Annotated in this window: 200 protein-coding genes, 4 tRNA genes and 1 other RNA gene (1 of these 205 cut by a window edge); 141 read left to right on the top strand and 64 right to left on the bottom strand. The window is 58.0% G+C overall.

Features of this window, described 5'->3' with window-relative positions; all coding sequences use genetic code 11:
- Positions 1-2,101: the 5' portion of an EAL domain-containing protein gene (locus CKW23_RS14305; protein WP_095067766.1), read on the bottom strand. Its footprint begins 1,628 nt before the window's first position; the window shows 2,101 of its 3,729 coding nt (coding positions 1-2,101); its start codon is at positions 2,099-2,101; its stop codon lies beyond the left edge, outside the window.
- A 462-nt stretch (positions 2,102-2,563) separates the two neighbouring features.
- On the opposite strand from CKW23_RS14305, the gene ettA reads away from it, so the two are divergent.
- On the top strand, positions 2,564-4,228 hold the full coding sequence (gene ettA, locus CKW23_RS14300; RefSeq protein WP_025261891.1) for an energy-dependent translational throttle protein EttA: 1,665 nt from the start codon (positions 2,564-2,566) through the stop codon (positions 4,226-4,228).
- A 48-nt stretch (positions 4,229-4,276) separates the two neighbouring features.
- Here the strand turns inward: ettA and CKW23_RS14295 are convergent, their stop codons facing one another.
- The 4 genes from CKW23_RS14295 to CKW23_RS14280 all read right to left on the bottom strand — a co-directional run bounded on the left by CKW23_RS14295 (position 4,277) and on the right by CKW23_RS14280 (position 7,776).
- Positions 4,277-4,789 carry a GreA/GreB family elongation factor gene (locus CKW23_RS14295; protein ID WP_025261890.1) on the bottom strand — a complete coding sequence of 171 codons (513 nt, stop codon included), beginning with the start codon at positions 4,787-4,789 and terminating at the stop codon, positions 4,277-4,279.
- A 72-nt stretch (positions 4,790-4,861) separates the two neighbouring features.
- Positions 4,862-5,215 (bottom strand): hypothetical protein, encoded by a 354-nt coding sequence (locus CKW23_RS14290; protein ID WP_095067765.1) that lies wholly within the window; start codon positions 5,213-5,215, stop codon positions 4,862-4,864.
- A gap of 156 nt (positions 5,216-5,371) precedes the next feature.
- Entirely contained in the window at positions 5,372-7,225 is a 1,854-nt protein-coding gene (locus CKW23_RS14285) for a DUF4105 domain-containing protein (RefSeq protein ID WP_025261888.1), read from the bottom strand.
- 62 nt (positions 7,226-7,287) lie between these two features.
- A complete protein-coding gene (locus CKW23_RS14280) occupies positions 7,288-7,776 on the bottom strand; it encodes a DUF3015 domain-containing protein (protein ID WP_025261887.1) in 489 nt (162 codons plus the stop codon).
- A 321-nt stretch (positions 7,777-8,097) separates the two neighbouring features.
- On the opposite strand from CKW23_RS14280, the gene CKW23_RS14275 reads away from it, so the two are divergent.
- The 5 genes from CKW23_RS14275 (at position 8,098) to CKW23_RS14255 (ending at position 12,849) form a co-directional block, all read left to right on the top strand.
- Positions 8,098-10,518: a Lon protease family protein gene (locus CKW23_RS14275; protein ID WP_025261886.1), complete on the top strand. Its 2,421-nt coding sequence runs from the start codon at positions 8,098-8,100 to the stop codon at positions 10,516-10,518.
- Between the two features lie 213 nt (positions 10,519-10,731).
- The gene (locus tag CKW23_RS14270) at positions 10,732-11,061 is read left to right on the top strand and encodes a hypothetical protein (protein WP_038400040.1); all 330 of its coding nucleotides are present in this window, start codon (positions 10,732-10,734) and stop codon (positions 11,059-11,061) included.
- 114 nt (positions 11,062-11,175) lie between these two features.
- Entirely contained in the window at positions 11,176-11,664 is a 489-nt protein-coding gene (locus tag CKW23_RS14265; RefSeq protein WP_025261884.1) for a TIGR00645 family protein, read from the top strand.
- Positions 11,665-11,800: 136 nt separating this feature from the next.
- The gene (locus tag CKW23_RS14260; RefSeq protein ID WP_025261883.1) at positions 11,801-12,109 is read left to right on the top strand and encodes a DUF6482 family protein; all 309 of its coding nucleotides are present in this window, start codon (positions 11,801-11,803) and stop codon (positions 12,107-12,109) included.
- Between the two features lie 122 nt (positions 12,110-12,231).
- On the top strand, positions 12,232-12,849 hold the full coding sequence (locus CKW23_RS14255) for an FKBP-type peptidyl-prolyl cis-trans isomerase (protein ID WP_025261882.1): 618 nt from the start codon (positions 12,232-12,234) through the stop codon (positions 12,847-12,849).
- Positions 12,850-12,927: 78 nt separating this feature from the next.
- Here CKW23_RS14255 and CKW23_RS14250 read toward each other — a convergent pair whose 3' ends face one another.
- Together CKW23_RS14250 and CKW23_RS14245 are read right to left on the bottom strand one after the other, a co-directional pair.
- The gene (locus CKW23_RS14250; RefSeq protein ID WP_025261881.1) at positions 12,928-13,170 is read right to left on the bottom strand and encodes a hypothetical protein; all 243 of its coding nucleotides are present in this window, start codon (positions 13,168-13,170) and stop codon (positions 12,928-12,930) included.
- 155 nt (positions 13,171-13,325) lie between these two features.
- Positions 13,326-14,294, bottom strand: a complete 969-nt coding sequence (locus CKW23_RS14245) for a polyprenyl synthetase family protein (protein WP_025261880.1) — start codon at positions 14,292-14,294, stop codon at positions 13,326-13,328.
- A gap of 240 nt (positions 14,295-14,534) precedes the next feature.
- On the opposite strand from CKW23_RS14245, the gene rplU reads away from it, so the two are divergent.
- The 5 genes from rplU (at position 14,535) to CKW23_RS14220 (ending at position 18,303) form a co-directional block, all read left to right on the top strand.
- Positions 14,535-14,846, top strand: coding sequence for a 50S ribosomal protein L21 (gene rplU / locus CKW23_RS14240; RefSeq protein WP_002551971.1), 312 nt, complete (start codon positions 14,535-14,537; stop codon positions 14,844-14,846).
- Positions 14,847-14,878: 32 nt separating this feature from the next.
- Positions 14,879-15,154: a 50S ribosomal protein L27 gene (rpmA, locus tag CKW23_RS14235; protein WP_025261879.1), complete on the top strand. Its 276-nt coding sequence runs from the start codon at positions 14,879-14,881 to the stop codon at positions 15,152-15,154.
- Positions 15,155-15,365: 211 nt separating this feature from the next.
- A complete protein-coding gene (gene cgtA, locus CKW23_RS14230) occupies positions 15,366-16,589 on the top strand; it encodes an Obg family GTPase CgtA (protein WP_025261878.1) in 1,224 nt (407 codons plus the stop codon).
- Positions 16,590-16,687: 98 nt separating this feature from the next.
- The gene (gene proB / locus CKW23_RS14225; RefSeq protein ID WP_025261877.1) at positions 16,688-17,806 is read left to right on the top strand and encodes a glutamate 5-kinase; all 1,119 of its coding nucleotides are present in this window, start codon (positions 16,688-16,690) and stop codon (positions 17,804-17,806) included.
- Positions 17,807-17,832: 26 nt separating this feature from the next.
- A complete protein-coding gene (locus CKW23_RS14220) occupies positions 17,833-18,303 on the top strand; it encodes a CreA family protein (RefSeq protein WP_025261876.1) in 471 nt (156 codons plus the stop codon).
- 114 nt (positions 18,304-18,417) lie between these two features.
- Here CKW23_RS14220 and rpsT read toward each other — a convergent pair whose 3' ends face one another.
- Entirely contained in the window at positions 18,418-18,696 is a 279-nt protein-coding gene (gene rpsT, locus CKW23_RS14215; RefSeq protein WP_003344603.1) for a 30S ribosomal protein S20, read from the bottom strand.
- A 250-nt stretch (positions 18,697-18,946) separates the two neighbouring features.
- On the opposite strand from rpsT, the gene murJ reads away from it, so the two are divergent.
- From murJ to ispH, 6 genes are all read left to right on the top strand, one after another.
- On the top strand, positions 18,947-20,485 hold the full coding sequence (murJ, locus tag CKW23_RS14210; RefSeq protein WP_095067764.1) for a murein biosynthesis integral membrane protein MurJ: 1,539 nt from the start codon (positions 18,947-18,949) through the stop codon (positions 20,483-20,485).
- 132 nt (positions 20,486-20,617) lie between these two features.
- Positions 20,618-21,568 carry a bifunctional riboflavin kinase/FAD synthetase gene (gene ribF, locus CKW23_RS14205; RefSeq protein WP_025261874.1) on the top strand — a complete coding sequence of 317 codons (951 nt, stop codon included), beginning with the start codon at positions 20,618-20,620 and terminating at the stop codon, positions 21,566-21,568.
- Entirely contained in the window at positions 21,565-24,396 is a 2,832-nt protein-coding gene (gene ileS, locus CKW23_RS14200) for an isoleucine--tRNA ligase (RefSeq protein WP_025261873.1), read from the top strand. The genes ribF and ileS overlap by 4 nt, the downstream gene beginning before the upstream one ends.
- A complete protein-coding gene (lspA, locus tag CKW23_RS14195; protein ID WP_025261872.1) occupies positions 24,389-24,907 on the top strand; it encodes a signal peptidase II in 519 nt (172 codons plus the stop codon). Before ileS ends, lspA begins: the two co-directional genes overlap by 8 nt.
- Positions 24,900-25,367, top strand: a complete 468-nt coding sequence (locus CKW23_RS14190; RefSeq protein ID WP_025261871.1) for a peptidylprolyl isomerase — start codon at positions 24,900-24,902, stop codon at positions 25,365-25,367. The genes lspA and CKW23_RS14190 overlap by 8 nt, the downstream gene beginning before the upstream one ends.
- A gap of 58 nt (positions 25,368-25,425) precedes the next feature.
- The gene (gene ispH, locus CKW23_RS14185) at positions 25,426-26,373 is read left to right on the top strand and encodes a 4-hydroxy-3-methylbut-2-enyl diphosphate reductase (protein WP_025261870.1); all 948 of its coding nucleotides are present in this window, start codon (positions 25,426-25,428) and stop codon (positions 26,371-26,373) included.
- A gap of 2 nt (positions 26,374-26,375) precedes the next feature.
- Here ispH and CKW23_RS14180 read toward each other — a convergent pair whose 3' ends face one another.
- Positions 26,376-26,876 carry a GspH/FimT family pseudopilin gene (locus CKW23_RS14180; protein ID WP_095067763.1) on the bottom strand — a complete coding sequence of 167 codons (501 nt, stop codon included), beginning with the start codon at positions 26,874-26,876 and terminating at the stop codon, positions 26,376-26,378.
- A gap of 132 nt (positions 26,877-27,008) precedes the next feature.
- Here CKW23_RS14180 and CKW23_RS14175 point away from each other — a divergent pair, with 132 nt between their 5' ends.
- Genes CKW23_RS14175 through thiO form a run of 7 tightly spaced genes read left to right on the top strand, consistent with a single transcriptional unit; the run spans position 27,009 to position 33,937 of the window.
- Positions 27,009-27,479, top strand: coding sequence for a GspH/FimT family protein (locus CKW23_RS14175; RefSeq protein WP_025261868.1), 471 nt, complete (start codon positions 27,009-27,011; stop codon positions 27,477-27,479).
- On the top strand, positions 27,479-27,997 hold the full coding sequence (gene pilV, locus CKW23_RS14170; RefSeq protein WP_095067762.1) for a type IV pilus modification protein PilV: 519 nt from the start codon (positions 27,479-27,481) through the stop codon (positions 27,995-27,997). The genes CKW23_RS14175 and pilV overlap by 1 nt, the downstream gene beginning before the upstream one ends.
- Positions 27,994-28,698, top strand: coding sequence for a prepilin-type N-terminal cleavage/methylation domain-containing protein (locus CKW23_RS14165; protein WP_025261866.1), 705 nt, complete (start codon positions 27,994-27,996; stop codon positions 28,696-28,698). The genes pilV and CKW23_RS14165 overlap by 4 nt, the downstream gene beginning before the upstream one ends.
- A 14-nt stretch (positions 28,699-28,712) precedes the next feature.
- Positions 28,713-29,216 carry a PilX N-terminal domain-containing pilus assembly protein gene (locus CKW23_RS14160; RefSeq protein ID WP_025261865.1) on the top strand — a complete coding sequence of 168 codons (504 nt, stop codon included), beginning with the start codon at positions 28,713-28,715 and terminating at the stop codon, positions 29,214-29,216.
- Positions 29,203-32,385 (top strand): pilus assembly protein, encoded by a 3,183-nt coding sequence (locus tag CKW23_RS14155; RefSeq protein WP_025261864.1) that lies wholly within the window; start codon positions 29,203-29,205, stop codon positions 32,383-32,385. Before CKW23_RS14160 ends, CKW23_RS14155 begins: the two co-directional genes overlap by 14 nt.
- Positions 32,386-32,397: 12 nt before the next feature.
- Complete coding sequence (locus tag CKW23_RS14150) at positions 32,398-32,796, top strand: type IV pilin protein (protein WP_038400035.1); 399 nt, start codon at positions 32,398-32,400, stop codon at positions 32,794-32,796.
- A 28-nt stretch (positions 32,797-32,824) separates the two neighbouring features.
- The gene (gene thiO / locus CKW23_RS14145; protein ID WP_025261862.1) at positions 32,825-33,937 is read left to right on the top strand and encodes a glycine oxidase ThiO; all 1,113 of its coding nucleotides are present in this window, start codon (positions 32,825-32,827) and stop codon (positions 33,935-33,937) included.
- Positions 33,938-33,962: 25 nt separating this feature from the next.
- On the opposite strand, the gene CKW23_RS14140 is transcribed toward thiO, so the two are convergent.
- From CKW23_RS14140 to CKW23_RS14125, 4 genes are all read right to left on the bottom strand, one after another.
- Positions 33,963-35,303 (bottom strand): sigma-54 dependent transcriptional regulator, encoded by a 1,341-nt coding sequence (locus tag CKW23_RS14140; protein WP_025261861.1) that lies wholly within the window; start codon positions 35,301-35,303, stop codon positions 33,963-33,965.
- Positions 35,304-35,305: 2 nt separating this feature from the next.
- Complete coding sequence (locus tag CKW23_RS14135) at positions 35,306-36,898, bottom strand: PAS domain-containing sensor histidine kinase (RefSeq protein WP_025261860.1); 1,593 nt, start codon at positions 36,896-36,898, stop codon at positions 35,306-35,308.
- On the bottom strand, positions 36,888-37,127 hold the full coding sequence (locus tag CKW23_RS14130; protein ID WP_038400034.1) for a PP0621 family protein: 240 nt from the start codon (positions 37,125-37,127) through the stop codon (positions 36,888-36,890). Before CKW23_RS14130 ends, CKW23_RS14135 begins: the two co-directional genes overlap by 11 nt.
- A 196-nt stretch (positions 37,128-37,323) precedes the next feature.
- Positions 37,324-38,346, bottom strand: coding sequence for an outer membrane protein assembly factor BamD (locus CKW23_RS14125; RefSeq protein ID WP_095067761.1), 1,023 nt, complete (start codon positions 38,344-38,346; stop codon positions 37,324-37,326).
- 151 nt (positions 38,347-38,497) lie between these two features.
- On the opposite strand from CKW23_RS14125, the gene rluD reads away from it, so the two are divergent.
- The 8 genes from rluD (at position 38,498) to CKW23_RS14085 (ending at position 44,714) form a co-directional block, all read left to right on the top strand.
- Positions 38,498-39,460, top strand: coding sequence for a 23S rRNA pseudouridine(1911/1915/1917) synthase RluD (gene rluD, locus CKW23_RS14120; protein WP_095067760.1), 963 nt, complete (start codon positions 38,498-38,500; stop codon positions 39,458-39,460).
- Entirely contained in the window at positions 39,457-40,185 is a 729-nt protein-coding gene (gene pgeF, locus CKW23_RS14115; RefSeq protein ID WP_095067759.1) for a peptidoglycan editing factor PgeF, read from the top strand. Before rluD ends, pgeF begins: the two co-directional genes overlap by 4 nt.
- Positions 40,186-40,331: 146 nt before the next feature.
- Positions 40,332-42,896, top strand: a complete 2,565-nt coding sequence (gene clpB / locus CKW23_RS14110; RefSeq protein WP_095067758.1) for an ATP-dependent chaperone ClpB — start codon at positions 40,332-40,334, stop codon at positions 42,894-42,896.
- 299 nt (positions 42,897-43,195) lie between these two features.
- Positions 43,196-43,271 (top strand) — tRNA-Asn (locus CKW23_RS14105).
- 29 nt (positions 43,272-43,300) lie between these two features.
- Positions 43,301-43,377, top strand: a tRNA-Pro gene (locus CKW23_RS14100).
- A gap of 6 nt (positions 43,378-43,383) precedes the next feature.
- Positions 43,384-43,459, top strand: a tRNA-Lys gene (locus CKW23_RS14095).
- Between the two features lie 96 nt (positions 43,460-43,555).
- Positions 43,556-43,632, top strand: a tRNA-Pro gene (locus CKW23_RS14090).
- A gap of 182 nt (positions 43,633-43,814) precedes the next feature.
- Positions 43,815-44,714: a DMT family transporter gene (locus CKW23_RS14085; RefSeq protein ID WP_025261854.1), complete on the top strand. Its 900-nt coding sequence runs from the start codon at positions 43,815-43,817 to the stop codon at positions 44,712-44,714.
- 465 nt (positions 44,715-45,179) lie between these two features.
- Here the strand turns inward: CKW23_RS14085 and CKW23_RS14080 are convergent, their stop codons facing one another.
- Positions 45,180-46,085: a DMT family transporter gene (locus tag CKW23_RS14080; RefSeq protein WP_159918428.1), complete on the bottom strand. Its 906-nt coding sequence runs from the start codon at positions 46,083-46,085 to the stop codon at positions 45,180-45,182.
- A gap of 176 nt (positions 46,086-46,261) precedes the next feature.
- Here CKW23_RS14080 and CKW23_RS14075 point away from each other — a divergent pair, with 176 nt between their 5' ends.
- Complete coding sequence (locus CKW23_RS14075) at positions 46,262-47,152, top strand: 2OG-Fe dioxygenase family protein (RefSeq protein ID WP_095067756.1); 891 nt, start codon at positions 46,262-46,264, stop codon at positions 47,150-47,152.
- Between the two features lie 87 nt (positions 47,153-47,239).
- Here the strand turns inward: CKW23_RS14075 and CKW23_RS14070 are convergent, their stop codons facing one another.
- From CKW23_RS14070 to CKW23_RS14050, 5 genes are all read right to left on the bottom strand, one after another.
- Positions 47,240-48,574, bottom strand: a complete 1,335-nt coding sequence (locus CKW23_RS14070) for an LLM class flavin-dependent oxidoreductase (RefSeq protein ID WP_095067755.1) — start codon at positions 48,572-48,574, stop codon at positions 47,240-47,242.
- A gap of 22 nt (positions 48,575-48,596) precedes the next feature.
- Positions 48,597-49,370: an ABC transporter permease subunit gene (locus CKW23_RS14065; RefSeq protein WP_095067754.1), complete on the bottom strand. Its 774-nt coding sequence runs from the start codon at positions 49,368-49,370 to the stop codon at positions 48,597-48,599.
- The gene (locus CKW23_RS14060) at positions 49,367-49,987 is read right to left on the bottom strand and encodes an amino acid ABC transporter permease (RefSeq protein WP_159918427.1); all 621 of its coding nucleotides are present in this window, start codon (positions 49,985-49,987) and stop codon (positions 49,367-49,369) included. The genes CKW23_RS14065 and CKW23_RS14060 overlap by 4 nt, the downstream gene beginning before the upstream one ends.
- Positions 49,984-50,805, bottom strand: coding sequence for an ABC transporter substrate-binding protein (locus tag CKW23_RS14055; protein WP_095067752.1), 822 nt, complete (start codon positions 50,803-50,805; stop codon positions 49,984-49,986). The genes CKW23_RS14060 and CKW23_RS14055 overlap by 4 nt, the downstream gene beginning before the upstream one ends.
- Before the next feature lie 106 nt (positions 50,806-50,911).
- Positions 50,912-51,640 (bottom strand): amino acid ABC transporter ATP-binding protein, encoded by a 729-nt coding sequence (locus CKW23_RS14050; RefSeq protein ID WP_025261847.1) that lies wholly within the window; start codon positions 51,638-51,640, stop codon positions 50,912-50,914.
- Positions 51,641-51,935: 295 nt separating this feature from the next.
- On the opposite strand from CKW23_RS14050, the gene CKW23_RS14045 reads away from it, so the two are divergent.
- Positions 51,936-53,642, top strand: coding sequence for a sigma 54-interacting transcriptional regulator (locus CKW23_RS14045; RefSeq protein ID WP_095067751.1), 1,707 nt, complete (start codon positions 51,936-51,938; stop codon positions 53,640-53,642).
- A 34-nt stretch (positions 53,643-53,676) separates the two neighbouring features.
- Here the strand turns inward: CKW23_RS14045 and CKW23_RS14040 are convergent, their stop codons facing one another.
- The 4 genes from CKW23_RS14040 to CKW23_RS14025 all read right to left on the bottom strand — a co-directional run bounded on the left by CKW23_RS14040 (position 53,677) and on the right by CKW23_RS14025 (position 56,387).
- Entirely contained in the window at positions 53,677-54,975 is a 1,299-nt protein-coding gene (locus tag CKW23_RS14040) for an NAD(P)/FAD-dependent oxidoreductase (protein ID WP_095067750.1), read from the bottom strand.
- Positions 54,976-55,041: 66 nt separating this feature from the next.
- Positions 55,042-55,215: a DUF3094 family protein gene (locus CKW23_RS14035; RefSeq protein WP_038400033.1), complete on the bottom strand. Its 174-nt coding sequence runs from the start codon at positions 55,213-55,215 to the stop codon at positions 55,042-55,044.
- A gap of 36 nt (positions 55,216-55,251) precedes the next feature.
- Positions 55,252-55,761, bottom strand: a complete 510-nt coding sequence (locus CKW23_RS14030) for an MOSC domain-containing protein (protein ID WP_025261844.1) — start codon at positions 55,759-55,761, stop codon at positions 55,252-55,254.
- On the bottom strand, positions 55,758-56,387 hold the full coding sequence (locus tag CKW23_RS14025; protein ID WP_025261843.1) for a DUF1780 domain-containing protein: 630 nt from the start codon (positions 56,385-56,387) through the stop codon (positions 55,758-55,760). Before CKW23_RS14025 ends, CKW23_RS14030 begins: the two co-directional genes overlap by 4 nt.
- A 199-nt stretch (positions 56,388-56,586) precedes the next feature.
- Here CKW23_RS14025 and CKW23_RS14020 point away from each other — a divergent pair, with 199 nt between their 5' ends.
- The 3 genes from CKW23_RS14020 (at position 56,587) to CKW23_RS14010 (ending at position 61,719) form a co-directional block, all read left to right on the top strand.
- Positions 56,587-57,993 (top strand): TolC family outer membrane protein, encoded by a 1,407-nt coding sequence (locus CKW23_RS14020; RefSeq protein ID WP_025261842.1) that lies wholly within the window; start codon positions 56,587-56,589, stop codon positions 57,991-57,993.
- Between the two features lie 149 nt (positions 57,994-58,142).
- Positions 58,143-60,305 (top strand): type I secretion system permease/ATPase, encoded by a 2,163-nt coding sequence (locus tag CKW23_RS14015; protein WP_025261841.1) that lies wholly within the window; start codon positions 58,143-58,145, stop codon positions 60,303-60,305.
- Positions 60,298-61,719 carry an HlyD family type I secretion periplasmic adaptor subunit gene (locus CKW23_RS14010; RefSeq protein ID WP_025261840.1) on the top strand — a complete coding sequence of 474 codons (1,422 nt, stop codon included), beginning with the start codon at positions 60,298-60,300 and terminating at the stop codon, positions 61,717-61,719. Before CKW23_RS14015 ends, CKW23_RS14010 begins: the two co-directional genes overlap by 8 nt.
- A 714-nt stretch (positions 61,720-62,433) precedes the next feature.
- On the opposite strand, the gene CKW23_RS26470 is transcribed toward CKW23_RS14010, so the two are convergent.
- Entirely contained in the window at positions 62,434-62,784 is a 351-nt protein-coding gene (locus tag CKW23_RS26470) for a hypothetical protein (protein WP_025261839.1), read from the bottom strand.
- A gap of 1,014 nt (positions 62,785-63,798) precedes the next feature.
- Between CKW23_RS26470 and CKW23_RS14005 the strand changes: the two genes are divergently transcribed.
- A complete protein-coding gene (locus CKW23_RS14005) occupies positions 63,799-79,458 on the top strand; it encodes a calcium-binding protein (RefSeq protein ID WP_371856569.1) in 15,660 nt (5,219 codons plus the stop codon).
- 582 nt (positions 79,459-80,040) lie between these two features.
- On the opposite strand, the gene CKW23_RS26780 is transcribed toward CKW23_RS14005, so the two are convergent.
- The gene (locus tag CKW23_RS26780; RefSeq protein WP_143498942.1) at positions 80,041-80,295 is read right to left on the bottom strand and encodes a hypothetical protein; all 255 of its coding nucleotides are present in this window, start codon (positions 80,293-80,295) and stop codon (positions 80,041-80,043) included.
- A 258-nt stretch (positions 80,296-80,553) separates the two neighbouring features.
- Here CKW23_RS26780 and CKW23_RS26240 point away from each other — a divergent pair, with 258 nt between their 5' ends.
- From CKW23_RS26240 to CKW23_RS13990, 3 genes are all read left to right on the top strand, one after another.
- Positions 80,554-80,799, top strand: coding sequence for a hypothetical protein (locus tag CKW23_RS26240; RefSeq protein WP_143498940.1), 246 nt, complete (start codon positions 80,554-80,556; stop codon positions 80,797-80,799).
- A 624-nt stretch (positions 80,800-81,423) separates the two neighbouring features.
- Positions 81,424-83,307 (top strand): methyl-accepting chemotaxis protein, encoded by a 1,884-nt coding sequence (locus tag CKW23_RS13995; RefSeq protein WP_095067747.1) that lies wholly within the window; start codon positions 81,424-81,426, stop codon positions 83,305-83,307.
- Positions 83,308-83,403: 96 nt separating this feature from the next.
- The gene (locus tag CKW23_RS13990; protein ID WP_177434643.1) at positions 83,404-83,871 is read left to right on the top strand and encodes a hypothetical protein; all 468 of its coding nucleotides are present in this window, start codon (positions 83,404-83,406) and stop codon (positions 83,869-83,871) included.
- Here CKW23_RS13990 and yacG read toward each other — a convergent pair.
- Genes yacG through pilB form a run of 5 tightly spaced genes read right to left on the bottom strand, consistent with a single transcriptional unit; the run spans position 83,865 to position 88,482 of the window.
- Positions 83,865-84,074 carry a DNA gyrase inhibitor YacG gene (gene yacG / locus CKW23_RS13985; RefSeq protein ID WP_095067745.1) on the bottom strand — a complete coding sequence of 70 codons (210 nt, stop codon included), beginning with the start codon at positions 84,072-84,074 and terminating at the stop codon, positions 83,865-83,867. The genes CKW23_RS13990 and yacG overlap by 7 nt on opposite strands.
- A complete protein-coding gene (gene coaE, locus CKW23_RS13980; protein ID WP_095067744.1) occupies positions 84,071-84,694 on the bottom strand; it encodes a dephospho-CoA kinase in 624 nt (207 codons plus the stop codon). Before coaE ends, yacG begins: the two co-directional genes overlap by 4 nt.
- Entirely contained in the window at positions 84,691-85,563 is an 873-nt protein-coding gene (locus tag CKW23_RS13975) for an A24 family peptidase (RefSeq protein ID WP_095067743.1), read from the bottom strand. Before CKW23_RS13975 ends, coaE begins: the two co-directional genes overlap by 4 nt.
- 1 nt (position 85,564) lies before the next feature.
- Positions 85,565-86,782 carry a type II secretion system F family protein gene (locus CKW23_RS13970; protein WP_095067742.1) on the bottom strand — a complete coding sequence of 406 codons (1,218 nt, stop codon included), beginning with the start codon at positions 86,780-86,782 and terminating at the stop codon, positions 85,565-85,567.
- A gap of 2 nt (positions 86,783-86,784) precedes the next feature.
- The gene (pilB, locus tag CKW23_RS13965) at positions 86,785-88,482 is read right to left on the bottom strand and encodes a type IV-A pilus assembly ATPase PilB (protein ID WP_095067741.1); all 1,698 of its coding nucleotides are present in this window, start codon (positions 88,480-88,482) and stop codon (positions 86,785-86,787) included.
- Positions 88,483-88,708: 226 nt separating this feature from the next.
- Here pilB and CKW23_RS13960 point away from each other — a divergent pair, with 226 nt between their 5' ends.
- Together CKW23_RS13960 and CKW23_RS13955 are read left to right on the top strand one after the other, a co-directional pair.
- On the top strand, positions 88,709-89,107 hold the full coding sequence (locus CKW23_RS13960) for a prepilin-type N-terminal cleavage/methylation domain-containing protein (RefSeq protein ID WP_095067740.1): 399 nt from the start codon (positions 88,709-88,711) through the stop codon (positions 89,105-89,107).
- Between the two features lie 59 nt (positions 89,108-89,166).
- Positions 89,167-90,582 (top strand): O-antigen ligase family protein, encoded by a 1,416-nt coding sequence (locus CKW23_RS13955; RefSeq protein WP_371856568.1) that lies wholly within the window; start codon positions 89,167-89,169, stop codon positions 90,580-90,582.
- Positions 90,583-90,588: 6 nt separating this feature from the next.
- Here CKW23_RS13955 and CKW23_RS13950 read toward each other — a convergent pair whose 3' ends face one another.
- Complete coding sequence (locus CKW23_RS13950; RefSeq protein WP_095067738.1) at positions 90,589-91,137, bottom strand: DUF1523 family protein; 549 nt, start codon at positions 91,135-91,137, stop codon at positions 90,589-90,591.
- 122 nt (positions 91,138-91,259) lie between these two features.
- On the opposite strand from CKW23_RS13950, the gene CKW23_RS13945 reads away from it, so the two are divergent.
- The 13 genes from CKW23_RS13945 (at position 91,260) to CKW23_RS13885 (ending at position 102,798) form a co-directional block, all read left to right on the top strand.
- Positions 91,260-92,258, top strand: a complete 999-nt coding sequence (locus tag CKW23_RS13945) for an ATP-grasp domain-containing protein (RefSeq protein ID WP_095067737.1) — start codon at positions 91,260-91,262, stop codon at positions 92,256-92,258.
- A gap of 52 nt (positions 92,259-92,310) precedes the next feature.
- Positions 92,311-93,447 carry a trypsin-like peptidase domain-containing protein gene (locus CKW23_RS13940; RefSeq protein WP_095067736.1) on the top strand — a complete coding sequence of 379 codons (1,137 nt, stop codon included), beginning with the start codon at positions 92,311-92,313 and terminating at the stop codon, positions 93,445-93,447.
- Between the two features lie 67 nt (positions 93,448-93,514).
- On the top strand, positions 93,515-94,648 hold the full coding sequence (locus tag CKW23_RS13935; protein ID WP_025261825.1) for a phosphoribosyltransferase domain-containing protein: 1,134 nt from the start codon (positions 93,515-93,517) through the stop codon (positions 94,646-94,648).
- Entirely contained in the window at positions 94,641-95,399 is a 759-nt protein-coding gene (locus tag CKW23_RS13930) for a trehalose phosphatase (protein ID WP_095067735.1), read from the top strand. Before CKW23_RS13935 ends, CKW23_RS13930 begins: the two co-directional genes overlap by 8 nt.
- The gene (locus tag CKW23_RS13925) at positions 95,392-96,486 is read left to right on the top strand and encodes a cysteine protease StiP domain-containing protein (RefSeq protein WP_095067734.1); all 1,095 of its coding nucleotides are present in this window, start codon (positions 95,392-95,394) and stop codon (positions 96,484-96,486) included. The genes CKW23_RS13930 and CKW23_RS13925 overlap by 8 nt, the downstream gene beginning before the upstream one ends.
- On the top strand, positions 96,486-97,436 hold the full coding sequence (locus tag CKW23_RS13920; RefSeq protein ID WP_025261822.1) for an HpcH/HpaI aldolase/citrate lyase family protein: 951 nt from the start codon (positions 96,486-96,488) through the stop codon (positions 97,434-97,436). The genes CKW23_RS13925 and CKW23_RS13920 overlap by 1 nt, the downstream gene beginning before the upstream one ends.
- Complete coding sequence (locus tag CKW23_RS13915) at positions 97,437-98,141, top strand: HAD-IB family hydrolase (RefSeq protein ID WP_095067733.1); 705 nt, start codon at positions 97,437-97,439, stop codon at positions 98,139-98,141. It begins immediately after the preceding gene.
- A gap of 47 nt (positions 98,142-98,188) precedes the next feature.
- Positions 98,189-98,782, top strand: a complete 594-nt coding sequence (locus CKW23_RS13910; protein ID WP_025261820.1) for a TerD family protein — start codon at positions 98,189-98,191, stop codon at positions 98,780-98,782.
- Positions 98,779-100,011 carry a TerD family protein gene (locus CKW23_RS13905; RefSeq protein WP_095067732.1) on the top strand — a complete coding sequence of 411 codons (1,233 nt, stop codon included), beginning with the start codon at positions 98,779-98,781 and terminating at the stop codon, positions 100,009-100,011. The genes CKW23_RS13910 and CKW23_RS13905 overlap by 4 nt, the downstream gene beginning before the upstream one ends.
- Before the next feature lie 52 nt (positions 100,012-100,063).
- The gene (locus tag CKW23_RS13900; RefSeq protein ID WP_025261818.1) at positions 100,064-100,513 is read left to right on the top strand and encodes a tellurite resistance TerB family protein; all 450 of its coding nucleotides are present in this window, start codon (positions 100,064-100,066) and stop codon (positions 100,511-100,513) included.
- A gap of 29 nt (positions 100,514-100,542) precedes the next feature.
- Entirely contained in the window at positions 100,543-101,577 is a 1,035-nt protein-coding gene (locus tag CKW23_RS13895; protein ID WP_095067731.1) for a TerC/Alx family metal homeostasis membrane protein, read from the top strand.
- 27 nt (positions 101,578-101,604) lie between these two features.
- The gene (locus CKW23_RS13890) at positions 101,605-102,180 is read left to right on the top strand and encodes a TerD family protein (protein ID WP_025261816.1); all 576 of its coding nucleotides are present in this window, start codon (positions 101,605-101,607) and stop codon (positions 102,178-102,180) included.
- 39 nt (positions 102,181-102,219) lie between these two features.
- Complete coding sequence (locus tag CKW23_RS13885) at positions 102,220-102,798, top strand: TerD family protein (RefSeq protein ID WP_025261815.1); 579 nt, start codon at positions 102,220-102,222, stop codon at positions 102,796-102,798.
- 121 nt (positions 102,799-102,919) lie between these two features.
- Here the strand turns inward: CKW23_RS13885 and CKW23_RS13880 are convergent, their stop codons facing one another.
- The 3 genes from CKW23_RS13880 to nadC are packed head-to-tail and all read right to left on the bottom strand — an operon-like array spanning position 102,920 to position 106,163.
- Complete coding sequence (locus tag CKW23_RS13880; protein ID WP_025261814.1) at positions 102,920-104,152, bottom strand: VWA domain-containing protein; 1,233 nt, start codon at positions 104,150-104,152, stop codon at positions 102,920-102,922.
- A gap of 45 nt (positions 104,153-104,197) precedes the next feature.
- A complete protein-coding gene (locus CKW23_RS13875) occupies positions 104,198-105,280 on the bottom strand; it encodes a TIGR00266 family protein (RefSeq protein ID WP_159918425.1) in 1,083 nt (360 codons plus the stop codon).
- Between the two features lie 34 nt (positions 105,281-105,314).
- Positions 105,315-106,163, bottom strand: coding sequence for a carboxylating nicotinate-nucleotide diphosphorylase (gene nadC, locus CKW23_RS13870; protein WP_095067730.1), 849 nt, complete (start codon positions 106,161-106,163; stop codon positions 105,315-105,317).
- A 346-nt stretch (positions 106,164-106,509) separates the two neighbouring features.
- Here nadC and CKW23_RS13865 point away from each other — a divergent pair, with 346 nt between their 5' ends.
- The 3 genes from CKW23_RS13865 (at position 106,510) to ampE (ending at position 110,308) form a co-directional block, all read left to right on the top strand.
- The gene (locus tag CKW23_RS13865; RefSeq protein WP_025261811.1) at positions 106,510-108,765 is read left to right on the top strand and encodes a DUF1631 domain-containing protein; all 2,256 of its coding nucleotides are present in this window, start codon (positions 106,510-106,512) and stop codon (positions 108,763-108,765) included.
- Positions 108,766-108,907: 142 nt separating this feature from the next.
- Positions 108,908-109,456, top strand: a complete 549-nt coding sequence (gene ampD, locus CKW23_RS13860; protein ID WP_025261810.1) for a 1,6-anhydro-N-acetylmuramyl-L-alanine amidase AmpD — start codon at positions 108,908-108,910, stop codon at positions 109,454-109,456.
- A 15-nt stretch (positions 109,457-109,471) separates the two neighbouring features.
- Positions 109,472-110,308: a regulatory signaling modulator protein AmpE gene (ampE, locus tag CKW23_RS13855; RefSeq protein ID WP_095067729.1), complete on the top strand. Its 837-nt coding sequence runs from the start codon at positions 109,472-109,474 to the stop codon at positions 110,306-110,308.
- Between the two features lie 15 nt (positions 110,309-110,323).
- Here the strand turns inward: ampE and CKW23_RS13850 are convergent, their stop codons facing one another.
- Positions 110,324-111,109, bottom strand: a complete 786-nt coding sequence (locus tag CKW23_RS13850; protein WP_038400029.1) for a TatD family hydrolase — start codon at positions 111,107-111,109, stop codon at positions 110,324-110,326.
- Between the two features lie 6 nt (positions 111,110-111,115).
- Complete coding sequence (gene cra / locus CKW23_RS13845; protein WP_025261807.1) at positions 111,116-112,111, bottom strand: catabolite repressor/activator; 996 nt, start codon at positions 112,109-112,111, stop codon at positions 111,116-111,118.
- Between the two features lie 338 nt (positions 112,112-112,449).
- Here cra and ptsP point away from each other — a divergent pair, with 338 nt between their 5' ends.
- From ptsP to CKW23_RS13820, 5 genes are all read left to right on the top strand, one after another.
- Complete coding sequence (ptsP, locus tag CKW23_RS13840; protein WP_025261806.1) at positions 112,450-115,317, top strand: phosphoenolpyruvate--protein phosphotransferase; 2,868 nt, start codon at positions 112,450-112,452, stop codon at positions 115,315-115,317.
- Positions 115,317-116,258, top strand: a complete 942-nt coding sequence (pfkB, locus tag CKW23_RS13835) for a 1-phosphofructokinase (protein ID WP_025261805.1) — start codon at positions 115,317-115,319, stop codon at positions 116,256-116,258. Before ptsP ends, pfkB begins: the two co-directional genes overlap by 1 nt.
- A 12-nt stretch (positions 116,259-116,270) precedes the next feature.
- Positions 116,271-118,013, top strand: a complete 1,743-nt coding sequence (locus CKW23_RS13830; RefSeq protein ID WP_025261804.1) for a PTS fructose-like transporter subunit IIB — start codon at positions 116,271-116,273, stop codon at positions 118,011-118,013.
- Positions 118,014-118,091: 78 nt separating this feature from the next.
- Complete coding sequence (locus CKW23_RS13825; protein WP_025261803.1) at positions 118,092-119,648, top strand: alkaline phosphatase; 1,557 nt, start codon at positions 118,092-118,094, stop codon at positions 119,646-119,648.
- Between the two features lie 186 nt (positions 119,649-119,834).
- Complete coding sequence (locus tag CKW23_RS13820; protein ID WP_025261802.1) at positions 119,835-120,776, top strand: AEC family transporter; 942 nt, start codon at positions 119,835-119,837, stop codon at positions 120,774-120,776.
- A gap of 7 nt (positions 120,777-120,783) precedes the next feature.
- Here the strand turns inward: CKW23_RS13820 and CKW23_RS13815 are convergent, their stop codons facing one another.
- The 5 genes from CKW23_RS13815 to gatC all read right to left on the bottom strand — a co-directional run bounded on the left by CKW23_RS13815 (position 120,784) and on the right by gatC (position 125,548).
- Positions 120,784-121,815, bottom strand: coding sequence for a calcium/sodium antiporter (locus CKW23_RS13815; protein ID WP_025261801.1), 1,032 nt, complete (start codon positions 121,813-121,815; stop codon positions 120,784-120,786).
- Between the two features lie 53 nt (positions 121,816-121,868).
- Entirely contained in the window at positions 121,869-122,237 is a 369-nt protein-coding gene (locus CKW23_RS13810; protein WP_025261800.1) for a septal ring lytic transglycosylase RlpA family protein, read from the bottom strand.
- A gap of 98 nt (positions 122,238-122,335) precedes the next feature.
- On the bottom strand, positions 122,336-123,781 hold the full coding sequence (gene gatB / locus CKW23_RS13805; protein WP_025261799.1) for an Asp-tRNA(Asn)/Glu-tRNA(Gln) amidotransferase subunit GatB: 1,446 nt from the start codon (positions 123,779-123,781) through the stop codon (positions 122,336-122,338).
- Between the two features lie 13 nt (positions 123,782-123,794).
- A complete protein-coding gene (gatA, locus tag CKW23_RS13800; RefSeq protein ID WP_025261798.1) occupies positions 123,795-125,246 on the bottom strand; it encodes an Asp-tRNA(Asn)/Glu-tRNA(Gln) amidotransferase subunit GatA in 1,452 nt (483 codons plus the stop codon).
- Positions 125,247-125,260: 14 nt separating this feature from the next.
- Positions 125,261-125,548, bottom strand: a complete 288-nt coding sequence (gatC, locus tag CKW23_RS13795) for an Asp-tRNA(Asn)/Glu-tRNA(Gln) amidotransferase subunit GatC (protein ID WP_025261797.1) — start codon at positions 125,546-125,548, stop codon at positions 125,261-125,263.
- Positions 125,549-125,755: 207 nt separating this feature from the next.
- Between gatC and mreB the strand changes: the two genes are divergently transcribed.
- From mreB to tldD, 8 genes are all read left to right on the top strand, one after another.
- Positions 125,756-126,793 (top strand): rod shape-determining protein MreB, encoded by a 1,038-nt coding sequence (gene mreB, locus CKW23_RS13790; RefSeq protein ID WP_002555108.1) that lies wholly within the window; start codon positions 125,756-125,758, stop codon positions 126,791-126,793.
- Positions 126,794-127,020: 227 nt separating this feature from the next.
- Positions 127,021-128,103, top strand: a complete 1,083-nt coding sequence (gene mreC, locus CKW23_RS13785; RefSeq protein ID WP_371856570.1) for a rod shape-determining protein MreC — start codon at positions 127,021-127,023, stop codon at positions 128,101-128,103.
- Positions 128,096-128,587, top strand: a complete 492-nt coding sequence (mreD, locus tag CKW23_RS13780) for a rod shape-determining protein MreD (RefSeq protein WP_025261795.1) — start codon at positions 128,096-128,098, stop codon at positions 128,585-128,587. Before mreC ends, mreD begins: the two co-directional genes overlap by 8 nt.
- A gap of 63 nt (positions 128,588-128,650) precedes the next feature.
- Positions 128,651-129,250 carry a nucleoside triphosphate pyrophosphatase gene (locus CKW23_RS13775; RefSeq protein ID WP_025261794.1) on the top strand — a complete coding sequence of 200 codons (600 nt, stop codon included), beginning with the start codon at positions 128,651-128,653 and terminating at the stop codon, positions 129,248-129,250.
- Positions 129,247-130,704 carry a ribonuclease G gene (rng, locus tag CKW23_RS13770; protein ID WP_025261793.1) on the top strand — a complete coding sequence of 486 codons (1,458 nt, stop codon included), beginning with the start codon at positions 129,247-129,249 and terminating at the stop codon, positions 130,702-130,704. The genes CKW23_RS13775 and rng overlap by 4 nt, the downstream gene beginning before the upstream one ends.
- A 171-nt stretch (positions 130,705-130,875) precedes the next feature.
- Complete coding sequence (locus tag CKW23_RS13765) at positions 130,876-134,691, top strand: YhdP family protein (protein ID WP_095067728.1); 3,816 nt, start codon at positions 130,876-130,878, stop codon at positions 134,689-134,691.
- 45 nt (positions 134,692-134,736) lie between these two features.
- Positions 134,737-135,582 carry a carbon-nitrogen hydrolase family protein gene (locus tag CKW23_RS13760; protein WP_095067727.1) on the top strand — a complete coding sequence of 282 codons (846 nt, stop codon included), beginning with the start codon at positions 134,737-134,739 and terminating at the stop codon, positions 135,580-135,582.
- 2 nt (positions 135,583-135,584) lie between these two features.
- Complete coding sequence (tldD, locus tag CKW23_RS13755) at positions 135,585-137,024, top strand: metalloprotease TldD (RefSeq protein ID WP_025261790.1); 1,440 nt, start codon at positions 135,585-135,587, stop codon at positions 137,022-137,024.
- Between the two features lie 44 nt (positions 137,025-137,068).
- Here tldD and yjgA read toward each other — a convergent pair whose 3' ends face one another.
- A complete protein-coding gene (yjgA, locus tag CKW23_RS13750; protein WP_025261789.1) occupies positions 137,069-137,590 on the bottom strand; it encodes a ribosome biogenesis factor YjgA in 522 nt (173 codons plus the stop codon).
- A 107-nt stretch (positions 137,591-137,697) separates the two neighbouring features.
- On the opposite strand from yjgA, the gene pmbA reads away from it, so the two are divergent.
- The 6 genes from pmbA (at position 137,698) to CKW23_RS13720 (ending at position 142,996) form a co-directional block, all read left to right on the top strand.
- Positions 137,698-139,044: a metalloprotease PmbA gene (pmbA, locus tag CKW23_RS13745; protein ID WP_025261788.1), complete on the top strand. Its 1,347-nt coding sequence runs from the start codon at positions 137,698-137,700 to the stop codon at positions 139,042-139,044.
- A 173-nt stretch (positions 139,045-139,217) separates the two neighbouring features.
- The gene (locus tag CKW23_RS13740; protein WP_025261787.1) at positions 139,218-139,613 is read left to right on the top strand and encodes a hypothetical protein; all 396 of its coding nucleotides are present in this window, start codon (positions 139,218-139,220) and stop codon (positions 139,611-139,613) included.
- Positions 139,606-140,982, top strand: coding sequence for a lyase family protein (locus CKW23_RS13735; protein WP_025261786.1), 1,377 nt, complete (start codon positions 139,606-139,608; stop codon positions 140,980-140,982). Before CKW23_RS13740 ends, CKW23_RS13735 begins: the two co-directional genes overlap by 8 nt.
- A gap of 24 nt (positions 140,983-141,006) precedes the next feature.
- Positions 141,007-141,468 carry a tetratricopeptide repeat protein gene (locus tag CKW23_RS13730; protein WP_025261785.1) on the top strand — a complete coding sequence of 154 codons (462 nt, stop codon included), beginning with the start codon at positions 141,007-141,009 and terminating at the stop codon, positions 141,466-141,468.
- A 1-nt stretch (position 141,469) separates the two neighbouring features.
- On the top strand, positions 141,470-142,081 hold the full coding sequence (locus CKW23_RS13725) for a superoxide dismutase (RefSeq protein WP_025261784.1): 612 nt from the start codon (positions 141,470-141,472) through the stop codon (positions 142,079-142,081).
- A 27-nt stretch (positions 142,082-142,108) separates the two neighbouring features.
- Complete coding sequence (locus tag CKW23_RS13720) at positions 142,109-142,996, top strand: ZIP family metal transporter (RefSeq protein WP_025261783.1); 888 nt, start codon at positions 142,109-142,111, stop codon at positions 142,994-142,996.
- A 169-nt stretch (positions 142,997-143,165) separates the two neighbouring features.
- On the opposite strand, the gene CKW23_RS13715 is transcribed toward CKW23_RS13720, so the two are convergent.
- The 9 genes from CKW23_RS13715 to CKW23_RS13675 form a co-directional block, all read right to left on the bottom strand.
- Positions 143,166-143,438 (bottom strand): HPr family phosphocarrier protein, encoded by a 273-nt coding sequence (locus CKW23_RS13715; protein ID WP_025261782.1) that lies wholly within the window; start codon positions 143,436-143,438, stop codon positions 143,166-143,168.
- A gap of 15 nt (positions 143,439-143,453) precedes the next feature.
- A complete protein-coding gene (rapZ, locus tag CKW23_RS13710) occupies positions 143,454-144,311 on the bottom strand; it encodes an RNase adapter RapZ (RefSeq protein WP_025261781.1) in 858 nt (285 codons plus the stop codon).
- Positions 144,312-144,313: 2 nt separating this feature from the next.
- Positions 144,314-144,778, bottom strand: coding sequence for a PTS IIA-like nitrogen regulatory protein PtsN (ptsN, locus tag CKW23_RS13705; protein WP_025261780.1), 465 nt, complete (start codon positions 144,776-144,778; stop codon positions 144,314-144,316).
- Between the two features lie 11 nt (positions 144,779-144,789).
- The gene (gene hpf, locus CKW23_RS13700) at positions 144,790-145,098 is read right to left on the bottom strand and encodes a ribosome hibernation-promoting factor, HPF/YfiA family (RefSeq protein WP_025261779.1); all 309 of its coding nucleotides are present in this window, start codon (positions 145,096-145,098) and stop codon (positions 144,790-144,792) included.
- 76 nt (positions 145,099-145,174) lie between these two features.
- Positions 145,175-146,668 (bottom strand): RNA polymerase factor sigma-54, encoded by a 1,494-nt coding sequence (locus CKW23_RS13695; RefSeq protein ID WP_025261778.1) that lies wholly within the window; start codon positions 146,666-146,668, stop codon positions 145,175-145,177.
- Positions 146,669-146,852: 184 nt separating this feature from the next.
- Complete coding sequence (lptB, locus tag CKW23_RS13690; protein ID WP_025261777.1) at positions 146,853-147,578, bottom strand: LPS export ABC transporter ATP-binding protein; 726 nt, start codon at positions 147,576-147,578, stop codon at positions 146,853-146,855.
- Entirely contained in the window at positions 147,579-148,124 is a 546-nt protein-coding gene (lptA, locus tag CKW23_RS13685) for a lipopolysaccharide transport periplasmic protein LptA (RefSeq protein ID WP_025261776.1), read from the bottom strand. It abuts the gene before it with no gap.
- Entirely contained in the window at positions 148,111-148,683 is a 573-nt protein-coding gene (lptC, locus tag CKW23_RS13680; RefSeq protein ID WP_025261775.1) for an LPS export ABC transporter periplasmic protein LptC, read from the bottom strand. The genes lptA and lptC overlap by 14 nt, the downstream gene beginning before the upstream one ends.
- Before the next feature lie 129 nt (positions 148,684-148,812).
- Positions 148,813-149,787, bottom strand: coding sequence for a KpsF/GutQ family sugar-phosphate isomerase (locus CKW23_RS13675; RefSeq protein ID WP_025261774.1), 975 nt, complete (start codon positions 149,785-149,787; stop codon positions 148,813-148,815).
- A 317-nt stretch (positions 149,788-150,104) separates the two neighbouring features.
- Here CKW23_RS13675 and CKW23_RS13670 point away from each other — a divergent pair, with 317 nt between their 5' ends.
- The 10 genes from CKW23_RS13670 to hisC all read left to right on the top strand — a co-directional run bounded on the left by CKW23_RS13670 (position 150,105) and on the right by hisC (position 158,093).
- Complete coding sequence (locus tag CKW23_RS13670) at positions 150,105-150,914, top strand: ATP-binding cassette domain-containing protein (RefSeq protein ID WP_025261773.1); 810 nt, start codon at positions 150,105-150,107, stop codon at positions 150,912-150,914.
- Positions 150,914-151,711: a lipid asymmetry maintenance ABC transporter permease subunit MlaE gene (gene mlaE, locus CKW23_RS13665; RefSeq protein ID WP_025261772.1), complete on the top strand. Its 798-nt coding sequence runs from the start codon at positions 150,914-150,916 to the stop codon at positions 151,709-151,711. Before CKW23_RS13670 ends, mlaE begins: the two co-directional genes overlap by 1 nt.
- Complete coding sequence (gene mlaD / locus CKW23_RS13660) at positions 151,711-152,178, top strand: outer membrane lipid asymmetry maintenance protein MlaD (RefSeq protein WP_025261771.1); 468 nt, start codon at positions 151,711-151,713, stop codon at positions 152,176-152,178. The genes mlaE and mlaD overlap by 1 nt, the downstream gene beginning before the upstream one ends.
- Before the next feature lie 10 nt (positions 152,179-152,188).
- On the top strand, positions 152,189-152,842 hold the full coding sequence (locus CKW23_RS13655) for a phospholipid-binding protein MlaC (protein ID WP_025261770.1): 654 nt from the start codon (positions 152,189-152,191) through the stop codon (positions 152,840-152,842).
- Positions 152,839-153,144, top strand: coding sequence for a lipid asymmetry maintenance protein MlaB (locus CKW23_RS13650; RefSeq protein ID WP_025261769.1), 306 nt, complete (start codon positions 152,839-152,841; stop codon positions 153,142-153,144). Before CKW23_RS13655 ends, CKW23_RS13650 begins: the two co-directional genes overlap by 4 nt.
- Positions 153,145-153,258: 114 nt before the next feature.
- Positions 153,259-153,498 (top strand): BolA family protein, encoded by a 240-nt coding sequence (locus tag CKW23_RS13645; RefSeq protein ID WP_025261768.1) that lies wholly within the window; start codon positions 153,259-153,261, stop codon positions 153,496-153,498.
- Positions 153,499-153,520: 22 nt separating this feature from the next.
- Positions 153,521-154,786 (top strand): UDP-N-acetylglucosamine 1-carboxyvinyltransferase, encoded by a 1,266-nt coding sequence (gene murA, locus CKW23_RS13640; RefSeq protein WP_025261767.1) that lies wholly within the window; start codon positions 153,521-153,523, stop codon positions 154,784-154,786.
- A gap of 149 nt (positions 154,787-154,935) precedes the next feature.
- The gene (hisG, locus tag CKW23_RS13635; protein ID WP_025261766.1) at positions 154,936-155,571 is read left to right on the top strand and encodes an ATP phosphoribosyltransferase; all 636 of its coding nucleotides are present in this window, start codon (positions 154,936-154,938) and stop codon (positions 155,569-155,571) included.
- A gap of 123 nt (positions 155,572-155,694) precedes the next feature.
- Entirely contained in the window at positions 155,695-157,041 is a 1,347-nt protein-coding gene (gene hisD, locus CKW23_RS13630) for a histidinol dehydrogenase (RefSeq protein WP_025261765.1), read from the top strand.
- A complete protein-coding gene (gene hisC / locus CKW23_RS13625) occupies positions 157,041-158,093 on the top strand; it encodes a histidinol-phosphate transaminase (protein WP_025261764.1) in 1,053 nt (350 codons plus the stop codon). The genes hisD and hisC overlap by 1 nt, the downstream gene beginning before the upstream one ends.
- Positions 158,094-158,154: 61 nt before the next feature.
- On the opposite strand, the gene algW is transcribed toward hisC, so the two are convergent.
- Positions 158,155-159,318 (bottom strand): Do family serine endopeptidase AlgW, encoded by a 1,164-nt coding sequence (algW, locus tag CKW23_RS13620; RefSeq protein ID WP_025261763.1) that lies wholly within the window; start codon positions 159,316-159,318, stop codon positions 158,155-158,157.
- A gap of 110 nt (positions 159,319-159,428) precedes the next feature.
- Here algW and CKW23_RS13615 point away from each other — a divergent pair, with 110 nt between their 5' ends.
- From CKW23_RS13615 to cysN, 3 genes are all read left to right on the top strand, one after another.
- Positions 159,429-160,187 carry a Nif3-like dinuclear metal center hexameric protein gene (locus CKW23_RS13615; protein ID WP_025261762.1) on the top strand — a complete coding sequence of 253 codons (759 nt, stop codon included), beginning with the start codon at positions 159,429-159,431 and terminating at the stop codon, positions 160,185-160,187.
- 159 nt (positions 160,188-160,346) lie between these two features.
- Entirely contained in the window at positions 160,347-161,264 is a 918-nt protein-coding gene (cysD, locus tag CKW23_RS13610; RefSeq protein WP_025261761.1) for a sulfate adenylyltransferase subunit CysD, read from the top strand.
- Positions 161,265-161,435: 171 nt separating this feature from the next.
- Positions 161,436-163,334 (top strand): sulfate adenylyltransferase subunit CysN, encoded by a 1,899-nt coding sequence (cysN, locus tag CKW23_RS13605; protein WP_025261760.1) that lies wholly within the window; start codon positions 161,436-161,438, stop codon positions 163,332-163,334.
- An 87-nt stretch (positions 163,335-163,421) separates the two neighbouring features.
- Here cysN and CKW23_RS13600 read toward each other — a convergent pair whose 3' ends face one another.
- Positions 163,422-163,859 (bottom strand): YhcB family protein, encoded by a 438-nt coding sequence (locus tag CKW23_RS13600; protein ID WP_025261759.1) that lies wholly within the window; start codon positions 163,857-163,859, stop codon positions 163,422-163,424.
- A gap of 144 nt (positions 163,860-164,003) precedes the next feature.
- Between CKW23_RS13600 and CKW23_RS13595 the strand changes: the two genes are divergently transcribed.
- The 3 genes from CKW23_RS13595 (at position 164,004) to zapE (ending at position 167,165) form a co-directional block, all read left to right on the top strand.
- A complete protein-coding gene (locus CKW23_RS13595; protein WP_025261758.1) occupies positions 164,004-164,633 on the top strand; it encodes an alpha/beta hydrolase in 630 nt (209 codons plus the stop codon).
- Between the two features lie 27 nt (positions 164,634-164,660).
- Entirely contained in the window at positions 164,661-166,007 is a 1,347-nt protein-coding gene (locus tag CKW23_RS13590) for a tryptophan--tRNA ligase (protein WP_025261757.1), read from the top strand.
- A 63-nt stretch (positions 166,008-166,070) separates the two neighbouring features.
- Positions 166,071-167,165 (top strand): cell division protein ZapE, encoded by a 1,095-nt coding sequence (gene zapE / locus CKW23_RS13585; protein ID WP_025261756.1) that lies wholly within the window; start codon positions 166,071-166,073, stop codon positions 167,163-167,165.
- 117 nt (positions 167,166-167,282) lie between these two features.
- Here the strand turns inward: zapE and CKW23_RS13580 are convergent, their stop codons facing one another.
- Complete coding sequence (locus tag CKW23_RS13580) at positions 167,283-168,179, bottom strand: GlxA family transcriptional regulator (RefSeq protein WP_162883735.1); 897 nt, start codon at positions 168,177-168,179, stop codon at positions 167,283-167,285.
- A gap of 462 nt (positions 168,180-168,641) precedes the next feature.
- On the opposite strand from CKW23_RS13580, the gene rplM reads away from it, so the two are divergent.
- The 7 genes from rplM (at position 168,642) to CKW23_RS13545 (ending at position 173,597) form a co-directional block, all read left to right on the top strand.
- Complete coding sequence (gene rplM, locus CKW23_RS13575; protein WP_025261754.1) at positions 168,642-169,070, top strand: 50S ribosomal protein L13; 429 nt, start codon at positions 168,642-168,644, stop codon at positions 169,068-169,070.
- A 14-nt stretch (positions 169,071-169,084) separates the two neighbouring features.
- Positions 169,085-169,477: a 30S ribosomal protein S9 gene (gene rpsI / locus CKW23_RS13570; protein WP_025261753.1), complete on the top strand. Its 393-nt coding sequence runs from the start codon at positions 169,085-169,087 to the stop codon at positions 169,475-169,477.
- A 252-nt stretch (positions 169,478-169,729) separates the two neighbouring features.
- The gene (gene petA / locus CKW23_RS13565; RefSeq protein WP_025261752.1) at positions 169,730-170,323 is read left to right on the top strand and encodes a ubiquinol-cytochrome c reductase iron-sulfur subunit; all 594 of its coding nucleotides are present in this window, start codon (positions 169,730-169,732) and stop codon (positions 170,321-170,323) included.
- Positions 170,323-171,534 (top strand): cytochrome bc complex cytochrome b subunit, encoded by a 1,212-nt coding sequence (locus tag CKW23_RS13560; protein WP_025261751.1) that lies wholly within the window; start codon positions 170,323-170,325, stop codon positions 171,532-171,534. The genes petA and CKW23_RS13560 overlap by 1 nt, the downstream gene beginning before the upstream one ends.
- Entirely contained in the window at positions 171,534-172,316 is a 783-nt protein-coding gene (locus tag CKW23_RS13555) for a cytochrome c1 (RefSeq protein WP_025261750.1), read from the top strand. Before CKW23_RS13560 ends, CKW23_RS13555 begins: the two co-directional genes overlap by 1 nt.
- 229 nt (positions 172,317-172,545) lie before the next feature.
- Positions 172,546-173,163, top strand: coding sequence for a glutathione S-transferase N-terminal domain-containing protein (locus CKW23_RS13550; protein WP_025261749.1), 618 nt, complete (start codon positions 172,546-172,548; stop codon positions 173,161-173,163).
- A gap of 17 nt (positions 173,164-173,180) precedes the next feature.
- Positions 173,181-173,597, top strand: coding sequence for a ClpXP protease specificity-enhancing factor (locus CKW23_RS13545; protein ID WP_025261748.1), 417 nt, complete (start codon positions 173,181-173,183; stop codon positions 173,595-173,597).
- Positions 173,598-173,643: 46 nt separating this feature from the next.
- Here the strand turns inward: CKW23_RS13545 and CKW23_RS13540 are convergent, their stop codons facing one another.
- The 4 genes from CKW23_RS13540 to CKW23_RS13525 all read right to left on the bottom strand — a co-directional run bounded on the left by CKW23_RS13540 (position 173,644) and on the right by CKW23_RS13525 (position 177,158).
- Entirely contained in the window at positions 173,644-174,222 is a 579-nt protein-coding gene (locus CKW23_RS13540; protein WP_025261747.1) for a BON domain-containing protein, read from the bottom strand.
- Positions 174,219-174,812 carry a phosphoheptose isomerase gene (locus CKW23_RS13535; RefSeq protein WP_025261746.1) on the bottom strand — a complete coding sequence of 198 codons (594 nt, stop codon included), beginning with the start codon at positions 174,810-174,812 and terminating at the stop codon, positions 174,219-174,221. Before CKW23_RS13535 ends, CKW23_RS13540 begins: the two co-directional genes overlap by 4 nt.
- A gap of 160 nt (positions 174,813-174,972) precedes the next feature.
- The gene (locus tag CKW23_RS13530) at positions 174,973-175,344 is read right to left on the bottom strand and encodes a YraN family protein (protein ID WP_038400025.1); all 372 of its coding nucleotides are present in this window, start codon (positions 175,342-175,344) and stop codon (positions 174,973-174,975) included.
- Positions 175,344-177,158, bottom strand: coding sequence for a penicillin-binding protein activator (locus CKW23_RS13525; RefSeq protein WP_095067726.1), 1,815 nt, complete (start codon positions 177,156-177,158; stop codon positions 175,344-175,346). Before CKW23_RS13525 ends, CKW23_RS13530 begins: the two co-directional genes overlap by 1 nt.
- Before the next feature lie 277 nt (positions 177,159-177,435).
- On the opposite strand from CKW23_RS13525, the gene rsmI reads away from it, so the two are divergent.
- From rsmI to lpxC, 18 genes are all read left to right on the top strand, one after another.
- On the top strand, positions 177,436-178,308 hold the full coding sequence (gene rsmI, locus CKW23_RS13520) for a 16S rRNA (cytidine(1402)-2'-O)-methyltransferase (protein WP_025261743.1): 873 nt from the start codon (positions 177,436-177,438) through the stop codon (positions 178,306-178,308).
- 83 nt (positions 178,309-178,391) lie between these two features.
- An RNA gene (gene rnpB / locus CKW23_RS13515) (RNase P RNA component class A) lies at positions 178,392-178,750 on the top strand.
- 310 nt (positions 178,751-179,060) lie between these two features.
- On the top strand, positions 179,061-179,516 hold the full coding sequence (gene mraZ / locus CKW23_RS13510; protein WP_095067725.1) for a division/cell wall cluster transcriptional repressor MraZ: 456 nt from the start codon (positions 179,061-179,063) through the stop codon (positions 179,514-179,516).
- A 2-nt stretch (positions 179,517-179,518) separates the two neighbouring features.
- Entirely contained in the window at positions 179,519-180,460 is a 942-nt protein-coding gene (gene rsmH, locus CKW23_RS13505) for a 16S rRNA (cytosine(1402)-N(4))-methyltransferase RsmH (RefSeq protein ID WP_074568851.1), read from the top strand.
- Positions 180,457-180,750, top strand: a complete 294-nt coding sequence (ftsL, locus tag CKW23_RS13500; RefSeq protein WP_025261740.1) for a cell division protein FtsL — start codon at positions 180,457-180,459, stop codon at positions 180,748-180,750. The genes rsmH and ftsL overlap by 4 nt, the downstream gene beginning before the upstream one ends.
- The gene (locus tag CKW23_RS13495) at positions 180,750-182,480 is read left to right on the top strand and encodes a penicillin-binding protein 2 (protein WP_177434645.1); all 1,731 of its coding nucleotides are present in this window, start codon (positions 180,750-180,752) and stop codon (positions 182,478-182,480) included. The genes ftsL and CKW23_RS13495 overlap by 1 nt, the downstream gene beginning before the upstream one ends.
- Complete coding sequence (locus tag CKW23_RS13490) at positions 182,480-183,943, top strand: UDP-N-acetylmuramoyl-L-alanyl-D-glutamate--2,6-diaminopimelate ligase (RefSeq protein WP_095067723.1); 1,464 nt, start codon at positions 182,480-182,482, stop codon at positions 183,941-183,943. Before CKW23_RS13495 ends, CKW23_RS13490 begins: the two co-directional genes overlap by 1 nt.
- Positions 183,936-185,303, top strand: coding sequence for a UDP-N-acetylmuramoyl-tripeptide--D-alanyl-D-alanine ligase (gene murF / locus CKW23_RS13485; protein WP_025261737.1), 1,368 nt, complete (start codon positions 183,936-183,938; stop codon positions 185,301-185,303). Before CKW23_RS13490 ends, murF begins: the two co-directional genes overlap by 8 nt.
- On the top strand, positions 185,303-186,388 hold the full coding sequence (gene mraY / locus CKW23_RS13480) for a phospho-N-acetylmuramoyl-pentapeptide-transferase (RefSeq protein ID WP_025261736.1): 1,086 nt from the start codon (positions 185,303-185,305) through the stop codon (positions 186,386-186,388). Before murF ends, mraY begins: the two co-directional genes overlap by 1 nt.
- Positions 186,389-186,393: 5 nt before the next feature.
- Complete coding sequence (gene murD, locus CKW23_RS13475; protein ID WP_025261735.1) at positions 186,394-187,740, top strand: UDP-N-acetylmuramoyl-L-alanine--D-glutamate ligase; 1,347 nt, start codon at positions 186,394-186,396, stop codon at positions 187,738-187,740.
- On the top strand, positions 187,737-188,951 hold the full coding sequence (ftsW, locus tag CKW23_RS13470) for a putative lipid II flippase FtsW (protein ID WP_025261734.1): 1,215 nt from the start codon (positions 187,737-187,739) through the stop codon (positions 188,949-188,951). Before murD ends, ftsW begins: the two co-directional genes overlap by 4 nt.
- Entirely contained in the window at positions 188,941-190,011 is a 1,071-nt protein-coding gene (gene murG / locus CKW23_RS13465) for an undecaprenyldiphospho-muramoylpentapeptide beta-N-acetylglucosaminyltransferase (protein WP_095067722.1), read from the top strand. The genes ftsW and murG overlap by 11 nt, the downstream gene beginning before the upstream one ends.
- The gene (murC, locus tag CKW23_RS13460; RefSeq protein WP_025261732.1) at positions 190,004-191,464 is read left to right on the top strand and encodes a UDP-N-acetylmuramate--L-alanine ligase; all 1,461 of its coding nucleotides are present in this window, start codon (positions 190,004-190,006) and stop codon (positions 191,462-191,464) included. The genes murG and murC overlap by 8 nt, the downstream gene beginning before the upstream one ends.
- A complete protein-coding gene (locus tag CKW23_RS13455) occupies positions 191,461-192,420 on the top strand; it encodes a D-alanine--D-alanine ligase (RefSeq protein ID WP_025261731.1) in 960 nt (319 codons plus the stop codon). Before murC ends, CKW23_RS13455 begins: the two co-directional genes overlap by 4 nt.
- Before the next feature lie 2 nt (positions 192,421-192,422).
- Positions 192,423-193,289 carry a cell division protein FtsQ/DivIB gene (locus CKW23_RS13450; protein WP_095067721.1) on the top strand — a complete coding sequence of 289 codons (867 nt, stop codon included), beginning with the start codon at positions 192,423-192,425 and terminating at the stop codon, positions 193,287-193,289.
- Between the two features lie 14 nt (positions 193,290-193,303).
- Complete coding sequence (ftsA, locus tag CKW23_RS13445) at positions 193,304-194,560, top strand: cell division protein FtsA (RefSeq protein WP_025261729.1); 1,257 nt, start codon at positions 193,304-193,306, stop codon at positions 194,558-194,560.
- 73 nt (positions 194,561-194,633) lie between these two features.
- Complete coding sequence (ftsZ, locus tag CKW23_RS13440) at positions 194,634-195,824, top strand: cell division protein FtsZ (protein ID WP_025261728.1); 1,191 nt, start codon at positions 194,634-194,636, stop codon at positions 195,822-195,824.
- A 111-nt stretch (positions 195,825-195,935) separates the two neighbouring features.
- On the top strand, positions 195,936-196,847 hold the full coding sequence (gene lpxC, locus CKW23_RS13435) for a UDP-3-O-acyl-N-acetylglucosamine deacetylase (protein ID WP_025261727.1): 912 nt from the start codon (positions 195,936-195,938) through the stop codon (positions 196,845-196,847).
- A 120-nt stretch (positions 196,848-196,967) separates the two neighbouring features.
- Here lpxC and CKW23_RS13430 read toward each other — a convergent pair whose 3' ends face one another.
- On the bottom strand, positions 196,968-199,067 hold the full coding sequence (locus CKW23_RS13430) for a multicopper oxidase family protein (RefSeq protein ID WP_236249452.1): 2,100 nt from the start codon (positions 199,065-199,067) through the stop codon (positions 196,968-196,970).
- A 234-nt stretch (positions 199,068-199,301) separates the two neighbouring features.
- Here CKW23_RS13430 and tssI point away from each other — a divergent pair, with 234 nt between their 5' ends.
- From tssI to gspK, 4 genes are all read left to right on the top strand, one after another.
- Positions 199,302-201,593, top strand: coding sequence for a type VI secretion system tip protein VgrG (gene tssI / locus CKW23_RS13425; RefSeq protein ID WP_025261725.1), 2,292 nt, complete (start codon positions 199,302-199,304; stop codon positions 201,591-201,593).
- On the top strand, positions 201,590-203,155 hold the full coding sequence (locus CKW23_RS26585) for a hypothetical protein (protein ID WP_177434642.1): 1,566 nt from the start codon (positions 201,590-201,592) through the stop codon (positions 203,153-203,155). The genes tssI and CKW23_RS26585 overlap by 4 nt, the downstream gene beginning before the upstream one ends.
- 2 nt (positions 203,156-203,157) lie before the next feature.
- Entirely contained in the window at positions 203,158-204,099 is a 942-nt protein-coding gene (locus tag CKW23_RS13415; RefSeq protein WP_025261723.1) for a PoNe immunity protein domain-containing protein, read from the top strand.
- A 223-nt stretch (positions 204,100-204,322) separates the two neighbouring features.
- The gene (gspK, locus tag CKW23_RS13410; protein WP_025261722.1) at positions 204,323-205,285 is read left to right on the top strand and encodes a type II secretion system minor pseudopilin GspK; all 963 of its coding nucleotides are present in this window, start codon (positions 204,323-204,325) and stop codon (positions 205,283-205,285) included.
- 71 nt (positions 205,286-205,356) lie between these two features.
- Here the strand turns inward: gspK and CKW23_RS13405 are convergent, their stop codons facing one another.
- Entirely contained in the window at positions 205,357-207,387 is a 2,031-nt protein-coding gene (locus CKW23_RS13405) for a PhoX family phosphatase (protein WP_025261721.1), read from the bottom strand.
- A 232-nt stretch (positions 207,388-207,619) separates the two neighbouring features.
- Between CKW23_RS13405 and CKW23_RS13400 the strand changes: the two genes are divergently transcribed.
- From CKW23_RS13400 to CKW23_RS13345, 12 genes are read left to right on the top strand one after another with little or no spacing between them, the layout of a single operon-like run.
- Positions 207,620-209,272, top strand: a complete 1,653-nt coding sequence (locus tag CKW23_RS13400) for a hypothetical protein (protein ID WP_025261720.1) — start codon at positions 207,620-207,622, stop codon at positions 209,270-209,272.
- Positions 209,269-209,697 (top strand): hypothetical protein, encoded by a 429-nt coding sequence (locus CKW23_RS13395; RefSeq protein ID WP_025261719.1) that lies wholly within the window; start codon positions 209,269-209,271, stop codon positions 209,695-209,697. The genes CKW23_RS13400 and CKW23_RS13395 overlap by 4 nt, the downstream gene beginning before the upstream one ends.
- 3 nt (positions 209,698-209,700) lie before the next feature.
- On the top strand, positions 209,701-211,647 hold the full coding sequence (gene gspD / locus CKW23_RS13390) for a type II secretion system secretin GspD (protein ID WP_025261718.1): 1,947 nt from the start codon (positions 209,701-209,703) through the stop codon (positions 211,645-211,647).
- Between the two features lie 5 nt (positions 211,648-211,652).
- The gene (locus CKW23_RS13385) at positions 211,653-213,101 is read left to right on the top strand and encodes a GspE/PulE family protein (protein ID WP_025261717.1); all 1,449 of its coding nucleotides are present in this window, start codon (positions 211,653-211,655) and stop codon (positions 213,099-213,101) included.
- A gap of 3 nt (positions 213,102-213,104) precedes the next feature.
- Entirely contained in the window at positions 213,105-214,307 is a 1,203-nt protein-coding gene (gspF, locus tag CKW23_RS13380; RefSeq protein WP_025261716.1) for a type II secretion system inner membrane protein GspF, read from the top strand.
- 18 nt (positions 214,308-214,325) lie between these two features.
- Positions 214,326-214,763 carry a type II secretion system major pseudopilin GspG gene (gene gspG, locus CKW23_RS13375; protein WP_025261715.1) on the top strand — a complete coding sequence of 146 codons (438 nt, stop codon included), beginning with the start codon at positions 214,326-214,328 and terminating at the stop codon, positions 214,761-214,763.
- A gap of 2 nt (positions 214,764-214,765) precedes the next feature.
- A complete protein-coding gene (locus CKW23_RS13370; protein WP_025261714.1) occupies positions 214,766-215,203 on the top strand; it encodes a prepilin-type N-terminal cleavage/methylation domain-containing protein in 438 nt (145 codons plus the stop codon).
- On the top strand, positions 215,200-215,565 hold the full coding sequence (locus CKW23_RS13365) for a type II secretion system protein (RefSeq protein WP_025261713.1): 366 nt from the start codon (positions 215,200-215,202) through the stop codon (positions 215,563-215,565). The genes CKW23_RS13370 and CKW23_RS13365 overlap by 4 nt, the downstream gene beginning before the upstream one ends.
- Positions 215,562-216,152 carry a prepilin-type N-terminal cleavage/methylation domain-containing protein gene (locus tag CKW23_RS13360; RefSeq protein WP_095067720.1) on the top strand — a complete coding sequence of 197 codons (591 nt, stop codon included), beginning with the start codon at positions 215,562-215,564 and terminating at the stop codon, positions 216,150-216,152. Before CKW23_RS13365 ends, CKW23_RS13360 begins: the two co-directional genes overlap by 4 nt.
- Positions 216,149-217,264 carry a type II secretion system protein GspL gene (locus tag CKW23_RS13355; protein WP_025261711.1) on the top strand — a complete coding sequence of 372 codons (1,116 nt, stop codon included), beginning with the start codon at positions 216,149-216,151 and terminating at the stop codon, positions 217,262-217,264. Before CKW23_RS13360 ends, CKW23_RS13355 begins: the two co-directional genes overlap by 4 nt.
- The gene (gene gspM, locus CKW23_RS13350) at positions 217,261-217,698 is read left to right on the top strand and encodes a type II secretion system protein GspM (RefSeq protein WP_025261710.1); all 438 of its coding nucleotides are present in this window, start codon (positions 217,261-217,263) and stop codon (positions 217,696-217,698) included. The genes CKW23_RS13355 and gspM overlap by 4 nt, the downstream gene beginning before the upstream one ends.
- Positions 217,695-218,369 carry a type II secretion system protein N gene (locus CKW23_RS13345; protein WP_143008682.1) on the top strand — a complete coding sequence of 225 codons (675 nt, stop codon included), beginning with the start codon at positions 217,695-217,697 and terminating at the stop codon, positions 218,367-218,369. The genes gspM and CKW23_RS13345 overlap by 4 nt, the downstream gene beginning before the upstream one ends.
- A 3-nt stretch (positions 218,370-218,372) precedes the next feature.
- Here the strand turns inward: CKW23_RS13345 and CKW23_RS13340 are convergent, their stop codons facing one another.
- Entirely contained in the window at positions 218,373-218,828 is a 456-nt protein-coding gene (locus CKW23_RS13340) for a DUF721 domain-containing protein (RefSeq protein ID WP_025261708.1), read from the bottom strand.
- Between the two features lie 306 nt (positions 218,829-219,134).
- Here CKW23_RS13340 and secA point away from each other — a divergent pair, with 306 nt between their 5' ends.
- The 4 genes from secA to CKW23_RS13315 all read left to right on the top strand — a co-directional run bounded on the left by secA (position 219,135) and on the right by CKW23_RS13315 (position 224,957).
- A complete protein-coding gene (secA, locus tag CKW23_RS13330) occupies positions 219,135-221,876 on the top strand; it encodes a preprotein translocase subunit SecA (protein WP_025261707.1) in 2,742 nt (913 codons plus the stop codon).
- Between the two features lie 111 nt (positions 221,877-221,987).
- Complete coding sequence (argJ, locus tag CKW23_RS13325) at positions 221,988-223,205, top strand: bifunctional glutamate N-acetyltransferase/amino-acid acetyltransferase ArgJ (RefSeq protein WP_025261706.1); 1,218 nt, start codon at positions 221,988-221,990, stop codon at positions 223,203-223,205.
- Positions 223,206-223,383: 178 nt separating this feature from the next.
- Positions 223,384-224,016 (top strand): glutathione S-transferase family protein, encoded by a 633-nt coding sequence (locus CKW23_RS13320; protein ID WP_025261705.1) that lies wholly within the window; start codon positions 223,384-223,386, stop codon positions 224,014-224,016.
- Complete coding sequence (locus CKW23_RS13315) at positions 224,013-224,957, top strand: Nudix family hydrolase (RefSeq protein ID WP_025261704.1); 945 nt, start codon at positions 224,013-224,015, stop codon at positions 224,955-224,957. Before CKW23_RS13320 ends, CKW23_RS13315 begins: the two co-directional genes overlap by 4 nt.
- Before the next feature lie 56 nt (positions 224,958-225,013).
- Here the strand turns inward: CKW23_RS13315 and CKW23_RS13310 are convergent, their stop codons facing one another.
- From CKW23_RS13310 to CKW23_RS13300, 3 genes are read right to left on the bottom strand one after another with little or no spacing between them, the layout of a single operon-like run.
- Positions 225,014-225,598: a cob(I)yrinic acid a,c-diamide adenosyltransferase gene (locus CKW23_RS13310; RefSeq protein ID WP_095067719.1), complete on the bottom strand. Its 585-nt coding sequence runs from the start codon at positions 225,596-225,598 to the stop codon at positions 225,014-225,016.
- A gap of 15 nt (positions 225,599-225,613) precedes the next feature.
- Entirely contained in the window at positions 225,614-227,653 is a 2,040-nt protein-coding gene (locus CKW23_RS13305) for a PAS domain-containing sensor histidine kinase (protein WP_025261702.1), read from the bottom strand.
- Between the two features lie 44 nt (positions 227,654-227,697).
- A complete protein-coding gene (locus CKW23_RS13300; protein WP_095067718.1) occupies positions 227,698-228,618 on the bottom strand; it encodes a putative 2-dehydropantoate 2-reductase in 921 nt (306 codons plus the stop codon).
- Positions 228,619-228,789: 171 nt separating this feature from the next.
- Between CKW23_RS13300 and CKW23_RS13295 the strand changes: the two genes are divergently transcribed.
- Together CKW23_RS13295 and CKW23_RS13290 are read left to right on the top strand one after the other, a co-directional pair.
- Complete coding sequence (locus CKW23_RS13295; RefSeq protein WP_025261700.1) at positions 228,790-229,269, top strand: YajQ family cyclic di-GMP-binding protein; 480 nt, start codon at positions 228,790-228,792, stop codon at positions 229,267-229,269.
- A 124-nt stretch (positions 229,270-229,393) separates the two neighbouring features.
- Positions 229,394-230,224, top strand: coding sequence for a mechanosensitive ion channel family protein (locus tag CKW23_RS13290; RefSeq protein WP_025261699.1), 831 nt, complete (start codon positions 229,394-229,396; stop codon positions 230,222-230,224).
- Positions 230,225-230,686 lie beyond the last annotated feature (462 nt).

Raw genomic sequence — 230,686 nt, 5'->3', positions numbered from 1 at the left:
CCGGGTCGGTAATCAGGATCGCGGACGTCGAGTGCTCGAAAACCGTAGCTGCCATTCGCAGGTCTTTTTCGGCGCGACGCTGGGTGCTGATATCGCGGCCCACGCCCAGTATGCCTTCGAATGTTCCGTGCTCATCCCAGACCAGAACCAGTCGCAGCTCTACCGGGATCTTGCGGCCATCGGCACGCAGGCAATCGAACAGGTACAGCTGGGTGGGAACAGCGCTGCGCAGCTTCGCCAGTTCCTGAGGGTTGTCGAGCACCCGCTTGATGCGCGCTATCAGGTTGTAGAAGCCTGATAGCTGCTGCGGGTTGGCAACGGTGGAGCCCCAGCCGTTCTGGATAACCCAGTCGGCTTCGTAGCCCAGAACGCTTTGCACCGAGGGGCTGACATAGTTGACTTCCAGCAGCCTGTCGGTAGAGAAGATCACATCACTGATGCTTTCGGCGAGCATCCGGTAGCGCTGCTCGCTGTCGCGCAAGGACTGACTGGCCTCGACCTGGCGTGTGATGTCCTTGGCGACGCCGATGATGCGGGTGACCAGATCTTCCTTGTCCCGGGTCAGGGCTTGTTCGCGGATATCGAAGCAACGCCAGGTAGTGTCCTTGTGACGAAAGCGCAGGGCACATTGCAGCAGTTCGTTGTGCCCGTGATGGCGTTGGCGCAGGCGCATGTCTTGATAGCTCTGGGCATCCTCGGGGTGCAGCAGGATTTCCCAGAAAAACTCGCCCATGGCGTGCAGTTCGCTCTTGCTGTAGCCCAGCGTCTGCCCCAGATGGTGGTTGCTGTAGATCATGCGCTGGCTGAGCACGTCCTGGACATACAGGTGATCGGGCACGGTGCGGACCACATCCGACCAGAAGCGCTCGCGCTCCTGCAATGACAGTTCGATCTGCTTGCGGCTGGTGATGTCGCCGATGCTCAGGATGACAGCGTCATGGTCGGACCGGGTTTCAGGCAAGCGCAATACCAGCCATAGATGCTGGTCCTGGCCGGACTCACGGGTGAGGCGGATTTCCAGTTCGAGTCGTTGCTGTCGGTTCAGAACCGCCTGAATCACCTGGGTGCCGATGCCGGGCCGCTTGCGCGATTCGCCTTCTATCAGTTGCTGCCAGGCTTCATCGCCGCACTTGATATTCAACAGGCTCAGGGCAACCTGATTGACCTCTGTGATGCGTATCTGCTGCAGCAGTCGCTTCAGCAGCACCGGTTGTGTCTCGATAAAGTGATCGAAGTCTTCTGTGGTTCGGATCTGGAAGGTTTCGAGCTGCTCAGGCAGGTCGGACATGTCCAGTACGCAGATGGCAACGCCTGCGCCTTCGAAAATGTCCTGATAACGGCGGCGACTTTTCAGCAGTTGGCGCTGGCGGCGACGCATGCTGAGAATGGCGGCCAGGGGCAGGAGTGAAAACAGCAGGCCGACCACGCATTTCACGATCAGGGGCGCAATCAGTTCCTGACGTGCCTTGTGGGCATCGAACAGGCCGTGCAGTTGCCAGTCGCTGTTGCTCAAGGGTTGCAGCAGCACGCTTTCTGCCTGCCCGGAATCGGTCTGCATCGATGCGTCGCGCAGGATGACCCGCTGGGTCAGGCGGCTTTCGAGCCGCCACAGATGCTGAAAGTCCTGGCTGGGTTGCTGTATCAGTGCCTTGAGGGCATCCGGCGCCATGCGTACGGCCCAGTAGGCGCCGCCGAGGCCGTCGGCCTGATGCACGAACATGTAGATCTGCAGGCCATCTTCGGAACTGGTGTAGTAATAAGGCCGACCCACTGCCTGCTGGAGCGCGCTCTTGAGAAATGCACCGTCCAGTGTGGTTTCGGCGCTGTCGCGGATCACATCACCCTGAGGACTGAGCCATGCCACGCTGCGCAAGGACGGTACGGTTTCTCGCAGCCTTTGCAGGGGATGTTTCTGAGGAGCGATTTCGCTTCTGGATGGCGTTCCTTCATCCAGCAGGTTCATGGTGATCTGCGCGCTCAGGGCCATGTTGAGGCTCAAGCGGTCTGCGAGTTGCGTACTGTAGTCGAGACTGCGCTGACGCTGGCGCTCCTGTGTCTGGTGAAACTGCTCGAGCAGTTGCCACAACAGCAGTGCAAGCATCAGTAGAACCAGCGCTGCCAGTAGCCCTTTCAAGGAACTACGCAAAGGCACAACGGTTGTGCTTTTGGCTGTTTCTGATGGCGTGGAGGGCGTTGGTGTAGGCAAATCGTTGTTCCTGACTACTGGACTGAAGCAGCGAGTGCGTTATGCAATTAAAGCCCGACGCCCAAAGGGCGGCTAGCATGCCCTGAGTTGTAGCGAAGTGCCAGCCCTGTGGGGCCGGATCGTTTGCCCTACAGGCCGCATTCGGGTAGCTTTGCCCGATGCGCGTTGTAACCCGACTCCTGCAAGAGTGAATCCACTGCTTGCAAACATCGATCCAGCTTTATATTTGCCCGGATGCAGAAGTCCGTTCTCTGTCTGTTTCATTCAAGGCTTTGAATGGCACTGCGGCAAGTAGCAGAGACAAATAAAAGCTCGCGCTTTAATCAGTCACCCTCACAGACGCTAGGTTTTCATTCCATGGCTCAATACGTCTTTACCATGCATCGGCTGAGCAAAGTTGTGCCGCCGAAGCGGGAAATCCTGAAGAACATCTCCCTTTCCTTCTTCCCGGGCGCCAAGATCGGCGTGCTGGGTCTCAACGGTTCGGGTAAATCCACGCTGTTGAAAATCATGGCTGGCGTCGATACCGAGTTCGACGGCGAAGCACGTCCGATGCCCGAGCTGAACGTGGGTTATCTGCCGCAAGAGCCACAACTTGACCCGAACAAGACCGTTCGTGAAGTGGTCGAGGAAGCGGTCAGCGTCATCAAAGACGCTCAGGCCCGCCTGGATCAGGTCTACGCCGAATACGCCGAGCCGGATGCCGACTTCGACAAACTGGCTGCCGAACAGGCCAAGCTGGAAGCGATCCTGCAGGCTGGCGATGGCCATAACCTGGAGCGCCAACTGGAAGTCGCCGCCGATGCGCTGCGTCTGCCCGCCTGGGATGCCAAGGTTTCCGTGTTGTCCGGTGGTGAAAAGCGCCGTGTTGCCTTGTGCCGCCTGCTGCTGTCCGCACCGGACATGCTGTTGCTCGACGAACCGACCAACCACCTGGATGCCGATTCCGTCGCCTGGCTTGAGCACTTCCTGCACGACTTCCCGGGCACTGTGGTCGCGATCACGCACGACCGTTACTTCCTGGATAACGTCGCCGGCTGGATTCTGGAGCTCGACCGCGGTGCGGGCATTCCATATGAAGGTAACTATTCGGGCTGGCTGGAAGCCAAGTCCGATCGTCTGGCCCAGGAATCCAAGCAGCAGTCGGCTCATGAAAAAGCCATGAAAGACGAGCTGGAGTGGGTTCGCAAAGGTGCCAAGGCGCGTCAGTCCAAGTCCAAGGCCCGTCTGCAACGCTTTGAAGAAATGCAATCGCAGGAATTCCAGAAGCGCAGCGAAACCAACGAGATCTACATTCCCGCCGGTCCGCGTCTGGGTGACAAGGTTATCGAGTTCAAGAACGTCTCCAAAGGCTATGGCGACCGCGTGCTGATCGACAACCTGTCGTTTGCCATGCCTAAAGGCGCCATTGTCGGCGTGATCGGTGGTAACGGTGCCGGTAAGTCGACTCTGTTCCGCATGCTGATGGGCAAGGAAACACCGGACTCGGGCAGTATCGAAATCGGTGAAACCGTGCAACTGGCCTGTGTCGATCAGAGCCGTGACGACCTGGACGGCAGCAAGACCGTGTTCCAGCAGATTTCCGACGGTTCGGATCAGATCCGCATCGGCAACTACGAAATCCCGTCGCGCACCTACGTGGGGCGCTTCAACTTCAAGGGCGGCGACCAGCAGAAGTTCGTCAAGGACCTTTCCGGTGGTGAGCGCGGTCGCTTGCACCTGGCATTGACTTTGAAGGAAGGCGGCAACGTGTTGCTGCTCGACGAACCGTCCAACGACCTTGACGTTGAAACCCTGCGCTCCCTGGAAGAAGCCCTGCTGGACTTCCCGGGCGCCGCCATTGTGATCTCTCACGATCGGTGGTTCCTGGACCGTGTGGCAACCCACATCCTGGCGTACGAAGACGATTCGCAAGCGGTCTTCTTTGAAGGCAACTACACCGAATACGAAGCCGATCGTAAAAAGCGTCTGGGTGATGCAGCGGCACAGCCGCATCGTGTTCGCCACAAGAAGCTGGCCTGATAAGGCCTCTCGTCGCAATGCCGCCTTGTGCGGCATTGCGATGAATGGCTACGCCCCGGCCGCTCCATCATCAGGTTCGATCAATACGATCTCGATGATCTGATCCCCGGCCGGGCGCTTCCATAGCACCTCGTCTCCCAGTTGCGTCCCCAGCAATGCACGCCCCAGTGGCGAACTCCAGTTGATCAGCCCCCTGGCGGCATCGGCCTGATCCTCACCGACCAGTTGCACCCGCTGACGGTTGTCCCTTTCATCCGCGAACGTCACCCGACTGCCGATCTGTACCTGCTCGGTTGAGATGGCCGGCGTAACCACCTGCGCACTCTGCAGGCGCTGGGTGAAATAGCGAAGATCCCGCTCAAGATCGGCCAGGCGCTGTTTGTCGGCGCTATCTCCCAAAGCCGTCTGGGCGCTGTGCTGTGTCTGCAGTTCATTGACTTGCTGTTGCAGCAGCAGGAGCCCGTGTGCGGTAACGTAATTGGGGTGTGTGCTGATCAGACGTTCAACCGGTTGACTGGCCTCTGCGGCGGCGTTGTCTTCATTGACGAAAGCGCGACTCATGGTTTGTCCTCCTCTTTGAGAGTTGGTCCATGGTTGCAGCGGATTGGTTTCGTCTGATTTCCCGAAGCGTCTTTAATTTGGACGATAGGCCTTGGCGGCGCTTCTGGTTTTCTCCCGCTCCCAGTCACGGTCGCGGTCATTCCAGACTTGTCCGGGGTCGAGCCGGTCCCGTCGGTCTGCCATGGCCTGGCATTGACGGAATCCGTCGTTCCAGCCTTCAGCGTAGAGTGGGTCTTTGAGATAGCGGGGGACGTTCTTCTTGAACTGCCCGGTAAACGCCCCGGCCGCTTCCTTGCCACTGCCGCAGCCATCCTGGAAGCCATCGGCGAATGCCGGTGGATAACCTTCGGCCAGCAAATACTCGTGGGCGGACTGACAGCCTGTCAGCACGACAACCAGCCACAACAGCACCCAGCGCAGGTTCATTTCTGTTTTCCTCTACAAGTGACTTCAGTGTAGTTGTCCACTTGTGAGTTATTTGTCAAAGATGTGTCGATAAACTCTATGGAGTGCCCTGCCGGCTGTGTAGGAGCGAATTTATTCGCGCCTACCGCCATGTGTGTTTTTTGGATGAGTGCGTGCTCAATAGTGATACCACTTCACCTCAAGCATCACTTCATTCTGTGGTGTGGCCAACTGGCTGAACTCGCGCTGGGCGCTCAGGCGCAGGCCCAGGTTGCGGGACAGTTCCCATTGCTGGTTGAGGCTGATGCTGCGCCGTACTTCACCATTGGTGAAGTAATCGCCCTTGGCCTCCAGGCTCAGGTTACCCAGTGGGTTGCGCCAGAGCAGGCCGGTATTGAAGCCGGCTGCCGGCGAGATGAACTCCGAGAAGTCATTGTTGTGCTCGACCCGCACGGTGCTCAAGGCAAAGCCCAGCACTTCTTCGCCCAGTTTCCAGGTACCGCCGGCACCGCCATTCACATGGCTGACGAGGTTTTCATCGCCATGTTTGCCCGGCACGCGCTCCAGTCCGCCTGTCACTTGCCATGACCATGGCTTGAGCAGGGTATTGCGAGGTGTCAGGGAGCGGATAGTCGCCAGATCCAGTTGTTGAACCTGCCAGTCATTGCCCTCGTACTGGCGCAGCTTGAGCTGAAGAATTTCGATCTGCGCGCCCAGCGGGAAGCCATAGGCGTTGTCGTTCAGGTCGTGATAGGCCATGCGCAGGCCGTATTCGGCGAAAGCCCGGTCGTTGCGGCTGCCCACGCCCAGTTGCCAGGTTCGCGACTCATGTCCTTCTTCCGGCAGGCCGGGGCGCTGGATATCCAGTTGCGCAGGCGGGTTCTGGTTGATGGCCTGCAAAAGCTCAAAGCTGCGTTGCGAGCGGGTGGCATCCCGTTCCAGGCCGTTTGCACGATAGCGTTCAAGCCGATAGGCCGCGTCCTGGATCAGGGCTCGACGTTCCTTGGGCAGAGCCAGGTACTGGCTGTCTTTGAGCTGTGTCTGGTCGGCGCTGACTTGCAATACCCACTGTTGTTCATCCGGGCTCAGTGGCTCGGCCCGGCTCAGTAATTCACGCTCGCGGGAAGGGCGGTATTCGATTTTCTCTACCAGGCCCGCAGCCTTGATGGCCTTGACGGTATCGGTGGGAATGGCTGTCAGCCCGAATTGAGGGGTCAGCTTCAGGCCCGGTCGGGCCACTTCCAACAACTCCAGCAAGCGGTAAGAGCAGTTTTCATCGAAGAAGAAGTAGCTGAAACGGATCTGCTTCAGTTCCCAGACATGCTCGACCATGCGCTGCGTTTCTTCGCTGGTCAGGTTCAGCCGGTATTCCCACAGGTCGCGGTTTTCCAGGCTGCGGTATTCCGAGAGTTTTTCCTGATAGGGCACCAGTGCAAACAGGCCGGGATAACCTCCCATCAGGCCTTTCCAGGCGTAGAGAATGCTGTTGTCCATGCCTTCGATATAGGCACCGAAGTTGATGGCATAGCTGAGCAGCGTTGTGCCGCTGGTCTTGGCGCTGGCCGGGTCGATGCGCAGTAATGTGTGGCCGAACATGGAGGACGGGCTGTTGAGGTAGGCCGCCGGGAAAATCAGCACTGTGCTGTCCGGTGCCACATCCTTGAACCACGCCTTGAAATCCTTGCAGTCCACGGCAGGCAGATCGGTGAGTTGCAACTGGTCGCGCAGCCAGCGGGTGCGGGACGGATAGACGCATTGGGCATGTGCCTGTTCATTGCCGACAGGTGCGTAAAGGGCTGCAAGTGTTGCGCTCAGCTCTGCCTTCGGATAATGGGCCCCGTCGGCAGCGAGAAAGAATTTCGGGTCGTCGACGTAACTGCGCCAGCCGCCCAGCTTGCCGGCTTCGTAATGACCCAGAGAAAGCCAGAAGGGCTCATTGGCCAATTGCTGCAAACGGTCTGCGCTCAGATGGGGGGCGGCAGATAACGGGACACAGATAAACAGCGCCAGATACGCAAGACGTTTGAGCATAGAAAGCAACTTGTCAGGAGATGGGGACCCGCCCATCGGAACCGAGGGGCGGGCAAACGACTTTAGGCCTGGGTTGCGTATTTGGCCAGGGTCGGATCGTTTTTCAGGACATTGATTGTGTTGCTGTGTACGTCTTCAGCGGTGGTGTCGGCCTTGCTGAAGATCTGCGAGAAATGTTCGTGGGTGACTGCGGCGAAATGCGCACGATCTTCTGGTGCAACGCCCAGTACGACCGCGTAGGTTGTCAGTGCTTCACCTTGGCCCATGGCCATGTCCTTGGAGAGCTCATCCATCATGCCATTCATGGCCAGCCAGGATTTGCCGCCGTAGGTCAGTGCGCCATTGGTAGAGCAGCCGTTGGTGCCGGAAGTCATGCCAAAGGTGGCGTTGCCGGAAGTGCCGTTAGTGGTTGATGCCAGGAAGTGCGCAGGAGTGCCACGCTGGCCTTCAAACAACATGTTGCCCCAGCCACAATCAGGGCCGCCCGGCGCTTGTGCCATTGCGTTGATAGAGACTGCGGTGAAGAGCGTTCCAAGAAGAATCCGTTTCATAGCTTTTTTCTCTTTATGTTCAACCAGTGTCGGGGTTCTTGAACCGGTTCGGCGCGAAAAATCCTGCGTCCGCTGACTTCTCGCACCCACCGATACATCAAGGCAAATGGCTATTTGTAACCACATGCGCAATTTGGAGTTTAGGTTGGTTCCAAGGGTTCCGTGGCCAATTGCAGATTTATTCGCGTTACAGGGTTAATTTTGTGCTTGCGCAGCCCTGTTCGTTGGGGGAACGGACATTCCGGGCTTTCCCGTCTTGCAAGTCTTGTCCGGCGAGCGCCAGAATGCTGACATCTGCCCCGCCTGATGTAAGGAACACTGATGCCCGATTCTGTCGCAGCCAGCCTTCGTCTAGCGCCACAAGCGCTGACACGCCCGTTTTCCGCTGAACAGTTCAGCTTTTCGACGACCAATGATCTGGAGCCCTTTCGGGGAGTACTCGGCCAGGAACGAGCCGTAGAAGCCTTGCAGTTCGGGGTCGCGATGCCGCGTCCCGGTTACAACGTGTTTGTCATGGGTGAGCCCGGCACAGGTCGGTTTTCGTTTGTAAAGCGCTACCTCAAGGCCGAGGGCAAGCGCATGCAGACGCCCTCGGACTGGGTCTACGTCAACAATTTCGATGAGCCCCGTGAACCCAAGGCCCTGGAACTTGCGCCAGGCAGTGCTCAGGCGTTCATGGCCGATATCGGTGTCTTGATCGATAACCTGCTGGCGACCTTTCCGGCGGTCTTCGAGCATCCGTCGTATCAGCAGAAGAAGAGCGCCATCGACCGCGCCTTCAACCAGCGTTATGACCGCGCCCTGGACGTGATCGAGCGTCTGGCGCTGGAGAAGGACATTGCGCTGTACCGCGACAGTACCAATATCGCCTTTACACCCATGGCCGACGGCAAGGCGCTGGACGAGGCCGAGTTCTCCCAGTTGCCGGAAGCCGAGCGGGAGCGCTTCCACGAAGATATCTCCGGTCTCGAAGAGCGCCTGAACGAAGAGCTGGCCAGCCTGCCGCAATGGAAGCGTGAATCCAGTAATCAACTGCGCCAGTTGAACGAAGAAACCATCACCCTGACCTTGCAGCCGCTGCTGGCTCCGCTGTCCGAAAAGTATGCCGAGAATGCCGCCGTCTGCGCTTACCTGCAGGCGATGCAGGTCTATCTGCTCAAGACCGTTGTCGAGCAACTGGTGGATGACAGCAAGACCGACGCCCAGGCGCGCAAGCTGCTGGAAGAGCAATACTGCCCGAGCCTGGTTGTCGGCCACACCCACAGCGGTGGTGCACCCGTGGTCTTCGAGCCGCATCCTACTTACGACAACCTGTTCGGTCGTATCGAATACAGCACCGACCAGGGTGCGCTCTACACCACGTATCGCCAGTTGCGGCCCGGTGCGCTGCATCGCGCCAATGGCGGCTTCCTGATCCTGGAAGCGGAAAAGATGCTCAGCGAGCCGTATGTCTGGGATGCACTCAAGCGCACCCTGCAATCTCGCAAGCTGAAAATGGAGTCGCCGCTGGGGGAAATGGGACGTCTGGCGACTGTCACCCTGACGCCGCAAGTGATCCCGTGGAACGTCAAGATCATCATCATTGGTGCGCGTTCGCTGTATTACACCCTGCAGGACCTCGATCCGGACTTCCAGGAGATGTTCCGGGTGCTGGTGGATTTCGACGAGGAAATCCCGCTGGTCGACGAAACCCTGGAACAGTTCGCCCAACTGCTGAAAACCCGTACTTCGGAAGAAGGCATGGCGCCTCTGACCGCCGATGCCGTGGCGCGTCTGGCGACCTACAGCGCGCGTCTGGCCGAGCATCAGGGGCGTTTGTCGGCGCGGATCGGTGATCTGTTCCAGTTGGTCAGCGAGGCGGATTTCATTCGCCAACTGGCCAACGAAGAACAGACCGACGCCGGGCACATCGAGCGAGCGCTCAAGGCCAAGGCCACCCGCACCGGGCGCGTCTCGGCACGGATTCTCGACGACATGCTGGCTGGGATCATCCTGATCGACACCGATGGCGCTGCGGTCGGCAAGTGTAACGGGCTGACGGTGCTGGAGGTCGGCGATTCGGCGTTCGGTGTACCGGCGCGCATCTCGGCGACGGTCTATCCCGGCGGCAGCGGCATTGTCGACATCGAGCGTGAGGTCAACCTTGGCCAGCCGATCCACTCCAAGGGCGTGATGATTCTCACCGGGTATCTGGGCAGTCGTTATGCCCAGGAATTCCCTCTGGCGATTTCGGCCAGTATCGCTCTGGAGCAATCCTACGGTTATGTGGATGGCGACAGCGCTTCGCTGGGTGAGGCCTGCACGCTGATTTCGGCGCTTTCCCGCACGCCGCTCAAGCAATGTTTCGCGATTACCGGCTCGATCAACCAGTTTGGTGAAGTGCAGGCAGTGGGCGGGGTCAACGAAAAGATCGAAGGTTTCTTCCGTCTCTGTGAGGCCCGTGGCCTGACGGGCGAGCAGGGCGCGATCATCCCGCAGGCCAACGTCGCAACCCTGATGCTCGATGAGCGCGTGCTGCAAGCTGTGCGCGCCGGGCAGTTCCATGTGTATGCGGTGCGTCAGGCTGACGAAGCTTTGAGCCTGCTGGTGGGCGAGCCTGCCGGTACGCCTGACGAGAATGGCGAATTCCCCGAAGGCAGCGTCAATGCCCGAGTGGTGGAGCGCCTGCGCGATATCGCAGAAATGCTCAGCGATGAGGAGCTCAAGGAAGAACTGGAGAAGGAGCCCGAGCTGAAAGCCTGAAAACACTCAAGGGGGAGTGAGCTTATTCGCGAGGCGGCATTGGAGACAATGCATGTCTTGTGGATGTAAGCAGGCCGGATGCCCGTTCATCCGGCCTGCTTTTGTTCTGCGGCTTTTCTTCTATCCTGTGTGATTACCACAGTGGCCAAATGGACTGGCGCGTCACTCCCTTGAACGGGAGAGGCGAATACTGTCGCTCACGAGGAACTCGCCATGTCGCGTAGCCTCTGTCTTACCCGTCAATGCCTGGGGCTGATGACCCGCATTGAATGTGTCATCCGGCCTCTTCCTGGTGATGGGGGCATGTGGATGTTGCTCTTCGCCGCCGGGATGTCCGGCGAACAGCCTTCAGCCATCAAGTCTCAAGGGCCGTTCAACGGTTTGATGGCCGCTGAGTCGGTATTGCTCGCCATCACTGAAAGCCTTCTTCTGCATGGTTATGAAAGTGTGGCAGATGTGCCGATCTGGAGGCTGCACATGCAGAGCGAGCTGCGCCGCATCGACAGTGACATTGCCCGCTGTCAGCGCTCGTTTCCCTTCTAGAGGTTGATGGAGACAAGTGGCGAAGCTTTTTCTGTGTCATTTTGTCACGCCTCTAGAGCTATGGGCTCTCCCTGAATATACTCGCCCGTCATTCCAAATCACTGGCGAGTCTCAATGGAACGTTTTTTCGAGAATGCGATGTACGCATCGCGTTGGCTGCTGGCACCCATTTATTTCGGGTTGTCCCTCGGGCTGCTGGCGCTTGGCCTGAAGTTTTTCCAGGAAATCTTTCATGTTCTCCCCAACATTTTTTCCCTGGCCGAATCCGACCTGATTCTGGTCCTGCTGTCGCTGATCGACATGGCGCTGGTAGGCGGCCTTCTGGTCATGGTGATGATTTCCGGCTATGAGAACTTCGTCTCTCAACTGGATATCGATGAGGACAAGGAAAAGCTCAACTGGCTGGGCACCATGGACTCCTCGTCCCTGAAAATGAAGGTTGCGGCCTCCATCGTGGCGATTTCGTCCATCCACCTGCTGCGCGTTTTCATGGATGCCAAGAACATCGAGACGCAATACCTGATGTGGTACGTGATCATCCACATGACGTTTGTGATATCGGCATTTGCCATGGGCTATCTGGACAAGCTGACCAAGAACTGAGGTCTGCTCCATTCCTGCCGCCCGCCTTCTGTGTTCAGCGATGAACAAGGGGCGGGCGGTTTCGTTTCTGGTGTGTTTTGGCGAGATAAGGTAGAAAACCTGTTCTGATTCCTCTAATCCACTGCGAGGTTCGATCATGAATGTTCAGGAATTTACCGATCATGCCCAGGCCGGAAAGGTCGATGAGCTGAATCTGATTTCCATCGAAGGCGGTATCTACCTGCTTGAGGTGTGCATGGAAGGTGGCTCGCGCATGTTGAAGAGCGCCGAAGGCAAGACCCTGCATCTGCGCTCGGTCGAGCATGCACGGGACTTGCTCAAGACCTTGCCGGTGGTGCCGTTCTACCTGGTCCATTCAGTGGTTCATGACGAACTGTGCGGCATGCCGGTCAATGACCGCTCGGTGATGCGCCTGCCGATCTCCTTTCATTCATCCTGGTCCTGACTGCGATAGGGCACCACAGCCAATTGTGCTAGGCTGCTTGCCCTTTTGGTTCGGGTCACATCAGGGTAAAGGGCGATTCTCTCGCCGTTTGCTGTCTGGGTGTCCCTCAACGGAGCAGCGTCATGTCCGAAGTCAATCTGTCCACCGACGAAACCCGCGTCAGCTACGGCATTGGCCGTCAGCTGGGCGACCAACTGCGTGACAACCCGCCACCGGGCGTCAACCTGGAAGCCATCCTGGCCGGCTTGAGCGATGCATTCGCCGGTCAGCCAAGCCGTGTTGGTCAGGAAGAAATGTCCGCCAGCTTCAAGGTCATCCGTGAAATCATGCAGGCCGAAGCGGCTGCCAAGGCTGAAAAGGCTGCTGGTGCTGGTCTGGCTTACCTGGCTGAAAACGGCAAGCGTGAAGGCGTGACCACTCTGGCTTCGGGTCTGCAATTCGAAGTGCTGACCGCTGGCGATGGCCCAAAGCCTACCCGTGAAGATCAGGTTCGCACTCACTACCACGGCACCCTGATCGACGGCACTGTCTTCGACAGCTCCTACGATCGTGGCGAGCCTGCAGAATTCCCGGTCAGCGGCGTTATCGCGGGCTGGACCGAAGCTCTGCAACTGATGAATACCGGCAGCAAATGGCGCCTGTACGTGCCGAGCGAGCTGGCTTACGGCGCTCAAGGCGTTGGCAGCATCGCGCCGCACAGCGTCCTGGTATTCGACGTAGAGCTGCTGGCTGTTCTGTAATCGGTTATTGGCTGATGCAGATGGCTGCTGAACGAATCGCGTTGATTCGTTCAGCAGCAGTACGTGAATGGATCATGTTCAGTGCAGCTCTCCTGCTGGGCGCAAGGCCCGCGCATAACAGAACAGAAACAGATTTCGCACCAGTTCTTTCAGCACCACGGGCTCGCTGGAGCTGAGGCTGTGGACATCCAGATCGCCCTGATCGCGTAACTCTTCCAGCGCTTCCTCTTCAAGCACGGCACAGACTTCGCCTGTCTCGCGGTGAAGGATTCTCAGGTAGGGCTGTGGCCGGTCCAGCCATGCATCGATCAAATAAGTCATATTCCATCTCCTGCTTTTGATTTGATGAGAATAATTCCTATTACGATAATAGCAAGCTTCTATTTGAGATTGGTTCGCATTTTCTGCCGGATGGTTGATCTGTGTCCATGAAAAAGCCCGTCACTGTGGACGGGCTCTTGTGCAGCCGATGACTGTCAGTGAGTGCGGGCTACCGCGAATTCACTCAGCTCTACCAGTGCGTCGCGGTATTCGCTTGGCGGCAGGGCGTCCAGGCAGGCAATGGAGCGGGCAGCATAGTCGCGGGCCAGTTGCGCGGTGTAATCCAGGGCGCCGGCCTTTTCGACGGCGTCACGAATGCTTTCCAGATCTTCCAGGCCGCCTTTCTGAATGGCCTTGCGGACCAGGGCAGCCTGTTCCGGCGAACCTTCGCGCATGGTGTAGATCAGCGGCAGGGTAGGCTTGCCTTCGGCCAGATCGTCACCGACGTTCTTGCCCAGTGTCTCGGCATCGCCACGGTAGTCCAGCAGATCGTCGACCAGTTGGAATGCCACGCCCAGATGGTCGCCGAAAGTACGCAGGGCTTCGCTCTGTTCGGTGTTGGCATTGCACAGGGCGGCGGCGCTGTGGGTCGAGGCTTCGAACAGCATGGCTGTCTTGCCGCGAATCACTTCCATGTAGGTTTCTTCGGTGGTGCTGGCATCGCGAATCTTGGACAACTGCAGGACTTCGCCTTCGGCGATGATCCGCGTGGCCTTGGACAGGATCTGCATGACCGGCATCGAGCCCAGCTCGACCATCATTTCGAACGAGCGGGAATAAAGGAAGTCACCGACCAGGACGCTGGGCGCGTTGCCCCACAGTGCGTTGGCCGTGGACCGGCCGCGACGCATGCCCGACATGTCGACGACGTCGTCATGTAGCAGGGTGGCGGTGTGCAGGAACTCGATAGTGGCGGCCAGCAGGCGCAGGTCGTCGCCTTCGCGTCCCAGGGCTTTGCCACACAGAAGCACCAGCAGCGGGCGCAGGCGCTTTCCGCCGGCTGACGTGATGTAATCGCCGATTTTCGAGACCAGCGGCACACGAGACGTCAGTTGCTTCTTGATGATAAGGTCAACGGCACTAAAGTCGTCCGCCACCGCGCGATAGAAGGCTTGGGGTTGCATCTGCGACAAGTGCTCCAGATAGGTTGCGCCGCATGCTAGGTTGCAGGGTAGGGCCTGTCAAGGTATGCCGTCCGGGGCCTTGCAACCCATCCTTGCCTTGCGTACAATCGCGCACCCTAACTTTCCTGGGCAGCACCTGCCTTACGCAATTGCAACCAGGCCGTTCCAGCCTGATGCAGCCATGCCAGCCGATACTCTTCTTATAAAGAGCTGGGTGAGCAGGATTTTCGGAGAAATACCATGTACGCAGTAATTGTTACCGGTGGCAAGCAGTACAAAGTCGCCCCAGGTGAATACCTGAAAATTGAAAAACTGGAAATCGCTACTGGCGAATCCGTCACTTTTGACCGCGTCCTGCTGGTTGGCAATGGCGACGACGTCAATATCGGTGCTCCGGTTGTTGCTGGCGCTACCGTCGTGGCTGAAGTGGTTTCGCAAGGTCGTCACGACAAGGTTCGCATCATCAAGTTCCGTCGTCGTAAGCACCACATGAAGCGTATGGGCCACCGCCAGTGGTACACCGAGATCAAAATCACAGGTATTCAGGCTTAATTCAGCCTAATCCTCATTTGGAGAATTGACTCATGGCACACAAAAAAGCTGGTGGTAGTACCCGTAACGGTCGCGACTCAGAAGCCAAACGCCTTGGCGTGAAGATGTATGGCGGCCAGGCTATCGTTCCAGGCAACATCATCGTGCGTCAGCGCGGCACCCAATTCCACGCTGGCTATGGCGTTGGTATGGGTAAAGATCACACCCTGTTCGCGAAAGTGGAAGGCGTGATCAAGTTTCAAGTCAAGGGCGCCTTCGGTCGTCGCTACGTGAGCATCGTTCCGAAGACTGAAGTCTCCGCAGCGTAATTGCGCAGTAGCTTGAAAAGCCCTGTCTCGCGACGGGGCTTTTTTGTTTGTAGTTGAGGTTGGTGAGTCTCTTGCAAAGCTGTTTGTGCGGGCTGTTGTGATGTGGACCTTACGGGTCGCTGGTTTCTGATCGGTATCGCAACGCTCATTTTTGCAAGAGTCTTATGTATTTATGTGGTTCTGCTCGTCCCTGTGGCGGGAGGCGTGCGTTATGAAGTTTGTAGATGAAGTTTCAATTCGAGTAAAGGCTGGTGACGGCGGCAACGGTTGCATGAGCTTCCGTCGTGAAAAATTTATCGAAAACGGTGGTCCTAACGGCGGTGACGGTGGTGATGGCGGTTCGGTCTATATGATCGCCGACGTCAACCTCAATACGCTGGTCGACTATCGCTATACCCGTCATTTCGACGCCGAGCGCGGCTCGAATGGCGGCAGCGCCGATTGCACGGGGCGCAAGGGTGAAGAGCTGGTGTTGCGCGTGCCGGTCGGCACGACCGTGATCGATGCGACAACCCAGGAAATCATCGGCGACCTGACCAAGGACGGCCAGCGCCTGCTCGTTGCCCAGGGTGGCTGGCACGGTCTGGGTAACACCCGTTTCAAATCCAGTACCAACCGCGCTCCGCGTCAGACGACGCCGGGCAAGCCGGGCGATCAGCGTGATCTCAAGCTGGAATTGAAAGTGCTGGCTGACGTCGGCCTGTTGGGCTTGCCGAATGCGGGCAAAAGCACCTTCATTCGCTCTGTGTCTGCAGCCAAGCCCAAAGTCGCGGATTACCCGTTCACGACTCTGGTGCCAAACCTGGGTGTGGTCAGTGTCGATCGCTGGAAGAGCTTCGTCATTGCCGATATTCCTGGCTTGATCGAAGGTGCCTCCGATGGAGCGGGCCTGGGGATTCGCTTCCTCAAGCACCTGGCGCGTACGCGCCTGCTGCTGCATCTCGTCGATATGGCACCACTGGATGAAACCAGTGCTGCCGATGCTGCCGAGGTCATCGTCAATGAGCTGGTCAAGTTCAGCCCTTCCCTGGCTGAGCGTGATCGCTGGCTGGTGCTGAACAAGTGCGACCAATTGCTTGAGGAAGAGCAGGAGGCTCGCAAGCAGGAAATTGTCGAGCGTCTGGAGTGGACGGGGCCGGTCTATGTGATCTCCGCGATTGCGAAGGAAGGCACTGAGCAGTTGTCTCGTGACATCATGCGCTATCTTGAAGAGCGTAGCCTGCGTCTGGTCGAGGAGCCTGGTTATGCTGAAGAGCTGGCCGAGCTGGATCAGCGTATCGAAGACGAGGCGCGTGCTCAGTTGCAGGCGCTGGATGATCAGCGTGCCTTGCGTCGTAGCGGCGTGAAGAGCGTGCATGACATTGGCGAAGATGACTGGGATGAAGAAGATGTGGACGATGAAGATGGTCCGGAAATCATTTACGTCCGAGACTGATCGCTTGCAGTAAACTTGAACGCCGCTACTGACTGATAGCGGCGTTTTTGTATCTCGAATCCGTATTAAGAAAATTCTCTGGCTAAGGTTGGAAGATGATGCGCAGCAAAGTGACGGGTGCCCAGCGCTGGGTCGTGAAGATCGGCAGTGCCCTGCTGACGGCGGATGGCAAAGGCCTGGATCGTTCGGCCATGGGGGTGTGGGTTGAGCAGATGGTGGCGCTGCATGAAGCGGGCGTCGAGCTGGTGCTGGTTTCTTCCGGGGCTGTTGCTGCCGGCATGAGTCGCCTGGGCTGGTCTGTGCGACCCAGTGCCATGCATGAGCTTCAGGCGGCTGCTGCCATCGGTCAGATGGGGTTGGTGCAGGCCTGGGAGTCGAGCTTTGCCGAGCATGACCGGCATACCGCGCAGATTCTTCTGACTCACGACGATCTGTCCGATCGCAAGCGCTATCTGAACGCTCGCAGCACCCTGCGCACGCTGGTCGAGCTGGGTGTTGTGCCGGTCATCAACGAAAACGACACGGTTGTGACTGACGAAATCCGTTTTGGTGACAACGACACGCTGGCCGCTCTGGTGGCCAACCTGGTCGAGGCTGATCTGCTGGTGATCCTGACGGATCGCGATGGCATGTTCGATGCCGATCCGCGCAACAATCCCGAGGCTCAGCTTATTTATGAGGCGCGTGCCGACGATCCGGCGCTGGATGCTGTGGCTGGCGGCACGGGAGGTGCGCTTGGGCGTGGTGGCATGCAGACCAAGCTGCGTGCGGCGCGTCTGGCGGCTCGTTCCGGGGCGCATACGGTGATTGTGGGTGGTCGTATCGATCGCGTGCTGGCGCGCCTCAAGGCGGGTGAGCAGTTGGGTACATTGCTGTCGCCTGAGCGTGAAATGCTCGCGGCCCGCAAGCAGTGGCTGGCCGGTCATCTGCAGACTCGTGGCACGCTGGTGCTGGATGGTGGTGCGGTGGCTGCTCTGGTCAAGGATCACAAGAGTCTGTTGCCTGTGGGTGTGAAGGTGGTGCAGGGCAGCTTCCGTCGTGGTGAGATGGTTGTGTGCGTTGCGCCTGATGGTCGGGAAATCGCTCGCGGCCTGAGTAACTACAGTGCTGTCGAAGCGCAGAAGATTATCGGTCAGTCATCCGATGCCATCGTGCGCGAGCTGGGTTACATGGCCGAGCCTGAGCTGATTCATCGGGATAACCTGATTCTCGTTTGATGCGGGCCATCACAAAGGAAGGTTCGATGCGAGTCATGAAAGCGGTTTTTGCGGCATTGCTGGTCGTGCCTGCCTTGGCGGCGGCTGAAGAGATTGGTCAGGTGTCGACGGTATTCAAGTTTGTCGGCCCCAATGACCGGATCGTGGTCGAGGCTTTTGATGATCCCAAGGTAGAGGGTGTGACCTGCTATCTGTCCCGCGCCAAGACGGGCGGGGTGAAGGGTGGTCTTGGCTTGGCCGAGGATCGTGCCGAGGCTTCGATTGCTTGTCGCCAGGTCGGGCCGATTCGTTTCCAGCCGCCGCTCAAGGACGGTGAGGAAGTATTCAAGGAGCGTACTTCGCTGGTTTTCAAGACCATGCAGGTGGTGCGCTTCCTGGATGAGAAGCGTAATACCCTGGTTTATCTGGTCTACAGCGACCGGATTATCGAGGGTAGCCCGCAGAATGCGGTGACCGCGATTCCAATCCTGCCGTGGCCGCATGCAGCTACGCCATGATTTGATGATTCTGTGGGGGTGAATGGGGGTTGCCCGATTCGCTCCCATGTCCTGTGCAATATTGCAGGCAATAAAAAACCGACCCTTGGGTCGGTTTTTTAACAAGCAGATCGCTTAGGCGGCAGCAGCAAGGCTCAGAGCCTTGATGTGACCGTTCAGGCGGCCTTTATGGCGAGCAGCTTTGTTCTTGTGGATGATGCCTTTATCGGCCATGCGGTCGATAACAGGAACAGCCAGAACGTAAGCGGCTTGCGCTTTTTCTGCGTCTTTTGCGTCGATGGCTTTGACTACATTCTTGATGTAGGTACGAACCATGGAACGCAGGCTGGCGTTGTGGCTGCGACGCTTCTCAGCCTGTTTTGCACGTTTTTTGGCGGAAGGTGTGTTGGCCACCGTCGAGCTCCTCGAAAGACTTTTATGAAATAGCTAACAAAATAGGCCGCGAATCATGCCGATGAGTTTGTCACTTGTCAAGGGCAGTTGAGGTGTTCCGCTGAGTGGTCGCTATCTGAACCCGGATATTTATTTCCGGCGTACGACCTGTAAACTCGCGGACTTTCGCTCCGGGCTTTTTGCGGCGCGAAGTATCGCATAAATGAAGGCCTGAGCGCCTATCCTTTAGCCAGGGCATAAAACTCTTTCAATGAATCTACTCAAGTCATTAGCTGCCGTCAGCTCTATCACCATGCTTTCCCGGGTGCTGGGCTTCATTCGCGATACCATTATTGCCCGTACGTTCGGGGCCGGGATGGCGACGGATGCCTTCTTCATTGCTTTCAAGCTGCCGAACCTGCTGCGCAGGATCTTTGCCGAAGGGGCCTTTTCCCAGGCCTTCGTGCCGATCCTTGCCGAATATAAAAGCCAGCAGGGCGAGGAGGCGACCCGCACCTTCGTGGCTTATGTCACGGGGCTGCTCACGCTGGCGCTGGCGCTGGTCACTTTGCTGGGCGTCATCTTCGCGCCCTGGGTGATCTGGGCCACTGCGCCGGGTTTTGTCGATTCGCCTGAGAAGTTCGCCCTGACCGCGGACCTGCTGCGGGTGACCTTTCCTTATATATTGCTGATTTCCCTGTCATCCATGGCCGGTGCGATCCTCAATACCTGGAACCGTTTTTCCGTGCCGGCGTTCGTGCCGACGCTGCTCAACGTCAGCATGATTTTCTTCGCCCTGTTCCTGACGCCTTATTTCGATCCTCCGGTCATGGCGCTCGGGTGGGCGGTGCTGGCGGGCGGTTTGTTGCAGTTGCTGTATCAACTGCCGCACCTGAAGAAAATCGGCATGCTGGTCCTGCCGCGTCTGAATCTGCGGGATACGGGTGTCTGGCGTGTGATGAAGCAGATGCTGCCTGCCATCCTTGGCGTATCCGTCAGTCAGATATCGCTGATTATCAACACGATATTTGCCTCGTTCCTCGTCGCAGGTTCCGTCTCGTGGATGTACTATGCCGACCGCCTGATGGAGTTGCCATCCGGGGTGCTGGGCGTGGCGTTGGGTACGATTCTGTTGCCGATCCTGTCCAAGACCTATGCCAACAAGGATCGCCAGGAGTATTCGCGGATTCTTGACTGGGGTTTGCGCCTTTGCTTTTTGCTGGTCCTGCCTTGCACGCTGGCGCTGGGCCTGCTGGCTGAGCCGCTGACGGTCTCCCTGTTCCAGTACGGCAAGTTCGATGCGCTGGATGCGGCCATGACCCAGCGTGCGCTGGTCGCTTATTCGGTGGGGTTGCTGGGGATCATCCTGATCAAGGTGCTGGCTCCCGGCTTTTATGCCCAGCAGAATATCCGCACGCCGGTTAAGATCGCGATCTTTACCCTTGTCGTTACCCAGTTGCTCAATCTGGCGTTTATCGTGCCGTTGCAGCATGCGGGTCTGGCCCTGGCCATCAGTGTGGGGGCGTGTATCAATGCCGGTCTGCTGTTCTGGCAGTTGCGCAAGCAGGGTCTGTTTCAGCCGCAGCCTGGCTGGGCGAAGTTTCTGTTCAAGCTGATTCTGGCTGTTTCGGTCATGTCGGCAGTGCTGCTGGGGCTGATGCATGTGATGCCGGCCTGGAGCGAAGGGCAGATGCTTGAGCGGTTCGTACGCCTGGGGGCGCTGGTCGCGGCGGGTGTGGTGGTTTATTTCGGTATGCTGCTGCTGTTGGGTTTTCGCCTGCGGCATTTCGCTCGCAAGGCAATCATGTAAACGTAGTTTGACGGGGTGGCTGTCGGATTTTTGCGTTGCGGTCCGACCGCTGTTGTCTGGTCTGGGCGTGTTGCCTGTCGCCCGGGGCCGTGTGTGGTTATAATCGGCCACTTTATGAGCAAGAAGTGCGTTATGCAGCTGGTTAGAGGCCTCCACAACCTGCACCCCTCGCATCGGGGCTGCGTCGCCACGATTGGCAACTTTGACGGTGTCCACCGCGGTCATCAGGCGATCCTGATGCGTCTGCGCGAGCGCGCTGTCGAGTTGGGCGTGCCCACTTGCGTGGTCATTTTCGAGCCGCAGCCACGGGAATTCTTCGCTCCTGACACCGCGCCAGCACGTCTGGCCCGGCTGCGTGACAAGCTTGAACTGCTGAGCGCCGAGGGTGTTGACCGGGTCTTGTGCCTGTCTTTCAACCAGCGTCTGAGCAAACTCAGTGCCGCCAGCTTCGTCGAGACCATTCTGGTCGACGGGCTGGGCGTGCAGCATCTTGAGGTAGGCGACGATTTCCGATTCGGTTGCGACCGCATCGGCGACTTCGACTTCCTGCAACAAGCCGGTAATACTCATGGTTTTACCGTAGAGGCGGCGCAGACCGTTGAGATCGATGGTGTCCGGGTCAGCAGTACCAAGGTGCGTAATGCCCTGGCTGTCGCGGATTTTGCCCTGGCCGAGCATTTGCTCGGTCGCCCGTTCCAGATTACCGGACGGGTTCTGCATGGCCAGAAGCTAGCACGCCAGTTGGGTACGCCCACGGCCAATGTGCAACTCAAGCGTCGTCGTGTGCCGTTGAGCGGGGTTTACCTGGTCAGCACGAACATCGATGGCAAGGCCTGGCCGGGAGTCGCCAATATCGGCGTGCGTCCGACCGTGGCAGGTGATGGCAGTGCCCACCTTGAGGTTCATCTTCTGGATTTTGCCGGTGATATCTATGGCCGGCGTTTGACGGTGGCTTTCCACCACAAGCTGCGCGATGAGCAGCGTTTCGCCTCACTGGAGGCGCTCAAGACGGCGATCAATGCGGACGTCGCCGCCGCCCGTGCCCATTGGCATGGCCAACCGCTAACCAAGAGCCTGAAATGACCGATTATAAAGCCACGCTAAACCTTCCGGACACCGCCTTCCCGATGAAGGCCGGCCTGCCCCAGCGCGAGCCGCAAACTCTGCAGCGCTGGGACAGCATTGGCCTGTACCAGAAGCTGCGCGAGATTGGCAAGGATCGTCCAAAGTTCGTCCTGCACGACGGTCCTCCCTACGCCAACGGCAATATTCACATCGGTCACGCCGTCAACAAGATCCTCAAGGACATGATCGTGCGCTCCAAGACCCTGTCGGGCTTCGATGCGCCTTATGTGCCGGGCTGGGACTGCCATGGCTTGCCGATCGAGCACAAAGTCGAAGTCACCCACGGCAAGAACCTGTCCGCCGACAAGACCCGTGAGCTGTGCCGCGCCTATGCTGCCGAGCAGGTCGAAGGCCAGAAGGCCGAGTTCATTCGCCTGGGCGTGCTGGGCGACTGGGACAATCCGTACCTCACCATGAACTTCGCTAACGAAGCCGGTGAAATCCGTGCGCTGGCCGAAATGGTCAAGGGCGGTTTCGTGTTCAAGGGCCTCAAGCCCGTGAACTGGTGCTTCGATTGCGGTTCGGCCCTGGCTGAGGCGGAAGTCGAATATCAGGACAAGAAATCCACTACCCTCGACGTGGCATTCCCTGTTGCCGATGACGCGAAACTGGCTGCGGCATTTGGCCTCGATTCGCTGAGCAAACCTGCTGCCATCGTGATCTGGACCACGACATCGTGGACCATTCCTGCCAACCAGGCGCTGAACGTTCATCCAGAGTTCGAGTATGCGCTGGTTGATGTCGGTGACAGACTGCTGGTTCTGGCCTCGGAGCTGGTTGAAAGCTGCCTGACCCGCTACAACCTGCAAGGCACCGTTATTGCTACTACGACGGGCACCGCGCTTGAGCTGATCAACTTCCGTCACCCGTTCTATGACCGCTTGTCGCCCGTCTATCTGGCCGAGTATGTCGAGCTGAGCGCTGGCACCGGTGTTGTGCATTGCTCGCCTGCTTACGGCGTCGACGACTTTGTCATCAGCAAAAGCTACGGCGTGACCAACGATGACATCATCAGCCCGGTGCAGAGCAACGGCGTGTATGTCGAGTCCCTGGAGTTCTTCGGTGGCCAGTTCATCTTCAAGGCCAACCAGAACATCATCGACAAGCTGGCTGAGGTCGGTAGCTTGTTGCACACCGAAACCATCAGCCACAGTTACATGCACTGCTGGCGTCACAAGTCGCCGCTGATCTACCGCGCCACCGCCCAGTGGTTCGTAGGCATGGACAAGCAGCCTGAGACGGGCGAGACCCTGCGCAAGCGTGCGGTCAAAGCCATCGAAGACACCCAATTCGTTCCGGCCTGGGGGCAGGCGCGTCTGCACTCCATGATCGCCAACCGTCCTGACTGGTGCATCTCCCGTCAGCGCAACTGGGGCGTGCCGATCCCGTTCTTCCTGCACAAGGAAAGCGGCGAGCTGCATCCGCGCACCGTCGAGCTGATGGAAGAAGTCGCTCAGCGCGTCGAGAAAGAGGGCATCGAAGCCTGGTTCAAGCTGGACGCTGCCGAGTTGCTGGGTGATGAAGCGCCCAAATACGACAAGATCTCCGACACACTGGACGTCTGGTTCGATTCCGGCACCACTCACTGGCACGTATTGCGCGGCTCGCACTCCATGGGCCACGAAACAGGCCCGCGTGCGGACCTGTATCTGGAAGGTTCCGACCAGCATCGTGGCTGGTTCCATTCCTCGCTGCTGACTGGCTGTGCCATCGACGATCACGCTCCGTACCGTGAGCTGTTGACCCACGGTTTCACCGTTGACGAAAACGGCCGCAAGATGTCCAAGTCGCTGGGCAATGTCATCGCGCCGCAGAAGGTCAACGATACGTTGGGTGCAGACATCATGCGTCTGTGGGTTTCGGCCACTGACTATTCCGGTGAAATGGCGGTTTCCGATCAGATCCTGCAGCGCAGCGCAGACGCCTACCGGCGGATCCGCAACACTGCACGCTTCCTGCTCTCGAACCTGTCCGGTTTCAATCCGGCCACCGACCTGCTGCCAACTGAAGAAATGCTGGCGCTGGACCGCTGGGCCGTGGACCGTACTCTGCTGCTGCAACGCGAGCTGCAAGAGAACTACAGCGAATACCGCTTCTGGAACGTCTACTCGAAGGTCCACAACTTCTGCGTGCAGGAGCTGGGTGGCTTCTATCTGGACATCATCAAGGACCGTCAGTACACCACGGCCCCTGACAGCAAGGCGCGTCGCTCTTGCCAGACCGCGTTGTTCCATATCTCCGAAGCACTGGTACGCTGGATCGCACCGATCCTGGCGTTCACTGCCGACGAGCTGTGGCAGTTCCTGCCGGGCGAGCGTAACGAATCCGTGATGCTCAACACCTGGTACGAAGGCCTGAGCGAAATGCCTGAAGGTTTCGAGCTGGACCGCGCCTACTGGGAGCGGATCATGGCGGTGAAGGCTTCGGTCAACAAGGAAATGGAAAACCTGCGCGCTGCCAAGGCCATCGGCGGCAACCTGCAGGCTGAAGTGACCCTGTACGCTGAAGATTCGCTGGTTGCCGACCTGTCGAAGCTCAGCAACGAACTGCGTTTCGTCCTGATCACATCCACCGCGACTGTCGCGCCTTTGCTGTCGGCACCGGCCGATGCGGTGGTGACCGAGGTTGCTGGCCTGAAGCTGAAAGTGGTCAAGTCCGGTCACGCGAAGTGCGCCCGTTGCTGGCACCACCGTGAAGACGTTGGCGTGAACCCTGAGCATCCTGAAATCTGCGGTCGCTGTGTGGATAACATCAGCGGCGCTGGCGAGGTGCGTCACTATGCCTAATCCAGGCGCTGCAGGCCGTTTTGGCCGTTTGAGCTGGTTATGGTTGAGCCTGCTGGTCCTGATCGTCGATCAGGCCAGCAAGTATTACTTCGAGAACCGGCTGGAGATGTACGACCAGATCGTTATCATCCCCGATTACTTCAGTTGGACCCTGGCCTATAACACCGGGGCTGCCTTCAGTTTTCTGGCCGATGGTGCCGGTTGGCAGCGCTGGTTGTTTGCCCTGATTGCGATTGTCGTGAGTGCAGTGCTGGTCGTGTGGCTCAAGCGTCTTGGCCGTGATGACACCTGGCTGGCAATTGCCCTGGCATTGGTCCTGGGGGGCGCTATCGGCAATCTCTATGACCGTGTCGTGCTTGGCCATGTCATCGACTTCATTCTGGTGCACTGGCAAAACCGTTGGTACTTCCCTGCCTTCAACGTAGCCGACAGCGCAATCAGCGTCGGCGCCGTCATGCTGGCTGTGGATATGTTCAAGAGCAAGAAAGAAGAGGAGCCTGCTCATGGCTGAACAGTCATCGACTCAAGGCGAGCTGCGCATCGGCCAGAACACGCAAGTCACCTTGCACTTCGCCCTGCATCTTGAAAACGGCGACACGGTAGACAGCACTTTCGACAAGGCACCGGCTACGTTCAAAGTGGGTGATGGTAATCTGTTGCCTGGTTTTGAAGCAGCCATCTTCGGCTTCAAGGCCGGCGACAGAAGAACCGTCCAGGTGCCGCCAGAGAATGCCTTTGGTCAGCCCAACCCGCAAAACGTGCAGATCATCCCGCGTTCGCAGTTCCAGGGCATGGAGCTGTCTGAAGGATTGCTGGTGATCTTCAACGATGCGGCCAATACTGAGCTGCCGGGTGTGGTGAAGAAATTCGACGATGAGCTGGTCACCGTCGATTTCAACCATCCCCTGGCTGGCAAGACACTAAACTTTGAAGTGCAAATCTTCGAGGTCAAGGCGATTCTGGCTTCCTGAGCCGGATATCAAGCCCGGCTTCGGCCGGGCTGCTCCGCACGTAAATACGAGGCACAGCATGCAAATCAAACTCGCCAACCCCCGCGGCTTCTGCGCTGGTGTGGACCGTGCGATCGAAATCGTCAATCGCGCTCTGGAAGTGTTTGGCCCGCCGATTTATGTGCGTCATGAAGTCGTTCACAACAAATTCGTCGTCGAAGACCTGCGCGCTCGTGGCGCGATCTTCGTTGAAGAGCTTGAACAGGTGCCGGACGATGTCATCGTCATCTTCAGCGCCCACGGTGTTTCCCAGGCGGTACGCGCCGAGGCAGCAGGCCGTGGCCTGAAGGTCTTCGATGCGACCTGTCCGCTGGTGACCAAGGTGCATATCGAAGTGGCCCGTTACAGCCGTGATGGCCGTGAGTGCATCCTGATTGGCCATGAAGGTCATCCGGAAGTCGAAGGCACCATGGGCCAGTACGACGCCAGCAATGGCGGTGCGATTTACCTGGTGGAAGACGAGGAAGACGTTGCCAACCTCCAGGTGCGCAACCCCGATGCCCTGGCTTTCGTGACCCAGACAACCTTGTCCATGGACGATACCAGTCGTGTCATCGATGCGCTGCGTTCGCGCTTCCCTGCCATTGGCGGGCCGCGCAAGGACGATATCTGCTATGCCACGCAAAACCGTCAGGATGCGGTCAAGCAACTGGCCGATGAGTGCGATGTGGTACTGGTGGTGGGCAGTCCCAACAGCTCCAACTCCAATCGTCTGCGTGAACTGGCCGAGCGCATGTCGACGCCGGCATACCTGATCGACGGTGCCGAAGATATGCAGCGCAGCTGGTTCGACGGTATCGAGCGTATCGGTATCACTGCGGGTGCTTCTGCGCCGGAAGTGCTGGTGCGCGGCGTGATCCAGCAATTGCAGGCCTGGGGTGCGACCGGTGCCGATGAACTGTCTGGCCGCGAAGAGAACATCACGTTCTCCGTTCCCAAGGAACTGCGGGTCAAGTCTCTGCCGTAAGGTCAGGCGCAGAGATCTGTCGGTATCTTGTCGTTCTCGACTCTGACTCTGCCGGTAATGGCCACTATCACGCGATAGTGGCTCACGGCCTCATCACGGACGCAGACGTGAAAGGTGCCGTTGGCAGCTTTCCTGAGGCCTCCCAGGCCGTTGAAGCTGATGTACTGCGCAATCTTGCTGTTGCCGATAATGCGCGTTTTTCCGTCGATGGCCCGTTCGACCAGCACGGTATCGTCATCATCCGGTCCGTTGCCTTTGGTGTCGGTAATGATTCGCCAACCGTTGCTCCAGTCTCCCTCAATGGCATACAGGGTCACCACCTGATTGCGGGTAATGGCTGCAACCCGTGCCGAGCGTATGCCGCCGGCCAGTTCCTGTGCCGCTACCTGCCTGCGATTGGCATCGATAAAGTCTGTAAGCGGTGTGCTGGCAACATTGGCAAGAATGGCCACGAGGGCAACCACGATCAGTAGCTCGATTAATGTGAATCCTGCATGCTTCATTGCTTTTCCTCCCTGGAAAACCGTGTTCCAAATGCCATCCGGGCATTCGTCATCGCAAAACAACCGTATATCCTGCTAGAGATTTTCAGGCATCGCTGCTGCCTTATAGTCGTAACGTCTAGGAGACACCCAATGCGTTATATGTCCAAGGGCTTCAGCCTCATTGAATTGTTAGTCACTGTGTCTGTGGTGGCGATCGTGGCTGCGCTTGCCGTTCCGAGCTTTACCAGCACGATCCAGAACAACAAGGCGGATGCCGAGCTCAATGATTTGCAGCGGGCGCTCAACTATGCACGTCTTGAGGCGATAAACCGGGGGGTGACGGTACGTATCGCACCAACCAGCGGGGCGGACTGGAAGACCGAGCTACAGGTTTTTCTGGCTTCCGATACATCGGCCACCCCGACTGCGTTGCGCAAGGTTGCGCGCCTGAGCAGCGGAGCAACCCTGACGGCGACTGACGTCACCGGGATCGAATTCAATAATCTGGGCGCCTTGTCTACGCCCACCACTGCGGTGGTGATGAACTACACGCGAGGCTCGATTGCCAGGACCATGAATATTTGTCTGACGGGCCGGATCATTCTGGGTGGAAGTTGCTGATGCTAAATGAAGTGCGACGTCGCCAGACGGGCATGACGCTGATCGAGGTGCTGGTTTCGGTCCTGATACTTGCCATCGGCCTGCTGGGTGCCGCCGCGATTCAGCTCAACGCTCTCAAGTACACCGACAGTTCCACCATGACCAGCCAGGCAAGCTTCATTGCCTACGACATGATGGATCGTATTCGTGCGAATGTGGATGGCAATGCGGTCGCCAACGGCACCACCAACGTACTGGCGACGTATGCCCTGGCCAATCTGGCCTCGGCTCCGCCGACAGGGAATCCGACCCGGGCCCGGGATCAGGACCTTTACGATTTCAAGACCAACATCGCCACTTTTGCCGGCTCCACGGCCACAGCCAGCATCGATGTCAGCGGCGCGCCGGCCGTCACCATCACCATTACCTGGGACGATACGCGGGCGGCGGGGGCCAGCACCGTTGCATCCGGTGGTACTGCGGCCGATAGCACCCTGCAGACCTTTACCCTGACCTCGCGTATCGGGGTGAACCCATGAAGAAGTCATCCAGAGGCTTTGGCCTGATCGAAATCATGGTGGCGCTGGTGTTGGGGCTGGTGGTCAGCATGGGCATCATCCAGATATTCAGCGCCTCCCGAGGCACCTTCCTGACCCAGAATGCCTCGGCCCGCATGCAGGAAGATGCGCGTTTCGTGCTGAGCAAACTGATGCAGGAAATCCGAATGACCGGGATGTATGGCTGTCTGGGGTTCAGCAACTATGTGCCGACTGCACCTGCCATTGCATGGCCTGCTGCTCTGGATAACCCCATCCTGTGGGATAACGCCAATAAAACCCTGACTCTGGTGACCTCCGATATCGGCACCACCGGCAGCTCACCGACCTGGACGATAGTCTCCGACTGCCAGACCTCTACCCAGCTTTATGCCGGGGCAAGAGCGCCTGCGGCAGGGCAAACCGCGTTCCCGATGCGTCAGTTGGTCTACACCCTTACCGGCCAGAACCTGACCATCAAATACGGCACAGGCGGGACTGCGCAGCCGTTGCTGCAAAACGTCAGTGCCTTCGATGTTTCCTTTGGTATAGCGGGTAACCCCATGACCTATACCTCGACGATCTCGGCTGCCAATGCGCCCGATATACGCAGCGTTCGTATCAGTCTGACCCTGCAAGATCCGGATGGTCGTGTCAGAAACCAGCAATACAATGTGGTTGCCTACCTGCGTAATCGCTTTTGAAAGGGCCGTATGCAATGAATACAAAGCGGTTTTGCATCATGCCGGCATTCCCGGCCCGACAATCCGGAATGGTATTGCTGGTCAGCCTGGTATTTCTGTTGCTGCTGACATTGTTGGGGATTTCCTCCATGCAGAATGCCACCTTGCAGGAGAAGATGGCGGGCAGTGTGGGCTTGCGCAATCAGTCCTTTCAGAGAGCCGAAGCTGCATTGCGACTGGGCGAGTCGTCCATCCGGGTTGTGGGTTTCACCATGGCCAAATGCACCAATAACACAACCTGCGCCCCGCCTGCCGAATCCACCACGCTTACTGCTGCCGGTACAAATGGCACATCCGGGGTGAGCTGGGTTGCAGCAGCGGGAGGTGGTTTTTATGGCATCCAGAATCTTGGCACCACGGCAACACCCATAAAACGCCCGCCTACCTGTGCAGGCACCGTTACGCTTTACCGTGTCACGTCAGTCGCCATCCTGGGCACATCGAGAACGGTGCTGGAGAGTATTTATGCCAATTGCTAAGACACTTCGGCGCGGGTTGAAGTATGCGTATGGTGCCTTGGCAGCGCTTTATCTGTCTGCGCCGGTTTATGCGTTCACACCTTCACAAGTACCGTTGCTGAGTGCTTCTGCCGTTACGCCCAATGTCATGTTGCAGGTGGATAACTCCGGCAGTATGGATACGATCATTTTTGCCTCGGGGTTCAATGCGTCGGCGTCGTGGCCTGTTATTTATGAGTCTCAATCCAATTGTTTTTTATTTATTTGTGGTTCTTATTCAAGGGGGGCACAAATCAATACGGGGGATTCCGATTATGTAACTGTGGGTAGCCTGAGTACTGATGGGTGTAACAGTGGTTATGGTTTTTACAGGAATGCTTCTTCGGTGACCTGTATCTCATTGCCTGACCCTGCAAGGTCCGGTAATACACGTTATCCCGGTGCTTATCTGTCTTATCTGGTTTCCGAAGTCAATGCTGGCCGCAGTGTGGCGAATATACCGACCGAAAGCCGTTTGACCTCTGCCATTTCTGTTGCATTGGGACTGGTCGATGCCAACCGGTCATTGCGTATCGGGTTGGCGACTTATAATCCCCCCAACAATAACGACAGAGGACCGGGTGGTAATATCAAGCAGGCGGTGAGTGACTTATCGCCTGTTCCGGCCACGACTTATCAGGCAGGCGTTACTCAGGCGACTGCCGATACAAACTACAGGAATCTGCGAGCTGCGATTTCGGCGTTGACTGCAGAGGCCAACACGCCCCTTGCTGAAACCTATTATCAGGTGACTCGTTATTTTCGCGGGCTTACTCCTTTTCCGGCATACACCAATTCCCCGACAACCTTTACAAGCCCCATTCAATATCGTTGCCAGAAGAACTACGGTGTTGTATTGACGGATGGTCTACCTACGTACGACAAGAACTTTCCCACCAATGATGTAGATGATCCCAATCGTTACTTGCCCAATTGGGATCGTGTCAACAATGATGGCCCGAATACCAATGAGGCCAATGAAGGGGATACGCTCTATCTGGACGATATTGCCAAGTTCGCCTATGACATTGACATGCGCAAAGACTCCACTTCCCCGGGCGGCGATCTGACGGGTAGAAGTTGGGACAATGCCGGTTTCCCGAGGCAGAACCTGAGCACATACACGATCGGCTTCACGCTCGATAACCAGATGCTTATCGATGCCGCAGACGATAATCATGGACGTGCCAAATACTTCCAGGCCAACGACAGTGCCGGTCTGAATACCGCATTGAACCTTGCGCTTACTGACATCTACGCCAAGGCAGGCTCCGGCGGTGGTGGCGTATCAAGTTCATCGACCCTCCAGGCCGGAACACAGTTTTACCAGACGCTCTACGACCCGACCGACTGGCACGGTACCGTCAGGGCCTTCAATCTGAATGCCACGACCGGAGCCTTGAGTGCTCCGGTCTGGACGACGGACAGCACGATTGTCAGCAGTTCTACTGCACCTGTTTTCGAGTCATGGAACACGGGGACTACAGGGACTGCATCCGCGAGAATTACACTGGACTTCCTCAATTTCAGTCCGGCACAGCAGCTTGCATTCACGACCACACTGCCTACAGGCGTGACGGGGCCAGAGGTGATTGCCTGGGCCAAGGGCACTGCGAACGCCAAGTTGCGCACGCGCACCAGGCTGCTCGGCGATATCATCAACTCTACGCTGGGCGCGGGGTTGCCCACTGAAAAGACAGCTGCCGATCTGGTTGGCGATACCAGTTACACCACCTACCTGGCCAACAAGAACAGCAACATGACCTACAGCCTTCTGGCCAATGCTAACGATGGCTTCTTCAATGTCATCAATGCTAGTAACGGGGTGCGGCGATACGCCTATATGCCTTCCACGTCGCTGGCGTCTCTGGCGACCATCTCTTCAACCAACTACGGTTCCGGGGTGCACAAGTTCACGGTTGATGGGCAGATTGCGGTTTTCGATACTCAATTATCCGCTGGCTCGGCATGGCGTACAGTCGCTTTCTCCGGTCTGGGGGCGGGGGGCAAGGCGTTCTTTGCGATCAAACTGTTTGAAGGGACCAGCAATACCCCCGAGGCAATGTGGGAGGTCAAGGCACCGGACACCTCCGACACCAATAACAGGTTCAATAACCTGGGTTATACCTACTCCAAGCCTGATGTAGCGCGTATGGCCGACGGGACCGGCATCATGGTGGTGGGCAATGGCTATGGCAGTTTTACAGGCCGGGCGTCGCTGTTCGTGCTGAATGCCAATACAGGCGCATTCATTGCGGAAATCCAGACACCGCTTGTCGTCAGTGGTGAGACTGATAACGGCCTGTCCTCGGTCAAGCTGCGGGTCAATTCGCAGAACGTCGTTCAGGCTGCTTATGCCGGGGACCTCAAGGGGCGTATGTGGAAGTTCGACATGAGTGGTGCGGCGGCTTCCAGCTGGAGGGTCGCTTTCAATGGTTCGCCGTTGTTCACTGCGCCAAGGGGAGCCAACCAGCCGATTACTGTACAGCCGCTGTTAATCGATCACCCGCTCAACGGCAAGCTTGTGTATTTCGGTACCGGTAAATTCAGTGAAACCACTGACAAGCAGACCAGCGCCTTGCAGGACTTTTACGCCATCTGGGATGGTGACGCCGGGTCAGGCAATATTGTTGAAGCCAACCTGCAGGCCCAGGCGGTCAATGGTTCGGTGACCGGCAATGGCAATACTTACTTCACTTCCACTACCAACGATGTGGACTGGGCCACCAAGAAGGGCTGGTACATGCCACTGGCAACCGCTGCGCCTTACTTGGGCGAAAGGATTATCTATCCTGCACAGACCTCTCGTGGCCGTATCATTTTCACCACGGCCTCGGTGAACTCCACCGACCCGTGTGAAAGTACCGGTACCGGGCGTCTGTTCGAGCTGGATGCCGCCACCGGCAGCATGCTCAATTATCAGGTGCTCGATACCAACGGCGACAATGACATTACCGCTGCCGACACCCTCGTTGCCGGCCTTGGGATCGGTACGGGGATTCCGGTGGTCGCTTCCATCGTGGCAGGCACCAACGGCAACAACGACAACAAATACCTGATCGACTCCAGTGGCGGAACGCCAGTCAAGCTGCTGGAAAAGGGCGGGAGTGCCAACGTCTTCCAGCGCATCATGTGGCGACAAATCCAGTAGGGAAGGTGATTCATGCGAGCAGTATCCAGAGGCTTTACCTTGATCGAACTCATGATCGTCGTGGCGATTGTCGGTATTCTGGCGGCCGTTGCTTACCCCAGTTATGTCGAATACACGAAGCGTACTCAGCGTTCGGCCATTGCCAGCCTGCTTTCGGAGCAGACCCAGGCCCTTGAGCGTTTCTTTTCAAGAAATGGCACCTACGTCGGAGCGCAAGGTTTGAGTGGCGGCAATAGTTATTACAACATTGGCCCGGTCCTCACCGCCACAGGCTTCACCTTGACCGCTACCCCAACCGGCTCGCTCATGAGTGGTGACAAATGCGGCAGTTTTGTCATCACGAACACCGGGGCAATCAGCAATACAGGCGCCACCAGCGGCGTGACAACCAAGGACTGCTGGGGGCGTTAACTCCTTTTTTCTTTGCCTAGAGACCAAAATGCACAAGCAACATGTAGTGATCGTCGGTGGTGGTGTTATCGGGTTGTTGACTGCCTTCAACCTTGCCGCCGAAGTGGCCAGTGTCGTGTTGCTTGATCGCTCCGGCGTCGGTCAGGAGTCTTCATGGGCGGGTGGCGGGATCGTGTCGCCACTCTATCCATGGCGCTACAGCCCGGCAGTTACCGCCCTGGCTCACTGGTCCCAGGACTTCTACCCGCATCTGGCCGAACGCCTGTTTGCTCGTACGGGCGTTGATCCTGAAGTTCACAAGACAGGTCTGTACTGGCTGGACCTGGACGATGAGCAGCAAGCCCTGAATTGGGCGGCCCGCGAGCAACGACCGCTGAGCAGTGTCGATGTGTCGGCTGTTCACGATGCGGTGCCGGCGTTGGGGCAGGGTTACTCAAGGGCCATTTACATGGCCGATGTGGCCAATGTGCGTAATCCTCGTCTGGTGAAATCCCTCAAGGCGGCGTTGCTGGCTTTGCCCAATGTCGAGATTCGCGAGCAGTGCGAAGTCAGCGGGTTTGTTCGCGAGGGCAATATTGTTCGGGGTGTCTGCACGCCAACGGGCGATATTCTGGGCGACCGTGTCGTGCTGGCGGCGGGAGCGTGGAGCGGTGAGTTGCTCAAGACCCTGGGCCTGGAATTACCCGTCGAGCCGGTCAAGGGCCAGATGATTCTCTACAAGTGCGCGTCCGACTTCCTGTCGAGCATGGTGCTGGCCAAGGGACGTTACGCCATCCCGCGTCGTGATGGTCATATCTTGATCGGTAGCACGCTGGAGCACGAAGGCTTCGACAAGACGCCGACCACGGCTGCGCTGGAAAGCCTCAAGGCTTCGGCCATCGAATTGATTCCCGAACTGGCCAATGCCGAGCCCGTTGCCCAGTGGGCAGGGCTGCGTCCCGGTTCGCCCGAAGGCATTCCCTTTATCGGCCCGCTGGAGGATTTCGAGGGGCTGTGGCTGAACTGTGGGCACTACCGCAACGGTCTGGTGCTGGCGCCTGCATCTTGCCAGTTGTTGACGGATCTGCTGCTGGGGCATGAGCCGATTATCGATCCGGCTCCTTATATACCGGTTTTTTCGCGAATGAATTCGCCACTATAAGAGCCAATTCATTCGCGAACCGGGTTCAATCCAGCCCCAGCTTCTTCAACCGGTAACGCATCGATCTGAATGACAGGCTCAGGCGCTGCGCTGCCGCAGTCCGGTTCCAGCGGGTTTCCTCCAGGGCTTGCAGGATCAGTTTGCGTTCGATGCTTTCCAGGTAATCTTCCAGGTTATCGATATCGGCCAGATTGTGGCCGTCGTGCTCCTGAGGCGTACCGGACTCGGCCAGGCGAAGGTCCGAGGCGTGGATTTCATCGTTTTCGCAAAGGGTGTAAGCACGCTCCAGCATGTTTTCCAGCTCGCGGACATTGCCGGGGAAGCGGTAGCTTTTCAGGGTTTCCAGCGCCTGAGGGTGCAGGCGTGCCGAGGCCTGGCCGCAGTTGGCCGCCAGACGCAGCAGGACACTGCCGACCAGTTGGTCGATATCTTCACGCCGCTCACGCAAGGGCGGCACTCGCAGTTCGATGACGTTCAGGCGGTAATACAAATCCTGCCGGAAGCGCCCGGCAGCGACCTCGGCGTTCAAGTCCTTGTGGGTGGCGCAGAGAATGCGCACATCCACCACTTGCTCTTGCTGACCACCGACGCTGCGGATGGATTTTTCCTGTATGGCCCGCAGTAGCTTTACCTGCATGGCCAGCGGCAAGTCAGCGACTTCATCCAGAAACAGCGTGCCGTTATTGGCCGCCTGAAACAGCCCCGGCTTGTCTTCATGGGCGCCGGTAAAGCTGCCTTTGCGATGGCCGAAGAACTCGCTTTCCATCAATTCCGACGGTATCGCCCCGCAGTTGACTGGCACGAAAGGCTTGTCGATGCGTGGCCCTTGCTCATGAATCAGCCGCGCGACCAGTTCCTTGCCGCTCCCCGATTCGCCACTGATATAGATCGGCGCCTGGCTGCGAGCCAGTTTGTCGATTTGCTTGCGCAAGGCACGCATCGGTGGGGAGTTGCCCAGCAGACGACTGTCGATGCTGCGTTCTGCCGGGGCGCCGGGCTTCAGACGCAAGGCGCTGCTGACCAGTTCACGAAGCCGGGTCAGGTCCACCGGTTTGGTCAGGAAGTCGAATGCCCCGGCCTTCAGTGCATGGATGGCCATATCCAGGCTGCCATGGGCGGTGATCATTGCCACGGGTGTCTGTGGGTAAACCTGCTGAATATGCTGCACCAGCTCCAGGCCATTGCCGTCAGGCAGGCGCATGTCGGTCAGGCACATGTCGAATGGCTCGCGGGCCAGCCACTCGCGGGCCTCGGTCACATTGCGGGCGCTGTGGGTATCGAGTTTCATGCGGCCGAGGGTGATCTCCAGGAGTTCACGAATGTCCGGCTCATCATCGACTATCAGGATCTTTTGCCGTTGGGTCATGCTCAGCTCAACTTGAACGGGTGAGCGAAAGTGATACGCATGCAGCTACCGCCTTCGTGGCGAAGGGAGTAATCCAGATGCGCCTGATTGCTTTCGCACAGTTCCCGGGAAAGGTAGAGGCCAAGGCCGGTACCTTTGCTTTCTGTGGTGAAAAAGGGCTCGAAGAGTTTGGCCAGATGCTGCTCGGATACGCCAGGGCCGTCATCGAGAACTTCCAGGGTCGGTAGGTCGTTTTCCGGATTGTGGAACAGTTTCAGCCAGACCTGCGCTATGTCATGGTTCTTGCCGCTGTACCGTAAGCCGTTGTGCAGCAGGTTGGTCAGCACCTGATTCAATTGCTCCGGGTCCATGCGCGTGGTGAGCATGCCCTGGCCGATCTCGGTATGCACATTTTGGTTGGCTGGTGCGGAACTGCGAAAGTCCGCGACGAAACTCTCCAGCCAGGTTCGCAGGTCAAGCAGTTCGGGTTCGGTTTCGCGGCGCCTGGACAGTTGCAGGACGTTCTCGATCACCACATTGATGCGTCGCGACTGATCATGAATGATCTGCCCGAGTCGTCGGTCCGGTGCTGACAGCTCTTCCGATTCATTGAGCAGTTGCGCCGCGTGGCTGACAGCGCCCAGCGGGTTGCGGATCTCATGGGCGATACCGGCTGTCAGACGACCCAATGCTGCAAGCTTCAGTTGCTGGGCCTGATGGGCAACCTGCGAGAGGTCTTCCAGAAAGATCAGCGTCTGGCGCTGGTCGCCACGGTTGAGTGCGGCAAAGCTCGGTTGCAGGATCGGGCCGATGGCTGAGGTCGATATGCTGCGCGGTGCCATGATGGGGTTGATCAGCCATTGCCGGAGGCGATCCACCAGTTGTGGCGAGTATTGATCGATGACCTGGCCGACCAGTTGCTCATGGCCCAGCAGGCTCAAGGCGCCCTGATTGGCCAGCAGCACCTGGCGGCGCGAGTCGAGCACCAGAATGCCGGTGCGCATGCGTTGCAGGATCAGGCCATTGAGTTCTTCGAGCTGGTCGACATCGGCGGCACGCTGTTCGGCCAGTACTTCGCTCACCTGCATGCGGGCGGTCAGTGCCTGTACCAGCATGGCGGCGGCAAAGCACAAGGCGCCCAGCGTACTGGCCTGCACATAATCATTTGAGGCCAGCGGGCTGATGAAGCTGATGAAGAAAGTCAGGTAAATGATGCCGATGGCGGAAACAGCAGCAATCAACAGACCAAGGCGGCCGCGCAACAGGACATTACTGATGGCGACCGAGGCAATCAGCAGATTGCCGATACCACTTGAAGTGCCGCCCGCTGCATAGAACAGCCCTGACAGCATCACCGTATCGGTCACTGCCAGGCTGAAGAGCTGTACTTTATGGCTGGGGCGCTCAAGCAGCACCACAACCAGAATGTTGAATACCAGATACAGCCAGCAGCCAGCCCGAAACAGATTCAGGTTGGCCAGTTGCAACAGTTCGGTGTCCAGGTCGCTGGAGATCAACAGCACCAGCACGATGCCAATGGTCAGTCGATAAAGGTGATACAGCCGCAGGATCCGTTGCGCTTGGGGGCTGCCGAGTGAAAGCGTCTCAGCGGTCACGAGTCGCTGGGCCTTCTAGCCTGTGCGCTTCGCTGCAAAACCATTGTTGTTCCTGGCTCAATGCACGATCACGAGGAAGATGAACGCCGCAATGGGCGCAACGCACCATGGGCGATGCCACCGCTTCTGGCGGCTCGGCACGTTTTTTCGGAGCAGGTGGGTTGAGCAGGCGCTTGACGAACCACACCGCTGCCGCGATCAACGCGACCCACATAATTATGCGAATCATGACTACCAGGCTTAATGATTGAAGAGTTCGCAGTGTAGCCAAGGAGCAGGCGGGCGGACAGAGTGTAATGGTCTTTCGCGAATTAATTGGCTCTGGCAAATGAAGGGCGCCGGCAAGCCGCCTCCGACAGACAAGGCAATTCGGTCGCAAGAAATAAAAAAGAGGCCCGCAGGCCTCTTCGTTGTCATCACCGGTTTCAGTCGAACATGCCGAATGTCATGTAGCTGAACCAGGAGCGGCTTTTGGTGCCTTTCGCTTCTTCAGCTTCTCTGGCCTGCTCATCCAGTTCTGCCTGGTTTTCCGGCAACAGTTCTTTCGGGATGGCGTCCTTGGCATCCTGGTACTGCTTCTGGATGTCTTGGTTGGCGCGGGTTTCGCCCGGTGGCAGCGGTGCGCTGCCATTGATCAGGCCCAGCGTCGCTTTCGACAGCCACGTACGGTTGTCGGCTTCGGCCTGACGAGGCGTGAACTGGCCGTCAGCCAGTTGCGGGTGGTTCGGGTAGTTGGTCTTCAGGACTTCGAGGCTGGTGGCTGCCAGCTCGTCGAGGTGAAGGCGCTGATAGGACTCGACCATCACTGCCAGACCGTCGCCGACCGAAGGCGTCTCCTGGAAGTTTTCCACCACGTAACGGCCACGGTTGGCGGCGGCGACATAAGCCTGACGGGTCAGGTAGTAGTCGGCTACGTGGATTTCGTAGGCCGCCAGCAGGTTGCGCAGGTAGATCATGCGCTGCTTGGCGTCAGGCGAATAACGGCTGTTCGGGTAGCGGCTGGTCAGTTGGGCGAACTCGTTGAACGAGTCCCGTGCAGCGCCCGGGTCACGCTTGGTCTGGTCCAGCGGCAGGAAGCGCGCCAGCAGGCCGACGTCCTGGTCGAAGGAGGTCAGGCCCTTCATGTAGTACGCATAATCGACGTTGGGGTGCTGCGGGTGCAAACGAATGAAGCGCTCGGCAGCGGATTTGGCTGCTTCGGGCTCACTGTTCTTGTAGTTCGAGTAGATCAGTTCGAGTTGTGCCTGATCGGCATAGCGACCGAACGGATAGCGTGACTCCAGCGCCTTGAGTTTTTCGGTGGCGCTGTTGTAGCTGTTGTTGTCCAGGTCGGCCTGCGCCTGCTGGTACAGCTCGACTTCACTGAGGTTCTCGTCGATGACTTCCTTCGACGAACAGGCCGCAGTCAGTGCGAGGATGGCGATCAGCAGCAGGTGTTTCACTTGCATGGCGGCTTGCGTCCCTATAACGGCCTGCTGTCTTGGGCGGGGCCGTCCTGTTATGATGAGCGCCCCGCAAGACCCGCGGGGCAAAAGACGCCGTATTTAACCACAAGCGCGCTGCCGAAACCAAAGGCTAGCCGCGCCTTCTAGTCTGGCCATGTCCGAAAATATAGAACTTCGCGCAGAGGTGCCGTCCGAATTGGGCGGTCAACGCCTCGATCAAGTCGCCGCACAATTATTCGCAGAGCACTCGCGCTCGCGCCTTTCCGCCTGGATCAAGGACGGCCGTCTGACTGTGGACGGCGGTGTCCTGCGCCCGCGTGACATCGTTCACGGTGGCTCCGTCCTGCAACTTATTGCCGAGCAGGAAGCTCAGGGCGAGTGGGTTGCCCAGGATATCGAGCTGGATATCGTCTACGAAGACGACCAGATCCTGGTGATCAACAAACCTGCCGGCCTCGTGGTGCATCCTGCCGCGGGTCATGCCGACGGCACCTTGCTCAATGCCTTGCTGCATCACGTTCCCGACATCATCAACGTGCCGCGTGCTGGCATCGTGCATCGTCTTGACAAGGACACCACAGGCCTGATGGTGGTCGCCAAGACGCTCCAGGCTCAGACACAACTGGTCACGCAGTTGCAAAGCCGCAGTGTCAGTCGTATCTATGAATGCATCGTCATCGGTGTCGTCACTGCTGGCGGCAAGATCGATGCGCCGATCGGGCGTCACGGCCAGCAGCGTCAGCGCATGGCCGTGATGGAAGGCGGCAAGCAGGCGGTCAGTCATTACCGCGTACTTGAGCGCTTCCGCTCCCACACTCATGTGCGGGTCAAGCTGGAAACCGGTCGTACTCACCAGATTCGCGTACACATGGCGCACATCAACTACCCGTTGGTGGGCGATCCTGCCTATGGCGGGCGCTTCCGTATCCCGCCAGCGGCCAGCCAGACCATGGTCGAGTCGTTGAAGACGTTCCCGCGTCAGGCGCTGCATGCCCGTTTCCTTGAGCTGGATCACCCGGTCACAGGCCAGCGCATGAGCTGGGAGTCGCCGCTGCCTGACGATTTCGTCTGGTTGCTGTCGTTGCTCAAGCAGGACCGCGAGGCGTTCATCGGGTGAGTGACTGGCTGATTCCAGACTGGCCTGCGCCTGCGCACGTCAGATCCTGCGTCACCACCCGTTCGGGCGGAGCCAGCCAGGCGCCGTTCGACAGCTTCAATCTGGGCGATCACGTGGGCGACAACCCGCAAGCGGTCGCCAGCAACCGTCAATACCTGTCCTCACAACTGAATGTGCAGCCTGCCTGGTTGCGTCAGGTGCACGGCGTCGCAGTTTCGCATGCCGATCCTGCTTCGGTGGCCGAAGCCGACGCAAGCTGGACCGACACGCCGGGCATTGCCTGCACCATCATGACCGCCGATTGCCTTCCCGCGCTGTTCTGCAATCGCGAGGGCACTCGTGTCGCCGCAGCTCATGCTGGCTGGCGAGGGCTTGCGGCAGGTGTGCTCGAGGCAACGGCCGACAGTTTGCGTGTTGCCCCCGAAGACATCATGGTCTGGCTCGGCCCGGCCATCGGGCAGCCTTCTTTCGAGGTCGGCCCGGAAGTCCGTGAAACCTTCATGGCGACCCATCCGCAAACGGCCGATGCCTTTATCCCAAGCGTCAACGCCGGGCGTTTCATGGCCGATATCTACGCCCTTGCGCGTTTGCGCCTTGCCGCCTATGGTGTTTTATCAGTCCATGGCGGCGGGCTGGATACGTTCACTGACTCACGTTTCTTTTCCTACCGCCGCAGTGCCATCACTGGCCGTTTCGCCTCGCTGATCTGGATCGATCAAGCCTGATTGCAGTCCGCTTCAGCGTCAGGCTGATATGCATCAATCAAGTCAAGCTTGAAACCCGCAGAATCGTCCGCATCTAACTGACTATCCAGCAGGTTTTCGTTATAGGTGTGTTCATTGCTCCGGCCTGCTCTGAAGGAAGGTGACTAATGCGTATCGATAGATTGACCAGCAAATTGCAACTGGCCTTATCAGATTCCCAATCGCTGGCCGTTGGCATGGATCATCCAGCCATTGAGCCCGCGCACTTGATGCATGCCCTGCTCGAACAGCAAGGCGGCTCCATCAAGCCTCTATTGCTGCAGGTAGGTTTTGACATCAACAGCCTGCGCAAGGAGTTGAGCAAAGAGCTCGACCATCTGCCGAAGATCCAGAACCCTACCGGCGACGTCAACATGTCCCAGGATATGGCGCGCCTGCTCAATCAGGCGGATCGTCTGGCGCAACAGAAGGGCGATCAGTTCATTTCCAGTGAGCTGGTGCTGCTCGCCGCCATGGACGAGAACAGCAAACTGGGCAAGTTGTTGCTCGGCCAGGGCGTGAGCAAGAAGGCTCTTGAGAACGCCATCAATAACCTGCGCGGTGACGGCGCGATCAATGACCCTAACGTCGAGGAGTCGCGTCAGGCTCTGGACAAGTACACCGTTGACCTGACCAAGCGCGCTGAAGAGGGCAAGCTTGACCCGGTGATCGGGCGAGACGACGAGATTCGCCGGACCATTCAGGTTCTGCAACGGCGTACCAAGAACAACCCGGTGCTGATCGGCGAACCCGGCGTGGGCAAGACCGCCATCGCTGAAGGCCTGGCGCAGCGCATCATCAACGGCGAAGTGCCGGACGGCCTCAAAGGCAAGCGTCTGCTGTCGCTGGACATGGGCTCATTGATTGCCGGTGCAAAATACCGTGGCGAGTTTGAAGAGCGCCTGAAGTCGCTGCTCAATGAACTGAGCAAGCAGGAAGGTCAGATCATCCTGTTCATCGACGAATTGCACACCATGGTCGGCGCCGGTAAAGGCGAGGGCTCGATGGATGCGGGCAATATGCTCAAGCCGGCTCTGGCTCGTGGCGAGTTGCATTGTGTCGGTGCGACCACGCTCAACGAGTATCGCCAATATATAGAGAAGGACGCTGCCCTTGAGCGTCGCTTCCAGAAAGTGCTGGTGGAAGAGCCCAGCGAAGAAGACACCATCGCCATTCTGCGTGGCTTGAAAGAGCGTTATGAGGTTCACCATAAAGTCGGGATTACCGACGGTGCGATCATCGCCGCTGCCAAGCTGAGCCATCGGTATATCACCGACCGCCAGTTGCCGGACAAGGCCATCGACCTGATCGACGAAGCCGCCAGCCGTATTCGCATGGAAATCGACTCCAAGCCTGAGGTGCTGGATCGTCTTGAGCGTCGCCTGATCCAGTTGAAGGTCGAATCCCAGGCCCTCAAGAAGGAAAAGGACGAAGCCGCGATCAAGCGTCTGGAGAAATTGCAGCTCGATATCGAGCGCATGGAGCGTGAATACGCTGACCTCGAAGAAGTCTGGGCTTCGGAGAAGGCCGAAGTGACGGGCTCGGCTCAGATCCAGCAGAAAATCGAGCAGTCGCGCCAGGAGCTGGAGGCGGCACGCCGTCGCGGTGACCTGAATCGCATGGCTGAATTGCAGTACGGCATCATTCCTGATCTGGAACGCAGCCTGCAAATGGTCGATCAGCACGGCAAGCCGGAAAACCAGTTGCTGCGCAGCCGTGTGACCGAGGAGGAAATTGCCGAAGTCGTTTCCAAGTGGACCGGCATTCCTGTCTCGAAAATGCTCGAAGGCGAGCGTGAGAAGCTGCTTAAGATGGAAAGCCTGCTGCACAAGCGCGTCATCGGCCAGAGCGAAGCCGTTGTGGCGGTGGCCAGTGCCGTGCGTCGTTCTCGTGCCGGGCTGTCCGATCCCAATCGTCCGAGCGGTTCGTTCATGTTCCTGGGCCCGACCGGTGTCGGCAAGACCGAGCTGTGCAAGGCGCTGGCGGAATTCCTGTTCGATACCGAAGAGGCCATGGTGCGGATCGACATGTCCGAGTTCATGGAGAAACACTCCGTCGCTCGCCTGATCGGTGCGCCACCGGGTTATGTCGGCTATGAAGAGGGCGGTTATCTGACCGAGGCGGTGCGTCGCAAGCCGTATTCGGTGATCCTGCTCGATGAGGTCGAAAAGGCCCACACCGATGTCTTCAACATCCTGCTGCAAGTGCTGGAAGATGGTCGCCTGACAGACAGCCATGGTCGTACGGTGGATTTCCGTAATACCGTGATCGTCATGACCTCCAACCTGGGCTCGGCGCAGATCCAGGAACTGGTGGGTGATCGTGAAGCCCAGCGCGCTGCGGTGATGGATGCGGTCAGCACGCATTTCCGTCCGGAGTTCATCAACCGGATCGATGAAGTGGTGATTTTCGAGCCGCTGGCCCGGGATCAGATCGCGGGCATCACGGAAATCCAGCTGGGACGTCTGCGCAGCCGTCTTGCCGAGCGCGAGCTTTCCCTGACCTTGAGTCCGGAAGCCCTCGACAAGCTGATCGCCATTGGTTACGACCCGGTGTATGGCGCACGGCCTCTCAAGCGTGCGATCCAGCGCTGGATCGAAAACCCGCTGGCTCAGTTGATTCTGTCGGGCAGCCTCGTGCCTGGCTCCAGCATCACCGGCAAGGTGGTGGATGACGAGATCGTGTTTGGCTGATCGCTTCTATATATAGCTGAACGGAAGGGCTCTCCTGGCGAGGGCCCTTTTTCATCGTGGCGACTGGCGGTGCAGGAATCGGGTTTGCAGGGAGTGCACAGGCGATCTGAAAAAAAATCGCAAATCATTGTCTTAAAAGCAATTTAGAGGGTTGACAGGTGTTTTTGAAAATGTAGAATAGCGCGCCTCAGAGACGTGAACGCAACGTTGCAAACGAAGCGGGCAAAGTCAAAGAGGTTGAATTAACGAGTTAACAGCGAGTTGATTCAAGGCAGTAAGTTGAATCTGAAGTCCGAAGTTCCGCGATAGCTCAGTTGGTAGAGCAAGTGACTGTTAATCACTGGGTCCCTGGTTCGAGTCCAGGTCGTGGAGCCAGATTTCACAAGGTTCAATGCAGTTTCAGTCGGGGTATAGCGCAGTCCGGTAGCGCGCCTGCTTTGGGAGCAGGATGTCAGGAGTTCGAATCCCCTTACCCCGACCATAATTTGGGTCGTTAGCTCAGTTGGTAGAGCAGTTGGCTTTTAACCAATTGGTCGTAGGTTCGAATCCCACACGACCCACCATTTTTGGCTTCAAAGTGATCTTTGAAGCCGAATCTTAAAGATCTGATGCCATTCGCATCAGATCGCAGGCAGCTTGTTGAGGTGTCTTGATTTCAACGGGGTATAGCGCAGTCCGGTAGCGCGCCTGCTTTGGGAGCAGGATGTCAGGAGTTCGAATCCCCTTACCCCGACCATACATCAGCGCAGAAGTAGAGTTTTTACTTCTGATGCGAATTGAAAAGTGCCTGGCCTTAGCGTAGTTGCTGAAGCTGGGCATTTTTCTTTTGTGCGCTATAAAAATCAGCGCACTGTGCAAGGAAGCATCGCCGCAGCTCATGCAAGAGGCGGCTACTTCATTTCCAGGTAAGGAATATCCATGAGTACCAGCTTATTCAAACGCCCCGAGTTTTATGCACTGATTGCCGCGATTCTGAACGGTACTATCGGTGCCTTCACCCGCGTGGGCTTTGCTCACGGGGCAACCTCCAATCAGATCGCATTCTGGAAATGCTTCGTAGCCTTTCTGGTCATTGCCCTCTATTGCGCTACCAGCCAGGTACGCAGGCGAGAAACCCTCGCGCTGGCCAACAAGTGGCCTCAATTCGCCGTGCTCGCCTTTCTGGGAATATTCTGCCTCTACTTTTTTGAGACATGGGCCTTTGAAGAGGCTTCCATACCGCTGGTAGCGTTTCTGCTTTACGCCGCGGGCGCAATGACCATCGTTCTGTCTGCCATTTTCCTGGGTGAGCGAATCGGGCTGTACAAAGTCATCGCTTTTACATCCATCCTTGCGGGGGTCTACCTGATTCTGAGCTACGAAGGCGAGATCAGCGGCAGCTACCTTGGCATCACCCTCGCGCTGCTGGGTGGCCTGGGTTATGCCTTGTTCATCTTCACTTCCAAATTGATGAACGTGGGGAGTGGATTGCCACAACTGGTCTGGCTCTTTGGTTTTGGCAGCCTTTATCTGCTGGTGCCTTTGCTCAGAGAGGGCTTTGTATTTCCAGGTGGCATTGCTCTGCTGGCTATCGCTGCACTGGTACTGCTGCCCACTATTGGCGGTTTTTACTTCACGACCAAGGCTGTAGATCAGGGCGAGGCGAGCAAGGTGCAGATCATTGAAACCAGTGATCCTCTTTTTGCCACCCTGTTTGCATTCTCTTTCTTTGGGGAATCGTTGGGGCTTGCAGGGACAATCGGTGCGCTGTGCATCATGGCTGGCCTGATATTGGCGATGAAAAAGAACACGCCTCCTGCTGTGCTCGCCGCACAATAAGCAGTTTCGCTCCTACACGGACGTGCAGTTATGCGTTGAAAACGGCGTAGGAGCGAATTCATTCGCGAAGAGTCCGGCCCCCAGATAAAAACTACCCGAAGTATTCTTATAAAAAGAAGTTATAAGGTTATTTGCGTGGAAAATAAACTCTGAAAAATTACACGCCAGTGTAATGTTTCTTTACAGAACCACGTGTAAGTCGAAGTATATTCCAGGCTGGAATAATCATGTTGAAAAATGATAGTTGCCAAATATTAGCCCGTGCTTATTATCTGCTCTACATTTTCACAAGAAATAAAACACGCCTGACGACACAATCAGATGGAGTTAAAACTCACCATTTTCAATAATGGAGGTCCACAAGATCTGGAGTTTCTCACGGGGCCACAAGTCCGGGTGAGGGTTGCGATAATTCCTCAGCGGTTTCGCTGAGGAATTATCGGCAAACAGAAGTGATTCACAGAGCTATTGGGTAATAGGGGGAGCAACTTTTACCCTGCAAAACCAGACGCCCAGTAATGAAAGGATAAACCCGGCAATCTGTATCGGCACGAGCTTATCTCCAAAAAAGGCCCAAGCCTCTAATGCCGCCAAAGGCGGAGCGAGTAGTAACAGGGATGTTGTCTTGGTCATGTCCCCGTTTCTGATCAGCCAGACCAGGGACAGCGTTCCCAATCCTGATAAGACCAATACGGCCCAGGCAAGAGAAAATATAAAGTTTGCATTGACGATCAGGTGTGACTCGTCAAGGAGCAGGATAAATATCAGTGCAGCAACCGATGAAAACAGGTTCTGTATGGCCATGGAGGGCAGAAGTTCAGACTTTCCAAGTGAAGTCTTTTGCAGGATGGTGCCAAACGTTATCGAGAAAACGGAAAGTATGGCAATCAGCAAGACTGAAAACGAGTAATCAATGTGGCTGCCTGTTTGAAATGACGGGGAAAGGACAAGGGTTACGCCGGAAAGTCCAATGAAGATGCCCAGCGCTTGAAGGGGCGCGATTCTTCCCTTCAGAAAGGCTATCGAAATCACGACCGTCAGCAGCGGTTGCAGGGCACCCAGCAGAGCCATCAGGGCGGCGGGCAATCCTTTTGAAATGGCCCAGTAGCTTCCGCCCAGATAAAGACCGTTAATGAGCAGGCCCGCGAATATGTGCTTGTGCCACTCATTAAGTGGAGGCCATATTTTTTTCAGCAAGGCCGCTGCGAAAGTGAACAGTAAAAAGGAAAGAAAAAAACGACTGGCAAGAAAGATGTTGGGAGACGCGGAGCCAACGATCATTCTTCCAACGATAAAGCCGGTGGACCACAGCACAACGAACAGGCAGGAAATAAGCAGGACGGCATTATTGTGAAACCTGGCTTTTAACATGTTCTTCCCTGAAGACATAAAGTGATAAAGGATTTTGAGTTTGGTTTTCGGGATTGTCAATGGTGTAGGAGGGGTGAAGCATATTAAGTAAGTGGTCCACGTATCCTCGTGGCCAAACGTCTCAGTGATATCAAACTCATCAGTGCATGGCAGCAATCATTTAAATGAGGTTTAAAATGGGTAGTTTTAATCTGGTCAGTTTTTTGTCTGAAGTAAAATCCGCGTATGTCAGGGAAAGCTTCATTTCTCTGGACGGGGATGATGTAACGAGAATCGTAAAAGGCCTGGGGGCCACGGACGAGGATCTTGAAGCGCTCAAGAGTGTCAGCGATAATCTGCCTCCTGATCCAACCCTGCCTTTTCGCGAATCAAGGAACGGGCGTTTTGAGCTGGACTTCGCCAACTCAAAGATCAACAGGATAGAGTTTCAACCTTTTGTTCTTTCTGCCCAGGAAGACTTTGTTCGCCATGACTCGGGGAAAGTCAGAGAGTTCAGGGGGATTGGTGACGACCTGCAATTGAACCGTGCGTTTCAAGCGCTGCTGCTTTTCAAGGCCTACTTGATCAAGGACACTTCTATAAGCCCGCGGCCAAGCCTTGATTATGATTCCACCAGCCTGGTGTCCACGGTTTTCAACTTGAGAACCATCACGACACCTGAATTGCTCGGAGAGCCTGCCCTGGAGGGAGTGCATGCCGATGGGGTCGACCATACGATGACAACTCTGTTGGGCAAAGAGAATATTACGGATAACAGTGCGATCACGTTTATCCATGACAACAGAGAAAAGAATGGCACCCGCTGGAATGAAGCCAACCCCGAATATCGTCTGGGGCAGGCACAGCACAAAAAGTTTCTGGATACATTGCTGATCGTCGATCACGAACGCAAACACAGTCTCTCGCCTGTTCATGCCTCCGTGAGTGATTCACGAGCCACGCGGGACATGCTGATTTTCTTTACGCGGCATCCGACCAAGAAAGGGCATATTTCAAATCCCTACGACTCTTTCAATCCGCATAAAGAAATTCCGCTGTCTATCAATTACCCAGAGTTCATTGTGTAAGTCTCGGGTCAAAAAATCTGACCCAATCCTTTTAGCCCCACCTGCCTTGAGATGGGGCTTTGCTTTGCCGGGCATTTGCCCTCGGCTTCACGCCGGCAAATCGATATCGGGCAACTCCAGGTGCGAGCGCAGCGTATTGCCCGTGTAAGCGGTGCGGTAAGCATTACGTCGTTGCAGTTCAGGTATGACCAGGTCGACGAAGTCCTGCATGCCTCCCAGCAGATGTGGCCACATGACCGCATAGCCATCCACGATCCCCGCATCGAACCAGTCCAGCAATTGGTCGGCTACCTGCTGTGGATTACCCACCACTACAAGATGACCTGCCGCGCTGGCGACGCGCTCGATGACCTGCCTGAGCGTCATCTGCTCACGTTTCGCCATGTCCCGAAGTAATTCATATCGGCTTTTAATACCGGGAACGGCCGCGGGATCGAGTTCTGGAAACGGGCCGTCCAGCGGCCAGTCAGACAGGTCGACACCAATGAGTTCAAATAACAGGGCTCTACCCACCTCGGGTTCCAGCAAACGCCCCAGTTCGGCCTGTTTCTCACGGGCCTGCTCTTCGGTCTCACCGACAATAACCAGAACACCCAGCAGCAGGCGTACCCCTTCGGCCGATCGCCCGTGGAGCTGCGCCAGCCGACGGATATCCGAGCCGATTCGTTGCGCGTCCTCGCGAGTCTGAGCTGCAAAGAACACGGCATCGGCAGTCTGGGCAGCAAAGCTTCTGCCGACATCGGAAGCGCCAGCCTGGAACAGCACGGGATGGCCTTGAGGTGAGCGAGGTACGTTAAGCGGGCCTTCAACCTTATAGAACCGGCCTTCATGGCCGACGGGATTCACCCGTGCCGGATCGGCAAACCGTGCGTTCTCCTTGTCGCCGAGAATGGCATCATCCTTCCAGCTGTCCCAAAGCTTTCGTACCACGGCGACAAACTCTTCAGCGCGTGCGTACCGCTCGTCATGGGGCGGCAGGCTTGTCCCGAAGTTGCGCGACTCCGCTTCACTGGCAGTCGTCACGATATTCCAGCCGACGCGCCCGCCGCTGAGATGATCCAGCCAGGCGAAGGTGCGGGCAACATTGAAGGGCTGCGTGTGTGCTGTCGATACCGTGCCCACCAGACCAATATGCTCCGTTACACCGGCAATCAGTGCGAGCGTGCTGATAGGTTCCGCCCGAAAGGGAATGCCCTTGGCAATGTTTTTAAAGCCGTCTTTATCCCGGTCCTGTGCGACGGCCAGAATGTCCGGGAAAAAGATCAGGTCGAAAAGACCTCGCTCGGCCAGTCGGGCGAAGTCTTTGTAGTAGGCGGCGCTGAGCACCTGGGCAGTGTCGGCTTTCGGATGACGCCAGGAGGCAATATGGTTACCCCCAAGAGCGCCGAATGCAGCCAGGTGCAGTTGGCGTTGAGTGGTCATGGTCTACTCCTTGTATGAGGTTTCAACTAACGGCAACTTTGGCGCTCTGGTTCTCGTGCTCCAGGGTTGAATTGCCGGAAATGCGTGCGGATATCCGGTTGATGACCCACTGCAGAACATCGCTCATGACATAGTAAAAACCGGCAATAAGTGCGTAGCACTGCCAAGGCGCAACCACCCGGTTATTCACCAGTACGGTTGTTCTGAAGAAGTCGGTAATTCCGAGTGGATAAAGAAGTGTGGACAGCTTGAAAACCACAATGGAGATCGCGCCCAGCGCCGGGACGCAGGAGATAAGCGCCTGGGGCAATATGATGCGAAGCAATGTTGTTCTACGTGACAAACCGGTGATTTCAGCGGCTTCGATCTGTAGCTGTTCGACTCCCGCGATTGCACTGCGCAGGGCTTCGCAATAATAGCTTCCCCCGATCACGGTCAGTGCCACGACTGCGGCCGTTGCGGGTGTCACTCTGAACGGTAATACCTCCGGTGATACCAGATAGGCTGCGCTGATAATGAAGAGCGGCGGCACGGCTTGAGTGGCTACAACAATGAAGCCCCCGATAAAACCCGCAAGGCCTCCGGCAAGCCGCAGACTTGCCAATAATCCACCGAAGAGCAAACCCAGTACTACGCCTGCCAGGGAATAGATGGCTGTCGTATAAAGACCCTCCAGAAAAAACGGCCAGGACGAAGCCAGTTCTTTCCAGATCGGATCGATCAGAGCCCATACACCAAAAAGAGCCGGGATGATCAGCAATCGGTATCTGCCAATAATGGACAGGACGGTTTTCATATCCTGCTCCGTAATCTTTTTTCCATGAAATAGCCGGCGGCCATTATCGGGAGTGTCAGCACTGCATAGGAGGCCGCTGCGGCGAGGAAACCGCGCAAGTATTCAAAGGTTTGAGACTGCAATGTTTCCGATGCGCCGGTGAGTTCTACAACACCAATGAGCGAGACTATCGAGGTGTTTTTAATGATTTCTGCGGTTTGCAGTACCAGCGAGGGAGCGACCAGACGCAAGGCTTCCGGTAGCCGGATTGAAAAAGCGGTTCTCGACCATGACAAACCTGAACTCAGAGCTGCGTCTTCATACTCGGTGGGAACGGCTCTCAGCCCTCCCGACAGGATTTCGGCGCAATACCCGACTTGATGCAGTACAAGCGCAATGACTCCGCATATCAGTGGATTGAGTTGCAGAAGATAAAAGCACACGAAAAGTTTGACGATCAAAGGGACTTTTATCGCGAGGTCTACATATCCCCGGGCCCATGCAGACCTGGCATGCAGTGCCAGAGCGACAGGCGCACTGAGGATTGCAGTAATGCCCAGGCTTATGACGGCCAAAAGCAGAGTCGTGGTAAACGCCGAGGCGAACAGAGTGCCCGCCTCATCCCAGAACGATATCAATTCTCGATACCTGGCTGCAGTCTGTATTGAGACCAGAGGGTGAATTCAGGTTTGTAGCCAAAATGCTTTTCGTACAGTTCGGCAAACTCGCCACGGGCCCAGATCTTCTGAATGGTATGGTTCAGATAATTACGCCAGAGTGAATCGTTCTGTCGCACGATGATTGCCTGTGGATCGGTAAAGAATGCTTCGCCAATCTTCAGGCTGTCGCCATAACGTTTGGCGTAGGCCTTGGCTGAAAAACTGTTGAGCAGCACGGCATCTGTCTGATTGGAGCGCAGGGCTTCAACGGCATCGCTGTAGTTGTCAAAGAACGTCACCTGGCCGGTCGGCACAAGGTCTTTGAAGAGTTGAGCCGCGTAATTGTTCTTGGACGTGGAAACACGTTTGGGTGGCGTGTAGGTCTTGATATCGCCACTGTCACCGGCCCGAACCAGCGGCACTACATAGTCCCAGTTATAAACGATGGTGAAATCCAGTACCTGCTCACGTTTTACAGTGGGTGTGGTCGACCCGAACATCGCATCGATGTCGCCGTTCTTGATGGAGGGAATCTGAACGGCTCCGGAAATGGGCTTGAACTCGACACTCACATTCAGCTCTTTGGCCACGGCCCTGGCAAGGTCCGGAGCGAAACCGACACTTTTACCGTCCGCGCCGATCTGCGCCATGGGCGGTGCGCTGGGATCTACGCCAATGACCAGTTTGCCGCGCTGCTTGACTTGATCCAGCACCGATACCGTTTCGGCTGCGATGGTGGGCAAAGAAAGAAAAGAAGAGATCGCGAGAATTCCTGCCCACAACAATTTTCTTTTCATAGGCTTGCTCCATATAAATATCTAGTAAGTTGTCTCGGAATAAAGTCATTCCAGCGGATTAATGCCGATCAGCTAAGGCATGCATGTCACGGACTGTGAAGCCCAGCTAGCGATGTAAGATGCTTTCGATAAAGCGAGCGGCCCGATCCGTTTGCGGACGTTTGAAAAAGTCCTCGGCAGGTTGTGTCTCCAGGTTTTTCCCGTGGTCGAAAAAGGCAACTTCATGCGCCACTTCCCTGGCAAAGGCGAGTTCATGAGTGGCCACGGCCATCGTTGTGCCGCCGCGAGCCAGGCCGCGCATGACGTCGAGCACTTCGTGGACAAGTTCCGGGTCCAGGGCAGAAGTGGGTTCATCCAGTAGCAACACGTCAGGCTCAAGTGCGAGTGCGCGGGCGATTGACGCGCGCTGGGCCTGGCCACCGGACAGCGTAGCGGGCCAGGCTGTACTTTTGTCGGTAAGGCGAACCTTACCCAGCGCTTCATAGGCTTTTTCTTCTGCATCCTGATGAGAAAGCTGCCTGACTTTGCGCAAGGCCAGCGTGATGTTTTCCATCACTCGCATAGTGGGGTAGAGCGCCGGGCGCTGGAAAACAAAGCCAATACGTCCCCGCACTTCAGGCTTGCGCAAGGCTTCACGATTGATGGGAATATCCCCAAGAAACACCGAGCCCCGAGTGGACGGTTCAAGCCCGCTCAGGATCCGTAGCAAAGTGCTTTTTCCACAACCACTGGGACCGCAAAGTGCCAGTACCTTTCCTTTTTCAAGAGAAAGGGATACACCGTCCAATACGGCTCTGTCTCCAAAAAATTTATATAATTCTTTGGCTTCAAGCATTGAGTGACTCCATGGTGGGAAGCGAGATATCCCTTGATACTGCTGGGTACGTTCAGCGTATGGAGACTTCACAATTGGTTCGGTAAACTATCAGTCGCTCAAGTACTTGGCAAAGAACAAAAAAATCTATTCTTAGAGAATGGAATAAGGGTGTTTTTGAATTGTTGTAAAAAAACTTTACATTTGTGCAGGTGCAGTCATATCTTCGCTGGGCGGGAGCGGTGAAATATTAGCCGCTTTTGAGCGAGTCAGCAGGTAGGTATTATTTTATGGTAGAAAGAGAGCGATAATCTACATGGCAGGCTATGAAGTGGGCATCAATGGAATGAAGGCATCACACCACGGCGAGTCTTGTGATTTTGATGATGAGCTGAACCTGATAGGGGACGTACTTAGCCTTGTTTGGGGCGAGTATAATTTCTCGCTCGCCCTTTATGATCACAACAGTAATATGGTTGTGTCTCGCGGTCTGGTTTACATTCCCGGTGTGCTGCCAGAAAACCTGAAAGAAAACTCAGGGGTGTTGTCCTCATCCGAAAGTCATACGCATTTGTTTTATTGGAAGATCCTTCCCGATCAGGTCGATATGTTTTTTGTCGTCTCAATAAAGAAAGACTGTCATGCCGAGGTTGATAAACACATTCTGTCAGCGGTCGGTCGTATCGGTGTCCACGTGGTTGGGCAGAATATCCTGCTCAACAAATTCTCAATATTCCTCCGGCAATCCATCCGGGAAAGAGATGCCGTCAGTGGGCTGATTGAAGATGGTTTGCTCGTTCTCGACCAGTCAGGTTTCCTGAAGTATATAAATGAAGCCGGAAAGAAAATGCTCAAGATAGACGATGCGAAACGCCAGTTTCGCGATTTGCTTGGGTTTGAGCCGATCATCGGAGATGTCTTTACGCAAAAGCGTGGCTACGTAAACAAGAAGGTTGTCATTCTACGAGGTGAAGACGAAATTCCCTTGGTGGATACGGCCATTCCCATTGCTGATGACGACGGTAGAATCGTTTCTGTTGTAAATATATTCAGAAGGTTTTCTACAGCGTCCACGCTTCCCGATCAAGGTCTGAGGGAAGAGTCAGGCATCGGGTTCGATAAATTATTGGGAGTGTCCACTCTCTTTCAGAATGCCATAGAGACTGCAAAGCAGTATGTCGGTTTGAACGAGGCTCTGTTGATCTCTGGAGAACCCGGCACCGGAAAGAGCACTTTTGCACAAGCGCTTCATGGTGTAGATGAAAGCACTCATAAAGAAATGCGGGTCATCGACTGTTCCCGATTGTCTGTCGCAGATTTCAAGGAAAAAATCCTGTGTTACGTCATGACGGACGATCAAGTCGGCAGGTGGGAGTTTCATCCTGATATTTTCCAGAACCGGACTTTGTTTATAGACGGTGTTGATGTTTTGCCCATCTCCATACAGGTGTATCTTTTTCAGGCCTTGAAAGAGCATCAACACACATCAGGGCTCAAGATTCTTATGGCAACAACCGATGCAATGGGCGTCGTACTCCATGAGCAGAGACTGCATCCCAAACTGCTCGGAGTATTGAGTCGTCATAACCTTGAGCTTCCACCTTTGCGAAAAAGGCCAAAAGATGTGGAGCTTTATACGAGCTTTTTCTGGCGTGAAGAACATGCGCAGGGTAAAAGATCAGCCATTCCCGTCCGCCTTTGCAAACTTCTGAAAAAGCAGGACTGGAAGGAAAATATTTCACAATTGAAACGGGTCGTTCGGCAGTTGGCCAATGCTCCCCGACGCTTCAAGTCCGAGGATGAATACACCAATGAGATCAATGATCTTATCAGGCAGTCCGCTGTTTCCCATCAAGCCATAAGCCCTGATTTCGATCAGCCTTTGATGCACGATGCCGAAAAACAAGCCATCTTTCTTGCACTGAAAGCCATGAACTTCAATGTCTCCAAAGCCGCTCTGGCGCTGGGAATAAGTCGCCCGACACTGTATTCAAAAATGAAAAAATACCAAATAAGCGCCTGACCCCAGGCGCTTATTGAAACTTGACGCTTACAGCTTAATGCAACTTCATCCGTGGCTCGGTCCCTTTACCAATCTTGCTCCCGAGCATCAACATCAAGGTACGGAAAGTGCCATATAGCGCCATCTGGTGCATACGGTACAGCGAGATATAGAACATCCGCGCCAGCCAGCCTTCAAGCATTACGCTGCCCATCAGATTCCCCATCAGGTTACCCACCGCCGAGAAACTCGACAGGGAAATCAGGGAGCCGTAATCCTTGTAGGTGTATTCCGGCAGTTCCTTGCCTTCGATCCGCAGGCGCAGTGATTTGACCAGCAACGAAGCCTGCTGGTGAGCGGCCTGGGCGCGAGGCGGAACGTTGCGGTCGGTGCCTTTCTGTGGGCAGGCGGCGCAGTCGCCAAAGGCGAAGATGTTTTCATCCCGGGTGGTCTGCAGAGTCGGCAGCACTTGCAACTGGTTGATGCGGTTGCTTTCCAGCCCGTCGAGTTCATGCAGGAAGGCCGGGGCCCGAATGCCTGCCGCCCAGACTTTCAGGACCGCCGGTATGACCTGGCCGCTGGCCGTGACCAGGCCTTCGGCCGTCACTTCGCTGACTGACGAGTTGGTCAGCACGGTCACGCCCAGTTTCTCCAGGGTTTTATGCACCGGTGCGCCAATGCGTTCAGGCAAGGCAGGCAGCACCCGTGGCCCGGCTTCGATCACGGTGATGCGCAGGTTTTCCGGTTTGATCTGGCCCAGTCCGTAAGACGCCAGTTCATGGGCGGCGTTGTGCAGTTCGGCGGCCAGTTCCACGCCGGTTGCGCCAGCGCCGACGATGGCCACGGTGATTTCCTGAGCGCTGTCGGCTTGTCCGGCGTGAGCGCGCAAGTAGTGGTTGAGCAGTTGCTGGTGGAAGCGTTCTGCCTGTTTGCGACTGTCCAGGAACAGGCAGTGCTCAGCTGCGCCCTTGGTGCCGAAATCATTGGTGGTACTGCCCACGGCCAGCACCAGCGAGTCGTAACCCAGGCTGCGTGCCGGCACCAGTTCTGCGCCGTTTTCGTCCAGTGTGGCGGCCAGGTGAATCTGGCGGCTTTCACGGTCCAGACCGGTCATGCGCCCGAGTTGAAACTGGAAGTTGTTCCACTTGGCCTGGGCCACGTAGTTCAGTTCGTCTTCATACGAGTTGAGTGAACCGGCGGCCACTTCATGCAGCAGGGGTTTCCAGATGTGCGTCAGATTGGCGTCCACCAGCGTCACGCTGGCGGTGCCTTTCTTGCCCAGGGTTTTACCCAGACGGGTTGCCAGCTCCAGACCGCCAGCGCCTCCGCCAACGATGACAATACGATGAGTCATAAGGATTACTCGGAAGGTTTAAGGAATTCGGGGGCAGGAGCTCGATCTTCGCGAGCGCAAGGCAGCTCATAGCGTCAGATAGCTCAGTAAACGGCTCAGCAAGCCCAGGCCGATGACCACGGCAATTACCAGAACAAGGAGCAGCCATGGCCGAAAAGGCCTGCGCTCAACCTGATGCTGGGGGGCGTTGAGGTAGTGTTGGACACGGCTTTGGTCGTCCGGGTTCAGACGGCTGCTCATTTTTGCCTCTTGCAGACGTTGCCTGCTGTCAGTGCGTTATATCGCTGGTGGCTCCAATGGTTCGACTCGCAGCATGTCATCCAGTCGAATGATTCCACTTTGTATCACTCGGGCGGTGATTCCGCCATGGCCGCGTACGGCCTGGAAGGTCCCGTGGCCCAGGCGTTGTTCGAGCCGCGCGCAGGGCTGGCACCAGCCGGTGGTTTCCAGGATTGCCTGACCGACCTTGAATCGTCGGCCTTTGAGGCTGAACAGGTTGATGCCGCTGATGACCAGATTGCGGCGCAGGTCCTGGGGCACGATAGGGTTATCCATAGGCCTGCCCAATAGCGAACTGACCACCGCCAGATGCTCCCACTGAATCAGCGTCACCTGCCGGGCATTGCGCGGGCCGGGGCGTGAGTGGTCGCCGGTCAGTCCAGCTTCGCGCCGCGCCTCCACGGCATCCAGCTCGATCATGTCGAGACGTGATTGCGGGCGCACGCCGATCCAGCGCACCAGGCCTTGTTGAGGCACATCGGCCAGCAGTTCTTGCAAGGGGCTCATAAACTGATTCCAACATCAAAGACGACACTGCGTCCCAAGTTGGTCCGCAGAAAATCCGGAGCGTCCGGATGAGCAAACAATACCCGCGCAAAGGTCGGGCCGACCAGCGACAACGAGCGCCAGCCCTGGCGCAGGTATTCAGTCGGTGGTGGAAAGTGACTGTTGAGATCCAGCACTTCACGCTTGAGGCTGGCAAACGCAATGATATCCAGCTCGCCCAGGTTCAGGCCGCGCTCACGGTAATTGCTGGCCTTCTTGCTTAGCGTGGGAGCCAGCCTGCGCAGCAGCTCGGACGCCGGGATGCGTTTGGGTTTGGCCTCCCGTCGCACCAACTGGCTCAGCGAGAACGCGCTACGTCGTCGCTCCAGTTCCTCGCGCCACTCATCATTTAGGCGCCGGCCTTCATCCAGCACAAAGAACACCTCGAAACAGGCGTCGCGAAACAGCACATCGGGAGGCTCCTGACCCGCAGGCAGAAAGTCTTCATGGCGATGAGGGATGTTCAAGCCTTGCAGCAGGCGTTCACAAACCCAGCGCTCGCGCTCCCACTTTCGCGCATTGGAAAGGAAGGCGTTGGCTTGTTCGGCCTGGCTCGTGAGCAGGCGTAAATAGTCTGAGTCATCCATGGCCCAAGCTTAGCGTCCAAATGTGAACGTGAAAAACAAAGACTTGGCTGTTTCGAGAGTTTTTTGTACCGATTTCAGGCGGCGCAGGCCTGTTGCAAAAAATACCGGTTTTGTTGCCTAAAGCTTTTGTTCTTTGCGCCGAACCCATGGCGAGCCAATTAAATGACGCTCAGGAATTCCTTTCTCGCATGGAACGTAGATGAATCCCTATTTCTCCCTTGGTCTGGTCATCCTGTGTTGCGCCAGCGCATACAGCGGGTCGGCTTTATCCCGTGATTTGCCTGGGCAACATGCCGATCTGTTAGGCGTTTATCAGTCGGCTGCGCTCAACGATGCGCAATTGTCGGCTGCACGTCACGCCTATCAGGCCCAGCGCGAAGCGGTGCCGCAGGCGCGGGCCGGTCTTTTGCCTAATCTGACTGCCGGTGCGACTTCCGAAGTGACTCGTCTTGAGCGTGACGAACCTGCGTTGAGCCGCGAGCGCAGCGGCACAACCTTTCGTGCCAACCTCAACCAGCCATTGTTCCGTATCGATCGCTGGTTTCAATTGAAGGCTGCCCAATCCAGCGTGAGCCAGGCCGAGCTGGAGCTTTCCGCCAGGGAGCAGACCCTGGTGCTCACGGCCGCCCAGGCCTACTTTGAAACCCTGCGCCAACTGGACGGTTTTGCTGCTGCCCAGGCTGAAGAAACCGCACTGCTGCGCCAGCGCGACCAGGCCCAGGGGCGTCTGGAAGATGGCGCTTCGAGTATCACCGACGTGTATGACGCGCAGGCTGCCTATGACAATGCCCGCGCCAACCGTCAGCAGGTACAGCGAAGGGTGGACGATGCCTATGAGGCGCTGGAGCGTCTGACCAAACACACGTACACCTCGATTGCCGGCATGGGCCATCAACTGCCGGTCGAAGCACCTGTTCCTAATGATGCCCGCGCCTGGGTGGATACCGCCGTGCGGCAGAATCTGGAGTTGCAGGCCAGCGAGCATGCGGTCAGTGCCGCCGAACAGACGCTCAACCAGCGCAAGGCCGGGCATGCGCCGACCATCGACGCCGTAGCCTCCTACCGCAAGGGCGACAACGACAGTTTTGGCTACAGCAACCCTACCGACTTCGGCAGTAACGGCTATCGCGAAAAGGTTGCGCAAAGCAGCATCGGTATCGAGCTGAGCATTCCTCTTTATTCGGGCGGGATGACCAACTCCCAGATCAAGGAGTCCACCGAGCGCCTTTATCAGAGCCAGGACGAACAGGAAGACCGTCGTCGGGAAGTGGTGTTGAACACGCGCAATGCCTTTCGCGGTATCAACGCCGGGATAGAGCAGATTACGGCTCGCCGGCAAAGCATTGTGTCTGGTCAGAAGTCCGTGGAAGCCAACCAGGTGGGGGTGGATGTCGGTTCGCGCAATATTGCTGACGTGCTCAATGCCCAACGCCAGTTGTACGCGGCCGTTCGCGACTACAACGATGCCCGTTATGACTACATTCTCGACAATCTCAGGCTTAAACAGGCGGCTGGCACCCTCGGCCCCGATGACCTCAAGGCGCTCGCGTTATACCTGAAACAGGACTATGACCCGGCCCGGGATTTTCTGCCGCCAGGGCTTTGAGCGAGGTTTTTGAGGTTGTGTAGCTCAAAAGTAACGATGTCGATACATTAGTTTCCAAAAATGTGATATTCGTCACAGTGGCTTATTGCTACTATTTAACAACTTGATCAGATTTGCCCATCCAGGTGGCATGTCGGCAGGGAAGCGCTATGAACGATTCAGGAATGGGCACTGCGGTGCCCGAAAGCGCCCCGCGCCTCGACACTGGCCTGGCCTCGCTGGTCATGCTTGCCCGCTTTCATCAGGTGGCGGCGTCCCCCGACCAACTCGCCCATGAGTTCGGCAGCCCTGACCAGAACCTGTCCCTGGAAAGCCTGCTGCTGGCCGCCCGCAAGCTCGGTCTCAAGGCCAAGGTAGCCAAAACCAGCACAGAACGTCTGGACCGTACGCCATTGCCTGCCATCGCGGCGGATAACAACGGCGGCTTCTTTATCATTGCGCGTCTGGACCAAGGCAAGGCGTTGATCCATGACCCTCTCGCCCAGCGTCCGGAAGTCATTACCTTCGAGGCCTTGCAAGAGCGTTGGACCGGCCAGTTGGTGCTGATCCGCTCTGAAGCCGGTACGCCGGGTGAGTCCTCCCGTTTCGATTTCACCTGGTTCATCCCGGCCATCGTCAAATACCGCAAGCTGCTGGGCGAAGTGATGCTGGTGTCCTTTGTGCTGCAGATATTCTCCCTGATCACGCCGCTGTTCTTTCAGGTGGTCATGGACAAGGTGTTGGTCCACCACGGCCTGACGACGCTGGACGTGATCGCCATCGGCCTGGCTGGCGTCATGCTGTTCGAGTCGGCGCTGTCGGGCTTGCGCACCTATGTATTTGCCCACACCGCCAGCCGCATCGATGTCGAACTCGGCTCGAAATTGTTCCGTCACCTGATTACCTTGCCGCTGTCGTACTTTCAGGCGCGTCGCGTGGGGGATTCGGTGGCGCGGGTTCGGGAGCTGGAAAACATCCGCAACTTCCTGACTGGCAACGCCATCACCCTGCTGCTGGATGTGCTGTTCTCCGTGGTCTTCATTGCAGTGATGTTCTACTACAGCGGCTGGCTGACTTTGATCGTTTTGCTATCGCTGCCGCTTTACGTGCTGGTGTCGGTGCTGATTACCCCGGTGCTGCGCAAACGCCTCAACGACAGCTTTGCCCGTGGTGCCGAGAACCAGGCCTTCCTGGTGGAAACCGTCAACGGCATCGACACCCTCAAGTCCATGGCCGTGGAACCCCAGGCCATCCGCAAGTGGGACAACCAGCTCGCGGGGTATGTCGCTGCCGGTTTCAAGACCCAGAACCTGTCGACCATTGCCAACGAAAGCGTCTCCTTGATCGGCAAGCTGGTCACCGTCGCGACCTTGTGGTTCGGCGCCCGATTGGTGATCGACGGCCAGCTTTCGGTGGGCCAGTTGATTGCCTTCAATATGCTGGCCGGGCGTGTGGCCCAGCCGATCATGCGCCTGGCGCAACTGTGGACCAACTTCCAGCAGACCGGTGTCTCTGTTCAGCGTCTGGGCGACATCCTCAATACCCGTAACGAACTTTCCCAGGCCACCCGCAGCGCCTTGCCGCCCATCAAGGGGCGTATCGAGTTCGATCAGGTGCATTTCCGCTATCGCCCGGACGGTTCTGAGATCCTGCGCGGCATCAACCTCACCATCATGCCGGGCCAGGTGATTGGTGTCGTGGGGCGCTCGGGGTCGGGCAAAAGCACCCTGACACGCCTGTTGCAGCGGCTTTATGTCCCCGAACGTGGTCGCGTGCTGGTGGATGGCATGGACCTCGCTCTGGCTGACGTGTCCTCGCTGCGTCGACAAATCGGTGTGGTGCTGCAAGACAACATGCTGTTCAACCGCAGCATCCGCGAAAACATTGCCCTGAGCGATGCCGGCGCGCCGCTGGAAACCGTGATGCAAATGGCCAAGCTGGCCGGTGCTCACGACTTCATTCTGGAGTTGCCGGAAGGTTACGACACCATGGTCGGTGAGCATGGTGCCTCGCTCTCGGGTGGTCAGCGCCAACGTATCGCTATTGCCCGTGCCCTGATGGGCAACCCGCGCATCCTGATCTTCGACGAAGCCACCAGTGCGCTGGACTATGAGTCCGAACGCATCGTCCAGCAGAACATGCAGGCCATCTGCAAGGGCCGCACCGTCATCATCATTGCTCACCGGTTGTCGGCGGTGCGCGATGCCAACCGTATCGTGGTCGTCGATCGCGGGCAGATCGTCGAACAAGGTACCCACGCCGAACTGCTGACGCATCAGGCTGGCCATTACTCACGTCTGCATCGCCTGCAGCAAGGAGGCGGTCATGTCTAACGCCGAATCAAACGGACTGCTGCAACGTTATCGCCGGGTATGGCGTCAGTCCTGGCGTCGCCGCCATGAAATGGATGCGCCCAAGCGTCTGGCCCATGAAGTGCAATTCCTGCCCGCAGCCCTGGAGTTGCAGGACAAACCCAGCCACCCCGCACCAAGAATCTTCATGTGGGCGATCATGGTTTTTGCTGCGCTGGCCTTGCTCTGGGCCTGCCTGGGCAGGATAGATGTAGTGGCCACCGCCAGCGGCAAGGTCATCCCCAGCGGCAAGACCAAAACCATCCAGTCCAGCGAGACGGCGGTGGTCAAGGCGATTCATGTGCGTGACGGACAGTCGGTCAAGGCTGGCCAGTTGCTGCTGGAACTGGACTCCACAGCCGCCGATGCCGATGTCGGGAGGGTACGCAGCGACCTGCTGGCAGCACGTATCGACAACGCCCGTGCCGCCGCCATGCTCGATGCCATCAACCAGCGCAAACCACCGCGGGACCTGACCGGTATCATTCGCGATGCCGATCCCGAACATGTCCTTGCTGCCGAGCGCTGGCTGCAAGGCCAGTATCAGGAGTACCGCAGCAGCCTCGACCTGGCCGAAGCCGAAATCCAGCAACGCCAGGCCGATATCCAGGCGGCACGCATCCAGGTCGCGAGCCTGCAGAAAACCCTGCCGATCGCCACCAAACTGGCCAACGACTACGAAAACCTGCTGAAAAAACAATACATCGCTCGCCACGCCTACCTGGAAAAGGAACAGGCTCGTCTCGATCTTGAGCGACAACTCAGTGTGCAACAGGCCAGCGTCCTGCAATCCACCGCCGCCCGCCAGGAAGCCGAACGCCGTCGCGAAGGCGTGGTCGCCCAAACCCGTCGCGCCATGCTCGACCTGCTGCAGCAGGCCGACCAGAAAATCGCCACCTTCAGCCAGGACCTGACCAAGGCCCGTTACCAGGAAGACCTCACCACCCTCGAAGCGCCGGTGGATGGCACTGTTCAGCAACTGAACGTCCACACCGTCGGCGGCGTCGTCACCCCCGCACAACCCCTGATGGTCCTCGTCCCCGATGGCCAGCCCGTGGAAGTGGAAGCCATGCTGGAAAACAAGGACGTCGGCTTCGTCCGCGCCGGCCAGCCCGTTACCGTCAAAGTCGAAACCTTCACCTTCACCAAGTACGGCACCATCGAAGGCGAAGTCATCAGCGTCTCCAGTGACGCCATCGAAGACGAAAAACGCGGCTTGATCTACAGCAGCAAGATCCGCCTTAACAGCGACACGCTGAATATCAATGGCGTGGATATCAAGTTGTCGCCGGGTATGGCGGTGACGGCGGAAGTTAAGACTAACAAGCGGCGGGTTATTGAGTATTTCCTGAGTCCGTTGCAGCAGCATGCGTCGGAGAGTTTGAGGGAGCGGTAGTTTAATGTTTCGCTTCTAGTGGTTGTTTTTTAACTAAGCGTTTAGTTGTGTTTGGTGTGCTTCTGCGATCTTGGGATCGTGATGCCGGTGCTGGTTAACAGATTTACTCTCTATATTGAAAGGGGTTTGGTTATGAGCGTGTCGATTGGGGCTGACGGCATTACGGTCAAAGATTCAGCGGGAAATACTCTGAATATTGGTACCGGCGGAGCTATCAAGGTTTCAGACAAAAATGGTAATGAAGTCGGATATTCTGGTGGAGAACTTTCCTATACTTGGGGGGCAGGTAATACAACGGTAAAAGGTAATGGGAACGGGGAGGTTGGTATCTCTGTTGGCCTGCCTGGCGGCGCTTCGGTAGAGCTGTCTGGGCAGGTGAACGGTGGCGGTGCCACTCTGACCAAGGCAGAGATATCCGGCCCCGAAATCGGCATAAAAAGTCCCTATGGTGCGATAGAACTGACAGGGCAACCGAAAGCGACCTATACCCCTGAGGGCGGCTGGACCCTGGAAACTGAACAAGGTGCAAAAATTGTAGGTCAGAGTCTCACTGATATTGCGGAGACTTTCTATAACTTGGTAGAGGGGTCGTGGACCGGCCAACTCATGAAAACGCGTGGCGAATGGATTGAATCGCAGTCAGACTTGTCTCACGCTGAGTGGCTAAAACAGAAACTTGGACATCCTGGAGTCGGTTTTGGTACGTATTCCCAGTTAAGTGCTGCGCTTCAGTTTGTCGACCCTTTGATTCTTGATCTTGACGGTGACGGAATCGAAACGGTATCCAGCAATATCGGAATTGTTTTCGATCATGATGGCGACGGTCATAAGACCGGTACTGGGTGGGTTGGCTCTGATGACGGTTTGCTGGTCATGGACCTCAATGGCGACAACATTATCAATAATGGTACTGAGTTGTTTGGTGTGGACCGGGTGATGTCCAATGGTGTCAAGGCCACTAACGGTTTTGAAGCTCTGGCTGATCTGGACAGTAACGCCGACGGCATCTTTGACGTAGCGGATGAGAACTTTAACGTGGTCAAGGTTTGGCGTGATGCTAACCAAGACGGTATTTCTCAGACGTCAGAGCTCAAGACGCTAGACGAGCTGGGAATTACCGGTATCGGGTTACAGAGCGTTGAAAGCGGCTATGGAAATAACGGTAATATTATTACCGCGACAGGCTCCTACACGCATACCGACGTTCAGAGCGGGGAGTCTGTGAATAGTGCGGTAGGTAGCATTAATTTTGTAAAGAATACCTTTTATCGAGAGTTTTCTGACACGATTGAGATCAGCTCTGAAGTAGCCGCGTTGCCTGAAATGACTGGCTCCGGTGCTGTGCGCGATCTGCGGCAGGCAGCGATGATTAATAGCGATCTTCAGGATGTGCTGGCCGTTTACAAGTCGACAACCAGCCGTCAGGGACAGATTGCATTAATAGATAGCCTGGTGGCTGCCTGGGCCGACACCAGTACGCTCAAGAGTTTTGACGAACGGGTAGAAGACCTCTCTACCATGGGTTATCAGGTTCGCTTCTCCTATTCTTGGGAAAAGCCCAATAATGAATTTATCGCCAGTAACAATGGCGGTGCAGGTGGTCAGCCCATCCCATCTCGTGAACCGACTGCCAGCCAGCTAGAAATTAAGGCTGTGATCGAAAAGATCAAAATTCTTGAGGCCTTTACGGGTATTGAGTATTTCAGGTTCGCCAAAGAGGAGTCAGGTGAAGAGGAAAAGAAACAGGTATTTGTTTCATCTTCCACAGGTGATCGTAGAACGGGTGGGGTTCGCTCTGTTTCTTATCCAATTGGAACTGTCTATGTCACGGAGGAGATGTTTACATTTCAGGCACAGCAGATCACTCAGATCAACAAGGCTTACGATACTCTGACGTCTTCGGTTTATTCAAGTCTGGTGCTTCAGACACGGTTAAGTGATTATGTGTCGCAGCTGCGCTTTACTCTCAGCGCCGAGGGATTAGGTGTTGATACATCTCGTATAACCCAGAAACTCATTGAGACTCATGCCGCTGACCCCGTTCAGGGCATTGTTGATGCGTCAGAGCTTTCTATTGGTATGGAGAATGGAGAGTGGGGTGAGCAACTGAGTATCTGGTTGGCTGAACTGACAGATGCCCAGAAGTTGCAGCTGAGAGAATTGTATTCAGGTGTAAATAAAGTTTTCATAGGGGATTCAAGCAATGACTCGCAACTAGGATCTGTTGTCGAGGATTATCTTCACGGTGGGGCGGGGGAAGACAATCTTGTCGGTAATGAGGGTAATGATGTTTTGGTGGGGGGTGAAGGTAATGACGCAATTTACGGTGGTGTAGGAGACGATATTCTTGTTGGCGGTGTGGGTGCCGATAGACTTTCGGGTGATGAAGGCAATGACCTGCTAAATGGTGGGGCAGGTAATGATGACCTGTCCGGTGGTGCGGGTTCAGATAAGTATTATTTTAGCCGCGGGTGGGGGCAAGATGCCGTCAGGAATTATGATCTCAGTACTGGCAAACGTGACGTAATCGAATTTTCTGCTGATATTTCGCCTGCCGATATTGAGGTTTCACGTAGCTACTTAGATCTGGTTCTCTCGCTTAGGGGGAGTGCCGACAAGATTACGGTTTATGGCTATTTTTCAAATGATGGGGTTAGCAGTTACCAGCTTGAAGCCATTCATTTCGCCAATGGTGTCATGTGGGAATTGGAGCAAATAAAAGCTTTCGTTTCGGTACCTACGTCTGGAAATGACGTGATATGGGGTTACTCCTCGAACGACGTTTTAAGTGGCGGTCTGGGTGATGACACCCTGTATGGTCAGTCAGGTAACGACACCCTTCAAGGGGGGGCCGGTACTGATAGTCTCTTGGGCGAAGCCGGTGACGATACTCTGCTCGGTGAAACCGGAAATGACTATCTGTACGGAGGTACTGGTAACGACCAGTTATCGGGTGGTGAGGGCTCGGACTACCTTTATGGCGACCTGGGCAATGACCAACTGGATGGTGGCCTGGGTAACGATTACCTGTCTGGCGGAGAAGGTTCCGACACTTACCGCTTCAGCCGCGGCTGGGGCCAGGACTCGATCAACGACTACGACTCAAGCACCGGCAAGGTCGATGCTATCGAGTTCGCAGCCGATATTCTTCCGACAGATATCGTTGTCACCCGCTCAGGCAGTGATCTGGTGCTGTCGCTGAAAAACGCCACGGACAGGATCACGGTTTCCAGCTACTTCCAGAATGATGGTGTTTCCCCCTATGTACTGGAACAGATCCGTTTTGCTGATGGCACGACCTGGAGTCTTGATCAGATCAAGGCTTTTGCCGTCATTGCTACAGACGGCAATGACAGTCTCTGGGGCTACGCCACTGATGACACCCTGAGCGGCGGTCTGGGTGATGACAATCTGTATGGTCAGTCAGGCAACGATACCCTTCAAGGGGGTGCCGGTACGGACAGTCTCTCGGGCGAAGCCGGTGACGATACCCTGCACGGCGAAGCCGGAAATGACTATCTGTACGGTGGTACTGGTAACGACCGGTTATCGGGTGGTGAGGGTTCGGACTACCTTTATGGCGACCTGGGCAATGACCAACTGGATGGTGGCCTGGGTAACGATTACCTCTATGGAGGAGAAAGCTCCGACACTTACCTTTTCAGCCGTGGCTGGGGCCAGGACTCGATCAACAACTACGACTCAAGCACCGGCAAGGTCGATGCTATCGAGTTTGCAGCCGATATTCTCCCGACAGATATCATCATCACCCGCTCAGGCAATGATCTGCTCCTATCGCTGAAAAACTCTACGGACAGGATCACGGTTTCCAGCTACTTCCAGAATGATGGTGTTACCCCCTATGTACTGGAACAGATCCGTTTTGCTGACGGCACCACCTGGAGTATTGATCAGATCAAGGCTTTTGCTGTCATTGCTACAGACGGCAATGACAATCTCTGGGGCTACGCCACTGATGACACCCTGAGCGGCGGTCTGGGTGATGACAACCTGTATGGTCAGTCAGGCAACGACACCCTTCAAGGGGGTGCCGGTACGGACAGTCTCTCTGGCGAAGCCGGTGACGATACTCTGCTCGGTGAAGCCGGAAATGACTATCTGTACGGTGGTACTGGTAACGACCGGTTATCGGGTGGTGAGGGTTCGGACTACCTTTATGGCGACCTGGGCAATGACCAACTGGATGGTGGCCTGGGCAACGATTACCTGTCTGGCGGAGAAGGTTCCGACACTTACCGCTTCAGCCGTGGCTGGGGCCAGGACTCGATCAACAACTACGACTCAAGCACCGGCAAGGTCGATGCTATCGAGTTTGCAGCAGATATTCTCCCGACAGATATCATCATCACCCGTTCAGGCAATGATCTGGTGCTGTCGCTGAAAAACGCCACTGACAGGATCACGATTTCCAGCTACTTCCAGAATGATGGTGTTACCCCCTATGTACTGGAACAGATCCGTTTTGCTGACAGCACCACCTGGAGTATTGATCAGATCAAGGCTTTTGCTGTCAGTGCTACAGACGGCAATGACAATCTCTGGGGCTACGCTACTGATGACACCCTGAGCGGCGGTCTGGGTGATGACAGCCTGTATGGTCAGGCAGGCAATGACACCCTTCAAGGTGGTGCCGGTACGGACAGTCTCTCGGGCGAAGCCGGTGACGATACTCTGCTCGGTGAAGCCGGAAATGACTATCTGTACGGTGGAACTGGTACCGACCAGTTGTCTGGTGGCGAGGGCTCGGACTACCTGACTGGCGGCGATGGCAATGACACCCTGGCAGGCGATGCAGGCAACGACACGCTGTATGGCGATTCGGGTAACGATCAACTGGATGGCGGTATCGGCAACGATTATCTGATAGGGGGGGATGGCTCCGATACCTACCGCTTCAGCCGTGGCTGGGGCCAGGACTCGATCAACAACTACGACTCAAGTACCGGCAAGACCGATGCTATCGAGTTCGCAGCCGATATTCTCCCGAGCGATATTGTTGTCACTCGTTCCGGCAATGATCTGGTTCTGTCGCTTAAAAATACTACTGACAAAATCACCGTTTCCAGTTACTTCCAGAATGATGGCGTTAGCTCCTACATCCTGGAGCAGATCCGTTTTGCTGACGGCACCACCTGGAGTCTCGATCAGATCAACGCCTCTGCGGTCATTGCTACAGACGGCAATGACAATCTCTGGGGCTACGCCACCGATGACACCCTGAACGGCGGTCTGGGTGATGACAACTTGTATGGTCAGTCAGGCAACGACACCCTTCAAGGTGGTGCCGGTACGGACAGTCTCTCTGGCGAAGCCGGTGACGATACTCTGCTCGGTGAAGCCGGAAATGACTATCTGTACGGAGGAACTGGTACCGACCGGTTGTCCGGTGGCGAGGGCTCGGACTACCTGACTGGCGGCGATGGTAATGACACTCTGGCAGGCGATGAAGGCAACGACACGCTGTATGGCGATTCGGGTAACGATCAACTGGATGGCGGTATCGGCAACGATTATCTGATAGGGGGGGATGGCTCCGATACCTACCGCTTCAGCCGTGGCTGGGGCCAGGACTCGATCAACAACTACGACTCAAGTGCGGGTAAGACTGACGCTATCGAGTTCGCAGCCGATATCCTTCCTGGCGATATCATCATCACCCGGTCAGGCAATGATCTGGTGCTGTCGCTGAAAAATGCCACTGACAAAGTTACTGTTTCCAGCTACTTCCAGAATGACGGCGATACTCCATACGCTATAGAGCAGATCCGCTTCGCTGACGGTACGCAGTGGAACGTCGAGCAAGTCAAGATCATGGCTGCTTTTACCAGTACCGACGGCAGTGATGTTCTGACCGGTTACGCCTCTGATGACCGTGTCAGTGGTGGTCTGGGAGGCGACACCCTCAACGGCCTTGCCGGTGACGATGTTCTGAATGGCGATGGTGGTAACGACACCCTGTACGGCGGCATTGGCCAGGACACCTTGAACGGTGGTGCCGGCTCGGATTACCTGAATGGCGAAGACGGTAACGACATCCTTGATGGCGGCACCGGCAACGATACCCTTGACGGTGGTCGTGGCTCCGACACTTACCGGTTTGCCAAGGGCTATGGTCAGGACGTTATCAATAACGGAACCTACGGCGAAACGGCGGCAGACAAGATCGATGCCATCCAGTTCGACGGCCTCAATCCGGCCGATCTGCGGTTCTCTCGTTCGAGCGACGACCTTGTCATTCAGATCAAGGCGACAGGCGATACCCTGACCGTACGCTCGCATTTCAGCCAGGAAGGCACCTCGACCAATGCCATCGATCAACTGAAGTTTGCCGATGGTTCCGTATGGGATGGCGCGCAGATCAAGTCTGTTGTTGTTCAGGCTTCGGAAGGTGCTGATACCTTCACAGGTTATGCCACAGCAGACAACCTCTCCGGGCTGGACGGAAATGACACGCTCAGTGGCCGTGCAGGCGATGACGTGCTTGACGGTGGCAACGGTGCGGACACCTTGAATGGTGACGAAGGTAACGACACCTTGCTGGGTGGTGCAGGTAATGACTCGCTCAGCGGCGGCTATGGCAATGACGTACTTGATGGCGGCAGCGGTAACGACTCGCTGGATGGCGGCTATGGTTCCGATACCTATGTCTTCCGCAAGGGCTCTGGCCAGGACAGCATTTCCAACGGCGTCTACAACGAAACTGCGGTGGGCAAACAGGATGTGATCCGTCTGGAAGGCCTCAACCTGGCCGATATCAGCTTGCGTCGCGAGTCCAGTGATCTGGTCATCCAGATCAAGGAAACCGGCGATACCCTGCGTGTTTCCTCACACTTCTCTCCTGCCAGCACTTACTACAACTACGCCATCGATCAACTGCAGTTCGCTGACGGTACGGTCTGGGGCGTGGAGCAAATCAAGGCATCTCTGCTGACGGGCGGCGAGTTCAACGACACGCTTACCGGCTACGACACCGACGATACCCTTCAAGGTCTGGCAGGCAATGACACGCTGTATGGTGCCCTCGGCAACGACACTCTGCTGGGAGGTGCCGGGCGCGATACGTTATATGGCGACGATGGTGATGACACGCTGTCAGGCGGTGCCGACAACGACAGTCTGAGTGGCGGAAACGGTAACGATGTACTGGATGGCGGTGCTGGTAATGACACGCTTGAAGGCGGCAAGGGATCGGACACCTATATCTTCGCCAAAGGTTCTGGCTCCGATGCAATCGATAACTCGACTTACAACGATACGACCGTCAACAAACTCGATGTAGTGCGTCTCGATGGCTTGAATGGCGAAGACGTCAGTCTGCGTCGCGAGTCCGATGATCTGATTGTGCAGATTCGCCAGACCGGTGAGACCCTGCGCATCCGTTCGCATTTCAGTGCTGAATCCAGCAACTGGAGTTATGCCATCGACCAACTGCAGTTCGCCGATGGCACCGTCTGGGATCGTGCGCAGATCACCGCAGCCCTTCTCGATGGCACTGAAAGCAACGATACCCTCACGGGTTATGACACGGCCGATACGCTGTCCGGGCTGGCAGGCAATGACACCCTCTATGGCCGCAATGGCAATGATGTGCTCGATGGCGGTGATGGCAGAGACATCCTCTACGGCGAAGCAGGCGATGACACTCTGCTGGGTGGTGCAGGCAATGACACGCTGACCGGTGGTTCCGGCAACGACATTCTGGACGGCGGCAGCGGCAATGACTCGCTGGACGGTGGCTTTGGCTCCGATACCTATGTGTTCCGCAAAGGCTCGGGCCAGGACACCATCAGCAACTATGCCTACAACGACACGACGCCGAACAAGCTCGATGTTGTGCGTCTGGAAGGCTTGAACGCCGATGATGTGAGTATCCGCCGCGAGTCCGACGATCTGCTGATCCAGATCCGTCAGACCGGCGAAACCCTGCGGGTCGGATCGCATTTCTACAGCGATCAAAGCTACGGCTATGCGATCGATCAGTTGCAGTTCGCTGATGGCACGGTCTGGGACCAGGCCAAAATCACTTCAGCGCTTTTGATTGGCACGGAGGGCAACGACAACATTACCGGTTATGCGACGGCTGATGAACTGGTCGGTCTGGAAGGCGACGACGTACTCTATGGTCGTGCTGGTGACGATCTGCTGAGCGGTGGTGATGGTCGCGATACCCTCTACGGCGAAGAGGGCAATGACACTCTTCTGGGCGGTATCGGCAACGACAGCCTGAGCGGTGGCAACGGCAACGATATTCTGGACGGCGGTGCGGGCAACGATTCGCTTGAGGGCGGAAAAGGCTCGGATACTTATATTTTCCGCAAGGGGGCCGGGCAGGACACCATCAGCAACTATGTCTACAACGACACCACGGCCAACAAGCTGGATGTCGTTCGTCTGGAGGGCTTGAATACCGGCGATGTCAGTATCCGCCGAGACTCCGACGACCTGCTGATCCAGATTCGCCAGACGGGCGAAACTCTGCGGGTCAGCTATCACTTCAACACTGATCAAAGCTATGGCTATGCGATCAACCAGTTGCAGTTTGCCGATGGCACTGTCTGGGACGAGGCGCAGATCACGGCAGCCTTGCTGGTGGGTACCGAGGGCGATGACAGTGTTACTGGCTATGCCAGCGACGATAACCTCATCGGTCAGTCGGGCAATGACACCCTGAGTGGCCGTGCTGGCGATGACGTGCTTGATGGGGGCGATGGCAAGGACACGCTCTACGGTGAAGACGGCAACGATACGCTGCTGGGTGGCGCAGGTAACGATGCGCTGAGCGGTGGAACGGGTAACGACCTGCTTGATGGTGGTGCCGGTAACGACACCCTGGACGGCGGCAAAGGCTCTGACACTTATGTTTTCGGCAAGGGCTATGGTCGCGACACGATCAACAACTATGTCTACAACGACACCACGCCGGACAAGCTGGATGTTGTGCGTCTGGAGGGGCTGACCACGGAAGATGTCAGCATCCGCCGCGAGTCTGATGACCTGGTGATCCAGATTCGTCAGACGGGCGAAACCCTGCGGGTCAGCTCGCATTTCTACAGCGATCCAAGCTATGGCTATGCGATCAACCAGTTGCAGTTCGCTGACGGTGTCGTCTGGGATCAGGCTCAGATCACAGCAGCCTTGCTGATTGGCACAGAAACCGACGACAGCATTACCGGTTACGCGAGCGATGACCGTTTGTCCGGCGCCCAGGGCAACGACATTCTCTACGGCCGTGCCGGTAACGACACCCTGGAAGGTGGTGACGGCAAGGACACGCTCTACGGTGAAGATGGCAACGATACGCTGCTGGGCGAGGCAGGCAATGACACCCTCACCGGTGGCTATGGCAATGACACCCTGGACGGCGGCAGTGGTAACGACTCGCTGGATGGTGGCTACGGCTCCGACACTTACGTGTTCCGCAAGGGCTCGGGCCAGGACACCATCAGCAACTACGCCTACAACGACACCACGGTCAACAAACTGGACGTGATCCGTCTGGAGGGCCTGAACGCTGCCGATGTGGTGATGCGCCGTGAGTCCGATGACCTGATCATTCAGATCAAGGACAGCGGTGAAACCCTGCGGGTCAGCTCGCATTTCAGCACCAGCGTTCTCTACGGCTATAACATTGATCAGGTGCAGTTTGCCGATGGTACGGTGCTGAGCAATGAGCAAATTCGTACAGCGCTGCTGACCGGTACGGACGTCGATGAAACCCTTGTTGGGTACGAGTCGGCAGACAGTCTGTTCGGCTTGTCGGGCAACGACACCCTGAATGGTCGTGCCGGTGACGATATCCTCGACGGTGGCGATGGCCGTGACACCCTCAACGGTGAAGATGGCAACGACACATTGTTGGGCGGCGCAGGTAACGACACTCTGACCGCAGGCTATGGCAATGACATCCTGGACGGCGGCAGTGGTAATGACTCACTGGATGGCGGCTATGGCTCCGACACTTATGTGTTCCGCAAGGGCTCGGGCCAGGACACCATCAGCAACTATTCCTACAACGACACCACGGCCAACAAACTGGACGTGATCCGTCTGGAAGGTCTGAACGCTGCCGATGTGGTCATGCGTCGTGAGTCCGATGACCTGATCATCCAGATCAAGGACAGCGGTGAAACCTTGCGGGTCAGCTCGCACTTCTACAGCAGTGCGATCTATGGCTACGGCATCGATCAGGTGCAGTTTGCCGATGGCACGGTACTGACGAATGAGCAGATCCGTACGGCGTTGCTGACCGGTACCGAAGTCGATGAAACCCTTGCAGGTTACGAGTCGGCAGACAGCCTGTTCGGCCTGTCGGGCAACGACACCCTGAATGGCCGTGCCGGTGATGACATTCTCGACGGTGGTGACGGCCGCGACACCCTTAACGGTGAAGACGGTAACGACACGTTACTGGGTGGTGCAGGCAATGACACGCTGACTGGCGGTTATGGCAACGACACCTTGGACGGCGGTATCGGTAACGACTCGCTGGACGGTGGCTACGGCTCCGACACTTACGTGTTCCGCAAGGGCTCGGGCCAGGACACCATCAGCAACTACGCCTACAACGACACCACGGCCAACAAACTGGACGTGATTCGTCTGGAAGGCCTGAATGCTGCCGATGTGGTGATGCGCCGTGAGTCCGATGACCTGATCATCCAGATCAAGGACGGCGGTGAAACCCTGCGGGTCAGCTCGCACTTCAGCACCAGCGTTCTCTACGGCTATAACATTGACCAGATTCAGTTTTCCGATGGCACGACGCTGAGCAACGAACAGATTCGTACGGCTCTGCTGACCGGTACCGAAGTTGATGAGACCGTTACAGGTTACGAGTCGGCAGACAATCTGTTCGGCCTGTCGGGCAACGACACCCTGAATGGTCGTGCCGGTGACGATATCCTCGACGGCGGCGATGGCAATGACACCCTCAATGGTGGAGATGGCAACGACACTCTGGATGGAGGCAGTGGCAATGACTTGTTGAGTGGTGACTACGGCTCCGACACCTACGTATTCCGCAAGGGCTCGGGCCAGGACACCATCAGCAACTACGCCTACAACGACACCACCGCCAACAAACTGGACGTGATCCGTCTGGAGGGCCTGAACGCTGCCGATGTGGTGCTGCGCCGTGAGTCCGATGACCTGATCATCCAGATCAAGGACAGCGGTGAAACCCTGCGGGTCAGCTCGCATTTCAGCACCAGCGCTCTCTACGGCTATAACATTGATCAGGTGCAGTTTGCCGATGGTACGGTGCTGAGCAATGAGCAGATTCGTACAGCGCTGCTGACCGGTACGGAAGTCGATGAGACCCTGACAGGGTACGAGTCGGCAGACAGTCTGTTTGGCCTGTCGGGCAACGACACCCTGAATGGCCGTGCCGGTGATGACATCCTCAACGGTGGCGATGGCCGTGACACCCTCAATGGTGGAGATGGCAACGACACTCTGGATGGAGGCAGTGGCAATGACTCGTTGAGTGGTGACTACGGCTCCGATACCTACGTATTCCGCAAGGGCTCGGGCCAGGACACCATCAACAACTACGCCTACAACGACACCACGGCCAACAAACTGGACGTGATTCGCCTGGAAGGCCTGAATGCCGACGATGTGGTACTGCGCCGTGAGTCCGATGATCTGATTATCCAGATCAAGGACAGCGGTGAAACCTTGCGGGTCAGCTCGCACTTCAGCACCAGCGTTCTCTACGGCTATAACATTGATCAGGTGCAATTTGCCGATGGGGTGATCTGGAACAAGGAAGACATCAGCGCCAATCTGTTCACACCTGCAGTGGTCAGTGCATTGACTGTCTCCGGCACGGAAGGAAGCGAAACCCTCACCGGTGGTGCCGGTAACGATACGCTCTACGGTTATGGTGGCGACGATGTGCTAGACGGTGGTGCCGGTAATGACCGTCTGGACGGTGGTTCTGGCAATGACACCTATCTGTTTGGCGCAGGTTCAGGCCAGGATACTGTCTCGGCTTATGATCCAGCGCAGAACAAGGTCGATACCGTCAGGCTGGTCGGGCTCAACAGCAGCGATGTCACTGTGACTCGCGAAAGTAATGACCTGGTGATCAAGGTAATCGGTACCACGGACATCCTCCGAGTCAGCAGCCACTTTGTCAGCGATGCGACTTATGGTTATCAGATCAGCCAGATCCAGTTTGCAGATGGCAGCATCTGGGATCAGCAGGCCATCAAGACCCAGGTGCTACAGGGCAGTGATGTCGACCAGTCTCTGTGGGGCTACGCCAGTGATGACCAGATCGATGGTGGTGCTGGTGACGATACCCTCAGCGGTGGTGCTGGCAACGACAGTCTGGTCGGTGGTTCCGGTGCCGATACCCTGAACGGTGAAGAGGGTAATGATCTGCTGCAAGGTGGTGCCGGTAATGACACCCTCAACGGTGGTGTCGGCAACGATGTGCTTGATGGCGGTGCGGGCAATGACCGTCTGGATGGCGGTGCCGGTGATGACACCTACCTGTTCGGCAAGGGCTCGGGCCAGGACATTGTCTCGGCTTATGATTCAACGCAGAACAAGGTCGATACCGTCAGGCTGGTCGGGCTGAACAGCAGCGATGTGATTGTTTCCCGGGAAAGCAATGACCTGGTGATCAGGGTGATCGGTACCACGGACAGCATTCGAGTCAGCAGCCACTTCGTGAGCGATGCGACCTATGGTTATCAGATCAGCCAGATCCAGTTCGCAGATGGCACTGTCTGGGATCAGCAGGCCATCAAGACCCAGGTGCTGAAGGGGCGTGATGCCGATCAGTCTATGTGGGGCTACGCCAGCGATGATCTGATCGAAGGTGGTGCCGGTGCCGATACCCTGAATGGTGAAGAGGGTAACGATCTGCTGCAAGGCGGTGCCGGTAATGACACCCTCAACGGTGGCGCCGGTAACGATGTACTTGATGGTGGTGCGGGCAATGACCGTCTGGATGGCGGTGCCGGTAATGATACCTACTTGTTCGGCAAGGGCTCAGGCCAGGATATTGTCTCGGCTTATGATTCAACGCAGAACAAGGTCGATACCGTCCAACTGGTCGGGCTGAACAGCAGCGATGTGATCGTCTCCCGTGAAAGCAGTGACCTTGTGATCAGGGTGATCGGTACCACGGACAGCATTCGAGTCAGCAATCACTTCATCAACGATGCGACCTATGGCTATCAGATCAACCAGATCCAGTTTGCCGATGGTAGCGTCTGGGATCTGCAGGCCATCAAGACCCAGGTTCTGGAAGGGCGTGATGCCGATCAGTCTCTGTGGGGTTACGCCAGCGATGATCTGATCGAGGGCGGTGCCGGTGACGACTCCCTCAGTGGTGCTGCTGGCAACGACAACCTGTCCGGTGGTTCCGGTGCCGATACCCTGAACGGCGACGAGGGCAATGACCTGCTGCAAGGCGGGGCGGGCAATGACGTCCTTAATGGCGGGTCAGGCAATGACATCCTCGATGGTGGAGCGGGTAATGACCGTCTTGACGGTGGTGTCGGTGACGATACCTACCTGTTCGGTAAGGGCTCGGGTCAGGACACCATCTACTACGCCAATGAAAGTCGTGCAGGCAAGCTTGATCAGGTCAAACTGGTTGATCTGAATGCTGCCGATGTCAGCGTGGCGCGTGACGGTTATGACCTGGTTATTCGTATCAACGGCACGACCGATACCCTGCGCGTCGTTTATCACTTCATGGGTGATGCGACCTCCGGTTATCAGATCGACCGCATCCAGTTTGCCGATGGCAGCGCCTGGGATCAGGACGCGATCAAGACTCAGGTACTGCAAGGCAATGATGCCGACCAGTCTCTGGCGGGTTACGCCACCGATGATCTGATCGAAGCGGGTGCCGGCGACGACACCATCAGCGGTGGTGCTGGCAACGACAGCCTGGCCGGTGGTTCGGGTGCCGATACCCTGAACGGTGAAGAGGGTAATGATCTGCTGCAAGGTGGGTCGGGCAATGACACCCTCAACGGCGGTGCTGGCAACGATGTACTCGATGGCGGTGCGGGTAATGATCGCCTGGATGGTGGTGCCGGTGACGATACCTACCTGTTCGGCAAGGGCTCGGGCCAGGATACCATCTACTACGCCAACGAAAGTCGTGTCGGCAAGGTCGATACCATCAAACTGGTTGACCTGAATGCAGCCGATGTCAGCGTCGCACGCGATGGTTATGACCTGGTTGTTCGTATCAACAACACGACCGACAGCTTGCGCGTTGTCTATCACTTCATGAGCGACGCCACGGCTGGTTATCAGATCGATCGTATCGAGTTTGCCGACGGCAGCTTCTGGGATCAGAGCGCAATAAAAGTACAAGTGCTGACCAGCAGCCCTGCTGATCAGACACTGGCCGGTTTTGCCAGCGATGATCTGATCGATGGCGGCGCAGGCGACGACACCCTCAGTGGCGCAGCAGGCAACGACAGCCTGTTGGGAGGCGATGGTGCCGATACCCTGAACGGCGACGAGGGTAACGACCTGCTGCAAGGCGGATCGGGCAACGACATCCTCTACGGTGGCAGCGGCAATGACATCCTCGATGGCGGTGCTGGCAATGACCGTCTGGATGGCGGTGCCGGTGACGATACCTATCTGTTCGGTAAAGGCTCGGGCCAGGACACCATCTACTACGCCAATGAAAGCCGCGCAGGCAAGGTCGATCAGGTGAAACTGGTTGATCTCAATGCCGCCGATGTCAGCGTGGCGCGTGATGGTTATGACCTGGTGATCCGTATCAACGGCACGACCGACACCTTGCGCGTTGTCTATCACTTCATGAGCGATGCCACTGCGGGTTATCAGATCGACCGGATTGCGTTTGCTGATGGCAGCTTCTGGGATCAAACCGCGATCAAGGCGCAAGTGCTGCAAGGCACTGAGGCGGATGAAACTCTGGCCGGTACGAGCAGTGATGACACCATCAATGCCGCTGCGGGTGACGATGTCATCAACGGTGGCAGCGGCAACGACACCCTTTCGGGCGGTAGCGGTGCCGACACCTTGAATGGCGAGGATGGCAATGATGTGCTGAACGGGGGCGACGGTAAGGACACTCTCAACGGCGGCAATGGCAACGACCAACTCGATGGTGGTGCTGGCAATGACATGCTGGACGGCGGAAATGGCGACGACATTTACCTGTTCGGCAAAGGCTCGGGTCAGGACAGTATCTACTACGCCTATGAGGGGCGCTCAGACAAGCTCGATACAGTGAAGCTGATCGACTTGAATGCGGTGGATGTGAGCGTGCGTCGCGAGGGTAACGACTTGCTCATTCGCGTGCTGGGCACCACCGACAGCCTGCGCGTGGTGAGCCACTTCACCAATGACGCAACCTATGGTTACCAGATCGACCAGATCCAGTTCGCTGACGGTAGCACCTGGAATCAGGCCGCGATCAAGTCCGCCGTTCTGCAAGGTACCGATGCCGATGAGACGCTGGCGGGTACCGCCACTAATGACAGCATTGATGCAGGCGCCGGTGACGACACCGTCAATGGTGGCAGCGGCAACGATACGCTGTCAGGCAGCAAGGGCGCAGATACTCTCAATGGTGAAGCCGGAGATGATCTGTTGCTGGGCGGTCTGGGTAACGACACCCTTAATGGCGGTCTTGGTAACGATATCCTTGATGGCGGTGCGGGTAACGATCGTCTCGATGGCGGAGATGGCGACGATACCTATCTGTTTGCCAAGGGATCCGGTCAGGACACCATTTACTACGCCTATGAAAACCGTGCGGGCAAGCTCGATACCGTCAAGTTGGTTGACCTGAATGCCGCAGATGTCAGCGTGCGTCGTGATGGTAGCGACCTGCTCATTCGTGTGCTGGGCAGTACCGACAGTCTGCGCGTCGTTTATCACTTCATGAATGATGCGACCTCTGGCTATCAGATTGATCGCATCCAGTTCGCCGATGGCAGTTTCTGGGATCAGGCAGCCATCAAGAATCAGGTGTTGCAGGGCAGCGAAGCCGAGGAAACCCTCACGGGCACCGAGGGTAACGATGTCATCGATGCGGGAGAGGGCGATGACGTCATCAACGGTGCTGCCGGCAACGACACACTGATTGGCAACGCAGGAGCCGATACGCTGAACGGCAACGCTGGCAATGATCTGCTGCAGGGTGGTTCGGGTAGCGACACGCTCAATGGCGGCACCGGCGATGACATCCTTGATGGCGGCCTGGGCAACGATCAGCTCGACGGTGGTGATGGCAACGATACGTATCTGTTCGGCAAGGGAGCGGGTCAGGACACCATTTATTACGCCTATGAAAACCGTGAGGGCAAGCTCGATACCATCAAGCTTACCGACCTCAATGCCTCTGATGTCAGCGTGCGCCGTGACGGTAACGACTTGATCATCCGTGTATTGGGCAGCACCGACAGCCTGCGAGTGGTTTACCACTTCCAGAGTGACGCCGCTGGCGGTTATCAAATCGATCGTATCCAGTTTGCCGATGGCAGCTTCTGGGATCAGGACCAGATCAAGTTCCAGGTGCTGCAAGGCACTGACATCGATGAAACGCTGTCGGGTACGTCCAGCAATGACGTGATCGACGCGGGTGCTGGCGACGACACGGTCAATGGTGGCAGTGGCAATGACACCTTGTACGGCGGTGCTGGCGCTGACGCGCTTAATGGCGATGCGGGCGACGACTGGCTGCAAGGTGGTGTCGGAAATGACACGCTCTATGGCGGAGACGGCAACGACGTCCTGGACGGCGGTGCAGGCAATGACCAACTGAACGGCGGTAACGGCGACGATACCTACCTGTTCGGTAAAGGCGCAGGCCAGGACACCATCTACTACGCCCACGAAGGCCGTACCGGCAAACTCGATACCGTGAAGCTTGCTGATCTCAATGCGAACGATGTCAGCATCGTTCGTGAGAGCAATGATCTGATCATTCGTGTGAACGGTACGACTGACAGTCTGCGAGTGATGAGTCACTTCTCCGAGGACGCCGCGGGCGGCTATCAGATCGACCAACTGCAATTTGCCGATGGCACGATCTGGAACCAGTCGCTCATCAAGTCGCACGTATTGCTCGGCAATGCATCCGATCAGACCCTGCGTGGCTACACCAGTGACGATGTCATCAGCGCTGGCGACGGCGATGACAGTCTCTTTGGTGATGCCGGGAATGACAACCTGTTCGGCGGTGCGGGCACCGATACGCTGTATGGCGACACAGGCAACGATAGCCTGTTCGGTGATGCCGGCAACGACACGCTCTATGGTGGGACGGGCAATGACGTGCTCAATGGCGGCACTGGCAATGACTACCTTAACGGTGGTGATGGCAGTGACACCTACGAGTTCGGCATCGGTTCGGGCAGAGACACCATCAGCAACTACGACACCGGAAGCAGTACGGATGTGTTGCAGTTCGGTGCCGATGTCAGCCTGGAGGACCTGTGGTTCCGCCGCAGTGGCAACGATCTGGAAGTCAGTGTCATCGACACCAACGACAAGGTGTTGGTAAACAATTGGTATGCAGCCAACGACTACCAGGTGGATCAGTTCAAAACGGCCGATGGCAAAACCTTGCTCGACAGCCAGGTACAAAACCTGGTCGACAGCATGGCGTCATTCGGGGTGGATGCCGGTGCAGAGAGAAACCTGACAGCTGCGCAACAAACGCAACTGGAGGCTGTGCTGGCTGCTAACTGGCAGTGAGCCTGAGAAAGAGGTGTGCCGGGAGTGGTGCACCTCTTTTTTGCCTAGAGTTTATGTGGCTGTGTAATGGAGTAAGGTTTTTTGAGTTTGCGACCTTGTTTTGGGGCTTGTTGTTTTGCTGGTTTTGAATGAGGTGAGCGTGTGTTGGATTTTTTGTTAGAGATTTTAGTGCATAAAATCCTTTGTAAAATTGGATTTGCAATTCTTTATGTAGTGACTGGCGGGCGGTATAAAGGGGATGGCGGTTGGTTTGTCTATCTCGTTGCTGGGGTGGGTACGGTGTTGTTATTCGTTCCTTTGATTCTTGTTGTTTACTTGTGAGGAAATTGTCATGGCGTTGAACCGCACTCAGGAAAGGCTGGGGCTTGCTGTTGTAAATGGAGTAGGTCAGGCAAGGTTTACTGTTTTTGGAGACCTTGGGTATGTTTAATTTTTTTTGCATTGGTCTAAGTAGTGTCAACAGCTTTTCTGGTGGTTCATCGGGCGGTCAATGGTGTGCTATTACTCCTTCTATCCTAGGGTTTTTTTTCTTATCCTGCTGATTCTTATGCTGAGAAAAGAAATTCGTAATACACCATACGTTTACTCTGTTGAAGGTGTGGCTAAATGCATGGAATTTATTTTCCCTGTCTTGGATGGCTTATGGCTTATGGCTTTGGTGCCAATGAGACGCCAAAGGAAAAATGTAAGCTCAGTGAAATAGGGGAATGAATTTTGATTAGAATTTTTTGTTATTCTGGCTTTTTTAATACTTGTTTTTTCTTTTGTTTTTTGTGCTTTTTTGTACAGGTGCAGGCCTTGGCGTGCATTTTCGATATGCTTTTTTGTCGCTGTCACCGCGATTATTATTTTTCCTGAATGGTATGCAGACAATGAGTGGCAAAAATTATGCAGGCTTTCAGGTCTTATTGTTTATCAAAGAAATCAAGTTGATGGGTTCTATGATCGTCGAAATATCATGCCAGAGCGTACCGCTCACGAATATCTGAAAGCAGGGTATAAGTTTGTAGAGGTCGATTCATCTGACCTTGTTGAGGGTAGATATAAGCGCTATGAGCTTGTAGGGGGGAGCTGAGGCATACATATAGTAGTGAGATGAAAAGTGAATATGTGGTCGAGTACAACGAGTTTCGTGACTCACAAGTCGATGGGGCTGAATATAAGATTTTTAGAAGCTCTGATGATGAAGTGGTCGGTACTTATAGGGTTTATTATTTGCGTGGTGGCTTTTTATATCGTTATCTAACCAAAGATAGTCGTGATCCTTCCCCTCTTGGGTACTGTGATTTTGAAGGGGGGAGTTCAGACTATATTCTGCAAGTAATACCTCCTCGTAATTGATTGTATTAAAGAGGAAGGCTGTGAAAATGTCTGATTTGGCAACGTACTCTGTTTTGGTTGATGCTGTTTTTTCTAATTTTTAATTATTAGTTAGCTAGCTCGCAAAGCTTGAAAGTACTGTTGGTATTATCATTGGGCATTAGTCATGCCTCCTCCATCTGATCCGCATTTTTCTCCACCACCTGAATCTGTACCGCAACCCATCCCCACCTCACAATCTCCACACCGCAGCACTCCCCGAGGCGTCTGCCACGTGCTGTATCGCACATCTGTTCCTGTAGGAGGCCTGAGATGGCTAAGCTTGCATTCTTCCTGATTGGTTTTTTGATCCTCACCATCGGCATTGGTCTGCTGGGTACTATTTCTCCTTTGTAGGAGGGGGAATTCCGGGACATTTCCGGGTGGTTACAAAAGAGATTATTACTCTGGAAATCTCTTCCAATCGTTGAATTCTGTCGTGGTTTGGCATTCTTTGTCGTTTACAAGCATGCTTTTCGGTATTCACGAAAATTCACATTCAAAACAGACATAGTACAAAAGCTCTATATCAATCAAACGCTTGATTGCATATGGCTACCATCCTGTTTACGATGAATCTTCTTTCTAAACGCACGGAGCGACTTGATGAAGATTGTCCATAAGGCTGGCCTTGCAGCAGCTTTCGTACTGTTCTGTACCACCAGTTTGTTGTCGGTGACGCAGGTCGCAAAGGTTCGTGACACTCTTCACAGTCAGGTATCGGCAAGCATTGCCGAGTCGAGCAATACACTCGCCAGACAGATCGAGAACTGGCTGAACTCCAAGCTCAAGCTCATGGATCTGTTGAGCCAGAATATCGACAGCAACTACAGCACCCAGAACCTTCAGCACCTGATTGGCAGCCCTCTGCTCAAGGATGAATTCATTCTGGTTTTTGGCGCCTTGCAGAGCGATGGCAAGCCCATCAAGAACCTGGAGTCCTGGAAGCCGAAACCTGACTGGGATGGGCGTACACGCCCTTGGTATGCAGTTGGCAAGGCAGCCAGCCAGGCTGTGCTCACCGAACCCTATGTCGACTCCACAACCGGAGAAACGCTGATTTCTGCCGTTACACCCTTGCGAGGTGCTGGCGCGTTTCTCGGTGTGATCGGCGGTGATGTCCGCTTGAAAAGCGTGTCCGATACGATCAACACCATGGACTTCAACGGTGCTGGTTACGCTTTTCTGATGAGCAGCAGTGGCAACATCATCTCTCACCCGAACAGTGCCTTGAACGGCAAGAACTACAGTGAGTTGTTCGAGGGCAAGAGCCCGGTCCTGGAGAACAGGCTGCAGCCGGTCAGTGCCTCTGGCAAGGACCTGCTGGTGTCTTTTACTCCGCTGTCCAACCTCAAGGGCATGAACTGGTACATCGGCGTCGTACTGGACAACAGCATCGTCATGGCCGAGGCCAATAGCCTGAGCTGGCGAGCGGCTATTGCCACGCTGCTGGGTGTGCTTATCAGTTTGCTGGTGCTGGGCGCGCTGATGAAGCGGCTGCTCAAGCCCCTTGATCTGCTTCACACCTCCTTGCGCGAAATCAACAGTGGTGAAGGCGATCTGACCCGACGTTTACCCGACTCCGGCAAGGATGAGATTGCCTTGCTGTCCCGTGAATTCAATCGCTTCATGGAAAGCCTGCAGACCCTGATCGTTCAGGTGATGGGCAGCTCGAAACAGGTGCATGAAAGCACCAACCGCACTTCCGGCGAGGCCAACCAGGCCGATGGCCGCCTGCAGCGACAGTTGCAGGAGCTCGATCAACTGGCCACGGCAATGCAGGAGATGGCTTCCACGGCCGAAGAGGTGGCGCGCAACGCTCAGGCCGCAGCTCAGGCGGCGCTCTCGGCCAATGACGAGGTCGACAGCGGTGTGCGTGTGGTGTCGCGTTCGACTGCGGCGATCAAGACTTTGGCTGTAGAAATGGATGAAGCCAGCCAGGCGATTACAGAACTGGCCAGGCTCAGCCAGAATATCGAGTCGATTCTGTCGGTGATCAACAGCATTGCCGAGCAGACCAACCTGCTTGCCCTGAACGCGGCCATCGAAGCGGCGCGTGCCGGTGAGTCCGGGCGTGGTTTTGCGGTGGTTGCCGATGAGGTGCGCTCCCTGGCCTCGCGCACCCAGCAATCGACTCAGGAAATTCGTCAGATGATCGACCAGTTGCAGACCGGCGTTAAGCAAGCCGAGTCGCGTATGCAACTGAACCGCGACAGTGCCAGCAAGACCGCTGAAGAGGCGGGCGCGGCCAATGAGATGCTGACGGATATCCGTCGGGCAATCATCCGCATCAATGACATGAACATGCAGATCGCCACTGCCGCAGAGCAGCAGAGCGCAACCACTGAAGAGATCAACCTCAATACCACCAATATCCGCGACATCAGCCATGAAGTTGCGGCCAGCGCCGAAGTTCAGGTACGTCAATGTGCTTTGATGGTGGAGCAAGTGGATCAGCAGGATCGCTTGCTGAGACGCTTCAATGTTTGAGTTTTAAGCGTGTAGAGGCGCTGGACGGTTGACTTATGGGGGCGTGTTTGTAAAGCATTCATGCCCACTGTCACTCATTGTTCAAGGACTCGCACATTGAAACTTCTGCCCATCCTGCTTCTGGCTTTATTGCCGCTGACCGCCCAGGCTTTGCAAGTCGGTGATCGGCTGACGCCCTGGACTTTGCTCGATCAGCACGATCAGCCTTATACCCTGAACAACCAGACCCAAACGCTGCTGGTTGCGCGCAGCATGGACGCGGCCAAGCTGGTCAATGTGGCGCTCAAGGACAAGCCCAAGGGCTTTCTGGAGTCGCGGCAGACCGTGTTTGTGGCCGATATCCAGAAGATGCCCAGTGTGATTGCCAGCCTGTTTGCGATCCCTAAGATGCGCGACTATTCCTATCGCGTCATCCTCGACCGTGATGCGCGGATCGTGCCGCAGTATGCCGGCGATGAAGACAAGGTGTTGTGGTTGCAGTTGCGCGACGGGCAATTGGTCAGCCAGCAGCAGTTCAGCAGTGCCGAGCAGTTACTGGCTGCACTCGATCGACAAGGTCAGTGATCGCGTAGCGGTCGGTCAAGATCACCGGAAAACAGTTCATCTTCGGCATCCGGGCTGACCGGAATCGCATGTTCTTCGGATGCCCAGGCGCCCAGGTCGATCAGCTTGCAGCGATCTGAGCAGAACGGGCGGGCCGGGCTGGCTGCACTCCATTCCACTGGAGCGCCGCAGGTCGGGCATTGGACGGTTGTTGGTTGGCTCACGATTGGCCTCCGGGCAAAGTAAGAAAAAAGTGATGCAGCCGCTCGACTTCGCTTTTCAGCCACGCCGGGTCGCGATCATTGGTCAGCACGTTGTCGGCATGCCGCAGCCGCTCTTCGCGTTGCGCCTGGACCTTCAGAATGGCCTGGACCTGCTCCTGGCTGGAGCCGTCGCGCTGCATGGTGCGTTCTATTTGCAGGTTTTCGGGAGCATCGATCACCAGAATCCGCTGCACCATCTTGTATTGCCCTGACTCGATCAGCAGCGGTGAAACCAGAATCGCGTAAGGCGATTGAGCCTGAGCCAGATAGCTGACGATTTCCTGATTGATCAATGGATGCAGCAAGGCTTCCAGCCAGCGTCGTTCTTCCGGGTGCTGGAAAATCCGTGCGCGCAGAGCACCACGATCCAGTTCACCGCTGGCTTGAAGCACCTCAGCGCCGAAGTGTTCGGCAATCCGGGCCAGTGCCGGACGGCCTGGTTCGACCACCCAGCGGGCGACATGGTCGGCATCCACGGTATGAATACCCAGATCGATAAAGCACTGTGCCGCTGCACTTTTACCGCTACCGATGCCGCCGGTCAGGCCAAGAATCCAGGGTTTGAAAGCAGGGTTGGTCATTTGAAACCGGCAAACTGCAAATAGGAGTCGGTTATTTGACCACCCCAGAGCAAAGCGATCCACCCCGCGATGGCCAGATAAGGACCGAAGGGAATCGGTGTTCCCGCCTCGACCTGGCGAATGCGCATCAGGATCACGCCCAGCACAGCGCCCACCAGCGACGATAAAAGGATCGTCAACGGCAGGATCTGCCAGCCGCCCCAGGCCCCGAGCATGCCGAGCAACTTGAAGTCACCGTAACCCATGCCTTCCTTGCCGGTGAGCAATTTGAACAGCCAGAACACCGACCATAACGCCAGATAGCCGGCCACGGCTCCCCAGATGGCATCGTTGAGGGATGTGAACAGGCCAAAGGCATTGACGATAAGCCCCAGCCATAACAAGGGCAGCACCAGAGAGTCCGGCAGCAACTGGTGATCGGCATCGATCAGGCTCATGGCCAACAAGCCCCAGCTCAGCCCCAGCATCGCCGCAGCCTGCCAGCCAAAACCGAAATGCCAGGCGATATAGCCTGACAAGATTCCACAGGTCAGCTCGACCAGCGGGTAGCGCTTGCTGATCGGAGTCTTGCAGTTCGAGCATTTACCGCCGAGGGCCAGATAACTGATGACCGGAATGTTTTCCCAGGCGCGAATCCGGTGGTTGCATTGCGGGCAGCTGGAATGAGGAAGGATCAGGTTGAAGGTGTCCGGCTTGGGCTCGGCGGGCAGCCCCAGTATTTCCCGTGCCTGAATCTTCCAGTCGCGATCCATCATTTTGGGCAGTCGATAAACCACCACATTGAGGAAGCTTCCAACCAGCAGGCCTAGAACAGAGGTGAAAATGACGAAGGCCAGCACGGAGCTGGCCAGGAAATCGAGGAGGGGCATATCAGACGACGTTTCCGAGTTTGAAGATAGGCAAGTACATGGCCAGCACCAAGCCTCCCACGATAACGCCGAGTACCGCCATGATCATCGGCTCCATCAGGCTGGTCAGGCTGTCGACCATATTATCCACCTCGTCCTCGTAGTAAGTCGCAACCTTGTCGAGCATGGAATCCAGAGCGCCGGACTCTTCACCAATCGCGGTCATTTGAATGGCCAGGCTCGGGAATACATTCACTGAACGCATGGAGAAGTTCAACTGCATACCCGTGGAAACGTCTTGCTTGATCTTGTTGACTGCATTCTTGAACACCACATTGCCGGTGGCGCCAGCCACCGAGTCCAGTGCCTCTACCAGCGGAACGCCGGCGGCAAAAGTCGTGGCAAGGGTTCGTGCATAACGGGCCACTGAAGACTTGTAAATCAGCGGGCCAATGATCGGGACTTTCAGCAGAAATCTATCGATGCTGTCGCGGAATTTTTGAGACTGCTTATAGGCGCGTTTGAACATGAAAAAGCTGACAATAAAAAGACCGACGATGGCCAGCCACCAATTTTGCACAATCTCTGATAGCCCGATGACCATCAAGGTAAAGGCGGGTAATTCAGCGTTAAAACCTGCAAATACCGACTGAAATTGCGGCACGACCTTGATCAGCAAAATACCCGAAACAATCACCGCTACAAACATGACTGCAATGGGATAGGTCATAGCCTTTTTGATCTTGGACTTGAGTGCCTCGGTCTTTTCCTTGTAGGTGGCCACCCGATCCAGCAGGCTTTCAAGGGCACCCGCCTGCTCGCCGGCATCCACCAGGTTGCAATACAGGTCGTCAAAGTACTCAGGCTTTTGCCGCAGGGCCGTTGCCAGGCTGTTACCTGCCGATACTTCCTGCTTCAGGAAGTCCACCAGCGCCCGCATGTTCGGATTTTCGGCACCTTCGCTGATAATGTCGAACGATTGCAGCAGCGGAACCCCTGCTTTCATCATCGTTGCCATTTGTCTTGAGAAAAAGGCGATATCCAGCGGTTTGATCTTCTTGCCGTTACCGAATATCGAGACGGACTTTTTACGTACCTTGGTGGGGTTGATACCTTGCTTGCGCAGTTGTGCCTTGATGAGCGCCGGGTTATGGCCGCTCAGCTCCCCGCTCATTTTCGAGCCTTTCTTGTCCAGGCCCTCCCAAGTGTAAACCGTGACTTTGACTGCTTTGCTAGCCATGTTTAATCCTTGGTCACGCGGTTGACTTCTTCAAGGCTGGTGATGCCTTGCATGGCTTTATGCAAGCCAGAGGTGCGCAAATCATTGAAACCGTCCTTGCGCATCTGTTTTGAAATTTCCAGTGAGTTGCCTTCTTCCATGATGATGCGTTCCAGCTCCGGGGTTTTCTTGACCACTTCGTAAATACCGACCCGGCCTCTGTAGCCGCCATTACAGTGATCGCAGCCAACAGGCCCATAGATCTTGAACTTGCCGATTTCCGATTCCGGGAAGCCTTCCTTGAGCAGGGTCTCCCGTGGAATATCGAGTTCTTTCTTGCAGTGAGGGCAGAGTTTACGAGCCAGGCGCTGGGCAATGATCAGATTGATCGCCGTGGCAATGTTAAAGGCTGCGACGCCCATATGATGCAGGCGTGTCAGTGTTTCTGCTGCGCTATTGGTGTGCAGGGTGGAAAGTACCATATGGCCGGTCTGCGAAGCCTTGATGGCGATTTCGGCGGTTTCCAGGTCACGGATCTCACCCACCATGATCACGTCCGGGTCCTGACGCAGAAAGGCCCGCAGCGCCTGGGAAAAGTCCATGCCCTGGCGCGGGTTGACGTTGACCTGATTGATACCTTCCAGGTTGATCTCCACCGGGTCTTCGGCGGTAGAAATATTGATATCCACGGTGTTGAGGATATTCAGGCCGGTATAGAGCGAAACGGTTTTACCCGAGCCGGTGGGGCCGGTGACCAGGATCATCCCTTGCGGCTGTTTGAGAGCTTCCAGATAAAGAGCTTTTTGCTCCGGCTCATACCCCAGCGCATCGATGCCCATCTGGGCGCTGGTGGGGTCGAGGATCCGCATCACGATCTTTTCGCCCCACAGCGTCGGCAGGGTGTTCATACGAAAATCGATGGCCTTGCTTTTGGATACTCGCAGTTTTACCCGGCCATCCTGAGGTTTGCGCCGCTCCGAGATATCCAGGCTGGCCATGACTTTCAGGCGTGCGGCAATCCGGCTGGCCAGATGGATAGGGGGCCTTGCGGCCTCGTGCAAAATTCCATCGGTACGAAAGCGCACGCGAAAGACCTTTTCATAAGGCTCGAAGTGCAAGTCTGAGGAGCCCATACGTATGGCGTCCATCAGCATCTTGTTGACGAAACGTACGACTGGCGCGTCGTCGGCGTCATCCTTTCCGGAAATCGATGTTTCTTTTACGTTATCGACCTGTTCGATATCCAGGCCCAGATCGACATCGGCCATTTCCCCCAGGCCCATGCCGGTGTCGAACAGTTTTTCGATGGCATCGCTGAGTTTGTCGTCTTCAACCAGAATCGCTTCGGTATTCAGGCCGGTGCTGAACTGGATATCGGTAACGGCCTGGTGGTTGGTGGGGTCCGATACGCCCACGAACAGCTTGTTGCCGCGCCGCCATAAAGGCAGGGCATGATGCTGACGCACCAGCTTTTCGCTGACCAGGCCTTTTGGCTGGCTTTCTTTATCCAGGCAGTTGAGGTCAAGGAAGGGGACGCCGAATTGATCCGACGCCAGTTCGGCCAGCACCAGACTTTTGACCAGCTTGTTCTGGACCAGATAGCTGACCAGCGAGATCTTGTCGCGTCGTGCCTGTTGATAAGCCTGCTGCGCAGTTTTTTCGGTGAGAAGCTCGGCTTCGACCAATTGCTTGGCCAGGCCGGTAAGGACGACATCAGACATAAAGCCACCAGACACAGACAGTGTGAGGTTTATAGCGCAGTCGGGCTTTGCTGCCAAATGGCTGTGCGGGATGTGACGAAAATTGTCAGTTTCTGATGATTTCGGTGGGCTCGAAGAGCGCTTATGGTTGATTTTGATCAATCAATTGTGCGGTATCTGGATTTGGCATGGCCTGTGCTTTTATTCCTGCAAGGCACCACCTCATTGACGCCTTGGAGATGTATCCATGCAAACACAAAAAGGTTTTACGCTGATCGAGCTGATGATCGTGGTTGCGATTGTCGGTATTCTGGCCGCAGTAGCCATTCCGTCCTATCAAAATTACACCTTGCGCGCGCAGGCCTCTGCTCTGCTCGCGACAATGGATTCCGCTAAAATTGCGGTAGCAGAGAATTGGAACAACGGCCTCACTGGCACTGCTCTTTGTGGGACTGGCGATACTCTTGTCACAGGCTGCACAAGTACCGGTACTTTAACGGCTACCCGTACCTCGCCCAACGTTACTGTTACTCTTGTACCTACGCCTCCAGCGATAACTGGTGCAGGAAGTGTAGGTGCCAGCATCACTTGGAGATGTACTGTCAGTCCGGCGAACGCCGCTCCTGCAACATGCCAAGGCTCGTAATAGCTTGAAAGAAAGGCGCTTCGGCGCCTTTTTTGATGTCGGAGGTCTGGAGTCTCCAAGTGTTATCTACAGCAAAAAACCATATTTTTTTCTTCTTCTGTTGCATCACGCTTTTTATCTGCGCTGGCACCTTTGAGTTTTCCGGCCACAATTTCCAGAGACTGGCACAGTTTCTTATTGGCACCCTCTCCGTATTGACCCTTTGTCTGTATTCGATCAAGGGTTTGAACGCCAGTGTGTTTCAATCTGGTATCAAGGCTGTTTTTTTATGTGTGTTGCTGGGTGGAGTCATTTCCAGCCTGACAGCCCATCAACCCCTCTGGGCATTGATCGAGTTATCGGTCTTGTTGCTGTGTTGCGCCATCGCCAGTGCATTTGCCCAACAGCGACGAATTCATGGCGCTCAGCTTGATCGGTTTTTCATTGGTTTCGTTGTCTTCATTTGTTCTATCAAAACACTTCAGTTTCTTTCGGCAACTGCTGCCGCCTTCCTTAGCTTTCCCTCTTCGCTGGATACAGATCTGCTGTTGGAAGGTTTTTCCAACAAGCGTTTCTATGGCCAGTTTCAGACGTTCACCTTACCGTTGCTTGCATTGCCACTGCTGCTTGTTTCGGCGCGGCGCTCTATCAAGGTCTCAATCTTTGTCTTGCTGAGCCTCTGGTGGATGATCGCCGTGAGCGGCGGTACGCGAGGCACATGGCTGGGGATGGGCGTTGCTGTGGTCGTTGCTTCCTGCCTCGGACGCGCCGGACGCTACTGGGCAGGCTGGCAACTGGCAGCCGCCTCAGTGGGCGTATTGCTGTTTCTTCTTCTTTTCAGTCTGTTACCCGCCTGGCTGGGCATTGAAGTCGCCAACTTTGCAGGTGAGCGGCTGAATACTTCGTTGTCTGCACGTGAGCTGCTGTGGCAGCAGGCATGGAGCATGATCAAGGAGCGTCCGCTGCTGGGTTTTGGGCCGATGCATTTTGCTGATATCTGGAACCCGTATGGCGCGCATCCGCATCAGGCGATCCTGCAGTGGGCAAGCGAGTGGGGAATACCTTCCGCATTGTGCGTCGCCGGGCTGGCTTTGTATGGAGGCGTGGTCACAGGGCTCTTGTTACTCAAGCGAGCTCACTCTCTAGAGCCTGTCGATCTGCTACGGCTTTGCCTGTTCGCAAGTCTGGTTGGTGCGCTGACACAGGCGATGGTCGATGGTGTCATTGTCATGCCGTACTCGCAGTTATGGCTGGCAATCATTGTTGGCTGGTTATTGGCCCTGCATGAATGGCAGGTCACACCGGCTTCGCGCAACCTGATTCTTGATCGGTTATGGATGGCCTGTCTCGTTCTGGCAGCAGGCCTGATTTTCTATACGATCGTTCGCGACTTTCCCTATCTTGAGACTCTTCAGCAGCAGTCCGGGCAGAGTTTTGGAGGTCCTTCTCTGCCTCGTTTCTGGCTGCGGGGGAGCATCGCGCATCCCCCCGAATGAATTCGCCTACCCCCTCACAACCCCATCCACCCGCGGTTGCTTGCGAAACCGGCGCTTGACCACAATCACCACGACCAGCACCAACAGAATCAACACACCAAAGAAGATCGCGTTGAAGATCGGGAACGGTTGTTCACGGCTGTTGGTGAGTTCGACCTGGGTGATGTTGGGGAACATCGACAGGATCTGGATGCGCCAGCCGTAGTAGCGGATCAATGCCAGTTGCTGTGAGTCACGGGAATAGCCCTGGGCCTTGGCCTGGATGTCTGCCGAGTCGAACTTGAAGTACCACGGGAAGCTCCAGCCGGTGTCTTCGTTGCGGTAGACCACGACTTTCTTGGTGTCCGGGTCTTCGGTGTTGATGAAGTAGACGTCGCGGGTCGGGCCGTCGGCCACGTTATCGGCGTTGATCACGCCGTCCGCATCCATTCTTTTTACTTCCACACCCGTGACCATCACGACATCATGACGCGGCAAGACGTAGTAGAGGCTTAATGCGCCGATCCCGAATACAACGAAAACCAAAAGCCAAATCGACCGCTTGAGCCACTTCATGTCATTGTCCCCTAGTGAAAAATGGCGTGACTTTGCCTTAATCCGAACATTTTGAAGCAAAACAGTTATTACAAAATTCGACAAAGCTGCTTAGAAAGCCGCTTTGTTTTCTGGAGAGTCACATGATTTGGTTCCTTGAAGGGCAGTCCAGCCAACGCGAAGTCATCATGGGCGCGCGTGATGCCTTGCCGGCATCGGTGCGGATTATCGCTTCCCATCGCCAGGATCGCCCGGAAATTACCGGGCAGGCCGACGTTGCCTTGCAGGAGCCGCGCAATAACGCAGAGCGCATTGACTGGGTCCTCGAAACGGCCCGCGAGCTGGGCGTCAAAGTCATTATTGCCGGGCGTGTCGGCAGTTTTTATGAAGCGCATCGTGAGCGTTTCGTGGCGGAGGGTTTTGATCTGGTCACCGGCGGCACCAGCATGCAGACCTTTATCAATGTAGACGACAAAAGCCTTTTCACTGCCGCTGCCGAACAGGCTGGTCTGGCGTGCATACCGGGGATCAGCGCAAGTAATACCGAAGAGTTGCAGGCCGCCTACGAAACCCTGTCCCGCACGGGAGAGGTGTGTATCAAGCCGACGGTGGGGATTTTCGGGCATGGATTCTGGCGCTTCAAGGCAGGCGTCGATGACTTCCGTTGCTTCGCCAACCCCGATGCCCGGGAAACCAGCTTCGAGGCGTACCTGAACGCTTATCGCCAGTCCGATGACAGGCCGCCCATGTTACTCATGCCGTATATGCCGGGCAGCGAGTGTTCGGTGGATATGGTCTGTGAACATGGCAAGGCGGTGGCCTTCGTCGGGCGCCGCAAGCAGGGCATGAACCAGACGTTCGAGCGCGACAGCGAGGCTGTCCGGCTGGCCGTGGAGGCCGCCGAGCACTTTGGCTGTGACGGCCTGATCAACGTGCAGACCCGTGACGACGCCGATGGCAAGCCGCACTTGCTGGAAATCAACCCGCGCTACTCGGGCGGTATTGGTTACACGCGGGAAACAGGTATCAATCTGCCGGGCATTTTCGCGACCCGGCGGCTTGGGCTGAAAGAACCGGAAACACATTGGCTGGATAATATCCGGGTCAAGGCGATAACCGTGGCTGTACTGGCTTCGGTTTGATCGGGATAATAGTTTTTTGCTATTACCTTGCTCTTATCAGGGAGGATTGGGCATGAAAGTGTTGGCACCGGGCGCAAATACAGCAATTGCGAATGCACATTGCACGTGGTTGCTTGAAAGCGGAAAGGCTTCGGTATTCGGCGAGTACGTAGCGGTAGCCTTGCTGCCGGTTGACGAAAAACGTCAGCCCAAGGGCGATCCTGCATTGCTGCACCGCGAACAGAACTGGATGGAGTGGAGCGACGGGCCGGAACGGGTCGGTTGTTCCCTCAAGCTGGATCGCCTGCCCGCTGGCAGTGATCGTGTTCTGGTGATGGTTTACGTCTATGCCGCCACCGGGCCAATTCGCGATATTTCCAGCTTGCGACTGGTGATCGACAAGGAAATCGAAGTCCAGGCAGATCTGCGGGACAACGGTGAGGCTTCGATCATCATCGGTGAGTTTTACCAGCGCAACGATCAATGGAAGTTTCGAGCGCTGCATGAAGGTTCTGCCTACGGACTGGCAGCGTTTGGACGCAAGATCGGCCTTGAGGTCAATGATCATCACCCTCGGCGCAGTTCCATCAACTCTCCGGGCGGTCATCATCAGTCGGCGACAGGCACTGCGTTTGTGGTCGGGCCTTCCCATGTGATGACGTGTGCCCATGTCATTGAAGACATGAGCGTGCTGTATATCAGTTCGCTGGAAGGGCGCTTCAAGGTCGAGCCAGTGGTGGTCGATCGTCGAAACGACATCGCGTTGCTGCGGGTACAAGGCGCTTCGCCGCTCAAACCGGTCACGTTCCGTGAAGGCACGGGCGCGGAGCCTGGCGATACGGTGGTAGCGCTGGGTTATCCACTGGCTTCGATTTCCGGTGGCAGCCTGCAAGTGACTCAGGGCGGGATATCCGGCCTGTTCGGCTTGCACAGCGATGCCAGCCTGTTTCAGTTCACGGCGCCCATTCAGCCGGGCTCCAGTGGCAGTCCACTGTTCGACAACGGTGGCGCGGTTATCGGGATGGTGACCTCAAGTGTGCCGGATGCACAGAACATGAATTTCGCGGTGAAGTCGGCATTGCTTCTGTCTTTTCTGGAAGCCTGCCGCGTAACGGCATCCCATGCCCGTCCTGAGAGGACGTACACCACAACTGAAATTACACGCTCTGCCCAGTCGGCGCTCTGGCTCCTTGAGGCCTCGCGCACGTAACGACCGCTTTCCTCCGGGAAACGGGCAGGCGCAAGGGGCATTGGCCCCGTTAACCAGGAATCTATCGATGGACAGCAGTTCAGCTCTTTCAACCCCTACAAGGCTTCGCGCTGATCTGCTTCGTGGTCGTCTCGATGTGATGGTCGACTCGTCCACCATCGCGCCGGACTCCCTGTTCGGCTTTGCCGAGCGACGCAATCCCAAGCGGGCGTTTCTCTTCGTTTCCCGCGTGTTGGGGCGACATATCCCGGTGCGTCCGGGCGTGATGCTCAAGAGCTTCCGGGACCTTGCCTACAAGATCCCGGCCGATCTTCCTGGCCCGGTGCTGGTCATCGGCATGGCCGAGACGGCTGTAGGGCTGGGTGCCGGTGTGCATCGCGCCTACAGCGAGTCGCGTCCGGATTCGCTGTATCTGGTCAGTACTCGCCACCCGACGGGCACCGAGCTGTTCGCCCGTTTCGAGGAAGAACACAGCCACGCCAGTGCTCACCTGATTCACTTGCCCACCGACCCTGCGCTGCGCGAGATGATGCTGGGCGCTCGTTCGCTGGTGCTGGTGGATGACGAAGCCTCAACCGGCAAGACATTTATCAACCTCTATCGGGCGCTGGTCGAGGCCGGGCTGAGCAAGGTCGAGCGTGTCGTGACCTGCGTCCTGACCGACTGGTCGGCCGGTGCGGTCAGCACCACCATGGGCGATGTGGCCGAGCAGGTTTCCTTGCTGCAGGGTTCCTATTCCTTTGCCGAGGATCTGGCCGCGCCACTGCCGGACATGCCGGAAGTCGGCACCGTCGCCATGGGTGACTGGCCTTTGGTCACCGCTAATGACTGGGGACGTCTGGGTGTTCGCTCGGTACTCGACACCCTGGCCCCCGACATTCAGGTCGCCAAGGGCGAGCGTGTTCTGGTGGTGGGCACCAGCGAATTCGTCTGGCGCCCGTTCCTGTTGGCCGAGCGTCTGGAAAAGGCCGGTGCCGACGTGCATTTCAGTTCCACCAGCCGTTCACCGATTGCCCTGGGGCATGCCATCGATCATGCCTTGTCGTTCTCCGACAACTACGGCCTGGGGATTCCCAATTTTCTTTACAACGTACGGCCCGGTCAGTTCGATCGCGTACTGATCTGCACCGAAACCCCTCAGCAGGCTGTGCCCGCCGAGCTGGTCGAAGCGCTGAATGCCGAGGTCATCTGTGATGAGTAACGAACGCCCGCTGATATTCGTGGATCTGGACGACACCCTGTTCCAGACCGCCCGCAAGACGGCTCCCGGTATCGAAAAGCATGTGGCAACCGTCGACCTCACCGGCAATGCCAATGGCTACATGACCAATGTGCAGAAATCCTTCGTGAACTGGCTGCTGGCCCATTCCGATGTGGTGCCGGTCACGGCGCGTAGCGTCGAGGCTTACAGCCGGGTGAAGTTGCCGTTCAACTCGGGCGCAATCTGCTCCCATGGCGGCGTGATGCTCGATGCTGCCGGTCGCCTGGACAGCGACTGGAATGCACAGATGAAACAGACCCTGGCCGCTTATCAGGGACGTTTGCATGAGCTGAGCGCCGCAACTTTGGCCATTGGTCAGGAAATGGGCGTTTCATTGCGTGGCTGGGTAGTGGAGGAGGCGAAACTTTTCCATTATGTGGTGACCAAGCACAACGAAAGCGATGACAGCATCCTGACTCGCGTTCTGGCCGAAGTGCAGGCACGTGGCCTGCTCGACGACATGCACGTGCATGGCAACGGCAATAACCTGGCGTTCCTGCCCAACGGGTTGGCCAAACGCTATGCCGTGCAGGAATGGCTGCGCCGTGACCGAGCCGTCAACGGCGAGCGTCCGGTGCTGGGCTTTGGTGACAGCATCACTGATCTGGGCTTCATGGACGAGTGCCATTGGTGGGCAACGCCTGCCCGCAGCCAGTTAGCGAAGATGTTCGCCGGTGCTGCGCATGAGTAATCCCGTTCACGGGCTCGATACAGTGGGCAGCGGTAGCTATCTCGCGGATGACGTGCATTTTCTGCTGCGCGGCATCGAGATGGACACCACCGATGTCGAGGAAAAAGAGCGTCTGATCCAGACGAAGCAAAAGCACTATTCAGAAATGATCAGCCTGGAGTCAGCTCCGGGCGAGGCGCATGGCGCGTTGTTCGAACGTGCGCTGATGCAGAATGGTCTGCGCATGGCGACCGACGTGCAGGCTTTGGCGCTGGCCCTCGATCAGGCGTGCCAGGGGCGCGAGATCGTTCTGGTGTCATTCGTGCGTGCCGGTTTGCCATTGGGTGTCTTGTTGCGTCGGTCCTTGATCGGACTGGGCCGCGAAGCGCATCACTATGGCATCAGCATTATTCGTGACCGTGGCATCGACTCTGTAGCGCTTGAGGCCATCATTCAGGCCCATGGTGCGCAGAACATTGTTTTCGTGGATGGCTGGACCGGCAAGGGCGCGATTTCCGGGGAGATCAAACGCAGTCTGGCGGGCGATGCGCGGTTTCCCGAAGAGCCGCGTCTGGTGGTGCTGGCCGACCCGTGCGGCAGTGCGTGGCTGGCGGCGTCCTCCGAGGACTGGGTCATCCCGTCCGGTATTCTGGGGGCCACGGTGTCAGGTCTGGTGTCGCGTTCCATATGGCCTGCTGATGGCGGATTACACGGGTGTGTCGTTTACGATCACCTGCAAGGGCACGACGTGACTCGCTCGTTCATCGAGCGAATCGAAAGTCAGCGCCGCAATCTGCAGGGCGTTGTTGCAGCCCAACCCTGGACGCCGCAGCAGCGCATCGAGCTCAAACGTTCAGCCCGGGAAGTGATCGACACTCTGGCCGGGCGGTTCGGGATCAACAATCTCAACCGGGTGAAGCCGGGGATTGCCGAGGCTACCCGTGCCGTCATGCGCCGTGTGCCCGATCATGTGCTGGTACGCAATACCACTGACAGCGATGTGCAACTGCTCATGCACCTGACTGAAAAAGCGGGCATCCCTGTCGAAGAATCTGCAAATGCCCTGGGGCCTTATAGGGCGGTAACCATCATTCGGAGTCTCAGCTAATGGCCATACCTTCGCCTTATGCTTTGGGTGCAACGCTCTATATGCCTGCCACCCGCGACGACATTCTCGATGTGGTATTCGCAGAAAAGATCCCCGAACTGCGCTCTCTGGTCGTGTGCCTGGAAGACGCCGTGGCGCTGATCGATGTCGAGACGGCGCTGGTCAACCTGCGCAATGTGCTGACACGCATTCAGGACCGTGGCGGACGGCCGGTCAATGGCCCGTTGTTGTTTGTTCGTCCTCGCGATGCGGCAATGGCGAAAATTCTCAATGACTGGCCGCTGATGGCCCACGTCGATGGGTTCGTTGTCCCCAAGCTTTCGCTGCAAAGCCTTGCAAGCTGGGAGGATGCCGTTACCAATCCAGAGCTGGCCCTGATGCCTACACTGGAGACGCCTGAGGTGTTCAACCCGACGGCCATGGTCGAACTGGGGCAGGCACTCAAGGTGAATCTGGGCGAGCGGATCATTGCCTTGCGCATTGGCGGTAACGATCTGATGGGCTGCCTGGGGCTGCGCCGCAATCCGGCCATGACGCTGTATGGCACGCCCATGGGCTATGTGATTCCGATGCTGTCCGGTGTGATGGGTTCCCAGGGGTTTGCCCTGACCGCACCGGTTTTTGAGCAATTGGCGACTCCCGACATCATGGAGCAGGAACTGGCGCTGGATATCTCCAACGGTATGGTGGGCAAGACAGCAATCCACCCCTCGCAGGTCAATATCATTCAGAATGCGTTTCGTGTGAGCCTGGAAGACCTGAATTGCGCACGGATGATTTTGAACTCTGTCGCTCCGGCGGTGTTCAAGTACAACGATGCGATGTGTGAACCGGCCACTCATTACAAATGGGCAACCCACATCATGGAGCGCGCCAAATGGCATGGAGTCCTGCCGACCCCCGCTTCGATCGTGGATGCCAGCATTCGACTCGCTGAGGCAGTTAGTTAAATGATAGAGCCTGATCTTGAAGTGGAAGTGGAGCAGCGCCTGCTGGCGGTGTTCGATTTTGACGGGACATTGACCCGCCATGACAGCTTTGTCCCATTTCTAAAATTCGCTTTTGGGCAGCGTGCTTTTTCCGTTCGCATGGCCCGGCTGGTACTGCCGAGCCTGGGCTACCTTGCCAAGCGCGTGACCCGCGATGAGCTCAAGGGCCGTCTGATCAAGGCCTTTCTGACCGGCGTTGAGGTGGACTGGCTGCAACAGAAGGCCGAAGCCTTCTGCCAGCTGTACTGGGCGCGCCTGATGCGTCCGGCGGCGCTGGAGTCCGTGGCGGCGGAAATCGAAAAGGGCGCCATTGTCACACTATGTTCAGCATCGCCAGCTATGGTCCTGCAACCTTTCGCAGATCGCCTGAAAGTCGAACTGATCGGCACCAATCTGGAAGTGATCGACGGCAAACTCACCGGTCTTATCGAAGGCAGCAACTGTCGCTGCGACTCCAAGGTGATGCGCCTGGAAGGGGTTTACGGGCCGCTTTCACAATTTCGCGTACGGGCCTGGGGGGACACGCGGGGGGACCACGAATTGCTCGCTGCAGCACAGGATGCGCACTGGCGCCTGTTCCATCCGGCGTGGCGTCGGGGTCGTTATAAAGGTCCCGTTAACGCCAAGTTACATAATCGGGATGGCAATGATGGCTCATCGCGGTAAGGCTGTAACACTTTTATCCGAATTCCGTAGTTCACATGGAGCGAAAAATGGCACTCACTTTGGCAAAAAACCAGACAATCTCGCTTGAGAAAACCGCTGGTACAGGCCTTAAGAAAGTCAGCATGGGGCTGGGATGGGACCCTGAAAAGCCGAGCGGTTTCTTCGGCAAGCTGCTGGGCGGCGGTGGCGGGGATATCGACCTGGACGCCTCCTGCATCATGCTCGATGCCGACAAGAAGCCTCTCGACCTGGTCTGGTTCCGCCAGTTGCAATCGCGTGACGGTGCCATTCATCACTCCGGCGACAACCGTACCGGTGAAGGCGCAGGCGATGACGAAAACATCAGCGTCGATCTGGAAAAACTGCCGGCAACCGTGAAATATCTGGTGTTCACGGTCAACTCGTTCACCGGCCAGAACTTCGAAAAAGTCGCCAATGCCTACTGCCGTATCGTCGATCTGGGCACCCGTAACGAACTGGGTCGCTTCGATCTGTCCGAAAAAGGTCAGCACACAGGCGTAGTCATGTCCTATCTGTCGCGCACCTCCAGCGGCTGGGATTTCACCGCTGTAGGTCAGGCCACCAATGGCCGTACCGCTGACGATCTGGTCGACCTGGCCATCGGAGCAGTACGCGCATGACTCAACTTGTCCCAGGCGCCAATGCGCCAGTAGCTGCTGGCCCATTGACGGTCGACGTCAGCTATTCCCCTATAGCGGGCGCGGACATCGATGTCTCCGCGTTTCTGCTGACCAGTGCAGGCAAGGTCCGTGGCGATCACGACATGTGTTTCTTCGGTCAGAAGAGTGTGAGTGGCGGTGCGGTGCAGTTGACGGAAGCGTCAGCGGGCCGCGCTGTCTTCAGTCTTGATCCGGGTCGTCTGGATGCCGCTATCGAGAAGGTCGCGCTCACGGCAACCATCTATGAAAACAAGGCCAGCTTCGACAGCGTGTCGCACCTTGCCCTGACCGTCACCGGCGGAATCGAAGCGGCCATTCCTACCAGTGGCATGAAGGAAACCGCGCTGATTCTGGGCGAGTTCTACCTGCGTCAGGGCGCCTGGAAATTCCGTTGTGTCGCCCAGGGCTTTGCCGGTGGCCTTGAGCCTCTGGCGAAGAACTTCGGTGTTGAAGTCGCAGCGCCAGAGGCCCAGCCTCCTGCACCTGCACCTGCACCTGCACCTGCACCTGCACCTGCACCTGCACCTGCACCTGCACCTGCACCTGCACCTGCACCAGTCGCCGCGCCCAAGCCCACTGTCAGTCTCAGCAAGATCACGCTGGACAAGACACGAGCTTCCGTCAGCCTGGAGAAAACCAGTGCCGGTTTCGGTGAAATCAGGGTCAACCTGAACTGGAACCGCCGCAGTGAGAGCAAAAGCAGCGGCTTCTTCTCGATGAAGAAGAGCAATGCGATCGACCTTGATGTAGGCTGCCTGTTCGAGTTACAGGACGGTTACAAAGGCGCGGTCCAGGCATTGGGCAATTCGTTTGGATCGCTCAACACCGAGCCTTTCATCAAATTGATGGGCGATGACCGTACCGGCTCCATCAGCGACGGCGAGTGGTTGCATATCAACGGCGCGCACTGGGGCAAGATCCGCCGCATTCTGGTTTACGCATTCATTTATGAAGGCGCACCGAACTGGAAAGAAACCGACGGTGTTGTCACCATCCACGCCCCGGGCCAGCCACCTATCGAGGTTCGCCTCAACGAGGAAGGCGGTCGTCAGGGCATGTGTGCGATCGCTCTGCTGGAAAACGACAACGGGGCCGTCAAGGTGACCCGTCGTGTGGATTTCCACAACGGTCATAGCAACATGGACAAGGCCTATGGCTGGGGCATGCGCTGGGCCGCAGGTTCCAAGTAAACAACACGATTGATTTTTCTGAGGTGGCCTGGCTGCCTCGTAGGGGATTGAAATGCTGGACTGGTTGAAAACAAACGCAACAGCAGCTCGCGACAAGCTTGCTTCCGAAGTCTCGAAGTTCAAGAACCGTGAGTTCATGGATGCAGTGGTTTCAGGTTGTGCCCTGGTATCTGCAGCCGATGGCGAAATCAGCTCCAGTGAAAAACAGAAAATGGCCGGCTTCATTCAGAACTCTCAGGAACTGAAAGTTTTTGACATGAAAGACGTCATCCAGGCTTTTCAGGATGCATGCGCCAAATTCGACTTCGATGTCGAAATCGGTCGCGCCGAAGCGCTGAAAACCATCGGCAAGATCAAGAAAAAAGAAGATGCTGCCCGCCTTCTGGTGCGCGTCTGCTGTGCCATCGGTGGCGCAGATGGCAGCTTCGACGAGAAGGAACGTGCTGTCTGCCGCTCCATCTGTAATGAACTCGGCCTGAATCCTTCCGACTTTGACCTGTAATTTTTGACCCTTTTGAGGAACGCAGTTAAATGGAAAGCACCGCTCTTGGCTTCCCTCCACTCACCATGGCCGTTTTCGTTGGCCTGGCCATCTCGGCCCTGGCCGTCGACATGTTTTCCCACCGGGGAAACAAGCCGATCACATTGACCCAGGCATCGGCCTGGTCGATCTTCTGGGTGGCAATCTCTCTGGCATTCGCCGGTTTCCTGTACGTTCAGCACGGCTCTGAAGTCGCCACGCTGTTCGTAACCGGTTATGCACTGGAAAAAGTCCTGAGCGTCGATAACCTCTTCGTGTTCATGGCCTTGTTCGCCTGGTTCAAGATCCCTGATGGCCTGCGCCATCGCGTTCTGTACTGGGGCATCATCGGCGCAATCGTATTCCGCGGCATTTTCGTCGCCATCGGTACAGGCCTTCTGGCTCTGGGCCCGTGGGTCGAAGTGGTGTTTGCGGTAATCGTTGCCTGGACTGCCATCATGATGCTCAGAGCTGGCGATAACGACGACGAAGAAATCGACTACTCCCAGCACATGGCATATCGCTTCGCCAAGAAACTGTTCCCGGTGTGGCCAAAACTGCACGGCAACAACTTCTTTGTACGCCGCGCTGTCCTGGAAGAAGAAATCAAGAAGCCTGAGAACAGCGGCATCACCCTGGCTGCCAAAGGCGCGATCTTTGCGACCCCACTGTTCCTGTGTCTGGTCGTGGCTGAAATCTCCGACGTACTGTTCGCTTTCGACTCCGTACCGGCAATCATCGCCGTGAGCCGTGAGCCGCTGATCGTATTCTCGGCCATGCTGTTCGCGATCCTGGGCCTGCGTACCCTGTACTTCGTACTCGAAGCCCTGAAGCGCTACCTGGTTCACCTGGAGAAAGCGGTTATCGCACTGCTGTTCTTCATCGCAATCAAGCTGGGCCTGAACGCAACTGACCACTTGTTCCATCATGGTTACAGCATCAGCGCCAACGCCAGCCTCATGGTTGTGATGGTGGTGCTGGTAATCGGTATTGTCGCTAGCCTGCTCTTCCCGGGAAAAGACGAGTCGGCTGAAGAAAAAGCGTAAACACTGGAAAAAGGAGATAAACGAATCATGGCTTTGACTCTGCAAAAAGGTGGCAACCTTTCGCTGTCCAAAACCGACCCGACCTTGACCAATGTATTGATCGGCCTGGGCTGGGACCCGCGCGCCACTGATGGCCAGGAATTTGACCTGGACGCCAGCGCATTCCTGCTCGGTGCCAACGGTAAAGTCCGCAGCGAAGCCGACTTCATTTTCTACAACCAGCTCAAGAGCGCCGATGGCTCCGTGGAGCATGCCGGTGACAACCGTACCGGCGCTGGCGATGGTGATGATGAAGTCGTGAAGGTCGACCTGACTCGCGTGCCTGCCGATGTTGATAAGATCGTATTCGTCGTGACCATTCACGACGCTGACAGCCGCAAGCAGAACTTCGGTCAGGTGGGCGGTTCTTTCATCCGCGTACTGAACGAGAAGTCTGGCGCTGAAGTCGTTCGCTACGATCTGGCCGAAGATGCTTCGACCGAAACCGCGATGATCTTCGCTGAGCTGTATCGCAATAACGGTGAGTGGAAATTCCGCGCCGTAGGCCAGGGTTATGCCGGTGGCCTGAAGGCTGTAGCCAACGCTCACGGTATGAATTTCTGATTCATACCCTTATTACTTCTTTAGAAAAGGATTACGCACATGGCTGTAAGTCTGAGTAAAGGCGGTAACGTTTCCCTGTCCAAAGAGGCTCCAGGCCTGACCGAAATCACCGTAGGCCTGGGCTGGGACCCACGTGTGACCGACGGCACCGAATTCGATCTGGACGCTTCCGTTTTCGTTGTGGGCGAGAATGGCAAGGTGCTGGATGACAGCGGCTTCATTTTCTACAACAACAAGAAGTCGGCTGACGGTTCGGTCGAGCACCTGGGCGACAACCGCTCCGGCGCTGGCGACGGCGACGACGAGTCTGTTCTGGTCAAGCTGCCAACCCTGAACGCTGCTGTGAAGAAGCTGGTTTTCGGCGTCACCATCCACTCGGCTGATGAGCGCAAGCAAAGCTTCGGTCAAGTGGCCAACGCCTACATCCGCGTTCTGAACAAGGCGGATGGCAAGGAAATCGCTCGTTACGACCTGTCGGAAGACGCATCGACTGAAACCGCGATGATCTTCGGCGAGCTGTATCGTCATGGCGACGAGTTCAAGTTCAAGGCCATCGGCCAAGGCTTCGCAGGCGGCTTGAAGCCTCTGGCAGAAGCACACGGCGTATCGATCGGCTAAACCCGGTCAGCGTCATGAAAAACCCTGCCAGCGATGGCAGGGTTTTTTTATTGGTGTGGGAATTCATTCGCGAAAAGGCCATCTTCGCGAATGAATTCGCTCCAACGAGCTGTCTGAAAATTTATAGAATCCCGGCACCCTTGGCTGCCTTGAGCCAGTCCGGGAACTCTTCCATCAGCAAGTCGTACAGCTTCTCTTCCGGGACCTCATCCAGTCGGTCCAGAGCAAAGAAATTGCAGTTATCCACAACCCGTCCGGTCATGTCGTCGAGCTTTTCCAGGATTCCATAGCCGCGTCCGCCCAGGCCGACGAATTGCCAGAAGATCGGCAGTTTCGCCGCTTCGGTCATCAGCCGGGTGATTTCCCTGTCCTGATGAACACCGCCATCGCTGATGAACAGGATGTAGATCGGTGTCCGGTCGCCTGATTGCTTGTAGTAATCAATGACCATGCGCATGGCCTTGGGCTCATCATTGACCCTTGCGCCCAGCTCCCAGTTCTTCCAGCCGCCGTTGTCGGTCTGGATGAAGTCCTTGAAGTTGCTCAGCGACACCGACGATAACTGGCAAGGCCGGGCGCCGAAAGCCCAGCAGTCCAGTGCGCCGTCATCATCGAAATGCACCGCCAGAGGAATGAGGCGGTTGACCACTTCCTGCACATGGCCGCGGCTGTATTGCGCGTTCATGGAGCCGGAAGCATCCAAGACCAGACCGACACGAGCCTTGGTGTCGGTCAGTCTGGCTTTCTCCAGACTGACCTGAGCCTTTTTCGCCAGGCTGACCAGCTGAGGCGCTGCTTCGGCGATTTTCTTCTCCAGCGACACTCTGGCTGGCGCTGGTGCGGGAGCTTCGGCGACTTCGCCACCGAAGTGCACCACCAGAGCATCCAGGCCAGCGTTGTAACCCTGCAGGTTGGATGCAATGCGCCATTCACCGTTCTTGCGATAGAGGTCGGCGACCATGATGGCTTTTTCGGCAGCGAAGGTTGCGCCAGAGAACTCGCCGCGAGCGACTTCGCGCCCGGCATCCTTGATGCTGAAGTGGCTGGCCTGGATGTCGCTCATTGCCCCGGCGCCATCGATGGACGCCGTGAACACCAGCCGGTCTATGGAAGCAGGCAGTCCGGCGAGGGCAATCTGAAAGTCGCCGCCGTTGACTTGCCTGACGCTGTTGCAAGGGCTGGCGGGCTGGTTGAAGAAAATCATGTAGCGGTCATCCGACAGCTTGCCCTGAGCATCAACGCCGAAGCAGACGTAATCGATCACATGGGCGGACTTGATGTCGATGGACAGGGTGAGGTCCGAGCCTTGAATCAGGCTGGAAAGCGGGATTCGCTGGCCTTGAGTGATTAGCATGTCTCTTCCTTGTGCATTCGGGGCCAGTGGCGGCCCCGGGATTGTTCAGCGCTCGCTTCGTGCCACTCCCGCCGGGCTGGCCGCCAGCATGCGCCCGGCCAGGCGCGAGAAGGGCAGGCTTTGCAGCCATACCGTGCCAGGGCCGGTCAGTCTGGCGAAGAACACACCTTCGCCGCCGAACAGCATGGATTTGATGCCGCCCACCATGCGGATGTCGTAATCGACGCCCTGAGTCATGGCTGCGAGGCAGCCGGTGTCTACATCCAGGGATTCACCCGCCGCCAGTTCGATCTTGCGAACGGTGCCGCCCATGTGAACGAACACCCAGCCGTCGCCTTCGAGCTTTTGCAGCACAAAGCCTTCGCCGCCAAACAGGCCGGTGAGGATTTTCTTCTGGAATTGAATGCCGATGGACACACCTTTGGCACCTGCCAGAAAGCTGTCCTTCTGGCAGATCAGTTTGCCGCCGAAGTCGCGCAGGCGCAGTGGCAGGATGGTGCCAGGGTAAGGTGCTGCAAATGCGACGCGACCTTTGCCGGAGCCTTGTTGCGAGAACACGGTCGTGAACAGACTTTCGCCGGTGAGCATGCGTTTGCCCGCGCCGAAGAGCGAACCCAGCAGCCCTGAAGACTGGCTGCTGCCGTCACCAAAGATGGTTTCCATCTGCACGTCGCAGGTCTTGTACATCATCGAACCGGCCTCAGCCACGGCGCTTTCGCCACGGTCCAGCTCAAGCTCGACGAACTGCGTTTCGGTGCCATACAGCTTGAAGTCCACGCCATCGGTAGCTTGCCCGGAGCCAAAACCGCTTGAGCTGTTTGGATCGGGCGTAAACGAAGGTCGTCTAATAGCTGGAGCTGGAGCTGGAGCTGGAGCTGGAGCTGGAGCTGCGTGCGCGGGCAGGGCCGATGGCCGTGGCTGGATCATGTCGGGCGACGGGTCTGGAAACGGCGTGATGCCATCCTTTTTCATGGCCCGCACTTCCTGCACCTGATAGATCGGCTGCCAGTCCGGCATGCCTTGTTTCCAGCACCATGCGCCCGGCGCTTCGCGAGCGATGAGTCGGGCCGCTGCTGCATCCATGGGGCCGAGTTGCTTGCCCGCATTCACTACAAACCATTGTTCCAAGATGACGGCTCCTCTCTTTCGAGCTGTGGACAGGTCAGAGGCTCAAACGCATGGACAAGTCCACCGCCTTCACATCCTTGGTCATCGCGCCAATGGAGATATAGTCCACGCCGGTTTCGGCAATCACCCGCAAGGTGTCGTCATTGATACCGCCGCTGGCTTCGAGCTTGGCGCGTCCAGCGGTCAGGCGCACGGCCTCACGCATGTCATCCAGGCTCAATTCGTCGAGCATGATGATGTCGGCACCGGCTTCGAGCGCCTGTTTGAGTTCGCTCAGGCTTTCCACTTCGACTTCCACAGGTTTGCCGGGGGCGATCTTGTGGGCGGCCGCGACGGCCTGGGCAATGCCGCCACAGGCAGCGATATGGTTTTCCTTGATCAGGAAGGCATCGTACAGACCAATGCGATGGTTATGGCAGCCGCCACAGGTCACGGCATATTTCTGCGCCAGACGCAGGCCGGGCAGTGTCTTGCGGGTATCGAGCAGCTTGACCTGAGTGTCGCTCACCATGTCGGCATAGTGCTGCGCACGGGTTGCAACGCCTGACAGCAATTGCAGAAAGTTGAGCGCGCTGCGCTCGCCGGTCAGCAGCGAGCGGGCCGGACCTTCCAGATGGAACAGCGCCTGATTGGGGCTGACCCGGTCGCCATCGGTCACTTGCCAGTGCACGGCAACCCGAGGGTCGAGCTGACGAAAAACCGTGTCGACCCATGCCACACCTGCGATCACGGCTTCGTCGCGAGAAATGATGGTGGCCTTGGCCAGCCGCTCTTCGGGGATCAGTTGAGCGGTGATGTCGCCACTGCCGACGTCTTCGAGCAATGCGCGCCGCACATTGGCTTCTATTTCGGCTGTCAGGTCGGCGAGTCGTAAATTCGGCATATCGGGCTCCACTAACAAAGTCGCAGGAGTATAAGGCACGGCACCTTTGTAACCCACCTGTAAGGCTGGTCACGCTCGCAAAGCGTGCTGTTGGTCGGTTTTGTAAATTCCTTTGCGATATATGTCTATTAGCGTTGTCTATCGCTGCACGTCCCCTGATCTGTAATGCGCTTGTTACAAGGCGCAATACTTCGCTGGCGTTCGATACAAGTTTTGAAAGATAATCCGACTTGTATTTGACGTCATAGCTTTGACGTAGCGCAAAGACCATGGGGATCGCTTCACAGGCGAAGGTTGCAAGCCGCGTTTGTGATGGGATTAAAGCCGTTTCCTGTCAGGGGGTTTGATGCAAAACGACGAAAACGTTGTGCCGTTGAGCAAGGGAATTCCTGCCCAGGGTACAAGTACGCCTCTGGCCCGGCTGCCCGTCGTGTTGTTGCAGGTGCGCGATAAAGCCGCACAGCAGCTCAAGGATGCTTTGCAGGCGTTGTTCGACAACGCTGACGACACCCTCTTCGAGATGGCCGACCGCGCTGTCAGCAACACTGAGCAGAACCTGTTTTTCGAGGCCATGCGCGATTTGCGCCTCAAGCGCAAAAGCATCGAGCGGGCGTTTCTCGACAAGTTCTACGAGTCTTTCCTGGCGCTGGGCCAATACCAGATTACCGAGCCTGTGCTTCCTGCAGCGGTCGCTTTCGACAAGCTGTCACTGGTGCCCAACGACGAGCTGGAAAAAACCGTGGCCGTCGATTCGATGGTCGCCAAGGTCATGAGCCGCGATGGCGTTGCCTTGAGCCAGTTGACCGCGCGCTTGAACGAGCTGCTTCCCCAATCCATTACAGTCGATGCCAACCCCATGGGGCCGGCAATGCTGTGCAATTTCTTTCTTCAGGCCAAGCGCAGCCTGGGGGTCGAGATCAAGGTCAAGCTGATCGTTCTCAAGCTGTTCGAGAAATACATCCTGACCAACATCGATCACCTGTATGGCGAAGCCAATCAGTTGCTGATCGCTACCGGCATCCTGCCTGAAATGAAAGCCTTGCCTGCCCGTCGTTCTTCCGACAGGCCTGTTCCCAGGGCTCGGGTCAGCGAACTGTCCAGTCCGGCACTGGCGCAGGCGGCGGACAAGCTCGACAAGGGCGTGCTCGAAGTGTTTTCGGCGCTGCAGGAACTCTTGCTGCAAGTGCGCGGCAACCTGACGCCGCGTCATGGCCCGAGCTCTGAGGTTCGCCCCATCTCCAGCAAGGACCTGCTGCGTCTGCTTTCGCACTTGCAGCAATACGTGCCGACTTCGGATGCCCCTGAAGATTTCGACTTGCGCAACCAGCTTGAGCAACTGCTGACACGTGTCAGCGTCAAGAGCGGCAAGTCTCGCAGCGTCGGCGCAGGTGATGAGGACGTTATCAACCTGATTGCCATGCTGTTCGAGTTCATCCTCGATGACCGCAACCTGCCGCACTCGCTGCGGGCGTTGATCGGGCGCTTGCAGATTCCGATGCTCAAGGTTGCAGTGATCGACAAGAGTTTCTTCAGTCGTGGCAGCCATCCTGCCCGTCGTCTGCTCAACGAAATTGCCACTGCTGCACTGGGCTGGGGCGGGCGCGATGATTATCAGCGCGACTCGCTGTACATGCGTGTCGACCAGATCGTGCAGCGTCTGCTCAACGATTTTGTCGATGACCCGGCGATTTTCTCCGAACTGCTGGCTGACTTCCTGGCTTTCACCAGCGACGAGCGCCGTCGTAGCGAACTGCTTGAGCAGCGTACTCGGGATGCCGAAGAGGGCCGCACCCGTGCCGAGCTGGCGCGTCAGTTGGTTCAGCATGAATTGAACCAGCGCTTGCTGGGTAAAACTCTGCCCGAAGCTGTGGTGCGTCTGCTGGAGCAGGCCTGGAGCAAGGTGCTGCTGCTGACCTGCCTCAAGCATGGCGAAGGTTCGAGCGAGTGGCTGGCCGGTTTGCAGGCCATGGACGATCTGGTCTGGAGTGTCGAACTGCACGAAGACCCGGAATCACGGCAGAAGCTGCTCGAACTGGTGCCGGGGCTGCTCAAGTCACTGCGCGAGGGTCTGACCAGCGCCGCTTTTGACCCGTTCGCCACCAGTGAATTCTTCAGTCAGCTGGAAGTTCTGCATGTCCAGGCTTTCCAGCATTTCTCACGCCTTCAGGATGTTCAGGGTGAGGAGCTTCAAAGCTCTGTAGCACTGGCTGAAGCCGAGCCTGCTGAAGGCCCGGCAATGATGGTCGTGATGGAGGAGATCGTTCTGACTGCGCCTGACGAGCCTTTGAGCAATGAAAGTGTCCTGCAATTGCCCAATGACGATGCAGGCCTGCAGATGGTCGACAAGCTGCGCGTTGGCAATTGGGTCGAGATCCAGGAAGACGAGGAGAACAAGCTGCGCTGCAAGCTCACGGCTATCGTCGAGCCTTCCGGGCGTTACGTGTTCGTCAATCGTACCGGCATGAAGGTTCTGGAGAAGTCCCGCATGGGGCTGGCCATCGAATTGCGTCGCGGCACCATCCGCATCCTTGACGATGCCTTGCTGTTCGACCGTGCGCTTGAGTCGGTGATCAGCAGCCTGCGCAAGCTCAAGGGCGCATAACACCTGATCGGGGAGAGGGCCGCCCTGCAAGCGGCCCACGAAGATCCATCGCCTGAAATACCTTCGCGAATGAATTCGCTCCTACCGCAGGTGCTGTTTGGGCATACTTGCGCCTATCGAAACCCATCTTCAAGGAGCTTTCATGCAGTTGGACCCCGCAAGCGGTTGGTGTGACGGCGTGCAGCATTGCCCGTCACCCAATTTCAATGCGCGACCCGAAGGTGAAATCTCGCTGCTGGTGATCCACAACATCAGCCTGCCGCCTGCTCAGTTCAAGACAGGCAAGGTCCAGGAGTTTTTCCAGAACCGTTTGGATATCACCGAGCATCCCTATTTCGAGGGTATTGCCGATCTGCGTGTTTCGGCGCATTTTCTGATCGAACGTGATGGCGAGGTGACTCAATTCGTCTCATGTCTTGACCGGGCCTGGCATGCTGGCGTTTCCTGTTTCCAGGAGCGCGAAGCCTGTAATGACTTCTCCATCGGTATCGAGCTGGAAGGCACGGATGACCAGCCCTTTACCGATGCGCAATATGCCGCCTTGATCGCTCTGACGCGCCAGTTGCGCCAGGCATTTGTGGCGATCACGCCCGATCGCATTTGTGGGCACAGCGATATCGCACCCGGACGCAAGACCGATCCGGGGCCGTGTTTCGACTGGGCTCGTTTTCAAGCCGCCTTGCAGGACTGAAGTGAGGATCAAGCGATGAGTTTTCTGGTGTTGCTGCTGGCAGTGTGGGTCGAAAAGTTTTCGGCGCTGCGCCAGCGTGTACAACGTGACGGGCCATGGCTGAAGGAACTGGCCAGGCTCGAGTCAAGTCCGCGAACCGCTTCTCGCCCCTGGATAATGCTGGCTCTGTTGGTCCTGCTGCCGCTTCTGATACTGCACCTGGCGCTGACCATCGTCGGTTCGGTGGCTTACGGCTGGCTGGCTCTGCCTGTCCATCTTCTGGTGCTGATCTACAGCCTTGGCCGTGGTGATCTGCTGGCCGCGCTCGGCCCGTTTCGCGATGCCTGCCGACGTGGTGATGAACAGGCTGCCGTGCATGTGGCCGAAAGAGACATGGGCGTGCAGGCAGACAACGGCGAGCAACTGCTTGAGGGCGTTCAGGGCTACATGCTCTGGCAGGCTTATCAGAGCTTCTTCGTGGTGATCTTCTGGTACTTCCTGCTGGGGCCTGTCGCGGCGCTGGCTTATCGCTTGCTGGCCCTGGCGGCCGAACACGGCAAGACTCCGGCGCTGGTGGAGCGGGCGACGCAATTGCGTCATGCCTTCGACTGGGTGCCGGTCAGGTTGCTGGCGGCCAGCTTCGCACTGGTGGGCAACTTCGTGGCGGTCAGCCGGGTGATGCTGCATGAGTTGCTCAACTGGAATATCAGCGCCGCGCAACTGATTGCCCGCATCGGCCGTGTTGCCAGCGAAGTCCCGGCACCTGTCATGGGCGCCGATGGCGTGACCAGCCTCGATATGCTCTGGGAGTTGCTGGTGCGCGCCGCAGTCGTCTGGTATGCGGGTTTTGCGCTGTGGACATTGTTGATCTGATCTGTAGGCGCGAATTCATTCGCGAACAGGCCACCCGAACAACTCACAGGCATTGCGCGTACTCACTTGTGCTAACTGCTCCGGGCTGACGTTCAACAGCCCGGCCAGCGCCCGGGATATTTCCGGCAAATGCTCTGGACTATTGCGCTGATTCGGATACATCGCCGGAGCCATGTCCGGCGAGTCGGTTTCCAGCACAATGCTTTCCAGTGGCAGCTCGGCGATGACCCGGTGCATGCGTAGCGCCTGCGGCCAGGTCGCGGCACCGCCAAGGCCGAGCTTGAACCCCAGCCTGATATATTCCCGAGCCTCTTCTCGACTGCCGGCAAACGCATGGATGATCCCGCTGCGTTTGAGCTTGTGACGCTTGAGCGTCGCGATCACATCCGCGTGGCTGCGCCGTACATGCAACAGCGCCGGTAGATTGAAGTCAGCCGCCAGTTGCAGTTGCGCCTCGAAGACCTGCTGCTGGTTCTGGCGGTCCGGGTTTTCGACGTAGTAATCCAGCCCGATCTCCCCCACAGCGCACAGTTGAGGGTGGCCTTTGAGGCGGCTCAACCAGTCGCCGAGTTCAGTCAGATGCTCGGTGCGATGCTCGTCGATGTAGACCGGATGCAGGCCGAACGCCGCATACAGCGCCGGATGCTCCAGTGTCAGGTCCCATAGCCGCTTCCAGTTCCGCTGATAAACCCCTAGCACCACCATGCGCTCCACGCCCAGGGTGCGGCACTTGTCGAGCACCTGTTGACGATCATCGTCGAAGTCCGGGAAATCCAGGTGAGTGTGGGTGTCGATCAGCATTGCCGGTCAGCCCTCGTGAATCCGCTGCTTGAAGGTCCGCACGATGGCATGCACGCCGGGTTCGTACTGATCGTTTTCGATGGCGGCCAGTGCCAGTTGCAGGGCCTTTTCGGCAATCAACTGATGTTGCTGGGCCATTGCATTGACCGGCAGCGGCAGGAAGTCCAGCAACTGGGTGTCACCGAAAGTGCCCAGGTGTAATTGCGCCGGGTTGAGTGACTGGCTTTGCAGCACATCGAAAACACCTTGCAGCAGCACGTAGGACGTTGTGATCAGCGCATCGGGCAAGTGCCCCAGGCGTTGCAGCATGTCACTCATCAGACGCTGGCCGCACTCGCGGCTGAACGCTTCGCCATGTTCGATCGTGGTCGTGCCGGTAAAGCCACCGAGCGCATGCCGGAAACCGTCGGCACGCGACTGGCTGACGCTTAGTTCAGGGCGCGCACCCAGCAAGGCGATGTGTTCGGGATTCGTCTGTAACAGGCTGCGGGTGAGTTGCAGGCTGGCGTCGTGGTCATCGCTGACCACCGAGCAGAAGAACTCGGCGTTCATTTCCCGGTCAATGGCGATGATCGGCAGGCCTTTGTTCTGCAGTTCGCGGTAACTGTCGTTACTGGCGGGCAGGCAACTGGCGACCAGCAACGCATCGCAGCGTCGGGCACGAAAGACCTGCAGCAGTTGCAGTTCGCTGGCGGGATCGTCGTCGGAGCTTGCGATCAGCAACTGATAGCCGCGGGCGCGGGCGCCTTGCTCCAGCAGCTTGGCGATACGGGCGTAACTGGGGTTTTCCAGGTCCGGCAGTATGAAGCCCAGGGTACGGCTGTGACGAGTACGCAAGCCGGCGGCTTGAGGGTTGGGGCGGAAGTCATGTTGTTCGACAACCGCCTTCACACGCTCGACGGTCGCGGGGCTGATGCGTTGCTGTTCGGCCTTGCCATTGATCACGTAACTGGCGGTGGTGACGGAAACACCTGCCAGACGCGCAATATCGCTGAGTTTCACGCGAAAAGTTCCTTTTCGTGGTTGTCTCTTATCAACGAGGAGTTTCGCTGATCGCGGAGCATCTTTACACCAGACCATAGGGGATGCCCAAGTGCTCGGTGTATTTTGAGACGTCTCCTACAGCTATCGGACCGACTGGGCTTCAACGAGAGGCCATAATCGAGTAACGTGCCGTGCAATTGTAGGTTAAACGATTCAGCAAGCTGATATTTGCTGCAAATCAGGATGAAATTGCAATCCGACAGGCAGTACTTTCATCTCCCAAGCTGTCGATCACTCAATGGTCGTCATTAAAACAAGAATCAGGTAGCGCTCTGGCGCTGCACAGGAGTCAGGACATGCTCGAACTTTCTCTGGAGCAAATATCCATGGGCCGCACGGCTGTGGATAAGTCGGGCGCGTTGCAACTGATCGCCGATCATCTGGTCGCTGACGGTCTGGTTGCCGAGGGTTACCTCAACGGGCTGATGAATCGCGAGCAGCAAGGCTCTACCTTTCTTGGCCAAGGCATCGCAATCCCCCATGGCACCCCTGAAACCCGCGACCTGGTGTTCAGTACCGGCGTGCGCCTGATGCAATTCCCTGAAGGCGTGGATTGGGGCGACGGGCAAATCGTTTACCTGGCCATCGGTATTGCTGCCAAGTCAGACGAGCACTTGCGGCTGCTGCAACTGCTGACCCGTGCATTGGGCGAAGCGGATCTGGGCCAGGCCCTGCGCGAGGCGAAAACCCCGGAAGATCTGCTGCGGCTCTTGCAGGGCGCACCTCAGGAACTGGCCCTCGACGCACAGATGATAAGCCTCGGCGTATCGGCCGACGATTTTGAAGAGCTGGTCTGGCGCGGTGCGCGTCTGTTGCGCCGTGCCGATTGCGTCAACAATGGCTTTGCCGCGATTCTCCAGCAAGTAGAAGCCTTGTCGTTGGGTGATGGCCTGTGGTGGCTGCACAGCGAGCAGACGGTCAAGCGTCCTGGTCTGGCCTTCGTGACACCGGACAAACCTCTGCGCTATCTGGGCCAACCCCTGACAGGGCTGTTCTGCCTGGCCAGCCTCGGGGAAGCTCACCAGACACTGCTTGAGCGCCTGTGCTCGCTGTTGATCGAAGGGCGTGGTCACGAACTGGGCCATGCCACCAACAGCCGCGTCATCCTGCAAGCCCTGGGCGGTGAGTTGCCCGCCGAGTGGCCGACCCTGCAGATTGGCCTGGCCAACGCCCACGGCCTGCATGCCCGTCCAGCCAAGGTGCTGGCGCAACTGGCCAAGGAGTTTGAAGGCGAGATTCGTGTGCGCGTGGTGGAAACCGGCGAAACCGCAGTGTCGGCCAAGAGCCTGAGCAAGCTGCTCAGCCTCGGTGCCCGTCGCGGGCAGACGCTGGAATTCATTGCTGAGCCGAGCATTGCGCAAGACGCTTTGCCTGCCTTGCTGGCGGCTGTTGAGCAAGGCCTTGGTGAGGACGTCGAGCCATTGCCGGTCGCGACCGAGCCGCAACCTGCTCCCCAAAAAGCTGCCCTGGCCAAGGCCGTTGCGGCACCCCTCGATGGTGCCGTGCTGCAAGCCGTCTCGGCCTCGCCGGGCATTGCCATCGGGCCTGCTCATGTTCAGGTGCTGCAAGCCTTCGATTATCCAGAGCAGGGCGAGTCTGTAGCTGCCGAGCGTGAGCGCCTGCAACAGGCCCTTGCCGAAGTGCGCCGGGATATCGAAAACCTGATCCAGCGCAGCAAGGCCAAGGCCATTCGCGAAATTTTCATCACCCACCAGGAAATGCTCGATGACCCGGAGCTGGGCAGCGAGACCGAACTGCGCCTGAACAAGGGCGAAAGCGCCGCTGCCGCCTGGGCCGGAGTGATCGATGCCGCCGCTTCCCAGCAAGAGCAGTTGAATGATGTGCTGCTGGCCGAGCGTGCTGCGGATCTGCGGGATGTCGGGCGCCGTGTGCTGGCGCAAATATGTGGCGTCGAAACCGTTGCCGCTCCCGACGAACCTTACATTCTGGTGATGGATGAAGTCGGCCCGTCTGACGTGGCGCGACTGGACCCGGCGCATGTCGCGGGCATCCTCACCGCTCGGGGTGGCGCAACGGCGCACAGCGCTATCGTGGCCCGTGCCCTGGGTATTCCGGCGCTGGTGGGCGCTGGTGATGACGTATTGCAACTCAAGCCGGGCACCGTTCTGCTGCTCGATTGCCAGCGGGGTCGTCTGACTGTCGCGCCGGATGAGTCGGTCCTGCAGCGTGCCGTACAGGACCGCGATGCCCGTGAACAGCGTCTCAAGGCTGCAGCCGCCTCGCGCATGGAGCCTGCAGTGACTCGCGATGGTCATGCCGTCGAAGTCTTCGCCAACATCGGCGACAGCACCGGCACTCCGGCAGCGGTAGAGCAGGGCGCCGAAGGCATCGGCCTGCTGCGTACCGAATTGCTGTTCATGGCTCATTCCCAGGCACCGGACGAGGCGACTCAGGAAGCCGAATACCGTCGCGTGCTCACCGATCTGGGCGGTCGACCTCTGGTGGTCCGTACTCTTGACGTCGGCGGTGACAAACCGTTGCCGTACTGGCCCATCGACAAGGAAGAAAATCCGTTCCTCGGTGTGCGCGGCATTCGCCTGACCCTGCAACGCCCGGACGTGATGGAAAGCCAGTTGCGCGCCTTGCTGCGCTCAGCCGACAGTGGCCCGCTGCGCATCATGTTTCCCATGATCGGCACCGTTGAAGAGTGGCGTCAGGCCCGTGACATGACTCAGCGCCTGCGTGAAGAAATCCCGGTCAGCGATCTGCAACTGGGGATCATGATCGAGGTTCCGTCAGCGGCGTTGCTGGCACCGGTACTGGCCAGGGAAGTGGACTTCTTCAGCGTCGGCACCAATGACCTGACCCAATACACCATGGCCATCGACCGTGGCCATCCGACCCTTTCCGCTCAGGCGGACGGTTTGCACCCAAGCGTGCTGCAACTGATCGACATGACCGTGCGCGCCGCCCATGCCAATGGCAAGTGGGTGGGCGTGTGCGGCGAACTGGCGGCGGACCCGCTGGCGGTGCCGGTACTGGTCGGGTTGGGTGTGGATGAGTTGAGTGTTTCGGCGCGCAGCATTGGCGAGGTCAAGGCGTGCGTACGTGAACTGGAACTGAGCACCGCTCAAAAACTGGCGCAACAGGCGCTGACCGCAGGCAGCGCAGCCGAAGTGCGTGCGCTGGTGGAGGCTTTGTAATGGCGAAGATTCTTACCCTGACCATGAACCCGGCGCTGGACTTGACCGTGCAGTTGGGCCAGTTGGAGCTCGGGCAGGTCAATCGCAGCGACGCCATGCTCAGCCATGCGGCCGGCAAGGGCCTGAACGTGGCTCAAGTGTTGGCCGATCTGGGGCATGAGCTGACCGTGGCCGGGTTTCTCGGCATCGATAATCAACAGCCGTTCGAGTCCCTGTTCACCCGGCGTGGTTTTGTCGACGAGTTCGTGCGCGTGCCGGGCGAAACCCGCAGCAACATCAAACTGGCCGAAGGCAGTGGTCGCATCACGGATTTGAACGGTCCTGGCCCGCAGGTCAGCGAAGCGGCCCAGCAAGCCCTGTTCACCAGGGTCGAGCAGATTGCCACCGGTTTCGATGCCGTGGTGGTCGCTGGCAGCCTGCCTCGTGGCGTAACGCCCGAGTGGCTGCAAAAGCTCTTGCTCATGCTCAAGAGTCTCGGCCTCAAAGTAGCGCTGGACAGCAGCGGCCTGGCTCTGCGTGCCGGTCTTGCGGCAGGCCCTTGGCTGATCAAACCCAATACTGAAGAACTGGCCGATGCGCTCGATGCACCGATCATCTCCATTGCTGCCCAGGCCGAAGCGGCGACTCGCCTGCGTGCCCAGGGCATCGAGCATGTGGTGATTTCCCAGGGTTCCGAAGGTGTTCACTGGTTCAGTTCCAGCACCGCGCTGCATTCGCTGCCCCCGAAAGTCACCGTCGCCAGCACCGTAGGCGCCGGGGATTCTCTGTTGGCAGGCATGGTTCACGGTTTGCTCGGCGGCCATGAACCACAGAAAACCTTGCGCACGGCGACCGCGATTGCCGCCATGGCAGTGACCCAGATCGGTTTCGGCATTACCGATGCCGCCCAACTCAAACGACTTGAAAGCGGCGTCACTGTACGCAGCCTGACAGAACAATAAGAGAGGATCGTGATGAAGTTAGCCATTGTAACGGCCTGCCCGAACGGCAAGGTCAGCAGCGTCCTCAGCGCACGCTTGCTCGATGCGGCAGCCCAGCGTCAGGGTTGGGAAACCAGCGTCGAAGTCGTGGACCCGAACAAGCCCGAACAACACCTTTCGGCGCTGGATATCGAAGCGGCCGATCTGGTGCTGGTGGTCAACACCGGCCCGCTGGACCTGAGCCGTTTTGTCGGCAAGCGCCTGTTCCAGGACACGCCCGCTCATGCCTTGCAGGATGTGGACGGTTTCCTGAAGCGTGCCGCCGATGAGGCCCACGTCTATGCTGCGCCCGCGGCCGATGAGGCTATCGCTATCGGCAGCTCCGGCAGTCAGCCGCGCATTGTCGCCATTACTGCTTGCCCGACCGGCGTTGCGCACACCTTCATGGCAGCCGAGGCGATTCAGCAGGCTGCCAAGCGTCTGAACTACGACCTGCACGTGGAAACCCAGGGTTCGGTCGGGGCGCGAAACCCGCTCAGCCCGCAAGCCATTGCCGATGCGGACGTGGTGTTGCTGGCAACGGACATCGAGGTCAATACCGATCGTTTTGCGGGCAAGAAAATATATCGCTGCGGCACCGGCATTGCCCTCAAGCAATCCGATGCAACCCTGAAAAAAGCCTTGGCTGAGGGGCAGGTCGAGTCGGCGGATGAAGTGACCCAGTCACCGTCCAGAAAAGAAGGGACCGGCGTCTACAAGCACTTGCTGACCGGCGTGTCGTTCATGCTGCCGATGGTGGTGGCGGGTGGTCTGCTGATTGCGCTGTCGTTCGTGTTCGGCATCAAGGCTTATGAGCAAGAGGGAACTCTGGCGGCAGCCTTGATGAAGATCGGCGGTGAGTCGGCATTCAAACTGATGGTGCCGCTGCTCGCAGGTTACATCGCATACTCCATCGCCGACCGTCCAGGCCTGGCGCCAGGCATGATCGGCGGCTTGCTGGCCAGTACGTTGGGCGCGGGCTTCATCGGCGGTATTGTGGCCGGTTTCCTGGCGGGCTATAGCGCGTGGTTGATCAATCGTTACGCACGCTTGCCAGCCAGCGTTGAAGCACTCAAGCCGATTCTCATCATTCCGTTGCTGTCGAGCCTGTTCACCGGCCTGGTCATGATCTATGTGGTGGGTCAGCCGGTTGCGGGCATGCTCGCCAGCCTGACCACCTTCCTGGACAGCATGGGCACCACCAACGCGATTCTGTTGGGTGTGCTGCTGGGCGCGATGATGTGCGTGGACCTGGGCGGACCGATCAACAAGGCTTCCTATGCGTTTTCCGTAGGCCTGCTTGCATCCCAGAGTTATGCGCCCATGGCGGCTGCGATGGCAGCCGGTATGGTGCCGCCGATCGGCATGGGCATCGCTACGATCCTGGCGCGCCGCAAGTTCGCGCAGAGCGAGCGTGAGGCTGGCAAGGCCGCGTTCGTGCTGGGGCTGTGTTTCATTTCCGAAGGCGCGATTCCTTTTGCCGCCAAGGACCCGCTGCGGGTGATTCCTGCCAGCGTGATCGGCGGGGCGCTGACTGGCGCACTGTCGATGTACTTCGGCTGCAAACTGATGGCGCCCCATGGCGGTCTGTTCGTGATGCTGATCCCCAACGCCATCAACCATGCCTTGCTGTATCTGCTGGCCATTGTCGTGGGCAGCGTGGCGACCGGCGTGATCTACGCAGTGCTCAAACGGCCTGAAGCGGTAGAGATGGAGCTGGCCAAAGCCACCGCCTGATACGTGGGCGCTGGCTGTCATATCCCTCCAACATTGGCCTGCTAGGTTTCCCCTTTCGTATCTTGAAAGGGGTTAACCATGAGCCAGTTCGATCTCAAGCGTCGTCGTGTGATTCAGGCTGTCGGAGCCGGTTTTCTGCTGCCGGGCCTGGCACCGGCAGTCATTGCTTCGGTGCAGGATCGCCCGAAGATGACCGACGGTGTGCAGTCCGGTGATCTGCTGGGTGATCGGGCAATGGTCTGGAGTCGCAGCGACCGGCCATCGCGCATGGTGGTCGAATGGGACACCCGCAGCATGTTCCCCAATCCGCGTCGGCTGGTGTCGGCGCTGGCCGATCAGCGCACCGACTTCACGGCCCGGGTCGAACTGAGCGGCCTGCCTGTGGATCAGGCGATTTTCTACCGCGTTCATTTCGAGGATGCCCAGTCGGGTGTCGCCAGCGAGCCCTGGTTCGGCCATTTGCGCAGCATGCCGCAACAGCGCCGTGACATCCGTTTTGTGTGGAGTGGCGACACCGTCGGCCAGGGCTTCGGCATCAACCCGGACATTGGCGGCATGCGCATCTACGAAGCCATGCGCCTGCGTTTGCCTGACTTCTTTATCCACAGCGGCGACACCATTTACGCCGACGGTCCGGTCCCGGCGCAGATCACCACTGAAGGTGGTCGTATCTGGCGCAACATCACCAGCGAAGCGAAAAGCAAGGTTGCCGAGACCCTGGACGAGTATCGCGGCAACTACCGCTACAACCTGATGGATGAAAACCTGCGCCGCTTCAATGCCGAGGTGCCGCAGATCTGGCAGTGGGACGACCACGAGGTCACCAACAACTGGTCGCCCAGCAAGCAGCTGGATGATCGCTACAAGGTCAAGGACATCCAGTTGCTGTCGGCTCGCGGGCGGCAAGCCTTTCTGGAATACGCACCCATGCGTTTGCAGCAGGCGGATAACGGCGGGCGCATCTACCGCAAAATCCCTTATGGCCCGATGCTCGATGTGTTCGTGCTGGACATGCGCAGTTATCGCGATGGCAATGACGCCAACCTGGCAGACAAGCCGGGGCCGACCACGGCCTTTCTGGGCCGTGAGCAACTGGACTGGCTCAAGGGCGAGCTCAAGGCCTCAAAGGCGCAATGGAAAGTCATCGCGGCAGACATGCCCATTGGTCTTGGTGTCCCGGACGGCGAAGTCAGTCCTGGTGTGGCGCGCTGGGAAGCCATAGCCAACGGCAACGATGGCCCGGCCCTGGGGCGCGAACTGGAAGTGGCCGAGCTGCTCGGTTTTCTTCGTGCGCAAAAGATCCGCGATTGCGTCTGGCTGACGGCTGATGTGCACTATTGCGCTGCTCATCACTATCAACCGGATCGTGCGGTATTCCAGGATTTCGACCCGTTCTGGGAGTTCGTGGCCGGGCCGCTCAACGCGGGCAGCTTCGGTCCCAACGCACTGGACAAGACCTTCGGCCCTGAACTGGTCTTCCAGAAAGCCCCGCCCGCCCAAAACACCTCGCCCTTTGCAGGCTTCCAGTTCTTCGGGGAAGTGAACATCGATGGCCAGACTGCAGAAATGACCGTAACCCTGCGGGATCTGGATGGAGTGTCAGTGTTTGAGCGTAAGTTGCAGCCAGTGACTTAGCAGCCCGTCGCCAGCAAGCTGCCTCCCACAGATTGGGATCAATGCCCAGCTTCTTGTGGGCGCTTCATACCCCTGTGGGAGGCAGCTTGCTGGCGACAGCGGTGTGACGAACTGAAATTCCTTGCAACACCTTCACTCCCTGCTGGCTTATGATGAGGGACCTAACGACAGGACCAGGTCTGCGGCATGCTGGCTATTTTTCTTGAAACCCTGAACATCACCGCGCCTGTATTTGCCATGCTGTTCCTGGGTGTGATCCTCAAGCGCATCCATGCGATCAATGATGGCTTTATCGTCGTGGCTTCGGGTCTGGTGTTCAACGTCACCATGCCGGCTCTTCTGTTTCTGGGGATCATTCACGCCAACCTGAATGAAGCGTTGCAACCCAAGCTGCTGATTTTCTTCAGCGTTGCGACCCTGCTGAGTTTCGCGGCCACCTGGGGCTGGGCGATCTGGCGTTGCCCACCTGAAGATCGGGGTGTGTACGTCCAGGGCGCGTTTCGTGGCAACAATGGCGTAGTGGGCCTGGCGCTGGCTGCCAGTATGTATGGCGCGTACGGTATTTCCCTGGGGGCGATTCTCGCGGCATTGGTGATTGTGTTCTACAACGCGCTTTCGACCATTGTGCTGGCGGTCTACAGCCCAGTGATCAAGTCCGATCCGTGGAGCATCTTCAAGAGTGTGCTGGCCAATCCGCTGATCATCAGTGTCATCGTTGCCTCGCCTTTCGCCTATTTCGGCATCGGCCTGCCCAAATGGCTGGAAACCTCCGGCAGCTATCTGGCGCAGATGACCCTGCCGCTGGCGCTGATCTGTATCGGCGGCACGCTGTCGCTGGCGTCCTTGCGCAAAAGTGGCGCGTTGGCGATCAGTGCGAGCATGGTGAAAATGGTCTGGCTGCCACTGATCTGCACCTTTGCTGCGTGGCTGGTGGGCTTTCGCGGTGCGGAGCTTGGGATTCTGTTCCTGTACTTCGGCAGCCCGACGGCGGCAGCCAGTTACATCATGGCTCGCACGGCCAACGGCAATTACGAGCTGGCCGCCGCGATCATCGTCATCACCACGCTGGCGGCGGCTGTGACAACCAATATCGGGATCTTCCTGTTGCAGTGGGGCGGCTGGATCTAGTCGTCCGTCAATGTTGACGCCGCCAGGCCTTCACGATGCCAAAGGCTACTGCGATCCCCAGCAGCGGCAAGATGAACTGGAGCATCAGGTGCTCAAGCTTTTCGGCCAACAGCATGCCAGTACTGAACGACACGATATGCAGCCCGTAAGTCAGATATAACGCCAACAGCAACAGCCCTTCGAAGCGGGTGATGCGATAACCGGCGTAAAACAGCGGCAGGCAGAGCACGGCGACGCCGAGCATGATCGGCAGGTCGAACACCAGCGCGTTGGGAGATATCGACAACGGCACGGGCGAGATCAGCGCGGTCGCGCCCAGCACGCCCAGCAGATTGAACAGGTTGCTGCCGATCACGTTGCCCACCGCGATATCCCGCTCGCCGCGCAGGGCTGCGATCAGGGACGTCATCAGAGCGGGCAGGGATGTGACGATGGCCATCAGCGTCAGGCCGATTATCCTCTCTGAAAGCCCCAGATTGATTGCGACCACCACCGCCGCATCCACCAGCAGATGACCACCGAACGCCAGCAACAGCAGGCCGCTGGTCAGCAGGGCGATGCAGGTCAGTGAGCGTGGTTTTTCAGTGCTGTGGGTGTGCCCGTGACGTGCGCCATGACTGGCCTGGCGCAGGACGATGAACAGGCAGCCCAGCATCGTGCCCAGTAGCAGCACCCCGTCGAGCTTGCTGAATTCACCATTCCAGGACAGACCGATGACCAAAAGGCTGGCCCCGATCATCAGCGGGATATCGATGCGCAAGACCTGGCGGGCGACCCGCAGCGGAATGATCAGGGCGCACAGTCCCAACGTCACCAGCACATTGAAGATATTGCTGCCTATGACACTGCCTACGCCAATGTCGGTGCTGTCGGAAAACGCGGCTTGCAGGCTGACCGCCATCTGCGGCGCGCTGCTGCCCAGTGCGACGACCGTCAGGCCGATGATCAGCGGACGAATATTGAGGATGGAGGCCATGCGTACGGCGGCGCGTACTGACAGCTCGGCGCCGATCAGCAACAGCAGAAGACCACTCACCAACTGGATGAGCGCGGGGGCGGGAAGGTTCGATAGCTGGATAATTCCGGGTGTCCTCAGTCGAGGCTCTGGACGCGCACTGGCGCGGTTCCGCTGCGCAGCATGCCCAGTTGTTCGGCGGCTTCGCGGGATACGTCGATCAGTCTGCCTCGTACATGAGGACCGCGATCGTTGATGCGCACGACAACAGTCTTGTCGTTGTCGAGGTTGGTGACCTTGACGCGGGTACCGAAAGGCAGCTCGCGATGGGCAGCGGTCAATGCATTCTGATTGAAGGGTTCGCCACTGGCGGTACGCTTGCCGTGATGTCGGGCACCGTAATACGAAGCGCGACCGGTTTCGTCGTAGCCGTGGGGATCGATGTCATGACTGGCGCAACCGGCCAGAAGGGTGAACAGGGAACAGGCAGTGGCAAGTCGGCGCATGGGTCTAATCCTGTGATGCCTGTTTATGTGGGAGCGGATTCATCCGCGAAAAGCCCGGAATAAGACTTTCGCGAATAAATGCGCTCCTACGGCTTGGGTCAGCCTTCGAGCTTGGCCTTCAGCAGTTCGTTCACTTGCTGCGGATTGGCCTTGCCTTTGGAGGCTTTCATTGCCTGACCGACGAAGAAACCGAACATCTTGCCGCGCTTGGCTTCGTCTGCGGCGCGGTACTGTTCGACCTGTTCGGCATTGGCGGCGAGCATTTCGTCGAGCATCGATTCGATGGCACCGCTGTCGGTGACCTGCTTCAGGCCACGCTTCTCGATGACTTCGTCGGCGCTGCCTTCACCATTGGCCATGGCTTCAAACACCATCTTGGCGATCTTGCCGGAAATGGTGTTGTCCAGAATGCGCTTGAGCATGCCGCCCAGTTGCTCGGCACTGACTGGCGATTCGTCGATTTCCAGGCCTTGCTTGTTCAGCAGGCTGCCCAGCTCGACCATGACCCAGTTGGCCGCCAGCTTGGCGTCGCCGCCAATGCTCACGACCTGCTCGAAGTAATCGGCTTGCTCGCGGCTGGAAGCCAGCACGCTGGCGTCGTAGGCCGACAGGCCGAACTGGCTCTGGAAGCGCTCGCGTTTCTGTGGCGGCAATTCCGGCAGGGTGGCGCGGGTTTCGTCGAGGAACGAGTCTTCGATGATGACCGGCAACAGGTCCGGATCGGGGAAGTAACGGTAGTCGTTGGCTTCCTCCTTGCTGCGCATGGCGCGGGTTTCGTTGGTGTTCGGGTCGTACAGGCGAGTCTGCTGGATGACCTTGCCACCGTCTTCGATCAGGTCGATCTGGCGCTGGATCTCGCTGTTGATCGCTTTCTCGATGAAGCGGAACGAGTTGACGTTCTTGATCTCGCAGCGGGTACCGAACTCGACCTGGCCTTTTGGGCGAATCGATACGTTGCAGTCGCAGCGCAGCGAACCTTCGGCCATGTTGCCGTCGCAGATGCCCAGATAACGAACCAGCGCGTGGATGGCCTTGACGTAAGCCACGGCTTCCTTGGCGCTGCGCATGTCCGGTTCCGAAACGATTTCCAGCAGCGGCGTACCGGCGCGGTTCAGGTCGATGCCGGTCATGCCGCTGTAGTCTTCGTGCAGGCTCTTGCCCGCATCTTCTTCCAGGTGAGCGCGGGTGATGCCGATGCGCTTGACCGTGCCGTCTTCAAGGGTGATGTCCATATAGCCCTTGCCGACGATCGGCAATTCCATCTGGCTGATCTGGTAACCCTTGGGCAGGTCCGGGTAGAAGTAGTTCTTGCGGGCGAACACGTTGTGCTGACCGATTTCGGCATTGACCGCCAGGCCGAACTTGACGGCCATGCGTACCGCTTCCTTGTTGAGCACCGGCAACACGCCCGGCATGCCCAGATCCACAAGGCTGGCCTGAGTGTTGGGCTCGGAGCCGAACGTGGTGGCGCTGCCGGAGAAAATCTTCGATTGGGTCGAAAGCTGGGTGTGAATCTCCAGCCCGATGACGACTTCCCATTGCATAGTAAGTTGCTCCTCAGAAGCCTTCAGGTGTGCGTGTGTGCCAGTCAGTGACTTGCTGATACTGATGGGCCACATTCAACAGACGGCCTTCCTGGAAATACGGCGCAAGCAGTTGCACACCCACCGGCAGGCCGTCGACGAAGCCGGCAGGCATGGACAGGCCCGGCAGACCCGCGAGGTTGGCGGTGATGGTGTAGAAGTCTTCCAGATACGCAGAAACCGGATCGTTGTTCTTGGCGCCGATTTTCCAGGCCGGGTTTGGCGTGGTCGGGCCGAGAATCACGTCGACTTCGGCGAAGGCGTTCATGAAGTCGTTCTTGATCAGGCGGCGAATCTTCTGCGCTTGCAGGTAATAGGCGTCGTAGTAGCCAGCCGACAGGGCGTAGGCACCGACCATGATGCGACGCTGTACTTCAGGGCCGAAGCCTTCGGCGCGGGAGCGCTTGTACAGGTCGGTCAGGTCTTTTGGCTCTTCGCAGCGATAGCCGAAGCGTACGCCGTCGAAGCGCGACAGGTTGGACGAGGCTTCTGCCGGAGCGATGACGTAGTACGCAGGAATCGCGTGCTGGTTGTTCGGCAGGCTGATTTCCTTGACGATCGCGCCGAGCTTTTCCAGCTCCTTGACGGTTTCGTGTACCCGCTGTGCGATGCGAGGGTCCAGACCTGCGCTGAAGTACTCTTTCGGAAGGCCGACGCGCAGGCCCTTGAGCGAGGTATTGAGGCTGGCGGAGTAATCCGGCACAGGCTCATCGATGCTGGTGGAGTCCTGCGGATCGAAGCCGGCCATGCCTTGCAGCAGCAGGGCACAGTCTTCGGCAGTGCGGGCCATGGGGCCAGCCTGATCGAGGCTGGACGCGTAGGCGATCATGCCCCAGCGGGAAACGCGACCGTAGGTCGGTTTCAGGCCGGTCAGGTTGGTCAGTGCGGCTGGCTGGCGAATCGAGCCGCCGGTGTCGGTGCCGGTGGCCGCAGGCAGCAGGCGTGCCGCAACGGCAGCCGCCGAACCGCCGGACGAACCGCCGGGAACGTGCTCCAGAGCCCAGGGGTTTTTCACCGCGCCGTAGTAGCTGGACTCGTTGGCCGAACCCATGGCGAATTCGTCCATGTTGGTCTTGCCAAGTGTCACGGTGCCCGCGGCCGCCAGTCGGGCAACTACGGTGGCGTCGTACGGTGCCTTGAAGTTGTCGAGCATGCGCGAGGCGCAACTGGTGCGGATGCCCTGGGTGCAGAACAGGTCCTTGTGCGCCAGAGGCGCGCCCAGCAGGGCGCCGTTCTCACCGCCAGCGCGACGTGCGTCGGCAGCCTGGGCCTGAGTGATCGCCAGGTCTTCGGTGAGAGTAATGAAGCTGTTGAGCTGAGGGTCGAGCTGCGCGATGCGCGCCAGCAGGACACGGGTCAGTTCTTCGGAGGAAAACTTTTTATCGGCGAGTCCGCGGGCGATCTCGGCCAGAGTCATTTGATGCATGCAGGCTCTTTCCCTTACTCGATGACTTTCGGAACCAGATAAAGCCCGTCCTGGACCGCTGGTGCGATGGCTTGGTAAGTGTCGCGACGATTGTGCTCTGTAACGGCGTCTTCGCGCAGGCGCTGGGAAGCTTCCAGCGGGTGAGCCAGAGGTTCGATGCCTGTGGTATCGACCGCTTGCATCTGATCGACCAGCCCAAGAATGCTGTTAAGTGCTTCGGTAGTACGCGGGATATCGGCGTCATCCAGGCCCAGTCGGGCCAGATGGGCGATCTTTTCCACGTCGGAGCGTTCAAGCGCCATGGGGTATCTCCAGTGGAATGCCGGCGAATCGGTCTGCCAGCAAATTGCGGAACACCACCGCATTTATGCGGTCTTAAAGCCGCTAATGTCGCGGGGTGTGTTCAGAAAACCGCCAATTTAACATATTGGCTCCTTGCCCAAAATCCCTGTCGTTGTTAGAGTTTGCCGCACTTTTTTACCCACGCGTTCCCTAGGGTCCCATATCCCATGTTCAAGAAACTGCGTGGCATGTTTTCCAGTGATCTTTCCATCGACCTGGGCACTGCCAACACCCTTATTTACGTGCGTGAGCGCGGTATCGTTCTGAATGAACCTTCTGTAGTTGCAATTCGTACTCATGGCAACCAGAAGAGTGTCGTGGCTGTCGGTACAGAAGCCAAGCGTATGCTGGGCCGTACTCCAGGCAACATCGCAGCCATTCGTCCAATGAAAGACGGCGTCATCGCCGACTTCAGCGTGTGCGAAAAGATGCTGCAGTATTTCATCAACAAAGTTCACGAAAACAGCTTTCTGCAGCCCAGCCCTCGCGTGCTGATCTGCGTGCCGTGCAAATCCACTCAGGTCGAGCGTCGCGCCATTCGCGAATCGGCTCTGGGCGCCGGTGCCCGTGAAGTATTCCTGATCGAAGAGCCAATGGCCGCTGCCATCGGTGCCGGTCTGCCGGTTGAAGAAGCCCGTGGTTCGATGGTCGTCGATATCGGTGGTGGTACCACTGAAATCGCTCTGATCTCGCTCAACGGCGTGGTCTATGCCGAATCCGTACGTGTCGGCGGCGACCGCTTCGACGAAGCGATCATCACTTATGTGCGTCGCAACTACGGCAGCCTGATCGGTGAATCCACCGCAGAGCGCATCAAGCAGGAAATCGGCACAGCCTATCCAGGTGGCGAAGTTCGTGAAGTCGACGTGCGCGGCCGTAACCTGGCCGAAGGCGTTCCACGTGCCTTCACCCTCAACTCCAATGAAGTGCTCGAAGCCCTTCAGGAGTCTCTGGCGACTATCGTTCAGGCCGTCAAGAGCGCCCTGGAGCAATCTCCGCCAGAACTGGCTTCCGATATCGCCGAGCGTGGTCTGGTGCTGACCGGTGGTGGCGCATTGCTGCGCGATCTGGACAAGCTGCTGGCCCAGGAAACCGGTCTGCCGGTCATCGTTGCCGAAGACCCGCTGACCTGTGTGGCGCGTGGTGGTGGCCGTGCGCTGGAAATGATGGATAAGCACACCATGGATCTGCTCTCCAGCGAGTAATTCGCCGGGGTGCTGTTCATAGGGTCTTTTGTATGCAGGTAGCGCTTGTGCTACCTGTATGCGTCAGGCTGACGCCGAAACAAGGTGCCTATTTTTTTCATCTGTCCAGGCCGGTTCATACCCCATGAATAACAGCCAATTGAAGCTCGATCCTTTGATCGCATGCCCGGGAGGAGCGGCCTATTAAACCGCTTTTCGCAAAAGGCCCTTCGCTGGGCGTACGTCTTCTGGTACTGGTCGTGCTGTCGGTCGCGTTGATGGTGGTGGACGCACGCTTCACGATCCTCAAGCCCGTGCGCAGCCAGATGTCGCTGGTATTGATGCAGACCTACTGGATCGTCGATCTGCCGCAGCGCATGTTTCAGGGCGTTGCCAGCCAGTTCGGCAGCCGTACCGAGCTGATCGCCGAAAATGAGAAACTCAAGACCGAAACCCTGCTCCTGCAAGGTCGCCTGCAAAAGCTGGCGGCACTGACCGAGCAGAACGTTCGCCTGCGCGAGTTGCTCAACTCTTCGGCGCTGGTCAACGAGAAGGTCGAAGTCGCCGAGTTGATCGGCATGGACCCGAACCCCTTCACCCACCGCATCATCATCAACAAGGGCGAGCGCGATGGCGTTGTCCTGGGCCAGCCGGTGCTCGATGCCCGTGGCCTGATGGGGCAGGTGGTCGAACTGATGCCCTACACCTCGCGTGTCCTGTTACTGACGGACACCACCCACAGCATTCCCGTGCAGGTCAACCGCAATGGCCTGCGCGCCATTGCCAGCGGCACCGGTAACCCGGAACGCCTGGAGTTGCGGCATGTGGCGGATACCGCTGACATCAAGGAAGGCGATCTGCTGGTCAGTTCCGGCCTCGGTCAGCGCTTCCCGGCGGGTTATCCGGTAGCAACCGTCAAGGAAGTCATTCATGACTCCGGGCAGCCGTTTGCCATTGTGCGCGCCGTTCCCACTGCTGCCTTGAACCGCAGTCGCTATCTGCTGCTGGTGTTCTCCGATGGCCGCTCTCCGGAAGAGCGCGCGGCTGATGCGGCGCAGGCCCAGGAGTCCATCGATAAAGGCCTTGAGCCGACCGTCGCGCCAACGATTCCACCGCTGTCACCGGCTTTCCCGATGGTGCCGATGCCAACGGTTCCATCGTTCCCGACCAGCACCACTCACGCCAGGCCGGCTGCCCAGGGTGCTTCGGCTCCGGCTGCAACCCCGGCTCCGGCAACCCAGCAAGCCCCGGCGCGGCCTGCTGCAAGACCTGCCACGTCACAGCCTCCTGCGTCTGCACCTTCCAACTCTCGGGAGCGAATCGATGGTTAGTCATGTTTCCGGGCGCAATGGCTGGGTGGTCTGGTTCACCTTCGCCATCGGCCTGTTGCTGAGTATTTCGCCACTGCCGCAGTTCATGGAAATTTTTCGTCCGCTGTGGCTGGCGTTGCTTTTGAGTTTCTGGGTCCTTGCTCTGCCGCAAAAGGTCGGCATGACCACTGCCTGGCTGCTGGGCTTGATGGAAGACGTGCTATACGGCAATTATCTGGGTCAGAACGCCTTGATCCTGACGTTGATCGCGTTTCTGGTCATGTCTTTGCAGCAACGTCTGCGCATGTTCCCCATGTGGCAGCAATGCCTGGTGCTGCTGGTGGTCTTTGGTCTGGCGCAGCTCGTGCAGCTGTGGATCAGCGCCTTGAACGGCAATCGACAGCCAACCCTGGCGCTCGTGCTGCCCGCACTGGTCAGCGCCTTGTTGTGGCCATGGGTGAGTTATGGTCTGCGTGGGTTGAGCAAGCGTTTGAAAATCAACTAAGCGCAGCGTGAGCGCAGGACTGCGTCGTGCTGCGCTTATCGTCACAGACACGGAGATGTCCTTATGCCCTTGCTCTATCTGGCCTCTGGCTCACCGCGCCGGCGTGAACTGCTCACTCAGATCGGTGTGCCTTTCACTGCGCTCAGTGCGCAAATCGACGAAACCCCTCTGAACGATGAAGCCCCGACGGCCTATGTCGAGCGTCTGGCGCGTGGCAAGGCCGCGGCCGGTCTGGCCTTGCTGGGCGATGAAGACGCTTGCGTGCTGGGTGCCGATACCGCTGTGGTGCTTGATGGTCGCATTCTGGGCAAACCGGTGGATCAGTCCGATGCGCTGGCAATGCTGGCTGCTCTTTCCGGGCGTGAACATCAGGTACTGACCGCCATTGCGCTGGTCGATCGCCAGCGCAGCGAGGCTCGCATCGTGACCAGTCGCGTGCGCTTTCGCCCTGTCGAACCCCATGAAGCCCGGACCTACTGGGCCAGCGGCGAGCCTCAGGACAAGGCGGGCAGTTATGCTGTCCAAGGCCTTGCAGCGATTTTCGTCGAAGAGCTGCATGGCAGCTATTCTGGAGTCGTTGGGCTACCTCTGTGCGAAACCGCAGAACTGCTGGGCAGTTTCGGCATACCCTGTTGGCAATGCCTGGAAGGTGAAAAGCCATGAGTGAAGAGATTCTGATCAATATCACCCCGATGGAGTCGCGGGTGGCAGTGGTGGAAAACGGTGTCCTGCAGGAGGTCCATGTCGAGCGGACCCAGCGTCGCGGCATCGTCGGCAATATCTACAAAGGCAAGGTGGTGCGGGTGCTGCCCGGCATGCAGGCCGCGTTCATCGATATCGGTCTGGATCGTGCAGCCTTCATTCATGCGTCGGAAATCTCCATGCGTGAAGGCCCGGCAGTGGAAACCATCAGCTCCCTGGTCCATGAAGGCCAGAGTCTGGTCGTGCAGGTCACCAAGGACCCGATTGGCAGCAAGGGCGCACGCCTGACCACGCAATTGTCGATTCCGTCGCGCTATCTGGTGTACATGCCGCGCACGGCTCACGTGGGTATTTCCCTGAAGATCGAGGATGAAGGTGAGCGCGAGCGACTCAAGAAAGTCGTCAGCGATTGCGTGGCACTGGAAGGCATCAAGGAAGCAGGCGGCTTTATCCTGCGTACCGCCGCCGAAGGTGCGGGCGCCGACGAAATCCTTATGGACATCCGTTATCTGCGCAGGCTGTGGGACCAGATCGGCGAGCAGATCAAGACCATCAGTCCGCCCAACGTGATCTACGAGGATCTTGGCCTGGCGCTGCGCACACTGCGCGATCTGGTCAGCCCGCGTATCGAGAAGATCCGTATCGACTCCCGGGAAACCTTCCAGAAAACCACGCAGTTCGTGGCCGAGCTGATGCCGGAAATCGCCGACCGTCTGGAACATTACCCCGGTGAGCGTCCGATCTTTGATCTGTACGGTGTGGAAGACGAAATCCAGAAGGCGCTGGAGCGCAAGGTGCCGCTCAAGTCGGGTGGCTATCTGGTGGTCGACCCTGCCGAGGCCATGAGCACCATTGACGTCAACACCGGCGCGTTCGTCGGCCATCGCAATCTGGAAGAAACCATTTTCAAGACCAACCTGGAGGCCGCGACGGCCATTGCGCGGCAACTGCGTCTGCGCAATCTGGGTGGCATCATCATCATCGATTTTATCGATATGGAAGATGGCGAGCACCAGCGTCAGGTCCTGCGCACCCTGGAAAAACAGCTGGAGCGTGATCACGCCAAGACCAACATCATTGGCATCACCGAGCTTGGTCTGGTGCAGATGACCCGCAAGCGCACCCGTGAAAGTCTGGAGCAAGTATTGTGTGAGCCCTGCCACTGCTGTCAGGGACGCGGCAAGCTCAAGACGCCGGAAACCATCTGTTACGAGATTTTCCGCGAAATCCTGCGCGAAGCCCGGGCCTATCAGGCGGTGGGTTATCGGGTACTGGCCAACCAGCGCGTGGTTGACCGACTGCTTGATGAAGAGTCGGGCAATGTGGCGGAGCTGGAGAGCTTTATCGGACGCACCATTCGTTTTCAGGTAGAAACCATGTATTCACAGGAACAATATGACGTGGTGCTGCTCTGAAGTTGCTCGTATCGTGAAAGCGTGATGCCCACGACGACGAGCCGTACGCCCTTATAACGAGAATGATGCGTGGTAAATGAGCAAAACCTGTACCGGGCCGCACCTGCAGTACTAAACCGGGTTCATTTCAGCAACGCTGACTGCCGGGCTTTATTGCGGAGGGCTCTCTGAATGGAGCGTCTGTCCCGTTTCTTTTCTGCCCTGACTCGCTGGGGGCTGGGTCTTTGCGCGCTGGCGCTGATTCTGGCTGCCTTGTATGTAAGCCTCGGGCGTCAGTTGATGCCCATGGTCGCCGAGTACCGGGTCGACGTGGAGACTCGTGCCAGTGCAGCCCTTGGCATGCCGTTGAGCATTGGCAGTCTGGAAGGACGCTGGAGTGGGTTTTCTCCGGTGCTGGTTGCCCATGATGTGATGGTGGGCGAGGGCTCCAGTGCCTTGCGTCTTGATCAGGTCACGGTGTTGCCCGATATTCTGGGCAGCCTGAAAGCCCGGGATGTGCGTATCGCTCATCTTGAGGTCGGCGGCCTGCAGGTCATTTTCACGCAGGACAAGGACGGGGCCTGGGCAGTCCAGGGGCTGCCTGTTCAGGACAACGCCTCCCTCGACCCCGAGAAGCTGCTCAACCAGATGCAGGTTGTGTCGCGCCTGTCGCTGCTCGACAGCCAGGTGACACTGCAGCCTTTCGACGAATCGCCGCTGACCCTTACCTATGTCAACTTCACTCTGCTCACTGGCAGCTATCATCAGCGCCTCGATGCGCGCATGACCCTTCCGGACGGCCAACCGCTGAGCCTGAACCTGCGCTCGCGAATCCAGGCCAGCCAGTGGAAGGACGGCGAAGCCGATCTGTATCTGAGCCTGCCTCAGAGCGACTGGGCCAAGTGGCTGCCCAAGGCCCTGACCCGTGAATGGAAGGTTTCCACGCTCAAGACCGGTGGCGAGTTCTGGCTGAGCTGGGGCAAGGGGACTGTTCAACGTGGTGTCGCGCGTCTCAATGCACCACAGATCAAGACGGGTTATGCCGAGCGAAAGCCCGCAGTCATCGACAATCTGGCCCTCAATGCCTGGTTCCAGCGCAGCGATACAGGTTTTGACCTGACTCTGGATTCGCTGGCCATGAGTCTGGGCAAGGATCGCTGGGAAAGCCGTTTGAAGCTGACCCAGACGGTTGCCACCGATGGTCAGGAAGAACTCTGGCATGTGCAGGCCGACAGGCTGGATCTGACACCGGTCACGCCGCTGCTCGATTCCGTCGCGCCGCTGCCGGAAGGTTTTCGCACGGCGCTCAACAATCTCAAGGCTACCGGTGGGCTGCGCAATGTGCTGCTCGATTACCGGCCTCAGGCGGTGGGCGACAAGCGTCTGAGCTTTGCTGCCAATCTGGACAAGGTGGGTTTCAATGCCTATCACGGCGCTCCGGCAGCCGGAAACGTCAGTGGCGCCATCAGCGGCGATCTGGGGCAGGGCGAACTGCGTCTGGCCACCGATGACTTCATGCTGCATCTGGACCCGATCTTCAAGAATCCCTGGCATTACCTGAAAGCCAACGCACGCCTGACCTGGAAGCTGGATGATCAGGGCTTCACCCTCATCGCACCGTACATCAAGGTGCTGGGGGAGGAGGGCAAGATTGCCGCCGACTTCCTGATCCGTCTGCATTTCAACCACGATCAGGAAGACTACATGGACCTGCGGGTCGGCATGGTCGATGGCGATGGCCGCTATACCGGCAAGTACCTGCCAGCCGTGCTGAGCCCGGAACTGGACAAGTGGTTACGCACGGCGGTAGTGGGCGGTGCGGTCAACCAGGGCTATTTCCAGTATCAGGGTTCGCTTAACCATGGTTCGCCGGATACGGCCCGCGTCATCAGCCTGTTTTTCGATGTGCATGACGCCACTCTGGACTTCCAGCCGGGCTGGCCATCGCTCAAGGGCGTCGATGGTCAGGTCTATGTGGAAAACAGCGGCGTGAGGGTCAAGGCCAGTAAAGGGCAATTGCTCAATACCCAGGTCAGTAAAGTCGTGGTGAACATTCCCCACGCTCCGGCCGGGCAGCCGAGTCATCTGCTGGTGGATGGCGAGTTTGCCGGCACTGTGGCCGACGGCATGAAGATTCTCCAGGAAGCGCCCATCGGCACTGGCAGCACCTTTGCGGGCTGGCAGGGCGAAGGGCCGCTCAAGGGCAAGCTGAAGCTGGATATCCCGCTGGCCAAGGGAGTTGAACCCAAGGTCGCGGTGGATTTCAGTACTGAAGGCGCACGTTTGAAGATCGCCGATCCGGTGCTGGAGCTGACTCAGCTCAAAGGCGATTTCCGCTTCGACAGTGCCAAGGGTGTAAGCGGCAAGGGGATTCGTGCCCAAGTGTTTGATCGCCCGGTGACGGCCGAGGTCTTTGCCGAAGGCAAGCCTGGCGCCAACGTGACTCGTGTTGCTGGCAGCGGGCAGGTAGCACTGAAAAAGCTCACCGAATGGCTGGGCATTACTCAGCCGTTGCCGGTTTCAGGCGACTTGCCTTATCAACTGCAACTGACCCTCAACGAGGGCGACAGCTCGTTGCTCATCAATTCCGGGCTCAAAGGCGTGACGGTCGATCTGCCAGCACCGTTCGGCAAGGCCGCCGAAGAAGAGCGTGACAGTGAGTTTCACATGACGCTGCAGGGCGCCGAGCGGCGCTTTGATGCAGCTTATGGCGGGTTGGCGAATCTGGCTTTTGCCACGCCGGCTGGCAAGCTGGCCGAAGGGCGCGGAGAGCTGTTTCTGGGCCAGGGTAGCGCTGTGGTTCCCGATGCCAAGGGCTTGCGCATACGCGGCAACCTGTCGGAGCTGGACGTAGCGCCCTGGCAGGCCATTGCACAGCGCTATTCGGGTAACGATCCTGGCGGCAGTGCCAAGCAGTTGCTCAGTGGTGTGGACCTGCAGGTCGGCAAGCTGACGGCAATGGGCACGACTCTGGATCAGGTCCGGGTGCAGTTGCAGCGCAATGCCGCTGCCTGGGCGTTGTCTCTGGACAGCGCGCTGGTCAAGGGCTCGGCCACGTTGCCCGACAGCAAATCCGTACCCATTGGCATCGATCTGCTTTATGTGCGCTTGCCAGCTCCCGATCCAAACGCTGCCGTGGTCGAAAATCCGCCTGACCCACTGGCCGATGTTGATCCGGGCAAGATTCCCGCGACGGATATCAGGGTTGCCCAGTTGTTCCAGGGTGATCAATTGCTGGGGAGCTGGGCCTTGAAGATCAGGCCTTCGGCGACCGGTATTCGCCTGTCCGATATGAACCTTGAACTCAAGGGCATGCTGCTCAAGGGCGAAGGCAGTTGGGAAGGCGCGCCCGGCACGAGCAGCAGTTGGTTCAAGGGGCAGATCAGCGGCAACAATCTGGCTGACGTCCTCAAGGCCTGGGGCTTTGCGCCCACGGTCACCAGCGAAAGCTTCGAGATGGACGCCGATGGACGCTGGCCGGGTTCGCCTGCCTGGGTTGGGCTCAAGCGTTTCTCCGGTAGCCTGGACGCCACATTGCGTCAGGGCCAGTTCGTTGAAGTGGAAGGCGGCGCTCAGGCTTTGCGGGTGTTCGGCTTGCTGAACTTCAACTCCATTGGCCGTCGTCTGCGCCTGGACTTCTCCGACCTGCTGGGCAAAGGCCTGAGTTACGATCGGGTCAAAGGTTTGCTGGTGGCCAGTGACGGCGTTTACGTCACGCGCAAGCCCATTACCCTGACAGGGCCGTCGAGCAATCTTGAACTCAACGGCACGCTGGACATGGTGCGTGACCGGGTCGATGCCAAGCTGCTGGTGACCTTGCCGGTGACCAACAACCTGCCGATTGCCGCGCTGATTGTCGGTGCTCCGGCCATCGGTGGTGCGCTGTTTCTGGTGGACAAGTTGCTGGGCGATCGCGTTGCGCGTTTTGCCAGCGTGCAGTACAAGGTCGAAGGGCCATGGAAAGAACCGAAAATCACGTTCGACAAGCCTTTTGAAAAACCTCAATAGCGCGTCATGGAGTACAGTGGCGGCAGGCCATTTAAGGGAAGCGTCATGTCTTTTGCCGTGATTCAGATGGTCAGCCAGAGCGACGTGCAGGGCAATCTTGCCCAGGCCCGCAGGCTGTTGGAGCAAGCAGCCGAAAGCGGTGCGCGCCTTGCGGTGTTGCCCGAGAACTTTGCCGCCATGGGGCGTCGTGACGTTGCCGATATCGGCCGCGCCGAGGCCCGTGGACAAGGCCCGATCCTGCCATGGTTGAAACTGGCTGCCCGTGACCTCAAGTTATGGATTGTCGCCGGAACATTGCCACTGCCGCCCGATGACCAGCCGGAGGGCAAGGTCACGGCCTGCTCATTGCTGGTGGACGAGCAGGGCGAGCAGGTGGCCCGCTACGACAAGCTGCACCTGTTCGATGTCGACGTCGCGGACAATCGCGGTCGCTATCGTGAGTCCGATGACTATGCTCATGGGAACAACGTGGTGGTTGCCGACACCCCTGTGGGCCGTTTGGGCCTGAGTGTCTGTTACGACCTGCGCTTCCCGGAGCTTTACACCGCCCTGCGCGAAGCCGGGGCTGAATTGATTACCGCGCCGTCGGCCTTCACGGCAGTGACCGGCGCGGCGCATTGGGAAGTCCTGATCAGGGCACGCGCCATCGAAACCCAGTGTTATCTGCTGGCGGCCGCCCAGGGTGGGACTCATCCGGGGCCTCGGGAAACCTACGGGCACGCGGCAATTGTCGATCCATGGGGTCGCGTGCTGAGTCGGCAGGAACAGGGTGAAGCTGTGCTGCTGGCTGAACGGGACAATGAAGAACAGGCGTCCATACGGGCGCGGATGCCGGTGTCCAGTCACCGGCGCTTTTTTTCGCAGGACGCCGTGCGGCCTGCTTCGGAGTGAATATGAGTGGCTTGTCCTCTGTCAGCGAACATCTTCTGGCGCCCGGTGGCTTGACTCTGGATAGCCTGCAATCGGTTCTGGGCGAGCTGGCCGGCCCGGGAATCGATGCGGCTGACCTCTACTTTCAGGGGATGATCTCGGAGTCCTGGTCTCTTGAGGACGGCATCGTCAAGGAAGGCAGCTTCAACCTTGACCAGGGTGTCGGCGTGCGTGCGCAGTCGGGTGAGAAAACCGGTTTCGCCTACAGCAACGCGATCACTCTGGAAGCCTTGAACACGGCGGCCCGTGCCGCTCGCTCGATTTCCCGTGCAGGCCAGAATGGCCGGGTCCAGGCATTCACTTCTCAGGATGTGGCCCGGTTGTATGCACCGGATAACCCGCTGGAAGTGCTGACCCGTGCCGAGAAGGTCGAACTGCTCAAGAGCGTCGATGTTGCCACCCGTGCTCTGGACCCGCGTATCCAGAAGGTGTCGGTGAGCATGTCCGGCGTCTGGGAGCAGGTTCTGGTGGCTGCCGCCGATGGCACGCTCGCCTCCGATGTGCGGCCGCTGGTGCGTTTCAATGTCAGCGTCATCGTCGAGCAGAATGGTCGTCGCGAGCGCGGCGGTCATGGCGGCGGCGGACGTACCGACTACCGTTATTTTCTCGCTGAAGACCGAGCCATGGGCTACGCCCGCGAGGCGCTGCGTCAGGCACTGGTCAACCTTGAAGCGATTCCGGCACCGGCGGGCACCTTGCCTGTGGTGCTGGGTTCCGGCTGGTCCGGTGTACTGCTGCACGAAGCGGTCGGGCATGGCCTTGAGGGCGACTTCAACCGCAAGGGCAGTTCGGCCTATAGCGGCAGGATTGGCGAAAAGGTTGCTTCCAGCCTTTGCACCATCGTCGATGACGGAACGCTGGCCGGGCGTCGTGGCTCGCTGAGCGTGGATGACGAAGGCACGCCGACCGAATGCACAACCCTGATCGAGAATGGCATTCTCAAGGGCTACATGCAGGACAAGCTCAATGCGCGCCTGATGGGCGTCGCCCGCACGGGCAACGGTCGTCGCGAATCCTATGCACACCTGCCGATGCCACGCATGACCAACACCTACATGCTGGGCGGCGAGAGTGATCCACAGGAAATCATCGCTTCGGTGAAGAAAGGTATTTATTGCGCCAACCTGGGCGGTGGTCAGGTCGACATCACCAGCGGCAAGTTCGTGTTTTCCACCAGCGAAGCCTACCTGATCGAGGACGGCAAGATCACCGCTCCGGTCAAGGGGGCGACCCTGATCGGCAACGGGCCGGAAGCCATGAGCCGAGTGTCGATGGTCGGCAACGACATGTCCCTCGACAGCGGTGTGGGCGTGTGTGGCAAGGATGGCCAGTCAGTACCGGTGGGTGTTGGTCAGCCGACCCTGAAGATCGATGCGATCACGGTCGGTGGCACTGGCGGGTGAGGGTGTGACGGGGCTGACCCTTGCGATCAGCCCCAGGGTCGTGATCAACGCAGACCGCGTTGAATCTCGTCCAGATCACGGATGTATTTGAAGATTTTGCGGCTGGTGGCCGGCGGTTTGTTGCGTGCAACTTCGTGTTGAGCCTGACGGATCAATGAGCGCAGTTGCTGGCGGTCAGCGTCCGGGTAGTCGATGACGAACTTTTCCAGGTCGTCGTCGTTGCCCGAGATCAGGCGATCACGCCAGCGCTCCAGAGCGTGGAAGCGTTCGTTGTACTGGCGAGTGGAGGCATCGAGTTGGTCCAGCAATTCCAGAATGGCTTCCTGGTCCTGATCGCGCATCAGCTTGCCGATGAACTGGATGTGGCGCTTGCGGGCAATGTGCGCGGTGTGCTTCGGCGCATCCGCCAGAGCCTTGCGCAAGGCGTCGGTCAGAGGCAGCTTGGCCAGTACATCGGGTTTGAATGTCGTCAGTCGCTCGCCAAGATCAACCAGAGCATGCAGCTCGCGTTTTACCTGGCTTTTGCTTTTCTCCCCGTCGAGGGAGTCGTCGTAAGAATCAACCATGGGGGCCGTCCGCAAATAAACGCCGCCATGATAACCAGTCGAGGGCCGCTTGTCCGGTCCGGTCGGTATTCGGCGTGTGCCGAAAGCAGAATTTGATGGAGAAAATCATGAGTGCAACCCAAAGCGTCGGCCCTCAGGCCTTGCCCGAACTGCAGGAACAGGTCGAGCAGATCATTGCCGAAGCCAGGCGCCAGGGCGCCAGTGCCTGTGAAGTTGCCGTGTCGCTGGAGCAGGGGCTGTCGACATCCGTTCGTCAGCGCGAAGTGGAAACCGTAGAGTTCAACCGCGACCAGGGGTTTGGTATCACCTTGTACCTGGGTCAGCGCAAAGGCTCGGCCAGCACCTCGGCCAGTGGCGCAGACGCCATTCGCGAAACCGTGGCAGCAGCCTTGGCCATCGCCAAACATACTTCCGAGGACGAAAGCTCCGGCCTTGCCGATGCTGCGTTGATGGCCAGGGAGAACAAGGATTTCGATCTGTTCCATGCCTGGGACATCACCCCGGAGCAAGCCATCGAGCAGGCCTTGATCTGTGAAGCCGCAGCGTTTGACGCTGACAGCCGGATCAAGAACGCCGATGGCACCACGCTCAACGCCCATCAGGGTTGCCGGGTCTATGGCAACAGCAATGGTTTCATCGGTGGTTACGCTTCGACACGTCACAGCCTCAGTTGCGTGATGATCGCCGAAGGTGAAGGCCAGATGCAGCGTGATTACTGGTACGACGTCAACCGTATCGGCACTCTGCTTGCTGATCCCCAGAGCATTGGTCGCAAGGCTGCACAACGTGCTGCCAGTCGTCTGGGCGCGCGTCCTGTTCCGACCTGCGAGGTTCCGGTGCTGTTCTCGGCCGAGATGGCGGGCGGACTGTTCGGCAGCCTGTTGTCAGCCATTGCCGGTGGCAACCTGTACCGCAAGTCTTCCTTCCTTGAAGGCACTCTGGGGGAGCGGCTGTTCCCTGAGTGGCTGACCATCGATGAGCGTCCGCACCTGATGCGCGCCATGGGCAGTTCTGCTTTTGATGGTGATGGTCTGGCGACTTATGCCAAGCCGTTCGTGGAAAACGGTACGCTGGTTTCTTATGTCCTGAGCACTTATTCGGGCCGAAAACTGGGCTTGCCCAGCACGGCGAACGCCGGTGGCGTGCATAACCTGTTCGTCACTCATGGCAGCGAAGATCAGGCTGCACTGATCCGCCGCATGGGGCGCGGCCTGTTGGTCACCGAATTGATGGGCAGTGGCCTGAACATCGTGACCGGTGATTACTCCCGTGGCGCGGCGGGTTTCTGGGTCGAGAATGGCGAGATCCAGTTCCCGGTTCAGGAAGTGACCATTGCCGGCAATATGCGCGACATGTTCAAACAGATTGTCGCGATTGGCAGCGATCTTGAATTGCGCAGCAACATTCGCACAGGCTCGGTGCTGATTGAGCGCATGACTGTCGCGGGTAGCTAAATCTCCTCTTCGCGAATGAATTCGCTCCTGCAGTGGGAGCGAATTCATTCGCGAAAAACCATCCCTCAATTCCCCTTTCATATCCTCCTCTTTCGGTTCGCAAAAACTCCACACTTGTTTTGATTCTTAATCTCATTCAATAATGAATATCATTTCCGAAATGAGATGCGGTCATGGGGTCTGTGTTACACGAGCTGCCTTACCTGGAAAACTGGCGCGGTCTGAGTCTGCGGATTCGTTGTGCCCTTGAGCCTGATGAACCGCGCCTCATCGATCATTACCTGGCTGAAGGGCGCTATCTGGCGCGTTTCACGGCTACACCCCAGACGCTTATCGCCGAAACCACATTCCGCCTGTTGATGGACACCGCACGCGACACGGTCTTGCCGTGGCATTGGCGCTGCCTGTGTCTGGATCAGGCCTGGCGGCCGTTGCGCGACGTAAAGGCGCTGGCCTCCACACCCGCACGACAGCAACGCTGGGCAGCCTGTGCGCATCAACTGGCGTCCTGCGTTTTGCAGCCTTCGATTTCTCTCACTGAACTGGTGCAAGGACATTCCGATGAGTAATACCCGTATCGAACGCGACAGCATGGGCGAGCTGCAAGTCCCGGCCGAGGCCTTGTATGGCGCACAGACTCAGCGTGCGGTGGATAACTTTCCGATCAGCCAGCAGCGCATGCCCAGGCAGTTCATTCGTGCGCTGTTGCTGGCCAAGGCGGCAGCGGCTCAAGCCAACCTTGAGCTGGAGCAGATCAGCGAAGGGCAGAGCAAAGCCATCGTCAGCGCTGTAAAGGAGCTGCTGGCCGGTGATTTCATGACTCACTTCCCGGTGGATATCTACCAGACGGGTTCCGGCACCAGCACCAACATGAACGCCAACGAGGTGATTGCCACCCTGGCGACCCGCGTGCTGGGTGAGACGGTTAACGCGAACGATCACGTCAACTGTGGCCAGAGCAGCAACGACATCATTCCGACGACTATCCACGTCAGCGCTGCCCTGGCCTTGCACGAACAACTGTTGCCGGCCCTGAATCATCTGGTTCAGGTCACCGAGCACAAGGCTGTGCAGGTGCACGCTTTCGTCAAGACCGGCCGTACCCACTTGATGGATGCCATGCCGGTTCGCTTGAGCCAGGTCCTGAACGGCTGGGCGCAGCAGATTCGCGCCAATGTCGAACACCTGCAAGGGTTGCAGCCAAGCTTGCAGGCGCTGGCTCAAGGTGGCACAGCGGTCGGCACCGGCATCAACGCGCATCCTGAGTTTGCAAAGCGTTTCAGCACGCACCTGAGCGCTTTGAGTGGCGTGCAGTTCGAGCCCGGCAAGGATCTTTTTGCCCTGATCGGTTCCCAGGACACCGCCGTGGCGGTGTCCGGGCAGCTCAAGGCAACAGCGGTTTCCCTGATGAAAATCGCCAACGACTTGCGCTGGATGAACTCCGGCCCGCTGGCCGGCCTGGGTGAGATCGAGCTGCAAGCCTTGCAGCCTGGCTCGTCGATCATGCCGGGCAAGGTCAATCCGGTGATCCCGGAAGCGACCGCAATGGTTGCTGCGCAGGTCATCGGCAACGATGCGGCAATTACCGTGGCGGGGCAGTCCGGCAACTTCGAGTTGAATGTGATGCTGCCGATCATCGCCCAGAACCTGCTCAGTAGTATCGAATTACTGGCCAACTCCAGTCGTCTGTTGGCTGATAAGGCGATAGCCAGCTTCAAGGTCAACGAAGCTAAGCTCCAGGAAGCGTTGTCGCGTAATCCGATCCTGGTGACGGCGCTCAATCCGATCATCGGCTACCAGAAGGCCGCCGAAATCGCCAAGAAGGCGTACCAGCAAGGACGTCCGATCATCGATGTAGCCCTTGAGCACACCGATTTGCAGCGTAATCAGTTGGAAGTGCTGCTCAATCCCGAAAAACTCACTGCTGGCGGCATCTGATTCAAGCCCGCCTGGAGGTATGTCATGCAGCATTGGAAACGCACCATCGAACTGGCCAATCGCTGTTTCAATCAGGGTGAGTGGGTCGAGGCCCGCGAGCTTTACCTTCAGGCGCTGGCACTGGCTCAAGTGCTGTTTGAACGCTGGCCGGATGCCGATGAAGCGGTGGCGGCCTGTGTCATTTCCCATCACAACCTGGCCGATCTGCACCTGAGCCTGGGTCAGCCTGAGGAGAGCGCCGAGTACTTGTGCGCGATCCATCAACACCTGCTGCAAACCATGCAGGAACCGCGTCTGCCCAAGGCCCTGCGCGAAGCCGCGTTGCGCCACAGCAACAAGACCTATGCCGAACTGTTGGGCTTCATCGGCGAGCACGGCGAATACCCAAGAACGCATCGGTTGCTGAACAGCAACAACGAGCATACGCGCTCATCGTTGCAGCGAGATTCCGCCGCCACTCCTGGCCTTTTCTACGGAGCACATTGAAATGCCTTACACCTTGCCTGCACTGCCTTACGCCTACGATGCCCTGGAGCCGCACATCGATGCGCAAACCATGGAAATTCATTACACCAAACACCATCAGACCTACATCAACAACCTCAACGCCGCTGTCGAGGGCACCGAGTTCGCTGAGTGGCCAATCGAGAAACTGGTGGCCAGCGTTCAGCAATTGCCTGAAAAACTGCGCCCGGCGGTGATCAATCAAGGTGGCGGCCATGCCAACCACTCCCTGTTCTGGACCGTCATGGTTCCTGGCGGCGGTGGTCTTCCTCAAGGCGAGGTTGCCAAGGCTATCGATGAGCAACTGGGCGGTTTCGACAGCTTCAAGGACGCTTTCACCAAAGCGGCCCTGACCCGTTTCGGCAGTGGCTGGGCCTGGCTGAGCGTGACGCCCGAGAAAAAACTCGTGGTGGAAAGCAGTGGTAACCAGGACAGCCCGTTGATGAACGGCAACACACCGATCCTTGGCCTGGACGTCTGGGAACACGCTTACTACCTGCTCTACCAGAACCGTCGCCCCGAATACATCAACGCGTTCTACAACGTGGTCAACTGGGATGAGGTATCCCGGCGCTACCAGGCCGCTTTGGCCTGATTCTCCAATAAAGACCTAAGGCAGTTTATGCGTTCGGAAATACTTACAGTCAGCAGCGTGCGGTTGTTTCGTCTGGCGATCGGGACAGTTCTGCTGTTGGCCGGCATGGCATTGCTGGGCGCACAAGGGCTGGCCTGGCTCGACCTTGAGCCGCGCCTGATGCGGGCGCTGGAAGGCGGCGCGATCTGTGCTCTGGGCACGGCATTAGGGGCGGTTCCGGTACTGGTGATCCGTAACATGCCGATCATGGTGTCCGATGGGCTGCTCGGCTTCGGTGCTGGTGTCATGCTGGCAGCGACGGCGTTTTCCCTGATTGTGCCGGGGCTTGAAGCTGCCGAAGGTCTTGGTTTTTCTGCCTGGGGCGCGGGTGGCCTGATCAGCGCGGGCATCGTGCTGGGGGCCTTGTGCCTGTTCATGGTGGATTACAGTGTCTCCAGAGGTTCGCCGCTGGGTGGCACGCCCGGACATCCGGCGATTGCCCCGCGAATCTGGCTGTTCGTGATTGCCATCGTGGCTCACAACATCCCGGAAGGCATGGCGATTGGCGTTTCGGCGGGTGGTGGCCTGTCGGAGGCTGATAGCCTGGCCATCGGCATTGCCTTGCAGGACGTGCCTGAAGGGCTGGTGATCGCCATGGTGCTGGCAGGTGCTGGAATGTCGCGCGGCAAGGCGTTCCTGATTGGCGCGGCTTCTGGCCTCGTCGAACCGCTCTTTGCCCTGCTCGGTGCCTGGCTGGTGGGCATTGCCGAGCAACTGCTACCATTCGGCCTGGCCTTGGCGGCTGGTGCAATGCTGCTGGTGGTGACCCATGAAATCATCCCTGAGTCCCGCCTGAACGGGCATAACAAGATTGCCAGTTTGGGATTGATTGCAGGTTTTTGTTTGATGATGGTGATGGATACGGCGCTGGTTTGAGGGGCGACTCCTCAGTCAGTGCGTACATGTTATCGAGGTGGAGGGGCCTTGGCCGCGACGGCCTGTATACAGGCAACACATTTTTAGCATCTGAAAATGACTGTCGCGGCCAAGGCCCCACCACGAATTTTGCCCCAGCCTCTTAACTGCCAGGCATTAGCCAATCGCCTTACTCGCCTTCATCGAACTTGTTATTGATCAGTTCGACCAGTCCGTCCAGGGCATCCTGCTCGCCTTCGCCTTCGGTCAGCAGGTGAATATCCGTGCCTTTGCCGGCAGCCAGCATCATTACGGCCATGATGCTTTTGCCGTCGACCATGCTCTCCGGTGAGCGGCCAACCCTGATCTGGCAAGGAAACTTGCCTGCGACACCAACGAACTTGGCGGCTGCGCGGGCGTGCAGGCCCAGTTTGTTGATAATGGTGATTTGACGAGCGGGCATCGCAGTGAAAATCCTTCAGCTGAGGTCGCGGTGGCGGACCTGAACGTTCTTGAGTGATTGTTGCAGGACCTGACCCAGGCGCTCTGTCAGGTAGACGGAGCGGTGATGCCCGCCTGTGCAGCCAATGGCAATGGTGACGTACGAGCGGTTGCTGGCAGCAAAGCGAGGCAGCCATTTGTTGAGGTAGGAAAAAATGTCCTGGAACATCTCTTCGACATCAGGCTGGGCTGCCAGGTATTCGACAACGGGAGCATCGAGGCCCGAATGATCGCGCAGTTCAGGCTTCCAGTACGGATTGGGCAGGCAGCGCACATCGAATACGACGTCGGCGTCCACAGGCATGCCGCGCTTGAAACCGAACGACTCGATCAGGAAGGCGGTACCGGCTTCAGGCCTGTTCAGCAGGCGAAGCTTGAGGGTGTCGCGTAGTTGATAGAGGTTCAGGTGCGTGGTGTTGATCTTGAGATCTGCCAGATCGATGATTGGCCCCAGCAGAGTCGTTTCGTCGTGTATGGCTTCTGCCAGCGAACGATTCGCCGTGCTCAGCGGATGACGACGACGGGTTTCGGAGAAGCGTTTGAGCAGCGTCGCTTCGTCGGCGTCCAGGTAGAGCACGTCGCACTGGATATTGAGTGCACGAAGTTCGGCGAGGATCTGCGGGAAACGCGTCAGGTGGCTCGGGAGATTGCGTGCATCGATGGACACTGCCAGCAGAGGCTCTGCCAGCTCGCTGTTCATCAGCGCACGCTCTGCCAGTTCCGGAAGGAGGCCGGCAGGAACGTTGTCTACGCAATAGAAACCGTTGTCTTCCAGCACATTCAGCGCTGTGCTCTTGCCAGAACCCGAACGACCACTCACGACGATCAGGCGCATGCTCAATGTCCGTTCTGTACGTCCAGTACCACTTGATAAAGCGTTTCACCGCTTTCGGCACTGCGTAGGCGGTCACGCACTTCAGTGCGGTCAAGCATGCTGGCTATCTGGCGCAGCAGCTCCAGGTGTTCATCGGTGGCCGCTTCCGGGACGAGCAGGACAAATAGCAGGTCGACCGGGGCACCATCGATGGCGTCGAAATCGATAGGCGATTCCAGGCGCATGACTGCGCTCACAGGTGTTTCACAGCCTGCAAGGCGGCAATGGGGGATGGCAATGCCGTTGCCAAAACCGGTAGATCCCAGTTTTTCGCGGGCAACAAGGCTTTCAAACACACTTTGCTGGTCCATGCTCGGTACTTCTCGACCGATCAGGTTGGCAATTTGTTCGAGTACACGTTTTTTACTGCCGCCCGACACGTTCACGCATGAACGGCCGGGGGTCAGGATGTTTTCAAGTCGGATCATTGGGATGAGTGTCAGCGAGCTGTCGCACCTTTAAGGATGTTCTGCTGCTTCTCCTTATGCTTGAGCAATTGTCTGTCGAGCTTATCAGTGAGAAGGTCGATGGCCGCGTACATGTCGTCATGTTCGGCGTTGGCTACGACCTCTCCACCATGGATGTGCAGTGTGGCTTCGATCTTCTGCTTGAGCTTCTCGACCGCCAGGGTGACCTGCACGTTAGTAATCTTGTCAAAATGCCCTTCGAGCTTCTTGAGCTTGAGCTCAACGTATTCGCGAAGGGGCTTGGTCACTTCCAGTTGGTGTCCACTGATATTGACTTGCATACAGCTTTCTCCTTTGCCAGTGCATAAAGAAGCAGGAGTTCATTCCTGCCGCTGGAACGCTGTGGCTCTGCCTGCATCACATCAGTCGCTTGCGTTCACTCGAAGGTGCAATTCCGAGCGACTCGCGGTACTTGGCTACTGTGCGACGGGCTACTTGAATGCCTTGTGCCTCCAGTAAACCAGCGATCTTGCTATCACTCAACGGCTTTTTCTGATTTTCCGCTGCAACCAGTTTCTTGATGATTGCGCGGATGGCCGTCGAAGAGCATTCCCCACCTTCGGAGGTGCTGACGTGGCTGGAAAAGAAGTATTTCAGCTCGTAAATACCCCTTGGGGTATGCATGAACTTCTGGGTGGTCACGCGGGAAATCGTAGACTCGTGCATGCCCACCGCTTCGGCGATGTCGTGCAGGACGAGCGGCTTCATGGCTTCGTCGCCATACTCGAGAAAACCGCGCTGATGTTCGACGATCTGGGTGGCAACCTTCATCAGGGTTTCGTTGCGGCTCTGCAGGCTCTTGATGAACCAGCGGGCCTCCTGCAACTGATTGCGCATGAAGGTGTTGTCAGCGCTGGTGTCGGCCCGGCGCACAAAACCGGCATATTGCGGGTTGACCCGCAGGCGTGGCACGGATTCCTGATTCAGCTCCACCAGCCAGCGTTCGTTGTCCTTGCGCACGATCACATCGGGCACGACATATTCGGCTTCGGTGGATTCGATCTGCGAGCCGGGGCGCGGGTTGAGGCTCTGGACCAGTTCGATGACCTGGCGCAGTTCGTCTTCCTTGAGCTTCATGCGCCGCATGAGCTGGGTGTAGTCGCGACTGCCCAGCAGGTCGATATAGTCGGTGACCAGGCGCTGGGCTTCGCTCAGCCAGCGGGTCTTGGCCGGTAGCTGGCGCAATTGCAGCAGCAGGCATTCGCTCAGGTTGCGGGCGCCGATACCGGCAGGCTCGAATTGCTGGATACGGTGCAGAACGGCTTCGATCTCGTCGAGTTCGATATCCAGTTCGGGATCGAAGGCTTCGACGATTTCTTCGAGGGTTTCGTCGAGATAGCCCTGGTTATTGATGCAGTCGATCAGGGTGACGGCAATCAGCCGGTCCTTGTCGGACATCGGCGCCACGTTCAATTGCCACAGCAGATGGCTCTGCAGGCTTTCGCCCGCGGACGTGCGGGTGGTGAAGTCCCATTCGTCGTCATCGTTGCTGGGCAGGCTGCTGGCGCTGGTCTGGTAGACATCTTCCCAGGCGGTATCGACGGGCAATTCGTTTGGAATGCGCTCGTTCCATTCGCCCTCTTCCAGATTGTCCACAGTGGGTGCGGATTCCTGATAGCTGGGCTCCTGGATCTCGGTATTGGGCTTTTGCTCAATGTTGTCGGCCAGAGGGTCGGAGTTGTCGAAGTCCTCGCCTTCCTCCTGGCGTTCCAGCATAGGATTGGATTCCAGTGCTTCCTGAATCTCTTGCTGGAGGTCCAGGGTCGATAACTGGAGCAAGCGGATAGCCTGTTGCAGCTGCGGTGTCATCGTCAGCTGCTGGCCCATTCTCAAGACTAGCGATGGTTTCATGGCAGGGGCTAAACACCTTATTCGCCGGCGCACATGCGCCATCCACTACAGGGCGCCGAAGCGCCAGCTTAAGCAAGTTATATGCCTGAATCTGAAGTGTTTGCCTAGAGCATCATGACAAAAAATGCATTGTCAACAGGATGCTTAGGCAAAGCTCGCATCAAGAGAGCTCACACAGGATCGACTACAGGCGGAACTCGTGGCCGAGGTAGACCTCTTTCACCAGTTGGTTGGCCAGAATGGTTTCCGAGTCGCCTTCGGCAATCAATTGCCCGTCGTTCACGATGTAGGCGGTTTCGCAGATATCCAGGGTTTCGCGCACGTTGTGATCGGTGATCAGCACGCCGATGCCCTTGGCTTTGAGGTGATGAATGATTTGTTTGATATCGCCCACCGAGATGGGGTCTACGCCTGCGAAAGGCTCGTCGAGCAGGATGAACTTGGGTGCGGTGGCCAGTGCCCGGGCAATTTCCACGCGGCGGCGCTCACCACCCGAAAGGCTCATGCCCAGGTTGTCGCGGATGTGGGTAATGTGGAATTCCTGAAGCAGGCTTTCCAGCTCCTTGCGACGAGCGGCTGAGTCGAGTTCCTTGCGGGTTTCGAGGATGGCCATGATGTTGTCGGCTACGGACAGCTTGCGGAAGATCGAGGCTTCCTGAGGCAGATAGCCAATACCTGCGCGGGCGCGGCCGTGCATCGGCTGGTGGCTGACATCGAGGTCATCAATCAGGACGCGGCCCTGATCGGCCTGTACCAGACCGACGATCATGTAGAAGCAGGTCGTCTTGCCGGCGCCGTTGGGGCCGAGCAAGCCTACGATCTGACCGCTGTCGATGGACAGGCTTACGTCGCGTACGACCTGACGACTCTTGTAGCTTTTAGCCAGGTGCTGGGCTTTAAGCGTCGCCATTTACTGGGCCTTCTGCTGTTCGGTTTTCTTTTTAGGCTGGATGACCATGTCGATCCGTGGGCGCGGTGCAGTCACTTTGGCGCCGCCATTGGCTCGGCCTGCGGTGACGACCTGCTTCACGGTGTCATAGACGATCTTCTCGCCTTCGGAGGTGTTGCCATCGTTGATGACCTTGGCCTTGTCGATCAGTACGATGCGATCCTGTGCCGCGTAATACTGGATGGTGACGCCATAGGCCTGCACGATCGGCTTGTCTACCGAGGGTTTCTGCTCGTAATAGGCCAGGTTGCCGACGGAGGTGAATACGTCGACTTCGCCCTGTGCGTTACGAGTGATGGTCACGGTATTACCGGTGATCTTCATCGAACCCTGAGTGATGATCACGTTGCCCTTGTAGGTGGCAACGCCTTTCTTGTCATCGAGCTGCGCATCGTCAGACTGGATGTGAATCGGCTGATCGCGGTCGGTTGGCAGGGACCAGGCGCTCGCGCTTCCCAGTGCTGCGCCCAGGCCGAGCAAAAAAGGAAGAGTTTTAACGAGACTCATACTGTCCTCTTACGTTGGACAGCAGGTCCATCCTGCCGTCGTTCAAATACGCTTTCATTCCCTTGGCTGTCGTTACACCGCCAGCGGCGTCGATTCTAACCACTTGCTCGGTCTGCGCATATTGCTTCTGTGGGAATACGGTCATACGACTGCTGGTAATGATAGTCGTACGCTGCTTTTCATCGGTACGTGCAACACGTACGGAGTCGATCAGTTCAACTTCGGTGCCGCCCGGCGAAACTTCGCCACGCTCGCTCTGTACGTGCCACGGGAACAGGGTGCCGCGGTACATGTGCAGGTCGGGTTTGGTCAGCAGGGTGATGTCCGTTGCCTTGACGTGTTCGACCTTGTCGGCAGTCATGTCGTATTGCATCTTGCCGTCGGGCAGGTACTGCACGCTATGGGCATTGATGGCGTAATAGTCGATGGCGGTGTCGTCGGTGGCGGCGACAGGCTGATCCATGAAGCTTTCCGGGCTGATGTTCCAGTAGCCGACTGCAGCAAGCAGCAGTGCCAGCACCCCGAAAGTCAGAATCGTGCGTATTTTCTTACTGAACATAGAAAAGGCTTCCATAAGGGCGCATGGCGGGCTGCTTCAATGTTGCCTGGCGCGCAGGCGACAAGTCTGGCAGATCGTTGCCCCGGCAGGTGATTTGTTCCTGATTCATAAAGAGCAGAAGAGTCGCCATTACATGACACCCGCTCGCAGCAGGTCCTGCAGGTTGAAGGCGCCGGTCGGGCGGTCATCGGCGTCGACGACGATCAGCGCGCCGATCTTGTGATCTTCCATGATTTTCAGGGCTTCGGCGGCGAGCATCTCTGCGCGGGCCGTCTTGCCATGAAGGGTCATGACTTCATCTATAGTGGTTTCGCGAATGTCGATCGGGCGATCCAGGGTGCGGCGCAGGTCGCCGTCGGTGAAGATCCCGGCCAGCTTGCCGTCGGCGTCGACGATTGCGGTCATGCCCAGGCCCTTGCGGGTCATTTCCAGCAGTGCATCGCGTAGCGGGGTGCCGCGCTGAACCTTGGGCAGGGCGTCGCCAGTGTGCATGATGTTCTCGACTTTGAGCAGCAGGCGTCGGCCCAGTGCGCCGCCGGGGTGCGAGAACGCGAAATCTTCTGCGGTAAAGCCGCGCGCCTCGAGCAAGGCAACAGCCAGGGCGTCGCCCATGACCAGGGCGGCGGTAGTCGAAGACGTGGGTGCCAGGTTCAGCGGGCAGGCTTCGTGTTCCACCTGGACGTTGAGGTTGACGTCGGCCGCCTTGGCCATGACTGAGGCCGGGTTGCCCGTCAGGCTGATCATCTTGATGCCCAGACGCTTGATCAGTGGCAGCAGGGTAACGATTTCATTGGTCGTGCCGGAGTTGGACAGGGCCAGAATGATGTCGTCGCGGGTAATCATGCCCATGTCGCCATGGCTGGCTTCGGCGGGATGCACGAAATAAGAGGTCGTGCCGGTGCTGGCCAGGGTCGCGGCGATCTTTCTGCCGATGTGTCCGGACTTGCCCATGCCGACCACTACGACGCGTCCCTTGCTGGCCAGAATCATTTCGCACGCGCGCACGAAATCGGCATCGAGATGGCCGAGCAAGCCTTGTATGGCTTCCATTTCGAGGCGGATGGTTCGTTGCGCGGATTGAGTCAGGTCGCTGGATCGGGTCATATCTTGAATTAGTCGGCTTGCTGAAAGGCGGCGATTATAGCGGTAATGTACGATTCCCTCACGTCTGATCGTCATGGAGTTGTATCTGGAGTGGCTTGTTCAGCCTTTCGGGGTTATTGCAAGGGCTGTTCTCAGGTTTATTTCAGCATGCACAGGGTGTCTGCAAGGTGCTGTGGGGTATCTAACAAACAGGTTCTCTTCTTGGGTGGCGTGCTGCTGCGGTGATATAGTGCGCGGCTTGTTCGGCTGGCCCGTGCTGTCTGTGTCTCGCGAGAGCCAGGCAGGAGAAGGGAGAAGCTGTATCGCAAGGAGTTTAGATGAGCGCCGATGACGCCTACGCGGTCGATTTGAAAGGAGTGTCCTTCAAACGCGGCACGCGCAGCATATTCACTGATGTCGATATTCGTATTCCCAAGGGGAAGGTCACCGGGATCATGGGGCCGTCCGGCTGTGGCAAGACGACCTTGCTTCGGCTCATGGGAGCGCAATTGCGGCCAAGTTCGGGCGAGGTCTGGGTCAATGGCCAGAACCTGCCCGAGCTGTCACGCAGCGACCTGTTCGATGCGCGCAAGAACATGGGGGTCCTGTTCCAGAGCGGCGCCTTGTTCACCGATCTCGATGTTTTCGAGAACGTCGCCTTTCCCTTGCGCGTTCACACCCAGTTGCCGGAAGAGATGATCCGCGACATTGTCCTGCTCAAGTTGCAGGCAGTGGGCTTGCGCGGCGCGCTCGAGCTGATGCCCGACGAGTTGTCCGGTGGCATGAAGCGTCGTGTGGCGCTTGCCCGTGCTATCGCTCTCGATCCGCAGATTCTCATGTACGACGAACCCTTTGTCGGGCAGGACCCGATAGCCATGGGGGTTCTGGTGCGTCTGATCCGCTTGCTCAACGATGCGCTGGGGATCACCAGTATCGTGGTGTCTCATGATCTTTCCGAGACAGCAAGTATCGCGGACTACCTTTACGTCGTCGGAGACGGACAGGTGTTGGGGCAGGGTACGCCGCAGGAACTGATGTCCTCGGATAATCCGCGCATTCGTCAGTTCATGACCGGCGAGCCGGATGGCCCCGTTCCGTTTCACTATCCGGCACCGGATTTTCGTGAAGATCTTTTGGGGAAGCGCTGATGCGCAATAAGTCATTGCTGGACCGTATTCGCCTGTTCGGGCGTTCGGCCATTGATACCGTTGCAGTGCTGGGGCGATCCGGCATCTTTCTGGGCCATGCCTTGCTGGGGCGTGGCGGGATCGGCGGCGGTTTTTCGCTGTTGATCAAGCAGTTGTACTCGGTGGGCGTGATGTCTCTGGTCATCATCGTCGTGTCGGGCATTTTCATCGGCATGGTACTGGCCCTTCAGGGTTTCAGTATCCTGGCCAGATACGGTTCGGAGCAGGCCGTGGGCCAGATGGTCGCATTGACCCTGCTGCGCGAGTTGGGCCCCGTGGTGACAGCGCTGCTGTTTGCCGGGCGTGCCGGTTCCGCACTGACGGCGGAAATCGGCAACATGAAGTCCACCGAGCAGTTGTCCAGCCTTGAAATGATCGGTGTCGACCCTCTCAAGTACATCATTGCACCACGCCTGTGGGCCGGGTTCATTTCCCTGCCGCTGCTGGCGATCATTTTCAGTGTGGTCGGAATCTGGGGCGGCTCGTGGGTCGCAATCGACTGGCTGGGTGTCTATGAAGGCTCCTTCTGGTCGAACATGCAGAGTAGCGTTTCCTTCACCAGTGATGTGCTCAATGGTGTTATCAAAAGTGTCGTCTTTGCCTTCGTGGTGACCTGGATCGCTGTTTTCCAGGGCTATGACTGTGAACCTACTTCCGAAGGGATCAGCCGCGCCACGACCAAAACGGTTGTATATGCCTCACTGGCAGTGTTGGGCCTCGACTTTATTCTGACCGCCTTGATGTTTGGAGATTTCTGATGCAAAACCGTGCAATCGAAACCGGTGTCGGCCTGTTCCTGCTGGCCGGGATACTGGCTTTGCTATTGCTCGCCCTGCGTGTCAGCGGCTTGAGCGCCAGTGCGACCAATGACAGTTATAAACTTTACGCATACTTCGACAATATCGCCGGTTTGACTGTCAGAGCCAAGGTGAGCATGGCGGGTGTGCCGATCGGCCGGGTAACGGCAATCGATCTGGATCGTGACACCTTTACCGGTCGTGTAACGCTGGAGATCCAGAAAAAGGTGGATAACCTGCCTTCTGACTCCACCGCTTCGATCCTGACTTCCGGCTTGCTCGGTGAAAAATACATTGGTATCAGCGTGGGCGGTGACCAGTCCCTGCTCAAGGACGGCAGCACGATCCATGACACGCAGTCATCGCTTGTGCTGGAAGACCTGATCGGGAAATTCCTGCTCAATACCGTGAGTAAAGAAGCCAAATGAGGAGCTTTAAATGATCTCTATCCTGCGCCGTGGTCTGCTGGTGTTGCTGGCCGTGCTGCCGATGATGGCAAATGCGGCGGCAACTCCGTCCGCTCATGACCTGGTAGATCGCACCACCAAGGAGTTGCTGAGCGATCTGGCCAGCAACAAAGAGCAGTACAAATCCAATCCGAGCGCGTTCTACGATGCCTTGAACCGTATCGTTGGCCCGGTAGTGGATGCTGACGGCATTTCCAGAAGCATCATGACCGTCAAGTACTCGCGCAAGGCTACACCTGAGCAGATGCAGCGTTTCCAGGAAAACTTCAAGCGCAGCCTGATGCAGTTCTATGGCAATGCGCTGCTGGAATACAACAACCAGGGCATCATCGTTTCTCCTGCCAAGGATGAGGGTGCTGATCGCACCAGCGTCGATATGCAGGTCAAAGGCAACAACGGCGCGGTTTATCCGGTTTCCTACACCCTTGAGAAAATCAACGGTGAGTGGAAAGTACGTAACGTGATCATCAATGGCATCAACATCGGCAAGCTGTTCCGTGACCAGTTCGCCGATGCCATGCAGCGTAATGGCAACGACCTGGACAAGACCATCGATGGCTGGGCGGGTGAAGTCGCCAAGGCCAAGGAAGTGACGACCGAAGCTGCGCAGAAGTCTGCGCAATGAGTGAGTCTGCCGTACGCTTTGGTTCGCCGGGGCAATTGCAGCTGACGGGCGTGCTGGATTACCGTAGCGGGCCGCAACTGCGCAAGCAGGGCGCGGCCCTCATCAAGTCCAGCGATGCACCGAACCTGATTCTGGACTGCTCCGGCGTGGTGAAGTCCAGCAGCGTAGGGCTGGCCCTGTTGCTGGCGTTCATGCGTGACGCCAGTGATGCGGGGAAGTCGGTCAGCGTGCAGTCATTGCCCGAGGATATGCGGGAAATTGCCCGTGTATCCGGCTTGAGCGAGCTTTTGGATATTCATTAATAGCGGTTATCGGGAAAGCCCTTTGTCTGGCACCCCTTCGTTGGGGTTCGCATAGCATGGGCTTTTTTGTATGATGGCCGACCCGCGCGCGTAGGGCGCCGATCGAGGTTAAGCATGCAGGCTGTAGAAGTTAAGAGCTTCCTTGAAGGAAAGCTGCCCGAAATCCAGGTGGAAGTTGAAGGCCAAGGCTGCAATTTCCAGCTGAATATCATCAGTGACGAGATGGCCAGCCTGAGCCCCGTCAAGCGTCAGCAAAACATCTATGCCCATTTGAACCCTTGGATTGCCGATGGCAGCATCCACGCGGTCACTATGAAATTTTTCAGCCGCGCTGCCTGGGCCGAGCGCACCTGAGCCAATTGGTGTCGAGATTCTAATGGATAAATTGATTATTACCGGCGGCGTTCGTCTTGATGGCGAAATTCGCATTTCCGGGGCAAAGAACTCTGCCCTGCCGATTCTCTCGGCTACGCTGCTGGCCGATGGCCCGGTAGTCGTTCAGAACCTGCCGCACCTGCACGACATCACCACCATGATCGAGCTGTTCGGTCGTATGGGCATCGAGCCTGTAATCGACGAGAAACTCAGCGTCGAGATCGACCCGCGCACCATCAAGACCCTGGTCGCGCCGTACGAACTGGTTAAAACCATGCGTGCGTCGATTCTGGTTCTGGGCCCGATGGTTGCCCGTTTCGGTGAGGCCGAAGTCGCATTGCCTGGCGGTTGCGCCATCGGTTCGCGTCCGGTCGACCTGCACATCCGTGGCCTTGAAGCCATGGGCGCAATCATCGATGTCGAAGGCGGCTACATCAAGGCCAAGGCCCCTGAAGGCGGCCTGCGTGGTGCCAACTTCTTCTTCGATACCGTGAGCGTGACCGGTACCGAGAACATCATGATGGCTGCCAGCCTGGCAAACGGCCGCAGCGTTCTGCAGAATGCCGCCCGTGAGCCTGAAGTCGTCGATCTGGCGAACTTCCTGATTGCCATGGGTGCGAAAATCCAGGGCGCCGGTACCGACACCATCACCATCGATGGCGTGAAGCGCCTGGGGTCCGCGACTTATAAAGTCATGCCGGACCGTATCGAAACCGGTACTTACCTGGTTGCCGCTGCTGCTACCGGTGGCCGCGTCAAGGTCAAGGACACCGATCCGACCATCCTCGAAGCGGTATTGCTCAAGCTCCAGGAAGCCGGTGCAGAAATCACCAGCGGCGAAGACTGGATCGAGCTGAACATGCACGGCAAGCGTCCCAAGGCGGTCAACGTGCGTACCGCGCCTTACCCGGCGTTCCCGACCGACATGCAGGCGCAGTTCATCTCGCTCAACGCAATCGCGGAAGGCACTGGCGCAGTGATCGAAACCATCTTTGAAAACCGCTTCATGCATGTCTATGAAATGCATCGCATGGGCGCACACATTCAGGTGGAAGGTAATACGGCAATCGTGACCGGTACCGAAGTGCTCAAGGGCGCGCCAGTGATGGCGACCGACCTGCGTGCATCGGCCAGTCTGGTGATTTCGGCGCTGGTTGCCCAGGGCGATACCCTGATCGATCGCATCTACCACATCGACCGTGGTTATGAGTGCATCGAAGAGAAGCTGCAAATGCTGGGTGCCAAGATCCGTCGCGTTCCGGGCTAGCAGCATGGGGTTCCACTGCCTTTCGGGCAGTGGAATCTGCAGTGTGATTTTCTGATTCGTTTCACCTTGAGCCCGTCATGTCGGGCTCAAGTGTTGTTTCGGGCCGTCTGCCCGGAGCAAAAGTTTCCTGATAAGGACTTACGTTTTCCATGTTGACCATCGCACTGTCCAAGGGCCGTATCCTCGACGATACACTGCCGCTTCTTGCCGAAGCGGGCATTGTGCCGACCGAGAATCCGGACAAGAGCCGCAAGCTGATCATCCCCACGACTCAAGACGACGTACGCCTGTTGATCGTGCGCGCTACCGATGTGCCGACCTATGTCGAGCATGGCGCTGCCGACCTGGGTGTTGCGGGCAAGGATGTGTTGATGGAGTACAGCGGCCAGGGGCTGTATGAGCCGCTGGATCTGCAGATTGCCCAGTGCAAGCTCATGACCGCTGGAGCCATTGGTGCTGCCGAGCCCAAAGGCCGCCTGCGTGTGGCGACCAAGTTCGTGAATGTTGCCAAGCGTTATTACGCCGAGCAGGGTCGTCAGGTCGATATCATCAAGCTGTATGGCTCGATGGAGCTGGCACCGCTGATTGGTCTGGCCGACAAGATCATCGACGTGGTCGACACCGGCAACACCTTGCGTGCCAACGGTCTTGAGCCTCAGGAACTGATCGCTACCATCAGTTCGCGTCTGGTGGTGAACAAGGCTTCCATGAAAATGCAGCATGCGCGCATCCAGGCGCTCATCGACACTCTGCGCAAGGCAGTAGAGTCGCGACACCGCGGCTGATCGATTGCGCGGCCTTCGAGTCGCGTCCAGCTATCCGTGTCATAGCCAAATTTCTCAGGTGCCTGCGCGGATAGCTTGGTAGCTTATGGCACCTGAGCATCCGCCACTTATTGAGATATCGCTATGACCACTCCCACTGCAATACGCCGACTCGATGCTGCCGACCCGGATTTCGCACGACATCTGGATCATCTGCTGAGCTGGGAAAGTGTGTCTGACGATTCGGTCAACCAGCGTGTGCTCGACATCATCAAGGCGGTGCGTGAGCGTGGTGACGCGGCCCTGGTCGAGTTCACCCAGCGTTTCGATGGCCTGCAAGTGGCGTCGATGGCTGACCTGATCCTGCCTCGCGAGCGCCTGGAACTGGCGCTGACACGCATTTCACCTGCACAGCGTCAGGCGCTGGAAACGGCTGCTGCCCGCGTGCGCAGCTACCACGAAAAACAGAAGCAGGACTCCTGGAGCTACACCGAAGCCGACGGCACGGTGCTTGGCCAGAAAGTCACGCCGCTGGACCGTGCCGGTCTGTACGTGCCGGGTGGCAAGGCTTCTTATCCTTCGTCGGTCCTGATGAATGCCATTCCGGCGAAAGTGGCCGGTGTGACTGAAGTGGTCATGGTCGTGCCGACGCCGCGTGGCGAGATCAACGAACTGGTGCTGGCTGCTGCCTGCATCGCGGGTGTCGATCGCGTTTTCACCATTGGTGGCGCACAGGCCGTTGCCGCGCTGGCATACGGCACTGAAAGCGTGCCTCAGGTGGATAAAGTCGTCGGCCCTGGCAACATTTATGTCGCCACTGCCAAGCGTCATGTGTTCGGTCAGGTCGGCATCGACATGATCGCCGGGCCTTCGGAAATTCTTGTAGTGTGCGATGGCCAGACCGATCCGGACTGGATTGCCATGGACCTGTTCTCCCAGGCCGAGCACGACGAAGATGCCCAGGCGATTCTGGTCAGCCCCGATGCCGAGTTTCTCGACAAGGTGGCCGCTAGTATTACGAAGCTGCTGCCGACCATGGAGCGTGCGGCTATCGTCGAAACCTCGATCAATGGCCGTGGTGCCCTGATCAAAGTGGCCGACATGCAGCAAGCCATCGATGTCGCCAACCGCATCGCGCCGGAGCACCTTGAGCTGTCGGTCGCCGACCCTGAAGCCTGGTTGCCGCAGATTCGCCACGCCGGTGCGATTTTCATGGGGCGTCACACGTCCGAGGCATTGGGTGACTACTGCGCCGGTCCGAACCATGTGCTGCCGACTTCCGGCACTGCACGTTTCTCTTCGCCGCTGGGCGTCTATGACTTCCAGAAGCGCTCATCGATCATCTACTGCTCGCCGCAAGGTGCCTCTGAACTGGGCAAGACCGCTTCGGTTCTGGCTCGTGGCGAATCGTTGACCGGCCACGCTCGCAGTGCCGAGTACCGGATCACGGATACCCACTGGAGTGCGGGCAGCACAGAGGAAGGCAAGTAATGAGTAAATTCTGGAGTCCTTTCGTCAGCAGTCTGGTGCCTTATGTGCCGGGTGAGCAGCCGAAGCTGACCAAGCTGGTCAAGCTCAATACCAATGAAAACCCTTACGGCCCTTCGCCCAAGGCGCTTGAGGCGATGCGGGCTGCATTGACCGATGATCTGCGTCTGTATCCGGACCCCAACAGTGACCTGCTCAAGCAGGCCGTGGCCGGTTATTACGGTGTGCAGGCCAGTCAGGTGTTCCTGGGCAATGGCTCAGACGAAGTGCTGGCGCACATCTTTCATGCGCTGTTCCAGCACGACAAGCCTCTGTTGTTCCCGGATATCAGCTACAGCTTCTATCCGGTCTACTGTGGTCTGTACGGCATTGACTATGACGCTGTCGCGCTGGACGAACAGTTCCAGATTCGCGTGTCTGATTATGCCAAGCCGAATGCGGGGATCATCTTCCCGAACCCGAACGCACCCACCGGCTGCCTGCTGCCGCTGGAAGCGGTCGAGCAGATCGTCAAGGCCAGTCCGGATTCGGTGGTAGTGGTCGATGAGGCGTATGTCGATTTTGGTGGCGAGACGGCGATAGCGCTGGTTGACCGTTATCCTAACCTGCTGGTGACACAGACGTTGTCCAAGTCCCGCTCACTGGCCGGTTTGCGGGTCGGGTTCGCGGTAGGGCATCCGGATCTGATCGAAGCGCTGGAGCGGGTCAAGAACAGTTTCAACTCTTACCCGCTGGATCGCCTGGCGATTGTCGGTGCGACGGCAGCCTTTGAAGACCGTGAGCACTTCGATACCACTCGCAATGCGGTAATCGCCAGCCGTGAGGCATTGGTCGAGAAGCTGGAAGGTCTTGGTTTTGAAGTGTTGCCTTCTGCGGCCAACTTCATCTTTGCCCGTCACCCGAAACATGATGCTGCAGGCCTGGCAGCCAAGCTGCGCGAGCAGGGCGTTATCGTGCGTCACTTCAAGCAGGAGCGGATTGCCCAGTTCCTGCGGATCAGCATCGGTACGGCTGAGCAGAATCAGGCGTTGCTGGACGGGTTGAGCGGGATTTAGGTCTTTCGCGAATAAATTCGCTCCTACTGTGTGGGAGCGAATTCATTCGCGAAGACTGGTTTTACTGTTCCTTCACTGCCGGCGTTGGTGCCGGTGGCGGCCGCAGGCCAACTTCGGCGCTCAGGCGCAACTCCTTGCCATTGCGCATGACATCAATCGCAATCTTGTCCTTGGGCTTGGTGCGCGCCACCTGATTCATCGAACGCCGACCATCACCTGCTGGTTCGCCATTGATGCTCAGGATCACATCCCCCAGTTGCAGGCCGGCTTTCTGTGCCGGGCCATCGCGAAAGATTCCGGCAACTACAATCCCTGGGCGATCCTTCAGGCCGAAGGAGTCAGCCAGCTCCTGTGTCAGGGGTTGAACTTCGATGCCCAGCCAGCCACGAATGACCTGACCGTGTTCGATGATCGATTTCATGACATCCATCGCCAGTTTGGTCGGGATCGCAAAGCCGATGCCCTGGGAGCCCCCTGACTTGGAGAAGATCGCTGTATTGATGCCGGTCAGGTTGCCGGAGGCATCCACCAGCGCGCCACCCGAGTTGCCGGGGTTGATGGCCGCGTCGGTCTGGATGAAGTCTTCGTAGGTGTTGAGGCCCAGCTGGTTGCGGCCGGTCGCACTGATGATGCCCATGGTGACGGTCTGGCCGACACCGAACGGGTTGCCGATGGCTAGCGCCACATCGCCGATCCGGATGCCGTCGGAGCGTGCAATGGTGATGGATGGCAGGTTTTTCAGGTCGATCTTCAGCACCGCCAGATCGGTTTCAGGGTCGTTGCCGATGACCCGGGCGATGGTTTCGCGGCCGTCCTTGAGGGCGACCACGATCTGGTCGGCACCAGTGGTGACGTGGTTGTTGGTCAGCAGGTAGCCTTCGGGGCTCATGATCACGCCTGAACCGAGGCTCGATTCCATGCGCTTCTGCTTGGGAGCGTTATCGCCGAAGAACCTTCTGAACTGAGGGTCCTCGAACATGGTGGGGTTGTTGCCCTTGTTCACCATCTTGGTGGTGTAGAGATTGACCACTGCTGGCGCAGCGGCACTCACTGCATCGGCATACGACGACGGCCCCTGCATCACCACGGTGGTCTTGGGAGCCTGTTGCAGGTTTACATCACGGCTGGGCAGCCCGACCCATTGCGGGTAACGCTGGATAATCAACATGGCGATGAGCACGCCAGCCAGCAATGGCCAGCCGAAAAAGCGCAGTGCCTTTAACATTGAGCAAGTCCTGATAGTGACAGGCGCAAAGAATTTTCCACGAGTGCGCCATAATGGCGGGCATTATACGAGCACAAAGCAGCTCTGAACTGCATATTTAGGAGTCTTTTATGGCTGTTGCCCTGAGTACCCTGGTCGAAGAGGCCGACCGCTATCTCAACAGTGCCCGCATTCAGGATTATTGCCCCAACGGTCTGCAGGTCGAAGGCCGGCCGCAAATCATGCGCATCGTCAGCGGCGTGACGGCCAGCCAGGCTTTGCTGGACGCCGCTGTCGAAGCCCAGGCCGACCTGATCCTGGTTCACCATGGCTATTTCTGGAAGGGCGAAAACCCTTGTGTCGTGGGCATGAAGCAGCGCCGCCTGAAGACCTTGCTCAAGCACGACATCAGCCTGCTGGCCTATCACTTGCCGCTGGATGTGCATCCGGATGTAGGCAATAACGTGCAACTGGCTCGCCAACTGGATATCACGGTCGAAGGGCCGCTGGACCCGGAGAATCCCAAGGTGGTCGGTCTGGTCGGCTCTCTTTCCGAGCCGATGACGCCTCGTGATTTTGCCCGTCGCGTGCAGGACGCTCTGGGGCGTGAACCCCTGTTGATCGAAGGCAGCCAGATGATCCGGCGTGTCGGCTGGTGCAGCGGTGGTGGCCAAGGCTACATCGATCAGGCGGTGCTAGAAGGTGTGGATCTGTTTCTCAGTGGCGAAGCCTCGGAACAAACCTTTCACAGCGCCCGTGAGAACGACATCAGCTTTATCGCTGCCGGGCACCACGCCACCGAGCGCTATGGGGTTCAGGCCCTGGGTGACTATCTGGCGCGACGTTTTGCCCTTGAACATATATTCATCGATTGCCCTAACCCGATCTGAGAGATCCAAACATGGGGCTATATGTATAGATCGTTTCGATCTATCAAGCGCGCTGATCCTGCGGTATGCCTCATGATAAAGTGCGCGGCTCGAATACGGCCCGCTGGCCGCCCGGGGGGATTTTTCCCGGCCCACAACGATTGCACTCCGTGAGTAACCATGGTTGACAAACTGACGCATCTGAAACAGCTGGAGGCGGAAAGCATCCACATCATCCGCGAGGTCGCCGCCGAGTTCGACAACCCGGTCATGTTGTACTCGATCGGCAAAGACTCTGCCGTGATGCTGCATCTGGCGCGCAAGGCCTTCTTCCCAGGCAAGCTGCCGTTCCCGGTCATGCACGTCGATACCCGCTGGAAATTCCAGGAAATGTATCGCTTCCGCGACAAGATGGTCGAGGAAATGGGCCTGGACCTGATCACCCACGTCAACCCGGATGGTGTTGCGCAGGGTATCAACCCGTTCACCCACGGCAGTGCCAAGCACACCGATATCATGAAGACCGAGGGCCTGAAGCAGGCACTGGACAAGCATGGTTTCGACGCAGCTTTCGGCGGCGCGCGGCGTGACGAGGAAAAATCCCGTGCCAAGGAACGTGTCTACTCGTTCCGCGACAGCAAGCACCGCTGGGACCCGAAGAACCAGCGTCCCGAGCTGTGGAACGTCTATAACGGCAACGTCAACAAGGGTGAGTCGATCCGCGTCTTCCCGCTGTCGAACTGGACCGAACTGGACATCTGGCAGTACATCTACCTCGAAGGCATCCCGATTGTGCCGCTGTACTTTGCCGCCGAGCGCGACGTCATCGAGAAGAACGGCACCCTGATCATGATCGACGACGATCGCATCCTCGAGCACCTTACCGACGAGGAAAAGGCCCGGATCGTCAAAAAGAAAGTGCGCTTCCGCACCCTCGGCTGCTACCCGCTGACCGGCGCCGTCGAATCCGAAGCCACCAGCCTGACCGACATCATCCAGGAAATGCTCCTGACACGAACTTCCGAACGCCAGGGCCGGGTCATCGACCACGACGGCGCAGGTTCGATGGAAGAAAAGAAACGTCAGGGTTATTTCTAAGCTTCAAGTTACAAGCGGCAAGCTGCAAGTTGGAAGCACATTACGTCGCTTCAGAGGCTTTCAGGTTGCCGCCCTTTGTGTGGCGCATTTGTGCGCCTATAACAAAATTTCTGACTAGTTGTACGCCGACAAGCTTGCCGCTTGAAGCTTACAGCTTGGAGCTTGAACCCTATGAGCCATCAATCCGAATTGATCAGCGAGGACATCCTCGCCTATCTGGGCCAGCACGAACGCAAGGAAATGCTGCGCTTTCTTACCTGTGGCAACGTCGATGACGGCAAGAGCACGCTGATCGGGCGTCTGCTGCATGATTCCAAGATGATCTATGAAGATCACCTGGAAGCCATTACCCGCGACTCGAAGAAGTCTGGTACCACTGGCGATGACGTGGATCTGGCGCTGCTGGTGGATGGCCTGCAGGCCGAGCGTGAGCAGGGCATCACCATCGATGTCGCTTATCGCTATTTCTCGACCGCCAAGCGCAAGTTCATCATTGCCGATACGCCGGGCCACGAGCAGTACACCCGCAACATGGCGACCGGTGCATCGACCTGCGATCTGGCGATCATTCTGGTCGACGCTCGTTATGGCGTGCAGACCCAGACCCGTCGTCACAGCTACATCGCCTCGTTGCTGGGCATCAAGCACATTGTCGTGGCCATCAACAAGATGGACCTCAAGGGCTTCGATGAGGGCGTCTTCGAGTCGATCAAGGCCGATTACCTGAAGTTTGCCGAAGGTCTGGCCTTCAAGCCGACCACCATGGCGTTCGTGCCGATGTCGGCCCTCAAGGGCGATAACGTGGTGAACAAGAGCGAGCGTTCGCCCTGGTACACCGGCCAGTCACTGATGGAAATTCTCGAAACCGTCGAAATTTCCAACGACCGCAACTACTCGGACCTGCGTTTCCCGGTGCAGTACGTCAACCGCCCGAACCTGAACTTCCGAGGTTTCGCCGGTACCCTGGCCAGTGGCATCGTGCACAAGGGCGATGAGATCGTCGTGTTGCCATCGGGCAAGAGCAGTCGCGTCAAGTCCATCGTCACCTTCGAAGGTGAGCTTGAACAGGCCGGTCCGGGTCAGGCCATCACCCTGACCATGGAAGACGAAATCGATATCTCCCGTGGCGACCTGCTGGTGCATGCCGACAACGTTCCGCAAGTCAGCGATGCGTTCGATGCCATGCTGGTGTGGATGGCTGAAGAGCCGATGCTGCCGGGCAAGAAATATGACATCAAGCGCGCTACCAGCTATGTGCCGGGCTCTATTGCCAGCATCACGCACCGCGTTGATGTGAACACGCTGGTCGAAGATCCTGCCAGTGCCTTGCAACTGAACGAGATTGGTCGGGTCAAGATCAGCCTCGATGCGCCTATCGCGCTGGACGGTTACGAAAGCAACCGCACCACCGGTGCATTCATCGTTATTGATCGCTTGACCAACGGCACCGTTGCGGCAGGCATGATTATCGCCAAACCAGTCAGTGCTGGCGGCGCAAATCACCATGGCGAACTGGCTCACGTATCGACTCAGGAGCGTGCTCAGCGTTTCGGCCAGCAACCGGCTACCGTGCTGTTCAGCGGCCTGTCGGGCGCAGGAAAAAGCACGCTGGCCTATGCGGTCGAGCGCAAGCTGTTCGACATGGGGCGTGCGGTTTATGTCCTCGATGGCCAGAACCTGCGTCACGACCTGAACAAAGGCCTGCCACAGGACCGTGCCGGTCGTACCGAGAACTGGAGTCGTGCTGCTCACGTGGCTCGTCAGTTCAATGAAGCCGGTCTGCTGACCCTGGCAGCCTTCGTTGCGCCGGATGCCGAAGGCCGCGAGCGCGCCAAGGCGCTGGTTGGCAAGGAGCGTCTGCTGACGGTCTACGTCCAGGCTTCGCCAACCGTCTGTCGTGAACGTGATCCGCAAGGCCTGTATGCCGCCGAAGGCGACAACATTCCAGGTGAGTCCTTCCCGTACGACGTACCGCTGGATGCCGATCTGGTGATCGATACCCAGTCGTTGAGCGTGGAAGAGAGCGTCAAGCTGGTACTGGACTTGTTGCGCACCCGCGGCGCGATCTAAGTTCTTCGCGAATTTATTCGCGAAAAGGGCCCCAACAAAAAAGCCCGCCATTCGATCTGAATGGCGGGCTTTTTGTTTATCGGTCGCTTACGGCTTTTTCAGACCGTAATGCTCATCCAGCATGCCCGGCGTGTTGGGTGCCTTGGGCGCGTAGTCCTTTGGTGCTTCGCTGTCACGTGGCGGTGTAAGACGGTCGCGAGGCGTTTGATTGGCCTCGGGGTGCAAGGCCGCCAGCAGGCGTTGGCGGGTCAGTTCGTCAAGGGCCAGACGGTTGGCGCCCTCGGCGAGATGTTCCTGTACTTCCTGATAGCTTTGCGAAAGTTTCTGTACCAGGGTAGCCGTGCTGTTGAAGTGAGTGACCACCTCGTTCTGATAGGTATCGAAGCGCTCCTGAATGCTGTCCAGCTGGCGCTGGGTGTTATTCGGAACGGTATTGGGCAGCAGACGTGCGACCAGGAAACCAATGACGACACCGGCAACCAGGGCAAGAGTCGGCAACAACCAAACTAAGAGCGAGTGTTCCACGAGTCCTTCCTCTATAAACGGCTTTGCTTTACGTTAACGGCTCTAACCTGCGCTGTATACCCGCGACGCGTCGCTTATATGTCAGCCACAGACAATCAGCTAGACGAGTCGATCCATTTCGAGGTCACGGAGTTTATTTTGTCCATGCGTGAAACCCCCGTATTCATTGATGGCCCCGAAGGTCAGCTTGAGGCGCTTTATCAGGATCTGCCCGATGCTGTGGGCCTGGCGCTGATTTGTCATCCTAACCCGATCCAGGGCGGGACGATGCTCAATAAAGTGGTTTCGACGCTGCAGCGTACTGCACGCGATGCCGGTCTGGTTACGTTACGTTTCAATTATCGTGGCGTCGGTGCCAGTGCTGGTACCTCGGTTGCCGGGCCGGAAGAGGTGGAAGATGCGGTTGCCGTCGCGCAGTGGCTGCGTGAACAACAGCCGGACCTGCCCATCACGCTGCTGGGGTTTTCCTTTGGCGGTTACGTGGCGGCGACACTCGGCGGGCGTCTTGAAGCCCAGGGAGAGCAACTGAAGCATCTGTTTCTGGTGGCCGCTGCCGCATCGCGTCTGAAAGATCAGAGCGTGCTGCCGCAAAACTGCCCGCTGACGGTCATTCAGCCGGAAACCGACGAAGTCGTTGATCCTGAAATGGTCTATGCATGGTCTGCGCTTCTGCAACGCCCCCATGAGCTGCTGAAAGTGGCAGAATGCGGACACTTTTTTCACGGCAAGCTGACCGACCTGAAAGATCTGGTCCTGCCGCGTCTCTCGAATTGATTGCAGCCATAGAATAAGCGACCTGCCATGACTACTCGTATCCTGACCGGTATCACCACCACCGGCACTCCCCATCTGGGCAATTATGCGGGCGCGATTCGCCCGGCCATCGTCGCCAGTCGCCAGAAGGATGCCGATTCTTTTTACTTCCTGGCGGATTACCACGCCTTGATCAAGTGCGACGACCCGCAGCGCATTCAGCGCTCGCGTCTGGAAATCGCCGCGACCTGGCTGGCTGCCGGTCTGGATGTCGATCGTGTGACCTTCTACCGCCAGTCCGATATCCCCGAGATCCCGGAACTGACCTGGTTGCTGACCTGTGTGGCTGGCAAGGGCCTGCTCAACCGGGCTCATGCCTATAAGGCTTCCGTGGACAAGAACGTCGAGGCCGGTGAAGACCCGGATGCCGGCATCTCCATGGGCCTGTTCAGCTATCCGGTGCTGATGGCTGCCGACATTCTGATGTTCAACGCCCATAAAGTGCCGGTCGGTCGTGACCAGATTCAGCACGTTGAAATGGCCCGTGATATCGGCCAGCGCTTCAACCACCTGTTTGGCAAGGGCAAGGAGTTCTTCGTCATGCCTGAAGCCCTGATCGAGGAAAGCGTTGCGACGCTGCCAGGTCTGGATGGGCGCAAGATGTCGAAGAGCTACGACAACACCATTCCGTTGTTCAGCAGCGCCAAGGACATGAAGGACGCTATCTCGCGCATCGTCACCGACTCCCGTGCCCCGGGCGAAGCGAAGGATCCGGACAACTCCCATCTGTTCACGCTCTATCAGGCGTTCTCCAGTGCTGAGCAATCGGCCGAGTTCCGTTCCGAGTTGCTGCAGGGGCTGGGTTGGGGCGAGGCCAAGAGTCGTCTGTTCAAACTGCTGGATGGCGAGCTGAGCGAAGCCCGCGAGAAGTATCTGAGCCTGATCGAGCGGCCTGCCGACCTGGAAGACATCCTGCTCGCCGGTGCCCGGAAAGCCCGTCGTGCCGCGACGCCGTTCCTCGAAGAGCTGCGTGAAGCGGTGGGCCTGCGCTCTTTCCGCACGGTTGCGCAGAATGTCGAAACCGGCAAGAAAAAAGCCGCCAAGGGCGCACGGGTTGTGAGTTTCCGTGAGGAAGACGGCAGTTTCCGTTTCCGCCTGCTGGCTGCCGATGGTGAGCAGTTGCTGCTGTCGGACAAGTTCGCTGATGGCAAGACGGCAGGTGCTGCCAGTAAAAGTCTGCTTGGGCCAACCGAGCCAATCATCATTGCCGGCGATCTCCACTTTGAGGTGGCTTTTGGCAATGCCAAGGCTGAAAGCCCTCAGTTTGAAAGTGCCCAAGCGGTACAGGCCGGTATAGAGCGCTTGCTGGCTGAGCTCAAAGCCTTGCAGGATTGATTGCCATTCCCCCGGGCCGTCGCTACAGTGTCGGCCCGCTTTTTTGTTGCCTTGTTAGCGAATATGACGCCTCTAGAACGATATCAAGCAGATCTGAAACGCCCTGACTTCTTCCACGATGCCGCGCAGGAAAACGCTGTGCGTCACTTGCAGCGTCTGTACGAGGATCTGGTTGCTGCGAATAACAGCAAACCGGGCATGTTCGGCAAGCTGTTCGGCAAGAAAGAACCGACCCTGGTCAAGGGGTTGTACTTCTGGGGCGGCGTGGGCCGGGGCAAGACCTATCTGGTTGATACGTTCTTCGACGCCCTGCCGTTCGAGCAGAAGGTGCGGACTCACTTCCACCGCTTCATGAAGCGTGTGCACGAAGAGATGAGAACCCTCAAGGGCGAGAAAAACCCGCTTGTCCTCATCGCCAAGCGCTTTTCCGATGAGGCGCGGGTGATTTGCTTCGACGAATTCTTCGTCTCCGACATTACCGATGCCATGATCCTTGGCACCTTGATGGAAGAGCTGTTCAAGAATGGCGTGACCCTGGTCGCGACGTCCAACATCGTGCCCGATGGCCTGTATAAGGACGGCCTGCAGCGTGCCCGCTTCCTGCCAGCCATTGCCTTGATCAAGCAGAACACCGATATCGTCAACGTCGACAGCGGCGTCGACTATCGCCTGCGCCATCTGGAGCAGGCCGAACTGTTCCACTTCCCGCTCAATGACGTCGCCGAGGAAAGCCTGCGCAAAAGCTTCAAGGCGCTGACGCCCGACTGCGCGCAGACCATCGAAAACGATGTGCTGATCATCGAGAATCGCGAGATTCGCGCCTTGCGCACTTGTGATGACGTAGCGTGGTTCGATTTCCGTGAACTGTGCGACGGGCCTCGCAGCCAGAACGACTACATCGAGTTGGGCAAGATCTTCCACGCTGTGCTGCTGAGCGGTGTCGAGCAGATGAGCGTCACCACCGACGACATTGCCCGCCGCTTCATCAACATGGTCGACGAATTCTACGACCGCAACGTCAAGCTGATCATCTCGGCCGAGGTTGAGTTGAAGGACCTGTACACAGGCGGTCGTCTGACGTTTGAATTCGCACGTACCCTGAGCCGCTTGCTGGAAATGCAATCCCACGAGTTTCTGTCGCGGGCGCATAAGCCTTAGGGGCAGTTGCAAGCTTCAAGTTGGAAGCTGCAAGTAAAGGCAGGTTGCGTACTGCTTTGCTTCTGCTTTTTCTTGCTGCTTGTAACTTGCGGCTTGCAGCTTTTCAGCAGGCCGCCCTCAGGCGGCCTGCTGAAACTGCTGCCTGTACTGATTCGGCGACAGTTCGGTGTGTTGGCGGAACAGGCGCGCGAAGAAGCTCGCATCGTCGTAGCCAATTTCGTAGCTGATGGTCTTGATGCTTTTGCGCGTGCCCGATAACAGGCCCTTGGCTGTTTCGATGCGCAGGCGTTGCAGGTAATGCAGTGGCTTGTCGCCGGTAGCGGCCTGGAAGCGGCGCATGAAGTTGCGGATGCTCATGCCGTGGTTGCGGGCCACGTCTTCAAAGCGGAACTTGTCTGCAAAGTGCTCTTCAAGCCAGTGCTGGATCTGCAGGATGATGACGTCCTGATGCAGCTTCTGGCCGCCAAAACCTATCCTTCCCGGTGAATAACTGCGCCGCACCTCGTAGAGAATGTCGCGGGCCACGGCCTGGGCGACGTTCGAGCCGCAGAAGCGCTCGATCAGATAGATATACAGATCACATGCTGACGTGGTGCCGCCTGCGCAATACAGGTTGTCGGCGTCTGTCAGGTGCTTTTCCTGATTGAGCAGGACTTTGGGAAATCTCTCGCTGAACGTATTGAAGAAGCGCCAGTAAGTCGTGGCTTCCTTGCCGTCCAGCAGGCCGGCTTCGGCCAGCCAGAAAACCCCGGTGGCCTCACCGCACAGCACGGCGCCGCTGGCGTGCTGTTCGCGCAGCCATGGCAGAATCTGCGGGTATTGCTGCAACTGGCTGTCGAAATCGTCCCAGAATGCCGGGATGACGATGATGTCGCTTTCGCACAGTGGGCCGTCTACAGGCAGGGTGACGTCGCTGAAGCTGCCGACGGGCATGCCGTCCGGGCTCACCAGGCGAATTTCAAAGGCGGGCTTGAGGCCGTGTCCCAGTTGCTTGCTGTACCGCAGGCTGGCCAGATGGAAGAAGTCCTTGGCCTGCATCAGGGTGGAAGCGAACACTTTGTCAGTGGCAAGAATGCTTACGCGCCGCAGCGGGGCGGTGTGTTGAATCGGCATGATCTTTTGTTCTTATATGGAATAGTGGTCAAACAACGGCTGAATCGTCTTATTTTTTCGCGAGTGTGTCTAGCCTCAATAACCGTGACTTCCAGGCCGGCCAGCCTCATGGCTTGCCTGTCAGAGCACTAAACAGGTCGTGGGTTGAAAATCAGGTTGAGGTTATTTTTTCAGCCTGTATAATCCGCCAGCTCTTTGCAGTGGAAGTGATGCGCCGTCTGCCGAAGAATCTTGCCGTATAACGGACGCGCTGACCCGAGCCCCCGATAGCGTCTGTTTCCGGCTGCCTTTGACTTGTCAAAGTACGCACTATTCAGTAAGATCCGCCGTCTCATTTTCAGGCGGCCCCTGAGGCTATAAAGAATGAAAACTTTTACTGCTAAACCGGAAACAGTTAAGCGCGACTGGTTCGTCGTCGACGCTGCTGGTCAGACCCTGGGTCGTCTGGCCACCGAAATCGCGAGCCGTCTGCGTGGCAAGCACAAACCGGAATACACTCCGCACGTCGATACCGGTGATTACATCGTCGTTATCAACGCTGAGCAAATCCGCGTTACCGGTGCTAAAGCTTCCGACAAGATTTACTACTCTCACTCCGGTTTTCCGGGCGGGATCAAATCGATCAACTTTGAAAAGCTGATCGATAAAGCTCCTGAGCGCGTGATCGAGACCGCGGTCAAAGGCATGCTGCCTAAGAACCCGCTGGGTCGCGACATGTATCGTAAGCTGAAAGTCTATGCGGGCGCTGTACACCCTCATACTGCTCAGCAGCCCCAAGAACTGAAGTTTTAACGGAATAGTTCATTATGTCGGCGACTCAAAATTACGGCACTGGCCGTCGCAAGACCGCAACCGCACGCGTTTTCCTGCGTCCGGGCACTGGTAACATCTCGATCAACAACCGTTCTCTGGACGTGTTCTTCGGCCGCGAAACTGCCCGCATGGTAGTTCGTCAGCCGCTGGAACTGACCGAAACTGTTGAGAAGTTCGACATCTACGTCACCGTTATCGGTGGCGGTGTAAGTGGTCAAGCTGGCGCAATCCGCCACGGTATCACTCGCGCTCTGATGCAATACGACGAAACTCTGCGTAGCGCCCTGCGTAAAGCCGGTTACGTTACTCGTGACGCTCGTGAAGTTGAACGTAAGAAAGTCGGTCTGCGTAAAGCGCGTAAGCGTCCGCAGTACTCGAAGCGTTAATTCGCACTTCGTTCAAAAAGAACGCCCAGCCTCTTCGGAGCTGGGCGTTTTTTTATGCCTGTCAAATATGTGTGACAACGTGCCACATGGCTGTAACCCTTGATTTACAAGCTTTCCTACTTTTTGTACGGTCTTATTACCTTGTTAAATGAAGGGTTTTTATTTACCATCCGGCCAAATCTATAAGCAGCTAGATTGAGTTTAAGTAGACGCCTGCTCAAACAGGCCACATAGCTGATGGGAGAGGACGGAATGAGCAATGACGGCGTGAATGCAGGCCGGCGTCGCTTCCTCGTGGCAGCCACATCCGTGGTTGGTGCAGCAGGAGCGGTGGGGGCTGCGGTCCCGTTCGTGGGGTCATGGTTCCCCAGTGCCAAGGCGAAAGCCGCGGGGGCACCGGTCAAGGTGAATATCAGCAAGATTGAAGCAGGGCAGCAGATGATTGCTGAGTGGCGCGGTCAACCGGTATTCATTGTTCGTCGCACCAAAGAGATCCTGGATAACCTCGGCAAGATCACCGGTCAGTTATCCGATCCCGAGTCCAAGGCTTCTGTTCAGCCTTCGTATGTTGACCCCGTGGTTCGTTCGATCAAGCCGGAAATCCTGCTTCTGGTCGGCCTTTGTACGCACCTGGGTTGTTCGCCGACCTTCCGTCCTGAAGTCGCGCCTGTCGATCTTGGCAAGGACTGGGTGGGAGGCTATTTCTGTCCTTGTCACGGCTCTCATTACGATCTGGCCGGTCGGGTCTACAAGTCTCAACCCGCGCCACTGAATCTGCCAGTGCCTCCGCATTCCTATGAGTCGGACAGTGTGATTGTCATTGGCGTCGATAAGGAGGGTGCGTGATGAGCAAGTTCATGGATTGGGTCGATGCTCGCTTCCCGGCGACAAAGATGTGGGAAGACCATCTCAGCAAGTATTACGCTCCAAAGAATTTCAACTTCTTCTACTTCTTCGGCTCTCTGGCGCTTCTGGTTTTGGTCAATCAGATCCTCACCGGAGTCTGGCTGACTATGAGCTATACGCCTTCGGCTGAAGAGGCGTTCGCTTCCGTCGAATACATCATGCGTGACGTCGAGTACGGCGCGATTCTGCGTCTGCTGCACTCCACGGGGGCCTCCGCCTTCTTCATCGTGGTCTACCTGCATATGTTCCGTGGCTTGCTCTACGGCTCGTATCAAAAGCCGCGTGAACTGGTCTGGGTGTTCGGCATGCTGATTTACCTGGCGCTGATGGCTGAGGCTTTCATGGGCTACCTGCTGCCCTGGGGGCAAATGTCGTACTGGGGTGCCCAGGTGATCATTTCGCTGTTCGGCGCCATTCCGGTCATCGGTGACGACCTGACCCAATGGATTCGTGGCGATTACCTGATTTCCGGTATCACCTTGAACCGTTTCTTTGCTTTACACGTGGTCGCTCTGCCGATCGTGGTGCTGGGCCTCGTGGTGTTACACATTCTGGCGTTGCATGAAGTGGGCTCCAACAACCCGGATGGTGTGGATATCAAAAAGCTCAAGGACGAGAACGGTATCCCTCTGGATGGCATTCCTTTCCATCCTTACTACACCGTGAAAGACATTGTCGGCGTAGTGGTATTCCTCTTCGTCTTTTGCTCCATCGTGTTCTTCTTCCCTGAAATGGGTGGCTACTTCCTCGAAAAACCCAACTTCGAAGCGGCCAATCCTTTCAAAACGCCGGAACACATTGCGCCTGTCTGGTACTTCACGCCGTTCTACGCGATCTTGCGGGCGATTCCGGACAAGCTGATGGGGGTTATCGCCATGGGAGCGGCCATTGCGGTGCTGTTCGTGCTGCCTTGGCTGGACCGAAGCCCGGTCAAGTCCATGCGATACAAGGGGTGGATGAGCAAGCTCTGGCTGCTGTTGTTCTGTGTCTCTTTCGTGATCCTCGGCGTGCTGGGCGTTCTGTCGCCGACTCCCGAGCGCACGCTGCTGTCGCAGATCTGCACCTTTCTGTACTTCGCCTACTTCATTCTGATGCCGTTCTATACCCGGCTAGAGAAGACCAAACCGGTTCCAGAAAGGGTGACTGGCTGATGAAAAAGCTATTGGCTGTATTGATTCTCGCGATTCTGCCTGTCTTTTCATTCGCCGCTGAACATGGCGGTCCGGAACTGGAAAAGGTCGATATCGATGTCTCCGACAAGGCTGCGATGCAGGACGGTGCACGGACGTTCGTCAACTACTGCATGGGCTGTCACAGCGCCAAATACCAGCGCTACGAGCGTGTGGCCGATGATCTGGGGATTCCCCATGAGCTGATGCTGGAAAAGCTGGTGTTCACCGGTGCCAAGATCGGCGACCACATGAACACCGGCATGCAGTCCAACGATGCCAAGACCTGGTTCGGTGCTGCGCCGCCTGACCTGACGCTGGTGGCGCGTGTGCGTGGCACGGACTGGCTCTATGGCTATCTGCGCTCGTTCTACGAGGACCCGGCTCGACCATTGGGTGTGAATAACCGAGTGTTCCCCAACGTCGGCATGCCTAACGTGCTGGCGAGCCTTCAAGGTCGGCAGGTGGTGGGTTGCAAGCAGGTCCAGGTGGTTGAAGAGGGCAAGAAGCAATATGACCCCCTTACCGGTGCGCCGCTGACTCACGAGGCTTGCGATCAACTGACCATCGTGCCGAAAACCGGTAGCCTGACTGCAGAGCAGTTCGACGAGAAGATCAAGAATCTGGTGACCTTTCTGGCCTATTCAGCCAATCCGGTTAAACTGCAGCATCAGCGTATAGGCACTTATGTGCTGCTTTATCTGGCCTTCTTCTTTGTTTTCGCGTATCTGCTCAAGCGCGAATACTGGAAAGATGTTCACTGATCGAGCAGTTGTAGCTTCGCACTGACACAAGCGCTCCAGTGGAGTCTCCATTCGGATAGTGATTGCGAGGCGGGTATAGTAGCGGCGCAAGATTGCAGAATTTACTTCGCGTAAATGAGCTATCTTGTCGCCCGCGACGACGACCTGTCTTTGCGCGGTCATAATCGGGGGCCCACTGGGGCGCGTTCGTTTGTCTGCCTTATAAATTTAACAAGCGAGGAGGATCGCCATGGGCGTGACCAATCGGTTGGCCTGTTACTCCGACCCCGCCGACCACTATTCCCATCGCGTGCGCATCGTGCTCGCTGAGAAGGGTGTCAGCGCCGAGATCATTGATGTGGTTGCGGGTCGTCATCCGCCCCAGCTCATCGAAGTGAATCCGTATGGCAGTGTGCCAACCCTGGTTGATCGTGACCTGGCGTTGTACGAGTCTACGGTGGTGATGGAATATCTTGATGAGCGTTACCCGCATCCGCCCTTGCTGCCGGTTTACCCTGTGGCGCGTGCAAATAGTCGCCTGCTGATTCATCGGATTCAGCGCGACTGGTGTGGACTGGTGGATCTTATTCTGGATTCGCGCAGCAAAGAGTCTGCCCGCGTACAAGCGCGCAAGGAATTGCGCGAAAGTCTGACCGGTGTTTCGCCGTTGTTTGCGGAAAAACCTTTTTTCCTCAGTGACGAGCAAAGCCTTGTCGATTGCTGTCTACTGCCCATACTCTGGCGTTTGCCAGTCTTGGGTATCGAATTGCCACGGCCTGCCAAGCCGTTGCTTGATTACATGGAGCGCCAATTTGCGCGCGAGGCATTTCAGGCAAGCCTGTCTGTAGCCGAACGTGAGATGCGCTAAGGCTTAAGGAGCCGTTGATGAACTCCAGTCGCCCTTATCTGATTCGTGCTCTCTATGAGTGGATCGTCGATAACGATTGCACACCACATATATTGGTCAATGCGGAGTACCCGTCGGTGCAGATCCCTCAGGGTTTTGCCAACGATGGGCAGATTGTCCTGAACGTTTCACCCAGTGCTGTGCGTCATTTGCACATGGACAACGAAGCGGTCAGTTTTGAAGGCCGCTTCGGCGGTGTGCCGCATGCCTTGTATGTTCCCATTGGCGCCATTCTGGGTATTTATGCCCGGGAAAACGGCCAAGGCATGGTCTTCGATCTGGAGCCTCCGATGGAGGAAGAAGACGAGATCGAGCTGGAAGAGGATGCGCCACCACCACCGGACAGCGAGCCTCCGCGTCCTAGCGGCAGGCCGAGTCTGAAAGTTGTGAAATAAAAAAAGGCGATCCATCCGGGTCGCCTTTTTTAATGCCGCCAGGTTATCAGTCGATGTACTCGAACAGCCTGACGATTTTCTGCACACCGGATACGCCCTGCACCAGATTGGTGGCGCGATTGGCTTCATCCTGAGTGAGCAGGCCGAGCATGAAAACGATCCCGTTTTCGGTCACGACCTTGATCCGAGAGCCGGGGATCGAGTTGTCCGCCAGCATCTGGGTCTTGATCTTGGTCGTCAGCCACGCATCGTTATTGCGTGCCAGCAGGGACGATGGCGCCATGACTTGAAGTTCGTTGTTGACCTTCTTGACTCGCTGCACAGAGCTGGCAGCCTGTTCGGCCAGGGCCTTGAGGTCTGCGCGAGGCGTCTGGCCAGCCAGCAGGACGATGCCGTTGAAGCTGGTGACGACAATGTGCGAGCCTTCGGCCAGATCAGGGCTGGCCTTGGAGATGTTCACTGCGGCTTTGGTTTCGATGAGGGAGTCATCGATCTTGCTGCCGAAAGTCCTGGTTCCCCGGTCGTCCTCGATCGGTTTGTCGCGTGCTGCTGTCAGAACCGAGCTGCATCCGCTGATGCCGAGGCACAGGGTCAGGACCAGTAGGCTGAGGCGATTAGGGGTCATTCTTCACTCCCGAACAGTTGGCTGTCGATCAGATCGCAAAGGCAATGGATCGCCAGCAGATGGACTTCTTGTATGCGTGCCGTGACATTGGCGGGGACGCGGATTTCTACGTCTTCCGGCAATAATAGCGATGCCATGCCGCCACCGTCGCGTCCCGTCAATGCTACGACAATCATTTCGCGATCATGTGCGGCCTGGATGGCTTGAATAATGTTCGCCGAGTTGCCGCTGGTGGAAATGGCCAGCAGCACATCGCCCGGTTGACCCAGGGCGCGAATCTGTTTGGAAAAGATTTCGTTGTAGCTGTAATCGTTGGCGATCGAGGTGATCGTCGAGCTGTCCGTGGTCAGCGCTATCGCAGGCAGGCTAGGCCTTTCACGCTCGAAACGGTTGAGCAGTTCGGAGGAAAAGTGCTGGGCATCGCCGGCAGAGCCGCCGTTACCGCAGGCAAGCATTTTGCCTTCGTTGAGCAGGGCGTTGACCATTACCTGGCTGGCTTGCTCGATAAAGGGTGCAAGGACGTCCATCGCCTGTTGCTTGGTGTCAATGCTGGCCTGGAACAGCCGGCGAATTCGGGATTGCATGTCCATCAATGTGACCTTAATGAGAGCGTACGGCGGCTGGTCGGGTGCGCTGCGGGGATCCCCGGCGGCTCACCACACACTGAATGTGCAGCCCGCAAATCAAATAGCAAAATGGGTGGTAAAGGGTGTTGCTGCGCGTCAGGTTTGCGATTGTCCGCTTGTTACATCAACTGTCGAATGCACTCTTGAGCCACGTCAGGGGAGCGGCCTTGCCTGGATCTCCATCGATAGCGATCACGTCGAAACGGCATGGATAATCGGCCCACTGTGACTCTTGTTGCAGGAACAGTTGTGCAGCGGTAATCAGTTTTTCCTGTTTGCGAAAATCGACGCTTTCCATGGCTCCACCCCAGCCTGAGTGGCGTCGGTAGCGAACTTCGACGAATACTACTGTATCGCCGTCGAGCATGACTAGATCAAGCTCGCCGCGTTTGCATGACCAGTTTTGGGTAATCGGGCGCAGGCCTTGTTGTTGTAGATACAGCAGGGCGCAGGCTTCTGCCTCGCGCCCTGCCTGTTGCCGGGTGTTGCCTGGCATCAAGGAGCGGTGTCCGGCAGGCGCTGGACCTTGCCGTCGACGAACTCTGCCCATGGCAGTTGACGTTCTACGCGACGGCTCGGGCTCAGGCTCAGGCTGCCCGACAGGCCGTCGATGCGGCTTTCAGGCAGTGTCTTGAGCTGGCCAAGACGCGGAGCCAGGCGATAGGCGTCGATGCCCATGGCGTAGAGGCGGCCCAGGCTGCCCGATGCTTGTGGCCATTGAGCGGTCACTTGCTGGCGCAGAGGGTCGTTGGCATTGAGCAACCATGGGGTTTCGCAGAAGCGTACGCCGTTCAGGTCCAGATACTGAGCCTGATCGTTGCTGTTGGTGAACAGGTGAGAGGTGGCATAGACCGGAACGTCGCCAGCGTACTGGAACACCATGGTCGGCTTGATCTGCTGAGCCTGCTGTGGAGTTGCAGCCAGGAACATGAAGTCGATGTCCTGGCGGCGTGTAGGCTGGGCGGCAACCTGAGTGCCTACGGTGCTTTGCAGGCGCTGGGCGCGGCCTTCGCTGTTGCGCAACTGGAACAGGTCTGCGACTTGCTGGGCAAGCGCGACAGGCTGGTCGACGTGTTCGGCTGCGATCAGAGTGCCGCCCTTGGCTTGCCAGCTTTTGCGGAAGGCATCCAGTACGCGATCGCCCCATTCGCCTTTAGGCACCATGGCGACGGCGCTGCGTTTGCCGTCTGCCCAGGCGCGGCGTGCCACTTCCCGTGCTTCGTCTTCGGCGGCAAGGCCGAACTGGAACAGTTGTGCCGGGCCTTCGGAGTTGGAGTCGCTGTAGTTCAGGGCCAATGTGGTGATAGGCAGTTGCTGGCGGCTGTTCAGTTGTTTGACCAGATTCTTTTCCAGCGGGCCGACGACCAGTTGCGCGCCGGCAGCCTTGGCCTGACGATAGAAGTCATCCATCGATGTGACGCGCGAGCTGTCGAAGACCTGAATGGCTGGCGGGTTCTGGCCAGCTTGCTGGGCCTGATAGTGCGCAGCCATGAAGCCTTCACGCAGCGCCTTGGCAACAGAGGCCAGTTGACCATCCTGTGGCAGCAGCAGAGCGATCTTGGTCAGCGGCTCGCTGGTCAGGGCGCGGAGCTGGGCGAGGGTGGTCGGCAGTTTCAAGGCGGCCGGATGTTGCGGGTTCTGTGCTTTCCAGCTGTCGATGGCGGCCTGTTGCTGCTCCAGCGTGCCGGCGCCCTTGACCGAGCGGGCCAGGCTCAGCCAGCCGCCCATGTCGTCGGTGGCAGTGCTTTGCAGTTGGTCGGCAGGCAGTGCTGCAACCAGTGCCCAGATGGCATCGTTGTTGGCGCTGGCGTCGTTGCCTTGCAGCAGCGGGCCTGCGAACACACGCTCGCGAGCTGCGGCCAGGGTCTGGCCATCGGCTTCGAGTGCGCGAGCCCGGACAGCGTGAGTGCGGATTTGCTGTTCAACCGACAGTTCGCCCAGACGTTGCAGGCTAGGGTGATCCAGTGCGGTCAGTGCAGCCTTTGGCTGGTTGCGACCCATGGCCAGTTCTGCAGTCAGGGTGCTGGCGAATACCTGCAGGCCGGGCTTCAACTGATCCAGAGGGACCTGGGCCAGAATCTGGGCGGCGCGGCCAGGATTGTTCTGGCGATTCGCCAGATCTGCGGCGCTCAAGCGCAACGGGGCGGCCTGATCCGGCGTCTTGGCAGCCGCAGCCTGTTCAAGCAATTGCTCGATGCTGGCGTCGGGGGTGCGAGGCAACTCACCAAGACTGGATGAGGGCGAGCTGGCGCAGGCTGCAAGAAGGGCAGCGAGGCAGAGGGCAGAGAACAGCCGCAGGCAGGCGATCATTGATGTGTTCCTGATACTCAAGCAAGTTAGCGGGGAATTGTACCCAAGCACTGGCCGGGGTGCGACTTCGAAGGTGTCGAAAGCGGTGATATTGGTCGTGTCGTAGTGCTCTATCGGCCAATACACTTGATTCGAGAGTGTTTCAGCATCTTGCGACGGGGCAGAATCATGGTTTTCCTTCCTTTTTTATGCCCATCCCTGAATGTGTTGCACCATGGGTCAGGGTCGTAGCCTGTACAATGTGGTTTTTTCAACCACCAAAAATGAGGTCTGCGCTTTGACTGCTCCGGTTGTTTCAAATTCCACCCTGGGTTCGCTTTATGTAGTGGCGACCCCTATCGGCAATCTGGACGACATGAGCGTGCGGGCCTTGAAAGTGCTGCGTGAAGTGGCATTGATAGCAGCAGAGGATACTCGCCACTCCTCAAGGCTGATGCAGCATTTTGGAATATCCACGCCTCTGGCTGCCTGTCATGAACATAACGAGCGTGACGAGGGTAGTCGTTTCATTACCCGTCTGCTGGCCGGTGACGATGTTGCATTGATCTCCGATGCCGGGACGCCGCTGATTTCCGATCCTGGTTATCACCTTGTCCGGCAGGCGCGGGCGGCGGGTGTTCAGGTGGTTCCGGTGCCGGGTGCCTGCGCCCTGATTGCGGCCTTGTCGGCAGCCGGCCTGCCTTCGGACCGTTTTATCTTTGAAGGTTTTCTGCCAGCCAAGGCCGTGGGTCGCAAGAGCCGGCTTGAAGTGCTTCGCGAAGAGCCTCGCACCTTGATCTTCTATGAGGCCCCGCACCGGATTCTCGAATGTCTTCAGGACATGGAGCAGGTGTTCGGCCCTGACCGTCCCGCATTGCTGGCGCGGGAGCTGACCAAGACGTTTGAAACCCTCAAGGGGCTGCCGCTGGCGCAACTGCGTGCCTTTGTCGAGGGCGACAGCAATCAGCAGCGTGGTGAATGCGTGGTGCTGGTGGCGGGCTGGACGCCGCCCGAGGATGAAGATGTGGTAGGTGCCGAGGCGCGCCGGGTTCTGGATCTGTTGCTCGAAGAGATGCCGCTCAAGCGCGCGGCCGCACTGGCAGCGGAAATCACCGGGGTACGCAAGAATCTGCTTTACCAGGTCGCACTGGACAAACAGAAGGATCAATAAGTTCCGTCTCGTGCGACAAATGCGCGTCATTCTGGCTTTTAATGCTTGTTCTTGACGCCTCGTCCCGATACCCTTGGCGGCGGAGAGTCGATTGGACAGTCGCTGCCTCTTGCTGCTTTGCAGTCAAGGGGGGGAGGAAAGTCCGGGCTCCATAGGGCGGAGTGCCAGGTAACGCCTGGGAGGCGCGAGCCTACGGAAAGTGCCACAGAAAATAACCGCCTAAGCACTTCGGTGCCGGTAAGGGTGAAAAGGTGCGGTAAGAGCGCACCGCACGTCTGGCAACAGTTCGTGGCAAGGTAAACCCCACTCGGAGCAAGACCAAATAGGGTTCCAAGGCGTGGCCCGCGCTGGAACCGGGTAGGTTGCTAAAGACGTCCAGTGATGGCCGTCGTAGAGGAATGACTGTCCTCGACAGAACCCGGCTTACAGATCGACTCTCCACCTTCTTCTCTCGACTGCTGTTAAAGCAGCGGTTTTTCTTATCCGTAATGCCAAAAAATTCTTACACTTAATAAATTACTTTAACTTTGAGCCGCAATCATTTGGGCGGCTTCGTATTTGCCTGTCAAAACCCGCGAAAATTTACCTCTCCCCCTCCAATACCGCTCCTAAATCTCCGAAATGTAAGGGGTTTCCTTAAGACCGTGCCTTGACGGTGTGGTGGGCGCATTCCTATAGTGTGCGCAAGTGGCAGAAAGTGGCACGAAGTGGGTTTTTTTAGCGCGAAAAGTTAAAAATCGGAGAGTGCGCCTGTGTTTCGTGGTGCCAACGCAATCAATCTCGATGCCAAGGGTCGTCTCGCCATGCCGAGCCGGTACCGTGACGAGTTGGATTCGCGTAGCTCCGGGCAACTTATCGTGACCATTGATGCCGTTGACCCCTGCTTGTGTCTTTATCCGCTGTCCGAGTGGGAACTGATTGAGGCGAAACTTCGTGAGCTGGCTACCTTTCGCGAAGAAAACCGCCGGTTGCAGAGGCTTTTGATTGGTAACGCAGTGGATCTGGAGCTCGACGGCAGTGGGCGTTTTCTGGTCCCGCCGCGTCTTCGTGAATACGCCAGGTTGGATAAGCGTGTGATGTTGGTTGGACAGCTTAATAAGTTTCAACTGTGGGACGAGGATGCCTGGAATGCTGTTGCCGATGCAGACCTTGCAGCCATTCAAAAACCTGGCGCGATGCCTGATGAATTACGTGACCTGATCCTGTGACTATGAACAGCAGTTTTACCCACATCACCGTACTGCTCGAAGAAGCCGTCGAGGCTCTCGCTGTGCGCGCCGATGGCTGCTATCTGGACGGCACATTCGGTCGTGGCGGACATAGTCGCCTGATACTTCAGCATCTTGGGCCTGATGGCCGGCTGCTGGGGTTCGACAAGGATCCTCAAGCGATTGCCACAGGGCAAGCGCTGGCGGCCGAAGACGGCCGCTTTGTCATTGTGCAGAGAAGCTTTGCCGAACTGGGCTCCGAGGCTCAGGAACGCGGGTTGGCAGGCAAGGTCAGCGGTATTCTGCTGGACCTTGGCGTCTCCTCACCGCAACTGGACGATCCTGAGCGCGGCTTCAGTTTCATGAACGACGGCCCGCTGGACATGCGCATGGACCCGACTCGTGGCATCAGCGCTGCCGAGTTCATCGCCACTGCACCTGCAGAAGAGATCGCCCGGGTCTTCAAGGAATACGGTGAGGAGCGTTTCGCCAAGCGCATGGCCAATGCCGTGGTTCAGCGTCGCGAAATCCAGCCTTTCGAGCGCACTGCCGATCTGGCAGAAGTCCTCAAGGTTGCCAACCCTGCCTGGGAAAAGGGCAAGAATCCGGCCACGCGCGCCTTTCAGGGCCTGCGTATTCACGTCAACAACGAGCTGGGCGATCTGGAAGCCGGTCTTGAAGCGGCGCTGGACGCCCTTGAGGTCGGCGGTCGTCTGGTGGTCATCAGCTTCCACTCTCTTGAAGACCGCATCGTCAAGCTGTTCATGCGCAAGCTCGTCAAGGGTGAAGCTGACAACATGCCTCGCAACCTGCCGATCCAGTTCAAGGCCTTCGAGCCGAAGATCAAACTCATCGGCAAGGCGCAGTTCGCTTCGGACGAAGAAACCAGAGCCAATCCACGCTCGCGCAGCGCTGTCATGCGTGTGGCGGAGAAGCTCAGGTGAGCCGTCTGTTCCTCAAGCCATTGCCCGGCGGCAGCTTCATCATGCTGCTGCTGTTTCTTGCCGTCCTCGTTTCGGCAATCGGCGTGTCCTACAGCGCCCACTGGAACCGGCAGTTGCTTAACTCCCTGTACTCGGAAATGAGCGTGCGCGACAAGGCGCAGGCCGAGTGGGGACGCCTGATTCTCGAGCAGAGCACCTGGACGGCCCATAGCCGTATCGAGAACCTGGCCACCGATCAGTTGAAGATGCGCATCCCCAACGCTGCCGAAGTACGGATGGTGGCGCCATGATGAAACTTGAGGGTGCCCTGTATCCGTGGCGGTTCCGTGTGGTGGTGGGTCTGCTCGTCATCCTGGTGCTCGCCATCTGCTGGCGGATTGTCGATCTGCAGGTCATCGATCACACCTTCCTCAAGGAACAGGGTGATGCTCGCAGCGTCCGTCATATTCCAATCCCGGCTCACCGTGGTCTGATCACCGACCGTAACGGCGAGCCTCTGGCTGTCAGTACGCCTGTGACCACGCTCTGGGCAAACCCGCGTGAAATGCAGCAGGACAAATCCAAGTGGCCGGTTCTGGCGACGGCTCTGGGGCAGGACCTCAAGGCCATGACCGAGCGCCTGGATTCTCAGGCCACCAAGGAATTCATTTATCTGGTTCGCGGCCTGACGCCTGAGCAAGGGCAGTCTGTGCTGGACCTCAAGGTTCCCGGTGTCTATGGCATCGAGGAATTCCGGCGTTTCTATCCGGCCGGTGACGTGACTGCACACATGGTCGGCTTCACCGACCTCGACGATCATGGTCGCGAGGGGGTCGAACTGGCCTATGACGACTGGCTCGCCGGGGTGCCTGGCAAGCGACAGGTCATCAAGGACCGCAGGGGACGACTTATCAAGGACGTCCAGGTAACCAAGAACGCCAAGGCCGGCAAGACCTTGGCTTTGTCTATTGATCTGCGTCTGCAATATCTGGCCACCCGCGAACTGCGTAACGCCATAGTAGAGAACGAAGCCAAGGCCGGTAGCCTGGTAATCATGGACGTCAAGACCGGCGAAGTACTGGCCATGGTCAACCAGCCGACCTACAACCCGAACAACCGCCGCACCATGGTGCCTGCTGCAATGCGCAACCGGGCAATCATCGACGTGTTCGAGCCGGGCTCGACCATGAAGCCGATTTCCATGACTACCGCACTGGACAGCGGGCGCTGGAAGCCGACCGACAAGGTCGAGGTTTATCCGGGCACCTTGCAGATCGGCAAGTACACCATTCGTGACGTGACCAAGACCGAAGGCCCGATCCTCGACCTGACCGGCATCCTCATCAACTCCAGTAACGTGGGCATGAGCAAGATCGCCTTCGACGTGGGCGGTGAAGCCATCTTCCGCACCATGCAGCGCGTCGGTTTCGGCCAGTACACCGGTCTCGGCTTCCCGGGCGAGCGCGTGGGCAACCTGCCGAACTACCGCGAGTGGCGCAAGGCTGAAACCGCGACCCTGTCCTACGGCTACGGTCTGTCGGTCACCGCGTTGCAACTGGTGCATGCCTACGGCGCACTGGCCAACAACGGCCGGATCGTGCCGCTGACCATTCTGAAAAGCGATACGCCGCCGACGGCCGTGCAGGCCATCCCCGAAAACACTGCCAAGACCCTGCAGGGCATGTTGCAGCAAGTGATCGAAGACCCGCGTGGCGTCTATCGCGCCCGTGTGCCGTCCTATCACGTCGGTGGCAAGAGCGGTACGGCGCGCAAGACTTCCATCGGCACCAAGGGTTACGCGGAAAACTCCTACCGTTCCCTGTTCGCCGGTTTTGGCCCGATGAGCAACCCACGCTACGCGATCGTCGTTGTGATCGATGAACCGAGCAAGGGTGGCTATTTCGGTGGTCTGGTTTCTGCCCCGGTATTCAGCAAGGTCATGTCCGGTACGTTGCGTCTGATGAACGTGACCCCCGACAACCTCGCCGCACCCCAAGAGCAGGTCAATGTTGCCCCTGTAGTGAAAGGAGGGCGTGGCTGATGGCTTTCAATCTGAGCAAGATTTTCGCTCAAACCGACCGCGATCCACTGATTCGTGAGTTGACCCTCGATAGCCGTAATGTGCGGCCGGGCGATCTGTTCCTGGCGGTGCCCGGCATCAAGCTCGATGGCCGCGCCCACATTGCCGATGCCTTGCAGCGCGGCGCTGCGGCAGTGGCTTATGAGGTCGAAGGTTCGACCGTATTGCCGATCACCGATGTGCCGTTGATTCCGGTCAAGGGCCTGGCTGCGCAGTTGTCGGCCATTGCCGGTCGCTTCTATGGCGAGCCGAGTCGCGGACTGAATCTGGTGGGCGTGACCGGCACCAATGGCAAGACCAGCGTCACGCAACTGGTTGCCCAGGCCCTTGATCTGCTCGGCCAGCACTGCGGCATCGTTGGCACGCTGGGGACCGGCTTCTATGGCGCGCTGCAAAGCGGTCGCCACACGACCCCTGACCCGATTTCCGTGCAGGCCACCATCGCTGACCTGAAAAAGGCCGGCGCTCGCGCCGTTGCGATGGAAGTGTCGTCCCACGGCCTCGATCAGGGACGTGCAACGGCCCTGGATTTCGACGTTGCCGTGCTGACCAATCTGTCCCGTGATCATCTGGATTATCACGGCACGATGGAGGCCTACGGTGCGGCCAAGGCCAAGCTGTTTGCATGGCCGGATCTGCGTTGCCGGGTGATCAATCTGGATGACGGGTTCGGTCGTGAACTGGCCGAGGTCGAACATGAGTCACGACTCATCACCTACAGCCTCCAGGACAAGAGCGCCTCTCTTTATTGCCGCGATGCGAAGTTCGATGACGATGGCGTACGCGCCACACTCGTAACCGCGCACGGCGAACACTTTCTGCGCAGCCGTCTGCTGGGCCGTTTCAACCTGAGCAATGTGCTGGCGGCTATCGGCGCCTTGCTGGGGCTGGAATACGCGCTGGACGAAATTCTCAAGGTCCTGCCAAAGCTCGAAGGCCCGGTCGGACGCATGCAGCGTCTTGGCGGTGGCGACAAGCCTTTGGTCGTGGTCGATTACGCTCACACCCCCGATGCGCTTGAGCAGGTTCTCAATGCACTGCGTCCGCATGCCAAGGGTCGCCTGTTGTGCCTGTTCGGTTGCGGTGGCGATCGTGACAGCGGCAAGCGCCCGCTGATGGCCGAAGTGGTCGAGCGTCTTGCCGATGGCGTCTGGGTGACCGATGACAATCCGCGCACAGAAGCACCAGGCCGGATCTTCGACGATATCCGCCCGGGGTTCGTGAACGCCGCTGCGGTGCATTTCGTTGAAGGCCGTGGCCAGGCGATTGCCGAGCTGATTGCCAGTGCCGATGCGACAGATGTCGTGGTTCTGGCCGGCAAGGGCCATGAGGATTATCAGGAAATCGACGGCCAACGCCACGCGTTCTCTGACCTGGAAGAGGCCGCCAAGGCTCTGGCCGCATGGGAGCTTGCGCATGCTTAAAGCATTGACCTTCAGCGAACTGGTCGCGCCACTCGACGCGCGTCGTGTGGGCGACTGCAGTTTTACCGGTGTCAGCACCGACAGCCGCGCCATTCAGCCGGGCCAGTTGTTCGTGGCTCTGACCGGTCCGCGTTTCGATGGTCACGAGTATCTGGATCAGGTTGCCGCCAAAGGCGCCGTAGGTGCTCTGGTCGAGCGGGAAGTGGAAGGCTCGACCTTGCCGCAACTGGTCGTGCTCGATACCCGCAAGGCACTGGCGCAACTGGGCGCGATCAATCGCAATGCCTTTGTCGACAGGCCCGTTGCTGCCATTACCGGCTCCAGTGGCAAGACCACGGTCAAGGAAATGCTGGCAAGCATCATGCGTACTCGCGGTCCGGTCCTGGCGACCCGTGGCAACCTGAATAACGAATTGGGCGTGCCTCTGACTCTGCTTGAACTGGCCCCGGAATACTCTTCGGCAGTCATCGAGCTGGGTGCCTCGCGTGTCGGCGAAATTGCCTTCACCGTCAGCCTGACAAAACCTCATGTCGCTTTGATTACCAATGCCGGGACTGCCCATGTCGGTGAGTTCGGTGGGCCGGACCGTATCGTGGAAGCCAAAGGCGAAATCCTCGAAGGGCTCGATGCCAGCGGCATTGCGGTCCTGAACCTGGATGACAAGGCTTTCCCGACCTGGCGTCTGCGCGTCGGCGAACGAAAGATCGTCAGCTTTGCCCTGAGCAACAGCCAGGCCGATCTGTACGCCAGCGATCTGGGGCGCGATGCACGTGGCTGCCCGAGCTTTCTGCTGCACAGCCCGCTTGGGACTGCGCAGGTGCAATTGAACCTGCTGGGCAAACATAACGTGGCCAATGCCCTGGCGGCAGCGGCTGGCGCCTTTGCGCTGGGCGTTACCCTGGACGGCATCGTCACTGGCCTGAACAACGTTCAACCGGTCAAGGGTCGCACCGTTGCACAAATCGCCAGCAATGGCGTGCGGGTGATCGATGACTCTTACAACGCCAATCCTTCTTCTATAAACGCCGCCGTCGATCTGCTTTGCGACTTCCCTGGCCGAACTGTCCTGGTACTGGGCGATATCGGTGAGCTGGGTGACTGGGCAGAGCAGGGTCACCGCGATGTGGGGGCCTATGCCGCCGGCAAGGTCTCGGCACTTTATGCCGTGGGTCCGTTGATGGCTCATGCCGTGAACGCCTTTGGCGAGCATGGGCGACATTTTGCCAGTCAGGCCGACCTGATTGCGGCGCTGGGCGCCGAGCAAGACCCCAATACCACTTTACTGATCAAGGGTTCGCGTAGTGCCGCGATGGAAAACATCGTGGCTGCCTTATGCGGTTCTAGCCTGGAGAAACATTGATGCTGCTGCTGTTGGCCGAGTTTTTACAACAGTTCCATAAAGGCTTTGCGGTCTTCCAATACCTGACTCTGCGCGGGATTCTCGGCGTGCTAACAGCCTTGACCCTTTCGCTTTGGCTGGGGCCGTGGATGATTCGTACCCTGCAAATGCGCCAGATCGGCCAGGCCGTGCGTAACGACGGCCCGCAATCGCATCTTTCCAAGTCCGGCACCCCGACCATGGGCGGTGCCTTGATCCTGTCGTCCATCGCTATCAGTACTTTGCTGTGGGCTGACTTGAGCAACCGTTATGTGTGGGTGGTCCTGCTCGTCACGCTGCTGTTCGGTGGCATCGGCTGGGTAGATGACTATCGCAAGGTGATCGAGAAGAACTCCCGCGGCTTGCCAAGCCGCTGGAAGTATTTCTGGCAGTCGGTGTTCGGCCTGTGTGCAGCGATCTTCCTTTATACGACTGCGCCGTCGGCAACCGAGACAACCCTGATCGTGCCGATGCTCAAGGATGTACGCATCCAGTTGGGCATGGTCGGTTTCATCGTATTGACCTACTTCGTCATCGTCGGCTCCAGCAACGCAGTGAACCTGACTGACGGTCTGGACGGCCTGGCAATCATGCCGACCGTGATGGTCGGTGGTGCGCTGGGTATCTTCTGCTACCTGTCGGGTAACGTGAAGTTCGCCGAATACCTGCTGATTCCCTATGTACCGGGCGCGGGTGAGCTGATTGTGTTCTCCGGCGCGCTGATTGGCGCGGGGCTCGGATTCCTCTGGTTCAACACTTATCCGGCCCAGGTGTTCATGGGCGACGTCGGTGCGCTGGCGCTGGGCGCCGCACTGGGCACCATGGCGGTGATCGTCCGTCAGGAGTTCGTCCTGTTCATCATGGGCGGCGTGTTCGTGATGGAAACCCTTTCAGTGGTCATTCAGGTTGCGTCATTCAAACTGACCGGTCGCCGCGTGTTCCGCATGGCGCCCATCCACCACCACTTTGAACTCAAGGGCTGGCCTGAGCCGCGTGTGATCGTCCGTTTCTGGATCATCACCGTGATTCTCGTGCTGGTTGGCCTTGCAACGCTGAAACTGAGGTAGAACGAGTGTCTTTGATCGTTTCCGACCGCTTCCGTATCGTTGTCGGTCTAGGCAAGAGTGGCATGTCCCTGGTTCGCTTCCTGGCGAACCGGGGCGTCGCCTTTGCCGTGGCTGATACTCGGGAGAATCCTCCGGAGCTTGCGACCTTGCGTCGCGATTACCCGCAGGTGGAAGTGCGTTGTGGCGAGCTGGACGTAGAGTTTCTCTGCCGTGCCGACGAGCTGTATGTCAGCCCCGGTCTGGCCCTTGCGACTCCAGCCTTGCAAGAGGCTCATGCCCGTGGCGTCAAGATGTCCGGTGACATCGACCTGTTCGCGCGTTACGCGAAAGCGCCGGTCATTGCAATCACCGGATCCAATGCGAAAAGCACCGTGACCACTCTGGTGGGCGAGATGGCCCAGGCTGCAGGCAAGCGCGTTGCAGTCGGCGGCAACCTCGGCATGCCGGCACTGGATCTGCTCAGTGACGATGTCGAGCTGTACGTGCTGGAGCTGTCCAGCTTTCAGCTCGAAACCACCCATGAACTCAATGCCGAAGTCGCGACCGTGCTGAACGTCAGCGAAGACCACATGGACCGCTACAGCGGCCTGCCGGCCTATCACCTGGCCAAGCACCGGATTTTCCGTGGCGCACGGCAAGTGGTCGTCAATCGCCAGGACGCACTGTCCCGGCCACTGATCGGTGAAGGCCTGCCTTGCTGGACCTTCGGCCTGACCAAGCCGGATTTCAACGGTTTTGGCCTGCGTGAAGAGAACGGCGAAAAATACCTGGCTTTCCAGTTCGACAACCTGATGCCGGTTCGCGAACTGAAAGTCCGTGGCGCGCACAATCAGGCCAATGCCCTGGCCGCACTGGCGCTGGGACATGCCGTGGGCCTGCCGTTCGATGCCATGCTGAGCAGCCTGCGGACCTTCACCGGTCTTGAGCATCGCTGCCAGTGGGTGCGCGAGCTGAAGGGCGTTCACTATTACAACGACTCCAAGGCCACCAACGTTGGCGCCGCACTGGCTGCTATCGAAGGCCTGGGTGCTGACATCACTGGCAAGCTGGTGCTGATCGCTGGTGGCGATGGCAAGGGTGCTGACTTCAGCGCCCTGCATGCTGCCGTTGCAGCTCATTGCCGTGCAGTCGTCCTGCTGGGCCGCGATGCCGAACTGATCGCTCAGGCGCTGGGCGATGCTGTACCGCTGGTGCGTGTCACCACGCTGGAAGAGTCCGTGCAACGCAGTGCCGAACTGGCTCAAGAGGGCGATGCGGTATTGCTGTCGCCTGCCTGCGCGAGCCTCGACATGTTCAAGAATTACGAAGAGCGCGGACGCCTGTTCGCCCAGGCAGTGGAGGGCTTGTCATGATCTTTGGCGTGATCAAGCCTTATCCGTCGCCGCTGATCAGTGGCCGTGGTATAGACCTCGACTTCCCGATGCTGGCTGGCTGCCTGGCATTGCTGGGTCTTGGTCTGGTGATGATCACTTCCGCGTCGTCGGAAGTGGCCGCCGTGCAGTCGGGCAATACGCTGTACATGATGACCCGCCATCTGATCTATCTGTTGATCGGCCTGGGGGCCTGCTGCGCAACCATGATGGTGCCTGTCGCCACGTGGCAGCGCATGGGCTGGCTGATGCTGATCGGTGCCTTCGGTCTGCTGTTGCTGGTGCTGGTGCCGGGTATCGGCCGCGAGGTAAACGGCTCGATGCGCTGGATTGGCTTCGGCGCGTTCAACGTGCAGCCTTCCGAAATCGCCAAGGTCTTTGTGGTGATCTTCCTGGCCGGTTACCTGATTCGTCGTCAGCAGGAAGTCCGTGAAAGCTGGATGGGCTTCTTCAAGCCGTTCATCGTGTTGCTGCCGATGGCGGGCCTGTTGCTGATGGAGCCTGACTTCGGGGCCACGGTCGTGATGATGGGCTCGGCTGCCGCCATGCTGTTTCTCGGTGGTGTCGGGCTGTTCCGTTTCTCCCTGATGGTGGTGCTGGCTGTGGTTTCCGTGGTGGTGCTGGTACAGGCCCAACCTTACCGGATGGCGCGTCTGACCAACTTCACCGACCCGTGGGCGGACCAGTTCGGTTCCGGCTACCAGTTGACCCAGGCGCTGATCGCATTCGGTCGCGGCGAATGGTTCGGCGTCGGTCTGGGCAACAGTGTCCAGAAACAGTTCTATCTGCCGGAAGCTCATACCGACTTCGTGTTCTCGGTGCTTGCCGAAGAGCTGGGTGTCATAGGGTCTTTGCTCACAGTCGCCTTGTTCCTGTTCGTCAGTATTCGTGGCATGTACATAGGTATGTGGGCAGAAAGGGCCAAACAGTTCTTCGGTGCTTACGTTGCTTATGGTCTTTCTTTCCTGTGGATCGGTCAGTTCCTGATCAACATCGGGGTAAACGTCGGCCTGCTGCCGACCAAAGGCCTGACCTTGCCATTCCTCAGCTACGGCGGCAGTTCGCTTGTGATCTGCTGTGCGAGCCTCGGTCTGCTGCTGCGCATCGAGTGGGAGTCGCGCAACAACATGGGCAGCGAAGAAACCGAATTCAAAGAGAGCGACTTCGCCGAGGAGCCGCCCCATGGACGCTAACGTGCTGATCATGGCCGGTGGCACCGGCGGGCATGTATTCCCGGCGCTGGCCTGTGCCCGCGAATTCCAGTCGCGTGGCTACAAGGTCCACTGGCTGGGTACGCCGCGTGGTATCGAAAACGAGCTGGTGCCACAGGCCGGGCTGCCCCTGCATCTGATCGATGCCACCGGGTTGCGTGGCAAGGGCAAGCTGTCGCTGCTCAAGGCACCTTTCATGCTGCTCAAGGCATTGGGTCAGGCACGCAAGGTCTTGCGCGAGTTGAAGCCGGTCTGTGTCGTGGGTTTCGGTGGTTATGTCACCGGTCCTGGTGGCCTGGCTGCGAAGCTGGCGGGCGTGCCGTTGATCATTCATGAGCAGAACGCTGTGGCCGGTACCGCCAACCGCAGCCTGTCGTCCTTCGCCAGCCGAATCTGCGAGGCGTTCCCGGACACCTTCAGTGCAACGGCCAAGCGCCGCACGACCGGCAATCCTGTACGGGTCGAGCTGTTTCTTGAAACACCACGCCAGGCACTGGCCGGCCGCAAGGCGCGTCTGCTGGTCCTGGGCGGCAGCCTGGGCGCGGAGCCCCTGAACAAGTTACTGCCCGAAGCCCTGGCTCTGGTGTCTGAAGACATACGGCCCGAGGTCTTCCATCAGGCCGGCAAGAAACACGATGAAGTCACCGACGAGCGCTATCGCAGCGCTGGCGTCGAGGCGCAGGTCGCGCCGTTTATCCAGAACATGGCACAGGCCTATGCCTGGGCCGATCTGGTCGTCTGTCGCGCAGGTGCGTTGACCATCAGTGAACTGGCAGCCGCAGGCTTGCCTTCGTTCCTGATACCGCTGCCTTACGCGATCGACGACCACCAGTCTCGTAACGCTGACTATCTGGCTCGCGAAGGCGCAGCCTTTGTCATGCCGCAAGCGACAACTGGCGCCGCCGAGATGGCTGCGCGCCTGAAAGAGGTTTTGATGCAACCCGAACAATTGAACAACATGGCCCGTACCGCCCGCAGGCTGGCCCGGCCAGACGCAACCAACACCGTTGTCGACGTCTGTGTGGAGGTGGTCAATGGTTGAGAGTCAACGCGCCATGCCTCAGCCGGAAATGCGCCGTATTCGCCGCATCCACTTCGTCGGTATCGGCGGTGTGGGTATGTGCGGTATCGCCGAAGTACTGCTGAACCTCGGCTATGAAGTATCGGGCTCTGACCTGAAGAACTCGGCCGTTACCGAACGTCTGAAATCCTTCGGTGCACACATTTTCATCGGTCACCTTGCCGAGAACGCTGTCGGTGCCGACGTGCTGGTGGTTTCCAGCGCCGTGAACACCTCCAACCCGGAAGTCGCGACAGCCCTTGAGCGTCGTATTCCTGTGGTGCCCCGTGCCGAGATGCTGGCCGAGCTGATGCGCTATCGCCATGGCATCGCGGTTGCCGGTACTCATGGCAAGACCACCACCACCAGCCTGATCGCTTCGGTGTTTGCTGCCGGTGGCCTGGACCCGACTTTCGTGATCGGTGGCCGTCTCAACGCTGCCGGTACCAACGCACAGTTGGGCACCAGCCGTTACCTGATCGCCGAGGCCGATGAAAGCGACGCCAGCTTCCTGCATCTGCAGCCGCTGGTCGCAGTCGTTACCAATATCGACGCCGATCACATGGCCACTTACGAAGGCGACTTCAACAAACTGAAGAAGACCTTTGTCGAGTTCCTGCACAACCTGCCGTTCTACGGTCTGGCGGTGATGTGCATCGATGATCCGGTGGTGCGTGAAATCCTGCCGCTGGTCAAGCGTCCGACCCTGACCTACGGCTTCAGCGAAAAAGCCGATGTGCGTGCTATCAACGTGCGCCAGGACGGCATGCTGACGTTCTTCACCGTGCTGCGTCGCGACCGTGAGCCGCTGGACGTATCGGTGAACATGCCGGGCAACCATAACGTGCTCAACTCCCTGGCAACCATCGCCATCGCCACTGACGAAGGCGTCAGCGACGAAGCCATCGTCCAGGGCCTGTCGGGCTTCCAGGGCGTTGGTCGCCGCTTCCAGGTCTATGGCGAACTGCCCGTCGAAGGCGGCAACGTGATGCTGGTGGACGACTACGGTCACCACCCGCGTGAAGTGGCTGCGGTCATCAATGCCGTGCGTGGCGGCTGGCCGGATCGTCGTCTGGTCATGGTCTATCAGCCGCACCGTTTCAGCCGTACCCGTGACCTGTACGACGATTTCGTGCAGGTGCTGGCCGATGCCAATGTGCTGTTGCTGATGGAAGTCTATCCGGCAGGCGAAGAGCCGATCCCCGGTGCCGACAGCCGCAACCTGTGCCACAGCATCCGGCAGCGCGGGCAACTGGACCCGATCTACATCGAACGTGGTGTCGAACTGGCGCCGCTGGTCAAGCCGCTGCTGCGCGCCGGTGACATCCTGCTGTGCCAGGGGGCCGGTGATATCGGTGGCCTGGCTCCGCAATTGCTCAAGAGCCCGCTGTTCGCCGGTGCCGTCATTGCTTCAACCGAAGGGAAGCTCAAATGACAGTGACTTCGCAATCTTCCCTGCGCTCGACCCTTGAACCGAAAAGCTTCGGCCGCGTTGCCGTGCTCTTCGGTGGCAAGAGTGCTGAGCGGGAGGTTTCGTTGAAGTCGGGGCGAGCGGTGCTGGATGCATTGCTCAGCGCTGGCGTGGATGCGTTCGGCATCGACGTGGGCGATGACTTCCTGCAACGGCTGGTCAGCGAAAGGATCGACCGTGCCTTTATCGTCCTGCATGGTCGTGGCGGTGAAGACGGCACGATGCAGGGCCTGCTGGAGTGCCTGCAAATCCCTTATACCGGTAGCGGTGTACTGGCTTCTGCACTGGCCATGGACAAGTTGCGCACCAAGCAGGTCTGGCAAAGTCTTGGGCTGGCCACTCCGCTGCATGCGGTTCTGGGCAGTGAGGCCGACTGTATTTCTGCCGCGACGGAACTGGGCTTCCCTTTGATCGTCAAACCGGCCCATGAAGGTTCAAGTATCGGTATGGCGAAGGTGACCGGCGTCGACGAATTGATCGCCGCATGGAAAGCCGCCAGTACCTACGATTCACAAGTTTTGGTCGAACAATGGATTCAGGGTCCTGAGTTCACGATCGCCTGCCTGCGTGGCGAAATATTGCCGCCCATCGGCCTGGGCACTCCTCACAGTTTCTACGATTACGACGCCAAGTACCTGGCTTCCGATACCCAGTACCGGATTCCGTGCGGGCTCAGTGATGACAAGGAACAGGAACTCAAACAACTGACAGCACGTGCTTGCGAAGCCATCGGCATTGCAGGCTGGGCGCGCACGGATGTCATGCAGGATGCGCAAGGCAAGTTCTGGCTGCTGGAAGTCAACACCGTGCCAGGCATGACCGATCACAGTCTGGTCCCCATGGCGGCTCGTGCTGCCGGGCTGGACTTCCAGCAACTGGTGTTGGCGATTCTGGCCGACAGCGTTCAGGTGAGAGGTTAAGCATGTACGGCGCGTCGGCACGTCATCAGCCACCTGCTCCTGGCCGCAAGCCAGTGCCGCGTGGCGCCAGTCGGATGGTGGCCAAGGAGCCATTGTCGGCGCGACTGCCCAAGCCGGGCTTCGGTTTCCTGAAAGGACTGTTCTGGCCGGTGCTGCTGGTGGTTCTGGGTTTCGGTACGTACGAAGGTGCGCAGCGTCTGTTGCCGTATGTAGACCGTCCGATCACCCGCATCAACGTGCAGGGTGACCTGGGCTACATCAGTCAGCAGGCGGTGCAGCAACGAATCGCGCCTTATGTGGCGGCGAGCTTCTTCACCATCGATCTGGCCGGTATGCGTACCGAACTGGAGCAGATGCCCTGGATCGCCCATGCCGAAGTACGGCGCGTATGGCCGGATCAGGTCGTGGTTCGACTGGAAGAGCAACTGCCCGTCGCCCGTTGGGGAGACGAAGCGCTGTTGAACAACCAGGGACAGGCTTTCACGCCGCGTGAACTGTCCAACTATGAACACCTTCCCCAGTTGTTCGGCCCGCAGCGGGCTCAGCAACAGGTGATGCAGCAGTACCAGGTGTTGAGTCAGATGTTGCGCCCCATGGGGTTCTCCATCGCACGCCTGGAGTTACGTGAGCGTGGCAGTTGGTTCCTGACCACCGGTGCCGGCAATGCCGGTCCGGGTATCGAGTTGTTGCTGGGACGCGATCATCTTGTGGAAAAAATGCGCCGCTTCATCGCGATTTACGAAAAAACGCTTAAAGAACAAATCACGAATATTGCGCGCATCGACCTGCGTTACTCCAACGGCCTTGCGGTTGGTTGGCGTGAACAGGTAGCGCCCACAGCGGACAAGCCCGCTGTCGCGAAGAATTGATAAGAGGCTGGACCATGGCAAATGTGCAAAGCGGCAAAATGATCGTCGGGCTGGATATCGGTACCTCCAAGGTGGTGGCACTGGTAGGCGAAGTCGCGGCCGATGGCTCGCTGGAAATCGTGGGTATCGGTACCCATCCATCCCGTGGCCTGAAAAAGGGCGTGGTGGTGAATATCGAATCGACCGTGCAATCGATTCAGCGCGCCGTCGAAGAAGCGCAACTGATGGCGGGCTGCCGTATCCACTCGGCGTTCGTCGGCGTGGCGGGCAACCATATTCGCAGTCTGAACTCCCACGGCATCGTGGCTATTCGTGATCGCGAAGTCAGTTCTGCGGATCTGGAGCGTGTGCTCGATGCCGCACAGGCTGTTGCCATTCCTGCCGACCAGCGCGTTCTGCACACCTTGCCTCAGGATTACGTGATCGATAACCAGGAAGGCGTGCGCGAGCCGCTGGGCATGTCCGGCGTGCGCCTGGAAGCCAAGGTGCATGTGGTGACCTGCGCAGTGAACGCCGCCCAGAACATCGAGAAGTGCGTGCGCCGCTGTGGCCTAGAAGTCGACGACATCATTCTCGAGCAACTGGCTTCGGCCTATTCGGTATTGACCGATGACGAGAAAGAGCTGGGCGTGTGCCTGGTGGACATCGGTGGTGGCACCACGGATATCGCGATCTTTACCGAAGGCGCCATTCGTCACACCGCCGTGATCCCGATTGCCGGCGATCAGGTCACCAACGACATCGCCATGGCGCTGCGTACACCGACCCAGTATGCCGAAGAAATCAAGATTCGCTACGCCTGCGCCCTGGCCAAACTGGCCGGTGCCGGTGAAACCATCAAGGTCCCGAGCGTGGGCGACCGTCCACCTCGCGAGCTGTCGCGTCAGGCCCTGGCTGAAGTGGTCGAACCTCGTTACGACGAGCTGTTCACCCTGATCCAGGCCGAACTGCGCCGCAGCGGTTATGAAGATCTTATCCCGGCAGGCATCGTGCTGACCGGTGGTACCTCGAAAATGGAAGGTGCGGTCGAACTGGCCGAAGAAATCTTCCACATGCCGGTACGCCTCGGCGTGCCGCATAGCGTCAAAGGGCTCGCTGATGTTGTGCGCAACCCGATCTACTCCACAGGCGTAGGCCTGTTGTTGTACGGGCTGCAAAAACAGTCGGATGGCATCTCGCTGTCCGGTCTGGGCAACAGCAGCAGTTACGGCGACGAACCCAAGGCCCCAGTGCTTGAGCGCGTCAAGCGCTGGTTCCAGGGCAATTTCTGAGTTTCAAGGCTTCAAAAGTGGTAGCGGCAGGTAGTAGGCAGAAACAAAACTAGAGAACTGAAGGAGAGGGAAAATGTTCGAACTCGTAGACAACGTCCCGCAGAGCCCGGTAATCAAGGTTATCGGTGTGGGTGGTGGTGGTGGCAACGCTGTCAATCACATGGTCAAGAGCAACATCGAAGGCGTGGAATTCATCTGCGCCAACACTGATGCTCAGGCACTGAAAAACATCGGTGCACGCACCATCCTGCAATTGGGTACTGGCGTAACCAAAGGTCTTGGCGCTGGCGCCAACCCTGAAGTCGGTCGTCAGGCGGCACTGGAAGACCGTGAGCGCATTGCAGAAGTCCTGCAAGGCACCAACATGGTCTTCATCACCACTGGCATGGGCGGCGGTACCGGTACCGGTGCAGCTCCGATCATTGCCGAAGTGGCAAAGGAACTGGGCATTCTCACTGTTGCGGTCGTGACTCGTCCGTTCCCGTTTGAAGGCCGCAAGCGCATGCAGATCGCCGATGAAGGCATCCGTATGCTGTCTGAAAGCGTCGACTCGTTGATTACTATCCCCAACGAGAAGCTGCTGACCATCCTGGGTAAAGACGCCAGCCTGCTGTCGGCTTTCGCCAAGGCTGACGATGTTCTGGCCGGTGCCGTTCGCGGTATCTCCGACATCATCAAACGTCCGGGCATGATCAACGTCGACTTCGCCGACGTCCGTACCGTGATGAGCGAAATGGGTATGGCAATGATGGGTACCGGCTGCGCCAGCGGTCCGAATCGTGCGCGTGAAGCGACCGAAGCGGCCATTCGCAACCCGTTGCTCGAAGACGTCAACCTGCAAGGTGCGCGTGGCATCCTGGTCAACATCACCGCCGGTCCTGACCTGTCTCTGGGTGAGTACTCCGACGTGGGTAGCATCATCGAAGCGTTCGCTTCCGAGCACGCAATGGTCAAGGTCGGTACTGTTATCGATCCGGACATGCGTGACGAGTTGCACGTGACTGTGGTTGCCACTGGTCTGGGTGCGAAAATCGAGAAGCCTGTGAAGGTTATCGACAACACCCTGCAAACCGTCCAGCAGGCCGCTGCTCAACCGGCAGCAGCTCGTCAGGAAGCTCCATCGGTTAACTACCGTGATCTGGACCGTCCGACCGTAATGCGTAACCAGGCTCATGCAAGCGCCACTGCAGCGGCCAAGATGAACCCTAACGATGACCTTGACTACCTGGACATCCCGGCTTTCCTGCGTCGTCAGGCCGATTGATGAAATGTATCAGGGGTATTAGGGTGATTGGTGTTCAGCAAAGGCATGGTCTGCTATCATCGCCAGCCTTTGTTGATACCAGTTCGCAACTTGCGCTGAAGCGGCCATGCCATGATTAAACAACGCACCCTGAAAAATATTATCCGTGCCACAGGTGTTGGCTTGCATTCCGGGGAAAAGGTTTACCTGACCCTCAAGCCTGCGCCTGTGAATACCGGCATCGTGTTTTGCCGAGCCGACCTGGATCCTGTCGTGCATATTCCTGCACGAGCGGAAAATGTCGGAGACACCACACTGTCGACCACTCTGGTCAGCGGTGACGTCAAGGTAGACACGGTAGAACATTTGCTTTCGGCCATGGCTGGCCTTGGCATCGATAACGCCTACGTCGAGCTCTCTGCCTCCGAAGTTCCAATCATGGACGGCAGCGCAGGCCCTTTCGTATTCCTGATTCAATCGGCTGGTCTAGAGGAACAGGACGAGCCGAAGCAGTTCATCCGTATCCTGCGTGAGGTGACAGTGGAAGAGGGCGGTAAACGCGCTACTTTCGTGCCTTTTGAAGGGTTCAAGGTCAGTTTCGAGATCGATTTCGATCACCCTGTCTTCCGTGACCGCACCCAGAGTGCAAGCGTGGACTTTTCCAGTACTTCCTTCGTGAAGGAAGTCAGCCGTGCACGGACCTTCGGGTTCATGAGTGATATCGAGTACCTGCGCAAGCACAACCTCGCACTCGGCGGCAGCGTGGAAAACGCCATCGTGGTCGACAAGGAAGGCGTCTTGAACGAAGACGGCCTGCGTTACGAGGACGAATTCGTCAAACATAAAATCCTGGATGCCATCGGCGACCTCTACCTGCTGGGCAATAGCCTGATTGGTGAGTTCCGAGGCTTCAAGTCGGGGCATGCACTGAACAATCGTCTGCTGCGCACGTTGATCGAGCAGCCGGACGCCTGGGAAGTCGTGACCTTCGAGGATGCCAGTACGGCACCTATTTCTTACATGCGTCCTGTCGCGGCCGTGTAAGCAAGCTTTACTCTCTTTCCTTTTGTTCTTTAAAGGCTGCCTTCGGGCGGCCTTTTTTTATGGCTTTTCGAGAGATAAAAAAGCGGCTCAGTGTGAGCCGCTCTTTTCAGCTGAAAACCATCAATGATGACTGCTGCTGCCCAGATTGCCGCCATTGCCATCCGGAATGCTGATGTTGACGTTCTGCATCATGCCCTGATCTTCATGATCGAGGATGTGGCAGTGCAACACGAACTCACCGATGTAGCGTTGGTAGCGAGTGCGGACGTAGATCTTGTAGAGGCCTTTGGTGTTCGTCACCGGATCAAAGCCCGGTGTCTTTCCGGTAGGGCCTTTGACAAACAGCGTGTCCTTCCAGACGCCTTTGAGGCCTGCATACTGAGCATCGTTGTTGTCGGTTTTATCCACAGCTCCCGGCTCACTGAGGTCAGTGCCATCCGGGCCGATGATCTTCTCGATCTGGAACGGGTTGACGTGGATATGGAACGGATGGCTGACGTAAGCCGATTGCAGGGTCCAGGTTTCCGCTGTCCCCAGTGTCAGCTGACGATTGATGACATCGGGCTTGTAGGGCTCTGCGTTCGCTGCGGTGGTGCCGACAGCAAACTTGACGTTGTTCGGATCGGTAGCGTTGAGCATGAACACCAGGTTCTGCTCAAGATTGCCGCTCTTCTTCAGTTCCTCATCGGAGATGCTTGCATGTGGAATGAACTTGGTCAGTTTGAGGTCCTTCTGAAGGTCGCTGACCACCAGCCTCTGAACCTCCGCTGGCATGTTGCGCTTGGCAGCCGCGACCAGTTCGGTGGTGACTGCGGCCTTGATGTCTTTGATTTTAGGGCCAGCGCCGACTTCAACGAAACCGAGCAGTTGCGTGCTGCCAGTGGTCTGGTTGACGCTTCCTGATTCGGTTTCAGGCTTGTCTACTACGCAATAGCGACCAGGTTCCGGAAACATCACCAGCAGGTCATTGCGATAACCTGGCTGCAAGGTGACCTGGCTGAGTTGCTGAGCCTTGTCCATGGTCAGGCCGTCTGAAGCGATGACCTGGAACGGCACCGGCTCCCCGAAGCACTGGTTGGCGATGAAGCTTTCAGAGTCGGCGGCGCTGATCCCGTCCTGGCTACGCTGGCGTCCTGTTTCGGCCATTTTGCGAAATTGCGGCACGATGGTGTCGCGAATGCCCGCATGTACCAGCCTCCAGCGTTCGATAGTGCCGCTGTTTGCGAAAAAGATCGGTTGGACCTGGCCGTTGATCGTGGTGTAACGCCCCGAGTTCTGCCAGTCGCTGGGACCAAACTGGTCCTCATAACTTTCCACGACCCCTATCTGACCTTTCGCGCAATTCCAGTTGTAGGTCTTGCCGCCATCGTCCGTGCAGGCATAGGGAATCTGTTGCAGGACCAGCAAGCGTTCGGTGAATGGCTTGCCATCAGAGCCTTTGAGCAAGGTATCGATATCGCCATTGCTTTCATGCGTCGGTTTGCGATCGCCATGGATCACCAGAGCGCCCGCCATGCCGCTACCCACTTGCAGGGCGGTAGAGCCGTGACGATGAGGGTGATACCAGAAAGTCCCGGCCGGATGGTCTTCGGGGATGTTGTATTCGTACTGGAAGCTGACGCCGGGGTTGATCGACAGCAAGACGTTGTCGCTGTTACCCGTCGGGCTGACCCACAGGCCGTGGGAGTGCAGGTTGGTGCCATTGAAGCAGTGAGGTTTGTCTGTTGTCGCATGGGGATCGGTGCAGCTTGGGTCTTTCGGCAGGTTGTTGTTCAGCGTGACCCGAATGGTATCGCCCGGCGTGGCATTGATCGTAGGGGCAACAAAAGGCCTGCGCGGATCGACGTCCGTGCCTTTGTAGCTGCGCAGTCTGACCACATCGTCGTTCTTGGTTGTCGGGTTATAGATGCTACTGACGGTATAGCCGATATTCAGCACCAATTGCCGTTCCTTGCCTGCGCGAGGTGTCGGCGCGGGAAGCGGCTTGGTCGCAGCTTTTTCGACGCCCGAACGCATCAGCAAAGTAGTCTGGCCACTAACCGCCTGGCTCGGAGCCTGCTGTTGCAGATCGGGCGGATTGATGAACTGCCGTGATGACTCTTCGGCCATTGCGGGCAATGCCGTACATCCCGCTATCAATGCGGCAACTGCGGCGTGCAGATGGTAGCGTTTCATTGCCGGGGCCGTGCCTTTGATACAAGACTCTTCCAGTCTGGCCATATAAATCTCCCTGATTACACATGATCCCAAAGGGACAACAAGAGTCGGTGTGCCGTGATGGCGGGGTAATGGTAGCTAATTAGTGGCATTTGGGTAGCTGGAAGGGGAATTTTCGAGCCTGAAAGCGTTCTAAGGATTCTTGAATTTTTGTGATGGTAATTTCTGCACTGAGATAGCGCATTTATTCGAGCAACATCTCGACCCTCGGTCATTTCATTGGATGAAATTCAAAGCATGCTGGACGCAAATGCTACCCATATCTCCCTCACGCTCGAAGGCGTTTCCACAGACCTGCAAGTCCTCAGCTTCATCGGTCGCGAAGCCCTTAACCAGCCCTACCGTTTCGACGTCGAGCTGGTCAGCAGCCGTCCCAATCTGAATCTCAAGGAGCTACTGCACACGCGCGCCCACCTGACCTTCGGTGCCACGGGCAAAGGCATCATCCATGGCCTGGTCTACGGCATCGAGCAGGGCGATTCAGGCAAGACACTGACCCGCTACAGCATCACGCTGGTGCCGCAACTTGCCTACTTGCGGCACAACCATGACCAGCAGATTTTCCAGCAACTGACGGTGCCAGAGATCATTGCTCAGGTCCTGGAAGCACGGGGCATTCTGGCCGATGCCTACAGTTTTCAACTCGGTGCGACCTACCCCGAGCGCGTTTACTGCGTGCAGTACGACGAATCGGACCTGCATTTCATCCAGCGTCTGTGCGAAGAAGAAGGTATTCACTTCCACTTTCAGCACTCTGCCAGTGGCCACAAACTGGTGTTTGGCGACGACCAGACGGTGTTCCGCAAACTCGTCCCCGTGAGCTATCAGCAGGATTCCGGCATGGCGGCCGAGAAACCGGTGATCAAGCGTTTCAACCTGCGACTGGAAACCCGCACTACTCGCGTCAGCCGCCGCGATTACGACTTTGAAAAGCCGGGCCTCCTGCCTGAAAGCACCGCCAAGAGCCCTTTCTTGCCTGACCTTGAAGACTACGATTACCCCGGCCGTTTCACCGACCGCAGACGGGGCAAGCAACTGACGACCCGCGCCCTTGAACGCCATCGCAGCGATTACCAACTTGCCGAAGGCCAAGGCGACGAGCCAACCCTGGTCACCGGCCATTTCATGACCCTGAGCGAACACCCGCGAGCCGAATGGAACGACCTGTGGCTGTTGCTGGAGGTCATCCACGAAGGCAAACAGCCGCAAGTGCTGGGCGAAAACATCACCAGCGACGTCACCGACAACAAGGACGACTTCCATCAGGGCTACCGCAATCGCTTCCTCGCAACCCCGTGGGATGCCCATTACCGCCCGCCATTGGCCCACCTCAAACCCCTGACCATCGGTAGCCAGACCGCTATCGTCACCGGGCCAAAAGGCGAAGAGATTCACTGTGATGAATACGGTCGGGTCAAGGTGCAGTTTTTCTGGGACCGCGAGGGCCGGGGTAATGATAAAACCACCTGCTGGCTGCGCGTCGCCACCGGTTGGGCGGGCAGCGCTTATGGCGGCATTGCCATCCCGCGAGTCGGCATGGAAGTGCTGGTCACCTTTCTCGAAAACGACCCTGACCAACCGCTGATCACCGGCTGCCTGTTCCACAAGGAAAATGTCGTTCCTTACGACCTGCCAGCCCACAAGACCCGCAGCACCTTCAAGACCCTCAGCTCGCCGGGCGGCCAGGGCTATAACGAGTTTCGCATCGAAGACAAGAAAGGTGCAGAACAGATCTACCTGCATGCCCAGCGCGACTGGGATGAAAACATCGAACACGACCAGAAGATCCGCGTGGGCAACGAGCGGCACGACACCGTTGAAGCCAATACTTTCAGCGAGTTCAAGGCCGAAGAACACCGCATCACCCATCTGGACCGCAGGACCGAAGCCCGTGCCGACGACCACCTGACCGTTGGCGCGACCCAGCATGTAAAAGTCGGAACGGCGCAGTTTGTTGAGGCCGGGAGGGAGATTCACTACTACGCGGGCGACAAGGTGGTGCTGGAAGGCGGCATGGAGTTCACCGCCAAGGCTGGCGGGAGTTTTATCAAGATCGATGCTGGCGGCGTGACCATCAGCGGGGCGCAGGTGAGGACCAACTCGGGTGGTGCGCCGGGGGCCGGGACGGGGATCGGGATTCTTGCGCCGCTGGTTCCAGGCCTTGCGGCTGCCGGCAGGGCCGGTCACTTGATGAGGACTGCCAAGGCCAACCCGACCTGGCTGGAACTGAACCTGCATTACGACAACCTTGAGCCCGTGCCCGGCGCCTCCTATCGCGTTGAGTTTGCCGATGGCTCGACCCGCGAAGGCGTACTGGACGACGATGGTTTTGCCCGGCTGGAGGATGTCCCCAAAGGCCCTGCCAAGGTGTATTACGGTGAAGATCCCCGACCGTTCAGTCGCGAAAGCGTAGCGGTCGTTCAGAGCACGGATGAAAAGGTGAACGAAGATTTACGCAAACTCGGCCTGGACCCGGATCAGGTTGATTTACAGGCATTGGTGGAAAAAGCCGCAGGGAGGCTGGCATGAGTCAGAAAGTCGCCGCAGGCGCAAACAAAGGTGGCGAAGACCGTAGCGCCGCGTATCAGGAAGCCGCCGTTGAACTGGCCAAAGGCATCGCACTCGGCGCAGTGCCGTTTCTGGGACAGGCCATCGATGCCTACGACACCATCGAATCTTCCATCGTCCTCTACAACGCAGAGACAACCGACGGCAAGGAAGACGCGCAATTCGATCTGTTGATGGCGGTCATCGGCTGGATTCCAGGGCCGGGCGACGGCCTGAAGAAAAGCCTGCGAATCGTCAACAAAGACCCACAACGCTACGCCCCCGTGCTGTTCGACCTGCTGCGCTTCGTGCTGCAAGAGTGCGGCATCAAAACCAGCCCAGAAGAACTGCTCAAACAGGTTTTCGATGCAGGCAAACTGCGCACCGAACTCGACGACATCATCACCGGCGTAAAAGGCTCCTCGGCATTCCAGAGCCTGCCCAACTGGGCAAAAACCGCAGTCGTGACCGTCCTGGCGGCATCTCGCGACAACATGCCAGCGATGGTGGGGATTGTTGAAAAGCGGCTGGTGAAGTGGAAGGGGGTGCAGCGCAATAGTTCTGGGATGGCATCAGGCACCCGTCAACCCGCGCAGGGTAAAAAGCCTGCGGCAAAAGATTCTACCGTGGCCACTCAAGGCAAAGACGGGGCAAGCGGTACTGCGTCGCAGAAAAGTGATCAAACAACGTTAGGTCGCAGCTCACTCTATGACATTAGCAATGAAGGATTGGGAGTCAGTGGAGAACATATTGCTGACTACATCTGCGCGGTGGAGTTCGGTTGGGGCAAGGATTGGGACGGGCATGACAAGGGCGCTGATGGGAAGTGGCTGGAGGGGGTGCCGAGTGCGAGTAAGTTGGGGAAGCTCTCAAAAGGTGGTAGTCCTAAGTCTCGTCATGTTCTATATAGGCTGACAGATGGAGCGAATGGAACCGGTATCGATTCTGTTTGGCGCGCCGATCCAGCTACAAACAACGGAAAAAAATTCGCGATTGTTGAGGCTAAAGCGAGTCGCGATGAAGACGGACCGAAGTTTATGCGAAAACCCAATAACACCCGCAAGCCCAGTGTCGCGTCAACACTGGGCGTTTCGGGACTTACGGATCCAAGCGAGTTACTTGAGCCGTTAGACCTTGACCAAGGTGCGCCTGCCGGGAAGAAAAAAGGCAAACTCTCTCGCTCAAAAAGCTCTCCAACTGCGGCTGATAAAAAAGACAAACCGGCAAAGCAGCCAAAGGATATTCTTGTTCAAATGAGCAAGGAGTGGATTAGGGCTAATATTGAAAGTGCAGTCCCTAAGAAAATGGTCTATCAGATTTTAGGATCGTACAGTCGGCATTTGTTTTACGCTCCGTTGTATCATCCTAAAAAAAGCCCGAAAGAGCATGCAGACGCTCGACTAAATAATGGTGATGAGGCAACTCATGCTAATCATTCTGCCTTTCACTATCCTGACGATGAAGTCAAGCAGTTTGTCAATAAGCGAAAAAGACGTCTTGCATTGAAATATAAAGAATCGACTTCGCTGACTATTGAGCAATAGACATGAATAAGAGACAGAAATTTCTTAGTGATAATATGTATGCAGAATTCTTTGAGTATGTAGAAGAGACTAAGGTCTTTTTTGAGCATAACAAATTTGAGTCTGATTCTCCCGAACAAGAAGAGTCACTGAGGGCTAGCCACTTTCAAGATCTGGCGCTAAAGAAGCTGTTGATATCTTACACAGCAGGGGTAGATATCTCTACGCTAATACCTTTGCTTGAAGAGCTTGTGTCAAAGTATGAAGAACGTCAAAGTAAGCTTTCAACGCTTGAAGGAGTTAACAATATTTCTCCACTTGCCATTGATGATTGGCCTCATCAATTTGAAGAGTGCGTTCAGGTTTTCAGTCTCTGCATATTGCTTCACAGAACGGATCTTCTAAAAAGATTTGTCAAGCTATTGGATGATGCAGGCTATAATGGGGAAGACACTCTTTATGAAGATTTACTCCGCAAGCTCTTGCCGGGGCGTGAAGATATAGATGAGTGGTATCATGATGTTTATACGCCTTTGATTCACGCTATATATGCCGATGAAAAAGAGGAGGCATCGCACCTGCTTGATACGTATTGCAAGCAGTGGTATCCCGCATTCAAGCAAGCGCCTTGGCACGATTCGCATTTGGATGGAGATGAAGGAAGTTACGTCGGATATTGGGCTTTCGAGGCCGGAGCCATTGCTTTTTTATATGGTATCGACGACAGCAAAATAAATCACATGGTTTATCCAAAGCATTTGGTCGAGTACGCAAGAAGCTCTCAATCCGCCAATGGACCTCAAGTCGCCCGCCTTGATGCCGGACAACATTGCAGCAAAACAGGCTACTGGTTCACCCCGGCTCAAGCCAACTCAAGACGCCACTTCCAGCAAGGCGAAATAATGCCGAGCTTCAGCGACTCGAAATGGGGCGATACGTTCTGGTATTGGTCGGGTGAGGAATAATACGTGGCTGCCTGACTCGCTGGCCATCAATTGCTTTTGCCACTTGCCATAACGCGGTGGCAGACAGAATAAAGCGACTGCGCCATTTGTACTTAAACAGGGAGCGGGGAATTCACAGGCGCTTGTAGGAAATCGCGATCAAGACCTTTTCATAAATCTGCCACCGGCCTGAAACATTGCCGCTGTTGACTAGAGGGCTGCCCACGAAACCCAAGGTTGGACGATGACCAAAAACCGACAACAAGGCGCGGCACTGCTGATGGTGCTGGTTGCCCTCGCCATGCTGGCCGCCGGGCTGGCCTGGATGGTTGAGCAGGGGCGGCAGGAGGTGGACAGCGTGCGCTTGCTTCAGCAGCGAGTGCAGGCGCGATCCATTGAAAAGGCGGCGCTGGCGTTTGCCGGGCAGGCGCTCAAGGACCCGGTGTGGCGCGCCAGCCCTTTGTTCTGGCAGGCCTTGCGCGGACAGCCTTTGAGTTATGACTTCAAGGGTGGCAAGGCGAGTATCCGGATTTTCGATTTGCATCGCTGCTTCAACGTCAACAGCCTGATCGGGCCTGAGGCCGAGCGTGCGCAAAAGCAACTGGTCTATCTGTTGGGTGCGGATATGCAGGCTGAACGTCTGGCCCAAAGCCTGACCGACTGGATCGACGCCGATCATCAAAGCAGCCTGCACGGTGCCGAAAACAACGAATACCTGCGCTCGTCGCCACCGCATCTGGCGGCCAATCAGTCGATGGTCGATATCAGCGAATTGAACCTGCTGCTACCCGCCGACAGCCAGCGCGAACAACGTTATCCACAACTGTGCGCCTTACCGGAAACCACGGGCTGGCGGTTGAATGCCAATGCCCTCAACCTCAATGAATTGCCTTTGCTGGAAGCTTTGTACGAGGGGAAAGTCGAACGCTCGCAACTGACCCGCCTGATCAGCGGCAGACCGGCTGGAGGTTATCTGGATGCTAGCGCCTTGCGCCAGGCCATGGGCGCCATGGACGATGAAGCCTTCGCCCGATTGAGCGAAGGCTTGCAGCTCAACGGCGATCACTTCCTGGTGCAGATCGAAGTGGAACTGGATGGCCAGAAGTTTCACAGCCAATACCGCGCCGAAGCCCTGGGCATCGTGAAATGGCACAGCCGTGTGCCAGCCCAGGACATGGTGATTCGTGAACGAAAAGTAGGTCGTTAGCTACAAGCCGCAAGCTGCAAGCCAGACTTGCACTTGCAGCTTCTAACTTGACGCTGCCGCTCGTTTCCCAACTACACCGCCAGATCCCCACCATCAGCCCGCTGGATCACTACCGTTGAAGCGCGTGGTCGCACGGTGCCGACGGTCACGTCGGTTGCCACATCGGTCGATGGCCAGTTATCGGGATGCTGGATGTTGACGAACATGGTCTTGTTGTCCGGCGTAAAGGCCAGGCCGGTGACTTCGCTGCCATTGGGGCCAACGAAGAAACGACGCAGGTCACCCTGGTTCTGGGCATTGACCGGAATCTGCTTGCCTTGTGCATCGAGCATATTGGTCGGGATCACCGCCAGCATCTGGTCGTTGGTGTAGCTGGTAATGGTGGATTCGCCGTTGTCGGTCTGGACCCACAACACGCCACGGCTATCGAAGCTCATGCCGTCCGGGCTAGCGAACTGGTTAAGTTCGGTCAGGCCGGAGCGGTTGATGTCTGCTGTGCCGGAAGCGTTGGCTCCAAAGACGAAGATGTCCCAGGTGAACGACACCAGATCGTCAGCATCATGCCAGCGGATGATGTGCCCGTGTCTGTTATTGACCCGCGGGTTGGCGGCGTTCGCCGTGGTGCGGCTGGTGTTGTTGGTCAGGGTCAGATAGACGTCGCCATTGAGCGGGTTGACGGCCGTCCATTCCGGGCGGTCCATCGGGGTTGCGCCCACGGCATCCGCAGCACCACGGGTGTTGAGGATGATGCCTGGCAGGTCGGTGAACTTGGCACCCAGGGTGCTGCTATCGGTCGTCGCTGTGGCTACGTCGAGCAACAGCCAGTTGCCACTGCCGTCAGCGTTGAAGCGGGCGACATACAGTTTGCCACTGTCCATGTACTTGGCGCCGGTGGCCAGGCGATCGCTCGGGTTGGCATCCGCCGCATCCCACAAGGCGGTGGAGACGAACTTGTAGAGGTATTCGTTCTGCGAGTCGTCGCCCATGTAGAACACCACCGGCTTGCCGGGAGTGGTCAGGCCCGGCCAGCAGCCTTCGTGACGGAAGCGGCCGAGTGCGGTGCGTTTCACTGGCAGGGTGCTTGCGCTGTACGGATCGATTTCAACGATATAGCCATAGGTGCTGGCTTCGTTGCGGTAATCGTCCGTGGCCGTGGCACCGGATGGGGTGATGTTGAAACGGGTGAATTCGCCGTTGACCTCGGAAGCATCGCCAGCGGCAGTTTCCCAGCGATAGTTGCCGTTCGAGGTGGCGATGCCGATACGCACCTGGTCGGCTGGGCGGGTGCCTCGGTTGACGAAAATCCCCGGCCAGTTCTCTTCACAGGTCAGGTAAGTGCCCCATGGCGTGTAGCCGTTACCGCAGTTGTTGTTGGTGCCGCGAGTCTGGCTGCCGTCGGTGGAGAACACGGTCTTGACGTGATCGGTGCCTTTGAGCGGGCCGGACAGGTTCATCACCGAGGCCGTGGTGAAGCGGCGGTTCAACGGGTCGTTTTCCACTACCTGCCAGCGGCTGCCGACCTTGCTGATGCGCACGACGCCAGCGCCATGGGCGTTGATTTCCTTGCGCACTTCTTCAGCCGGGCGAACGCCGCCCACCAGGGTTGGGCCGGACGGGTGCAGGGCGTTCTGGTCGATGTATTCAAAGTTGATCGCCAGCAGGCCATCAGTGGAGCTGCCGTTGATAGGGAAGTAATGCATGCCGTCATGGTGCATGCCCATGGCGTTGGCCTGATCGGTAGAGGTGTTGCTGCCGTCGCTTTTCCAGGGGTTGGCCAGATTGCTGAGCGGCGTGCCCCATGGGGCGAGAACATGAGCGGTATAACCGGCGGCCACGGTAACGGCGTCGGTGCGCGAGCCGGGGATCGAGGTGAAACCCAGTTTCAGGCCCGCAGGTGTCGCGGGTGTCGGTGCCGGGTCGTCATTTGAATCGCTGCCACTGTCGAAGCAACCGGTCAGCCCGGCGCCCGCAATCATGGCAATGGCAGCACCCAGCCCGCCACGTACCACGCTGCGACGGCTCAGATAGGTGTCCAGCACGGATGACAGCGGTTCGTTGGTACTCAGGTTGCGGTTCTGGTTATCGCCGGTATTACGACTCATTCATCAGGTCCTTTTTATGAAATAGGTTTGGAAAAGGAACCGGGACTGTAGAAGCCGAGTGTGATGATTCATTGGCAGTTTTATTAAGAAAGCGTCTGAAAGCCGTCGTAGTTATTTCATTTTGTTACAGAGAGGGCCGTGAAGGTCCGGGTTAAAAAAATGCCATCAAACTGTCATTTTCCATCGCCAATATGCCGCCCCTGTGAAGGGTTCGCCTCAGGACATAAGAACGATGGCTTCAATGGCACGGCGCGATGTGTTGGGATGGATGACGGCAGGTGCCATGGCGCCGTTGCTGTCGGCCTGCTCAAGCCTTCAGTACAGAGGTTCTGTGGCCAGCGGCAGCTACGTCGATCTGCTGTATGTGGCCGACACCCTGGATGCTCGCCAGCCTGGCAAGCCGGTGGTTCCCGCCACGCATCTGGGGCCTGCGACCCGTATCGGCCAGGCACCCTGGATCACGGGGGCCAATGCCCGTGTCCATGTCCCCGATCAACTCCAGATCAACAGCCTGCTCGACGCCAGCCTGAGCCAGCACGTCGAAACCGGTGGTTACCCGGTGCTGGGCGCGTTGCTGCAGCGTTTTCGCAGCGAAGCGGGTGATGGCAACAGCCTTACGCTGGAGAACGGCCAATGCTGGAATGGCAGTGGCCTGGCTTATCTGACTCAGGGCAAGTCCGGGGTTCAAGGCAGCGCATTGCTGGGCACTGAAGTGCGGGTCAGCAGCGATGAGCGTCTGCTCTGGCCGCAACAATGTGCCGGTCTGTATCGCCAGTTCGGACATCCGGTTCTGGGCGCAGACCTGGCTGCGGATGCCGGCCAGCGCCTGGGCACCGAAGCCGTGGCGTTCTTTCGTCGCGGCGGAGTTCGCATTGCGGTCGTCGGCATTACCGACCCCTACGCACGGGATCAGAAACTGTCCCTCAAACAATGGCACGACAGCCTGCAACCGGCACTTGAGCGTGCCCGTGCCGATGCCGATCTGGTGATCGCTCTGGCGGATGTCGGCACCGGGCCGGGGATCTGGCTTGCTGAACGTCTGTCTCATATCGACATGGTGTTGTGCGCTCGTGGTCAGGATCTCTGGCCGCAGCCGCTAGAAATTATGCAAGCCTCAGGCAAGCGGGTGCCTGTGATATTGGGCGGGACCCGTGCCAGCGGAGCCTTTCGTATTCGTTGTCAGCAGGCCGCTGGGCAATGGCAGTTCACGGCGCGCTTTCAACCGGCGCTGGAAAGCACCCTGACTGCGGCTGATCAGGTCCAGGCCCAGCGCATTCGACAGCTCACCCAACAGCAGCGCGCCGCCCACGCTGGCTGGCTTGACGAACCGTTGGCCCGTGCGCCGGAAAATCTATGGCGTCGGGATGTGCGCGGCGGCAGTTGGGACCGCTTGCTGCATGAGGCGTTGGCCGAGCGTCCTGACAGTTCCGTGCTGCTGCCTGGCCTGCGTTACGACAGTCCGCTGGCGCAAGGGCAGATGATTACCCGCGAACACCTGATCAGCCTGACCGGCAGCTATCCGGCTCCGGTGGTGAATGTGCCCGCGAAGCAGGTCCCCAGAGTGCTGGAAAACGTCGCCGAGCAAATGTTTGGCGATATGTTGCTGCTGGACAACAGCCAGGACCTGCCGCGCTGGATGAGCCAGTCATGGGAGGTCACTTACAGCGCGGGTGGCAAGCGGATCAATGGCGTGGGCGAACCCGCCGGGCAGTGCCGCACCTTTGGCCTGGGTTTCGACGCCCAGGCCGGTCAGCCGCTTTGGCAGCACCTTGAAGCCTGGCTGCGTGAGCGTCCTGCCGACTGGCGCATCGCACCTTTGCAATTGCCCGGAATGCGTTACGTCCAAGGTCATCCCGGCTGGCATCCACGAGAGTCTGCCGCATGACTCGTCTGGTCTGGACGAGCCATGTGCTTCTGGTGATGCTGGTCGGCTGGCTGGCGGCACAGTGTGTGTTACAGGCCTGGCATGGTCTGGCGCGACCCGTCACCGGTAGCGTGGCCCCGGCTCCAGTGGCCGGTCTGTTGAGCAGTCACTGGCGAGCCGGTCCCGTCCTCAGCAATGAATTGCCCCTGACCACGCTGGGTATCGAATACCTGGGCAGCTTCAAGGCCATTCCCCTGAGCGCCACGGTGGTGGTGCTGCGTTTCGAGCAACGCCAACGCACCCTTGCTCGCGGCCAGAAACTGGCCCCCGGCGTTTCTCTGCAGGACATCGATGAGCTGGGCATGGTGTTCGACAACAACGGCAAGCTCGAACGTTTGCCATGGCCTGCGCAACGGCCCTTCTTCGGCTTCAAGCAACAGGGATAAGCAATGACCTTCATTCGTCTCAAGCAACCGCTGCGTCTTGCCCTTCTGCTGTGCGCTCTGACCCTGACCGGTGTGAGTGCCGAAGAAGAGCCGCTGTATGAGGTCAACTTTGTCGATACCGAACTCAGCGAGTTCATCGACAGCGTTTCGCGCATCACCCACACCACGTTCATCATTGATCCACGGGTCAAGGGCAAGGTCACGGTGCGCAGCAGCGAGATGCTGGGCAGTGAAGAGATCTACGATATTTTCCTGGCTCAATTGCGCGCCCAGGGTTTCGCGGCGGTTGACCTGCCAAACGGCAGTGTGAAGATTGTCCCGGATCAGGCCGCTCGCCTGGAGCCCGTGCCGGTGGAGTCGGGGCGCAATGCAGCGCAGGCCAACGATGGCATGGCGACCCGCGTGTTCAATGTGCGCAACGCTGCCAGCGAACAGATGCTCAATATCCTCAAGCCGCTGATCGACCCGCGAGTGGGGGTTATCACGCCGTACCCTTCGGCCAACCTGTTGGTGATTACCGACTGGCGCAGCAACCTGGATCGTATCGACAGCCTCCTGGTGCAGCTCGATCAGGTCAGCCAGGAACCCCTGGAAGTGCTGCCGCTGAAAAATGCCAATGCCAACGACACCGCGCAACTGGTCACGCGCCTGCTGGCTCGCGAGCAGGGCGCCGACAGCGCGCAAGTGGTGGCCGACCCGCGCAGCAATGCCCTGCTGGTGCGCGGGAGCACCGACAGCCGCGCCCGTGTGCGGGCCTTGCTCAAGCAACTGGATAAGCCTTACGACCCGCTGCATAACGCCAACACCGTGGTGATCTACCTGCGCCATGCCAATGCGGCAGAAGTGGTCAAGGTCCTGCGCGGCCTCAGTCAGGACATCGCAGCGCCGACATCCTCCGCTCAGGGCAGCGAGAAATCCGTGCCGGTAAGCACTTCGGGCATTCGTATGGAATACGAGGAAGGCACCAATGCCGTGGTGATGGTCGGGCCGGACAGCGAACTGACGGCCTATCGCAGCATTGTCGAGCAACTGGATATCCGCCGTGCTCAGGTGGTGGTCGAGGCCATCATCGCCGAAGTCTCGGACACCCGCGCTCAGGAACTGGGCGTGCAATGGCTGTTTCAGGGCAACAATTTCGGGGGCGGCGCAATCAATTTCAGTGGCAATAATGCGCCGAGCGTCACCAGCGTGGGCGCGTTGGCACAGTCCGGGGACACGGCCGGCCTGGGGCAATTGCTGGCCGGGGTTCAGGGTGTGACAGCCGGGGTCGGCAACCTGAGCGGTGGCGGGCTGAATTTTCTGGCCTTGCTCAATGCCCTGAAAAGCCAGAGCGGTTTCAACCTTTTGTCGACGCCGACCTTGCTTACGCTGGATAACGCCGAAGCGTCGATTCTGGTGGGACAGGAAGTGCCTTTCGTGACCGGCTCGGTGACCCAGGACAACACCAACCCCTACCAGACCATCGAGCGCAAGGAAGTGGGTGTGAAGCTGCGCATCAAGCCGCAGATCAACATCGACAACACTGTGCGCCTTGATATCGTGCAGGAAGTTTCGTCGATTGCCGACAGCACCAGCGCCAGCGATGTCATCACCAACAAGCGCGAGATCAAGACCAAGGTCATGGTCGAAGATAACGGCCTTGTGGTGCTGGGCGGCCTGATCGGTGACGAGTCCACCACCAGCGATCAACGGGTGCCGTTGCTGGGTGACATTCCGGTGCTGGGCCGACTGTTTCGTTCCGATGCGACCCAGCGGGTCAAACAGAACCTGATGGTCTTCATTCGCCCGCGCATCGTGCGCGACGGTGAGACGCTGGCTCAGCTCAGCAGCGAGAAATACCGCAACCTCAAGGCAAGCACTTCGTTGGCGCTGCCGGGTGCAAGCGAGGGCGATCCGCTGCTGCAATTGTTCCCGGCGAGCCGCGAACGTCTGGATCAGGGCGCATGGTGAACGCGTTGCTGCCTTATCGCATAGCACGCCAGAGCGGCGTCGCCAGGGTGCCGACCGATGCGGGCTGGCTGCTATGGCTGCGCGTCGGCAGTGACACCGACACCTTGCAGGAAGTGATGCGGGTGCATGGTTTGCCAAACGTGGTGGAGCACCTTTCGACCCAGGATTATGAAGCCCGGCTCGGGGAACTGTACCAGGCCGGCGAGTCGGCCACCGCTGCGCTGATCGACGGGATTGGCGAGCAGGTCGACCTCGACAGCCTGATGAGCGAACTGCCCAAGATCGAAGACCTGCTGGAGAACGATAACGACGCGCCGGTGATTCGCCTGATCAACGGCCTGTTCGGCGAAGCGTTGCGTTTGCGGGCCTCGGACATTCATGTGGAAACCTTCGAAGCGAGTCTGGTGATTCGCCTGCGCATCGACGGGCACATGCGTGAAGTGCTGCGTCCGCCGCGTGCGTTGTCGACGATGCTGGTGTCGCGGATCAAGGTCATGGCCCGGCTGGATATCGCCGAAAAACGCCAGCCTCAGGATGGCCGGATTACCTTGCGTTCTGCCGGGCGTGAAGTGGATATTCGCGTCTCGACCTTGCCAGGCATTCACGGTGAGCGCGTGGTGATGCGGGTGCTGGACAAGCAGGCGAGCCTGCTGGACCTGGGTAACCTCGGCATGCCGTTTGAAGTGGAGCAGGGGCTGCGAGCCTGTCTGCAACGTCCCAACGGCATTGTGCTCAGCACCGGCCCGACCGGCTCGGGCAAGACCACCACGCTCTACGCCAGCCTGAATAGCCTCAACGATGGTTCCTGCAACATTCTTACCGTCGAAGACCCGGTCGAATACGCCATTACCGGCATCGGCCAGACCGCGATCAATCCCAAGGCCGGCATGACCTTTGCCAATGGCTTGCGGGCCATTCTGCGTCAGGACCCGGACGTCATCATGCTCGGCGAAATCCGTGACCGCGAAACGGCGCAGATCGCTGTGCAGGCCAGTCTGACCGGGCATCTGGTGCTTTCTACCCTGCACACCAACAGCGCGGTGGGCGCGGTGACCCGCCTGCGTGACATGGGCATCGAACCCTTCCTCATCGCTTCGACCCTCAAGGGCGTGCTGGCCCAGCGACTGGTACGCCGCTTGTGTCATTGCGCCGTTGCGCAACCCTTGCAGGACGCCGAGCGGATGCTGTGGCCGGAACTGGCCGGGCTCACCGAAAGCTTTCACCCTCAAGGCTGCGACTCTTGCCAGGGCAGCGGCTATGACGGACGTATGGGCTTGTATGAATTCATCGAGCTGGACGCCGGCCTGATTGCCTTGCTGTACGACGGGGCCAGCGAAGTCGCGATGCATGATTATCTGGCCGACAAGCGACAGAGTCTTGTGGCCATGGCCACCGAATGCCTGCGGCGTGGCGAAACCAGTCTTGCGCAGGTCTTGCGCGCCGTGCGGGGCTGACCGATGCCGACTTATCGCTATCAGGCCCTCGACCCGGCAGGCCGTACGCGCAAAGCCAGCCTTCAGGCAGAAAGCGAGCGTCACGCCCGGCAGCTTTTGCGTGAACAAGGACTGTTCGCCCGGGACTTGCAGATTCAGGATTCAGCCTCGCGCAGCCCTCGCGGCCAGCGCCTCAATCACACCCAGTTATGTGAACTGACACGCCAGTTGGCGACGCTGCTCAGTGCCGGAATTGCGTTGGTGGATGCCCTGGCGACACTCGAACGGCAACTTGCCGAACCTGCGATTCGCAACCTGTTGGTGGCCGTACGCGGTGCGCTCGGGGAAGGGCACAGCCTGGCGCAAAGCCTGCGCCGACAAGGTGGCCTGTTCACGGGGCTGTATTGCGCGCTGGTGGAGGCGGGCGAGCGTTCCGGCAAGCTGGCACCGGTGCTGGAGCGTCTGGCCGAGCACCTTGAGCAGGTCCAGCGTCAGCGCCACAAGGCCCGTACCGCCATGATCTATCCGGCGGTGCTGATGCTGGTTTCTCTGGCCGTGGTCGTTGGCCTGATGACTTTCGTGGTCCCCAAGCTCACCGAGCAATTCAGCCATACCGGGCAGAGCCTGCCGCTGATTACTCAATTGCTGATCGGCATCAGCGAAGGGCTGGTGCATGTCGGCCCGTGGTTGCTGGTACTGGGGCTGCTGGCCTCCATTGGTGCGGGTTTCCTGCTGCGCAAGGCCCATTGGCGATTGCGCCTGGACCGCAGTTTGCTGCGTTTGCCCAAGGTCGGTCCGTTGCTGACCGTGCTGGAAAGCGCACGGCTGGCTCGCAGTCTGGCGATTCTGGTGGGCAGCGGCGTGCCGCTGCTCGAAGCCCTGCACGTGGCCACTGCCACCGTGAGCAACCGCGAAGTGCATCGGGCGCTGGAAACCGTTCGTGAACAGGTCGAGGGCGGCGTCAGCCTGCATCGTGCTCTCAACGCTGCAGGTCATTTTCCGCCGCTGCTGCTCAACATGGTCGCCAGCGGCGAGGCCAGCGGGACCTTGCCGGACATGCTCGAACGGGTGGCGGACAACCAGGAGCGCAGCTTCACCCGTCATGTTGACATGCTCATGGCCTTGTTCGAGCCCCTGATGATTCTGGTGATGGGCGGTGTGGTGCTGTTCATCGTCCTGGCCGTGCTGTTGCCGATCATGCAGCTCAACCAGGGACTCACTTTCTGACTCATGGAGAACCGTCTTATGTCCAAGCCTGCCTCACGTCGTCAGCGTGGCTTCACGCTGATGGAGATCATGGTGGTGATTTTCATCATCGGCCTGTTGATCGCCGTGGTTGCCCCCAGCGTCCTGGGCAACCAGGACAAGGCCATGCGGCAGAAAGTCCTGGCCGACCTGTCCACGCTTGAGCAGGCGCTGGACATGTATCGCCTCGACAATCTGCGCTATCCCAGCACCGAGCAAGGTCTTGCGGCCTTGACCAGCGCGCCCTCGGTGGAGCCACTGGCTCGCTCATGGCGAGCCGACGGCTATATCCGTCGCCTGCCGGCGGACCCGTGGGGCAACCCGTATCACTATCGTGCGCCCGGCGAACATGGACGCATCGATATCTACTCGCTAGGGGCCGATGGAGCACTGGGCGGGGAAGGCACCGATGGCGATATCGGGAACTGGAACCTCTAGGCGTGAAGGTTTCACGGGGCTTTTCACTGCTGGAGATTCTGGTGGTGTTGCTGATCATCGGGTTGTTCAGTGCCCTGAGCGTGGCCTGGCTGGATTCAGGTCATGCACCGATGCAGCAGGCCCTGGAAAAACTGGCAGCCGAGGCCCGCACTCAAGCGGCCCAAGCCAGGCACAGCGGGCAGGTGTCGGGAATGCGCTGGAATGGTCGTCAGCCGGAGTTCGTCCGCAAGGACCAGACCCGCTGGGTCGTGGATACGTCGCCCATGAAGTCCTGGCCTGAAGGGTTGCAGGCGGACTGGCCGGTGTCTGACGAGCCTCGCGTGATATTCACGCCATCGGGTGTAAGTGCGGCGGTGAACCTTAACTGGCGATGGCCCGGAGGGCAGCAACGCTGGGAGTGGCGCACCGATAACAGCCTGACGCAGGTAAAGCTGCCATGAAGCGCCAGCGCGGTTTCACCCTGTTGGAAGTGATGGTGGCGCTGGGTATCGCGGCGGTCATGACCATGATGGTCAGCCAGATGCTGCGCCAGCGCATCACCGTGCATCAGGCCGTTCAGCAGCATCGACTCGGTGCCCTGTGTGCCCGTGAGCTGGAGGCGCGTTTCGGTGTCGAGCGCTACTGGCCGCAGATCAACAAGGTCAGTGGCGAGTTGCAGCAGGGCGACAGGATTTGTTACTGGCGCATGAGCCTGGGCATGACCGGTGTTCAGCATTTGCGCCGTGGTGAACTGGCGCTGTTCGCCGCCCGTGACGAGCGCGAGCCGCTGGGCAATTACACCGTCTTTCTGGTGCGGCCGTGAGTCGTGGCCAGCGCGGGCTGACCCTGATCGAATTGCTGGTGGCGCTGGCGCTGACGGCGGTGGTCGGTGTGGTGCTGGCTGCGCTGGTGAATGGCTGGATCAAGGTTCGCGAGCGCCTGTCCGAGCCGGGCAATGAGCCGGTGGTGCTGGAGTTCTGTCTGGCGCTGGAGCGTCGTCTGGATTCTCTGGTGCTGCGCCGTTTGTATGAAAAGCGCCTGCCGTTGCCGGTGAACTGGCTCGACTGGGACCCGGCCACGAATCAACTGGGTTGGGTCGCCTTGACCGCCTTTCCCGAAGCTGAAGGCCAGTCGAGATCGCAGCGACAACGGCTGGAGTTCAACTCGCGGGAGCGGCGTTTGAGCCTGTGGACTTCGGCTGATCTCTATGCGGTCGGCGCGCCTCGTTGGGATCGTCGTGAACATCTGGATGAGGTCGACAAGGTCAGTTTCAGTTTTTATCAGGGGACCCGCTGGCTGGCGTTCCCTTCCACTGTCGCACTTCAGCCCGACCGGGGTGTGCGACTCGAATTCGAGCGTCATGGAGCGCCTTATGTCTGCACCTTCAGCTTGCCCGATAGCCGCCCATGATCTTTGAACGCTGGAGTCTCAAACGCCGTGCGCAGCGTCATTGGTTGCTGCTGCGTCCTGCCGCCACGGGTGCATGGCAATGGCGTCGCCTGCCGGGAGACGAGCAGGGCGACTGGCCGCCGCCTGCGCACTTTCTGCAGGACACCCTCGCGTTGATCATGCCCGCCGCGCAGTGCAGCCATTTTCAGGTGCCCGCGCCACCGGGGCTCAAGCCTCATGAATGGCCGATGTTGCTGGAGGACCTGTTGCAACAGCCTGCCGAAGCGGTGCAGGTCAGTTGCCTGTCGCGGCTCGCCGGGCATCTGGAATTGCTGGTAGTCGAGCGCACACAGCTTCAGCGCTGGTTGAGCGAGTGCGAAGCACTGGGCGTATCACCCGATTATCTGTGGGCCGAGTTGCAATTGCTGCCGACGCAGGCTGCTGGTCAGACTCTGAACTGGTCGCGTCCCGAAGGCCGTTGCCTGATCCGCGGCGCTGACAACGATTTGCAGCACTGGCTGGTGTGGCCGGATGTGCTGGGTGAGCCGCCCGAGAACTGGCGACAGCCGAGCGAGGAAATGACCGGGCCATGGCCTTCCCGTTGGGCCGCGTTGAGTCGTTTGCCCAATCTGTTGGTGCGCTCAGGCACTCGTCGTCCAAAAGCTCGGCGTCGGGCGTCGCCATTTGGCAGAAGTCTGCCTCGTCTGGCGGGTGTCTGTGGCGTGCTGGCGCTCTGTTGGGGCGTGCTGACTCTTGGGCAGTTCTGGCAGCAGGTGCCGGTCTGGAAGTCTCAGGTCGAAGCCTTGACCGGGCCGGTCGGCAGCGCTCAACAGGCAGCGCGGGTGTTGTCTCGTCTGCAGTCCGAGCAGACCGACTGGCAAAGCCGCCAGCAGCAGATCGTCGAGCTGGAACAGGCCATGACGCTGTGGCTCGACAGCCAAAAGGACTGGGGCGTGTCCGGCACTTACTTCGATGGGCGAACCCTGCGACTGGTGCTGAGCGGCAATGCTTCACCTCCAGACACGACTCATTGGCAGGCCATGGCCAAGGCGGCGGGTGCGAAGGTCAGCGTTGAAGCAAATGAAAAAACTTCCCTGCTGACGCTCAATTTCAATCTGGATGGGCAGCCATGAATGCATTGATTCTGAGTGCTTCAAACGCTTTCGCCGCCTTGCCGCCTGCCCGGCGTTACGCTCTGTTGGCGGGTTGGGTCGTTGTGCTGACGTTATTGCTGGTGCTGATCGGTCGTCCCTTGCTGGCCTGGGGCAAGGACCTGCGTCAGTGGCCGCTTCTGGCGCAGCAGGCCCAGGCGCTGAGCCCCGGCCCGGCGTTTACCGCCGAATACTGGCAGGCGCTGGCCGGTGCCCGAGGGCTGGTACTGACACGGGTCGAGCAGCGAGGCGATATCTGGCAGTTGCAAGGTGAGTTGAGCCGCGCCGAACCTCTGGCGCAACTGATGCGCAGCATTCAGGAGCAAGGCGGGCGACCGCTGCGCTGGAGCCTCGAACAAGGTCATCAGAGTCTGGTGTTCAGCCTGGATGTCGGGCGTGCGGGGAGGCTTCCATGAGCCGTACGTTATGGATGCTCGGCGCTCTGGTGTTTGTCCTGACGCTTGTGCTGAATATGCCCGCCGCCTTTCTGGTCCGTTTCGTCCAGTGGACGCCTGGCTGGCAGCCGCAGGGCGTTGCCGGGACCCTGTGGTACGGACGAGCCGAGCGACTGGGGAGCGTCGGGCCTGTGAGCTGGAACCTTCGGCCCTGGATGGGACAAGGCCTGGTGAGCGCCGGATTTCAGCAGCAAGTCTGGGAACTCAAGTTGCAAGGCTGGCCTTGGGCGTGGACTGCCGAGCTTGCGCCCGCTGGCAGTCTTGTTACCCCGGCCATGGCCTACGTCGTGGATGGTCGCTGGCAAGGGCGTTTGCTGATGCAGGGCCGTGGCGCGAAATGTACGTCTGGTGAAGGGAGTCTTGAGGGGCAGAATCTTGCCGTGCTGTCGCCCTGGATGGTGGTGCTGGGCAACGCTCATCTCAGGCTTGAGTGTCGGGATGGATTGAAACTGTTGGCCGATATCCGGCGCGAGGGGGAGCATCGTTTCGAGATCGGTCTGGAACCTGTAACCCGTCGGATGAGGGTGAGCGGTCAGGTCGAACCGACGGCGATGGTGACACCGCTGCTGATTCAGGCCGGGATGCTCAAGGCGGGCTCGTCGCAATTTGAAACGGTTTTGGGCAAGCGCTGACGTTTACTTCTTGTCCTTGGCGTGACTGGCCAGACGCTCCAGCGCGGCGCGCAATTTCGGGTCGCTGATGCCTTCGGCGGTGGCCTGGATACTTTCCGCTGCGGCAGGCGACAGGTCGATGGTGTGACCGACGGCACCCCTGGCCACGGTGGGAGGCTGTACCTTGAAGATAATCCGCATCAGGCTGGCGAACTCGTCGAAAGCGACCAATTGCCGCTGCAGACGCTTTTGCTGATAGCGCAGGCGCGTGGCCCAGTGACCGTCAGTCACGATCAGCAACAGGGTACCTTCGCGCCACGAAGCTACATGGCAGTGTTCCCGTGCGGCAGGCTGCAACTGGCTTTCGAGCAGGCGCTGAAGGTGGCTCAGACGCTCGGCATGGCGAAAAATTGCCTTGAGCGGCTTGGCGTCGCGCAGCAGGACGGCGGGGGCTCTGGCAGTGAGGGGACGAAAGGCCATGGGTGCGTTGCCGGGTATGACAAAGTCTTCATGTTAACAGAAAGCGTTCTTGCAGCTTCGTTCAGAGGGCTTTCCGTGCTTTTATATGCAAATCAACGAGTAACTTCGGCCCTTGACGGGTTGAAGTGCTGAATAATGGCCCCATTGTAAGACTGCCCCGTAACAGCGCTGTGCCAGCATCGTGGAATAACGCCACTTTCCTCACCACCGTTTCCGGGTAGAATGCTCGTTCGCATGCGGCCATTAGGCTGCACGGGCGACTCACGGGGCCGCCCTCCATTCCTATGTGTGGAAGATCCTGTCGATATGTTTGCGCCTTTGTTAAAAAAACTTTTTGGAAGCAAGAACGAGCGTGAAGTCAAGCGCATGCTCAAGACGGTACAAGTCGTCAATGCCTTCGAAGAGCAAATGGTGGCCCTTTCGGACGAGCAACTGCGTGCCAAGACCGAAGAGTTCAAGGCCCGCATAGCCAAAGGCGAGACCCTCGATAAGCTCCTTCCAGAAGCTTTCGCGGTTGCGCGTGAAGCGGGCAAGCGTGTCATGGGCATGCGCCACTTCGACGTCCAGTTGATCGGCGGCATGACCCTGCACGAAGGTCAGATCGCTGAAATGCGTACCGGTGAAGGTAAAACCCTGGTAGGTACGCTGGCGGTTTACCTGAACGCATTGGCCGGCAAGGGCGTACACGTTGTTACCGTGAACGACTACCTGGCTCGTCGTGACGCCAACTGGATGCGTCCGTTGTACGAATTCCTCGGCCTGAGCGTCGGGATCGTCACGCCCTTCCAGCCACCGGAAGAGAAGCGCGCCGCCTACGCTGCCGACATCACTTACGGCACCAACAACGAATTCGGTTTCGATTACCTGCGCGACAACATGGCGTTCAGCATGGAAGACAAGTTCCAGCGCGAACTCAACTTCTGTGTGATCGACGAAGTCGACTCGATTCTCATCGACGAAGCCCGTACGCCGCTGATCATTTCCGGTCAGGCTGAAGACAGCTCCCGTCTGTACACCGAAATCAACCGCCTGATTCCGCGTCTTGAGCGTCACATCGAAGAAGTGGAAGGCGAGGTTACCAAGCCGGGCCACTACACCATTGACGAGAAGAGCCGTCAGGTCGAGCTGAACGAAGCCGGTCACCAGTTCATCGAAGAGTTGTTGACCGAAGTCGGTCTGCTGGCTGAAGGCGAGAGCCTGTACTCGGCTCATAACCTGGGCCTGCTGACCCACGTCTATGCCGGCCTGCGCGCTCACACGCTGTTCAACCGCAACGTCGAATACATCGTTCAGGACGGTCAGATCCTGCTGGTCGACGAGCACACCGGTCGTACCATGCCGGGTCGTCGTCTGTCCGAAGGCCTGCATCAGGCCATCGAAGCCAAGGAAAACCTGAACATTCAGGCCGAAAGCCAGACCCTGGCGTCGACCACGTTCCAGAACTACTTCCGTCTGTACAACAAACTGTCCGGCATGACCGGTACAGCCGACACCGAAGCGTTCGAGTTCCATCAGATCTACAACCTGTCGGTGACGGTCATCCCGCCGAACAAGGCCCTGGCGCGCAAGGACTTCAACGACCTCGTCTACCTGACGGCGGAAGAGAAGTACGCGGCAATCGTCACCGACATCAAGGCCTGTCTGGCCGAGAACCGTCCGGTACTGGTGGGTACAGCGACCATCGAAACCTCCGAGCACATGTCCAACCTGCTCAAGAAGGAAGGTATTGACCACAAGGTCCTGAACGCCAAGTTCCACGAGAAGGAAGCGGAAATCATCGCCCAGGCCGGTCGTCCGGGCGCGCTGACCATCGCCACCAACATGGCCGGTCGCGGTACCGACATCCTGTTGGGCGGTAACTGGGAAGTCGAAGTTGCCAACCTTGAGAACCCGACCCCCGAGCAGATCGCCCAGATCAAGGCCGACTGGCAGAAACGCCATCAGCAGGTGATCGAGGCGGGTGGCTTGCACGTCATCGCCTCCGAGCGCCATGAGTCGCGTCGTATCGACAACCAGTTGCGCGGTCGTGCCGGTCGTCAGGGCGATACCGGTTCCAGCCGTTTCTATCTGTCGCTTGAAGACAGCCTGATGCGCATCTTTGCCTCTGACCGGGTGAAGAACTTCATGAAAGCCCTGGGCATGCAGTCCGGCGAAGCGATCGAGCACCGCATGGTGACCAACGCTATCGAAAAGGCCCAGCGCAAGGTAGAAGGTCGCAACTTCGATATCCGCAAGCAATTGCTCGAGTTCGACGACGTTGCCAACGAGCAGCGTAAAGTGATCTACCACATGCGTAACAGCCTGCTGGCGGCCACCAATATCGGTGACACCATCAGCGACTTCCGTGAAGAGGTGCTCAGTGGTCTGATCAGCCAGCACATTCCGCCACAATCGCTGCCAGAGCAGTGGGATGTGGCCGGTCTGGAAGCTTCGCTGAACAGCGATTTCGCCGTGAAACTGCCGATCCAGCAGTGGCTCGACGAAGACGATAACCTGCACGAAGAAACCCTGCGCGAGAAGATTCTGGCAGAGCTGATGGTGGCCTACACCGAGAAAGAAGATCAGGCCAGTGCCGATGCCCTGCGCACTTTCGAGAAACAGATTCTGCTGCGCGTGCTGGACGACCTGTGGAAAGACCACCTGTCGACCATGGACCACCTGCGTCACGGTATTCACCTGCGCGGATACGCCCAGAAGAACCCGAAACAGGAATACAAGCGCGAGTCCTTCACCCTGTTCCAGGAGCTGCTGGATTCCATCAAGCGCGACACCATTCGCGTGCTGTCCCATGTCCAGGTGCGTCGTGAAGACCCAGAGGAAGAAGAGGCGCGTCTGCGTCGCGAATCCGAAGAACTCGCCAAGCGCATGCAGTTCGAGCATGCCGAAGCGCCAGGTCTCGATCAGCCTGCACTGGCTGAAGAGGGTGGTGATGTAGCTGTTGCCGCTGCTACCGCGCCGGTTCGCAACGACATGAAACTGGGTCGCAACGAGCTGTGCTGGTGTGGTTCAGGCAAGAAGTTCAAGCACTGTCACGGCCAGATCGGTTAAGGCTCTGACGCTGTAATACCCGCGCCGCGACCGGCTTACCCGTCGCGGCGTTTTTTCATTAGATTGCCGTACCGATGCGGACGGCGCAGATACTGCTCAAGGAGCGCACTCATGGCTGTTGGTCTTGGTCCTTTGCCTACATTGCACCCGGTTCCCGGTTTTGAACTGGGTATTGCATCTGCCGGCATCAAACGCCCGGGTCGCAAGGACGTTGTAGTCATGCGATGTGCCGAAGGTTCCAGTGTTGCCGGCGTGTTCACCCTGAACGCGTTCTGCGCCGCGCCAGTCATCCTGGCCAAACAGCGTGTACAAGGCCCTGTGCGTTACCTGCTGACCAACACCGGAAACGCCAACGCCGGTACCGGTGAGCCAGGCCTGGCGGCTGCGACCCGCACCTGTGCCCGTCTTGCAGAACTGACAGGCGTCGATGCCAGCGCTGTGCTGCCTTATTCCACCGGCGTCATCGGCGAGCCGTTGCCTGTTGAAAAGATCGAAGGCGCCTTGCAGGCCGCTCTTGATGATTTGTCTGTGGATAACTGGGCTGCTGCCGCGACTGGCATCATGACCACCGACACCTTGCCAAAAGGCGCGAGCCGTCAGTTCCAGTACGAGGGCGTCACCGTCACCGTGACCGGCATCAGCAAGGGCGCGGGCATGATCCGTCCGAACATGGCGACCATGCTCGGTTACATTGCGACCGACGCCAAGGTGTCCCAGAGCGTATTGCAGGACCTGATCCGCGACGGCGCGAACAAGTCGTTCAACCGCATCACCATCGATGGCGATACTTCGACCAACGACTGCTGCATGCTGATCGCCACCGGTCAGGCTGACGTACCGGCAGTGACTGAAGCCAAGGGCCCGCTGTTTGAAGCTTTGAAGAAGGCGGTCTTTGACGTCTGCATGGAAGTGGCCCAGGCCATCGTGCGTGACGGCGAAGGCGCGACCAAGTTCGTGACTGTTGAAGTCAATGGCGGCGGTAACCACCAGGAATGCCTGGATGTCGGCTATGCCGTGGCTCACTCGCCTCTGATCAAGACCGCGCTGTTCGCTTCCGACCCTAACTGGGGCCGTATCCTGGCGGCAGTGGGTCGTGCAGGCGTACCGGATCTGGACGTGAGCAAGATCGATGTGTTCCTGGGCAACGTGTGCATCGCCAGTAAAGGCTGCCGCGCCACGACCTACACTGAGGAACAGGGTTCGGCAGTCATGGCTCAGGAAGAAATCACCATCCGTATCGAGCTGGGCCGCGGCGATTGCAGCGAAACGATCTGGACCACCGACCTGTCCCACGAGTACGTGAAGATCAACGCTGAATACCGCACCTGATCCCCAATCAGTTCAGGTCATCAATCACTTTGTGGGAGGCCGCTTGCTGGCGACTGTAGCGTACAGACGCAGAATATCTGCCGGTTTTCAGGCCTTTTCGCCAGCAAGCTGCCTCCCACACGTTTTGTTTGTGCCTTAACTGATCGGCATTACATTGTCTGACTCTGGAGCCAAGGACATGTCTCTGCACCTCATCATCGGCGACAAACGTTATTCCTCCTGGTCGCTGCGCCCCTGGCTGGTGCTGGCAATGACCGGCGCGCCTTACACCGATCAGGTGATTCGCCTGAACAAGCCGGACACCCGCGAGCAGATTCTCCAGTACTCGCCAACCGGCAAGGTTCCTGCGTTGCAATGCGAGCACGGGACCATCATCGATTCCCTGGCCATCTGCGAATACCTGCACGAACGTTTTCCCGAAGCCAACCTCTGGCCACGTGATACCGCCGCCCGTGCCCAGGCCCGTTCGGCCTGTGCGCAAATGCACAGCGCCTTTTTGAGCCTGCGCTCCAACATGCCGATGGACCTGCATCGCGATCAGGCGCTGGAAGTCATTCCGGTCGATACGCAGCAGGACATCGACCGCATCGTTGCCCTGTGGAGCGAGTGCCGTGCAGCGTCGGCCGAGAGCGGTCCGTTCCTGTTCGGCCAGCCGAGCATTGCCGATGCCTTCTTTGCGCCAGTGGCCATCCGCCTGCGTGGCTACCGCGTAGCCTTGCCTGCCGAAGCGCTGGCCTATATTGAAACCCTTTACCAGTGGCCTGCCTTCCAGAGCTGGCAACAGGCTGCCTTGCAGGAGACCGATGAGTGAAACGTGTTCATGTGGCCGCCGCTGTCATTCGTGGCGCTGACGGCAGGATTCTTATCGCCAAGCGTGCAGATAACCAGCATCAGGGCGGTTTGTGGGAGTTTCCCGGCGGCAAGGTTGAAGCGGGGGAGGCTGTCCAGGCCGCATTGAGCCGTGAGCTGCAAGAAGAGTTGGGCATTGGTGTTACAGCGGCGCGTCCGCTGATCAAGATCCAGCACGATTACCCGGACAAACAGGTCTTGCTGGATGTCTGGGAAGTCTCGGCCTTTACCGGCGAGCCCCATGGTGCCGAAGGCCAGCCACTGGTCTGGGCCAGCCAGCGCGAACTGGCCGGTTACGAATTTCCGGCAGCCAACAAACCGATTGTCGCGGCGGCTCGTTTGCCCAGTGATTACCTGATTACCCCCGACGGCCTGGAAACCCCCGAGCTGCTGCGCGGTATGCAGAAAGCCATCGCGGGCGGCATCAAGCTGGTCCAGTTGCGTGCGCCGAGTGGCTATGACCCGCAATATCGCGACCTGGCCGTGGATGCCGTGGGCCTGTGCGCCGGCAAGGCTCAACTGATGCTCAAGGGACCTCTGGAATGGCTGGGTGACTTCCCGTCCGCCGGATGGCACCTGACGGCAGAACAGCTGCGCAAGTACGCCAGCCGTGGTCGTCCATTCCCCGAAGATCGCTGGCTGGCAGCTTCCTGCCATAACGCGGAAGAGCTGGCACTGGCCGAGCAGATGGGCGTGGATTTCGTCACCCTGTCACCGGTCCAGCAGACCCAGACGCATCCAGACGCTCAGCCGCTTGGCTGGGAAGAAGCCTCCCGCCTCATCGCTGGCTTCACCAAACCGGTATTCCTGCTGGGCGGTGTTGGTCCGGACGAGCGCCAGCGCGCCTGGGAAAGCGGCGCACAAGGCGTAGCCGGAATCCGCGCCTTCTGGCCAGGCGCGTAACGGACTCCCCCGTTGGATGGGGGGCCGCGAATAAGCGGAACGCCGGCCGATTGCTCCTACGGGGTATTGGGCTTGGGCGCAGGTTGCCAGAGGATTTCCGAGATCCCTTGCCGTTTGGCAATGATGCGGGCGGCAACGAACAGTAAGTCCGACAGCCGATTGATATACGCCAACCCGACACCCGCCAACGGTTCCTGTGCATTGAGGTGCTGGCAGCGTCGCTCGGCGCTGCGAGCGAGGCTGCGGCAGACGTGGGCCTGGGCGATCAGTGCCGAGCCACCAGGCAGTATGAAGTTTTCCAGCGGGCCGACTTCCTCGTTCCACACATCGATTGCGGCTTCCAGTCGCTCGACCTCAGCCGCGTTCAGCGCCTGATAGGCCGGCATGGCCAGTTCACCGCCCAGATCGAACAGACGATGCTGGCAAGGGCCCAGCACCTCGATCACTTCTCTGAGCGCAGGAGTGTGCTGCGCTTGCTCGTTCAGCCCAGCCAGTAGCAGCCCCAACTGACTGTTGAGGGTATCGACTTCACCGATGGCCTCGACACGCGGATGATCCTTGGACACTCGACGACCGTCGCCCAGCCCGGTTTCCCCGGCATCGCCGGTGCGTGTGTAAATCTTCGACAAACGAAAGCCCATCTGTATGGCTCCTGATTACAACTTTGAAATGACCTGTTGCTGCACATTCACCTGATTGCCCACCAGCGGCAGGCGCAGGGTAAAGCAGGTTCCCATGCCGATGGCCGATTGCACTTCCATCTGGCCTTTGTGGTTGCTGGTGATGATGAAGTACGACACCGACAGACCCAAGCCAGTGCCCTGGCCGATTTCCTTGGTGGTGAAAAAAGGCTCGAAGGTACGCTTGCGCACGCTCTCCGCCATGCCGATGCCGTTGTCTTCGACCTGAATCTCGGCCCATGGCGGATTGAGCCGGGTGCGCAAGGTGATGCGCCCCGGTTCTGCTTCGTTTTCCGCTCGCTGGTGAATGGCCTGCGCGGCGTTTTTCAGCAGGTTGAGCAGCACCTGTTCCAGCTCGTTGGGGATACAAGGCACAGGCCCCAGTTCCGGGTCGAACTGCCGGATGATGTGCTGGCCCTTGAAGTCGAAACCGATGGCCAGATCAAAGTCGTTGCCAGCGATTTCCAGCGCTTGATCGATCAGCGCAGGCAGTTCGCAAGGTGTCAGCTGACGGTTGCTCAGGCGGCTGAAGTTGAGCATGTGGCTGACGATCTTTGCTGCCCGTGCGCCTGCCTGCTGAATGCCGTCCAGCAGTTGCGGGACGCCGCGGCTGGTCAGGTAGTGATTGACGGTATTGAGATCGATGCCGTCCGACTCGGCCTGCTCAATGTTCTTCGGCAGTTCCGGCGAGAGGCGACGGCGGATGTTCTGCACGTTATGCAGGATCGCGCCCAGCGGGTTATTGATCTCGTGGGCCATGCCGGCTGCCAGTCCGCCAACGGAGAGCATCTTTTCCGACTGCACCATCATTTCTTCCAGGGAAATGCGCTGGGTGATGTCATCGATACGTATCACCACGCCACGGCCTGCATCGCCTGTCAGCGGGTAGAAGGTCAGCGCATAGCTGCGAGGTTCGTCGTTCTTGATCCACGTCACACGTTCGATCTTGGTGACGCTGTGTTGCTCAACCGTCTGCTTGATCTCGGGCAGAAACGCTCTCATGGGCTCGAAGGCAATGAAAATCGGCTGGTTGAGGGCTTCGTCCAGTGTCGTGCCGGAAAGGGCGGTCGCTTCCTGATTCCATTGGGTGACATACAGCTGCTCGTCCAGAGCGATCATCGCCGAAGGCATCGAGTCGATAATGCTGTTGAGGTAGTTCTGAAAGCCGGTGAGTTTTTTCTCGATCTTGCTGCGAACTTTCACTTCCAGTTCCAGCTTGCGGTTGGTGTGACGGGTTTCTTCGGCAAGGCCCTGAGCCTGGGCGTAGGCTTCCTGCGAGTCGTCACGTGCCCGTTTGAGTTGCTGCTCACGTGCCTCGATGCGCGACAACATGGTGTTGAAGGCTTCGGCCAGATTACCGATTTCGTCTTCGTTGCCGGGGCCAGCGCGCAGGGCATAGTTTTCTTCGCGGGTGACCTGGCGCGACAGCTCTTCGAGCTGATAGATGGGCTCGGTAATCAGGCGCCGGATCTGTCTGGCCACGACCAGCCACAGCAGAACGCTGAATATCAGAATGCCCAGGCTTGCAGTCAGCGTGCCGGTATAGAACGCCGTCGGCAGTTCGCTGCTGGCGACCAGCAGCAAATGCCCCGGAGCCTGATCACCTTTGGGCACTGTGATGATTTGCGTATTGCGAAACTCGGTCAGACGCCAGCCTTCGATATCGCCGTAATGGGCGGGAAGGTGAAGCCCTTCGCCCTGTTGCATCTGCGCCAGACGATTGCCGTCGTTGTCGTAGAGCGCTGCGGCACGCAATGGCCCGTAGCTCTTGAGTTCCTTGAGCAAGGCGTTGGCATTGATCGGTGAGTTCAAGGCCTGTTCGTTGAGATTGGGGCTGCTGATCAGGCGTCCGATGGTCTGCAGGGCCTGCGGTGCCATGGCTTCCTGAGAGATGTAGTAAGCGGCGCTGATAAAGGTCAGGTTGGCGACCAGCAGCACTGTGGTCAGCAGGACCAGCAGGGCTGCCAGCAGTTTCTGGCCCACAGGCAGGTTTTCTAGGCGCTGGCGCAATGGCATGGGGCGAATCACACGCGAAGGATGAACCAGCAGGGTAGCGTGCGCTAGTCGGTACGCAAACCCTTGCTTGCGAGATGAGTGGTCAGTCGCGTCTGTAGTTGCTGCAGGTGAGGCACGGCACATTGATGACGAAGGGCCGTTGCGCAAGCGTAGCCGAGCAGGTAGCTGATTTCTGTACGTCGGCCATTGGCCACGTCCTGATACATCGACGAGTAATTGGCCGCCGTGGCCTTGATCACCCGTTGCACTTCAGTGTGCAGGTCCTGGGCCGCCACGGGCTGGCCACAACGCTCCAGCAGGTCCGTGAGTTCGACGCACAGCGTCGCCACTTCGCAGTGATGCTCCAGCAGGCCGCCATTGCGACAATCATGGAGAACGGTCAGAGGATTGATCGCGCAATTCAAGGCCAGCTTGCGCCACAGGCGCGTCAGGATATCGGGTGTCCATTCGTGGGCAATACCGCTGTCATGCAAGTCTTGCAGAAGGGCAGGCGGCGTCGGTTCACGGGCATCGCCCAGCCATGTGTAGCCGTGGCCCGCGAATACCACGCGCCAGTCCGATTCGCGAAAGGCGCCTTCGGTGCTCGATGCAAAAATGCACCGGGCATGTGGAATGCGTGCCGCCACCGCATCCTGGCTGCCCAGGCCGTTCTGCAGCAGGACGACGTTTGCGTCTGGATGCAGGCGCGCAGCTACCTGCGCCACGGCCTGTTCGGCATCATAGGCCTTGCAGGCTACCAGCAGACGTTCGATGGGCTCGTTGCTGTCGAGGTTCTGGGCCTGAATGAAGACCGGCTTGGCAACGCCGTTTTCCACCAGCGTCAGACAGCCGCCATTGGCCTGATAGGCTTGCAGCCGCGCTTTATTGCGCAGGACCAGGCGCACCGGCACGCCTGCACGGGCCAGCCGTGCTGCCCACAGACTGCCAAGGCTGCCTGCGCCGAGTATGTGCCAGAGGGCGGCCATCAGAGGTGCATGTCCGCAAGATTGAACGGCCTTGCAGCGATGAAATCGAAAGTCGACATGAAAGGCTCGCAGTGAACGCCTGGAAAGTCTCGTTATAATGAGCGTTCTTTCATACCGTCAAGTCACGCGCGTTCGCTTTTTTCGGGCGCGCCGTTTATCTGGAGAAATTACATGCCATCGTTCGACGTAGTGTCCGAATTGGATAAACACGAAGTCACTAATGCCGTCGATAACGCCATCAAAGAGCTGGACCGTCGCTATGACCTCAAAGGCAAAGGCACTTTCGAGTTCAAGGAGCTGACCGTCACGCTCACCGCCGAGGCAGAGTTCCAGCTTGAAGCGATGATCGAAATCCTCAAGCTTGCCCTGGTCAAGCGCAAGATCGACGTGAAATGCCTTGAGGTCAAGGAGGCGTATGCTTCGGGCAAGGTGATGAAGCAGGAAGCGGTACTCAGGGAAGGTATCGACAAGGAGCTGGCCAAGAAAATTGTCGCCCATATCAAGGACGCTAAACTGAAAGTGCAGGCCGCCATTCAGGGTGAACAAGTGCGCGTCACGGGTAAAAAGCGCGATGACCTGCAAGAAGCCATTGCTTTACTGCGTACCTACGACTCGGGGATGCCGCTGCAATTCAACAACTTCCGTGACTAGGTGATTCTGGTTGTCCGGGAACCCTTTATTCCCGGACATGTCCGAACACCCCTGTAGTAGACGCTGAAATGATTGTTTCCGGCAGTCCTTTCAAGATTGGTTAGTGACAGGCAGGAGAAACAAGATGGATTTGAGCGCAGAAGTCGATCAGCTGTGGAAGGTTTCACAAAGCTGGATTCCGATGATCATGCAATACGGCAGCCGTGTGCTGCTTGCGCTGGTAACACTGTGTATTGGCTGGTGGTTGATCAACCGATTGACCGGCAAGCTGGGTGCATTGCTGGCACTGCGTAATGCCGACCTGGCATTGCAGGGTTTTGTCAGCAGCCTGGCGAACATCATCCTCAAGATTCTGCTGGTGGTGAGCGTTGCGTCGATGATAGGTGTGGAAACCACATCGTTCGTCGCAGCCATCGGTGCAGCGGGTCTGGCCATTGGTCTGGCCTTGCAGGGCAGTCTGGCGAATTTCGCGGGTGGCGTGTTGATTCTGCTGTTTCGCCCGTTCCGTATCGGTGACTGGATCGAAGCTCAGGGTGTGGCGGGTACTGTCGACAGTATCCAGATTTTCCATACCGTGCTGCGCACTGGCGACAACCGCACGGTGATCATGCCCAACGGCAATCTGTCCAACGGCATCATCACCAATACCAACCGTCAGCCGACCCGCAAGATTGTGTTCGATATCGGTGTGAGCCCCGATGCCGACCTGCGTAAAGCGCTCGAGGTTCTGCTGGAGATGGCTCAGGACCCGCGTGTCCTTCAGGATCCGGCACCGCAGGCTGTCGTCGCGGCGCTGGGCGAAAACGCGATTACCCTGTCGTTGAGGGTATGGACCAAGACCGGCGATATGGGCGATGTGAGTTCGCTCTTCAATATCGAGGCCCGTGATCGCCTGAAAGCTGCTGGTATCGATATCCCTTCGCCACAACGTATGGTGCGTGTGGTTCAGGAGTAAGCGTCAGCTCGATCAAAAAGCCCGGTGCTCCAGGCACCGGGCTTTTTGATGAGCGAAGGCATTAGGCCTTGATGCGCAAATACCTGCGCACCCCATCCTTGATAAAACACCCCTGAAACCCTCGACAACCCTTATGAACAGGGCTTCTCGACCGTCTGCGCACGATGTTGCGCAGGTGCGCACAGGCTTGCGCACTTTTTCGGGGTTTTGGTATGAAAAACAACCTGTTTTTATGAGATTTAAATTCAAGCTGTTGATTTATATGTAGAAAAATTAACAGGCATGACTCTTGATACAGACCGTTCCCACGTCCGAGCGAAGTCGCTCGGCAACCATCAGGGAACAAGGGATGTTCATGCTCGTTTACCAGGCCAGCCGCCTCATCACTCTTCACCTCCAGGTATCCGCTGAAGACGCACGCAACGGTGCGTCCCATGACTAAGAAACACGGCACCCTGCAAG

This window comes from Pseudomonas sp. Irchel 3A18, from assembly GCF_900187465.1.
GTDB classification, from domain to species: Bacteria; Pseudomonadota; Gammaproteobacteria; order Pseudomonadales; family Pseudomonadaceae; genus Aquipseudomonas; species Aquipseudomonas cichorii.
The sequence above is the reverse complement of the archived record's forward strand: the minus strand, read 5'-3'. Positions and strand labels throughout refer to the sequence as shown.

Bases quoted from the DNA above. Each gene is read 5' to 3' on its own strand.
- ettA (WP_025261891.1), top strand. From the start codon at position 2,564: ATGGCTCAATACGTCTTTACCATGCATCGGCTGAGCAAAGTTGTGCCG.
- CKW23_RS14295 (WP_025261890.1), bottom strand. From the start codon at position 4,789: ATGAGTCGCGCTTTCGTCAATGAAGACAACGCCGCCGCAGAGGCCAGT.
- CKW23_RS14290 (WP_095067765.1), bottom strand. From the start codon at position 5,215: ATGAACCTGCGCTGGGTGCTGTTGTGGCTGGTTGTCGTGCTGACAGGC.
- CKW23_RS14285 (WP_025261888.1), bottom strand. From the start codon at position 7,225: ATGCTCAAACGTCTTGCGTATCTGGCGCTGTTTATCTGTGTCCCGTTA.
- CKW23_RS14280 (WP_025261887.1), bottom strand. From the start codon at position 7,776: ATGAAACGGATTCTTCTTGGAACGCTCTTCACCGCAGTCTCTATCAAC.
- CKW23_RS14275 (WP_025261886.1), top strand. From the start codon at position 8,098: ATGCCCGATTCTGTCGCAGCCAGCCTTCGTCTAGCGCCACAAGCGCTG.
- CKW23_RS14270 (WP_038400040.1), top strand. From the start codon at position 10,732: ATGTCGCGTAGCCTCTGTCTTACCCGTCAATGCCTGGGGCTGATGACC.
- CKW23_RS14265 (WP_025261884.1), top strand. From the start codon at position 11,176: ATGGAACGTTTTTTCGAGAATGCGATGTACGCATCGCGTTGGCTGCTG.
- CKW23_RS14260 (WP_025261883.1), top strand. From the start codon at position 11,801: ATGAATGTTCAGGAATTTACCGATCATGCCCAGGCCGGAAAGGTCGAT.
- CKW23_RS14255 (WP_025261882.1), top strand. From the start codon at position 12,232: ATGTCCGAAGTCAATCTGTCCACCGACGAAACCCGCGTCAGCTACGGC.
- CKW23_RS14250 (WP_025261881.1), bottom strand. From the start codon at position 13,170: ATGACTTATTTGATCGATGCATGGCTGGACCGGCCACAGCCCTACCTG.
- CKW23_RS14245 (WP_025261880.1), bottom strand. From the start codon at position 14,294: ATGCAACCCCAAGCCTTCTATCGCGCGGTGGCGGACGACTTTAGTGCC.
- rplU (WP_002551971.1), top strand. From the start codon at position 14,535: ATGTACGCAGTAATTGTTACCGGTGGCAAGCAGTACAAAGTCGCCCCA.
- rpmA (WP_025261879.1), top strand. From the start codon at position 14,879: ATGGCACACAAAAAAGCTGGTGGTAGTACCCGTAACGGTCGCGACTCA.
- cgtA (WP_025261878.1), top strand. From the start codon at position 15,366: ATGAAGTTTGTAGATGAAGTTTCAATTCGAGTAAAGGCTGGTGACGGC.
- proB (WP_025261877.1), top strand. From the start codon at position 16,688: ATGCGCAGCAAAGTGACGGGTGCCCAGCGCTGGGTCGTGAAGATCGGC.
- CKW23_RS14220 (WP_025261876.1), top strand. From the start codon at position 17,833: ATGCGAGTCATGAAAGCGGTTTTTGCGGCATTGCTGGTCGTGCCTGCC.
- murJ (WP_095067764.1), top strand. From the start codon at position 18,947: ATGAATCTACTCAAGTCATTAGCTGCCGTCAGCTCTATCACCATGCTT.
- ribF (WP_025261874.1), top strand. From the start codon at position 20,618: ATGCAGCTGGTTAGAGGCCTCCACAACCTGCACCCCTCGCATCGGGGC.
- ileS (WP_025261873.1), top strand. From the start codon at position 21,565: ATGACCGATTATAAAGCCACGCTAAACCTTCCGGACACCGCCTTCCCG.
- lspA (WP_025261872.1), top strand. From the start codon at position 24,389: ATGCCTAATCCAGGCGCTGCAGGCCGTTTTGGCCGTTTGAGCTGGTTA.
- CKW23_RS14190 (WP_025261871.1), top strand. From the start codon at position 24,900: ATGGCTGAACAGTCATCGACTCAAGGCGAGCTGCGCATCGGCCAGAAC.
- ispH (WP_025261870.1), top strand. From the start codon at position 25,426: ATGCAAATCAAACTCGCCAACCCCCGCGGCTTCTGCGCTGGTGTGGAC.
- CKW23_RS14180 (WP_095067763.1), bottom strand. From the start codon at position 26,876: ATGAAGCATGCAGGATTCACATTAATCGAGCTACTGATCGTGGTTGCC.
- CKW23_RS14175 (WP_025261868.1), top strand. From the start codon at position 27,009: ATGCGTTATATGTCCAAGGGCTTCAGCCTCATTGAATTGTTAGTCACT.
- pilV (WP_095067762.1), top strand. From the start codon at position 27,479: ATGCTAAATGAAGTGCGACGTCGCCAGACGGGCATGACGCTGATCGAG.
- CKW23_RS14165 (WP_025261866.1), top strand. From the start codon at position 27,994: ATGAAGAAGTCATCCAGAGGCTTTGGCCTGATCGAAATCATGGTGGCG.
- CKW23_RS14160 (WP_025261865.1), top strand. From the start codon at position 28,713: ATGAATACAAAGCGGTTTTGCATCATGCCGGCATTCCCGGCCCGACAA.
- CKW23_RS14155 (WP_025261864.1), top strand. From the start codon at position 29,203: ATGCCAATTGCTAAGACACTTCGGCGCGGGTTGAAGTATGCGTATGGT.
- CKW23_RS14150 (WP_038400035.1), top strand. From the start codon at position 32,398: ATGCGAGCAGTATCCAGAGGCTTTACCTTGATCGAACTCATGATCGTC.
- thiO (WP_025261862.1), top strand. From the start codon at position 32,825: ATGCACAAGCAACATGTAGTGATCGTCGGTGGTGGTGTTATCGGGTTG.
- CKW23_RS14140 (WP_025261861.1), bottom strand. From the start codon at position 35,303: ATGACCCAACGGCAAAAGATCCTGATAGTCGATGATGAGCCGGACATT.
- CKW23_RS14130 (WP_038400034.1), bottom strand. From the start codon at position 37,127: ATGATTCGCATAATTATGTGGGTCGCGTTGATCGCGGCAGCGGTGTGG.
- CKW23_RS14125 (WP_095067761.1), bottom strand. From the start codon at position 38,346: ATGCAAGTGAAACACCTGCTGCTGATCGCCATCCTCGCACTGACTGCG.
- rluD (WP_095067760.1), top strand. From the start codon at position 38,498: ATGTCCGAAAATATAGAACTTCGCGCAGAGGTGCCGTCCGAATTGGGC.
- clpB (WP_095067758.1), top strand. From the start codon at position 40,332: ATGCGTATCGATAGATTGACCAGCAAATTGCAACTGGCCTTATCAGAT.
- CKW23_RS14085 (WP_025261854.1), top strand. From the start codon at position 43,815: ATGAGTACCAGCTTATTCAAACGCCCCGAGTTTTATGCACTGATTGCC.
- CKW23_RS14080 (WP_159918428.1), bottom strand. From the start codon at position 46,085: ATGTTAAAAGCCAGGTTTCACAATAATGCCGTCCTGCTTATTTCCTGC.
- CKW23_RS14075 (WP_095067756.1), top strand. From the start codon at position 46,262: ATGGGTAGTTTTAATCTGGTCAGTTTTTTGTCTGAAGTAAAATCCGCG.
- CKW23_RS14070 (WP_095067755.1), bottom strand. From the start codon at position 48,574: ATGACCACTCAACGCCAACTGCACCTGGCTGCATTCGGCGCTCTTGGG.
- CKW23_RS14065 (WP_095067754.1), bottom strand. From the start codon at position 49,370: ATGAAAACCGTCCTGTCCATTATTGGCAGATACCGATTGCTGATCATC.
- CKW23_RS14055 (WP_095067752.1), bottom strand. From the start codon at position 50,805: ATGAAAAGAAAATTGTTGTGGGCAGGAATTCTCGCGATCTCTTCTTTT.
- CKW23_RS14050 (WP_025261847.1), bottom strand. From the start codon at position 51,640: ATGCTTGAAGCCAAAGAATTATATAAATTTTTTGGAGACAGAGCCGTA.
- CKW23_RS14045 (WP_095067751.1), top strand. From the start codon at position 51,936: ATGGCAGGCTATGAAGTGGGCATCAATGGAATGAAGGCATCACACCAC.
- CKW23_RS14040 (WP_095067750.1), bottom strand. From the start codon at position 54,975: ATGACTCATCGTATTGTCATCGTTGGCGGAGGCGCTGGCGGTCTGGAG.
- CKW23_RS14035 (WP_038400033.1), bottom strand. From the start codon at position 55,215: ATGAGCAGCCGTCTGAACCCGGACGACCAAAGCCGTGTCCAACACTAC.
- CKW23_RS14030 (WP_025261844.1), bottom strand. From the start codon at position 55,761: ATGAGCCCCTTGCAAGAACTGCTGGCCGATGTGCCTCAACAAGGCCTG.
- CKW23_RS14025 (WP_025261843.1), bottom strand. From the start codon at position 56,387: ATGGATGACTCAGACTATTTACGCCTGCTCACGAGCCAGGCCGAACAA.
- CKW23_RS14020 (WP_025261842.1), top strand. From the start codon at position 56,587: ATGAATCCCTATTTCTCCCTTGGTCTGGTCATCCTGTGTTGCGCCAGC.
- CKW23_RS14015 (WP_025261841.1), top strand. From the start codon at position 58,143: ATGAACGATTCAGGAATGGGCACTGCGGTGCCCGAAAGCGCCCCGCGC.
- CKW23_RS14010 (WP_025261840.1), top strand. From the start codon at position 60,298: ATGTCTAACGCCGAATCAAACGGACTGCTGCAACGTTATCGCCGGGTA.
- CKW23_RS14005 (WP_371856569.1), top strand. From the start codon at position 63,799: ATGGAGAATGGAGAGTGGGGTGAGCAACTGAGTATCTGGTTGGCTGAA.
- CKW23_RS26240 (WP_143498940.1), top strand. From the start codon at position 80,554: ATGAAAAGTGAATATGTGGTCGAGTACAACGAGTTTCGTGACTCACAA.
- CKW23_RS13995 (WP_095067747.1), top strand. From the start codon at position 81,424: ATGAAGATTGTCCATAAGGCTGGCCTTGCAGCAGCTTTCGTACTGTTC.
- coaE (WP_095067744.1), bottom strand. From the start codon at position 84,694: ATGACCAACCCTGCTTTCAAACCCTGGATTCTTGGCCTGACCGGCGGC.
- CKW23_RS13975 (WP_095067743.1), bottom strand. From the start codon at position 85,563: ATGCCCCTCCTCGATTTCCTGGCCAGCTCCGTGCTGGCCTTCGTCATT.
- CKW23_RS13970 (WP_095067742.1), bottom strand. From the start codon at position 86,782: ATGGCTAGCAAAGCAGTCAAAGTCACGGTTTACACTTGGGAGGGCCTG.
- pilB (WP_095067741.1), bottom strand. From the start codon at position 88,482: ATGTCTGATGTCGTCCTTACCGGCCTGGCCAAGCAATTGGTCGAAGCC.
- CKW23_RS13960 (WP_095067740.1), top strand. From the start codon at position 88,709: ATGCAAACACAAAAAGGTTTTACGCTGATCGAGCTGATGATCGTGGTT.
- CKW23_RS13950 (WP_095067738.1), bottom strand. From the start codon at position 91,137: ATGAAGTGGCTCAAGCGGTCGATTTGGCTTTTGGTTTTCGTTGTATTC.
- CKW23_RS13945 (WP_095067737.1), top strand. From the start codon at position 91,260: ATGATTTGGTTCCTTGAAGGGCAGTCCAGCCAACGCGAAGTCATCATG.
- CKW23_RS13940 (WP_095067736.1), top strand. From the start codon at position 92,311: ATGAAAGTGTTGGCACCGGGCGCAAATACAGCAATTGCGAATGCACAT.
- CKW23_RS13935 (WP_025261825.1), top strand. From the start codon at position 93,515: ATGGACAGCAGTTCAGCTCTTTCAACCCCTACAAGGCTTCGCGCTGAT.
- CKW23_RS13930 (WP_095067735.1), top strand. From the start codon at position 94,641: ATGAGTAACGAACGCCCGCTGATATTCGTGGATCTGGACGACACCCTG.
- CKW23_RS13925 (WP_095067734.1), top strand. From the start codon at position 95,392: ATGAGTAATCCCGTTCACGGGCTCGATACAGTGGGCAGCGGTAGCTAT.
- CKW23_RS13920 (WP_025261822.1), top strand. From the start codon at position 96,486: ATGGCCATACCTTCGCCTTATGCTTTGGGTGCAACGCTCTATATGCCT.
- CKW23_RS13915 (WP_095067733.1), top strand. From the start codon at position 97,437: ATGATAGAGCCTGATCTTGAAGTGGAAGTGGAGCAGCGCCTGCTGGCG.
- CKW23_RS13910 (WP_025261820.1), top strand. From the start codon at position 98,189: ATGGCACTCACTTTGGCAAAAAACCAGACAATCTCGCTTGAGAAAACC.
- CKW23_RS13905 (WP_095067732.1), top strand. From the start codon at position 98,779: ATGACTCAACTTGTCCCAGGCGCCAATGCGCCAGTAGCTGCTGGCCCA.
- CKW23_RS13900 (WP_025261818.1), top strand. From the start codon at position 100,064: ATGCTGGACTGGTTGAAAACAAACGCAACAGCAGCTCGCGACAAGCTT.
- CKW23_RS13895 (WP_095067731.1), top strand. From the start codon at position 100,543: ATGGAAAGCACCGCTCTTGGCTTCCCTCCACTCACCATGGCCGTTTTC.
- CKW23_RS13890 (WP_025261816.1), top strand. From the start codon at position 101,605: ATGGCTTTGACTCTGCAAAAAGGTGGCAACCTTTCGCTGTCCAAAACC.
- CKW23_RS13885 (WP_025261815.1), top strand. From the start codon at position 102,220: ATGGCTGTAAGTCTGAGTAAAGGCGGTAACGTTTCCCTGTCCAAAGAG.
- CKW23_RS13880 (WP_025261814.1), bottom strand. From the start codon at position 104,152: ATGCTAATCACTCAAGGCCAGCGAATCCCGCTTTCCAGCCTGATTCAA.
- nadC (WP_095067730.1), bottom strand. From the start codon at position 106,163: ATGCCGAATTTACGACTCGCCGACCTGACAGCCGAAATAGAAGCCAAT.
- CKW23_RS13865 (WP_025261811.1), top strand. From the start codon at position 106,510: ATGCAAAACGACGAAAACGTTGTGCCGTTGAGCAAGGGAATTCCTGCC.
- ampD (WP_025261810.1), top strand. From the start codon at position 108,908: ATGCAGTTGGACCCCGCAAGCGGTTGGTGTGACGGCGTGCAGCATTGC.
- ampE (WP_095067729.1), top strand. From the start codon at position 109,472: ATGAGTTTTCTGGTGTTGCTGCTGGCAGTGTGGGTCGAAAAGTTTTCG.
- CKW23_RS13850 (WP_038400029.1), bottom strand. From the start codon at position 111,109: ATGCTGATCGACACCCACACTCACCTGGATTTCCCGGACTTCGACGAT.
- ptsP (WP_025261806.1), top strand. From the start codon at position 112,450: ATGCTCGAACTTTCTCTGGAGCAAATATCCATGGGCCGCACGGCTGTG.
- pfkB (WP_025261805.1), top strand. From the start codon at position 115,317: ATGGCGAAGATTCTTACCCTGACCATGAACCCGGCGCTGGACTTGACC.
- CKW23_RS13830 (WP_025261804.1), top strand. From the start codon at position 116,271: ATGAAGTTAGCCATTGTAACGGCCTGCCCGAACGGCAAGGTCAGCAGC.
- CKW23_RS13825 (WP_025261803.1), top strand. From the start codon at position 118,092: ATGAGCCAGTTCGATCTCAAGCGTCGTCGTGTGATTCAGGCTGTCGGA.
- CKW23_RS13820 (WP_025261802.1), top strand. From the start codon at position 119,835: ATGCTGGCTATTTTTCTTGAAACCCTGAACATCACCGCGCCTGTATTT.
- CKW23_RS13810 (WP_025261800.1), bottom strand. From the start codon at position 122,237: ATGCGCCGACTTGCCACTGCCTGTTCCCTGTTCACCCTTCTGGCCGGT.
- gatB (WP_025261799.1), bottom strand. From the start codon at position 123,781: ATGCAATGGGAAGTCGTCATCGGGCTGGAGATTCACACCCAGCTTTCG.
- gatA (WP_025261798.1), bottom strand. From the start codon at position 125,246: ATGCATCAAATGACTCTGGCCGAGATCGCCCGCGGACTCGCCGATAAA.
- gatC (WP_025261797.1), bottom strand. From the start codon at position 125,548: ATGGCGCTTGAACGCTCCGACGTGGAAAAGATCGCCCATCTGGCCCGA.
- mreB (WP_002555108.1), top strand. From the start codon at position 125,756: ATGTTCAAGAAACTGCGTGGCATGTTTTCCAGTGATCTTTCCATCGAC.
- mreD (WP_025261795.1), top strand. From the start codon at position 128,096: ATGGTTAGTCATGTTTCCGGGCGCAATGGCTGGGTGGTCTGGTTCACC.
- CKW23_RS13775 (WP_025261794.1), top strand. From the start codon at position 128,651: ATGCCCTTGCTCTATCTGGCCTCTGGCTCACCGCGCCGGCGTGAACTG.
- rng (WP_025261793.1), top strand. From the start codon at position 129,247: ATGAGTGAAGAGATTCTGATCAATATCACCCCGATGGAGTCGCGGGTG.
- CKW23_RS13765 (WP_095067728.1), top strand. From the start codon at position 130,876: ATGGAGCGTCTGTCCCGTTTCTTTTCTGCCCTGACTCGCTGGGGGCTG.
- CKW23_RS13760 (WP_095067727.1), top strand. From the start codon at position 134,737: ATGTCTTTTGCCGTGATTCAGATGGTCAGCCAGAGCGACGTGCAGGGC.
- tldD (WP_025261790.1), top strand. From the start codon at position 135,585: ATGAGTGGCTTGTCCTCTGTCAGCGAACATCTTCTGGCGCCCGGTGGC.
- yjgA (WP_025261789.1), bottom strand. From the start codon at position 137,590: ATGGTTGATTCTTACGACGACTCCCTCGACGGGGAGAAAAGCAAAAGC.
- pmbA (WP_025261788.1), top strand. From the start codon at position 137,698: ATGAGTGCAACCCAAAGCGTCGGCCCTCAGGCCTTGCCCGAACTGCAG.
- CKW23_RS13740 (WP_025261787.1), top strand. From the start codon at position 139,218: ATGGGGTCTGTGTTACACGAGCTGCCTTACCTGGAAAACTGGCGCGGT.
- CKW23_RS13735 (WP_025261786.1), top strand. From the start codon at position 139,606: ATGAGTAATACCCGTATCGAACGCGACAGCATGGGCGAGCTGCAAGTC.
- CKW23_RS13730 (WP_025261785.1), top strand. From the start codon at position 141,007: ATGCAGCATTGGAAACGCACCATCGAACTGGCCAATCGCTGTTTCAAT.
- CKW23_RS13725 (WP_025261784.1), top strand. From the start codon at position 141,470: ATGCCTTACACCTTGCCTGCACTGCCTTACGCCTACGATGCCCTGGAG.
- CKW23_RS13720 (WP_025261783.1), top strand. From the start codon at position 142,109: ATGCGTTCGGAAATACTTACAGTCAGCAGCGTGCGGTTGTTTCGTCTG.
- CKW23_RS13715 (WP_025261782.1), bottom strand. From the start codon at position 143,438: ATGCCCGCTCGTCAAATCACCATTATCAACAAACTGGGCCTGCACGCC.
- rapZ (WP_025261781.1), bottom strand. From the start codon at position 144,311: ATGCGCCTGATCGTCGTGAGTGGTCGTTCGGGTTCTGGCAAGAGCACA.
- ptsN (WP_025261780.1), bottom strand. From the start codon at position 144,778: ATGATCCGACTTGAAAACATCCTGACCCCCGGCCGTTCATGCGTGAAC.
- hpf (WP_025261779.1), bottom strand. From the start codon at position 145,098: ATGCAAGTCAATATCAGTGGACACCAACTGGAAGTGACCAAGCCCCTT.
- CKW23_RS13695 (WP_025261778.1), bottom strand. From the start codon at position 146,668: ATGAAACCATCGCTAGTCTTGAGAATGGGCCAGCAGCTGACGATGACA.
- lptB (WP_025261777.1), bottom strand. From the start codon at position 147,578: ATGGCGACGCTTAAAGCCCAGCACCTGGCTAAAAGCTACAAGAGTCGT.
- lptA (WP_025261776.1), bottom strand. From the start codon at position 148,124: ATGAGTCTCGTTAAAACTCTTCCTTTTTTGCTCGGCCTGGGCGCAGCA.
- lptC (WP_025261775.1), bottom strand. From the start codon at position 148,683: ATGTTCAGTAAGAAAATACGCACGATTCTGACTTTCGGGGTGCTGGCA.
- CKW23_RS13675 (WP_025261774.1), bottom strand. From the start codon at position 149,787: ATGACCCGATCCAGCGACCTGACTCAATCCGCGCAACGAACCATCCGC.
- CKW23_RS13670 (WP_025261773.1), top strand. From the start codon at position 150,105: ATGAGCGCCGATGACGCCTACGCGGTCGATTTGAAAGGAGTGTCCTTC.
- mlaE (WP_025261772.1), top strand. From the start codon at position 150,914: ATGCGCAATAAGTCATTGCTGGACCGTATTCGCCTGTTCGGGCGTTCG.
- mlaD (WP_025261771.1), top strand. From the start codon at position 151,711: ATGCAAAACCGTGCAATCGAAACCGGTGTCGGCCTGTTCCTGCTGGCC.
- CKW23_RS13655 (WP_025261770.1), top strand. From the start codon at position 152,189: ATGATCTCTATCCTGCGCCGTGGTCTGCTGGTGTTGCTGGCCGTGCTG.
- CKW23_RS13650 (WP_025261769.1), top strand. From the start codon at position 152,839: ATGAGTGAGTCTGCCGTACGCTTTGGTTCGCCGGGGCAATTGCAGCTG.
- CKW23_RS13645 (WP_025261768.1), top strand. From the start codon at position 153,259: ATGCAGGCTGTAGAAGTTAAGAGCTTCCTTGAAGGAAAGCTGCCCGAA.
- murA (WP_025261767.1), top strand. From the start codon at position 153,521: ATGGATAAATTGATTATTACCGGCGGCGTTCGTCTTGATGGCGAAATT.
- hisG (WP_025261766.1), top strand. From the start codon at position 154,936: ATGTTGACCATCGCACTGTCCAAGGGCCGTATCCTCGACGATACACTG.
- hisD (WP_025261765.1), top strand. From the start codon at position 155,695: ATGACCACTCCCACTGCAATACGCCGACTCGATGCTGCCGACCCGGAT.
- hisC (WP_025261764.1), top strand. From the start codon at position 157,041: ATGAGTAAATTCTGGAGTCCTTTCGTCAGCAGTCTGGTGCCTTATGTG.
- algW (WP_025261763.1), bottom strand. From the start codon at position 159,318: ATGTTAAAGGCACTGCGCTTTTTCGGCTGGCCATTGCTGGCTGGCGTG.
- CKW23_RS13615 (WP_025261762.1), top strand. From the start codon at position 159,429: ATGGCTGTTGCCCTGAGTACCCTGGTCGAAGAGGCCGACCGCTATCTC.
- cysD (WP_025261761.1), top strand. From the start codon at position 160,347: ATGGTTGACAAACTGACGCATCTGAAACAGCTGGAGGCGGAAAGCATC.
- cysN (WP_025261760.1), top strand. From the start codon at position 161,436: ATGAGCCATCAATCCGAATTGATCAGCGAGGACATCCTCGCCTATCTG.
- CKW23_RS13595 (WP_025261758.1), top strand. From the start codon at position 164,004: ATGCGTGAAACCCCCGTATTCATTGATGGCCCCGAAGGTCAGCTTGAG.
- CKW23_RS13590 (WP_025261757.1), top strand. From the start codon at position 164,661: ATGACTACTCGTATCCTGACCGGTATCACCACCACCGGCACTCCCCAT.
- zapE (WP_025261756.1), top strand. From the start codon at position 166,071: ATGACGCCTCTAGAACGATATCAAGCAGATCTGAAACGCCCTGACTTC.
- rplM (WP_025261754.1), top strand. From the start codon at position 168,642: ATGAAAACTTTTACTGCTAAACCGGAAACAGTTAAGCGCGACTGGTTC.
- rpsI (WP_025261753.1), top strand. From the start codon at position 169,085: ATGTCGGCGACTCAAAATTACGGCACTGGCCGTCGCAAGACCGCAACC.
- petA (WP_025261752.1), top strand. From the start codon at position 169,730: ATGAGCAATGACGGCGTGAATGCAGGCCGGCGTCGCTTCCTCGTGGCA.
- CKW23_RS13560 (WP_025261751.1), top strand. From the start codon at position 170,323: ATGAGCAAGTTCATGGATTGGGTCGATGCTCGCTTCCCGGCGACAAAG.
- CKW23_RS13555 (WP_025261750.1), top strand. From the start codon at position 171,534: ATGAAAAAGCTATTGGCTGTATTGATTCTCGCGATTCTGCCTGTCTTT.
- CKW23_RS13550 (WP_025261749.1), top strand. From the start codon at position 172,546: ATGGGCGTGACCAATCGGTTGGCCTGTTACTCCGACCCCGCCGACCAC.
- CKW23_RS13545 (WP_025261748.1), top strand. From the start codon at position 173,181: ATGAACTCCAGTCGCCCTTATCTGATTCGTGCTCTCTATGAGTGGATC.
- CKW23_RS13540 (WP_025261747.1), bottom strand. From the start codon at position 174,222: ATGACCCCTAATCGCCTCAGCCTACTGGTCCTGACCCTGTGCCTCGGC.
- CKW23_RS13535 (WP_025261746.1), bottom strand. From the start codon at position 174,812: ATGGACATGCAATCCCGAATTCGCCGGCTGTTCCAGGCCAGCATTGAC.
- CKW23_RS13530 (WP_038400025.1), bottom strand. From the start codon at position 175,344: ATGCCAGGCAACACCCGGCAACAGGCAGGGCGCGAGGCAGAAGCCTGC.
- CKW23_RS13525 (WP_095067726.1), bottom strand. From the start codon at position 177,158: ATGATCGCCTGCCTGCGGCTGTTCTCTGCCCTCTGCCTCGCTGCCCTT.
- rsmH (WP_074568851.1), top strand. From the start codon at position 179,519: ATGAACAGCAGTTTTACCCACATCACCGTACTGCTCGAAGAAGCCGTC.
- CKW23_RS13495 (WP_177434645.1), top strand. From the start codon at position 180,750: ATGAAACTTGAGGGTGCCCTGTATCCGTGGCGGTTCCGTGTGGTGGTG.
- CKW23_RS13490 (WP_095067723.1), top strand. From the start codon at position 182,480: ATGGCTTTCAATCTGAGCAAGATTTTCGCTCAAACCGACCGCGATCCA.
- murF (WP_025261737.1), top strand. From the start codon at position 183,936: ATGCTTAAAGCATTGACCTTCAGCGAACTGGTCGCGCCACTCGACGCG.
- mraY (WP_025261736.1), top strand. From the start codon at position 185,303: ATGCTGCTGCTGTTGGCCGAGTTTTTACAACAGTTCCATAAAGGCTTT.
- ftsW (WP_025261734.1), top strand. From the start codon at position 187,737: ATGATCTTTGGCGTGATCAAGCCTTATCCGTCGCCGCTGATCAGTGGC.
- murG (WP_095067722.1), top strand. From the start codon at position 188,941: ATGGACGCTAACGTGCTGATCATGGCCGGTGGCACCGGCGGGCATGTA.
- murC (WP_025261732.1), top strand. From the start codon at position 190,004: ATGGTTGAGAGTCAACGCGCCATGCCTCAGCCGGAAATGCGCCGTATT.
- CKW23_RS13455 (WP_025261731.1), top strand. From the start codon at position 191,461: ATGACAGTGACTTCGCAATCTTCCCTGCGCTCGACCCTTGAACCGAAA.
- CKW23_RS13450 (WP_095067721.1), top strand. From the start codon at position 192,423: ATGTACGGCGCGTCGGCACGTCATCAGCCACCTGCTCCTGGCCGCAAG.
- ftsA (WP_025261729.1), top strand. From the start codon at position 193,304: ATGGCAAATGTGCAAAGCGGCAAAATGATCGTCGGGCTGGATATCGGT.
- ftsZ (WP_025261728.1), top strand. From the start codon at position 194,634: ATGTTCGAACTCGTAGACAACGTCCCGCAGAGCCCGGTAATCAAGGTT.
- lpxC (WP_025261727.1), top strand. From the start codon at position 195,936: ATGATTAAACAACGCACCCTGAAAAATATTATCCGTGCCACAGGTGTT.
- CKW23_RS13430 (WP_236249452.1), bottom strand. From the start codon at position 199,067: ATGGCCAGACTGGAAGAGTCTTGTATCAAAGGCACGGCCCCGGCAATG.
- tssI (WP_025261725.1), top strand. From the start codon at position 199,302: ATGCTGGACGCAAATGCTACCCATATCTCCCTCACGCTCGAAGGCGTT.
- CKW23_RS26585 (WP_177434642.1), top strand. From the start codon at position 201,590: ATGAGTCAGAAAGTCGCCGCAGGCGCAAACAAAGGTGGCGAAGACCGT.
- CKW23_RS13415 (WP_025261723.1), top strand. From the start codon at position 203,158: ATGAATAAGAGACAGAAATTTCTTAGTGATAATATGTATGCAGAATTC.
- gspK (WP_025261722.1), top strand. From the start codon at position 204,323: ATGACCAAAAACCGACAACAAGGCGCGGCACTGCTGATGGTGCTGGTT.
- CKW23_RS13405 (WP_025261721.1), bottom strand. From the start codon at position 207,387: ATGAGTCGTAATACCGGCGATAACCAGAACCGCAACCTGAGTACCAAC.
- CKW23_RS13400 (WP_025261720.1), top strand. From the start codon at position 207,620: ATGGCTTCAATGGCACGGCGCGATGTGTTGGGATGGATGACGGCAGGT.
- CKW23_RS13395 (WP_025261719.1), top strand. From the start codon at position 209,269: ATGACTCGTCTGGTCTGGACGAGCCATGTGCTTCTGGTGATGCTGGTC.
- gspD (WP_025261718.1), top strand. From the start codon at position 209,701: ATGACCTTCATTCGTCTCAAGCAACCGCTGCGTCTTGCCCTTCTGCTG.
- gspF (WP_025261716.1), top strand. From the start codon at position 213,105: ATGCCGACTTATCGCTATCAGGCCCTCGACCCGGCAGGCCGTACGCGC.
- gspG (WP_025261715.1), top strand. From the start codon at position 214,326: ATGTCCAAGCCTGCCTCACGTCGTCAGCGTGGCTTCACGCTGATGGAG.
- CKW23_RS13365 (WP_025261713.1), top strand. From the start codon at position 215,200: ATGAAGCGCCAGCGCGGTTTCACCCTGTTGGAAGTGATGGTGGCGCTG.
- CKW23_RS13355 (WP_025261711.1), top strand. From the start codon at position 216,149: ATGATCTTTGAACGCTGGAGTCTCAAACGCCGTGCGCAGCGTCATTGG.
- gspM (WP_025261710.1), top strand. From the start codon at position 217,261: ATGAATGCATTGATTCTGAGTGCTTCAAACGCTTTCGCCGCCTTGCCG.
- CKW23_RS13345 (WP_143008682.1), top strand. From the start codon at position 217,695: ATGAGCCGTACGTTATGGATGCTCGGCGCTCTGGTGTTTGTCCTGACG.
- CKW23_RS13340 (WP_025261708.1), bottom strand. From the start codon at position 218,828: ATGGCCTTTCGTCCCCTCACTGCCAGAGCCCCCGCCGTCCTGCTGCGC.
- secA (WP_025261707.1), top strand. From the start codon at position 219,135: ATGTTTGCGCCTTTGTTAAAAAAACTTTTTGGAAGCAAGAACGAGCGT.
- argJ (WP_025261706.1), top strand. From the start codon at position 221,988: ATGGCTGTTGGTCTTGGTCCTTTGCCTACATTGCACCCGGTTCCCGGT.
- CKW23_RS13320 (WP_025261705.1), top strand. From the start codon at position 223,384: ATGTCTCTGCACCTCATCATCGGCGACAAACGTTATTCCTCCTGGTCG.
- CKW23_RS13310 (WP_095067719.1), bottom strand. From the start codon at position 225,598: ATGGGCTTTCGTTTGTCGAAGATTTACACACGCACCGGCGATGCCGGG.
- CKW23_RS13305 (WP_025261702.1), bottom strand. From the start codon at position 227,653: ATGCCATTGCGCCAGCGCCTAGAAAACCTGCCTGTGGGCCAGAAACTG.
- CKW23_RS13300 (WP_095067718.1), bottom strand. From the start codon at position 228,618: ATGGCCGCCCTCTGGCACATACTCGGCGCAGGCAGCCTTGGCAGTCTG.
- CKW23_RS13295 (WP_025261700.1), top strand. From the start codon at position 228,790: ATGCCATCGTTCGACGTAGTGTCCGAATTGGATAAACACGAAGTCACT.
- CKW23_RS13290 (WP_025261699.1), top strand. From the start codon at position 229,394: ATGGATTTGAGCGCAGAAGTCGATCAGCTGTGGAAGGTTTCACAAAGC.